The organism is Mesorhizobium sp. M0292 (genome assembly GCF_040321695.1).
Lineage (GTDB): Bacteria > Pseudomonadota > Alphaproteobacteria > Rhizobiales > Rhizobiaceae > Mesorhizobium.
In genome coordinates, this window is record NZ_JAMYSB010000006.1 from 52,871 (window position 1) to 275,503 (window position 222,633).

Here is a 222,633-nt window from a genome sequence, read left to right on the forward strand (position 1 = left end):
ACCGAGGTCATCAGATTGGAGCGAAAAGCGCCTGCGACCTTCACGGTCCGGGGTTTCCCGTCGATCTGAAACGTCCATTCACCTGGACGCTCGTTAGCGGTTCTGATTATGCAACTGTGCTCACTCAGCTGGAAGGGATGGGCCGGCCGGCCACACCGCGCGAAATAGGAAGGCGCGCCGAACACAACGCGCCGCAACGCCCCCAGGCGTTTGGCTTTCAAGTTGGAATCCGGCAAATCGCCGATGCGTATTGCCAGGTCGAGACCTTCGGCGCCAAGATCGGCAAATCCATCGGAAAGTTGAAGATCGACCTCGACCCGGGGAAATGTCCGCATGTATTCGGCGATGACAGGCATCAGGACGTTCGGGCCAAACAGAACCGGCGCCCCGATGCGCAGGACGCCTGCCGGCTCCGATCGTTGATTGATCGCCTGAAGTCTTGCGTCGTTTATTTCGTCGACCGCGGGTTTGATCCGGTTGAAAAAGGCTGCTCCGACTTCACTCGGTGTCGAGCGACGCGTTGTCCTGTGGATCAGCTCGACGCCGACTGATTCCTCCAGTGCCGCCAGGGACCGGCTGACCGACTGCAGCGAGCGGTTCAGCCGATGTGCGGCAGTCGTCAGACTTCCATGCTCGACGATCGCGATGAAAGCCTCGAAATCGTCCATCCGGCTCATGTATTCTCCCGATCTTCGACATAATATATCGCAAAAACGGGTAATTGTAACGACAATTGCGACGTCGTACCTCTCTGCAAGTTGTCCCGCGAGGACAGGCTTGATGGAAGGGAATCGTCATGCAAGTAGCCAATCCAACTGTTCTGGTCGTTGGTGCCACAGGCCGAGTTGCGGGACTTGTCGTGCCTGAACTTGTCCGACGCAATGCCAATGTTCGAGCGCTCGTTCGCGACCCTGCGAATGCCGAAAAGGCCCGGAAGCTAGGGGCATCCGAGGTTGCGACAGGAGATTTGCGAAATCGTCAGAGCCTCGAAAGGGCGGTCGAGGGCGTCGACGGCGTCTTTCACATTGGGCCGGCTTTTGCTCCCGATGAAGCAGCCATGGGCGTCGCCATGGTTGAGGCCGCCACACGAGCAGGAGTTCGAAAGTTCGTCTTCTCGTCGGTGATCCAGCCTACCAATACGCGACTGAAGAACCATGCCAGCAAGGTGCCTGTCGAGGCTGCTCTCTACTCGACAACGATGGAATATACGATTCTGCACCCTGCCAATTTCATGCAGAACCTCGCAGCGGCCTGGCCGTCCGTCGTTGAACATGGTGTTTTCTCGGAACCGTTTCCAAAGACGGCGAAGCTGGCCCGCGTCGACTACCGCGATGTCGCTGAGGTGGCGGCGATCGCCCTAACCGAAGCGCGATTGTCCTACGCGACCCTCGATCTGTGCGCTGACGGCATGCACAGCCGGGAAGACATCGTTGCGATGATGAGTGAGGAACTTGGCCGACCCATCTCTTCTGGTGAGCCGACATTTGGCGAGTGGGCGGCCGAGGCACGCCTTCCCTACAATGAGCGCCAAATGCAGGTGCTGGCCAAAATATACGCCCACTACGCCCACTATGGCCTTGGTGGGAACAGTCTGACATTGCGCGCCGCCCTGGGCCGCGAACCGCGTTCGTTGCGCGGCTTTATTCGAAACCTTGCCCACAAATGGCGCAGGCCGCCTGACTGCGCCCAGCCGCGCATACTTCCACTTTCGAGAAGGAGATAGGTGATGCGACCGTCATCCCACAAGGTTTTGAAATCGAGGAAGCTACCGTCCTCCTACAATGCGCTGGTAATGCCCTTCGTACTTTCCATCCTGATGTCGTGCATTGTTTCCGCGGTAGCGACGCTGATCAATGCGGGCTGGACAACCGGTTTCGTGGCGACCTGGCCGTATGCATGGGGAGCATCATGGCTAGTGGGCTTTCCAAGTCTGCTGCTGGTCTTGCCGATCGTGCGCCGTATCGTTGCGGCAATTGTCGATCAGCCGACCTCGTAGGCCTTGATTACAGGGGCCGATATGCCAAGCAAAACGGCCCTTGCGGGCCGCTTCTACCTTCGACTGACGGCTCGCAGCGCCATTGTCGGGTTCCGCGACCAGATACCTGTCTTCATGCGGGCAGCCTTCATGCGCGCCAGCCCTCATGCCGATCGTCCTCCGAGCCTGATCCCGAGCGCCCTCAAATGGCAGCCGGCCGGCTTGCACTCTTGGCAAGCTCCTATCCTGGCCCGTCCGTCACATCGGGCCGGGCATCATCTTGGTCGGTTTTTCCAGCATCGGAAACTCTGCCTTGCTGCATTTCACGTTCGGGTTGGTCGGACTGAACATGCCGTTCGGATTGTCTCTGAACAGCCAGGCATGAAGGTCGTAGTGGACGAACTCCCTCGGAATGAGCGGATAGTGCCCTTCCATCGGTCCCATGAAGGTCTGGCCAAATAGTTTTGGAGGTTCCTTGGTGTCTGGCGTCAGGGGCATCAGCCATTCCACGCCAACCAATTTCAAGCCTTTCTTGGTCGGCTCGTAGATCAGCACATTGGGGCGCATCGGATCGAGTTTCTGACCGACACTCGGGACGTTGACGAAATGGATGCCCATAGCGCCCTTCGGATAGTCCATTGCGCCCTCGATCCTGTCCCCGCTGTAATAGACGCACCCGACAGTCGACAGATAAAGGTCGCGGACGGCGACCGTGTAGTCTTCATATTTGGCGAGCGATTTCTTCAACGCTTCGATGTCGGCTTTGTTGGCGTCCTCGGCTCGAGCCGTGGCGGCTGCGCACCAAGCTGAGACCAGACCTGTCAAAATGAGGACGCCGCAACGCCCAAGACGAGCTGTTCTTGTCATGCATTCCTCCCAGATTTCCTTATCTGGCCGTGCAGGACCGGGGCCGACTAAGTGACTGCGCGGCCGTTTGTATCGCCCCATCCCCTCTGGAACCGCACCAATGCTAATCCCTTCCAAGGTCTCCGGAAAGGGATTATTAGAAATCTCTAATGCATTAGACCTTTTGGCGGACCACAGGAGCCCAAAAAGAAAGCGGCCCTTGCGGGGCCGCCTTCGCATTTCGATGCCGACCTGATCAGGTCAGCGGCGAAAGCTGGATCTCGACGCGCCGGTTCTGCGCACGGCCGGCCGCCGTTCCATTGGACGCGATCGGACGGGTCTTGCCGAAACCGGTGACGGCGAAGCGGCGCGAATCGACACCTTGGCCCGAGAGATAGTTGGCGACCGCCAATGCACGGCGCTGCGACAGATCGAAATTGTGTTCGTCGCCGCCGGTCGAATCGGTGTGGCCGAACACGTCGACCGTGGTCTGCTTGAACTTCTTCAGCACCAGCGCAACCGAGTTCAGCACCTGGTAGAAGCCAGGCTTCACCGCATCCTGGTCGACGTTGAAAGTAATGTCGGACGGCATGTTGAGGATGATCTGGTCGCCGGTGCGGGTGACGCTGACGCCGGTGCCTTCGAGCTGGCGGCGCAGTTCAGCCTCGTTCTGGTCCATGGTCGCGCCGATGGCGCCGCCGGCCAGCGCGCCGATACCGGCGCCGATCAGCGCGTTGCGGCGGTCATTGCCGCCGGCAAGCAGGCCGAGGCCCGCGCCCGCCAGGGCACCAAGGCCGGCGCCGGCTGCGGTGTTCGAAACCTTCTGCTCGCCGGTGTACGGATCGGTCGTGGTGCAGGCACTCACCAGCACAGCCGTCGCAACGGCGACGAGCACAGTCTTTTTCATAGAATCGTCCCTCTCCAAAGCGCGGCCTTTGCGCTCGCGCATATAAGCCCTTCTCCGGTCTTGTAACATGAAATGCGGCGAAAAACCGAGCGACGAAAGCGGCTTTTCCCCGCTCGCGCCACTCTTCCGCTTCGGTGGCTGGTGCTGGCCTACCAGAGGTTCTTGCCGTCAATGACGACCACCTCGACCTTATCGAGGTCGAAATCGTCGAACAGCCGCGAATTGACTGATATCTTGGGATTGTCGAAGTCCGGTTTGCCGGTTGACCAGTCCGGCGTTTCGGTGAAGGTGCCGCAGCCGCAAATGGCGCAAAACCCGTGTTTGACGGTCTTCGATCCCCATTGATAGAAGGAAACGTTTTCCGGCGAGCTGGTGAGCTTGAATTGCGACGGAACGTAGTAAGCCCACAGCGAACCGCGCTTGGAGCAGAACGAGCAGGTGCATTGTGTTACCGTCTCGGGCGCCTGCGAGACCTCGAACGTCGTCGCCTTGCAATGACAGCTGGCCTTGATGGTCATGAAAAGCTTTCCTCTCCGTTGCTCGCCACCCATGCGGCAAGGCACCATAAAGGAAGGCTCCTGACAACTATCTGTCAGCAGGCTCCGGTCGATCGAGCCGAGCGGCGCTCTGGCTGAAGCAGGCCCCGTCGTCACCTCCCAATCGTCGTCACCTGCCGATATAGGCGGCCAGTTCGTCCGGCGTCCCGTTTGGGAAAGCCTGTTTCAGAAAATCCAGGAACGCCGACACGCGCGCGCTGAGCAGCCGCCGCGACGGGTAGAGCGTCCATAGAGAGATCTCCGGGCCGTCGATATCCCCCCAATTCACCAGTGTGCCGTCAGCCAGGTCGTGGGCCACCAACGAAATGGGAAGCCGTCCTGCGCCGATGCCGGCTCGCACCGCATCCCGGACCATGATGAGCGTCGACAAGGCGAGGACCGGCTCGATTCTAAGTGTTGCCCGGCCACCTGGTGTCTTCACCTGCCATGTTTGCCGCTCGCCTGTCCCGCGCGCAACGCCAGGAGCGGCGAGCCCATCGGCCGGGCGAGGAAGGTCCGGGCTCGCCACAACGACCAGGCGGTCGCGGAGAAACGCCCGTCCGACCAGGCTTTCATCGGGATCCGGATTGACCCGGATTACCAGGTCGTAGCCTTCCTCGATCATATCGACATGCCGGTCTTCGGTGGTCACTTCAAGCCTCACCTCAGGATACCTCAGGGCAAATCCCGCAGCGATCCTCCCCATTGCAGTCTGCGAAAAATGCAAAGGCGCGCTGATCCGCAATCTGCCCTTGGGTCTCTGACCGCCCGAGGCAATCGCCGATGCCGTTTCGTCCAGCTCGGCAAGCAACGCCCCCGTCCGCTCGAAGAGCGCCCGTCCTTCTTCGGTCAGCTTCAGGTTACGCGCACCCCGTTCGAACAGACGCAGATCGAGACTGCTTTCCAATTCGCCAACGCGCCGGGACAACGTTGCCTTGGGCCGGCCGGTGGACCTTGCCGCTTTGCCGAAGCCGCCATGGCGAGCCACGAGGTTAAAATCGGCAAGGGCTAAAAGATCCATGACTGTCCCATCGGTGAGACGACGTGTCTAAAATTGCCGTCTACTGGGCTCTTTGTGAGCCACACATATTGGGGCTGTCAAGCAACCCAACAGGAGAAATTCCATGACCATTCTCGTTACCGGCGCCACCGGCAATATCGGCCGCCAAGTCGTCGAACAGCTCGCCAAGCGCGGCGCCGATGTGCGTGCTCTCGTGCGCGATCCGTCGAAAGCCAGTTTTCCGGCAGGCGTATCCGTCGTGCAAGGCGACTTTCTCGATGTCGATTCGCTGCGCAAAGCCATGTCTGGCGTTTCCACGCTGTTCCTCTTGAACGCCGTGGTGCCGGACGAATTCACCCAGGCTTTGATCGCCTTGAATGTCGCCCGATCGGCCGGCATCGAGCGGATCGTCTATCTCTCGGTGATCCACGCTGACGTCTATGTGAACGTGCCGCATTTCGCGGGTAAGTTCGGCGTCGAGCGAATGATCGAGCAGATGGACTTCAAAGCTACGATCTTGCGCCCGGCCTACTTCATCCAGAACGATCTGACGGTCGAAGACGTCATCACCGGCTACGGCACCTACCCAATGCCGATCGGCCCCAAGGGCCTCGCCATGATCGACGCCCGCGATATCGCCGAGATCGCCGCCCTTGAGCTGCTGCGTCGCGAACGGTCGAAGGAGCCGCTTGCGTTCGAGCGGATCAACCTCGTCGGTCCGCAGACACTGACCGGGACGGACATTGCCGCAATCTGGTCAGACGTACTCGCCCGCCCGATCAGCTACAGCGGCGACAATACGGAGGGTTTTGAGCAAAATCTCAAGCAGTTCCTGCCCGCCTGGATGGCCTACGACATGCGCCTGATGGGCGAGCGCTTCTTCACCGACGGGATGCTGCCCGAGGCCGGCGACGTCGAGCGCCTGACGGCACTTCTGGGTCGCCCACTGCGCCCGTATCGCGACTTCGCCTCAGCACTCGCTGCTTCCGTCTGACGCAAGCGCCTTCAGCACCAAGGCCGGCCTTCCGATGAGAACTGCCAACAGAACTCAGTAGGAACGCGGTGGCACGAACAGGCAGATCGTCTTGCCTGCGTCGAGGCCGGCCTGGTGCGCGCACCAGTGGAAATCGCCGTCGGGTGAGTCCTTGACCCGCTTGTCGCTCATCGGAACGACCTCCCCCGTTCCGGCGATGACATAGCCCTCCGGCTTTTCCAGCACCTCGCCGGTGTGGGTGGTGCGGCAGTCGTAGTTTGCGCAGCAGGCGAAGGGATAACTCCAGCCTTGCGGCTTCGCCGCCGTGGGCTTGGCGTCATGTGCGAAGGCGGGTGCCGTCAGCACCGCCATAGCAAGCATCGCGATTGCAAAGATCGGGGTGACGAACAAGGAAAACAGGAGTCGGCCAGCCGGTTGAACGGCTCTAGCCGATCGGAGAGTGGCAGCAGACATGGAAGCGTTCCTTTCAAACGAGCATCAAGCGTTTCGCTTGCCCGTTCCCGGAACGTGTCTTCCCAGTGGCCGGATCGTCAGGTCGCAGATATGCCGCGTCCGGCCATAAATGCTTTTTCTCTTCCAGCCCTCGGATGCTGGGCTGATTCCTTGGCCGGCGCAAGAAGTTGCTGCGCGAGGCCGCACATCTACGCCGCTATCTGCAACCGCTGACGAGATCCAAGGCCAGGCTCAACTCCCGGCAGACGGGCAACGAAACAACGGGATTGGCCGTATGTGGTTCCAGCCTATACGTCGCCTGGACCGGCGATCACATGCCCTTCATATTGCGGCAAGTCGTCGGCGATGGTGAACCATGGCGCCTTGGAGCCGACGAAGATGTGCGCGGTCGGCCGGATCGTTGGATCGTCGACCAGCGTGCCCATGGCGACGTGGACATAGGCGCCGTCGCGGACCAGCGAATACAGCAACGAGCCGCAGCGGCTGCAATGCGCATCGTGGCCGCTGTCATCGCCGAAATGGATGAGCCCGTGATGCCCTTCGGCAAGGGCAAGTTTCTCGCGCTCGATGCCGGCGAAAGGCTTGAAGGCGGAACCTGTGGTGCGCCGGCAGTTTGAACAATGGCAGTTGGCGGCATAGACGAACTCGTCCGCCACTTCATACTGGACCGCGCCGCAAAAGCATTTGCCGGTGAGCCTGCGACTCATGGTTCCTCCTTCGCTCCCCCTCCCAGGGATCCTTCTGATTCAAGTCGGCCGAGTCGAGAGTGGCGGAAGCGCAGGAATCAGCCATTCGCAGCCCGGCCTCACCTGAATATGGACATATCCTAGTCGAGGTCGGCCACGGCTTCACCGGCACCGCCCTCGATGCGCTGCGACAACGAGGCTTCCATGAAGTCGTCGAGGTCGCCGTCGAGCACGCTCGACGGGCTGGTGCTCTCGACGCCGGTGCGCAGGTCCTTCACCAACTGGTAGGGCTGCAGCACATAGGAACGAATCTGGTGACCCCAGCCGATGTCGCTCTTCGACGCTTCTGTGGCATTCGCCACCGCTTCGCGCTTCTTCAGCTCTTCCTCGTAAAGGCGCGAGCGCAGCATTTCCCAGGCCTTCGCCTTGTTCTTGTGCTGCGAGCGTTCGGCCTGGCAGGCAACCGCGATGCCGGTGGCGATATGGGTGATGCGAACCGCCGAGTCCGTGGTGTTGACGTGCTGGCCGCCCGAACCGGATGAGCGGTAGGTGTCGATGCGTACATCGGATTCCGAGACGTCGATCTCGATCCTGTCATCAACGACCGGGTAGACCCAGACGCTGGAGAAGGACGTGTGGCGGCGCGCATTGCTGTCATAGGGTGAAATGCGGACCAGGCGATGAACGCCCGACTCCGTCTTCAGCCAGCCATAGGCATTGTGGCCCTTGATCAGAAGCGTGGCGGACTTGATGCCGGCCTCTTCGCCGTCATGGACTTCCAGCACTTCGACCTTGAAACGGCGACGCTCGGCCCAGCGCGTGTACATGCGCAGAAGCATCGAGGCCCAGTCCTGGCTCTCGGTGCCGCCGGCGCCGGCATGGACTTCGAGATAGGTGTCGTTGGCGTCGGCCTCGCCCGACAGCAGCGTCTCGACCTGGCGGGCCTTGGCCTCGCCCTGCATCGAGCGGAGGGCTGCTTCCGCCTCGGCGATCACGCTCTGGTCGCCCTCTTCCTCACCCAGTTCGATCAGGCCGATATTGTCTTCCAGCGCCTGAGTCAGGCTTTTGACGCCGGCGATCCCGTCTTCGAGGCCCTGGCGCTCGCGCATCAGCTTTTGCGCTTCCAGCGGATCATTCCAGAGGCTGGAATCCTCGGCGCGCACGTTCAGGTATTCAAGCCGCTTTATAGCCTGATCCCAGTCAAAGATGCCTCCTCAGCAGGGTGATCGCCTGCCTGATCTCGTCGACAATATTCTGCGTTTCCGCGCGCATGGCTGGTTGTTCTGTCCTGTTTTTGAAGTGGCGCTTGGGTCGGCGCGATACATAGGCACGGCATTGCTGCCTGTAAAGCGAAATGGGCCGGCTCAACAAGCCAGCCCACTCGACGTAAAAAATCAGGTCGTCAGTAGAGTCCGCCGCCGGGTGCCTGGATGGCTTCCGTAGCCTGCGGCGATAGCGGTCCGCCGGCGCCGTTGGACCCGTCGGCGCCCATGCCGATCACCCAATAGCTGTCGGCTGGGCCGGTGCCAGGCTTGAAGGCTTCGATGATGGTGCCGGGATCGCCCGACGCGGCACGCATGCCGGTCTTGCGGTTGATCGCGACCAGGTTCATGCCTTCCGGCACCTTGAAGTCGACATTCGGCGTGCCGTCCAGCGCAACGCGCATGAAGTCCTTGAAGATAGGTGCCGCCAGACCGCCGCCAGTGGCGCCATGGCCGAGACCGCGCGGCGTGTCGTAACCCATGTAAAGGCCGACGACGAGGTTCGGCGTATAGCCGATGAACCAGGCGTCCTTCTCGTCATTGGTCGTTCCGGTCTTGCCGGCGATGTGGCGGCCAAGCTCGGCGATGGTGGCGCCGGTACCGCGCTGGACGACGCCTTCCATCATCGAGGTGATCTGGTAGGCGGTCATCGGATCGAGCACCTGCTCGGAATTGTCGACCAGTTCCGGTTCGGGCTGGTTGTTCCATTCGGGCGCATTGCAACCTTCGCAGCCGCGCTCGTCCTGCTTGAACACGGTCTTGCCGTAGCGGTCCTGGATGCGGTCGATGAGCGAGGGTTTGATCGACTTGCCGCCATTGGCCATGATCGAATAGGCCGACACCATGCGCATCACCGTCGTCTCGCCGGAACCCAGCGCCATCGGCAGATACGGCGCCAGATGGTCGTAGACGCCGAAACGCTCGGCATATTCCACCACCAGCTTCATTCCCATGTCGTTGGCGAGCCGCACCGTCATCAAATTGCGCGACTTTTCGATACCGGAGCGCAAGGTCGCGGGGCCGGCCACCGTGCCGTCATAGTTCTTCGGCGTCCAGGTCGTGTTGCCGCTCTGGATGGTGATCGGTCCGTCCATGATAACCGAGGCCGGCGTATAGCCATTGTCGAGCGCGGCCGAATAGACGATCGGCTTGAAGGACGATCCCGGCTGGCGCATCGCCTGCGTGGCGCGGTTGAACTCCGACTGCGCATAGGAGAAGCCGCCGACCATGGCCAGCACGCGGCCGGTATGTGGATCCATGGCGATCAGGCCGCCCTCCACTTCCGGCACCTGGCGCAACGTGTAGGCGGCTTCCGACCCTTCGTTCTTCTGCACGAAGATGACGTCGCCGGGCTGCAGTACATCGGCCGGAGACTTGGCCTTGACGGTCTTGCCATCGACCACATGGCGCATGGCAAAGCTCATGTCTTCCTTGCTGACGGCGCCTTCGATGCGTTCCTTGACGATATCGCCCGAAATCTGCCGCGTCGGCTGCAGGCCGATGGAAAGGCCGGTCGCCGAGCTGTCGAGCACGACGGCAAGCGACCATTCCGGCACGTCTTCCAGCCCCTTGACGTTGCCCAGCGCCACGCCCCAGTCGCCGGAAGCATCGATATGCGTCACCGGTCCGCGATAGCCGCGCAGCGTGTCGTATTTGAGCAAGCCGTTCTGCATCGACTTGCGGGCGATGAGCTGGATCTTCGGATCGAGTGTCGTGCGCACCGAAAGGCCGCCCTCATAGAGCGCGTTCTCGCCATAGCGCGAGATGATCTGGCGGCGCACTTCCTCGGTGAAATATTCGCCCGCAAACAAATAAGAGCCATTGCGGCGCGGAGTCACGCCGAGCGGCTCGGCCTTGGCCTTGTCGCCTTCCTCGCGCGTCACGTAGCCGTTCTCGACCATCTGGTCGATGACCCAGTTGCGGCGCTCGATGGCGCGGTCGGCATGCTTGAAGGGATGGTAGTTGTTGGGCCCCTTCGGCAGCGACGCCAGATAGGCGGCTTCCGCGACGGTGAGTTCGTTGACCGACTTGTCGAAATAGGTCAGTGCCGCGCCCGCAACGCCATAGGCGCCGAAACCGAAGAAGATTTCGTTGAGATAGAGCTCAAGGATGCGGTCCTTCGAATAAGCCTGCTCGATGCGGAAGGCCAGGATCATCTCCTTGATCTTGCGCTCGTAGGTCTGGTCCGAGGACAAGAGGAAGTTCTTCGCCACCTGCTGGGTGATGGTCGAGGCGCCGACCTGGCGCCTGCCCGAACCCAGATTCTGCAGGTTGACGTAGATGGCGCGGCCAAGCCCGGTGATGTCGATGCCGGGATGGTTGTAGAAATTCTTGTCCTCGGCCGACAGGAACGCCGCCTTGACCCGGTCCGGAACCGCCTGGATCGGCAGATAGAGCCGCCGTTCGCGCGCATATTCGGCCATCAGCGAGCCGTCGGAAGCATGGATGCGGGTCGTCACCGGCGGCTCGTACTTGGCCAGAACCTCGTAGTCGGGCAGGTCTTTCGATAGATGGCTGATGTATATCGCCACGCCCGCGGCGACGATAAGCGCCAGCGTCGTGCCGATACCAAAGAAATAGCCGATAAGACGAATCATGCCCGCTCCAGTCCGAGGTCCGGGAATTTCCTAGACGAAGCCTTTCGCGCAAGCCTTCGCAACTGTCCCGATCCGTGATGGAAAACCCATGTCGCCACCATGTGGGCAAAATACGGCAGTGCCCGGTTTCGGCATCCCCCACCGGAAATAAAAGCGCCTGGTGTTGTCGTCGTGCAACGCTGCCTCCGGTCGTGGGCGGCGGCGACCATCTCAGCCTCCGGTTCCCGTTCCCATCTTGGCGGAGGCAAACAGGGCGACGGCGTTGGTGATGCTCTCCGCCGCCTTGCCGCGCCAGTCGGCGTCGAGCAGTTGCGCTTCATCCTTGGCGTTGGAGAGATAGCCGAGTTCCACCAGCACCGACGGCACATCGGGCGCTTTCAGCACTTTGAAACCGGCCGAACGCTGCGGATTGTTGATCAGGCCGACGCTGGTGGACAACTGGCCGACCAGAGTGTGGGCAAAGCTCATCGAGAAATTATGCGTCTCGCGGCGGATCAGGTCGATCAGTATGTCGGTGACTTCCTTGTTGTCGTCCTTGATCACCATGCCGGCGAACTGGTCGGAGAGGTTTTCACGGTCGGCAAGCGCCTGCGCTTGCGGATCGGACGCCTTGTCGGAGACGGTATAGACGGTGGCGCCTCTGATACCCTTGACGATGATCGTGTCGGCATGGATCGAGATCAAAAGGTCGGCCTCGTGCTGACGGGCGATGCGCACGCGGTCATCGAGCCGCAGGAACTCGTCGGAATCGCGCGTCATGAACACGTCGTAGTTGCCGACGGCGGCGAGCTTGTCGCGCAGTTCGGTGGCGAAGGCCAGCGTCACGTTCTTCTCGATGGTGCCGTTGAGGCCTTCGGCGCCACCGTCGATGCCGCCATGGCCGGGATCGATGACGATGGTGAAGCGATGCCCGGGATTGGAGATCGGCCCTGTGCCGACCCTGGAGCCCTTGTCGGTGGAGACGGTCGAGCCGGTGGTCAGCGCCTGGTTGGCAAGGGCTTCGTCGAACTCGCGGTCGGAGGCTGCCGACACGTCGATGGCGATGCGATAGCCTGCGCCGTCCTCGTTCTTGAGCACCTCGAGCTTGTCGACCGAGAACGGCCCCTTGCCGGTCAGGATCAGCCGCGATCCCTCGCCCTGATCGCCATAACGCACCGCTTTGACCAGGCCGCGGGCCTTGGCGTCCTTCGCGCCAATGGCGAATCGGGTGCGCGGCAGGTCCACGACCAGCCGGTTGGGGCCGCGCAGCAGGAACCATTTGATGTCGGGCTCGCGGTCGAAATCGATGACGATGCGCATCTTGGTTGCGTCGCCGGCCATCTTGTAGGCGGTGGCGCCGAGTGGCGCATCGGCGGCGCGTGAAACCGGCGCAAAAGCAAGGCAAAGCGCCAGCAGCAACAGCACACCGGCAGCGCGCAGGAAACGGCCTGCACGGCCATGGCCCTTGTCTGTGGTGCCCGCCAGTCCCATTTCTTTGCAGTCGCTCCCGGTTTGGCGCCTTGCGCCCGCGTGGTTGGTCGAAATGCCGGTCAGGCCGCAGACTCGATTAACGATTGGTATCCAGAGAAGGTTAACCAAGCCTTTTCATTGAGGATTAAGGCCTGTGCTTCCGTTACGGCACTGCTTTTTGCCGGCATCCGAAATCGGGGTTGCCTTCCACCCCGTCAAATCATAAAAGCGATGGTGGATCACTGCAATCCTGGAACCGCTTCTCCCGCAGCTTCCTGCTACAGGTCAGATGAAAGGCGGCTCCTTTCGCTCCAGCGAAAAGGCTTAGGTGATCGCGACGAATTTCGCAGGTGTGCGCCCGTGGCGGGGGAATCGCCTGCGTGAGGAAAACGGCCGGGTTTGTTCCCGTGCCGGCTCTGTATGAGCAAACAAGCTGGTCCGGTTCGTCCGGGCTTTGGTTCAAAAGGTTCTGCTGGTGACGATGGCTTCAAGCGCAATCATGGAAAGGTCCGCATCAAACCGCGCCATTGTGGCTGCGGGCGGCACCGCCATGGCGCTCAAGCGGCGTCCGGCGGACATTCAGACATCCGGCACCCACATCCCAGACACGCAGCAGCGGGCTTTGCCTCGCAAGCTGCGGCTGACGGCTGCCGGGAGGAAACGAAATAATGCCCAACAAAATGCTGATAGACGCCTCCCACCCGGAGGAAACACGCGTTGTCGTTATCCGCGGTAACCGTATTGAAGAATTCGACTTTGAATCCCAGGACAAGAAGCAGCTCAAAGGAAACATCTATCTCGCCCGCGTAACGCGCGTCGAACCTTCCCTTCAGGCAGCCTTTGTCGAATATGGCGGCAACCGTCACGGTTTCCTCGCCTTCAGTGAAATTCACCCCGACTATTACCAGATCCCGGTCGCCGATCGTCAGGCTTTGCTGCGCGCTGAAGCGCAGGAAGCCGAGGACGAGGAGAACGAGGACAATGACGGCGACGACCGCCAGAGCCGCGATCGCGGCCGGCGCGGCCGCCGGCGCGGCGGCAAGGGTCGTGAGCGCGGCGAACACAAGCGCGACGCCGGCGCCGATGATGAGAACGGCGAACATGGCGATGCCGGCAGCGATGCCGTCTCCGAAGAGCCTGCTTCCGAGCATGCCGCGGCCGATACCGCCGGGCATGACGATCATGCCGGGCATGGCGACAGCGAAGCTTCCGACGCCGAGACATCCGGGAGCGAACCGTCGGAAGGCGGCCCGACATCGATTGCGGCAAGCGTCGAAGCGGATGTGATCTCCGAAGCTGTCCCTGCGGCGGAGCCGGGTGACGAAAGGTCGTCCAGCGAGGCAAGCGGCGAAGCCACCTCCGGGGACAATGACCGCGGCATGCTGGAAGAGGTGCAGTCCTCGCATCCGGACGACCACGAGATCGAATCCGTAGGCGCCGAGGATGCGCTGGAAGAGGTGCGCAGCCGCCGCAAGCCGGTGCGCCGCCAGTACAAGATTCAGGAAGTCATCAAGCGCCGGCAGATCCTGCTGGTGCAGGTGGTCAAGGAAGAGCGCGGCAACAAGGGCGCTGCACTCACCACCTATCTGTCGCTTGCCGGCCGCTATTCCGTGCTGATGCCCAACACCGCACGCGGCGGCGGCATTTCGCGCAAGATCACCAGTGCGGTCGACCGCAAGCGCCTCAAGGAGGTCGTTGCCGATCTCGAAGTGCCGCAGGGCATGGGCGTCATCCTGCGCACCGCCGGCGAAAGCCGCACCAAGGCGGAAATCAAGCGCGACTACGAATATCTGATGCGGCTTTGGGAAAACGTCCGCAATCTGACGCTGCAATCCACCGCCCCTGCCCTCGTCTATGAGGAAGGCAGCCTGATCAAGCGCTCGGTGCGCGACCTCTACAACAAGGATATTGACGAGATTCTTGTCTCCGGCGAGGAAGGCTACCGCGAGGCCAAGGATTTCATGCGCATGCTGATGCCGAGCCACGCCAAGGTCGTTCAGCCGTTCCGCGACACGACGCCGATCTTCGTGCGCAACGGGATCGAGGCGCAGCTCGACCGCATGCTGCAGCCGCAGGTGACGCTGAAGAGCGGCGGCTACATCATCATCAACCAGACCGAGGCGCTGGTCGCCATCGACGTCAATTCGGGCCGCTCCACCAAGGAGCACTCGATCGAGGACACCGCTCTCCACACCAACCTTGAAGCGGCGGAAGAAGTCGCCAGGCAATTAAGGCTGCGCGATCTCGCCGGCCTGATCGTCATCGACTTCATCGACATGGAGGAGAACCGCAACAACCGCTCCGTCGAGAAGCGGCTGAAGGATCACCTCAAGAACGACCGAGCCCGCATCCAAGTCGGCCGCATCTCGCATTTCGGCCTGATGGAGATGTCGCGCCAGCGCATCCGCGCCAGCGTGCTGGAATCAACCATGAAGCCGTGCCCTCATTGCGGCGGCACTGGCCATGTGCGCTCCGATTCGTCGGTGGCGCTGATGGTGGTGCGGGCGATCGAGGAATTCCTGCTCAAGGATTCGCGCAGCCACATCACGGTGCGGACTCCGGCGGCGACCGCTCTCTATGTGCTCAACCACAAGCGCGGCACGCTGGTGGAACTCGAAAGCCGCTTTGGCCTGACCATCACCGTCGAGGCCGATGATACGGTCGGTGTGCAGCACTACGCGATCTTCCGCGGCGCCATTGCCGAAAAGCCGGAAGGCTTTGTCGAAGCGCGAACCTTCCCGGCCTATGTCGAGCCGGAAGAGCCCGAGGACGAGATCGTCATCGAGGAGGAAGACGACGAGGTTGTGGTACAGGCCGAGCAGCCGCGCCAGGCGCAGCCGCAATCGCAGCAGCAGCCGAGATCGGCTGAGGACGGCGAAGGCCGCGACCGCAAGCGTCGCAAGCGCCGCAGGCGGCGCGGCGGCAAGGATCGCGAACGCGAACATGGCGATCGCGAGCATGGCGCCGAAGGTGCTTCGGTTTCGGCGGCAAGCGACGACTTTGCCGCTGAACCAGGCGATGACGATGCAACACAGCAAGACGAAGCCCAGGTTGGCGCCGTCGAAACGGTGGAAGCATCAGATGACGCCCAGGGCAAGAAGCGCCGTCGCGGCAAGCGCGGCGGCAAGCGCAATCGTCGCGAAGACGGCACGGAGACCGAAGCCGGCGAAACCGCCTCGGTGGCCGAGGCCGCTGAAGTCGGAACGGCCGCAAGCGAGCCCGTAGCAGCCGTAGCGGTTGAAGAAGCAGCGGCTCCCGCCGCGGCGAACGACGACGCTCCAGCCGAAAAGCCGAAGAAGAAGCGCGCTTCAAGGGCAAAGAAGGCTGTGGTGGAAGTCGCCGATGAGACGGCGGCCGAGGCTGCACCGGAAGCTGCCGTCGAAGCAGCCGCCCCCGCTGCGGCCGATGCCGCCACGGAAACGACCGTCGACGACGAGCCCGCCAAGGCTCGCCCGTCACGGCGCAAAGCCGTGGCCGCGGATACCTCCGCGGTGCCGGTGGTTTCCTCCAGCGTTGCCGACGAGGCAAAGGCCGAGGAAAAGCCGAAGCGCGCCGGCTGGTGGCAGCGGAAGGGCTTTTTCTAAGCTATTCAGCCGATTAAGATAGGTTCCTGACAAAAATCCCGCGCCGTTCAAACCACGGCGCGGGATTTTTGCATGCGCGAATGACGGAAGGCGTCAGGGGGCGAAAATCGACCAGTTCATCATCCTGGCCAGTTTTTCCAAGGCGATCGACCCCAGCTTGGAATTGCCGTTGGCGTTCAAGCCCGGCGACCATACGGCGAGCGAAGCAACACCCGGCACGATCCCCAATATGCCACCGCCGACGCCGCTTTTGCCGGGAATGCCGACACGGAAGGCGAAATCGCCGGAACCGTCATAGTGGCCGCAGGTCAGCATCATGGCGCCGATGCGCCGCGCCCGCTCGGCAGACACCACGGAGTGCCCGGTTGCCGGGTTTCTGCCGCCATTGGCGAGGAAGCGGCCGGCCAGCGCCAATTGCCGGCAGTTCATGGCGATGGCGCAATGGTGGAAGTACACGCCCAGCGCCAGCTCCGGTGCATGGTTGAGATTGCCGAAGGATTTCATGTAGTTGGCAAGCGCGAAGTTGCGATAGCCGGTGGCGCGTTCGGAAGCCGCGACCTCGCGGTCGATGATGATGGTTTCGTCATCGGCAAGGAACTGGATGAAGCGCAGGATTTCGCCGATCGCCTCGCGCGGCTGGTGGCCGGCAAGCAGTATGTCGGACACGACGATGGCGCCGGCATTGATGAACGGATTGCGCGGAATGCCGTTCTCATGCTCGAGTTGCACGATCGAGTTGAACGGATTGCCCGACGGCTCGCGTCCGACACGCTGCCACAGCGCGTCGCCGACATTGCCGAGCGCCAACGTAAGCGTAAACACCTTGGAGATGGACTGGATCGAAAACGCCTGGTCGGCGTCGCCGGCGACCAGCACGCGGCCGTCATTGGTCACGGCGGCAATTCCGAATTTCTTCGGATCGACCTTGCCGAGCTGCGGAATGTAGGTGGCGACGTCACCGCGATCGGTGCGCTCGGCCATCTCGGCGGCGACATCGGCCAGCGCTTGTTCAAGATCCGGCATGCTCGTCCCCGCTATTTCAGCCAGCGCTCGATGCGCACCATCGCCTCGACCATGTCGTCATGGCTGCCGGCATAGGAAAAGCGCATCGTGCGGTGGCCCTGAAGTGGATCGAAATCGCGGCCGGGCGTAGCCGCCACATGCGCCTCGGCTAGCATCTTGCGCGCAAAGGCCATGCTGTCATTGGTATGCCGGGTAACATCGCAGAAAGCGTAGAAGGCGCCGTCCATCGGCGCCGCCAAGGGAAATCCGAGTTCCGGCAGGCGCCGCATCAACAGCTCGCGGTTCCAGGCGTAGCGCGCCTTTACCGCTTCCAGCTCTTGCGTCGCCTTGAAGGCTTCGATCGCCGCGATCTGCGACAGTTCCGGCGGCGAGATGTAGAGGCTCTGGGCGATGCGCTCGATCGGCCTCACCAGAGCTTCCGGCAGCACCATCCAGCCAATGCGCCAGCCGGTCATGCAATAATATTTCGAGAAGGAATTGATCACCGTCACGCCTGAGCCATGGGCCAGCGCAGTGGTGTCGGGCGCGGCATAGGCCAGCCGATGATAGATTTCGTCCGATATCACCGCGATGCCGAGTTCTTCGGCTGTCCTCACCAGTGCGGACAACTCGTCGACGGGAATGACCGCACCTGTCGGATTGGCCGGGCTGGCGAACAACACGCCCTTCAGCGGTTTTTCCTGGTGCGCCGATTTCAAATGCTCGGCGTGCAGGTAGGCGTCCGTGCCGAGCTCGATCTCGACGATCTCGATGCCGAGCGCGGCCATGATGTTGCGGTAGGCCGGATAGCCGGGTGATGCGATGGCGACGCGGTCGCCGGGATCGAACATCGCCAGGAAGGCCAGATTGAAGGCGGCCGACGATCCCGTGGTCACGGCGATCCGGTTCGGCGAGACATCGATCCCGTAATGGTCGCCATAATGCGCGGCGATCGCCTTGCGCAGATCCGCCAGACCGAGCGTGTCGGTATAGCCGATGCGTCCGATCCTCAGCGCATTTGCGGCTGCTTCCCTCGCGCCCACGGGCGCCGGATCGGATGGCTGGCCGACGGCCATGGAGACGACAGGCACGCCCGTCGCCTTCAGCCGGTTGGCTTCGGCCAGAATGTCCATGGCGTGAAACGGCTCGACTTCACCGCGGCGCGACAGCGAAACTACCATTTGACCTCCGTCCGGCCCGCCGCTCGAAGCCATGAACCGGCGGCAGCGCCGCACAAATGCCCGATTGATGTGAGGATCACAAGTTCGCCTAGTTTCGGTGCCGTGACTTTTCATCGTTCGCCCGCTCGTTTACCAGTGGACCTCATGCTGAGCCGACCCAAATCGACGATGTCCAAATCTTCCATCGGGAAGACAGCGCGCGGCTTCGCGACGCTTTTGCTTGCCGCCGCCGTCGCTGTCACCGGCTCGGTGACGGCCTTCGCGCAGGCGGTGCCGGTCGTGCGCGATGCCGAGATCGAGGCGCTGGTGCGCGACTATGCGCGGCCGATCTTCAAGGCGGCCGGTCTTGCCAATGACGGTGTCGATATCGTTCTGGTCAACGATCAGAGCTTCAACGCCTTCGTCACCGGGCGCCGGCTGTTCATCAACACCGGCGCGCTGATGCAGGCAGAAACGCCCAACGAGATCATCGGCGTCATCGCCCATGAGGCCGGCCACATCGCAGGCGGCCATCAGCAGAAATTGCGCGACCAGCTCGAGCGCGCCAAGACCATGGCCATCATCGCCACGCTGCTTGGCGCCGGCGCCATCGTTGCCGGCGCCACCACCAACAGCCGCGGCCTTGCCGGCGCCGGCATGGGCGTGGCTGCGGGCGGCGGCGAGATGGCGCAGCGCAGCATTCTTGCCTACCAGCGCACCGAAGAGTCGACCGCCGACCGCTCTGCCATCACCTATCTCAATGCCACCGGCCAGTCCGGCATGGGCATGCTGAAGACCTTCGCCCGCTTCCAGAGCGCGCTGTCGCTTTCCGGCACGCAGGTCGATCCCTACCGCATCAGCCACCCGATGCCGCAGGAGCGCATCGCCAATCTCGAAGTGCTGGTCAAGCAGAGCCCTAACGTCGACAAGGTCGATCCGCCGGCACTGCAGCAGCGGCACGACATGATGCGCATCAAGATCGCCGCCTATATGGGCGGCCAGGCCGCCGCCACGCGGCTGATCCGCAAGGCCCCGGGCAGCCTCGCCTCGCGCTATGGCGAAGCGCAGATGGCCTATCTCTACGGCAATCTGGGTGCAGCACTGACCAAGGCCAATGGATTGATCAAGGAACAGCCGAAGAACCCCTACTTCCAGGAAATGCGCGGCGACATACTGATGAAGGCCAACAAGCCCAAGGACGCCGCGGACGCCTATGCCAAGGCGGTCAGCCTCGATCCGGTGAGGTCGGGCCTGTTGCCCGTTTCCCTCGGCCAGGCGCTGATGGCCATCGGCACGCCCGACTCGCTGAAGAAGGCGGTGGTGCAGATCAACAACGGTCTCGGGCGCGACAAGGAAAACACGGTCGGATACCGCTATCTCGCCCAGGCCTATGGCGAGCTTGGCAACATTCCGGCGGCGGAACTCGCCACCGCCGAGGGCCACTTTTATTCCGGCGATTACACGAATGCGAAAATTTTCGCCATGCGCGCGCAAAAAGACTTGAAGCGCGGCGAGCCCGGCTGGATTCGGGCGCAGGACATCATAAACTACAACCCTTCAGGCAAACTCAAGAAATGAACCTTCCGGTCGCCCGCGGCGACTAGGATAGACCGGAACCGGTAAAGAGGATGAGACGATGAACAAGGCAATATTGCTCGGCACGACGGGAGTGGCGGCTGCTCTTGCCATGCTCGCTTTCGGGTTCGTCGCCGGCAGTCCGCAGGTGGCCAAGGCCGGCACGGCGCAGACCGTGCAGACCGCCTCTGCCGACACCAAGATCGATCGCACCGAGGTCGAGGGCATTATCCGCGACTATCTCCTGAAGAACCCCGAAGTGCTGCTTGAAGTGCAGGAGGCGCTCGAGGCCAAGCAGAAGGAAGAGCAGCGCATAGCCAGCCTCGGCGTCATCGAGAAGGCCAAGTCCGAGATTTTCAACTCGACCTTCGACGGCGTCGTCGGCAATCCGAAGGGCAAGGTCACCATCGTCGAATTCTACGACTACAATTGCGGCTTCTGCAAACGCGCCATCGACGACATGCAGGCTCTGACAAAGGCCGATCCGGAGCTGCGCTTCGTGCTCAAGGAATTCCCGATCCTCGGGCCGGATTCGCAAAAGGCCAGCGTCGTCTCGATGGCTTTCCACCTGATGCATCCGGAGAAATACGGCGAGTTCCACAACGCCCTGCTCGGCGGCCAGGGCCGCGCCACCGAGGCGGCGGCCATCAAGGTTGCGCTGTCGCTAGGCGCCGATGAGGCGAAATTGCGCGAGAAGATGAAGGATCCGACCATCACCGAGGCTTTCTCCAAGACCTTCGACCTCGCCAACAAGCTGGCCATCACCGGAACGCCTTCCTACGTGGTCGGCAATGAGGTGGTGTTCGGGGCGCTCGGCCAGGAAGTGCTGGCTGAAAAGATCGAGGCGGCGAAAGCCGCGCTCTGATCTTGCACGCGAGCCTATTTCTCACGGGCACATTTCCGCCTGTTGTGGACAGTGAAAGATCGCACTTGTGCTCTTTCCGCAGGCGGCTATGCCCATTATAGAAGGCCCTGCGCGCCGGCTTGAGGCCGGCGTCGGAAAAGGTCGGCATTTTTGAAAACGATTTTCGTCCTGAACGGCCCCAACCTGAACGCCCTCGGCAAGCGCGAGCCGGGCATCTATGGCGGCAAGACGCTTGCCGCGATCGCCGACGACTGCAAGCAGGCGGGCGCCGCGCTTGGCCTCGAGATTGATTTTCGCCAGTCGAACCATGAGGGCGACCTCGTCGACTGGATCCAGGAAGCCGGCGACAAGGCAGCCGGCATCGTCATCAATCCGGGTGCCTACAGCCACACCTCGATTGCCATTCACGACGCCATCCGCGCTGTCGCGCCGCTGCCCGTCGCCGAAGTTCACCTCTCCAACATCCACGCGCGGGAACCATTCCGCCACGTCTCCATGGTCGCGCCGGTCGCTGTCGGCATGATCTGCGGGTTCGGGCCGCTTGGCTACTCGCTGGCGCTGCAGGCGCTGGCGGCACGCCTATGACCGGCCCACAAACAGAAGGCTCGAAAATGTCGATAAAGAAGACCGGTGTTGACCAGCAACTGATCCGCGATCTCGCGGGCATACTGAACGACACCAATCTCACCGAGATCGAAGTCGAGCTCGGCGACCTGAAGGTGCGCGTGTCGCGCCAGGCGCCGGCCGTCCACGCCATCGCCGCCCCGCAGGCCGGTTATGCTCCGGCAGCGCAGCAGCCCGCGGCGGGCGCGGCTGCCGCACCAGCAGTGGCCGACCCGTCCAAGAACGCGGTCCCCTCGCCGATGGTCGGCACCGCCTATCTCGCGCCCTCGCCCGACGCCAAGGCCTTCATCGAAGTCGGCCAGAAGGTCAAGGAAGGCCAGACGCTGCTGATCATCGAAGCGATGAAGACGATGAACCAGATCCCTTCGCCGCGCGCCGGCACGGTGACGGCGATCCTGTTCGAGGACGGCCAGCCGGTCGAGTACGGCATGCCGCTCGTCGTGATCGAGTAGAGCGGGCCGGATGTTCCAGAAGATCCTCATCGCCAACCGCGGCGAAATCGCGCTTCGGGTGCTGCGCGCCTGCAAGGAACTCGGCATCCAGACCGTGGTCGTGCATTCGACCGCCGACGCTGACGCCATGCATGTCAGGCTCGCCGACGAAAGCGTGTGCATCGGTCCGCCGCCGTCGCGCGACAGCTATCTCAACATCCACCAGATCGTCGCCGCCTGCGAGATCACCGGCGCCGACGCCGTGCATCCGGGCTACGGTTTCCTGTCGGAGAACGCAAAGTTCGCCGATATCCTCGCCGCCCACAACATCACCTTCATCGGTCCGTCGGGCGACCATATCCGCATCATGGGCGACAAGATTGAGGCCAAGCGCACGGCAAAGCGGCTCGGCATTCCGGTTGTGCCGGGCTCCGACGGCGCCGTCACCGATCAAAAGGAAGCCAGGCGCATTGCCGCCGAGATCGGCTATCCCGTGATCATCAAGGCATCGGCAGGCGGTGGCGGGCGCGGTATGAAGGTCGCCCTTACCGAAGCCGATCTCGAGATCGCCTTGCAGACAGCGAGCACGGAAGCCGGCGCGGCCTTCGGCGACGATGCCGTCTACATCGAGAAATACTTGGAAAAGCCGCGCCACATCGAGGTGCAGGTATTCGGCGACGGCGCCGGCCGCGGCGTGCATTTCGGCGAGCGCGACTGTTCGCTGCAACGCCGCCACCAGAAAGTCTGGGAAGAGGCGCCCTCGCCGGCCCTCAACGCCGAGGAGCGCGCCCGCATCGGCAATATCTGTGCCAAGGCCATCGCCGACCTCGGCTACTCCGGCGCAGGCACCATCGAATTCCTGTACGAGAATGGCGAGTTCTACTTCATCGAGATGAACACGCGTCTGCAGGTCGAGCATCCGGTGACGGAAGCGATTACCGGCATCGATCTCGTGCACGAACAGATCCGCGTCGCCTCCGGCGGCGGGCTTTCAGTGCGCCAGGAGGACATAAAGTTCAACGGCCACGCCATCGAATGCCGCATCAATGCCGAGGATCCGCGTACCTTCACGCCTTCGCCCGGCACGATCACGCATTTCCACACGCCTGGCGGTCTCGGCATTCGCGTCGATTCCGGTGTCTATTCCGGCTACAAGATCCCGCCCTATTATGACAGCCTGATCGGCAAGCTGATCGTGCACGGCCGCAACCGCGTCGAATGCATGATGCGGCTGCGCCGGGCTCTCGACGAGTTCGTCGTCGATGGCATCAAGACGACGCTGCCGCTGTTTCGCGACTTGGTCGGCAATGCCGATATCGCCAATGGCGACTACGACATCCACTGGCTGGAAAAGTATCTGGCCAAAGAGGAATAGCGCCCGAATTGCCGCTATGATGCCGCGATGACCCGCCCTTACGCACCCGGCTATCGCATTCCGACCGACCTCTTGCTCAAGGCCTATGCCTCGGGCGTCTTCCCGATGGCGGAGAGCGCTTCCGACCCGGAAGTGTTCTGGGTGCGGCCGGAGACGCGCGGCATCATCCCGCTCGACGGCTTCCACACGCCGAAGAGCCTGCGGAAGACGATCCGCAAGCACCCGTTCGACATCCGCTTCGATTTCGATTTCGAGGCGACGATCGACGGCTGCGCCGAAAAGCGCGAGGAGCGCCGCTCGACCTGGATCAACGCGCCGATCCGCGAAGCCTATATCGAGCTGCACCGTCTTGGGCACTGCCATTCGGTCGAGGCATGGCGCGAGGAACGGCTGGTCGGCGGCCTCTATGGCGTCTCGCTCGGTCGCGTGTTCTTCGGCGAAAGCATGTTCGCCCGGGAAACCGACGCGTCCAAGACCTGCCTGTATCATCTGGTCGAGCGGCTGAAGGCGCGCGGCTTTGCCCTGCTCGACACGCAATTCACCACCGAGCATCTCAAACGCTTCGGCGCGGTCGACGTGCCGCGCGTCAAATACGAGAAGATGTTGGCCGACGCGCTGAAGGGCGAAGCCGTTTTTTATCCCTGACCGGAGACCGAGCGGCCGAGCCGGCTCGACCGGTGAAAGGGGTCAGCCCTTCGCGGTTTCCATCGGCGTCTGCGAATGGAACATCATCTTCCAGCCGTTGACACGATGAACATAGCCGGTGCTGACCAACGCGGCGTAGGGCTCGCCGTTTTCTCGTGTCGCATGAGCCTCATAGGTCAGCATGATAATGTCGCTGCCGGGCTCGATGATACCCTTGAGGTCGATCTGAAGGTCGCGCCAGCGGTTGGGCTTGGTCGCGGTCTTGGCCAGATCGGCATTGTCCATTGCCTGTGCCATCTCAGGAAATGCTACCAGGCATTCTGTGTCGACATTGGCGGCGTAGTAAGCTTCGTCGCCCGTCCAGAACCCCTTTTCGAGTTCGAGCAGGTCGTCTTTGCTGGCCGTGATCCGTTTGCTGTCCGACATCAGAATATCCTCCAAGCGCGCAAATGCGCGGTCGTCCATGGCCCAACGCATGGTGGCCATGACGGTTCCGGAGGATCAGTTGGTGTTGGTCGCGTCAGGCTCCGTGGGGTCCGGCTGTTCGGCGGCCGGAGCAGCGGCGGGCTTTGGCTTGGACGTGTCGACCTTGGGCGTCTCGGCATTGGCCGCGTCGGGCGGGGGCACATCCGACTTCTGCTTGCAGCCCTTTAGCCAGACGTCATAGACGGCGTGCTCGACGGCGTTTAGGCCGGGGCTCTCGGCGAACATCCAGCCGGTGAAGATGCGGCGGATCTTGCGGTCGAGCGTGATTTCGTCGACTTCGACGAAGGAATCGGTCTTCGGCTCTTCATTCTCCGGCCGCGAATAGCAGATGCGCGGCGTCACCTGCAAAGCGCCGAACTGCACGGTTTCGTCGATGTAGACATCGAAGGTGATGATACGGCCGGTGATCTTGTCGATGCCGGCAAATTCGGCGACCGGATTGGTGATGCGATCGGAGATTGCGGGTGCTGCCGCAGGCGCCTGCGCCGCGGCAAACGCTGTCGGGAACATGGCGATAGCGCCAATTGCCGCCAGTCCGGCCATCGATGTCAGGCTGAAAATGTTCATGCGGAGATACCGGTGGTTTGGGCCCGGGTGATTCTGTCACGCCCAAGGCTATTCGCCGTTGTCATATCAGCAAGCAGCTAAACGCCAATTGTGGCGACAAAGGACCGGCCGGCGGTCAAGAACTAGGCGTCCACGCATCGTAGTCGCCCGTCACCTGCGGACGGTGCTGATTGGTGAGCACGGAACCCTTTGGGCGATAAGCCGCCGGTGTTCCCGTGAGGTTCGGCTCATGCGCCTTTTCCCATTCGCGCGGCCGATAGTCATCGCTTGGCGGCGCCACATCGACGCGGTGATGCATCCAGCCGTGCCAGCCCGGGGGGATCGCCGACGCCTCCGAATAATTGGCGTAGATGACCCAGCGGCGGGTGCGGCCTTCCGAATCGACGCCGCCTTCGTAGTAGACGTTGCCGGCAGGGTCCTGGCCGACCTTGTTGCCGTGGCGCCAGGTGTGGAAACGGGTTCCCAGCGTCTGGCGGTTCCACCAGGTGAAAAACTGCAGAAGGAAAGTTTTCATTCAGATCCTCGCGGGGCGCACGGCGGTGCCTGCTTCCTGCTTATGGCGTCAGGACTCCGCGAAGGCAAGGGTTTTGCGGCGCCTGCGGCACTGACGGCATGCCGAAACGCTCGGTCATTGGCCGATCCATTTCGCACCTGCGAACCGACGCTTGCCAAGCCGGCTGCGTCTTCCTAAAGCTCTCATCGCCCGGCGCTGCCGCATGACCCCGAAAATCGAAATCGATTTTCGGGGTCATGCGCAACCAAAGTGATACAGCCTCCTTTGCGCGTCCACGGGACGCGCGGCGCTGTAGTCAACGCCGGCTGCGGGAGGTGAGGAATGGCCTTAGCTGTCGCCAGGATCAGTGCGGAGATAATACGCGCCCGCAAGGGCGGCGTGCCGGTCGTATGCCTTACCGCTTACACCTATCCCGTCGCCCGCCTGCTCGACGATCATGTCGACCTTCTCCTGGTCGGCGACAGCGTTGCCATGGTGCTGCATGGCCACAAGACCACGCTTGGCGCGTCGCTGGAAATGATGATCGTCCATGGCCAGGCCGTGATGCGCGGCTCGGCAAAGGCCTGCGTGGTGGTCGACATGCCGGCCGGCAGCTACGAGACTTCGGCCGCGCAAGCCCTTGCCTCGGCGCGCCGCATCTCCGAGGAAACCGGCTGCCAGGCGGTGAAGCTGGAAGGCGGCGTCGAAGTCGCCCTCCAGATCGCGGCAATCGTCGCGGCCGGCATTCCTGTGATGGGCCATATCGGCTTGCAGCCGCAATCGGTGGAAAAGGACGGTGGCTACAAGATCAAGGGCCGCACCCCGGAGAATGTGGCCGCGCTCATGCGCGACGCCGACGCGGTCGCAAAGGCCGGCGCGTTTTCGCTGGTCATCGAAGGCACGGTCGAGACCGTTGCCGCCGACCTCACCCGGCACATTACCATTCCTACCATCGGCATCGGCGCCAGCCGCGATTGCGACGGCCAGATCCTGGTCATCGACGACATGGTCGGCCTGACGGTCGACCGGGTGCCGAAATTCGTCAAGGAATACGCCGATTTGCGCAGCGCGGTCGCCGATGCCGCGGCGCGTTATGCGGCGGAGGTGCGCAGCCGCACCTTCCCCGGGCCGGGCCACGTCTTTTCAGCCGCGAGCGACAAGGACAAGGCATGAACCGGCCCCCCATCCGCCAGCCGCTCGTCGTCGACACCGTGCCCGGCCTTCGCGCGCAGATCCGCGAATGGCGGCGCGAAGGCCTGAGCGTCGCCATGGTGCCGACCATGGGCGCTTTGCATGACGGCCATATCTCGCTGGTCGGGGCTGCGCTCGCAACGGCCGATCGCTGCGTCGTCTCCATCTTCGTCAACCCGGCCCAGTTCGCCCCCACTGAAGATCTCGACAAGTATCCGCGGCAGCTGGCCCGCGATCTCGACCGGCTGACCGAGGCCGGCGCACAGCTTGCCTTCACGCCTACGGTTTCCGAAATGTATCCGGCAGGCTTTGCGACGAAGATTTCGGTCGGCGGCCCGTCTTCTGGCCTGGAATCGGATTTCAGGCCGACCTTCTTCGAGGGCGTCGCCACGGTCGTGGCCAAGCTCTTTCTGCAAGCCCTGCCCGACTACGCCATCTTCGGCGAAAAAGACTACCAGCAGCTTTGCGTCGTCCGAAAGCTCTGCCGCGATCTTGACCTTCCGGTGGAAATCGTCGGCGCGCCAACCGTGCGCGATGCGCATGGCCTGGCAATGTCGTCGCGCAACGCCTATCTCGACGCCGCCGAACTCGACGTCGCGCGACAGCTCAATGTCATCTTGCGCCAGACGGCGGCAGCGCTCGCGGCCGGTGCCGATGAAAACGGCGTGACCGGTAAAGCCACTGCCGCGCTTCTCGAGGCAGGCTTCGACAGCGTCGACTATGTCGCCGCGCGCGAGAGCCTGACGCTCACCTCGTGGCGGCGTGACGGCGATGGCCGCCTGCTTGCCGCGGCGTGGCTTGGCAGAACCAGGTTGATCGACAATGTGGAAGTTTCCTCATTTATTCCCTGAAAAATTCCAATTCCGTTCACTTTGATTTGTATCGCAGACCGGCCCGAGCGCTCTTAGACAACGGCTCATCAGGCACGTTCTGGCCAGCCCGTAAGCGCTCACAATACACCGAACGCCGCTGTGAGACGTTTCACAGACTTAACCACGCCGGCTATGTTGTGTGCGACCCCACGCAGAGACAGTGTGTTACCTGCCACTACGCTGCAATACTTACGAGGCTCTACGTGTCTGTCCAAGCCAACGTATTCGGTCGCGCCCTGCCGCAGATCGTCGAAGCGATTTACGATTCGATTGCCGATGTCGGCCGTTGGCCATCGACGCTCGAATCAATCTGCAAATTGGCGCTCGGCCGGCTTGCCATGCTGGCGGTCGTCGATACGGCGAGAAACTCGGCCCGGTTTTCGACTTCCTGCGGCGATCCGGTCCTGCTTGAGCCGCTGCAGCGCGACTACGCCTGCGAGGTGCCCTTCTTCAAGGCGGTGCCGAAGATGGAAATCGACATGCCGTTCACCGTCGATAGCGTCTACGCCCTGCAAGGCCCCGACGCCCGCCAGAACTGGCTCGAAAGCCGCATCGTGCGCGAGTGGGTGGAACCCAACCGTCTCGACGATTTCTTCTGGGTAGCGCTGATGAAGCAGCCGGCGCGCACCGGCACGCTGATGGTGGTTACCGACAAGGACAGGCCCCAGATTTCAGCCAGGGATATCGACCTGATGTCCAGGCTGGCCCCCCATGTCCGGCGTGCGGTGACCATCGGCGACCTGTTCGAGGCCGAGCGGCGCAAGGCCGACATCTTTCGCTCGATCCTTGAGAGCCTCGACCATCCAGTGCTGATCGTCGCCGACGATATGCAGATCATTTTCGCCAATCCGGCAGCCGAAGCCCTGCTCACCGAAACCGCCTCAGTGTCCTCGGTGCGCGGCCAGCTGTCCTTCGCTTATGCCAACGCCAACACCGCCATCGGTCGCGCCGTCCAGCTCGGCACGCGCGACGAATTCGCGCTCGGACCGTCCGGCATCAACATTCCGCTGGTGAAGGCCATGTCTCCGGCGGTGGCGCATGTCATGCCTCTGGCGCGACGCGACATTTTGGCCCGCATATCGCCGCGCGCCGCCGCGGCCATCTTCATTGCCGCCGCCGGCGCCGCATCAGTGCCGGCGCTGGAAGCGATCGCTGCGCTGTTCGGACTGACCGCAGCGGAAAAGCGTGTCGCCGGCCATGTCGCCGCCGGGCTGACACGGCGTGAAATCGCGGCTGCCAGCGGCGTCTCGGACGGCACCGTCAAATCACAGCTGGCGACGATCTTCGACAAGACCGCCACCGGCGATCAGCGAGAGCTGGAACTCCTGATGCGCGAATTGACGCCGCCGCTGCGCTCGGCCTGAAGCCATACTCGGAGTCAATCGTCAAATTTTTCAACTATTTGCCGGTACGCAGGCGTAATCCACAATACCAAGCCGGCATCGTTGCAATTCGGCCAAAATCATGGTGCGGTTCTGCTCCAGTCCGGAGACGGTGCATCGTGCACGACCGGACGTGGAAACCATTTCCTGGGCGGTCCCCGAACTTGATACCGACACGAATTGAACGGCTGCTGCCTTACCTCTTCCTGCTGGCCCTGCTTTGCATCGCGCTCGCTTTCCGTCCACTACTGCCGGTCGATGAGACGCGCTATCTCAGCGTCGCCTGGGAGATGTATCTCGGTGGACATGTCTTCGTACCGACGATGAACTTTGCGCCCTATCTGCAAAAGCCGCCGCTGTTGTTCTGGCTCATCGATCTGTCTTGGAACATCTTCGGTGTGAGCCGCGCGGCGGCGATGCTCGTCATCTTCGCCGCCTCGTCGCTGGTCATCTGGCTGACGACGCTTCTGGCCAAAACCCTGTTTCCCGAGCGCCCGGACATCGCCAGTCGCATCCCCTGGCTGGTGGCCGGCAGCACCGTCTTTGTCATCTATTCGACCCTGATCCTGTTCGACATGCTTTTGACGGCCTGTGTGGTCGCCGCACTGCTGGCGCTGCTGGGCTTCGCCAGGACCGGCAACCGCTGGCAGGCGGTGCTGGCGGGTCTGTTCATCGGGCTCGGCGTGCTGGCCAAAGGCCCGGTCGTGCTCATTCACATCGGCGCGCCCGTCCTACTCTATCCCCTCTGGCGTGACCGGCGAGCCGGCCTTGCCCCTTTGCAGTTCTTTGCCGGAGCCGGCCTGGCAATTCTCGCCGCCCTTGTCCCGGTCGCCATATGGCTGGCGCCCGCGACCATCCTGACCAAGGGCAGTTTCGTCTACGATCTCGTGTGGAACCAGTCGGCAGGTCGGGTTACCGGAAGCCTGCACAATTCGCATGGCCGCCCATTTTACTTTTACCTGATGCTGTTGCCGCTCATGTTCGTGCCCTGGGCCTTTATCCCCCCGGTGTGGCGGCTGAAGCCGGCTGCCCGGATACGCAGCCTGATCGACACGAAATCCCCGGATATGCGTGCCCTGCGCCTGCTGTCGTTCTCGTTCATTGCGGTGCTGCTGGTCTTCAGCGCCATATCCGGCAAGCAGCCGCACTATGTCGTGCCGGCACTACCGTTCGCGACCATTCTGCTGGGCTACTTCATGGCCGAGATTTCAGTCGCCAGGCTGAGGGCTACGGCCTTTGTCATGCTTGCCCTTTTCGCCGTCGGCCACGCCGCCGCCTCGGCAACCGTGTTCAAACGCTACGATCTCGCGCCGCTGGCGAGCTTCATCGACGAACGAAAGGACGCCGACTGGGCCGTCGCTTACGACTATCAGGGCGAGGTCGGTTTCCTTGGGCGAATAGAAAAGCCGTTCGAGAACGCCGACAAGCCCGAGGAATGGCTCAAGTCTCACCCCGGCGGCTACGTCATCGAAAAGCAATCGAAAGATCCGGGCACATCCGAACAGATCGCCTTCCGGCAGCCGGTGGAACGCGGCTATCTGGTCGTGCTGAAAGGACAGCACTGAGCGTTTCGTCGGGCGCCTATCCCAGCGGTTTCTCGAAGATCAGCGCCGGCAACCCCGAACCGCCGCCGCAATCGGCGGTGCTGCCGACGGGCAAAAATCCCTTCGAACGGTAGAAGGCGATGGCCGGCACGTTGGCCTCTTCCACCTCGACGCGCAACCTGTTCGCCTCGGGAAAGCTGGCTTCGACCTCGTCCAGCAAGGCCTGGCCGATGCCTTGCCGCTGGCAGGCCGGCAGTACATAGAGCTGGTTCAGCAGCACGATCTTCGCATCCGTCGTTGCGGCGGCAAAAGCCATGCCGCCGATACGCTTGCCGTCATCGGCGACCAGGAATTCCGAGTTCGGCCTTGTCAGCCGCGCCTTGAGCGAGGCGATCGAATGCCAGTCGTCGGTAATTTCGATCACCCGCTGGGCGCCATAGATCGCGTCGTAGGTTGCGTGCCAGGTTTCGACCAGCAGCGCGCGGACAGCGGCAAGGTCACGTTCGCTGGCGGTGCGGACGAACATTGTTCTATTCGATACCGAGCTTGGCCTTGACCAGATCGTTGACCGCCTGCGGGTTGGCCTTGCCGCCGGTGGCTTTCATCACCTGGCCGACGAACCAGCCGGCCATGGTCGGCTTGGCGCGAGCCTGCTCGACCTTGTCGGGGTTGGCGGCGATGACTTCGTCGACCGCCTTCTCGATGGCGCCGGTGTCCGTGACCTGCTTCATGCCGCGGCTTTCGACCAGCTGGCGCGGATCGCCGCCCTCGTTCCAAACGATCTCGAACAGATCCTTGGCGATCTTGCCGGAGATGGTGCCTTCCTTGATCAGGTCGATCACGGCACCGAGCTGCTCCGGTGTTACAGGAGCATTTTCAATGTCCTTGCCGGCCTTGTTAAGCTGGCCGAGCAGGTCATTGATGACCCAGTTGGCGGCAAGCTTGCCGTCGCGGCCCGAGGCCACCTGCTCGAAATAGTCGGCGATCGGCTTTTCCGACACCAGGATCGAGGCGTCGTATGTCGACAGGCCAAGTGAGGAGATCAGGCGCGCCTTCTTGTCGTCGGGCAGTTCCGGCAACTCCTTGGCCAGCGCGTCGACATAGGCCTGGTCGAACTCCAGCGGCAAAAGGTCGGGATCGGGGAAGTAGCGGTAGTCATGCGCCTCTTCCTTGCTGCGCATCGAGCGCGTCTCGCCTTTGACGGCGTCGAACAGCCTGGTTTCCTGGTCGATCTTGCCGCCATCCTCGAGGATGGCGATCTGGCGGCGCGCCTCGAACTCGATGGCCTGGCCGATGAAGCGGATCGAGTTGACGTTCTTGATCTCACAGCGCGTACCGAATTCGCCGCCGGGCTTGCGAACGGAGACGTTGACGTCGGCGCGCATCGAACCTTCGTCCATGTTGCCGTCGCAAGTGCCGAGATAGCGCACGATGGTGCGCAGCTTGGTGACATACGCCTTGGCCTCGTCGGCGGAGCGCATGTCGGGCTTGGAGACAATCTCCATCAGCGCCACGCCGGAGCGGTTGAGATCGACATAGGACATGGTGGGATGCTGATCGTGCATCGACTTGCCGGCGTCCTGCTCCAGGTGCAGGCGCTCGATGCCGATCTCGATATCCTCGAACTCGCCCTGCCGGTCGGGACCGACCGAAATGACGATCGTGCCTTCGCCAACGATCGGCTGCTTGAACTGCGATATCTGGTAGCCCTGCGGCAGGTCGGGATAGAAATAGTTTTTCCGGTCGAAAACCGACTTGTGGTTGATCTGCGCCTTCAATCCGAGGCCGGTGCGGATCGCCTGCTTGACGCATTCCTCATTGATGACCGGCAGCATGCCGGGCATGGCCGCGTCGACCAGGCTGACATTGGCGTTGGGCGCCGCGCCGAAAGTCGTCGACGCCCCGGAAAACAGCTTTGCTTCCGAGGTTACCTGCGCATGGACCTCGAGGCCGATGATGATCTCCCAATCGCCGGTAGCGCCGGGAATAAAACGTTTGGCATCGGGCGTGCGGGTATCGATAAGGGTCATGGTGGCCTGCGCTTTTGGCTCGCGAAAACTGCGATTTTCGCGAATTTGGGTATCGGTCTTCGCTAGTGCAAACCGCTTCGCGAGACAAGCGCCCAAAGCAGCGCAGAGCAGTGGGCTGGCCTTTTCAGCCCCTTTCGGCCGCTCGGCAACCGATAGAATGAACGCCGCCGGCCGGTATTCGGACGGCGGTTTCTTCGTCAGGTCAGGCCGTTGCGATATAGGCCCTGATTTCGTCGGCCTCGCGCTCGACATCCTCGATGCGGCGCTTGACCACGTCGCCGATCGACACGATCCCGTCGAGCAGCCCATCCTTTTCCACCGGCAGATGGCGGAAACGGCCTTTGGTCATGATCTCCATCACCTCGTTGACCGTGTGGTTCTCGTTGCAGATCTTCACTTTCGGCGTCATCGCCGAGCGTACCGTTATATCAAGTGCGGCAGCGCCTTCCCTGGCAACGACCCGCACGATGTCACGCTCGGAAAGGATGCCGACGATCTTGCGATCGCCGTTGGTGATGACCAGTGCACCGATCTTGTGGTCGGCCAGGATTCGAATGGCTTCGCTGAGCTTTACATTCGGCCCGAGCGTGAACACGTCATGGCCTTTTCTCTCGAGAATTGCCTTAACCGTCATGGCGTCCTCCTCCTCCTGCTTGGCTAGCCAGCTCCCGCCCTGACCGGCTTCACATAAGAGTGAACATCGTGCGCCGTGATCGGTTGCTTTTCAAGTGTGCCAGTGGGGTGTGCCAGTGGGGTGCGCCAATAGAGTGCGCTAGTGGGGGGTGCGCTGGTCGTCGGGGATCTCCCATTCAGGCGCCCGCCAGCGCCGGTCGAACCAGCGCAATCCGAAGAAGCCTGCGACGAGGCCGCCAATGTGCGCTTCCCAGGCGATCTGGCCGGGTTCTCCGAGCCCGAGACCGTAAAGGCCGGTGGCGAGATTGATGACCATCCAGGCGCCGAGAAAATTGACGACGCCGCGCATGCGCAAAACGACTGCGATCGGCAGCACGGGACCGGCAAAGGCCGCCCTGCCGGAGGAGCGGTCGGTACGGAACCCGAAGCGAGCCGCCGCACCCATCATGCCCGATATCGCCCCGGAAGCGCCGACCAGCGGTGCTTCGCCATATGGATGGACCGCCCAGAACAGCACCACCGCGGCCAGCCCGGTGGCGGCGAAAAACAAGGCGAACCAGAACCAGCCGAGACGGTTGGCCAGCGGCGACCCGAAGGCGGCCAGCGCAACCATGTTGATGGCAATGTGGGCAACGCCACCATGCATGAAGGCATAGGTGAAAGGACGGGTGAAGAGGAACCAGTCGAAACCGTATTGGCCGGTGTAGAGGACCGGAATGAAGGCGCCGTCGGTGAGCAATGTTATCTGCTGCTCTTCGGTCAGCACATATTGCTGCAGCAGGAAGACGGCAACGCAGATGCCGATCACCGCCAGCACCGCCGGTGGCAGGTTGAACACCGGCTCGCGGCGCGGCGGCGGCGCCTCCGCGGTCTGTTCGGTCTCCAAGGGGCCGGCCGGTTCGCTCATATGCTCTGATCCAGGGATTTGCGTGTCGCGAGCATCTAGGCCATGCCCGGACAAATCACAAACTACGAATCACAAAGCGCGAATCACAAACCGCGAATCAAAAAGAAGCCGTCCAAGGTTTCCCTTGAACGGCTGGTCGAGCCCCCTGCTCCCCTAAACTATTGACCGAAGTGCTGTTGGTCGTCGCGAAACGACCGCTTCTGGCGTGGTTTTGGTGTGCCATGGCGAGCCTGTGCGCGCAACGTAAACCATTTGTTAACCTTAACGTCCCCGACCCGTGAACAAGTCTTAACGACGCTGGCACGCATCCTGCTCCGGAACGCATGTAGGTCATCGGAGGGCGCCCTTTCTGTTCACCGATGGGACCATCAGACGGCAGAATGCGCGGAGTTTCATAGCATGAACCAGAACGGATCAATCGCGCTGTTCCATTATTGGAATCGCCTGCGTGGTGGACGTCCTGCCCCAAAGCGTTCGGAAGTCGAACCGGCCGATATCAAGGCGCTTTTGGCCGACACCTTCATCCTGGAAAGGGATACGCGCGGCGAAGCGGTGTTCCGGCTTGCCGGCACCAGGCTTTGCGCCGGCTACGGCCGCGAGCTCAAGGGGTTTTCGTTCCCCTCGCTATGGCGCGAGAAGGACCAGCGGCTGGTGTCGCGCCTCATTCACGGCGTTTTCGAGCAGAAATCCGTGGTGCTGATCACTTATGAGGGGTTCAGCCGCAGCGGCCGGTCCAACCACTTCGAGTTGCTTGCGCTGCCGCTCGACGGCGGCGTCGAGAACCCGCGCTGCCTCGGCGTCATCAGCGCCGTGGAAAAGCCGTTCTGGCTGGGCGCCGACCCGATCACCGACGCGCTGATCGACGCCATCCGCGTCATCGATCCCGACAAGGAACCGATGTTCCTGAAAAACCGGCCGGAAATATCCGTTCCGTCGTTGGCTCCCGAACTCGAAGCGCCGGAGACCATCTCGGCGCTCGGTCGGTCGCGCCGTATCCGCCACCTCGTCGTGTTCGACGGCGGGCGCGAGCAATAGTCTCCAAGCCGGCGCTAATCTTAACTATCGGGGGCCCACTTTTCCCTTTGTTAACCTGCTTGGCTGTAGTTTTTGCCGAGATTCCACGCACGACGCGGGAATGCCAACGGGGTGTAGGCAGTCATGAGGTCAGCGGCGGTCGAATACGCACCGTCCCGCGCCGAAAGGCGTAATTTTCAGCGCGTCCGGGTCAAGATCTACGGGCGCTTCATGCTGGAGGACCGCACCGAACACCCTTGCCAGGTCGTCGATATGTCACCGGGCAATGTCGCGTTGCGCACCGAGCGCGTCGGCATGCCGGGCGAAAAAATCATTGCCTATATCGATCATATCGGCCGCATCGAGGGCGTGGTGACGCGCACTTCGCAGGACGGCTTTGCCATGACCGTCATTGCCTCGGATCGCAAGAAGGACAAACTGGCCGCGCAGTTGACCTGGCTCGCCAACAAGCATGAACTCGACCTGCCGGAAGACCGCCGCCACGAACGCGTGGCGCCGCGCAACCCGACAAGCGTGCTGCAGCTCACCGACGGGCGCCAGTATCAGTGCCGCATCATCGACCTGTCGCTGTCGGGCGCGGCGGTCGAGATCGACGTCAAGCCGGCGCTCGGCATCCAGGTCATGCTGGGCACCATGCGTGGCCAGGTGGTGCGTCATTTCGAGGATGGCGTCGCCATCGAATTCGCCGTCATCCAGCGCCCGGAAACGCTCGATTCCGAGTTCAACGCCCCGCGCGCCTGAACGATCGGCAACAGGCAGCAAAAACGAACCGGCCCTGCGCGGCCGGTTTTTGTTGCCGGCGTTCCGCCTGCCTCTCCAGCTTGTAGCGGCACGCAGCAAATCCACGGCTCCACCCGGAAATCCGCGCCCCGACACCGCGGTTTTACGCCGAGACCTGAACGATTTTATATTAAAATAGGTCAAATTTTACGCGTATTCTATTGAGCTTTTACTCAATGTCTACTTCGGGTTTTTGCGTCAAATAAATCCAACGCTGTCATTGTCTCCTCAAACGGGGAGACTGACGAATGGCAAAGACGTGGGGCAAGCTGTTGCTCTTGGCAATGGCGATGCAGCTTTCCGCTTGGGGAACGGCGCAAGCAGCAGGACCGGCCTACATGCACACTGGCGGCCGCACGACACAGCCGGTCGGTCACTACGAATTCTGCCAGAAGCTGCCGCAGGAGTGCGCTCAGCGCACGCCGAAGCAGGCACCGGTCGAACTGACCCGCAAGCTGTGGGCGGCGATCGTCGACGTCAACAATTCGGTCAACACCCGGATCGTGCCGCGCACCGACATGGAAATGTGGGGTAAGGAAGAGGTCTGGTCCTATCCCGACAGCGGCTTCGGCGACTGCGAGGACTATGCGCTGGAGAAGCGCCGCGAATTGATGGCGCTCGGCGTTCCCGCCGGCAATCTCTTGATGACCGTGGCGCGCCAACAAAATGGCGACGGCCACGCGGTGCTGACCGTGCGCACCAGCCTCGGCGAGTTCATCCTCGACAATCTGGAGTCCAAGGTGCTGTCCTGGACCGACACCGACTACACCTACCTGAAGCGCCAGTCCGACCAGAATTCCGGCGTGTGGGTGACGATCAATGACGGTCGCGCCGACGCGGTTGCCAGCGTCCGCTAGGACGCCATCACAGAGGTCAAGCACATCGAATAATGCGACGTGCCTAACGAGAAAGCCCGGTCGAGTCCCCCACCCTCCCCGTCCCCAACGACCGGGTTTTAAGGAGCCGGCCCCGTCCCCGGGCCGGCTCCACCATTTCTGGACCATGATCGCGAACCGAAGGACCTCGGCAGCGAAAAGTGAGAACCGGTTTTTGCTGCGCTGACCTGCCGTTCGGAAAAGATCATCGTCAAACAGGATAGAGTTCAGGCCTTCTTCAGCCCCGCCTTGAAGCGCTTGCCGTTCGCGACGTAGTGCGCGGCCGAGGCGCGCAGCCTGGCGACCGCGGCGTCGTCCAGCGTCCTGATAACCCGCGCGGGCGAGCCGACGATCAGGCAATTGTCGGGGAACTCCTTGCCCTCGGTGACCAGCGCGCCCGCGCCGACCAGCGAGTTCTTGCCGATCCTGGCGCCGTTGAGCACGATGGCGCCCATGCCGATCAGGCTGTTGTCGCCGATCGTGCAGCCATGCAGCAAGGCGCGGTGGCCGATCGTGCAGCCCTGCCCGATCGTCAGGGGAAAACCGGGATCGGTGTGCATCACCGTGTGTTCCTGGACATTGCTGTCGGCGCCGATGACGATCGCCTCGTTGTCGCCGCGGATGACCACGCCAAACCAGAAGCCGGCATTGCGACCGACGCTGATGTCGCCGATCAACGTCGCATCGGGCGCGATCCAGTTGCTGTCGGCATCCTCGAAACGGGGCGATTTTCCGTCGATTACATAGGTCGGCATTTCCAGTCTCCGATTCGTCGCAGGCCGGGACAAACCCTAGAACAATCCTGGGAAAACCGCGTAGCGGTTTCCCCAGCAATTGCCTCAAGGCAAATACCGCGCCAGCGATTCCACCAACAGCTGAAGCGCACCAGGAGAGCCAATGCCCCAGGAGGCAATGGCGATCAGCACGATGCCCAGCGCCAGCGCCCAGGCGATCACCGTGCAGCCGCAGGACACCAGCATCAGCATCGAAATGCGGCCGTCGCGCCGCGCATCGAGCGCATCGTTGGCGAGCATGAACGGACCGGCGCAAGCGGTCGCGGCCAGCGAGCGCAGGATGTACGCCGGCGACACATAAGGTTCGGCAAAGGCAAGCCGGCGGCCCGCCGCCAGTTCCATCACGGACCCGGTAAGCCCGCAGGCTGTGAGCCCGACGGCAAAAGCGAAGAGAACGGGCAGCAGCAGGCTCATCTTTACCTTCCGTTTACCATGAGATCGCACAGTCGCGTCCAGCGCAGCAAGAGCCGTGCCGCGGCATGTGTGCAGCCCAGGGACAGACGGCGGCGACTATGGGGATTGCGATGAAGCAGGCAGCGACCGCCGAAGAATTCAACGTCGTCGATTCCGTGCTGATGAAGCGGGTGTTCTATGCCTTTGCCGCACTGGCGCTGCTGTCGCTGGCGATCAGCCTTGGCGGAAAATGGTTCGGCCGCTCGATCGCCATGGCCGGCTACACCGACGACATCACGGTCCACAGGGTAGTGATCGGCAACAATGTCATTGCCGTGCCGGCCAACGCCATCCGCTTCCTGCAGGCGCGCCGCGACGGCATCGCTTCGCGCCTCGACCTCTATCTGCGCTATCCCCAGATGGACGGTTACAGCGAAGCCGCCCGCGACGATTTCAACCACACGGGGGCCGCCAAAAACATCATCTTCCTGTCGTTTGAACCGCAGATGATGTCGCGCGACATGAGCGGCCGTTTCGCGCCGATCTATAGCGCGCTCATCAGCCAGCCCGGCGCGCCCGGCCCCGGCGGCACGACGATTTACGGTTTTACGGAAAAATCAGGCTATCTCAACGAGGTGCTTGCGGTCGCCGGCCGGCCCGGCAAGGACCCGTTCGTCGCCCGCTGCCTGAGCGGACCGAGCGCTGAGGAATCGCTGGCGCCCTGCGAGCGCGACATCCAGGTCGGCGACAGCCTCAGCCTGACCTACCGCTTTCCCCGGGAGTTGCTGGGCAACTGGCCGGCGCTTGACGCCGCTATCGTCGCCGAGGCCACGCGCGTCTTAAAGACCGCACGGTAGCGGCCCTCCGCTTTTGTCATACACGGGCGCGAAGCCGCGCGGACCCGAGGATCCGTTCCATGCCCTTAAGGCAGCGAAGCGGTGCAGAATTACTGTTGGGAAGCAGCAGAGGCAGTTCTGGACCGCCACATTCCTGAGCCGAGGCCCGGAATGTATCCCAGGGTCTCAGCGACGCCGCTGTGCGGCTGCTTCTCCCCGGGATGACGATGGCGCAGGTGGCTGCCGCCAATCGCCGAAGTCCGTAGCCCTCTGGGCTCAGGCCAGATCGATGTCGAGGATCGCCATCGAGAAATTATAGTCGCCGTCGTCCTCGTCCTTGAAGACGATGCCGAGGAACTCGTCGCCGACATAGACCTCGGCCGAATCTTCCTTGCGCGGCCGCGCCTTCACCTCGAGTTTGGGATTCTGGAAGACGCGCTTGAAATAGGCGTCCAGCTTTCTGATTTCGTCCGGCTTCAAAAGTATTCTCCGATCGTCGGGCTTGCTCGTTGGAACGCGCTTCTGGCACGTCGACAATGGCGATGTAAAGGCAAGCCGGTTGGATAGAACGCGAACCCTGGAGCCGGATGATTTCAGGTCGAATCCAAATCCGCCTCTAAATCAAGGAGGTAGAGCATGATGTCGTCCGAAAACCGCTTCACACTTTTCGGCATCATGCTCCAGAGGCAACGGCGCCGGCAACCGGACTCAGTCCGGCACGCCGGGTGTTGCAAATCAGATGTCGAAGCTGACGACCTGGTCCATCGACTGCGACGGCAAAAGCTGGTCCATCTGCCGCGAAGGCTGGTCGCAGCCGGTCTCGCCGACGACGCGGGCCGGTACGCCGGCAACCGTCTTGTTGTGCGGCACCGGCGACAGCACGACCGAGCCTGCCGCGATCTTCGAGCAATGGCCGATCTCGATATTGCCGAGAATCTTGGCGCCGGCGCCGATCAGCACGCCGTAACGGATCTTGGGGTGACGGTCACCGCCGGCTTTGCCGGTGCCGCCCAGCGTCACGCCGTGCAGGATCGACACATCGTCCTCGATCACCGCCGTCTCGCCGACGACGAGGCCGGTGGCGTGGTCGATGAAGATGCCCTTGCCGATGCGTGCGGCCGGGTTGATGTCGGTCTGGAACACCGAGGACGAGCGGCTCTGCAGATAGAGCGCGAAATCCTTGCGGCCCTGATTCCACAGCCAATGTGCCAGCCTGTGCGTCTGGATGGCATGGAAACCCTTGAAATAGAGCACTGGCATGATGAAGCGGTCGCAGGCCGGATCGCGGTCGTAATAGGCCTGGATGTCGACACGAACGATCGACGACCATTCCTTGTCGTCGGCCAGCATCGACTTGAACGTCTGGCGGATGAGGTCGGAGCCGATGTCCTGATGCGCGAGCCGCTCGGCGAGCCGATGGATGACAGCTTCCTCCAGGCTCTCCTGGTTGAGGATGGTCGAATAGAGGAACGCCGCCAGAAGCGGGTCGCGGTTGACCGCTTCCATCGCCTCGTCGCGGACCGAACGCCAGATCGGATCGACCGGCTGCACCTTTGTGGGGCGGGAAATGCTGATGCTGTTCATCGACGTCTTGTCCTGCGTCCTGGCCGCTTGCCTATTCTCCGGCGGCACATATAAGCCAGATCATAGCACGATTGAACTCAATTTTCCTTAGTGCTCGGTGAAATGGATTTGGTTCACGGAAATTCAAGCCGCCATGGAAAACGAACCCTTGATCGACGCCCCGCTGAAACGCGCGCTTTGCCGGCTCTATCAAGCTCCGGATCGCCACTATCACAACCTCGCCCATATAGAGGCGTTGCTGGCGCTGGCGGACGAATATCGAGCATCGCTGCATGATTCCGGCGCCGTCGAAGCCGCAATCTGGTTCCATGACGCCATCTATGACAGCCGCGCCAAGGACAACGAGGCCAGGAGTGCGGCACTTGCGCAGGACAAACTTGGCGCCCGCACCGATCCGGAGCGCCTCGGCCGCATCGCGGCGATGATCGTCGCCACCGCCACGCATGAACTGCCCAGCCTTCAACCACGGGGCCTCGCCGATCAGAACTCCCTGCGCGACGCAGCGCTTTTCCTCGACATGGACCTGGCGATACTGGGTGCGTCAGCCGACGCTTTCGACGCCTATGAACAAGCGGTCCGACGCGAATATGACTGGGTCGAGGAGCCTATGTGGCGCGCCGGCCGCGGCGCGATTCTCAAGACTTTCCTCGCGCGCCAGCATATTTTTCACACGCAGGAATTCCGCCACAGGTTCGAGCCCCAGGCCAGGCAAAACCTGGCGCGGTCTCTAGAAACGCTCAAATCCTAATCCGGAAATGTCTCCATGCGCTGCGCATAGGCTTTGAAACCGGCGCGCCTGTAGACCGATTGCGCGGCCGGATGGTCGTATGTGTCGGTATGAAGCCAGACCCTTTGCGGCGCCCGCGACCAGATGGCGCGAAGCGCCTGGTCGAGCAGGAACGGGCCGAGCCTGCGACCCTGGAAGGCGGGAACCAGCCCGAAATGAACCAGCTCGACCTCAGGCTGGCCGACGCCGTTGAATTCGCACAGACCAGCGGCCTCGCCCTCGACGCGCAGCACATGGATATGTGTCGAGGGCAGCGCCAGCAGGCGCTCGAGGTCTTCCGCCGGCATGCGCAGCCGCTGGTCCCATTGCACGGGCTCGCCGACCGCGTGGTAGAGGCTGATATAGTCGGCCACATCAAGTGTTTCACGCGCCACCGTGGCGCCCGATAGCGGGCAGTCGAAAGCCGGCGCCGAATTCGGTTCGCGCATGTCCATATAGGTGACGAGAAGGTCAACCAAAGCGGCACCGCCTCCGGCTGCAAGCCAGACGAAGATCGATCACCTGAAGGCGCCAACGGACTTGGTGGCCGCCCAAACAAAGAACAGGCCGATCACCAACGACAGCCCGTTGAGGATGATACCGACGATGCCGAGGACACGATTGTCGTTTGAACGTCCCAGTGCCATCAAGCCAAAAACCACGCCGGTGATGTGCGCCAGCGGCGCCGCAACGAGAAACACCAGCAGAAAAACCCCGCCGAGGACGTTTTGAGCGGCCAGCGACGCCTCGCCTGGCATCAGCGCCAGCGTGACCACCGCCGCAAAATCCATTGCGAACGCCAGCAGGGCCAGGATCACCGAGCGTTTGCCCAAGCTGCTCCGCCCCGCCACGCCGGGCATTGCTATCGTGCTTCTTCCCCATCCGGCCATTACTCGTCCCCGATCAGGTGAAAGCGCCGATCGTCGATGCCATTGCCACAAGCAGCAGGAAGCCAACCGCCAGGGAGCCGCCGTTGAGCAGGATGCCGACGACCCCAAGCACGCGGCTATCGTTCGAACGCACCAGCGCGATCAGCCCGAAAATCAATCCGGCAATATGCGCCAACGGCCCTGCCAGCAGGAAAACCGCCATGAAGAAAGCCGTGGCGATGTTCTGGGCACGCTCGGATGCGTGGGCCGGCAGCGCCACCATTGTGGTCAGCGCTATCACACCGGCACCGAAGGCGAGCAGCGCCAGGATGACGGAACGCTTGCCGAACATGCTTGTCACGACGGCGCCCGGCAGAGCGTCGGCGCTTCTTCCCCATTGAGCCATTGTTTGCCACCCCTCGCCGGCCGCCCAATCCATTTCGCCCGAAAAATCGCTTACCGGTTAAAGCGGATTTTCGGCATAAAACTCCAAAACCCGCTGCTTGAAGGTCTTGTCGCCCACAGCCAGCATATGGTCGCGGCCGTCTATGTGAAACACCTTGGCGTTCGGCATCAGCGCGGCGAGCTCGTCGGGCGAGCCGCCGATATCGTCTGTCGTCCCGACCGCAATCAGCGTTGGTTGGGCGATGCGCGTCATGTCGTCTTCGCTGAGCAGTTCGCGCGACGTGGCGATGCAGGCGGCCAGCGCGCGGCGGTCGCTGCGCGTCTGATCGGCAAAGGCGCGAAACGAGCGACCGCGCGGATGGCTGGTGGCGGCCGGATCGTCGGCCAGCAGCGCCTCGGCGATCGGGTCCCAGTCGCCGACGCCGTCGACCATGCCGATGCCGAGCCCGCCGAAGACCAGAGTCGCCACCTTGCCGGGATCCGACAGCGCCAGGAACGCCGCGATGCGCGCGCCCATCGAATAGCCCATGACATGCGCGCGGCCGATGCCGAGATGATCGAGCAGGGCCGCCGCGTCCGAAGCCATCTTGGCCGGGGTGTAGTCGGCCTCGTCATAGCTTTTCGACGACGAGCCGTGGCCGCGATTGTCGAAGGCGATGGCGCGATAGCCGGCATCGTTCAGCGTCTTGAACCAGCCGGGCGATACCCAGTTGACATAGTGGCTGGAGGCAAAGCCGTGGATCATCAGCACCGGATCGCCCGCCCCCGACGCCGGCTGGCGGTCGAGGAAGGCGAAGTCGAACCCGTCATGGGAGAAGAATTGCATCGGGAGCGGCTCAGCCGGCGCCGGGCGTGGGCGCGTTGCCCTTGTCCGATGGCGGCATGCCGGGGCCGGACACCGTGCCGACGGCCGGATGGCGCAGCAGATCGCCATGGTCGATGCCGTTTTTGGCGGCGGTGCCGGCCTTGAGCTCCAGCACGAAGCGCACTGGCACACCCGGCGAGATGACTGCATCGGACAATGGAGTGCCGTGCTTGACGGCCCGGACCTTGCCGTCCTGTCCAACAAAGATCAGGTCGAGCGACATCGGCGTGTTGTGCATCCAGAAGCCGACCTGCTTCTGCATCTCGAAGACGAACAGCATGCCATGATTGTCGGCCATATCCTGGCGATACATCAGGCCGGCCTCGCGTTCCGAGTCGGTGTCGGCGACTTCGATCGAAAAGGATTTATCGCCGCCTTTCGTCGCCACGACCAAGGGTGTCGGATCGACGGGAAGGATCATCGCCTGACCGCCGGCGATCGTCTGCTGGGATGCGGTCGGCTGCCCGGAATAGAAGTAAGCGCCTGCGGCTACCGCAACGATGACGCAGAGCGCGCCCGCTGTCAGCCAGTTCCTGTACGCCATTGGAAATCCTCGACCAAAGACCATGATCCCTAAAAGTGGTCTCAGGTATTCGGATAAGATCGTGGTGAAACCAAGAAAAAGAGCCGTCCTGAATTGGTCGGCTGGAGTTCATCGTAAGGGCTCGCGTCCTAATGCGCGACCGGCAAGGTGCCCATATCGGGGTGAATCTCGGCAGCCATGAGGCCCTTGTCACCGCGTCCGAAACGCACCAGCACGACCTGTCCGGGCCTGAGCTCGGTGATGCCATAGCGGCGCAGCGTCTCCATATGGACGAAGATATCCTCGGTGCCCTCGCCGCGCGTCAGAAAGCCGAAGCCCTTGGTGCGGTTGAACCACTTGACCAGCGCCCGCTCGAGCCCGCTTTCCGGCGTCACCGCCACATGGGTGCGCTGTTCCTGCATCTCGGCCGGATGGACCGCCGTAGTGGTGTCCATGGACAGCACCCGGAACGCCTGCAAACCACGGTCGCCGTGCTTGACAAGGCACACGACACGCGCGCCCTCCAATGCAGTCTGAAAACCGTCCTTTCGAAGGCAGGTGACATGGAGGAGGATGTCGCCCGAAGAACCGTCATCGGGAAGTATGAAACCGTAGCCCTTGGCCACGTCGAACCATTTGATGGCGCCGGCGATTTCGACAAGGTCGGCGGTATCGCCGCCACTGTCGCGCTTCAGGGCGTCGTCAAGGTTCTCATCCCGCCTCGTGAAAGAGGCCTTATCCCCCATAAGAACGCCCCCTTTTTTCAAGAAAACCGCAAGTGATTCTTGACATTAGATTAACACCGCCGCTTCCGGGGTGTGCAAGACCTGCCGTGCCTTTTTTCGCGGTTGAATACAGGAATAGCTGACTTGTTGTTTGCCGGCGTCGCTGCCGACAGCAATGACGATCCATCAAGGCGGTCAACCGGTCGGCAATTTGCAAGGGATTTCGCCGAAATCGGCAACCACTTGTGTCCGACGCTTTTGTCAGAGCAATCTGATTTTTTCCAAAACCGGTGACCACTTTTCCAGTCCGATGCTCGTTGCCCTTCGGCGGGGTGGACCTTATGTTGCCTCGCAACCCAAACATCCCCGAGGAAATCCCATGCGCTACCTCCACACAATGGTCCGTGTCGCCGACGTCGATGTCTCGCTCGATTTCTACTGCAACAAGCTCGGCCTTCAGGAAGTGCGCCGCTACGAAAACGAGCAGGGCCGCTTCACGCTGATCTTCCTCGCCGCCTCCGAGGATGTAGAAAGCGGCATCACTGAGAAGGCGCCGCTGATCGAACTGACCTACAATTGGGATCCGGAGGAGTACAAGGGCGGCCGCAATTTCGGCCATCTCGCCTATGAGGTCGACGACATCTACGCCACATGTCAGCATCTGATGGACAATGGCGTCGTCATCAACCGGCCGCCGCGCGACGGCAACATGGCCTTCGTCAAGTCGCCGGACGGCATCTCCTTCGAACTGCTGCAGAAGGGCCCGGCCAAACCCAAGGCCGAGCCGTGGGCATCGATGCCGAACACCGGCACCTGGTAGCGATCACGCCATCTTGAGCGAGGCGGCCGCGCCGACAAGCCGGCCGCCTTTGCCATTTCGACCAACGGCACCTATTTACCTGCCTGTCGCGCCAGCCAAGCAAAGCCAGTGCCTCATCCAGGAGAATTCGTTCATGCCGACCAGCCGTGCCGATGTCACCACCGCGTATGCCAGCCGCTATTTGCAGCAGTTGTGCAAGCACTGGGCGCACAAATTTCCCGTCGAGTTCGATCCAAACCACGGCACCATCGATCTGTCGCTCGGCCGCACGGTTCTCGATGCCGATGCGGCAGCGCTGCATATCACGGTGTCGACGGATGAAAGTGGATCGCTGGAGCGCATGGAGAGCGTCGTTGCCGATCACATCAAGCGCTTTGCCTTCCGCGAGGAACTGACTTTCGAGTGGAAGCAGGCTCCGGCGACCTGATCTGCTGTCAGCCGCAACGCCGAACGCCGGAAGCTGCCAGCCCCGGGCGACGTTATGGCGTCACTTGGTTGCGACGCCATCTGAACCGTCGGAACGACGGATCGATCAGAACTTGTAGTTCAGGCCGATCTTGATCGTATGGGCGTCGATCTTCACCTTTGCGTCGTTGCCCTCGATATCTGTCAAACGGACCTTGCCGAAGTCGAAGTACTGGTATTCCAGCTTCGTGGTCCATTTGTCGGCGAAGGCCCATTCGACACCGCCACCGATCGTATAGCCGAAGCGGCCTCCGCTCCTCGATGCGCTGCTGTCCGGGTCGGGCACCCCGTCAAAATCGAAAGTATCGCCATATCTCAATTTGTAGTGAGTCGCCGCCGCGCCGCCCTTGGCGTAGATCAGCAGCCTGTCGGTGGCGTAGCCCAGACGTGCCGTCAGATCGCCATAGACGCCCAGTTTCGCCGATCCGAAATTGTCGGGCTCTTCGACGATAGTCCTGTCGCCGTCGAGGCCGAGATAGCCCAGATCGGCTTCGACGCCATAGACGAATGCTCCGGACTGCCAGTTGTAACCGGCCTGAACGCCGCCGAGGAAGCCGTCGGTATCGACGTCATGGGTCTGACCAAGCTCCTCGTCGAAGAAGGAATCCGTCTGGTCGACCGCGTCACCGCGTCCCCAGCCATAGCCGGCGTTGATGCCGACATAGCCACCCGACCAGACAAACCCTGCCGGTACGGTCTCAATCACGTCGGCGGCGAACGCCGCGCCGCAAGCCGAAATCAGGAAAGTGGATGCGAGAAGCAGACGTTTCATGAAACTCCCCAATGCAGTCGGAAAGAGCATAGCACAGACATGCAGTATTCATTAAGCTGCCCAGGCCGGTTAATCGAAATAGTTGCAGAAAAACAACTGTTTAGCCGAGGCTTAATTAGCATCGCGCCCGCAATGCAGATCTAGGCGATTCAAAGCGAACGCGCCATCTCCAGCAACGCAAGCACCGAGCGCCAGTTGCGCGCGGTGCCGGGCACTTTCAACGTGCGTGGGATGAGATTGGCGAACATCGATTTGCCGAGCCCGTCCGGCGCCTTGAGGTAGAGCACGTCGCCCTTAACCTCAAAGCTTTCCGGGCCGGTGCATTTTTCGGCAAGCCTGGCGATCTCGTCCGCCGTCGGCTGGCGCTCCAGCGTGTAGGCGTGAAGCTTGGTCGGATCGCCGGCGACTTCCGGATAAGGATTCTCCTTCACCAACCGTTCGAACCAGGAGAGATCGCGCACCATGATGCGCGAGTGAAAGCCCCATTTTTTTCTCGAACGCCATTTCGATCTGTTTCGCCAGCGTGGCGGCGTCGCCCTTCTTGGTCCGGAACACGACATTGCCGCTCTGCACATAACTGGCGACATCGGTGAAGCCTAGCGCCTCGAATAACGCCCGCAACTCCGCCATCTGGACGATGCGGTTGCCGCCGACATTGATGCCGGAAAACAGTGCGACGAAGACCACCCTTCGCTCTTCGAGCTTCGGGTGGCAGGCTGTACCGCTCATATGATGAACCCGGCCAGGGTCTCGTTGTCGGTGATGTCCTGATAGTGCACGCCCTCGGCCTCGAAATTCGCCCTCAGCAAATCGAAGTTTCGCCGGTCTTTGGTTTCGATGCCAATAAGCACAGAGCCGAAATTGCGTGCCGATTTCTTCAGATATTCGAAGCGCGCGATGTCGTCGTCGGGACCGAGCAGTTCGAGGAAGTCGCGCAGCGCGCCCGGCCGCTGCGGAAAGCGGATGATAAAATATTTCTTCAGCCCCTCGAAGCGCAGCGCCCGCTCCTTCACGTCGGGCAGCCGCTCGAAATCGAAATTCCCGCCCGACACCACCGCGACGATGGTCTTGCCGCGGATTTCCTTGCGCGAAAAATCCTTCAACGCGTCGATCGCCAAGGCACCGGCCGGCTCCAGCACCACACCTTCGATGTTGAGCATCTCGATCATGGTGGCGCAGAGCCGGTTCTCAGGGATCAGCCGCACCGCCTGAGCGGCGAACTCCTTGAGGTGGCGCAACGGCTCGCGGCCGATCTCGGCCACCGCCGCGCCGTCGACGAAATTGTCGACATTGGCGAGCCGGACGCGCTTGCCGCTGGCGAGGCTCTGATACAGGCTCGGCGCACCGGCCGGTTCGCAAAAGACGTACCGCGCGTCACGTTGCTGATCGGCGAAATAGTGCGTCACCCCCGCGGCCAGGCCACCGCCGCCAACCGGCAGCATGATGATGTCGGGCATGCGCGCGCCCGGCATTTGGTCGGCGATCTCATAGGCGACCGTCGCCTGCCCCTCGATAATGTCCTTGTGGTCGAAAGGCGGCACCATATGCGCGCCCGAACTTTCGGTGAATTCGAAGGCGGCGCGGTAGCAATCGTCGAAGAAATCGCCGACCAGCCGGATCTCGACGAACTCGCCGCCGAACAGCCGCGTCTTGTCGATCTTCTGCTGCGGCGTCGTCACCGGCATGAAGACCACGCCCTTCTTGCCGAAATGGCGGCAGACGAAGGCAAAGCCTTGCGCATGGTTGCCGGCCGAGGCGCAGACGAACAGCTCGGCCTCGTTGCCGGCGGCAAGCGCCTTGCGGAAAAAGTTGAAGGCGCCGCGGATCTTGTAGGAGCGCACCGGCGAAAGATCCTCGCGCTTCAACAGCACCCGAGCCCCCGTCTTCTTCGACAGATAATCGTTTTCCTGCAGCGGCGTTTCGGGAAAGATCTCGCGGATCGCGGCTGCGGCGGTGGCGACACGGGAGGAGAAACTGTTCATGGCGCCGTCACCTCTGGATCGAATGGTTCGAAGGCGAAGCCTATTGCACAATTCGCCGTTTGCAGCCACCGATGCGGCGCGGCCGCTTTGACGCGCCAGCAGGAATCCATTGGAGCCATCTTCATGCCTGTTTCGGCTGTCGCCCTGAAGACCATAGACCTTCCTGAATTCGGCGAACCAACAGTGATGCCGCTGGTTCAGCGGCGGACCTACGAAGCGCGCATCGAGGCTCTGCTGGCGCGCGGCGCCGAGGCCGGGCTCGACGCCTTTGCCGTCTATGGCGACCGCGAGCACGCGGCCAATGTCGCCTATCTCAGTGGTTACGATCCGCGTTTCGAGGAGACGCTGCTGGTCATCGTTCCCGGCAGCCAGCCAAAACTTCTCGTCGGCAATGAGGGTTGGGGCTATGCCGAAATCTGCGACGGGCCTTACCAGCGCGTCCTCTACCAGACCTTCTCGCTGCCGGCGCAGCCACGCGACCGCTCGGCCTCTCTATCCGACACGCTTGCCGCCTGCGGCCTGAAAGCCGGCCAGAAGATCGGCGCCATCAGCTGGAAGCCGTTCGGCCCCGGCGATGGCGGCTTTGGCGAGACGACGCTCGACCTGCCGTCCTTCATCGCCGATACGCTGCGCACACTGGCCGGCGACAGAGGCGCGGTGGTCAACGCCGCCAACCTGTTGATGAACCCATCCGACGGCCTACGCGCCATCAACGAGGCAGACCAATTGGCGTCCTTCGAATTCGCCGCGACCTTTTCCTCGCAGGGCCTCCGCAACGTGCTTGGGAATATTGAGCCCGGCATGAGCGAATTGCAGGCCGCGCGGCTGATGGGGATCAACGGCCTGCCCCTGTGCTGCCACCCGATGCTGTCCGCCGGCAGGCGTGCGCCCTACGGCTTGCCTAGCCCGCGCCTCGACATCATCAAGCGCGGCGATCCCGTCACCATGGCCTATGGCATCCAGGGCTCGCTCAACGCCCGCGCCGGCTTCCTGGTCGAGAGCGCGGCCGAACTGCCGCGCGAGATCGACGACTATATCGACAAGCTGGTCGCGCCCTATTTCGCCGCCGTCGTCGACTGGTACGAGACCATCGGCATCGGGGCTGCCGGCGGAGCGCTTTGGAAAGCCGTGCATGACCGCATAGGCGACCCGTTCTTCGGCGTCTCGCTCAATCCCGGCCATCTCGTCCATATCGACGAATGGATGCATTCGCCGGTGTTTTCCGGCTCGGACATCAAACTGCGGTCCGGCATGGCGCTGCAGGTCGACATCATTCCGGCGACCGGAACCAGCTATTTCACCACCAACATCGAGGACGGTATCGCGCTTGCCGATGAGGCGTTGCGCGAGGAGATCGCGGCCCGCTATCCCGAGGCATGGCGCCGCATCGAGGCGCGCCGCGCCTTCATGGGCGATGTGCTCGGCATCAGGCTCAAGCCCGAGGTATTGCCCTTCTCCAACATCCCTGCGTTCCTGCCGCCATTCTGGCTTTCGCGCAACAGTGCGATGACCGTGGCTCGACGCTGACCACATTTCGGCTGGACACGACTTACTTCTGCCGCACTCTCACTGTCCGGGAGGTGCCGCGGGGGTATATGGGCCTTTTGGCCGGAGTGGAATTTTTGACGTGCGTTTGAAGACGATTTGCATTCTTGCACTTGCCCTGTTGATCGCCGGCTGCGGCGGCCGCAAAACCGAGGAACTGCTCGGCAGCGCCGTCATGTCCACGCCGGTGACCGAAATCTCGGGCAATCACTCGATCTTCATTGCCACCACACGCAAGAAATCCGACGATCCCAACAAAGTTTTCGACGGCGAACGCTCGGCGACGCTGAACTACGCCCGCGTCACCGTCACCGTTCCCGGCATCCACCAGACCGGCCAGATCGAGCGCCGCTCGCGCGGCAGGTCCAACGACCCAGCGAAGTACTTCATGGCCTCCGAGGTCGTCGGCTACGATGCGCAGCCGAAATTCTCCAGTGCGCTCAATGCCGACATTGCCGCGCGCGGCGGCCGCGTCATGGTCTTCGTGCATGGCTACAACACCGGCTTCGACGACGCGGTCTACCGCCTGACCCAGATCGTCCACGATTCCGGCTATCCCGGCACGCCGGTGCTGTTTTCCTGGGCATCCGGCGCCAGAACCACCGACTATGTCTATGACAAGGAAAGCGCCAGCGCCGCCCGCGATCAGCTGGAGGTGACATTGCGCATGCTGCAGCAGTCCGGCGCGCGGCGCATCGACATCGTCGCCCACTCGCTCGGAACCTGGGTGACCATGGAAACGCTGCGCCAGATGGCCATCACCGGCGACCGCGATCTCGGCGGCAAGCTCGGCGATGTCGTGCTGGCCTCTCCCGACATCGACGTCGACGTCTTCAAGAGCCAGATGCGCCGCTACGGCAAGCCGGACAAGCCGTTCATCCTGCTGCTCTCCGACGACGACCGTGCGCTGCGGCTCTCAGGCCTGATTGCCGGCTCGCGGCCACGCGTCGGCGACTACAAGGATGCCGCCGACCTCGCCGCTTATGGCGTCACCGTGGTCGACCTTTCCAAGGTCAAGGGAGGCGACAGCTTCAACCACACCAAGTTCGCCGACAATCCCGAACTGGTGAAGATGATCGGCCAGCGGCTGCGCGAGGATGACGGCTTTGCCAGCGACCAGACGGTGACCGACCGCATCAGCGCGCTCGGACAATAAGGCTGTTGCCTTGCGGCGACCGTCGCCGCGTGAGGTCGCGAATGCCGCTCGGCCCGATCACTTTCAACTGGACCGGGCCGGTCTCTGCCTCTACGACATTGAAATCGGCGCCAATGCGCCAGCGGGAGCCCGCGTGAACGAGCGTTGGAAGACTGTCCTGGTCCTTGCGTTCGCGCTCGCTGCCGCCGGCTGCGCCGGCCCGAACACCCATGACCTGTTGAACAAGACGACGGTTTCGGTGCCTGCCTCCGACATCGCGGCCACCCACGAAATCTTCGTCGCCACCACCCGCAAGCAGGCGACCAAGGACCCACGCCAGGTGTTCGATGGCGATCGCTCGCTGACCACCAGCTACGCCCGTGTCGACGTCACCGTGCCGAAGGTCCACCAGGTCGGCGCCATCGAGCGCGCCAAGGGCTCGGCAAATTCGAACCCGGCCAAGCAATTCACCGCCACCGATGTCGTCCACTATGGCGACGCCTCGCAATTCGCCAAGGCTGTCGGCGCCAACATCACCATGAATGGCGACCGCGCGCTGGTCTTCGTCCACGGCTTCAACAACGGCTTCGACGATGGGGTCTACCGGCTGACGCAGATCGCCCACGACACCGAATATCCCGGCACGCCGATCTTGTTTTCGTGGGCTTCGAGCGGCAAGACCACGGGCTATATCTACGACAAGGACAGCGCCAACGCCGCGCGCGACGACCTCGAGGCGACGCTCAGGATGCTCGCCAAGACAAAGGTCAAGAGCATCGACATCATCGCGCATTCGATGGGAACCTGGGTGACGATGGAAGCGCTGCGCCAGCTCGCCATCACCGGCGACCGCGATCTCGACGGCAAGCTCGGCCGTGTTGTCCTGGCATCGCCCGATATCGATGTCGACGTCTTCAAGAAGCAGATGATCCGCTACGGCAAGCCCGACAGGCCGTTCGTCATCCTGCTTTCCGCCGACGACCGTGCTCTGAGACTGTCCAGCCTGCTATCCGGCGACAAGCCGCGCGTCGGCGACTACGGCAACGCCGCCGACATTGCCAGTTACGGCGTCGTTGTGGCCGACCTCAGCCAGATCAAGGGCGGCGACCGCCTGAACCACGCCAAATTCGCCGACAACCCGTTCCTGGTGCAATTGCTCGGCAACCGTCTGCGCGCTCCAGCCGGCCTGGCATCGGACGAACCCACGCAGGGCCAGATCGACAATCTCGGCCGAGGCCTCGGCAAGGCAGTCGGATCCGTCGCCGAGATCATTATCACCACGCCATTCAAGGTGCTGACCATCGCCACCGGCGGATGAGAGCCAAGCAGCGGGCTGATCTCAGATAAAAAGATCGACCTTCTGGAACGTCGTCACGTCGATCAGGCCGACATCGGAAATCCTGAGCTCCGGAATGACGACCAGCGCCAGCAGCGAGTGCTGCATGTAGGCGTTGTTGAGCGAGCAGCCCATCTTGCGCATCGCCTCGGTCAGTTTCTCCGCCTTGGCCGCCACGATTTCCGCCCGCTCGTCCGACATCAGCCCGGCGATCGGCATTTCGACCAGCGCAAGCTCCTTGCCCTTCGAAAACAGCACCACGCCCCCGCCGACCTCGCCCAGCCGGTTGACGGCCAGCGCCATGTCTTCCTTGTTGGTGCCGACGCAGATGATGTGGTGGGCATCATGTGCGACGCTCGACGCCATGGCGCAGTCGCCCATATAGCCGAAGCCTGAGACGAAGGCATTGGTGACGCCGCCGGTGCCGCGGTGGCGCTCGACCAGCGCGATCTGGCAGATGTCGTTGCGGCGATCCATGGCGACCAGCCCGTCCTCGACCGGCAGGTCGGCCTCCAGCGCCCTTGTCGGCGCCTGGTTTTCGATCACGCCGATGACCCGCACCCGCACCTCGTTGGCGCCCTTGGGCGCCGCAATGTCGAAGTCGCCTGGCTTCAGCTTCTTGCCGAGCTTGACGGTGTTCTTCGCCGATTTGGGGTAATCATAGGCCGGAATGTCGATCTCGAGCTTGCCGCCCTTGGCCAGCCTGATACCGCGGCCATAGACCTCGTCGATGGTCATGGCGGCAAGATCGGAGACGATCAGCAGATCGGCCAGCCGTCCCGGCGCGATCGAGCCCAGTTCGCGCTCCAGCTTGAAATGCTGGGCGGTATTCAGCGTCGCCATCTGGATCGCCGTCACCGGCTTCAATCCCTGCTGGATGGCGTGGCGCACCACCCGGTCCATATGGCCTTCATGCACCAGCGTGCCGGAATGGCTGTCGTCGGTGCACAGGATGAAGTTGCGCGGGTCGAGACCGCTCTCGGTCACCGCCTTGATCTGCGAGGCAACATCGTACCAGGCCGAGCCCAGCCGCAGCATTGCCTTCATACCCTGGCGCACACGGGCGATTGCGTCCTCGGCGCGTGTGCCTTCATGGTCGTCCTCCGGCCCGCCGGCGACATAGCCATGGAACGGCAGGCCGAGATCGCGCGACGCATAGTGGCCGCCGACCGTCTTGCCCGCTCGCACCGTGGCGGCTATCTCGCCCGACATCACCGGATCGTTGGCCACGACACCGGGAAAATTCATCACTTCGCCGAGCCCGACGATGTTTTCCCAGGTCATCGCTTCCGCGACATCGGCGACCGTCAGTTCGGCCCCGGCATGCTCCAGCCCCGGCGCGGACGGCACGCAGGACGGCATCTGGACATGGACGTTGATCGGCATGGCGACGGCCTCGTCATGCATCAGCCGCACGCCGGGCAGACCCAGCACATTGGCGATCTCGTGCGGATCGATGAACATCGAGGTGGTGCCGTGCGGGATGACGGCGCGGCAGAACTCGGTCACCGTCACCATGCCGCTCTCGACATGCATGTGCGCGTCGCACAGGCCGGGCACCAGATAGCGGCCGCCGGCATCGACCACCTTGGTGCCCTGGCCGATGGCATGGCTGGCATTCGGCCCGCAATAGGCGAAGCGGCCGCCGGCAACGGCGATGTCGGTGCCGGCTATGATTTCGCCGGAGTGCACGTTCACCCAGCGGCCGTTTCGGATGACGAGGTCGGCCGGCTTGCGCCCCGTTGCGACGTCGACCAGATGCGTCGCCATCTCGGTCCAGGGCTTGGGTTTCGTCGCCGACGGCTGCTTGGCCATGAAAGACTCCTGTTTGCCCGACTGTGCCAAGCCGGCAAGGTTTTGGCCAGCGATCACGGACGAAATCCGTCGATGAGAATTCGCCCGGGGCGGATGCGCCGCACCTGCTCACCCCCGAGGGCAGGCATCAGCGGTGCGGTCATTCAGTTTGGCTTGTGCCGCCACTTATGCTACCATTCTGGCTATGGTGCTGATTTGCGCCGACGACCCGCCGCGAGGCGGGTTTTTGTTGTGATGAGCCCGAAACCTCCTGAGGTGAAGTCATGATCCGGTTCCTGAAAGCACTCGCCTTCGTCACCCTGTTCCTGATCTCGGCCGGCTTTGTATCCGCCGAGGAACGTTGGCAGACCTTGCCGGAGCCGGCGGCGATGCCAAAACCGGATCAGAGCGGGTATGCGCCGGTCAACGGCATCCAGATGTACTATGCCGTTTTCGGCGCCGGTGATCCGATTCTCCTGATCCATGGCGGCCTTGGCCATGGCGACATCTGGGCAAGCCAGGTGGCGACGATGTCCAAGACGCACAAGGTGATCATTGCCGACAGCCGCGGCCATGGCCGTTCTACCCGCACCGAGCAAGCTTACGGCTATGACCTCATGGCGTCGGACTATCTTGCGCTGCTCGACTATCTCAAGATCGACAAGACCGCTCTTGTCGGCTGGAGCGACGGGGGCATTATCGCCATCGACATCGCGCTGCATCATCCGGAGCGGCTGACACGGCTCTTTGCGCAGGCCGCCAACGTCACCACCGATGGCGTCGATCCGGGTGTGCTGACCAACAAGACCTTTGCCGCCTATATCGACCGCTCGGGCCGCGACTACAAGAAACTGTCGAAGACTCCCGACCAGTACGATGCCTTCGTGGCGCAGATCAGCCACATGTGGGAGTCGGAGCCGGCCTGGACCAAGGAACAGCTCGGCAAGATAACCACGCCGACCGCGATCGTTGCCGGCGACCATGACGAGGCGATCAAGCGCGAACACACCGAATACATGGCCTCCGTCATTCCGGGCGCCAAGCTCATCATCCTGCCCAACGCCAGTCATTTCGCCATGCTGCAGGCGCCGGACGAATATAGTCAGGCGGCGCTGGACTTCATCGACGCCAAATAGCGCCCCCAGCTGAGCACCCAGCGCAGCAACGGGTGCATTCCGATTGTTGAACAATGGGTTCCGTTTTGCGGCGAATAGGATTACCTTCCGACAAGGCGCCTTCTGAACCGCCTTTTCGGAGAACTCGATGCGCTGTCTGACGATTGCCAGTGCCGGATTTCTGATTGCTCTGGCCGCGCCGGCATTCGCCGCCGACCCGATGGCGGTGCCGATGACCGAACCAGGCTTCGACTGGACCGGCTACTATGCCGGCCTGCAGGCCGGCTACGGCTGGGGCCAGTCCGACATATCAGTGACGGAAGGCGCGCCGTTTTCCATCTCGCCCGACATTGACGGCGGTTTCGTCGGGGCCCATGTCGCCGGCCTGTGGCAGTTCGACCAGGCAGTGCTCGGCGCCGAGGCGGAGCTCAATTATTCCGCCGTCGACGGTACGGCCGTATCAGGCCTTGGAAGCACATTCCGCACGGACATCAAGTGGTTCGGATCTGTCGACGCCAAAGCGGGCTTCGCCATGGACCGCGTGCTGGTCTACGGCGTCGGCGGCGTCGCCTTTGCCGGCATCGAAACTTCGCAAGTCGCGGGCGCGTCGTTCGCCGGCACACGCACCAATGTCGGCTGGACCTTGGGTGCCGGCGTCGACTACGCGCTGACCGACAAATTCATCGTCGGCGCGCAATATCGCTATTACGATTTCGGCTCCGAGCACTATGACGTGGCGGAACCCTTCAACGATCGCGATCAGGATGTGAAGCTGAACGCGGTCGGTATCAATCTCAGCTACAAATTCTGAGCCTTCTCGGCGACTGAGATTTTCGCCACAACCAATTGTTTTGAAATCACGAACCACCTTTCATGAGTTCGACACTCGGCAAAAGATGGCTTGACGGGTTTTCGCTGGCGTCTGAAAAGGGCTGGCCTGCGGACGTGGCGGAATTGGTAGACGCAAGGGACTTAAAATCCCTCGATCTCTGATCGTACGGGTTCGATTCCCGTCGTCCGCACCAAATTGAAATGCTTAGGATTCGTTCTGTAAGAACTCACTGGCTACCATAGAAAAGGCTGACGCGGGTAGCAACTGAAGAGGTTTAACACTCTTGCTGGAATACCTGCTGCAACACTCCTGTCGGTAGCGACCGACCGCGCGGGCCAGGTCAAGGCACTCCCTTAGGAGCCGGCTGTGGCCGCAGCGGCCTCAACCCGGTGGGCATGCTCCGTCGCGATTTTAAGAAGAGTTGCAGCCGTTTCCTGTGGCGTCCAACCTTGCGCTTCTGACGCAGTCACCAAGGCCGCAAACGCGGCTTCTAATGCGACTTCACAGTTCACCTCACGGTCTGGGCTATCCTCTGGCAATATCGGGGGTTCGACGGATTGGGACATCGTGACTTCTTTCAAAGGGGAAAAACCCGCCGCCCCAGCCTTTTGCCACTCAAACATTTCAGCAAAGGATCATTCCAGCTATCAGCAGCGTGATTAGAACTGACAACGGCACGGCCAGAAGACCGACCAACTCAACATTTCTTGTGTTTTGTCGCTTGTCCATCTTCGTCGCCCGCATGTCGTTGGCTTTGGCATCTTGCCGTCAACGTGCAGCTGTTGGAACCAACCACAAGTGCCGCTGATCGGAGATTCAGTCGGTGCTGCATATTAGCAACACATTGTGGAACGATCGGGCGGCATCAGCCAATTGCTTTTGAATGCGCTTGCACTTGCTTCGTACGATTCCGTACAGTTTCCCCCATAGGGGAGGCGGCCGATGGACTATGACGAGGAAGGCTACAGCATTGACGCCTTCGATTTCGATGTGGTGTGCGAGACCTTCAGGAGATCCGTTCGGGAGTTGAACCTGGCTGAAGAGCATTGGGTAGACCACGCGAAGGCGCTGCTACGGGAATTCACCGACAGCGCACCTGATGACGACATGATTAGCCGGATCGTCGGGCGCTAGTGGCCTATACAGCGGTAGTTGGTTAGAATCGTACCCCGGTCCTGCCACGGAAACCTTTTCCAAGGTTTGCCGCGTCATAGAGGCATCACAGAAGCTCCTGGAACAGATTGCCCAGCGCGGAGGGCCCTATAACGAAAAAGCTCGCCACCGTGAGGCAGCGGGCAGTTTTGGGAGAAACAGAAATGGGAACAATGGACCCCCGAATTGCCAACGGGCCATCGCCAATGCCGTCAGAGAGCCCTGCCTGGACGTGTGGCGTCCTGTCCGGCCCTCGCCATTGATTTCGTCGGCAAGCTTGTCTTTGGCCTCGTGATAGGTCTTGAAGTTGGCATCGGGATGGCAATCGCCGGCTGCCAAGGAGGCCGGCCGCTGGCCGACCCATCAGTTAGGCGTCCGTAGCCAGAGCGTTATAAAGCAGCAAACACGCCAGGATAGGAACGGCGCTGCCTAGCAGCTGGTCTGCCGTGAGGCCGGAAAAATAGACAAGATGAAACGTCACCATCGCTCTACCAATCACGGTTCGGAACACTGCCGAATTAACCGTTAGCCGACGCTAATGTTCCGCTCTGGACTCACTACCGCTTTGGAAGAATCCTGCCGCAGCGATCAGCGCCCCGCCCGACCTTGATCTCAACGTCGGTGCCACAAGGCTTTCCTTCGTTCGCATGGTTCGCAGAGATTAGCACGATCGCATACTCTCATCTCATCCGGCGTCGTCTCCCTCACAAAGCAGCGCCGGTAAGGCTCGGCGACCTTCTTGTTTGTCCCGTGTGCCAAAGGAGGTCGCCGGGCCTGCCGTTGCTCATCTTTGCTGGTGGTTGCTCCTGATGGCTGCGCGTGGCGCCGTCGCCCTACTGCTACCTGCGGGGTAAGGCCGGCGAGCCCTCTTGTCAGGCAGTCCGGCATGTAGGATTATAGTCCTCGTTGCGGCGACCCCCCAATGGAGAGCGCCAATGGCCAGAACCAAACCTTCGGAACAACTTTCCCGGGCTGAAATCGAGCGCTTCCTGGCGGCAGCCGAAGCGCTGCACAAGAGCATCGTCGGGCCGCTCCTGGCGTACCACGGCGAGCACTACCAAGCTCTACGTAAGGTCCATGGACCCCTGTTGAAGTCGATCGAGACCATCACCGGCCAGAAGGCGAAGTTCATCCAGTGGAACGGGACAGGACCGGCACAGCCCCGGGACAAGCCTCCGGGCTAAGTCTCCTCCCGGAAATCCAGCAGCTTGGCATGGCGAAGCTTCTCCTCGCCCTTTAGGAACCGCACGCGGCCGACCAGGCCCGGCTTTAGCCATTCGGCCTTGTCACTCTTGAGCCCTTTCGGCGCCGGCCCGCCAATCTTGCCTTGCACGCGGTCCCATAGGCGCTGGCGCTTGTCCGCCTTGAAGGTGACGAAGGCGCCGCCGGCATAGTGGCCTTTGTCGGCCATCAGCACCATGGCAGGCTTGCCGGCCTCGCGCTGCACGCCGACGATGTCCATCTCCTTTTCGGCATAGCACTTGATCTTGCGCCAGTTCGTCGTCGGACCCGACCGATACTTGCTGCCCTTCCGCTTTGAAACGATACCTTCAAGCCCAGCCTGGTCGACCAGATGAAAGACGGCGTCGCCAGTGCCCGGCATCGCTTCGCTGAACTGGATTCGGCCGCCGTCCGGGATCAACGCCCGGAGGATCTCGCGACGGTCTTCCACCGGCGTGTCCCGCAAGTCATGCCCGTTCAGATGCAAGAGGTCGAATGCTGGCAGATACAGATCGCGCGACGGCTTGCGGCTGGTCGCGGCTGATTGATGCGCATGGAAGTCGGATAGGCCAGCCTCATTGATCGTAATGGTCTCGCCGTCGATGATGAAGTCTTTCGCCTCGATCGCTTCCGCCTCACCGGCAAGTTGGATGTAGCGGCCCGTCCAATCATAACCGTTCTTGGTGATCAGCCGAATCCCGTCATCATCCTTGATGACCTGGGTGCGGTAGCCATCGAATTTGATCTCATGGATCCAATCATCGCCCATCGGCGGCGTGTCGACCAGTTCGGGTTCCATGGGCTTGATGAATTTCAGACGCATGCACTGACTCGCAGAACCGCGACTTCAATTAGCTATCGCTAAATTAGTTCCGGAACATTTTAGACGAATTGGATGTTTGAAGGGCTATGAAGATCGAAGCCGACCAATGCCGGGCAGCGCTGACGCTCATCCGGCGCACAATGGAAGAGCACTGTCCTCCTGGCGTGCTGCCGAGCGAAGAGATGGTCAATGGGCTCTATGGTCCGGAACTGATCCATGAGGCGGAAGCCATTGCCGCCGGCATCGTCGCAACCATTGACCAGCTGCAATTGCCCGTGATGAAACCGCCGTCCCCTAGTATCAAATAGAGACCGACACAGGGAAGGTCGCTTGGCCGCGCGATCGTGGGCTCGCAACGACCGGCGAGGCGATGCCGGCCTCACCAAGGGTTACAGCCCCTCGACCAGCAGCGAAGGCGGCTCGCGGCAGTGCAACGCCCGAAGTGTTTCGAGACGACGATGTCCACCGAGCGTAGCCAGCGCGCGTTGTGCTGCACAAGGACCGAGGCAGCGGCACGGCCGCCCGGGCTACTCCAAAGGCGGCTCTTCGCTCTGTGGAGCCAAAACGGTGATATCCATCCTGGCGATTGTCGATGCGGCGCGCCCCTGGGCGCCAGAATCCGTGTCGCCACTTTCTGCCGCCATTGCCTTGGCGCGATGTCCTACGCTGTCTGCGCTTTTGCCTGGCGCAAATCCTTCGCCCGGTTCTGTCTTTGCGGGTTTCGGTCGAGTTTCAGCTGCCTGCCGATGTTGGTTTCCAATCGCCGAGACCATTGATACCTCCCCTTCATGAGGCCGCGACTGTACCTGTCAAGGCTGTAGCGAGGCTGATCACTTAAGTGGTCGGGTTGCGCCCGCTCGTAGTGGCCCTCCGATCACTGGGCTCTCGATGCCTTGGCGCTCGCGGACGTCTGGTCGGGTGGGAAGTTCAAACTCAGCCGCCCTTTGCGGCACCGGCTTCGCCCGACAACTAGGAACGATTTCGGCCGCCATGTGTTACGCAATCATGAATCTCGCGGATCCCGGATCAACAATGGCAACCGATCTTTTCACGATGCAACTCGCTGATGCTCAGCAGCGCATCAAACAGACCGAGTTCGCGCTGGTACTCAGCGAGAAAATGGTGGCTGAGAACCTCGCTTTATCCAGCAGGATACGATCGGCGAGGCGGCGTGTCCTGAAGGCCGGAAGGCCTCTGGCGACAGTCGACTCAACAAGCTGAAAGAGTTCTTCAAATGATCTCGACCCAGTCCGGACGTGGGAGAGCTTGCCGGTAACCTTAGCGGTAATCGGCCGAGTCGCAGCAGGAAGCGCGCCGAAAACTTGCTGGACGAAGATTGCGGCGTCGCTATGAATCCCGCCTTGTGTTGCCGAATCCGATCTGCGCAAAGGCGCATGGCCGAGACCAGGCAGCGGCTCACGAAGATTGATCCCAGCAGGACGAATTGACCGCTACGGCTCAGTTGAGACGGCACTTCGAAATCACGACTCCCTGCTGAGCTATCAGTTTCCCTCGATCTCTAATCGTATGGGTTCTGCGCACCACCCTTCGCTCTTCGAGCTTCGGGTGGCACGCCACCGAGTAGCCGTCAAACGTCGAGATAGCCGGCGGCGACGAGCATTGCCTTGTATCGTTGGGCAAATCGGCTGGGCAAACGGCTGAGGTAAGCTGACGCGCCAATATCCCAATGCGCGCCCAGTTCGCGGTCGAAGGCAGCCGGGTCGAATTGCAGCAAGCCGCTGCGTGGGTAGACCGTGAATTCTCCGAAGATCGGCTCCCCCTCCTCCTCGTAGAAATCGACACGCACCATGTCGAACTCGCTGCCGAGCGCCTCGGCTGCCTCGATCATCCGCGCCAGGCTCTTGGGAGGGGGAATTTCCAGGCTCGAGTCGATCGCGCCCTGGACGATGTTCAGCGGGCGCCAATCGCGATCCAGGTGGGCGGTATTCTTGGCCGTGGAACGGAAGGCGACGACGACAATGTAGGCGACGCGGCCAGCCAGCACACAGAATTTGTAGTCGACCGGGTCATAATCCTGGTCCTTGCCGACAAGCGCTTCGACGAAAACCCGCCGCTCTATGTGCGCATAGCTGCGCTCCAGCTTGCGGGCGCCATAGGTTTGGCCAAGGTATTCCGTCATCTCGGCAATGATCGCCTCCCGGTCGGCGTTGGCCGGATCGCGAACGATGACATTCATGGCGCAACCGTGGTTGCATTTGACGGCGTAGGGGATTTTCAGGTCAGCGAAAGGGATCTGGCGCGGATCGTCGCCCTGCCACAGCACCTCCGGGATGGCGAGCCCGGAAAGCCGCTCCCTGACGATTTCCTTGGACTTGAGCTTGTCGAGAAGGCCGGTAAAGCGAGGATCGTCATCGAAAATCTTGCGCCAGTGGATCTTTTCCGTGAACGTCACCGGGGCTGCAAAATTCGGCAGATGCCGCATCCGCTCAAGGAAACGCTGGGTCAACCGGCGGTAGCGGACAAGCAGCGCGGCGTTCAGCAAGATGAGAGATGCCCGCGCGCTGTTTCGCTTCAGCCATGCCTTTGCGCCACGCGCCATTCCGGTGTCCTTGCAACCTGCGCAACTTCATCCGCGAAGTGGACGTGCCACCCTGCCCGCAGCAGTGAGGCACGTCGAGCTTCGCCGAGCTAGCCCTTCATCGGGTACAGTTTCAAATGCTGGATCAGGATGATCGTCTTGGCGTCGATGATGCGGCCGTCTGAAATGCCGGCCAGCGCTTCATCAAGAGGCATTTCCAGAACCTCGATGTCCTCGCCCTCGTCGGCCGCGCCGCCGCCGGCCGAGATGCGGTCGGCGGGTGAATAGCGCGCCACAAAGAACCACAGCCGTTCAGTGACGCTGCCTGGGCTCATATAGGGGGAAAACAGCCGCTCGATGTTCTGTAAGCGATAGCCGAGCTCTTCCTCGGCCTCCTTGAGGATGGCGGTTTCGGGATCGTTTTTGTCGAGCAGGCCGGCGCAGGCCTCGATCAGCGGTTCGCGGTGGCCGGTGACGTAGGCGGGGTAGCGGAACTGCCGCACCAGAAGCACCGTCTGACGCTCGGGATCGAAAGGCAGGATCACCGCGCCGTCGCCACGGTCGTAGGTCTGGCGAATCTGCGTCTCCCACTGCCCGTCGCGCCGGCGGTAATCGAGGACGGTCTTCTTCAGAACCGCCCAGTCGTCGGACAGGACTTCCTCCGAGCGGATGCGGATACGATCTTCCATGATGAGCTCCAAGCTGTCGGCGCCATGGCGTAACCGCGAACGGTTTTGCGCGCAACCGAAACGGCGAAGCTTTCACCGCCTCGTGTCTGGTGCCGGCAACTGCCATCGCCTAAATAGCTGCAGCCCTCTCCGGAGTTTTTTTGATGACCGCAGCGCTTTTCCAGCCGATCGCCCTCGATGGCCTGACCTTTCCGAATCGTATCGCGGTGGCGCCGATGTGCCAGTATTCCGCCGAAGATGGCTCGGCCAGCGACTGGCATCTCTATCACTGGATGAACTTGGCGATGTCGGGCGCCGGCATGGTCACCGTCGAGATGACCGACGTCGAACGGCGCGGCCGCATCACCCATGGCTGCCTCGGCCTCTATTCCGACGACAACGAGGCGGCCGCCCGGCGCACGCTGGATGCAGCGAGGCGCGTCGCCGCGCCGGAAACGAAATTCGGCATTCAGCTTGCCCATGCCGGCCGCAAGGCCTCCAACCGAAAGCCCTGGGAAGGCGGCGGCCCATTGCAGCCGGGCGAGGATCCCTGGCAGACCGTCTCGGCCTCGGCCATCGCCTATGACACCGGCTGGAATGTGCCGCATGCGCTGGAGGAGGATGAAATCCTGCAGCTTGTCGAGCGCTTCACTCAAGCCGCGAGGCGGGCCGAGCGCGCCGGCTTCGACTTCCTCGAGTTGCACGCCGCGCACGGCTATCTGATCTTTCAGTTCCTGTCGCCGCTTTCCAACCAGCGCACCGACCGCTGGGGCGGCTCGCTGGAAAACCGCATGCGTTTCCTCATCGAGATCGCCAAATCGGTGAGGAAGGCGGTTCCAAACCTGATGCTTGGCGCCCGCCTGTCGGTGAAGGACTGGGTCGATGGCGGCTTCGAGGTCGAAGAGGCGATCGAGGTGGCCAAAGCCTTGAAGGCGCTTGATGTTGCCTATCTCTGCTGTTCGAGCGGCGGCAATTCTCCGTTGCAGAAACTGCCGACCGGCCCCGGCTATCAGGTGCATCTGGCCGAAGCGGTGCGCAAGGGCGCCGGCATCCCGACACGGGCTGTCGGCCTGATCGACGATCCCGCGCAGGCAGAGGCGATCGTCGCCGACGGCCGCGCCGACATGGTCGCGCTGGCCCGCGCCTTCCTCGCCGATCCGCGCTGGGGCTGGCGCGCCGCCGCCACCTTCAGCGAAAAAATCCATCCCGCGCCACAGCTTGCCCGCTCGGTGACGACGATGCAGCATTGGATGAGGGGCTGAACAGGCTCCGCCGACGGTGGTCGCGCTGTCGTTCGCCGCGTCGTCTCCGGTCGGCGCGCAATATTGCGAAGGCACGGTGCACGGCCTGTCCAGGCACTACGATCTGGATACCGGCAGCGGGTTTCTCGCTGTGCGCGCACGGCCGAACTTGTCGTCGCGCATGATCGGGCAATTGTTCAATGGCGACCACACCGAGATTTTCGACCGCCGCGGCAACTGGTACCAGGTCGAAATCGGCGGACGGACCGGCTGGGCCAACGCCCGCTGGCTGCGCAACGACTGCGGTTACTGAGACCAACGATTGCGGTTGGTGAGACGTTTGGGCGCAGGCTGACGGCCATTTTTGCAACCATATTGGCTGCTTTGCGTTGCGGCCATTATGGATAACAAACCTTTTGAAACCCCGGTCGTGGTCGAACTCGGCCATGTCGGCAAATACCGCCAGATCCGCAGCACCCAGGAAGCGGCGGAGTGCCTGATGACGGTGTGGCCGCTCAACCGCGGCCCGCGCCATCGTGATGCTCTCGACACTTGCCTCAAAGTGCTGGAAGGTTATCGTTCGACGGCCGATGCACGCAGGGCCTTGATCGAAGCGGCCAAGGAATCGGAAGTGCTGGTTCCCGAAGACCGGGTGCCAGACGCCAAACTGCATTGAAGCCCAAATGGCATTGAAAAACGGGCCGCATTGAGCGGACGGACGAACCGGAGGATTTCATGGCGAAGCTGACTTACAAGATCGTCGAGCATGACGGGGGCTGGGCCTACAAGGTCGGTTCGACATTTTCGGAGACATTCCCGACCCACCAGGATGCGCTGCGCGCCGCCGAGATCGCCTCGGCCGAACAGCAGATCGCCGGCGCCACGGACGGCATCCAGTATGAGGATGCCGAAGGCAAGTGGCACGACGAACTGGCCGACGGCCGCGACCGGCCGCAGACCGAAGTTTCCGACTGATCCTTGCCCCTCAGCTTTCGCTGCCGGCCGTGGATGCTCGCCTAAGCAATTCCCTAGGGAATTGCGTCAAAACAAACAGGCGGGACATCCTGCCGGTCAGTCGAAGCCGCGGCTTGATCACTTGCCGCAATATTGATCGTTCACGTTGGGCCTCACATTTCCATAGGGTCCTGACGGGTCGGAGGCGCACGGCCCGGTAGCGCCATAGCCTTGGCTGCCGTCGGCATTGATGCTGCCTGTGGTGCTCTGGTCGACGGTCGATGACTGCTCGTTCCCGAACGGCCACCAGCTGTGATCGTTGGAATACGTGCCGTCCGATGACTGCGCCATCGCCGATGTGGCAAGACCGATCGTCAGCACGGATGCTGCAAAAACTTTCCTGTACATTGAATTACTCCGTATCCGCCGCCTTGGGTGCGACACGGGGTAAAACCGGATATCAGCCGAATGGTTCAGTGAAATTGTTGTGAGGCTGTGGTGAGGTCTTGGCCGGCGAATGTCCGCTCGGCAATGCGCTTGATGAAGGTGATGACGCGGTCCGGCTCGTCGAATTGCGGCATGTGGCCGAGGCCTTCGACCGTCTCGAAATCGAGCCCTTCGATCCTGTCCTTCATCGGCTCCCCATGTATGCGCATGGCGATGACGCGATCGGCTGTCCCGAAGAAAATCCCGGCCGGCATGGCGATCTCTCCATAGCGCTCTTCGATGCGGCCAAGATCCTCTTCGACCGCCACGAAATCGGTGGAGGTCGCATGGAAATGGACAGGCCTCAGCCCGAGCCATCCGCCGCCATCGATCATGTAGTCGGCGGGAACGGCCTGCGGCGAGAAGATGAACTCCAGTGTCTGCCGCGCATATCTGAGGCTTGTCGGTATCGCGACGGTGTAGGCCATGATCCAGCGCCAAAGCCGCGAACGGATATAGAGCAGGCCCGCTTTCTCGCGGACGCCGGCTTCCAGATGCGTCAGCGGCGCCAGCAAGGCGATGCCGGAAATCGCGCCGGGATGTTCCACGGCCAGGGTCAGCGCGACGGCGCCGCCCAGGGAATGCCCGACCACAAGCGGCCTTTCCAGCGCGAGCGTTTCGATGAAGCGCCTTATGATCTCGGCCTGCTCAGGCAAGCGGCCGGTGGCTCCTTTGGCCCGCACCGAATAGCCCGACCCCGGCCGGTCGAGCGCGATCAGCCGGCAACCGGGGCCGAAGCGGTTGAACAGCGTGTGCTGGAACTGATGAAGCTGGGCGCCAAGTCCGTGCACGAACAGGATCGGCCGTCCCTCGCCCGTTTCGACATAATGGATGCGGCTGCCGTCGATCTCGACGAAGTTTCCGCTGGCCGGCACCAGCCTTTCGGCCTTGGCGGCAATCCAGAGCGTTGCCGCGACCAGGCAGGCCACGATGACGAGAGCCAGCACGGACAGGCCGGCAACAAGCCACAGCAGAATCGATACCAGCATGTTTCACCCGGGAGCGGACCGGCGCGCACCATCACCCACTGACGAACGCTCGGCAAGGCAGATGGCGGCTTGTGTCGGCATTGCCGCCAGTTCGATGTCGCGCTATCTCAGGCGACCTTCTTTCTGCCTCAGGCGACCTTGTCTGCCAACGGGCCTGTTTGCCGGAGCCTTCCATGCCTGAAATCGTCACTGCCGCCATGCTTGTCATCGGCGACGAGATTCTGTCCGGCCGCACCAAGGATAAAAATATCGGCCACCTCGCCGACATCATGACGGCCATCGGCATCGACCTGAAGGAAGTGCGGATCGTTCCCGACGAGGAGGACGAGATTGTCGCTGCGGTGAATGCCGTGCGCGCCCGCTACACCTATGTCTTTACCACCGGTGGCATCGGCCCGACGCATGACGACATCACCGCCGATTCGGTTTCCAAGGCTTTTGGGGTGCCGTGCGAATACGACGCCAAGGCCTATGCCATGCTGGGCGAGAGCTATGCCGCGCGCGGCATCGAATACACCGAGGCCCGCAAGCGCATGGCGCGCATGCCGCGCGGCGCCGACCATATCGACAATCCGGTCTCCGTCGCGCCCGGCTTTCGCATCGGCAACGTCCATGTCATGGCCGGCGTGCCGGCGATTTTCCAGGCCATGCTCGACAATGTCGTGCCGACGCTGAAGGCCGGCACCAAGATGCTGTCGGCCACCGTCCATTGCCCGTTCGGCGAAGGCCTGATCGGCGGTCCCCTGGGCGACATCCAGAAGGCGCATCCCGACACCATCATCGGCTCCTATCCGAAATATGGCGACGGCAAATTCTGGACGGAGCTGGTGGTCCGCGCCCGCAGCCAGGAGGCGCTGGATTCGGCACGCAAGGACGTCGAGGCGATGGTGGCCGGCTTCACCGCCGCCAATTGACCCTGGGTTCGCGGACCATCGCCGGGCCGGAACCAAGCACCGCACTCCCACGTTTTCCCTCGGGCGCAGCACGCGCTGGCAGATTTGAGGGATTTCGCATGCGCTTCAAGACCATCGTCGCCATATTGCAGAACGAACAGGACGCCGAACGCGTGCTCGACTGCGCCATCCCGCTTGCCGACCGGTTCGAGAGCCATCTCATCGGCATCCATGCCGAAGCGCTGCCCGTTCCCTACACCTCGGCAACCGGCTTCCCCGACACTGAGTTCCTGCAGGTCTCCGCCGACATGAACCGCGAGCGCGCCGAGAAATTGCAGGCGCTTTTCGTTGGGCGGATCGAGAATTCCGGCCTTTCCTTCGAATGGCGCAGCCTCGAGAGCTTTTCCGGCGACAGCGCGCTGACGGGTATTTCCAGCGTGCGCGCCGCCGATCTGATTATTGCCGCGCAGCGCGAGACCGGGGGCGACACGAGCGCCGATGTCGACACGCTGGTTTACGATGCCGGCCGGCCAGTGCTGGTGGTGCCGCATGAGGGGCCGTTGGTCACCACATTCAAACATGTGCTGCTGGCCTGGAACGGCAGCAAGGAGGCGGCGCGTGCCGCCTTCGACGCGCTGCCCTTCATCATCGAGGCCGAAAAGACCGACATTCTGGTCATCGATCCGCCGGATACGCTGGATGACAACCCGGAAGCCGCCGGCGCCGAGATCGCCGCGGCACTCTCCAGGCATGGCGCAACGGTCAGCGTGTCGGTGCAGAAATCGGGTAATGCTTCGGTCGATGACGTCATCCAGACCCGGATCGCCGAGACCGGAGCCGACCTTCTGGTGCTCGGCGCCTACAGCCATTCCTGGCTGCGTCAGCTTTTGTTCGGCGGCGTCACGCGCACCGTGTTGCGCAGCGTGCCGGTTGCGGCCTTTTTGTCGCGGTAACTCCACAGACTGGCCCCGCCCTTGCCAATGCCCTGACTTTCCAGTTAATTCCGCGCGCATTCCACAATGTTGCGCGCGGAGTGCAGAATGTCCCTTCCCGAAAAAGCCTTTCCGGTCTCCTGGGACCAGTTCCACCGCGATGCCCGGGCGCTCGCCTGGCGGCTTGCCGGCGCCAACAAGGGTCAGTGGAAGGCCATCGTCTGCATCACCCGTGGGGGCCTGGTTCCCGCTGCCATCATCTCACGCGAACTCGGCATACGCGTCATCGAGACGGTCTGCGTCGCCTCCTATCACGACTACACCAGCCAGGGGCAATTGCAGGTGCTGAAGGAGATCACGCCGGCGCTGCTCGCCGATGATGGCGCGGGCGTGCTGATCATCGACGACCTCACAGACACCGGCAAGACGGCAGGCATCGTGCGCGCCATGATGCCCAAGGCGCATTTCGCCACCGTCTACGCCAAGCCGAAAGGCCGGCCGCTGGTCGACACCTTCATCACCGAAGTCAGCCAGGACACCTGGATCTACTTTCCCTGGGACATGGGTTTCACCTACCAGAAGCCGATCGCCGACGATCACGCCGGCTGATTCGCGCCAGCCCCATTTCTGCCCAGACGGCCAAACCTGCCTCGTCTGCTATGAAAACAGACACTGGAAGGCACATTATTCTGTCGAATCGACGCCTGTTGGCGGATTGGACGGTTGGTGTGATGTTTTTTACTTTTAAGACTTACACTTGTCGGTAAGATTCATACGGCGGCTAACGATTCTGAGGGCTGGGGTAGCTTTCACTGATGCTGACGACACCGGCGACACACGACCATCTGGCTGAAAGGGTCCGCAAGCTCTTCGGCACTTCGCCTTGTCGCCTGCAGGTTGCCGCTTTGCCATGGCGCAATAACGAAGACGGCGTCGAGATCATGCTGATCACCAGCCGAGACACCGGGCGTTGGGTGCTGCCGAAGGGCTGGCCCGAGGCCAGGGAGCCGCTCTGCGAGGCAGCGGCGCGCGAGGCGGGCGAGGAAGCCGGATTGCGTGGCAAGATTTCGCTTTTCGAGGCCGGTCGTTACTTCTACGCCAAGGCCCTCGCGTCCGGCGAGGAAGTCCCTTGCGAAGTGCTGGTGTTTCCGCTGCAGGTCGAGCACGTTGCCGACCGCTGGAAGGAAAAGCGCGCGCGCACCCGCAAATGGGTCAATGGGGCCGAGGCCGTACGCATGGTCAACGAGCCGGACCTCTGCCAGATCATCGCCCATTTCTGCGCCGATCCCGACAAGTTCGTCGTTAGAGCCTAGCTCACAGCCACCGCTGCATAGTCCTGCGCGCCCGCACCGGTTCTTGCCCCGATTCCGGGCTCGGTGCTTCGCTCCGCGCGCCAGCAATCCGACACTATAAATCCCTCCCCTTCAGGCCAAGCTTAGCCACAGCTTGACATGCAGGTATTTACCTGCATATTGTGTCTTCAAGATGAGTGAGACCGATGGACGCCGACAAGGTTTTCAAAGCGCTGGGCGACCCGACCCGCAGAAGGCTGCTCGATCTTCTGTGTGAGAAGAACGGCCAGACGCTCGGCGAGCTTTGCCAAAACCTCGACATGGCAAGGCAATCCGCGACCCAGCACATCGATCTTCTGGAGGCGGCCAATCTGATCAGCACGGTCAAGCGTGGCCGAGAGAAGCTGCATTTCATCAACCCCGTGCCGCTGCACGAAGTTTACGAGCGGTGGGTGCGAAAATTCGAACGGCAGCGGCTGAGCCTGCTGCACGACCTGAAACAAGAACTCGAAGGAGACGACCAATGACCCGGGAAACCACCAGTTTTGTCTACGTGACCTACATCAGATCGACGCCACAAAAGGTGTTCGAAGCCATCACCAGGCCCGATATCGCCAAGCGCTACTGGGGCCACGAGAACGTCTCCGACTGGAAGCCCGGCTCGAAATGGGAACATATTCGCGCCAATGAGGAGCGCTCTGTCGAACTCGTCGGCAAGGTGGTCGAAATCTCGCCGCCAACCCGCCTGGTCATGAGCTGGGCCAACGCTTCGCAGGCCGACGATCCGACCAAGCATAGCCGGGTGACGTTCGCCATCGAGGAATACGACACCATGGTCAAGCTGACCGTCAGCCATGACGAGCTCGAAGCCGGCAGCGGCATGGCCAAGGGCATCAGCCAGGGCTGGCCGGCCGTGCTGTCCAGCATGAAATCCTTCCTCGAAACCGGCACAGGCATCGACCTGTTCGCCAAGCCGAAATCGGCCTGAAGCAACCGCGGAGAACGACGATGACCAGGCACTTTACCGGCGGCTGCGCCTGCGGCGCGATCCGCTATGAGGCCACCGGCGAGCCGATCTTTCAGAACCACTGCCAATGCCTCGATTGCCAAAAGCGCAGCGGTACTGGCCATTGTTCCTATGTGACCTTCGGCCGGCGCGCTGACGTAAAGATCACCGGCGAGCCGAGCACATGGCGGATGATCGCCGACAGCGGCAATGAAAAAGCCCAGGCCTTTTGCCCGACCTGCGGCACGCCGGTCTACGTAACGTTCGTCGCCATGCCGGAGGTGACGGCGATCCAGGCCACGAGCCTCGACGATCCCGGCCAGTTCGACCCGCAGGCGGTCACCTACACCGTGCGCGGCCACGCCTGGGACACGATCGACCCAGCGCTTCAGCCATTCGAGCGAATGCCTGGATGAATCAGGCAGAGCCCTATCCCTCGGATAGGGCTCTGCGTTCAGCTCAGATCACCAGGCCCTTGGTCAGTTCCAGCGCCTGCCGCTCGAACAGGCGGCGGTAGATGCCGCCCTTCAGCCGGATCAGCTCGTCATGCGAGCCTTCCTCGACGATCTTGCCACGGTCGAACACGAGCAGCCTGTCCAGCGCCCGCACCGTCGACAGACGGTGTGCGATGACCAGCGTCGTGCGGCCGACCATCAGCCGCTCCATCGCCTGCTGGATCAGCACTTCCGATTCCGAATCGAGGCTCGATGTCGCCTCGTCCAGGATCAGGATGCGCGCATCCGCCAGGAAGGCGCGTGCGATCGCCACCCGCTGGCGCTCGCCGCCCGACAGCTTCACGCCGCGTTCACCGACCAGCGTGCCGTAGCCCTTCGGCAGGCTGGTGATGAAGTCGTGCGCGCTGGCGAGCTTGGCGGCATGCTCGATCTCGGCCTGCGTGGCGTCCGGTCGGGCATAGGCGATGTTTTCCGCCAGCGAGCGGTGGAACAGGATGGGCTCCTGCTGGACGATGGCAATCTGCGCGCGGAGCGACGCCTGTGCAACCTGGGAGATGTCTTGGCCATCGATCAGTATCCTGCCGCCGCTGACATCATAGAGACGCTGGATCAGCTTCACGAAGGTCGTCTTGCCCGAGCCGGAATGGCCGACCAGTCCGACCCGCTCGCCCGCCGCTATCTCCACCGAAAAGTCGCGGTAGAGCGGCAAGCGATGGCTACCATAGTGGAAGGTGACGTTATCGAAGGCGATGTGGCCATGCGTGATCCGGATCGGCTTGGCGCCGGGCCGGTCCTCGATGCCGAGCGGTTGCGACTGGAAATCGACCAGTTCCTCCATGTCGTTGACCGAACGCTGCAAATTGCGGATATGCGTGCCGATGTCCCGGAGATAGCCCTGCAGCACGAAGAACGAGGTCAGCACGAAGGCGACATCGCCCGCACTTGCCTGGCCCCAGGCCCACAGCATCAGCGACAGGCCGATTACTGCCGTCCGCAGCACCAGCAGCATGGCGCCTTGCGTCGTGCCGTTGATGGTGCCGCGCACCCAGGTGCGGCTGGTCCGCGCGCGCCATTTGGCGACGACCTTGGCAAGCCGCGTTTCCTCGCGCGTCTCGGCGCCGAAACCCTTGACCACGGCATTGCAGCTCACCGCATCGGCAAGCGAGCCGCCAAGCCGCGTATCCCAGCTGTTGGCGAGCCGTGCCGCGGGCGCGACATAGCCGAGCGACAGCAGCGCCGTCACCGTGATGAACAGCAGCGAGCCGACTGCCACGACCAGCCCCATCAGTGGCCAGAACCAGCCGAGCAGCAACGTCGAGCCGACCAGCATGGCGACCGACGGCAGCAACGCAATCAGGATGGTGTCGTTGAGCAGGTCGAGAGCCCACATGCCGCGCGTAACCTTGCGCACCGTCGATCCGGCAAAGCTATTGGCGTGCCAGTCGGTTGAGAAGCGCTGCACGCGATGGAACGCGTCGGCGGCGATGTCGGCCATCATCTTCAGCGTCAGCTCGACAATGCCCATGAAAGCCAGGTTGCGCAGCACCACGCCGGTCAGCGCCAAAGCGATGAGCGCGAAGAACGCCGCCATTGCCGCGTTCCACGCGACATCGTCAGCCAACGCACTGCTGGCGACGGCGTCGACCAGCCGGCCGGAATAGAGCGGCGTCAAGACGTCGGCCAGGGTCGACAGCAGGAAGCTGCCCATGATCAGCGAAAGCCGCCACGGCTGGCGCCGCCAGTGGCTGAGCGTGAAGCCAAGAACGCTGCGAAAGGCGCTTGCACGCAGATCGATTCGGAAACGAGCCATGTTGTCATCCGGGCGCAAATCTGCCCGGTCCCGGTAAGGTCTGAAATTGAAAACCGCGCTGGGCAATTCGCCCGGGGCTGCGGAGGTTCGGCATGGGTGGCGGCGCGCCCGATTCGTCGGGTGGCGACCGGCATCGGCAGAAGCCTGTACTCGACCCGGCATCGGTGCGAAGGGCAAACCTTCGCCGGACGCCAGGTGAGACCTAGGCTTCGCGGCCTCGCATTACCATGTGAAATACTGCCATTCAGACCTCCCGCAAGACACTTGCGGAGCGGTCCTTATAGAGACGCCATGAAGGATCGCCAAGGCCGGGCACGTGGCAAAGCGTAACTGGTCCAACCAGTGAGGTTATTTTGCAACAACAGCGGGTCAACCCCTCGCTATGCCTCATTCCGGGTTGCGATCGAGGCGCATGTAGCGGCCGTCGGTCGATGCCTTGAAGCCCAGCTTCTCATAAAGGCCATGCGCGTCACTGGTCGACAGGCTCCAGTGCGAGACCGTGTTGAGTTCAGGGTGGTCGATGAGCGCCCGCACCAGTTGCGTGCCAATGCCTTGGCCGCGATGCTGCGGCCAGATGATGATGTCGGCGAGATAGGCAAACACCGTACGGTCGGTGATGGCCCGGCCAAAACCGACTTGGTTCCTATCGATATAGGCCGCGGTGCAGAACGAGTTGCCAAAGGCGCGGCGATGAAAGTCATCGCTGCGGCCGGCGCCCCAATAACTCGCCATCAACAGATCGGAGGTCGCCCGGAAATCGATCCGTGACATGTCGAAGCTGATTTCACAGTCGGGCATGGTGCCTCGCAAAAAATGGAGGGCGGCCGAATTCAGTCCGGCCGGTGATTTGGCTGCCCACGTGGCGCGCTTATGGCACCACGAGATAGGCCTTCTGGTCGGCGATCGCGATGGTCACGTGGGTGCCGGAATTGAACTCGACGAAATCGAGCTCCATCCCGTCGCTGAAGATGACGCCGCCCCTGCTCTGCCGCGAAGAAACCACCAGCGGCCGGTCGCGGGTGATGACGCCATGCACAAGCGACACGCCGGTCGTGTTGCTCGGAAACGGTTCGCGCACCGAAAAGAACAGCTGTTCGGCTTCGCGGTCATAGCCTTGCGGCGGCACGGTCGGCACGGAGTTGTCACCATAGGCCGCGGCCAGTCCCGCGGCGCCCGCCATCACCGAGCGCAGCCAGCCGGTAGAGCCGGCGCCCGTGGAGATGATAATGCCGCTCGACGACTGGCGCTCGGTCCTGCCGCCATAGGTCAATTCGTAGCGCGCCGAGACATGCGTCGAGGCGCCAACGAACAGATCGTTGAAGGCGATCAGCCGGCGTCCGTCATTGGAGCGCGCTTCGGCCATCACCACCGCCTGGCGCTTCGCCTTGCCGGCGATCGTCAGGCCGAGGACCTTTTCGGTATCGTCGGCATTCCACGGCAGCAACACGCCGTCGAAAAGCGCCGGGTCCGGGTTGATGCCGATCAGCGGCTGGTACGGGAGGTACTTCGCGGTGTTGGACACCAGCCCGTCCTGACCGAGCGCGATCACCGCGTCGGAGCCGAATTCGAACTGCGGTACCAGTTCGCGGTCGAGCCGCAACTGTTTGAGGCCTTGGGGAAGCGAACCCATCACCCGGTCGAGCGCCTGGTGATAGACGTCATGCGCCGCCTTGACCGGGTCGAAATCCATGCCGGCCTGCCGGAGATAAAAGCGCGCCTGTCCCTGCGTGTTGAAGCGCGTCGTCAGCTCCTCCAGCTCGGTCTTGCGGGTGACGACGATCACCCGGTCGATCGGCCTGCCGCTCTGGTCGCTTGCCACCCGTGCTTGCCTTTCAGGACCCGGCTTTCGGCGTGGAAAGCTGGCTGAGCGCGCTGGTGAGCATGTCAGGCGTGATCGACAGATTGCCGACCGAACCGCCCTTTTCCGCCCAGGCCTTGAAGGCCATCGCCGTCAGCACGTGGGCGGGCGCCGACGAATAGACGGTCAGTTCCAGCTGCTGCGCCTTGGCTTCCGCCTCGGCAAGCGTCAGCTTGTTGCGCGCTTCGGTGTCGACCAGCAGCTTGTTGCGTTCGGCAAGCTCGATTTCGGTCGCCAGTTCGCTCTTCTTGATCTCGCGCTCCTTCTCCACGCCCCAGGCACGGCGCCCATAGATCGCGGCATCGGCCTGGCGCTGCAGCGCCTCGCGATATTCGGTCTGGAGCGCCTTGCGGATCTCCGGCGTCGGCTGGACCGAGGTGATGTGGACCTCCTCGATCGACAGGCCGGCGGTTGCCGCAATCGGATCGTTGCGCAGGAGTTCGGCGAGATTGCCGCCGAGCTTGGTCACCTCGGCCAGCGCCTGCTCCAGCGTCATGCTCGAAACCACCGCGCGGGCGCGGCTCTGTATCGCCAGCACCAGGCGCTCGGCGATCTTCTCCCGGCCGTCGCCGACGACGTCGGCACGGCTGAGCTTGGCGCTGAAATCAAAACCTTCGGCTGCCTTGAGTGGATCGATGATGCGGTAGCTGACCGACCCCTGGATTGCCAGATCCTGGAAATTCGCCGTCGTCTCGGTGAAGATGAAGGGGTTATCGAGCGACGTCACCGGCACCATCGCTATCGTGGTGCCGAACGTGCCGTACCAGAAGGAGATGCCGCGCCCCTGCTCCCTGATCTTGCCGTTCTTGAAGCGCAGGATGTGATACTCAGGCGTTCCCTTGAAATAGCTGATAAACATGCGCCCCCCAAGGTTCATCAATTCAATCAGATGTTTAGCCGCGATCCCTGAAACGGTTGGTGATGGGATAGCGGCGGTCGCGTCCAAAATTCTTACGGGTGATCTTCACACCCGGCGCCGCTTGCCGGCGTTTGTACTCGGCAATGTAGAGCAAATGTTCGACGCGCGTCACCGTCGCCCGGTCGTGGCCGCGCGCGACGATGTCGTCGACGCCCATTTCGTTCTCGACCAGGCATTCCAGAATGTCGTCCAGCACCGGATAGGGCGGCAGCGAATCCTGGTCGGTCTGGTTCTCGCGCAATTCCGCCGACGGCGCCTTGTCGATGATATTCCTGGGGATCACCTCGCCTGAGGGACCGAGCGCGCCCGGCGGCACATGGCTGTTGCGCCAGCGCGACAGCGCATAGACCTGCATCTTGTAGAGGTCTTTTATCGGGTTGAAGCCGCCATTCATGTCGCCATAAAGCGTGGCGTAGCCCACCGACATCTCGCTCTTGTTGCCCGTGGTGACGACCATCGAGGCGAACTTGTTGGAGATCGCCATCAGGATCGTGCCGCGCGCGCGGCTCTGCAAATTTTCCTCGGTAATGCCTTCCTTGGTGCCCTCGAAAAGCTGCGTCAGCGTATGCAGAAAACCCTCGACCGGTTCGAAGATCGGCACGATGTCATAGCGGCAGCCAAGCGCACGGGCGCAATCCTCGGCATCCTTCAGCGAATCCTCCGAGGTATAGCGGTAGGGCATCATCACCGCCCGCAGCCGCTCCTCGCCGAGCGCATCGACGGCCAATGCGGCGCAGATCGCCGAATCGATGCCGCCGGAGAGACCCAGCACGACGTTCTTGAAGCCGTTCTTGTTGACGTAGTCGCGCAGGCCGAGCATGCAGGCGCGGTAGTCCGCCTCCTCGCGCTCGGGGATTTTCGACATCGGCCCTTCCGAGCAGACCCAGCCGTCGAACTCTTCTGCGTTTTGCGCGCCTGCGGCGACGCGGTTGCGCTTCCAGGTGGTGACGTCGACAGTTTCCTCGAACTGGCTCATCTGGAAGGCGAGCGTCTTGTCGGCGCCGATGGCAAAAGAGGCGCCGTCGAAGATCAGCTCATCCTGGCCGCCGATCTGATTGGCATAGATCATCGGCAAACCGGTCTCGATGACCTGGCGGATAACGACCTGATGGCGCACGTCCATCTTGGCGCGGTAGTAGGGCGAGCCGTTCGGCACCAGCAGGATTTCCGCGCCGCTCTCGGCCAGGGTTTCACAGATGCCGACGTCGCCCCAGATGTCCTCGCAGATCGGAATTCCGATGCGCACACCGCGGAAATTGACGGGTCCCTGAGCCTCGGGCCCGGCCTGGAAGACGCGCTTCTCGTCGAACTCGCCATAGTTTGGCAAATCGAGCTTGTAGCGCTCGGCGAGGATCTTGCCGCCATCGGCGACGATGATCGAATTGTGGGTGCCGCTCTTGCGCTTCAGCGGCGTGCCGATGATGACGCCCGGCCCGCCATCGGAGGTATCCGCGGCGAAATCCTGAGCGGCCTTCTCGCAAACCTTGAGGAAGGCCGGCTTCAGCACCAGATCCTCCGGCGGATAACCGGCAAGGAAAAGCTCGGTGTAGAGCACGATGTCGGCGCCCTGGCGGGCGGCATCCGCCCTCGCCTCGCGCGCCTTGGCAAGATTGCCGGCGACATCGCCGACCGTCGGGTTGAGCTGGGCAACGGCGATGCGCAGAATATCGGGTGCGGTCTTCTGGGTCATCTGTGCGGTTTAGCGCGGCAAATTTGCCCGAGCAATGGCGTTCGTTTGGACCAATTCGGTGATCAGTCGTCGCCCATATATTCGCGCAGCGATTGCGGCGAATGGTTCTCTCCGATCGACATCGCCAGAATGCGCGAAATGTGCCGGCGCGGCAGGCCGGTTTCCTGCGCCCATTTGTTGATCTGCGCCTGAATCCTGTCGAGATCCCTCTTCGACGTCGGACTTTCGGCGATGTCGAGGCCGGCGTCACGCAAAGCCGCGACCAATCGGCCGAGATGACGAAGGCGTCCCATTGCAGCCAGCGCAGGAAATACTGGCCGGTGTTGCCGCCAAGCCGGCTGCCATGCTTGCCGAGATACGCCATCAGCCCGACCTGGTCGTCGTCAGGCCACTCCGCGAGGAATTTGCCGAAACCGCCATGTTCCTTCGACACACGCTCAACGAAGGCGGCGTTGTCGCGGACGGATTTGATCTTCTGCGGGTTGCGCACAATGCGTTGATCAGCCGTCAGGTCGTGCCAGAAGTCATCAGGTTGAAACAACAGCCGTTTCGGCTCGAAATGAAGAAAGGCTTCCTCGAAGCCCGGCCATTTCTGTTCGATGACGCGCCAGACGAAGCCGGCGGCAAACACCCGCTCGGCCATCGTCGACAGGATACGATCGTCCGTAATTTCGGCAATCGCAGCATTGTCAGGCGCCGGCCCGAGCAGCGAGGTCAGCACCGCGTCGCCGCCTTTGCGTTTTGCAGCACGGGCGCGAATCTTCGCGAAATCGGGCATCCTGCATCCTCGCGCCGCGCTTTTGACGAAACGCCATCTTCCTATATGCAAACAAGGCTGCCAAGCCGACGCTTTTCCTATGGAGACATCCATGCACAAGACCGTGCCAGAACTTGCCAACCGCTGGTTGAGGCGAACGCCTGAAACCCTCAGCGAGCTCGAGCGGCGGGTGTTGCAGAGCACTGTCGACCGCAAGCCCATCTCGCAGGATATCAACGACAGCCTCACCGGCCTTCAGGGCGCCGGCGACCGGATCGCCGATGCCATTGCCCGCATCGGCGGCTCGTGGACGTTCATCCTGTCATTCATTGCTTTCCTGGTGCTGTGGATCGGCGCCAATTGGTGGCTGCTCGGGCGAGACTCGTTCGACCCCTACCCCTTCATCTTCCTCAACCTGGTGCTGTCGATGATCGCCGCCTTGCAGGCGCCGGTGATCATGATGTCGCAGAACCGACAGGCCGCGCGCGACCGCATCGACGCCGCGCATGACTATGAGGTCAACCTCAAGGCCGAGATCGAGATCATGGCTCTGCATGAAAAGCTGGACGAACTGCGCCACAGCCAGATCATCGGCGTGCGCGAGGACATCGCGCGCCTGGCCGAACAGGTGAACCGCATAGACGAAAAACTGTCGGGCCGGCAAACCTCTCAATGACCGGGATCGTCCATCACCTCATCGAGCAATATGGGTTGATCGCGGTTTTCATGGGCTGTGTCGCCGAAGGCGAAAGTGCGGCCATCCTCGGCGGCTTCTTCGCCCATCAGCATGTCTTCATCCTCTGGAAGGCTTTCCTCACGGCCGCCATTGGCGCCTTCGTCGGCGACACGTTTTTCTTCGTTCTCGGCCGCAGCTTTGCCGACCATCCCAGGGTGCTGAAACTGAAGGCGAGGCCCGGCTTCAACCACGCCTACCGTCTCGTCTCGTCCCATCCCAACATATTCGTCCTGTCCAACCGCTACATCTATGGCCTGCGCCTGGTCGGCGGCATCGCGGCCGGTTTCGCCAGCATTTCGGTAGCGCGTTTCGTTATCCTCAACGCGGTGTCGTCGCTGGTCTGGGCGGCTTTGTTCTGCGGCATCGGCTACGTCTTCGGCCTCGGCGCCGAGCAGATGATAGGCAAGGCACTGCTCCATCACGAACGGCTGCTGATCGCGCTTGCCATAGGTCTGGGTGTCGCCATCCTTGCCTGGCTCATCGCCCGCACCGTCGCCGGCAAGGAGCGCGCCAAGGACGCCCGCGACAGCGAAACCACATCGTAAGGTTCAGTCGTCGTCCTCGACCAGAGCCCGGTCGCCGCGATCGAGGATCAGCGGGATGATGAGATCTTCCTCGTCGGCCAGATGCCGCTTCAGCATGGCAATCAGCCGGCTGTTCTCGTCCGCATAGGCGTCGGCGGCGAAGCGCTGCCTGTCCTCGCTCTCCTCGAGCGTGCGGATGAAGGCGTTCGCCGTCTCGGCGTTGCGCTCCAGCCCCTCATGAATGGTGTGATGGTCGGCATCGAGGATTTCGAAGCCGCGCTTCAGGCGCGGCTCCGCCTTGGCGAAAGCCGGGAAATATTGGTAGTCCTCGACATTGTGGTGGCCGTCGAGATTGCCGAGAAAGTGGTTCAGCCGCGGCGCGAACCAGCGCGCGAAATCCGGCGCCGTCAGCCTGCCTTCGCGATAGTCGCCAATGCCGTTGGTGAGCATGCCGCCCAGCTCTCGGAACATGTCGTGCCGCTGCAGCCACATGTTTGCCATGCCGTGGATGTTGGCGTGGCCCCGCCATGTCTCGCGCGGATATTTTTCCGCCAGCCAGCGCAGGTCTTCCGGCAGGCCGGCTCTTTCAAGCAGCAGAAAATTGGCTTCCACGACGTCAGTCTCCTTTGGTGACTAACATATGGGAGCGTTCAGATCAGATCGGTAGTCCCGTGATGCGCTCGATGAGGGCGATTCCCCAGACGCCGGCGACGATAATAACCGAAATCAGCACCGCCAGCGAGCCGCAGTCCTTGGCGAGCTGGATGTCGACGTTGAACTCGCGACTGAAGGCATCGCAGGCTGCCTCGATGCCGGTGTTGAGCACTTCGACCATGATGAGCAGCAGCACCGCGCCGATCAACAGCGCGTAGCCGCGCCACGAGACCGAGACGAACCAGCCGAGCGGCAGCGCCAGCACCAGCAGCATCAGTTCCTGCTGAAATGCCCTTTCGCTGGCGGCGAGCTTGCGAAAGGCTCGCACAGAATTGAAGTAAGCACCGATCAGCCGCTGCATGCCGCATCCCCTTCGAATCACCGGCAGGGGATATCGCAATGGCTGGATCAAGGGAATAAGGCAGCCGCCGCAAAATCACTCCTCCGCAACCTTGATCGTCGGCGTCGACTTCTCGAACTGCGGCAGTCCATCGTCGATCGTATAGTAGTCGCCCTTGTCGCCGACAAAGATGTGGCATTGGCCTTCGAGCCCGGTCGGGTTGTCGAACGATCCGGCCAGAACTGAGACATAGGCATCCTGACCCGGCTTCCAGAACAGCACCGAGCCGCAGATCTTGCAAAAGCCGCGCTTGGCAAAGGAAGACGATTCGTACCAGCTGATGTTGTCGGCGCCGGTTATCGTGATGTCGCCGTCGGCGACGTTGGTCGCGGCGTAAAAATGCCCGCTCTGCTTGCGGCACTGCGAACAGTGGCAATAAATGACGCCGCGCAACGGCCCTCGCGTCTGGAAACGCACGGCTCCACACAGGCAAGATCCGCTGTGGTTGTTGCTCATCCCTACCTCCACCAGCCATCGTCCACGGCTTCGCCGCTGGCCGAGAGGATTTCAGTTTTGCCGCAGCCGGGCACCGGCAAATGCGACATGGGGTGGGCGTGTTCGGACCTGACCTCAGGATCTTTGCAAACCATTTCTGCAGCCTGCGGTAGAACGGACGCGTTACCTGGCGGCACATTAAGGAAACTTTAGCGCCGGCGCATCTATGGTCGTTGCCAAGCGAATGTCGCGATTGGGGACGTGTCTTTCGCAGGATGATCCGAAATACGGCTGGCACTCTCCGGTCGGCGGCATCTCGCACGGTCTGCGATGGTTCCCAGAGGCAGAGTGAACAGAACATGCAGCCGGCAGCCGTCCAGACCGACCGAAACAGCGACATTGCAACAGCCGTTGTGGCGACCATGCGTCAGCTCGGCGTGCTTGGCCTGCCGCGCAATTACGAAATCTTCTACGAAGCACTGAAAGGCACCAATCGCGAACTCGGCCTGGCCGTCGTCGCGCTCGGCAACCAGCCGACGCAGGACGATCTCGACCGCATCGGCCGCGCTTTCTTTGCCCAGCATCACGGTCCCGGCATTGTCGAGCAGGCGCGCGACGTGCTGGCCAGGGAACTCGAGGACATCGCCTTGCTGCTGCGCAGCGAACGTAGCCATATCGAGAAATACGGCAAGATCCTCGATGAGACATCGAGTGGCCTCGCCAACCGCAGCCTGCTTTCGCAGGATCTGCTGCAGAAGGTCGCCAGCGCCATGGCGGCGGCCACCAACTCGACCCTCGACCACGGCAAGCAGGTTGCAACCACGCTGAGCGACAAGACGGCGGAACTGGAGAGCGTCAAGTCGAAGCTTGAGGAGTACAAGCGGCTCGCCGACACCGACCCCTTGACCCATATCTGGAACCGCCGCGCCTTCGACAAGCAAATCACGGCGATTTACACCTCCAACAAGGGGATCCTGTTCAACGCCCTGATCCTTGCCGACATCGACCATTTCAAGGGTGTCAACGATCGCTACGGCCACCCGGTCGGCGACAAGATCATCCAGATCGTCGCTGAAATCTTCCAGACCAGCATCCGTGAAGACATGTTCGTTGCCCGCACCGGCGGGGAGGAATTCGCGCTGATCGTCGAGGGCGCCAGCGAGGATACCACTTACGAGATCGCCGAACGCATCCGCGTGCTGATCGAACAGACGCCGTTCACCAGCAGCCAGACCGGCGCCAATTACGGCACGGTGACCGTTTCCATGGGCATCTGCATGGCTTCCGAAGCGGAAAGCCCGGAGGATCTTTACACCAAGGCGGACCGGGCGCTCTACCGCTCCAAGGTTGGCGGGCGCAACCGCGTCACCCGGCACTCGACAATGGCCGGCCGCACGGGCAAGAACTGGCTGCTATACAAGAAAGACTGACACTTCGGCGTGCAGCCAATTCCCGGGCACAGGCAAATTTATCGGATCCCGCCTCTTTCCATATGAATTTTAGTGGACTATATTTTCCATGGAAAGAGAGAGGCCATGTCTGTTACACAACCCAATGCTGCCGCCCCTGATCTGACCGCGAAGGCGGCCGAAAACGCGGTTCTGACCAAGGCCACGCTGCGCGCCGCCGAACTCTTGGATATAACCGCCAGGGTGCTTGCGTCGATCATCGGCGTCTCGGAAGCAACGGTTTCACGCATGCGCAGGCAGGAATTCCTGCTGGAGCGCGGCACCAAGCCGTTCGAACTCGCGGTGCTCTTCGTGCGGCTGTTCCGTTCGCTCGACGCCATTGTCGGCGGTGACGAGACGATAGCCCGGGCATGGCTGAAGAACGCCAATACCGCGTTCGATGGCAGCCCGCTTGAAAAGATCCTCACCATTACCGGGCTTGTCGATGTCATTGCCTATCTGGACTCCCGACGCGCTCTCGTCTGAAGCCGTCCGGCTCGACGGCAAATACTGGCGCATGGTCGAGGCGCAGCACCGCGTCTCGACGCTGAAGATCGTCGACACGCTGGACGAACAGGCGCTGCTCGAGGATCTGATCGAGGAGACCAAGCCGCAGATCCCCATGGAATGCCGGCATCTCCACTATCTCTTGGCGACGCCCTTCCGCTACGGCTCGATCTATCCCTACGGCTCGCGCTTCCGCCGCGCCGGCCGCACTCTGGGGGTCTACTACGCGGCGGAGACGATCATGACGGCGGTCGCCGAAATGGCCTTCTACCGCTTGTTGTTCTTCGCCGATTCGCCCGACACGCCATGGCCGCACGACGCCGCCGAATACACCGCCTTCGCCGCCGCGATCCGCACCGACAAGGCTGTCGACCTCACGCGGCCGCCACTCGACCGCGATCAGGCTGAGTGGACGCATCCGACCGACTACGCCGCCAGCCAGGCGATTGCCGATGTCGCGCGTGAGGCTGGGCTGGAGGCGATCCGTTACCGTTCGGCGCGCGACCCGAAGGGCGTCAATGTGGCGCTGCTGACATGCCGCGGCTTTACCAAGGCCAAGCCGCTGGAGCCGCACACATGGCGCATCCGGCTAGGCTCCCTCGGCGTCCAGGGGATCTGCGAATTTCCGGAAAGGCGCATCGAGTTTTCCAGAACCGCCTTCGCCAATGATCCCCGGCTCAACGGATTGCGCTGGGAACGCGGGCGTTGATCAAACGAAAAAGCGCCGGATTTCTCTGGCGCTTATCATTTCAATTCTGAAAACGGGTTCAGCCGTTAGCCACCTGCTTGTGCTGCACCGGATGGCTCTTCTTCAAGAGATCCGACACCAGGAACGCCAGCTCGATCGCCTGGTCGGCGTTGAGGCGCGGGTCGCAATGGGTGTGATAGCGGTCCTGCAGCTCCTCGGCGGTGATGGCGCGGGCGCCGCCGGTGCATTCGGTGACGTTCTTGCCGGTCATCTCGACATGGATGCCGCCGGGGTGCGTGCCTTCGGCGCGATGCACCTCGAAGAAGGTCTGCACTTCCTTGAGGATGCGGTCGAACGGCCGCGTCTTGTAGCCGGCAGCCTCGATCGTATTGCCGTGCATCGGGTCGGACGACCACACGACGCTGCGACCTTCCTTCTGCACCGCGCGCACCAGCTTCGGCAGATGGTCGGCGACCTTGTCGGAGCCGAAGCGGGCGATCAGCGTCAGCCGGCCCGGCTCGTTCTCCGGATTGAGCAGGTCGATGAGCTCCAGCAGGCCGTCAGTCGTCAGCGACGGGCCGCATTTGAGGCCGAGCGGGTTCTTGATGCCGCGGCAATATTCGACATGCGCATGGTCGGGCTGTCGGGTGCGGTCGCCGATCCAGATCATGTGGCCCGACGTTGCGTACCAGTCGCCGGAGGTCGAATCGACGCGGGTCAGCGCCTCTTCATAGCCGAGCAGCAGCGCCTCGTGACTGGTGTAAAAGTCGGTCTCGCGCAGCGCGTAGTTGGTCTCCGAGGTGATGCCGACGGCCTTCATGAAGTCCATCGTCTCGGTGATGCGGTTGGCGAGCATGCCATACTTCTCGCCTTGCGGGCTGTCGGAGACGAAGCCCAGCATCCAGCGATGCACATTCTCCAGGCTGGCGTAGCCGCCTTGGGCGAAGGCACGCAGCAGGTTAAGCGTCGCCGCCGACTGGCGGTAGGCCATTTCCTGGCGGGCCGGGTCGGGAATACGCGACTTGGGGTCGAACTCGATGCCGTTGATGATGTCGCCACGGTAGCTTGGCAGCGTCACCTCGCCCTTGGTCTCATTGTCGGACGAGCGCGGCTTGGCGAACTGGCCGGCGACACGGCCGACCTTCACCACCGGCTGCGCGCCGGCAAAGGTCAGCACCACCGACATCTGCAGGAAGACGCGGAAGAAGTCGCGGATGTTGTCGGCGCCATGTTCGGCGAAACTCTCGGCGCAATCGCCGCCCTGCAGAAGGAATGCGTCGCCGGCAGCGACAGCCGCAAGCTGCTTCTTCAGCTTGCGCGCCTCACCGGCAAAAACCAGCGGCGGAAAGGTGGCGAGCTGGGCTTCCGTGTTCTTCAGCGCGGCGAGGTCCGGATAGGCAGGAACCTGCTTGATCGGCTTTGCTCTCCAAGAATTCGGCGACCATTTCGTCATCGCTGCACCCAAACGCTCTTTCCAGCAGGCTTTTGCCCGCCATTCCCGCCCCATATGGGGATGGCGGCTCCATACACGAAGCCGATTTTCTATTCTAGACCGGAATTCAAGCGCTGGCGAATGATGGGGAGCTCCATGCCGCGACCCACTTTGGCTTCTTATCTTCGCGACGGCTGTGCAATATCCCTTGGTGCCAGAATCGATCCTCACCGATGTAGTCGCGCCGGTCATCGTCCGCTGCGCAACAATTCTCCATGGAGTCCCTATGTCCGTGTCCGCCTACCTTGACCGCGTGCGCCGCGAGCAAGGCCTGTTTACGATCGAAGAGGTTGTTGGCCTGTCCGAGCGCGGCAACGTGATCTACGACCCCTACTCCACGCTGATTTCCGCAGGCGCCGTCATCGGGCGAGGCAACGTCTTCTTCCCCGGCGTCTACCTGTTCTGCACCGACGGTGGCGCGCTGGAGATCGGCGACGCCAACATTTTCCACGCCAACACACTGTTCGAAGCATCCGCCGGCGCAATCCGCGTCGGCTCACGCAACCAGTTTGGCGAAGGCGGTTTTACTGCAAAGGCCAACAGGCCGGGAGCCTCGATCGTGATCGGCGATCAAGGCCGCTATCTCAACGGCGCGGCGGTGTTCGGTGAGACGGTGCTCGGTTCGGGCAGCCAGCTTCTCGGCGCGATCACCGTCGACAGTTGCCGGCTGGAACCGGGCGGCAGTTTTCGTGAGTCCGACCCCGACCGCCGGGCCGGATTGCTGAAAGGCGCCGGCGCCGCGCGCGGCTTCACCGTGCCTGCCGGGCACGTCATCGTCGGCGCCGGCACGTTCTCGGCATCCGACCTGCAGTTGCAGTCGAATTTCCATCCGAAAGTCTAGGTGGCCACCAGCCGCGCCAACTGCGTCATGACGACAGCCGAGCCCGCCAGACGCTTCTCGGCTGTCGGCCAGTCGCGGATGAAGACCACGCTGTGGTCGGCCCTGATCTTGGCCAGCGAGCCCTGTTCGCCGATGTACTTGACCAGCCCGACCGGGTTGGAAAACTCGCGCTTGCGGAAATGGATGACGACGCCCTTGGGGCCGGCATCGAGTTTTTCGACATTGGCCCTGCGGCAGAGTGCCTTGATGAAGACGATCTTGAGCAGATGCTTCACTTCCTCCGGCAGCGGGCCGAAGCGGTCGATCAGCTCGGCGCCGAAAGCATCGATCTCCTCTGTGTTTTCGAGATCGCCAAGGCGGCGGTAGAGCGCCAGCCTGAGCTGAAGGTCCGGCACGTAGCTTTCCGGGATCATGACAGCCGTGCCGACAGCGATCTGCGGCGACCAGCCGCCGTCCTGGACCTCGCCGGAGTCCTTCACCTCGGCCACCGCCTCTTCCAGCATCTGCTGGTAGAGCTCGAAGCCGACCTCCTTGATGTGTCCGGATTGTTCTTCGCCGAGTAGATTGCCGGCGCCCCTGATGTCGAGGTCGTGGCTGGCGAGCTGGAACCCGGCGCCAAGCGTGTCCAGCGACTGCAGCACCTTCAGCCGGCGCTCGGCCGTGTCGGTGAGCTTGCGGTTGGCCGGCAGCGTGAACAACGCATATGCCCGCACCTTGGAACGGCCGACGCGGCCGCGCAGCTGGTAGAGCTGCGACAGGCCGAACATATCGGCGCGATGGATGATCAGCGTGTTGGCGGTCGGAATGTCGAGCCCGGATTCGACGATGGTGGTCGACAACAGCACGTCGTACTGGCCGTCATAGAAGGCGTTCATGATGTCGTCGAGTTCGCCCGGCGGCATCTGGCCATGGGCAACCGCCACCTTCAGCTCGGGGACGGATTCGCGCAGGAAGTCATGGATTTCGGCGAGATCGCTGATGCGCGGAACGACATAGAAGGAATGGCCGCCGCGATAGCGTTCGCGCAGCAGCGTCTCGCGGATGACCAGCGGGTCGAAAGGCGAGATGAAGGTGCGCACCGCCATGCGGTCGATCGGCGGCGTGGCGATCAGCGACAGTTCGCGCACGCCGGTCAAGGCAAGCTGCAGCGTGCGCGGGATCGGCGTCGCCGACAGCGTCAGCACGTGGACGTCGGTTTTGAGGTCCTTCAGCCGTTCCTTGTGCTTGACGCCAAAATGCTGCTCCTCGTCGATGATCAGCAGGCCGAGATTCTTGAACGAGATCGCCGACCCGAGCAGTGCATGGGTGCCGATGACGATGTCGACCTGCCCCTCGGCGATGCCTTTCTTGGTTTCCGCCAGTTCCTTGGCGCCGACCAGCCGCGAGGCCTGGCTGACGCGGATCGGCAGGCCGGAGAAGCGCTGCGAAAAGGTCTTGAAATGCTGGCGCGACAACAGCGTCGTCGGCACCACGACCGCGACCTGGAACCCTTCCATCGCAGCGATGAAGGCGGCGCGCAACGCCACTTCGGTCTTGCCGAAGCCGACATCGCCGCAGATCAGCCGGTCCATCGGCTTGCCGGCGCCGAGATCGTCCACGACGGCATCGATCGCGCCCTGCTGGTCGTCGGTCTCCTCATAGGGAAAGCGCGCCGAGAATTCGCCGTAAAGCCCTTCCGCCGGCACCATGGGCGGCGCGGTACGCATCTGGCGCTCGGCGGCAATGCGGATCAGCTGTCCGGCCATGTCGAGCAGGCGCTTCTTCAGCCGCGCCTTGCGCGACTGCCAGGCGCCGCCGCCGAGCTTGTCCAGCGTCGCCTCGGCTGTGTCAGAGCCGTAGCGCGACAGAAGCTCGATGTTTTCCACCGGCAGGAACAGCCGGTCGTCGCCGGCATAGTGGATTTCCAGGCAGTCATGCGGCGCGCCGACCGCCTCGATGGTGCGCAGGCCGATGAAGCGGCCAATGCCGTGATCGGCGTGGACGACGATGTCGCCGGCCGACAGCGACGAGGCCTCGGCGATGAAATCCGACGCGCGCTTCTTGCGCTTCGAGCGGCGGATCAGCCGGTCGCCCAGAATGTCCTGCTCGGCGACGACAACCAGCTGTTCGGTCTCGAAGCCGGATTCCAGCGGCAGCACGGCGAGTGCCGCCTGCCCCGGCTCGAGCTTTTCCGCCTCGGCCAGCGTCGCCACCGGCACGAGATTGCCGAGATGGTGCTCGGCCATGATCTGGCCAAGCCGGTCGAGCGAGCCTTCGGTCCAGCCGGCGACGATGACCCGGCGGCGCGCCGCGCGCTCGTCAGCGATGTGTTTTACGACGACATCGAAGACGTTGATGTTTGGGTCAGCCCGTTCCTCGGCAAAGCTGCGGCCATGGCGCGAGCCGCCATGGAAGACCTTCTTGGCCCCGACATCGGGCGCGTCGAAGGCGGTGAAGTCGATGGCTTCGCGCGGTCCGAGCGACGCTACGAGGTTTTCCGGTGAGAGATAGAGCAGGTCCGGCGCCACCGGCTTGTAGGGCACGGCGTCCTTCAAGGCGGCGTCGGCCTGTTTGCGGCGCGCTTCGTAGTGGTCGAGGATCAGCGTGTGACGCTCAGCCAGCGCTTCGTGCGCCAGATGGTCGAAGATGACAGGCGCATCCGGCAGATAATCAAACACTGTCTCCAGCCGCTCGTAGAACAGCGGCAGCCAGTGCTCCATGCCGGCAAAGCGCCGCCCTTCGCTCACCGCCGCATAAAGGCCGTCGTCGCGCTGCGGCGCGCCAAAGGCTTCGATATAGGAGCGGCGGAAGCGGCTGATGGTTTCGGGGGTCAGCGCCACTTCACTCATCGCCTGCAGCGCCATCGACTTGCGCTGGCCGGTGGTGCGCTGCGTGGCGGCGTCGAAGACGCGGATCGATTCCAGCGTGTCGCCGAAGAAATCGAGCCGCAGTGCTTCCGTCCAGCCGGGTGCGTAGAGGTCGAGGATGCCGCCGCGCACGGCGAATTCGCCGATACCGCGCACCGTCGGCACCCGCTCGAAGCCGGAAATCTCCAGCCGGGACACCAGCGCGTTCATGTCGATCTGGTTGCCGGGCCTTGCGTGGAAAGTCTGCGCTTCGACCAGATCGGCCGGCGGAATGCGCTGCAGCAGCGCATTGGCAGTGGTCAGGATGACGGCGCGATGCGGCTTTTTCGCCAGCGCGATCATCGCCGTCAGCGCGTCGAGCCGCTTGGCGGCGGCATCGGAGCCGGGAGAAACGCGGTCATAGGGCAGGCAATCCCAGGCCGGCAACTCCAACACCGGCAGGCCGGGGGCGGCAAAGGTCAGCGCCTCGATGATCGACGGCAGGCGCTGGCCGTCGCGCGCCACGAACAGCACCGGTTTGTCAGGCGCAATCTCATGGATCGCCTGCACCAGCGCAAAGGCTTCGTAGCCATCGGCAACGCCGTCGACGATGAACTGGCCGGCACGGCCTTTCGGCAGACCGATTCTGGGAATGAGGCTCATGGTTGCACGTTTAAAATGTCATGGTCCGGCGCGATGCCAGGATCTTTTGCAGGACGGCACAGTCGATATTCCTGGGAACCGGGCGTTCGCCGGTGACCATGGGCAGGAATTCGGTGTCGGGAATGTCGAGCAGCCTTTCATATTGGTCGATTTCATCGCCGGTCAAGGCGCCGATCTCGTTGTCGGCAAACGTACCGAGGATAAGGTCCATCTCGCGCATCCCGCGATGCCAGGAGCGGAACAACAGCTTGCGGCGCCTGATATCCAGCCCCTCGCTTGATCGTTTCGTCCCGGTCATCGTGCCGCATCCTTGCTTGGTGCGGCGCATATAGCGTGGATAGAGGGCGGTGTCAGCCTTGCAACGCACGGGTGGGCGGCTAAACATCCCGGGTGTGAAGAACACTCCTGACAACGCTGGTGCCGGACACCGCCCGCACTTCACCCTCCCCCTTGTGGGGAGGGTCGGCGAGCACGCTTCGCAAAGCGAAGCGAGTGAGACGGGGTGGGGGTGCGGCGCTGACCTACCGACTTCCTCGAAAGTTAGACGCGCACCTACCCCCACCCCGCTCCGCTTCGCGGATCGACCCTCCCCACAGGGGGGAGGGTAAAGGCATGCGCCCCTCCCTCCTCGACCCTCTCTTCGTCCCCATCACTTCGCTTGCCGGCGTCGGCCCCAAGGTTGGCGCTCTGATCGAGAAGGTGGTGGCGGCCGATCTCGGCGAACGGCCGGCGCGCGCGGGCGACCTGTTGTTCGTGCTGCCGCACACCGTCATCGACCGTCGCAATCGTCCCGGCATCGCGCTTGCGCCGGCCGGCGCCATCGTCACGCTCGACGTGCGCATCGACCGCCACCAGCCGCCGCCGCGCGGCAACCGGTCGGTGCCTTACCGCGTCTATGCCCATGACGACACCGGCGAGATCGGCCTGATCTTCTTCCACGCCCATGCCGCCTATCTCGAAAAGGCGATGCCGGTGGGCGAGCATGTCGTCGTCTCCGGCCGCATGGAGTGGTTCAACGGCCGCCCGACCATGGTCCATCCCGACCATATCTCCCTGGTGAGCGAGGCGGAAACACTGCCGCTGGTCGAACCGGTCTATCCGCTGACCGCCGGCCTGTCGGGCAAGGTGCTGCGCCGCGCCATCGGCCAGGCGCTCGGCCGGCTGCCGGAATTGCCGGAATGGCAGGACGGCGCCTTCATGCGCAAGCAGACTTTCCCCGCCTTCGCCGACGCGCTCGCCCGCATCCACTATCCCGCGGACCCGATCGATGTCGCCATCGAGGGGGTGGCATGGCGCCGCCTTGCCTATGACGAGCTTCTCGCCGGCCAGGTCTCGCTGGCATTGGTGCGGGCAAAAGTGCGCCGCCTGTCGGGCCGGCCGCTCATCGGCGACGGTCGCATCGTCGAGAAACTGCGCGCAGCCCTGCCCTATTCATTGACCGGCAGCCAGGAATTCGCGCTTGCCGAAATCAATGCCGATCTGGCCGACCCCGAGCGCATGCTGCGCCTACTGCAAGGCGATGTCGGCTCCGGCAAGACGGTGGTGGCGCTGCTGGCCATGGGGCGCGCAGTCGAGGCCGGCGGCCAGGCGGCCTTGATGGCGCCTACCGAAATCCTGGCGCGCCAGCATCTGGCGACAATCACGCCGCTGGCCGAACAGGCCGGCCTGCGCGTCGCTATCCTGACCGGCCGCGAAAAGGGCCGCGAACGCACTGAAACGCTATCAGGTCTCGCCAGCGGCGAGATCGACATCGTCGTCGGCACCCATGCGCTGTTCCAGGAAACGGTGACCTATCACGACCTCGTCTTTGCCGTGGTCGACGAGCAACACCGCTTCGGCGTCCACCAGCGGCTTGCCATCACCGCCAAGGGCGACGCCCCCGACATGCTGGTGATGACGGCGACGCCGATCCCGCGCACTCTGGTGCTGACCGCCTTCGGCGACATGGACGTCTCCAAGCTGACGGAAAAACCGATCGGCCGCCAGCCGATCCGCACCGTCACGCTGCCGCTGGAACGGCTTGACGAGCTGGTCGGTCGCATGCTGGACGCGGTTGCCGACGGTCAGAAGATCTACTGGATCTGCCCGCTGGTCGAGGAATCCGAAGAGATCAAGCTTATGTCGGCCGAGGACCGTTTTGCCTCGCTGCAGCCCTTGTTCGGCGATCGCATCGGCCTCGTGCACGGCCGCATGAAGGGCGCCGAAAAGGACGAGGCGATGCGCGCCTTCAAGGCCGGCGAAACCCGCATCCTTATCGCCACCACCGTTATTGAGGTCGGCGTCGACGTGCCGGACGCCACGATCATGGTCATCGAACACGCCGAGCGTTTTGGCCTGGCGCAACTGCACCAGCTGCGCGGCCGCGTCGGGCGCGGCGACAAGCCTTCTTCCTGCGTGCTGCTCTACAAGGACCCGCTCGGCGAGACGGCAAAGCGCCGGCTGTCGGTGATGCGCGAGACCGAGGACGGGTTCCTGATCGCCGAAGAGGATCTGAAGCTGCGCGGCGAAGGCGAATTGCTCGGCACCCGCCAGTCCGGCACGCCGGGCTTCCAGGTGGCGCGCATCGAGGTGCACGCCGACTTGCTCGAAGCAGCCCGCGACGATGCAAGGCTGATCCTGTCGCGTGATCCGGAACTACAGTCTGAGCGCGGCGAGGCGCTGCGGCTGCTGCTCTATTTGTTCGGCCGCGACGAGGCCGTGCGGCTCTTGCGTGCCGGCTGAGCCAAAGCGCCAAGCGGCGGGTTGGCGAGATCTCCGTCGATCGGCTGGCCGTTCATAGTCACCATTTTCGGCTTGACTTCGGGCGCCACCAGCCCGGCCGAGACGATCAGCCTGGCGCCGTCCTCGATCGTCATGTCGAGCAGCACGATGTCGGATTTCGGCACGTACATCAGGAAACCGGTGGTAGGGTTCGGCGTGCACGGCATGAACACGGCGATCATCGGGTCGCCTGCATGGTCGAGCTTCTGGTTGATCTCGGTTTCCTTTTCACTGGCGACGAACACCAGCGACCAGACGCCTTTTCGCGGATATTCGACCAGCCCGACCTGGCGGAACATATCGCCCTTGTTCGACAGCACCGTCTGGAATATCTGCTTCAGCGAACCGTAGATGCCGCGCACCAGCGGCATACGGCCAAGCAGCCGTTCGCCGAAATTGACGATCGCGCGGCCGACGATGTTGGCGGTCATGAAGCCGATCAGCGTGATCAGCACGAGCGCCACGATCAGGCCGAAGCCGGGCACCGGAAACGGCAAATAGGTGTCGGGGCTGTAGCGCGCCGGAATGTACGGCTTCACCCAGGAATCGACCCAGCCGACGAACGACCAGGCGATATAGGCGGTGATCGCCAGCGGCGCGCAGACGATAAAGCCTGTGAGGAAATAGTTCCTCAGCCGGGTCATGCCGGAAGTTCTGGGAGCATCGGACATGGTTCACCGGGGACGCGGGTTGCAGGGCCACACTAGTGAAGCGAACGGCGCTTTGGAACCGCGAAGTTTTTAAGACCGCCGATGAGCGCCGACTACTCCACGGTCACCGATTTCGCTAGATTGCGCGGCTGGTCGACGTCGGTGCCCATGAAGACGGCGGCGTAGTAGGCCAGCATCTGGATCGGCAGCGCGTAGATGATCGGCGAGATGATTTCCGGCACGTCTGGCAGGATGATCGTCTCCATCGTCTTGACGCTGACCTGCGCCGCGCCCTTGGCGTCGGTGATCAGGATGATCTTGCCGCCGCGCGCCGCCACTTCCTGCATGTTCGACACCGTCTTTTCGAAGATGCGGTCATGCGGCGCGATGACGATGACCGGCATGTTCTCGTCGATCAGCGCGATCGGCCCGTGTTTCAGTTCGCCCGCGGCATAGCCCTCGGCATGGATGTAAGAGATTTCCTTGAGTTTCAGCGCGCCTTCCATGGCCAGCGGGAAATTGGTGTCGCGGCCGAGATAGAGCACGTCCTTGTAGCGCGAGATTTCGCGCGCGATGCGCTCGATCTGCTCCTCGAGCTTGAGCACCTGGTTGGCATAGCGCGGCGCTTCCGAAAGCGCGCGCACCAGCGTCTTTTCCTCGTCCTTCGAGATCGTCCCGCGCGCCACGGCGGCGCGCACCGCAAGCGACGCCAGAACCGAAAGCTGGCAGGTGAAAGCCTTGGTCGAGGCGACGCCGATTTCCGGCCCGGCCAGCGTCGGCAGCACCACGTCGGATTCGCGCGCCATGGTCGATTCGCGAACATTGACGATTGCGCCGATCTTCATGCCGGCCTTGCGGCAATAGCGCAGCGAGGCCAGCGTGTCGGCGGTTTCGCCCGACTGCGAGATGAAGAAGGCGGCATCATCAGCCGACAACGGCATTTCGCGATAGCGGAATTCCGAGGCGACATCGATGTCGACCGGCAGCCGCGCATAGCGCTCGAACCAGTATTTGCTGATCAACCCCGCGAGATAGGCGGTGCCGCAGGCCGAGATCGCCAGCCGGCCGATCTTGGCGAAGTCGAACGGCAGTTCCAGCGGCTTCGACACGCCAGAGACGAAATCGACATAGTGCGCCAGCGTATGCGAGATCACCTCGGGCTGTTCATGGATTTCCTTTTCCATGAAATGGCGGCGGTTGCCCTTATCGACCATGAAACTGGTCGATAGTGATTGCTGGCGCTTGCGGGCAACCTCTTTGCCGTCGATGTCGAAGATGGTGACGCCATCGCGGCGCACCACCGCCCAGTCGCCGTCTTCAAGGTAGGTGATGGAATTGGTGAAGGGCGCCAGCGCGATGGCGTCGGAGCCCAGAAACATCTCGCCATCGCCATGGCCGACGGCCAGCGGAGGGCCATTGCGGGCGCCGACGATGAGGTCCTCGTCGCCGGTGAACATGATGGCCAGAGCAAAGGCGCCTTCCAGTCGCTTCAGCGCCTGATGCGCCGCCTCGATCGGCTTCAACCCCTTGGCGAGTTCGCGCGCCACCAGATGCGCTACGACCTCGGTGTCGGTCTGCGACGAGAAGGAATAGCCGTCGCGGATCAGCTCATCGCGCAACTCGGCGAAATTCTCGATGATGCCGTTGTGAACGATGGCGACGCCGTTGGAAAAATGCGGATGGGCGTTGGTCTCGTTGGGCACGCCATGGGTCGCCCATCGCGTGTGGCCGATGCCGATGGTGCCGTCGAGCGGTTCTTCCTTCAGCCGGCGTTCGAGGTTGATGAGCTTGCCTTCGGCGCGGCGGCGGCCGAGCGCACCTTTCTCGACGGTGGCGACTCCGGCGGAGTCATAGCCACGATATTCAAGCCGCTTCAAAGCATCGACAATGAGCGGCGCGACTTGGCTCTGGCCGACAATTCCGACGATACCGCACATGCGCCTGCCCCCGATTCACCTGGAAAACCAGTCCCGATGGAAAACCAGCGTTATCTAGGGATTGCCGGCCCGCCGCGAAAGTCACTTTGCATTTCGTCTGGTGTAACGGAACGCTTCTCAACCCGATGCACCATGACACACCGCTCTTGCAATCCGGTTACCGCAATTCCTCGGTTGTTCAATTGCTTCGGCGGTTAATGGTCGGTGCCGGCCTTTTTCTTCGCCGCCGCGGCCGAGGCAAAGCGCTCGCGCAATTCCTTGCCTTTCCCGGGAATGGTCTTCTGGCGGGCGCGGCCGAAGGCCAGCGCATCGTCCGGCACGCTTTCGGTGATGACGCTGCCCGAGGCGATGTAGCCACCCTTGCCGATGGAAACCGGCGCCACCAGCGACGAGTTCGAGCCGACAAAGGCACCCTCGCCGATATCGGTGAAGAACTTTGAATAACCATCATAGTTGCAGGTGATGGTGCCGGCGCCGATATTGGCCCCCGCGCCCACACGGGCATCGCCGATATAGGTCAGATGATTGACCTTGGCGCCCTCCTCGATGACCGCCTGCTTGACCTCGCAGAAATTGCCGACCTTGGCCTTTTGCCTCAGATCGGCGCCAGGCCTGAGCCGCGCGAACGGACCGACGTCGCAATTGGAGGCGATGGTGGCGCCCTCTATGTGGCTGAAAGCGTGTATCTTGGCCCCGGTTGCAATTTTCACGCCCGGGCCGAACCAGACATTGGGCTCGACGATCGTGTCGGCGCCGATTTCGGTGTCGTGCGAGAAATACACGGTCTCCGGCGCGATCAGCGTTACGCCCGACAGCATCGCCTCGTGCCGGCGACGCGTCTGCCAGATGTCTTCCGCCTGCGCCAGTTCGGCTCGGTTGTTGATGCCTAGCGCACTCTCGAAGCTGGTTTCGGTGGCAACGACATCTACGCCCTGCGCGCTGGCGATCTCGACGATGTCGGTGAGATAGAACTCGCCCTTGGCGTTCTTGTTGCCGACCTTGTCGAGCAGTTCGAGCGCATGAGCGCCGGCCACCGCCATCATGCCGGCATTGCAGAAGCCGATCTTCTTTTCCTCGGCGGAGCAGTCCTTCTCTTCGCGGATGGCAGTCAGCTTGCCGCCCTTTTCGATCAGCCGGCCATAGCCGGCCGGGCTGAGCGGACGGAAACCGATCACCACGACGGCCGCGCCATCGGCAAGCTTTCGCCGTGCGGTCACCAGGGCTTCAGCATCGATCAGCGGAGTGTCGCCGAACATCACGAGAATGTCGTCATAACCCCTTGATATTGCACCGCGTGCGGCCAGCACGGCATGCGCGGTGCCGAGCCGCTTCTCCTGCACGAACGTCTCGGCCTTGGGGGCGAACTTCGCCGCAGCCTTGCGCATTTCCTCCGCCCCATGGCCGATCACCAGCGCCTGGCTGGCAGCACCGGCGGCCCCGGCCGCCTTCACAACATGGGCGACCATCGGCAGCCCGGCGATCTGGTGCAGCACCTTGGGCAGAGCGCTCTTCATGCGCGTGCCTTCGCCGGCGGCGAGGATGACGGACAGACAGGATCTCTGGCTCATGGAAGGACAACCATCTGAAAAGGGATCAGGAATCGGAGAGTGGTAGCATCTGGCGTCATGCTGCACCAATGCGGTTAAATTCCGGTGAGGTGATGAGGCAGTTCACTCTCGATCAGCGGATCTCTACCCCAGCCGGCCCAGCACCGGAAATGTCTCCAGCAGCCAATAGGACACCGTCTGCACGCCACCGGTGAGGAAGAACACGCCGGCGATAACCAGCAGCGCGCCGATCGCCTTTTCGACGCGGCCGAGATGGACGCGGAACCTGCCCAGGAAGCGCATGAAGGCGCCGGAGAACAGGGCAGCAATCAGGAACGGAATGCCGAGGCCAAGCGAATAGGCGGCAAGCAGAAGAGCGCCCTCGCCCACCGTCTCGCGGCCGCCGGCCAAGGTCAGGATCGGCCCCAGCACCGGGCCGATGCACGGCGTCCAGCCAAAGGCGAAGGCCAGCCCCATGACATAGGCGGCGACCATGCTGGCAGGCTTGCCCTGCGCCTGAAAGCGCGCCTCGCGCGACAGAAGTGGTATGCGCAGGATGCCGAGGAAATTCAGCCCCATCAGGACGATCAGCACCCCGGCCGCCATCGCCAGCGGCTCCTGCCAGACGCGCAGCCAGTGGCCGATGGTCGAGGCGCCGGCGCCAAGCGCCACGAACACGGTGGAGAAACCGAGTACGAAGGCGAGCGAGGAATAGATGAGCGCGCCGCGGGCGCCGGCCTTGGCCGTGACGCCGGCACCGCCACCGCGAAAGTCGTCGACCGACACGCCGGCCATGTAGCAGAGATAGGGCGGCACCAGCGGCAGCACGCAAGGCGACAGGAACGAGATCGCCCCCGCTCCGACCGCGCTGACATAGCCGATGTCCAATGGCATTCCAGAACTCCAGATTCCTTGGCGCCGATATAGCGACGCAAAATCGTGTTCGCCAATCACCATCGTGTGGAATTTGGCTACAGATACGATCCGGCCGGACGAATTGTTGTCGGCCAATCCCAAGTTGACCAAGCCGGGGAAGAAATGTCCCTCGCCGAACGTTCACAGAGCGAAGCCGCGGTTTCTGCGCGCTTCGTCGGATCACCAGGGAGATTTCCATGAAAACGATCACCGTCGGCCTGGCCGCCCTTCTGCTCAGCACCGCCGCATCCTTCGCCGCCGAAGCGTGGAAGGAAGCGGAAGTCGCTGGCACCAAGATCTACACCGATGCCAACGGCATGACGCTCTATACCTATGACAAGGACGAGAAGGGCAAGACCAACTGCTATGACAAATGCGCCACCAACTGGCCGCCGCTGAAGGCCGAGGACGGCGCCAAGGCGGACGACGAATGGACCATCGTCGACCGCACCGACGGCACCAAGATGTGGGCCTATGACGGCAAGCCGGTCTACACCTTCATCAAGGACAAGAAGGCCGGTGACGTCACCGGCGACGGCGTCGGCGAAGTCTGGCACATCGTCAAGGCCGACTGATCGTCCGAACCTCTATCCCGCACCCCATCGGCGGGACTCGGCTGGCCGCCGGCTCCAAGCGACCCGGCGGCCAGTTCGGCATTTACGGGCAGCACGAACTGGTCGCGGCACCTTTCCCGGTGGCTCGAAACACGAACCCTCCCAGACAAAAAATTTTGTGATCTTCTCCATACACTCTAAGAGTGTATTGCGGCACACGCCTCCGCATTTTGGCCGCTTGCCCTTGACCGATCGCAAAAGCGCGGCCATGTGAGCGACCAATTGAATGCGTCACGCAGCGGAATTCTTCTGCCGCCCCCACAGCTGATATGAGACCTCATGGACGTCGTCGTCGTCGAATCGCCGGCCAAGGCAAAGACAATCAACAAGTATCTCGGCAAGAACTTCAAGGTTCTGGCCTCGTTCGGCCATGTCCGCGATCTGCCGGCCAAGGATGGTTCGGTGCGTCCCGACGAGGATTTCGCCATGTCCTGGGCGGTCGACACCGCTTCCGGAAAGCGTCTCACCGACATCGCCAACGCGGTCAAGGATGCCGATGGCCTGATCCTCGCCACCGATCCGGATCGCGAGGGCGAAGCCATTTCCTGGCACGTGCTGGAGGTGCTCAAGCAGAAGCGCGTGTTGAAGGACAAGCCGGTCAGCCGCGTCGTCTTCAATGCCATAACCAAGTCGTCGGTGCTGGAAGCGATGGCCAATCCGCGCCAGATCGATGCACCATTGGTCGATGCCTATCTGGCTCGCCGCGCACTCGATTATCTCGTCGGCTTCACGCTGTCGCCGGTGCTGTGGCGCAAATTGCCGGGCGCCCGTTCGGCCGGCCGCGTCCAGTCGGTGGCGCTGCGCCTGGTCTGCGACCGCGAATCCGAGATCGAGCGCTTCATCCGCGAGGAATACTGGCAGATCGCTGCCCTCCTCGGCACGCCACGTAACGACAGCTTCGAGGCGCGGCTGACCGCGTTCGAGCGCAAGAAGCTGCAGAAGCTCGACATCGCCAGCAAGGCGCAGGCCGACGATATCAAGGGCATGCTCGAAGGCGCGACCTTCAAGGCTCTGTCGGTGGAAGCCAAACCGACAAGGCGCAATCCTGGCCCGCCCTTCACCACTTCGACGCTGCAGCAGGCGGCATCGTCCGGCCTCGGCTTTTCGGCGACGCGCACCATGCAGGTGGCGCAGCGCCTCTATGAAGGTATGGAGATCGGCGGCGAGACTACCGGCCTGATCACCTATATGCGAACCGACGGCGTGCAGATGGCGCCGGAGGCGATCGACGCCGCCCGCGACACCATCGCCAAGGAATTCGGCCCACGATACCTCCCGGAAAAGCCGCGCCAGTACACAGCCAAGGCTAAGAATGCCCAGGAAGCGCACGAGGCGGTCCGCCCGACCGATTTCATGCGCACGCCGGCTTCGGTCAGGCAGTATCTCGATTCCGACCAGCTGCGGCTTTACGAATTGATCTGGAAGCGCGCCATCGCCAGCCAGATGCAGTCGGCCGAGATCGAGCGTACCACGGTCGAAATCGAGGCGGTCAATGGCGCTCGCACCGCGGAGCTTCGCGCCGTCGGTTCCGTCGTTCGCTTCGACGGCTTCATCGCCGCCTACACCGACCAGAAGGACGACGACGCCGAAGACGAGGAAAACCGTCGTCTGCCCGAGATCCGTGCCGGCGAGCAGCTGGCCCGTCAGGCGATCAATGCCACCCAGCACACCACCGAGCCGCCGCCGCGCTACTCCGAGGCGTCGCTGATCAAGAAGCTGGAAGAGCTCGGCATCGGCCGTCCGTCGACCTACACCGCGATCCTGAAGACGTTGGAAGACCGCGACTACGTCACCATCGACAAGCGCCGGCTGGTGCCGCAGGCCAAGGGCCGGCTGCTGTCGGCTTTCCTCGAAAGCTTCTTCGAGCGCTATGTCGAATACGACTTTACGGCCTCACTCGAGGAAAAGCTTGACGAGATTTCCGACGGCAAGCTCGCCTGGAAGGACGTGCTGCGCGACTTCTGGAAAGACTTTTCCGGCGCCGTCGCCGACATCAAGGAACTGCGCGTCACCGACGTGCTCGATGCGCTGAACGAGGAACTGGCGCCGCTGGTGTTCCCCGCGCGGGAGGATGGCTCGAATCCCCGCATCTGCCCAAAATGCGGCTCCGGCAATCTGTCGCTGAAACTCGGCAAGTTCGGCGCCTTCGTCGGCTGCTCCAATTATCCGGAATGTTCCTTTACCCGCCAACTCGGCGATGCCGCCAACCCGAATGGCGAGAATGGCGGCGGCGAGGACGCCACCAAGGTGCTCGGCAACGATCCCTACACAGCAGAGGAAATCACGCTGCGCTCAGGCCGCTTCGGTCCTTATATCCAGCGCGGCGACGGCAAGGAAGCCAAGCGCTCCAGCCTGCCCAAGGGCTGGACGCCCGACTCGATCGACCATGAAAAGGCCTTGGCGCTGCTGTCGCTGCCGCGCGATATCGGCAAGCATCCTGAATCCGGCAAGATGATCTCCGCCGGGCTTGGCCGCTATGGTCCGTTTGTTTTGCATGATGGCACCTATGCCAATGTCGACAGCATAGAGGATGTGTTCTCGATCGGCCTCAACCGCGCTGTCACCGTGATCGCCGAGAAGCAGCTGAAGGGCAAGGGCGGCCGCAATGGCGGCACTGCTGCCGCGCTGAAGGAACTCGGCGACCATCCCGATGGCGGCGGCAAGATCGTCGTGCGCGATGGCAAATACGGGCCCTATGTCAACTACGGCAAGGTCAACGCGACACTGCCCAAGGGCAAGGATCCGCAGTCGGTGACCGTCGAGGACGCGGTGGCGCTGATTGCCGAGAAGGAAGCCAAGGGCGGCGGCGGCAAGAAGCCGTTCCGCAAGGCGGCAGCCGCCAAGGCCCCCGCAGCCAAGACAACCACTGGCAAGACAACCACTGGCAAGAAAACCACAGCCAAGAAATCGGCGACCAAGAAGCCGGCGGCGAAGAAAAAGGGATAGCAGCGTGGCGCGCAGGATCACCGGTAGAAGCCACGGCGATCCGCGCACCGCCGATACCCGCGCCAAGGTCAAGGACGACTATCGCCCGTCGCGTGACGAAATCCTGCGCTACATCGCCGAGAACCCCGACCGCGCGGGAAAACGCGACATCGCCAAGGCGTTTGCCTTGCGCGGCGACGACCGCATTTGGCTGAAGGACATCCTGCGCGACCTGCAGGACGAAGGCATCCTGACCAAGGAGCGCAAACGGCTGGCCCGTGTCGGCGCCTTGTCGCATGTCGCCGTACTCGACATTTTTGGCCGCGATGGCGACGGCATCCTGCTGGCGCATCCTGCCGAGCCCGTAGGCACCGGCGAACCGCCCGTCGTCTCGATCCGCGTCTCGCGCGGCGGCAATGGCCCGCAGCCGGGCATCGGCGACCGTGTGCTGGCCAAGACCTTCCCGACCGACGATGCGACCGGGCCTGCCTATACCGGCCGCGTGATGAAGATTTTCGAGAAGCGCACCGATGCCGTGCTGGGCGTCTTCCGGATCCTGAGGGACGGCACCTTCCGCATCGAGCCGGTCGAACGTCGCCAGCCCGAACTGATCGTCGACAAGGAATTCCAGAACGGCGCCAGGAACGGCGACCTTGTCGAGGTCGAGCCCGCGCGGGCCTCCCGGTATGGTTTGCCGCGCGCAAAAGTGCTGGCGGTGCTGGGCTCGCTGACCAGCGAAAAGGCGGTCTCGATGATCGCCATCCACGCGCACGACATTCCGCATATCTTCCCGGCCGACGTCATCGCCGAATCCGAGGCGGTAAAACCGGCGACGCTTGCTCACCGCGAGGACTGGCGCGACCTGCCGCTGGTGACCATCGACCCGGCCGACGCCAAGGACCATGATGACGCCGTCTTCGCCACGCCCGACCTCGACGAGAAGAACCCCGGCGGCGTGATCGCCACGGTGGCGATCGCCGATGTTGCAGCCTATGTCCGCTATGGCACCGCACTCGATCGCGAGGCGCTGAAACGCGGCAATTCTGTCTATTTCCCCGACCGCGTCGTGCCGATGCTGCCAGAGCGCATCTCCAACGACCTGTGCTCGCTGCGCGAAGGCCAGGACCGTCCCGCGCTTGCCGTGCGCATGATTTTTGCCGCCGATGGCCGCAAGCTGCGTCACACCTTCCACCGCGTCATGATGAAATCGGCGGCAAAGCTCGCCTATCCGCAGGCCCAGGCCGCGATAGACGGCCTTCCTGACGACAAGACCGGCCCGATCCTCGATACGGTGCTGAAGCCGCTGTGGGACGCCTACGCCATCCTGAAGCGCGGCCGCGATGGCCGCCAGCCACTCGAGCTTGATCTGCCCGAGCGCAAGATCCTGCTCAAGCCGGACGGCACCGTCGACCGCGTCGTCGTCCCGGAGCGGCTCGACGCCCACAAGCTGATCGAAGAATTCATGATCCAGGCCAATGTCGCCGCCGCCGAAACGCTGGAAGCGAAGAAGCAGGCGCTGGTCTACCGCGTCCACGATGCGCCGTCGCTGGCCAAGCAGGAATCGCTGCGCGAGTTCCTGCAGACGCTCGGCCTGTCGCTGGCGCGTGGCGCGCAGATGCGGCCCGCCCAGTTCAACGGCATTCTCGAGCGCGTGCGTGGCGCCGACAATGAGGGGCTGGTCAACGAAGTGGTGCTGCGCTCGCAGAGTCAGGCCGAATATTCGCCCAAGAACATCGGCCATTTCGGCCTCAACCTGAAGCGCTACGCGCATTTCACCTCCCCGATCCGCCGCTATGCCGATCTGATCGTGCATCGCGGGCTGATTGCCGCACTTGGGCTCGGCCCCGGCGGGCTGACGCAGGACGAAGAGACGCGGCTGGAAGACGTCGCGGTGCTGATCTCGGGCACCGAGCGCCGCGCCATGGCGGCCGAGCGCGACACCGTCGACCGGCTGATCGCCGCCTACCTCGCCGAGCGCATCGACGACCGCTTCGACGCCCGCATTTCGGGCGTCACCAAATCGGGACTATTTGTCCAATTGCCGCAGTTTGGCGCAGATGGCTTCATCCCGGTGTCAAGTCTGGATGGCGATTACTATATATATGACGAAACCGCGCGATCGCTGTTCGGAGAACGCACCGGCAAGGGCTATCAGCTTGCCGACCGCGTCGAGGTTCGCCTGATCGAGGTGGCGCCTATGGCCGGCGCGATGCGTTTCGAGATGCTGACCGACCCGAAGCCCCTGCCCGGCTCCAAACGGTCGTTTCACAAGGCAAAAGGCCGCGCCCGCGCGTCGCAATCGCGCCCGGGGTCGCGCGGCAGGAGACGATAATGGCAAGCGAAATGGGAATCCAGAAGCAGGTTTTCGGCGGCGAACATCATTCGGGCCGAGTCGCCCGCCCGCTGTGGACGGCGATGAAGCGCGGCGCCCTTGGCCGCTGCCCGCATTGCGGCGAAGGCAGGTTGTTCGCCGGCTTCACCAAAAGTGTCGACAAATGCGCCGTGTGCGGTGAGGAGTTCCACCACCACCGCGCCGACGACCTGCCCGCTTATCTCGTCATCGTCATTGTCGGCCACATCGTTCTCGGCGCCTTCATGGGCGTTGAGGCGACCTCGACGCTCTCCATGTGGCAGCACATCGCCATTTGGGTGCCGCTGACCATCGTGTTGTCGGTCGCTCTGCTGCAACCGGTCAAGGGCGCCGTCATCGGACTGCAATGGGCGCTCTATATGCACGGCTTCGGCGGCGAAAAAGACGGCACCGAGCCGCATCCCGGAACCTAGTTTGCGTCAGGGCAATGTCGCCTGGCGCAACATGCCGACCGTGAAAGGCCACTTTCGTTTGCCAGAAGTTTCCGCTAGGTCCTGCGCATGGAAGGTATGACCAAGGCGGAAGTCAGCAGGATGGACCGTGGCGCAGCCGCCCACAGCGGCCTGCCCATACGCCCGCGCGATGCCGCCACCCTGATCCTGCTCGACCGCGAGGGCGACGAGATTCTGGTGCTGATGGGCCGGCGCCATGCAGGCCACGCCTTCATGCCCGGCAAGTTCGTCTTTCCCGGCGGCCGCACCGATTCGGCCGACAGCCGCATTGCCGTTGCCACCCCATTGCTCCCGGAGGAAGAAGCCAGGCTGACTGCCGGCGTCGGCCGCATCAGCCCGTCGCGGGCCCGTGCCATCGCGCTCTCGGCCATCCGCGAGACTTATGAGGAAGCCGGCCTGCTCATCGGCAGCAAAGGCTCGTTCGCAACCGACAAACGCGACTGGCAGGGCTTTGTCGAGCACGGCGTCCAGCCTTCGCTGGCGCCGCTGCGCTTCATCGCCCGCGCCATCACCCCGCCCAATCGCGTGCGTCGTTTCGACACCCGCTTCTTCAGCGCCTGGCGCAGCGATGTCGCCGTGGAACTGCCGGGTGGCGGCCCGACCAATGAGCTGGAAGAACTGGTCTGGCTGCCGCTTGCCAAGGCCAGAGAGGCCGATATCCCCGACATCACCCGAACGATCTTGCAGGAGCTGGAGACGCGGCTTGCCGACGATCCGCGCCTGCGACCCGGTGGGTCCGTGCCGTTCTACCGGCTTTTCCGCAACCGCTTCGTTCGCGAAATTCTTTAGAGCAATTCCAGGAAAAGTGTGACGCGGTTTTCCGTCCGGAATTACGCAATATCAAACAAACAGAGTATTCAGGCATCACATGACGGTCGATACCCAGCAAGAGGGCGACGAGCGCGTACATTGGCTACCTATGATCGCCGCGATCTCGTCGATCAGCGTCGTGGGCATCGCCATAGGCCTCGGCATGCCGCTGCTCAGCGTTATTCTCGAGAGCCGCGGCCACTCGGCATCGATGATCGGCCTCAACACCGCGGTCGCCGGCCTCGCCTCGATCGCCGGCGCCCCGCTGGCCACGCCGCTGGCGATGCGCTTCGGCGTCGCCTGGACGATGATCGCCATGATCGCCGCCGGCGCGCTCGCCTTTGTCGGCTTCCACTTCGCGCCGGACTTCTGGATGTGGTTCCCACTACGCGTCGTGCTGCACATCGCGCTGACGGTGCTGTTCATCCTGTCGGAATTCTGGATCAGCACCTCGGCGCCGCCGCGCCGGCGCGGCCTGGTGCTCGGCATCTACGCCACAGTGCTGTCGCTCGGCTTCGCCGCCGGGCCATGGATCTTCGCCCATATCGGCAGCACCGGCTTCTTGCCGTTTGGCGTCATCATCGTCCTGGTCGCGCTGGCCGCAATCCCGGTGCTGGCCGCACGGAATGAAAGTCCCACAATCGTGGTTGACGGCGAAACCAGCAACTTCCTGCGCTACATCTGGCTGGTGCCGACAGCGACCGCCGCCGTGCTGGTGTTCGGCGCCGTCGAGACCGGCGGCTTTGCGCTGTTCCCCGTCTATGGCAACCGCATCGGCTATTCCGAGGCGGATGCAGCCCTCCTGCTCACCATGATCGGCCTCGGCAACGTGCTGTTGCAGATCCCTATCGGCATGATCAGCGACCGCGTCTCAGACCGCCGCTATCTGCTTTTGGCCTGTGCCACGGTCGGACTTGCCGGCACCATCTTCATGCCGTTCTTCGCCGGCAATTGGCACCTGATGGCGGCGCTTCTGTTCGTCTGGGGCGGCGTGGTGGCCGCCATGTACACGATCGGCCTTGCCCATCTGGGCTCGCAGCTCTCCGGCCATGAACTGGCCTCGGCCAATGCCGCCTTCGTGCTCTGCTACGGCGTCGGCATGGTGCTTGGCCCGCAGGCGATCGGCATCGGCATGGATGCCTTCGGGCCCTCCGGCTTCGGCTGGTCGCTCGGCCTGTTCTTTGCCGCCTATATCGCCTTGGTCAGCGCCAGGCTGGTCCGCAAGATCTGGTAGCCTGTCCGTCGCCAGCCTGCGGAATCCTGACGGGATGTCGCCGCTGCTGACAGAACCGTGTCAGGAGACCTCAGCTAAAAGGGTGTCCCAAAAAACCCGAGTTTGAGGATACGGCGATGATCGACAGCGGCTTTGAAACCACATCTCTGCGCATGACGCTTCTGCTGCTTGTCAGCTTCCAGGCCCCGGCAGCCGATGTCGACCGCATCATGGACGCCGTGGTCGCGATCGCGCCGCTGGCAATGGGCAAATACGACCGCAACGCCTATCAAACGGCGCACGGCATCGAACGCTACCGACCGCTGGAAGGTGCAGCCGCCGGCGTCGAAACCGAACTGCGCCGCCGCCCCGGCACCGTCGAGGTCTCGTTCGAGTTGCCCGACGACCAGGTGCTCGCCGCCTGCGTCGTCGAGGCGATTTTCCAGGCGCATTCCTACCAGGAGCCGGTGATCCGCATCCAGCCGATCCTCGCCAGCCGCTCCAAGGGCCTGGACGACCGCGCCAATCCGAATCGCTGGTGGAACACCACCGGGGACTGGAAGAAAGCGCTTCCAGTTAAGGAAGAAGCCTAGAAATCCGGCCCCGCTGAGGGGAAGCACCGGCCTTACCTTCTCCGTTGTGAGGTGAGAAGCGGTCCGTAGCGGACGAAAAGCCAATTGCGTGGTTTTTCGAGATTCGAATGCCCTGAGCCTGCGAAGAGTTGGGCGCGGGTGACCAATCCACCCTGCCGAACCAGCGCCGCTTCGCAGCGTCGCGGCATTCGCCGGCCTATAGCCATGCTGTCCGTCTCATCCTCAGCCTCCATCGGGCCGATGATAAAACCGGACAACTCATGTGCTACCTAATCCGGACAACTCATGTGCTTACGACACGGCGGCCGCGCCGGGCTTGACTTTCCGGGCACGTTCTTTATGTGTCGCGCCAAGTTTCCCGCGTCCGGGTGTTTTCCCCCGCTCCAGCGGCCAAAACCCCACGAACATAACGGACTGATACAATGGCCAAAGCCGCAAACATCAAGATCAAGCTTCTGTCGACCGCCGACACCGGTTTCTTCTACGTGACCAGCAAGAACAGCCGTACCAAGACCGACAAGCTGTCGTTCCGCAAATACGACCCGGTCGCCAAGAAGCATGTCGAGTTCAAGGAAACCAAGATCAAGTAATCTGGTTTTCATACGCTCTGTCAAAAGCGCCGCCCCTTCGGGCGGCGTTTTTGATTCAAGGCCCCGAAAAGCCAGAACCCTCCGCTGTTTGGCGCGAAGTGCTCATCTCATTTTTTGGCAAAAAAGGGGGCCGGTCGGCGTATGGCAGCGGTACGAGGAGGCCACTATGTGCCAGCGCCGGCCGGCCGACCCCACGGACCCAGGAGATGCGGCGGACCTGAGCATCATGGGGTATTCGGCGAAGCGATGCGGCTGTCTACCCTCGTGCCCGCATCGCCCTTGTTCTTGCACCGCACATTTGCGCAACAATGTTTGAAAATCAATAGTTTCTTAACCAAGCCTGCCGAATCGCTTGGATTAAGGTAAATTCCTAACCCTGTCCGATTGCCTGGATAATCGGTGGTCTAGCCTACGCTGCCTTGGCGACGACCCGGTTGCGGCCGCCACTTTTGGCTTCGTAGAGCGCCACGTCGGCACGTTTCATCAACGCCGCGACCGTGTCCGCGCCCTTCAGAACCGATGACACGCCGACGCTGACCGTGACTTCGATCGCCTTGCCGTCAGGACCGATGGCAAACGGCAGCTGGGCGATTTCGGCGCGAATGCGCTCGGCAACCTTCTCCGCCACCGTGCCGTCCGTGTCCGGCATCACAACGACGAATTCCTCGCCGCCGAAGCGGCAGGCAAGGTCGATGCCCCTGACGTTCTTGCGCAGCCGCCTTGCGAACTCGCGCAGCACATCGTCGCCGCCATCATGGCCATGCGAGTCATTGACGGTCTTGAAGCGGTCGAGATCGGTGATCATCACCGACAGAGGCCGCCGCCGCGCCACGGCGCGGTCGAACAGCGTCTGCAAATGGCTGTCGAGGTAGCGGCGGTTGTGCAGCCCGGTCAATGCGTCGGTCACCGCCATCTCTATGGTCTGGGTGACGCTGGCGCGCAGCTGGTCATTGTAGCGCTTGCGGCGCACCTGCGTGCGCAGCCGCGCCGTCAGCTCCTGCTGGTCGATCGGCCGCATCAGATAGTCGTTGATGCCGAGTTCGAGGCCTCTGATGATGCGGCCCTCCTCGCCTTCGTCGGCAATCAGGATGATCGGCAGGAAGCGGGTGCGGTCGAGCGAACGCAATTGCGAACACAACCGCAGCGGATCGAAATCGGTAAAACCGGTCGAGATCAGCACGCACTCATAGGGCGCCTCGGCGGCCTGGAAGAAGCCGGCATGCGGATCGGTGGCAATGTCGAGCTCGGCGCTGCCGCGCAGCATGTTCTGGATGCGCTCAACCGACGATTTGCGCTCGTCGATCAACAGCACCTTCGGCGTGGCGTCCTCCGACGCGAAGCTGCGGCTCAACAGCGCCTCGATGCCGATGTTGCGGGTGGTCGATGCGCGCAGCCGCAGCTCGTCGGTCAGCGACTTCAGCCTGACCAGGCTCTTCACCCGCGTCATCAGTTGCAGATCGTTGACCGGCTTGGTGAGAAAGTCGTCGGCGCCTGCCTCGAGGCCGCGCACCCGGTCGGCAACATGGCCCAGCGCGGTCACCATGACCACCGGTATATGCGCGGTCGCCGGATCGCTTTTCAGCCGCTTGCAGACCTCGAACCCGTCCATGCCGGGCATCATCACGTCGAGCAGCACGACATCGACCTTGCCGTTTTCGCAGGCCTCGATCGCGTCCGGCCCGTTGGAGGCCGTCAACACCTCGAAATATTCGGCCAGCAGCCGAACCTCGAGAAGTTTGACATTGGCAGGGATGTCGTCGACGACGAGGATCCGCGCGGTCATGTCACAAGGCTCCGGCTGAAGGCATCAGGCATCACCGAGATAGGATTTGATGGTCTCGATGAAACGCGGCACCGAGATCGGCTTGGAGATGTAGGCCTCGCAACCGCCCTGGCGAATGCGTTCCTCGTCGCCCTTCATGGCGAAGGCGGTGACGGCGATGACCGGAATGGAATGGAGGTCGTCGTCCTCCTTCAGCCATTTCGTCACTTCCAGCCCCGACACTTCGGGCAGCTGGATGTCCATCAGGATCAGGTCGGGCCTGTGCTGGCGCGCCAGATCGAGCGCCTCGAGCCCGTTGCGCGTGCGCACCGTTTCATAACCGCTGGCTTCGATGAGGTCGCGAAAGAGCTTCATATTGAGCTCGTTGTCCTCGACGATCATGACCTTCTTAGGCATCGATTTCCCGTCCCGGCCAGGCTTCTGCCCGAAGCCCTGCCGCTATGCGCCTTTGTCGAAGCACACCAAACCCTCGCTCACTCTTAAGGCAATATGATTGACGAAATGCAAACCCGAAGCGGCAAAAGCCATTCGGATTCCACCTCGAAAACCACATTGGATCGGGGCTGTGGCTTGCCGCAGGCGACGCTTGCGATTACTGCGGAAAAGAGACTCATTTCCGCAACGAGAAAGTAGTGATGGCAAACGCAGCGTCAATGCGCGAGGAAGCGGAAACCATTGCCGTGAAGGCACTGGGCTTCGTCGCCGCCGACCCCGAACTCCTGCCGCGCTTCCTGGCCATCACCGGCATCGAGGCGTCCGCCATCCGCCGCGCCGCGGCCGAACCGGGATTCCTTGCCGGCGTGCTGCAGTTCATCCTCGCCCACGAGCCGACCTTGCTGCGCTTTGCCGAGGAAACCGACACTCCGCCGGCCTCAGTCGGCAAGGCGTTGCGCGCGCTGCCTCTTGGCGGCGACGACCATGAGCATTCGATATGAGCGACGATCCCGAGACGGCACGCCAGATCGCCGAACTTGCAGCCGACGACCGGCCTCTGCTGATCCTCGATGTCGACGATGTCGTGCTCGAATTCATCCGGCCGTTTCCGCATTTCCTGAAATCGCGCGGCTTCGGCCTGACCCTGGCCTCCTTCCGTCTCACCGGCAACATTGCCGAAACGGCGAGCGGCCGGCTGATCGAACAGCCGGAGGTGACGGCACTTCTCGGAGATTTCTTCGATACGCAGGCCGACTGGCAGAGCGTCACCGATGGTGCCGAACAAGCGCTTGCCAGCCTTGGCGACCGCGCCGAGATCGTCCTTTTGACCGCCATGCCGCACCGGCATCGCGCCGCCCGCCGCGCCCATCTCGATGCGCTCGGTCTGCCCTATCCGCTGTTGACCACCGAAATGGCCAAGGGACCGGCGGTGGCGAAACTGCGCGGCAAGAACGGCCGGCCGGTAGCCTTTGTCGACGACCAGCCCGCCAACCTCATCTCGGCACGCAACTCGGTTGCCGACGCCCATCTCTTCCACCTGATGGCCGACAATTCGCTGCGCGCCTTCCTGCCGCCGGTGCCGGACGACATCATCTCCGTCGAGGACTGGCACGAGGCCACGCCAAAGATTGCTAGCGCGCTGGGACTCTGAGTTAGCCGCCCCCGAGGTCAGTGCTCAAGGCTTCGTTGCTGTCCCAGGGATCGCATCCGGATCGGCGTTGTCTTCCACGACCGGATCAGGCCCCTTCAGCATCGCGCCGTTGACCGTCACCGACCCATCATGCCTGGCGTTGATCACCCATTCGATACGGCCGTCCGGCAGCGTCTTGGCGAATCCCTTAATCGCAAGCGCCCCTGTGAAAGCCTGCGAGGCCTCCGGGTCAGATTTAGCCGCCGCCTGCAAGGTTTCAACGATCTTGTCGTAGCCGGTTACGTTGACGGTCACGCTCGCATCCGGCTTCTTGCCGGGGAACGTCATTTCGCCCTCCATGGCGACCTCGATGTCGCCGTTCTTCACCGTGCTGTGCCCGAGAACGAATTTTGGTATCTTGGCCAGGAAATTGGCGGAAATCTCGTCGCCGAAATCTGGCGGCAGCGGTGGATCCTTGCTGAAATCGAGGGTGTCGATGGTTTTCCTGGCCATACTGTCGAGATCGATGTTGGCGCCGCCGAAATTCAGGTCGAGATCCGTCGGCAGCAACGCAACGGTCCAACTGGGCAGCATCTGCTGCGGTATTGTCAGGCCGGAAACCTTGAATGCGTAGCTGATCTTGCCGTCCTTGCTGATGCCGTCCATGCCGACAACGGTGTTCAGCTGCGCCGCGCCGAAATTGCCGGCATATGTTTCAATGGCAAGGTTTTTGAATGCGTAGGTCCCATCGATCCGTTCCCATAGCGGCAGCGCACCGAGCAGAAGCGTTTTGAACTCTGCTTGATCGGCCTTCAGCCGGGCCTCGTCCTCATGGGCGACGGCGAACGCCAAAAGATCCAGAAGCGGCTTGGTCTGAATGGCCTTAGCGGTCACGTTCACAGCGAGCTCCGGTGCCCGGAGCGCTGCGATTGACCGGTCATCGATTTTGACCGTTTCGACGAAGTCCGCCATCGCCTGTGTGAAATTAAGATCGACGCCGCCGTTGGCCGACTTCCTGGCGTCAAATTTGGAAGAGCCCAGCCCCACGCTCAAATCGGTCAATTGACTGACTTGGCGCGACGTCATCGTCATGCCCGCAATCGAACTGGTGCCGCTGGTAAATGCCGCCAGTTCCGGGTCATAGACGCCCGTGAACTTGCCATCCTTGACAACGATTTGCCCGGTGTTCAGGCCATTTGGGCCATTTACCTCGATGGACCCAGTCGTAGAGAAATCCGAGGCGACATCCCAGCCTCCGTCGCTGCGCGGTTTGACCCGCAGCGTGACGGGCGGGAAATCGAACCGCTTCAGATCCTGCTTCGGCATCTTCGCCACAAGCGCCTTCACATCGAAGGTGATCTTGTAGGCACCCTCCTCGGCTGAGATCTTCAAAATGCCTTCATTGAGCGCCTGTTTGCCGACATAGCGAGAGAGCTCATCGGAAAGTTGCTTGGCACCTTGGGCATCGACAGCCTGGCCAAAGGCAGGAGCGCTGAGGGCGAGAAGGAAAGCAAGCGGCAGGACACGGTTCACAAAATTCTCCATTTGACCAAAAAGGAACGCTTCGTTCGTCTGCTATGAAACCAACCTACAGCTTCCACAGGACATCAACAAACGCCGACGGGTAATTGACTACAACACCAGCCGCATCAGCGGCCGTCCGGCCTTGCGTTCGACAAGCCGCTCGAAGCCGGCCTTTTCAAACACACGCGACGAGCCGACGAACAGCCCGATCGAACGCGAATCGCGCGACACGTCGATCGGACACGCCTCGACCAGCCGCGCCTTGTTCTGGCGGGCAAAAGCGATGCCGCCCTCGACCAGGCGGTGGCTGACGCCTCGGCCGCGCGCGCTGGCGCGGATGAAGAAGCAGGAGATGGCCCAGACGCCGGGATCTACGGCGTCGGTTGGATCGACCGGCGCCGAGCCCCGGCCCCGATTGTTCCATTCGGGCACGTCGGCGCGTGGACCGATCTGCATCCAGCCGACCGCCTGGCCGTCCTCGAAGGCCAAAAGCCCCGGCGGCGGCCCGGCCTCGATACGCGCCTTGATATGATCCTTGTTGCGCTGTTTGTCGCTGGCCCGCCGGACCGCCGGCGCCATCCGGAAATGCGTGCACCAGCACCCGTAACAGGCGCCCTGCTTGCCGAAAAGATCCTCGAAATCCGCCCACAGGTCGGGCGCCAGCGGCGCTATGGTCGTGCTCATGAGTTATCTCCCGGCTAACCGCTTGTGGCGGCTTCCGTCCTGACGTACCATCGCATCTGTTCTCTTTATGTTCGCAGCGATGGCGGCCCCTGTCAACAATCCCGAGCACGGTTTTTGCCGCGACTGCCTGACCTTTCAGCGCAGCGATACCAGGCGCTGTGAGCGTTGCGGCAGCCCTCGACTCACCCGCCATCCCGAGCTCTACCAGCTGCATCTGGCGCATATCGATTGCGACGCCTTCTATGCGGCGATCGAAAAGCGCGACAATCCGGCGCTGAAGGACAAGCCGCTGATCATCGGCGGCGGCAAGCGCGGCGTCGTCTCCACCGCCTGCTACATCGCCCGCATCAAGGGGGTGCGCTCGGCAATGCCGATGTTCAAGGCGCTCGAAGCCTGTCCGGAAGCGGTTGTCATCCCGCCCAATATGGAGAAATACGTCCGCGTCGGCCGCGAGGTCCGCGCGCTGATGCAGGCGCTGACGCCGCTGGTCGAGCCACTCTCCATCGACGAGGCGTTTCTCGACCTCGCCGGCACCGAGCGCCTGCACGGCATGCCGCCGGCAGTGGTGCTGGCACGCTTTGCGCTGACCGTCGAAAAGGAAATCGGCATCACCGTTTCGGCCGGCCTTTCCTACTGCAAGTTCCTGGCCAAGGTTGCCTCCGATTTCCGCAAGCCGCGCGGCTTTTCGGTGATCGGCGAAGCCGAGGCGCTGGGTTTCCTGGCCGAACAGCCGGTGACGTTGATCTGGGGCGTCGGCAAGGCTTTTGCCGCAACGCTCGAACGCGACGGCATCCGCAGCATCGCCCAGTTGCATGGCATGGAGCGCGCCGATCTTATGCGCCGCTATGGCGTGATGGGCACCCGGCTCTACCATCTCTCGCGCGGCCAGGACGACCGCCGTGTCGATCCCGACCAGGATGCGAAAAGTGTGTCGGCCGAAACCACTTTCGACACCGACATAGCTGAAATGGGCGAACTGGTTCCAGTGCTGAGGGGATTGTCGGAAAAGGTCTCGGCGCGGCTGAAGAAGTCAGGCATTGCCGGGCGCACCGTGGTGCTGAAGCTGAAGACGCAGGATTTCAAGCTGCGCACCCGCAACCGCCAGCTCGGCGACCCGACAAGGCTGGCCGACCGTATTTTCCAGACCGGGCTCGACCTGTTGCGCAAGGAGGCGGACGGGACAAAGTACCGACTGCTCGGCATCGGTGTCAGCGATCTCTCGGATGACGAGAAGGCCGATCCGCCCGATCTCGTCGACGTCGGCTCGCGCAAGCGCGCCATGGCCGAAAGCGCCATCGATACGCTGCGCGACAAGTTCGGCAAGAAGGCGGTGGAAACCGGCTACACCTTCGGTAAAGGCCGCAACGCCAACCCGCCGGAGCCGATCGAGGAGTGAGACGGCTTAGATACGCTTGAGATCGATGCGGCTCGTCACCACGTTGTTGCCGGTTTTCGGATCGACGTCGGTAACGGTCAACCGCATTCCGTCGCCGCTGGTTTTCTCGACCGTCAACCGCGCCTTGCGATCGCCATTGACCTCCGCCGCCCAGCGAATGCCGAGACTGATCGCGGTCCCGGAACGGCTGCCGGCGAGCTGCGCGGGCCCGGTGCGCGATCCGACATAGACGCCGGTGTATTTCGCCCCGCTGGCTTTCAGATCCGCGCTGATCGCGCGCGTCACTACGATCAGACCGCGGCAGTTGCCGTCAAGCGACAATGATGTCGACGTCGCGTCGGAATTGAAAGTACAGGAGACGTTCACCGTCGGCGCGTCGGTGGTGACCTGGACTGTCCCTTTGCCGGAGAAACTGCCTTGTAGCGAGCTGAGAAAATCCGCCTCGTCGGCACGGGCCGCGCCGCTCGCAGTTAGCAGGCAGCCGGCTAGCAGAAACCGCGCGAATGATTTCATCGGAATCTCTCCCCCGTTGATGTTGAACGAACAATGCGTCCAGGAATTGGCCTACCGGGAAGCAACGCCTGCCGTCGCGTCAGGTTCCACTTCCAGCATGGCTGTTTTGCAACGGGTCTGGCCCAGTCGAATGCGTCGCCTAGCGGTTGCGATGGAAGCCCCGGCTTGCGACATAGCGCCTATGGCACCTTCCCCATCGATCCCCAAAGCCGCGTTCTGGATGGCGCTGTCGATCGCCTCGTTCCTGGCGATGTCGGTCGCCGGCCGCGCAACCACCGCGGAGCTCAACGTGTTCCAGGTGCTGGAACTGCGCTCGGTGATCGGCTTTTTCATCCTGCTGCCGCTGGTGATTGTGAGCGGCGGCTTTGCGGCGATGCGCACGCAGCGCCCCGTCGCCCATCTCGCCCGCAATGTCATCCACTATACCGGCCAGGCGGCATGGCTTTACGCATTGACACTGATCCCGCTGGCCGTGCTGATTTCGATCGAATTCACGACGCCGATCTGGACGGCCCTGCTGGCGGTGGCCTTCCTCGGCGAAAGGCTCTCCCGACCCAAGCTGGCGGCGATCGCGCTGGGGCTGATCGGCGTGGTGATCATCGTGCGGCCCGGCGTTGGCGCCGTCGATCCGGGGCACCTGATCGTGCTCGGCGCCGCTGTCTGCTTCGGCATTTCGGTGGTCATGGTCAAGTCGCTGACACGCACCGACAGCGTCGTGCGCATCATCTTCTGGATGCTGATCATCCAGTCGGTAGTCGGCTTGATCCCGGCGCTCTACGAATGGCGCAACCCGCCACTGGAACTCTGGCCGTGGATCGTCCTGATCGCCTTCACCGGCATGTCTTCGCATTTCTGCATGGCCCGCGCACTCGCCTATGCCGACGCGACCGTCATCTCGCCGATGGACTTCTTGCGCGTGCCTTTATCGGCGCTGATCGGCTGGCTGCTCTATAGCGAGCAGATCGACGCCTTCACCGCCGGCGGCGCCCTGCTGATCCTGCTGGGCAACCTGCTCAACCTGCAGCGCAAGGCGCCGCAACCAGCGGAAGTGGCTACGTCATAGCACCGCCGCCAATCAGCTTCCTTCGTCGGGGATGTTGAGGAGATGCCCGCAGGCCTTGCAATGCACGGCGTCCGGTTCGTGCCGCTGCAGGCCGCATTGTGGACAGGGAAAGAGCACCTTGGCCGGTCGGAAGATCGCTGTCGCCAGCCTGACGAACAGCGAGATGCCGATGATCATGGTGACGATTGCGGTCAGCTTGCCGGCAATTCCCGGCAGCACGATGTCGCCGAAACCGGTCGTCGTCACCGTGGCAACGGTGAAATAAAGCGCATCGACATAGTTTTCGAGGCCGGCGCCGGAGCGGAAGAAGAAGGTGTAGACGAAACCGGTGATGACGAAGAGAAACGTCAAAAGGTTGATGACCGCCTGGCTCGCCTCGCGCCATGGCCTTAGCCCGCGCATCTCGAAATGCCGCCACAGCGAGCCGCTGCGCGACAGCGACCACAGCCGCAGGATGCGCAGGAACGCCAGATTTGCCAGCGCCGTCGGCATCAGCAGCGTCAGAAGGATGAAGACATCGACCCAGGATGTCGGCTGTTTCATCAGCCGCAGCATGTCGTTGGAGGCTAACAGCCGGGCAATCAGGTCGGCGGCGACCAATGCGGCGACGGTATAGTCGAGCCACAGGAATGACGGCTTGTCCTGGAGCACCGGCGTGGCAACGAAGAAGGCGATGATGGCGAGGTCGATGATGACCGCCACCAGCTGAAACCGGAACGCCGCCGGCGTGCGTCCGTGATAGAGCTTGCGCAGCCGGTCACGCAGCCGCGCCATCGCTGAGCTTTGCTGCAATCCGTCCTTCTCGGCTGCTTTCATCACCAAGTGCGTAACTGTCCCAGCCGGGGCCGTCTAGAGCATGATCCCAAAAAGTGGGTGCCGGTTTTTGGAAAAGATCATGCTCCAACAAAGGGTTAGATCATGATGAGATTTCAACCAAATCTCATCATGATCTAGTGGCCCCGGTGACCGTCAGCCCTCCACCACCTTGCCGTCCGGCCCGACGAGGCGCCAGGCCGAGGCGGTGTCGTAGACGAACCGCTCCTCCGCAATCCGGTCACCACGCCAGCGCTGCAGGGCCACCTCTTCCAGCCGGCGCACGGTGCCGGCCTTGTCGACACGGTCGAAGGTCCAGCGGATGGCGACATTGTCGCCATCGACCAGGAATGTCTGGACAGGATGGGTGTGCATCTTCTCGATCCGGTCGAGTGCTGCCTGCTCATGCGCCATCAGTGTTTCCTTGCCGCGCCGCGGGACGCCGAGATTTTCCTGCATGGTGGCATCGTCATGGTAGAAGTCGGCGATCGCTTTGACGTGGCTGCCTTCGACCACCTCCTTGAGGAAGGCTTCGACGCGTTCGCGGCTGGGCATGATTGTGCGTTCCTGTGAAGTTTCTGCTCAACGCATGTGGTTCAAAGGAAGGTCAGGTCAACCACGCCCCGCACGCTGGCCCTATCGGCTGCAATGTCAGGCCCAGAGCATCTTTAGGCCGTGATGCACTGGCCGACGTCGATGCGATTGCCGTGTATATCAGCGCAGCCTAGACGAGCTCGACTTCGACCACACCCGGCACCGCGCGCATGGCCGACGCGATCTGCGGCGAGATGCGGTAGCGATTGGGCAATTCGATCTCGATCTCACCTTGCCCGGCTTCCTTGATCAGCACGAAGCTGACCTGGCCCTCGCCCTTTACCGCCAGTTGGCCGGCCAGCATGCCGATCGGAGCCGCATCGCGCACGAAGATGCGCAGCGCCTTCTGGATACGGCTGGCCTCATCCTCCAGCGACTGCACCGTCTGGATGCGCAGATTGACCCCTTCGGGCCTATCCTCGGCCGAAACGGTGATCACCACCGAACGTCCGGGCTCGAGCAGATCGCGATACTGCGCCAACCCTTCCGAAAACAGCACGGCTTCATATTGGCCAGATGTGTCGGAAAAGGCGATGACGCCCATCTTGTTGCCGGTTCGGGTCTTGCGCTCCTGCTTGGTGGTGACGGTGCCGGCGAGCCGGCCCGCGGCGGCACCGCGTTTGACCGCAGCCGAGAACTCGCCCCAGTTTTGCACGCGCATCTTCTGCAGGGCCGCCTTGTACTCGTCGAGCGGATGCGCCGAAAGATAGAAGCCGACGACCTGGAATTCACGGTGCAGCCGGTCGGCGGCAAGCCACGGATCGGTCTGCGGTAAATTGAGCGCCTGCTGCTGCGCGCCGAGCGACGCGCCGAAAATGTCGTGCTGGCCCGAAATGGCATTCTGCTGCGCCAGCGAAGCCAGCCCCATCATCCGTTCGACGCCGGCCATCATCTGGGCGCGGTCGTGGCCGAAGCAGTCGAGCGCGCCGGCCATGATCAAGCTTTCGAAGACGCGCTTGCCGACGATCTTGGGATCGACCTTTTCACAGAAATCGGCGAGATTCTTGAACGGCTTTTCGCCGCGCATGGCGACGATGTGCTCGACCGCAGCGTCGCCGACGCCCTTGAGGGCCGCCAGCGAATAGTAAATGCGGTTCTCGCCGACCTCGAAATTGCGGAAGCTGGTCATCACTGACGGCGCCACCACCTCGATGCCGAGACGCAGCGCATCCTGGCGGAAATCGGCGAGTTTGTCGGTATTGCCCATGTCGAGCGTCATCGACGCCGCCAGGAACTCGACGGGGTAATGCGCCTTGAGATAGGCGGTCTGGTAGGACACGACGGCGTAGGCGGCCGCGTGCGATTTGTTGAAGCCGTAGTCGGCGAACTTGGCCAGAAGGTCGAAGATGAAGTCGGCCTGCGGCTTGCCGACGCCGCGTTCGACCGCACCGGTGACGAAGCGCTCGCGCTGCTTGTCCATTTCGGCGCGGATCTTCTTGCCCATCGCGCGACGCAGCAGATCGGCTTCGCCGAGCGAATAGCCCGACAGTTCCTGCGCGATCTGCATCACCTGTTCCTGGTAGACGATGACGCCTTGCGTCTCCTTCACCAGATGGTCGATCTTGGGATGGATCGATGCCATCTCCTCTTCGCCATGCTTTCTGGCGTTGTAGGTCGGGATGTTCTCCATCGGGCCGGGACGGTAGAGCGCCACCAGCGCGATGATGTCCTCGATGCAGTCGGGCCGCATGCCGATCAGCGCCTTGCGCATGCCGGCACTTTCCACCTGGAACACACCGACCACTTCGCCGCGCGACAGCATGGCGTAGGTTTCAGGATCGTCGAGCGGGATCGTCGCCAGGTCGATCTCGATGCCGCGCCGGCGGATCAGCTTCACCGCCGTCTCCAGCACCGTCAGCGTCTTCAGGCCGAGGAAGTCGAATTTTACCAGCCCGGCCTGCTCGACATATTTCATGTTGAACTGGGTGACCGGCATGTCGGAGCGCGGATCGCGGTACATCGGCACCAGTTCCGACAAGGGCCGGTCGCCGATCACGATGCCGGCGGCGTGCGTCGAAGAGTGGCGGTAGAGCCCTTCCAGCTTTTGCGCCATATCGAGCAGCGTCTGCACGATCGGCTCCTTCTCGGCCTCCTCGGCAAAGCGCGGCTCGTTGGCGATGGCATCCGCCAGCTTGACCGGATTGGCCGGGTTCTGCGGCACCATCTTGGAGAGCTTGTCGACTTGGCCGTAAGGCATTTGCAGCACGCGGCCGACGTCGCGCAGCACCGCGCGCGCCTGCAGCGTACCGAAGGTGATGATCTGCCCAACCTGGTCGCGGCCATATTTCTGCTGGACGTAGCGGATGACCTCTTCGCGCCGGTCCTGGCAGAAGTCGATGTCGAAGTCGGGCATCGACACGCGGTCGGGGTTGAGGAAGCGCTCGAACAGCAGCGAGAAGCGCAGCGGATCGATGTCGGTGATGGTCGTGGAATAAGCGACCAGCGATCCGGCGCCCGAACCACGGCCCGGCCCGACCGGAATGCCTTGCGCCTTGGCCCATTTGATGAAGTCGGCGACGATCAGGAAATAGCCGGGAAACTTCATCTTCTCGATGATGGAGAGTTCGAAATCGAGCCGCTCGCGGTATTGTTCGACCGTGTAGCCGGAAGTGGGCCCATGCGCAGCCAGCCGCGCCTCCAGCCCCTCATGCGCCTGCCGGCGTAGCTCATCGGCCTCCGCTTTCAGCGCCACCTCATTGTCGGCGACATCGCCGCCGGTAAAGCGTGGCAGGATCGGATTGCGGGTCTTGGGATAATAGGAACAGCGCAGCGCGATCTCGACGGTGTTGTCGATCGCTTCCGGCAGGTCGGCGAACAGCCGCGCCATATCCGCCTGGCTGCGCAGGAAATTGTCCGAAGTCAGCCGGCGACGGTTGTCGGCGGCAACCACCGAACCCTCGGCAATGGCGATCAGAGCATCATGCGCGTCATAGTCGTCGCGGGCGGCGAAGAACGCCTCATTCGTGGCGACCAGCGGCAGATCATGGATATAGGCAAGGTCGACCGATGATTTCTCGATAGCGCGGTCATAACCGGAAACACGGTCCAGCTCGACATAGAGCCGGTCGCCGAACAGCGCCTTGAGTGCCAGAAGCCGCGTCTCGGCAAGATCTCGGCGATCCTCCTTCAGCGCCCGGCCGATCGGGCCGCGCGGCCCGCCGCTGAGGCAGATCAGGCCATCGCTATGGCCTTCCAGCATTGCTGACGTCAGATGCACGGGCTCGCCCGGCGGCGTCTCCAGATAGACCTGGCTGACCAGCCTGACGAGGTTGCTGTAGCCGGCCTCGGTGGCGGCGAGCAGCACCACGGCGTGCATCTCCGGACCATGGCGGCGGCGGTCGCGCTGCGCGTCGCTGGTCTCGCCGGAAAAGGCGAGATCGATCTGGCAACCGATAATCGGCTGGATGCCTTCCTTCACCGCCTTCTGGGCAAATTCCAGCGCGCCGAACAGATTGTTTGTGTCGGTGACTGCGATTGCCGGGCACTCGTCCTTGACTGCATGACCGACAACGGCGGCGACCTGCAAGGCGCCCTCGAGCAGCGAATACGCCGAATGCACGCGCAGATGGATGAACGGCCGCGCCGGCGCCTCCGGGCGCGCAGCGGCGAGCGCTGCTTCGCGCCTCAGGGGATCGCGTGGAAGTTTGTCATCCGCCATGATGTTTCAAATTGCTCGAAGGGCTTTGAGTCGATGGAGATGTATTGTCCCGGACCGGGCGATGCCAGTCCAGCACAAATGACCACCGACCACAGGCTTCCGTACCCAGCCGCACGGCTCAGAGATTGTTCGAAATTCGCTCTGGCGAGTCATATGATGGTGGTTTCGAGAATCGGAGCGCAGCGGCCATTGGTCCGTGAGCACGGGAAGCGCAGAAACCACCTTCAGATGGCCGCCGGAGTAGAATTTCCAAACAATCTCTAGGCGAACTCCATGATCACCGCATCGACAGCCAGGCTGTCACCCGGCTTGGCGTTGAGCTTCGACACGACAAGATCGCGGTCGGCGCGCAGCACGTTTTCCATCTTCATCGCCTCGACCACGGCCAGCGTCTCGCCGGCCTTGACCTCCTGCCCCTCGGCAACCGCGATCGACACGACCAGGCCCGGCATCGGGCAAAGCAGCATCTTGGACGTGTCCGGCGCCACCTTCTCCGGCATCAGCCTTTCCAGCTCCGCCGTGCGCGGCAGCATGGCGCGCGCCGTCACCGACATGCCTTTCCAGGCAATGCGCAGGCCGTTCGGCGCCGGCCTGATCTGCGCAGTGACCTTGCGGGCACCGACAGTGCCGCGCCAGATGAGGTCGCCCGGCCGCCAGTCGGACGCCACGGTCAGCGCTTTGCCGCCATCGACCGACAGATCGATTTCCATCGGAATGGAGATCATGCCCTCGATGATCGAAGCCTGGAGATAGTCGTCGCCGAGCTTCACCACCCAATCGCGCTTGAGTGCGCCCGAATGCGGCGCCAGCCGCCCGTCCAGCCGGTCAAGCCGATCGCGGCGCAGAAGCTCGACCGCGGTGGCGATCGCCGCCAGCACTGCCTTTTCATCGCCATTGGGCACGATCGGCGCGAAGCCGTCAGGATATTCCTCGGCGATGAAGCCCGTCGATATCCGCCCCTCGCGCCAGCGCGGATGCTGCATCAGCGCCGCCAGGAACGGGATGTTGTGCTCGATGCCGTCGACGACGAAACTGTCCAGCGCTTCCGACATGGCATCGATGGCCTCGATACGCGTGGGCGCCCAGGTGCAGAGTTTTGCCACCATCGGATCATAGAACATCGAAATCTCGGAGCCTTCGGTGACGCCGGTGTCGTTGCGGATGAAGACATCGCCGAACTTGCCCTCCTCCGGCGGCCGGTAGCGCGTCAACCGGCCGATCGAGGGCAGGAAATTGCGATAGGGATCCTCGGCATAGAGCCGGCTTTCCACCGCCCAGCCGTTCAGCTTGACGTCGCTCTGCTCGATCGCCAGCTTCTCGCCGGCGGCGACACGGATCATCTGCTCGACCAGGTCGATGCCGGTAACAAGCTCCGTCACCGGATGCTCGACCTGCAATCGTGTATTCATTTCAAGGAAATAGAAGTTCTTTTCAGCATCGACGATGAACTCGACGGTGCCGGCGCTCTGGTAGTCGACCGCCTTGGCCAGCGCCACGGCCTGCTCGCCCATGGCCTTGCGCGTCCTGGCATCGAGGAATGGCGACGGCGCCTCTTCCGCAACCTTCTGGTTCCGGCGCTGGATCGAGCATTCGCGCTCGCCGAGATAGAGGGCGGTGCCATGCGCGTCGGCCAGCACCTGGATTTCGATATGACGCGGATCGACGACGAACTTTTCGATGAAGACGCGGTCGTCGCCGAACGAGCTTTTCGCCTCCGAGCGCGCCCGGTCGAAGCCGTCGCGCACTTCCGACTGGCTCCAGGCAATGCGCATGCCTTTACCGCCGCCGCCGGCCGAGGCCTTGATCATCACGGGATAGCCGATCTCGCCGGCGATCTTTTCGGCATGGTCGGCATTTTCGATGACACCAAGCCAGCCGGGAACCGTCGACACCTCAGCGGCCTTGGCGAACTTCTTCGATTCGATCTTGTCGCCCATCGCCTTGATAGCCTTGGGTTTCGGACCGATGAAGACAATGCCCTCAGCCTCAAGCGCTTCGCAGAAGGCGGCCCGCTCCGACAGAAATCCGTAGCCGGGATGCACGGCCTGCGCGCCCGTCTCCTTGCAGGCGGCGATGATCTTTTCAGGCAGAAGATAGCTTTGCGCGGCAGGCGATGGGCCGATATGCACGGCTTCGTCGGCCATTTCGACGTGCACGGCGTCGCGATCGGCGTCGGAATAGACCGCTACGGTGGCAATCCCCATCCTGCGCGCCGTCTTGATGACGCGGCAAGCAATCTCGCCGCGATTGGCGATCAGGATTTTCGTGAACATCGAAGGCGTTTCCTCGGTCTTTCGTCCTTCTTATGGGCTTCGGCAGCCGGGCTCAAGCACCGCCGGCAGCGCACCCATCAAGACACTCCCTGCCCGCCAGGGCCGTGCCGAGGGGCGAAGGTTGGGCTCGCCGACGACTGGGCCAAGATTTGCGCCATATTTGGTCGCCAAATCGGGTTGAAACAGTATAAAAACCCTGAAAGCCTGAAGACCAATCGCCTTGGGAGGAATTGCCTAATGAAAACCCGCGCCGCTGTCGCTGTCGCCGCCGGAAAGCCGTTGGAAATCATGGAGGTCGACCTCGACGGACCGCGCGAAGGCGAGGTGCTGGTCGAGATCAAGGCGACCGGCATCTGCCACACCGACGAGTTCACCCTGTCGGGCGCCGATCCCGAAGGCCTGTTTCCGGCAATCCTCGGCCATGAAGGCGCTGGCGTTGTCGTCGATGTCGGCAAGGGCGTCACCTCGGTCAAGAAGGGCGACCACGTCATCCCGCTCTACACGCCGGAATGCCGGCAGTGCCCATCCTGCCTGTCGCGCAAGACCAATTTGTGCACCGCCATCCGCGCCACGCAGGGCCAAGGCTTGATGCCCGATGGCTCCTCGCGCTTCTCGATCGGCAAGGACAAGATCTTCCACTATATGGGCTGCTCGACCTTCTCCAATTTCACCGTTTTGCCCGAGATCGCGGTGGCCAAGGTCAACCCCGAGGCGCCCTTCGACAAAATCTGCTACATTGGTTGCGGCGTCACCACCGGCATCGGCGCGGTCATCAACACCGCCAAGGTCGAGCAAGGCGCGACTGCTGTCGTCTTTGGTCTCGGTGGCATCGGCCTCAACGTCATCCAGGGCCTGAAGCTCGCCGGCGCTGACATGATCATCGGTGTCGACCTCAACAACGACAAGAAGGCATGGGGCGAGCGCTTCGGCATGACGCATTTCGTCAATCCGAAGGAGATCGACGGCGACATCGTTCCTCACCTCGTCAACTTGACCAAGCGCGGCGCCGACCAGATCGGCGGCGCCGACTACACATTCGACTGCACCGGCAACACCAAGGTGATGCGCCAGGCGCTGGAAGCCTCGCATCGCGGCTGGGGCAAGTCGGTCGTCATCGGCGTGGCCGGCGCCGGCCAGGAGATTTCGACCAGGCCATTCCAGCTGGTCACCGGCCGCACCTGGATGGGCACCGCCTTTGGCGGCGCACGCGGCCGCACCGACGTGCCAAAAATCGTCGACTGGTACATGGACGGCAAGATCCAGATCGACCCGATGATCACCCATTTGCTGAAGCTGGAAGACATCAACAAGGGCTTCGACCTCATGCATGAGGGCAAGTCGATCAGGAGCGTCGTCGTTTATTGAGGAGAAGAAGCCGCCGACCGAAGGGCCAGCGACTGTAGTTGCATGGGTTCAACAAGGGAGGAAGATAATGCCTGAGAAACTGCATCCGAAAATCGACAATGGCCTGCCGAAGGAAAGCGCAAGCTTTGCCGGCGGCACGCTGGTCTGTGCCTGCACCAGCAAGCCGGTGAAGGTGACGGTCAAGGGCCAGATCGCCCACAACCATGCCTGCGGCTGCACCAAATGCTGGAAACCGGACGGCGCGGTGTTCTCGGTCGTGGCGGTCGCCGGCACTGGCGACGTCACCGTCACCGAGAATGGCGACAAGCTGAAGGTGGTCGATCCGGCAGCATTGATCCAGCGCCATGCCTGCACCGGTTGCGGCGTCCACATGCACGGCCCGGTCGAGCGCGATCATCCGTTCAAGGGTCTGTCCTTCATCCATCCCGAGCGCTTCGAGGAAGACGGCTGGTCACCGCCGGGCTTCACCGCTTTCGTCTCGTCGATCATCGAATCCGGTGTCGACCCCAAGCGCATGGACGGCATTCGCGGCCAGTTGAAATCGATCGGCCTCGAACCCTATGACTGTCTCAACCCCGGCCTGATGGATTACATAGCCACCTGGACGGCGAAGAAGTCGGGCGCGCTGCCGGCCTGACGGTACGAGATTTCTGGCATGGGGCCGGGTAACATGCCGGCCCCATGTCCGTTTTGGAGAGATAATGCCCGCACCCGCCATCTACGTCGACGCCGACGCCTGCCCGGTGAAAGCCGAGGTCGAGAAGGTCGCCGAGCGCCATGGCGTGGTCGTCACCTACGTCTCCAATGGCGGGCTGCGTCCGTCGCGCGATCCGATGATTCGCAACGTCGTCGTCTCTAAAAGCGCCGATGCCGCTGACGATTGGATCGTCGAGAACGCAAAACCCAACGACATCGTGATCACCGCCGACATCCCGCTTGCCGCTCGCACCGTGGGGCTCGGCGCGCATGTGCTTGGGCCAACCGGCCGGCCGTTCACGCCGGAGACCATCGGCATGGCGGTTGCAATGCGCGATTTGAAGCAGCATCTGCGCGAAACCGGCGAGAGCAAGGGCTACAATGCCAGCTTTGCGCCACAGGATCGCTCGCGTTTCCTGGGTGAGCTCGACCGTATCTTGCGGCGGGCTCTGAAATCCGTCACACCCGACCAGACGTGAAGCATCATCCGAGGTCGGGCTATGGCCGACACATCGCCGAATAACCCCTTGCAGCGGCACAAGCAGTTCTTTGTGTCGCTAGCCGTCGGTCTGGTCGTATTTGCCGCGGTATTGCCTTTGATTGGATCGCTCCCCGTCTCCACGCGGCTTGCCTATTCGATCTCGATTGCCGCCGATTCCTTCTTCGTCGTCTTCATCGCGCTCGTCATCGCCAAGATGCCGCTGCTGTCCGGCCGCTATCTCAGCAAGAACGCGCGCGAACTGGACCTCCCAGTGCTGGGCATCTTTGCCATCACGCTCGGCATCGTCGCCATGGCCATTGTCCTGCTGTTCCTTTTGATCAATCACAAGGATCGCGACCCCATCGAACTCGGCTTCGCCATGCTGTCGATCCCGCTTGGCTGGTTCACCATCCATGCCATGGCCGCCCTCCACTATGCGCATGTCTACTGGATGGACGGCGACGCGATCGATGCCGAAACCAAGAAGAAGATACCGGTCGGCGGCCTCGATTTTCCCGGCAGCAAACGGCCGGACGGTTGGGACTTTCTCTATTTCGCGACGGTGATCGGCATGACCGCGCAGACCGCCGACACCGCGATCACGACCTCGCATATGCGCCGCGTGGTGCTTGTCCATTCGATCCTGTCGTTCTTCTTCAACGCCGTCATCGTCGCCGCCGTCGTCAATCTCGCGGTGAGCCTCGGCAATTGAGTATCCGTGCCCGCGATAAACCCGTGCCCGTAATAAAAACGTGACCGCATGAAACATCGCTTTCGATAGCGACGTATTGGGAGGACAAGGACGAGCGCGGCCATCCCAGGATCGCGCAGCCGGAGGCGAGGAAAAGATGGAAACCATTACCGTGAGTCAGCCCGGCGCAGGCGTCGATGCCGCCTCAACGAAGGATGCGACGCTGATCTACCGGCAATCGCGCTGGACCCGCCTGACGCACTGGCTGTGGGCGATCTCGCTGTTCTTCATGCTTTTGTCCGGCCTGCAGATCTTCAATGCCCGGCCGCAGCTCTACATCGGCAAGCAATCCGGCTTCGAGTACAACAACACCGTCTTTGCCATCGGCGCCGAAAACACCGCCACCGGCCCGCGCGGCTATACCGAAATCTTCGGCCATCGCTTCGACACCACCGGCGTGCTCGGCTGGTCGGGCCCGGCCGGTCAGCAAACCTCGCGCGCCTTCCCCTCCTGGGCGACGATCCCGTCCTATTACGATCTCGGCACCGCCCGCGTCGTGCATTTCTTCTTCGCCTGGATACTGACCACCACCCTGGTCGTCTGGCTGGTCGCCAGCCTGGTCAACGGCCATCTGCGCCGCGATCTGGCGCCGCGCCTTGACGATCTCAAGCGGCTGCCGCAGGACATCATCGAGCACGCCAAGCTCAGGTTCCACCACACACGCGAATACAACACGCTGCAGAAAATAGCCTATGGCGGCGTGCTGTTCGTGCTGTTGCCACTCATGATCATCACCGGCCTCGCCATGTCACCGAGCATGAACTCGGTGCTGCCCTGGTTAAACGAAGTGCTCGGCGGCCGGCAGACGGCGCGCACCATCCATTTCACGGTGATGGTGCTGCTGGTCGGCTTTTTCATCGTCCATATGATGATGATCCTCGCTGCCGGCCCGATCAACGAACTGCGCTCGATCATCACCGGCTGGTACCGCACGGATCCGCCAACGCATGGCGACACCGAGAGGAGTGCGTGAGATGGCCAAATTCCCGATCAGCCGCCGAAAGTTCCTGACGGGTGCCGGCCTCGGCGTTTCCGGCATCATGTTGTCGGGCTGCGATGCCTTCGACAGCCAGCTCGGCATGGGCGATGGCCTGCGCAGTTTCCTCGAAAACGCCAATGGCCTGACCTACCGCGCGCAACGCTGGCTTGCCGGCCGCGATGCTCTGGCGCCGGAATTCACCGAGGCCGACATCCGCCAGCCGCAGCGGCCGAACGGCGTCACCGCGCCCGACGATGACACCTACAAGGGCCTGCTCGCCAACAATTTCGCCGACTGGCGGCTGGAGGTAACGGGCCTGGTCGAAAAGCCGCTGTCGCTCAGCCGCGAGCAGTTGGAGAACATGCCGAGCCGCACGCAGATCACCCGCCACGACTGTGTCGAAGGCTGGAGCTGCATCGCCAAATGGACCGGCACCCCGCTGTCGCTGGTGCTCGACCAGGCTGTGGTCAAGCCGCAGGCCCGCTATGTCATGTTCCACTGCCTCGATACGATCGATCGCAGCCTCTCCGGGGAAATCAAATATTACGGCACCATCGACCTGATCGATGCCCGCCACCCGCAGACGATCCTGGCCTACGGCCTCAACGGCAAGCCGCTGCCGGTCGAAAACGGCGCGCCGCTGCGCGTGCGCGTCGAACGACAGCTCGGCTACAAGATGCCGAAGTATCTCTACAAGATCGAGCTCGTCGACAGTTTTGCCAATATTGGCGGCGGCCGCGGCGGCTATTGGGAAGACAATGGCTATGACTGGTATGGCGGGATTTGATGGCCTCGCATTCTGACCGAGCACGATCTGACTCCGACCGAACCGAGCTTGCCTGAGGAAGCCGGTTTCGAGCGCGTGGCCGAACTTGGCGATTGGCCTGAAGACACTCCAATATCGTCCTCTGCAAAACGGTCGCAGAAAACGGCGCGGCTTAAGCAACCTTGTCGAGCAGTGGCTTGAGCGCCGGATGTATCTCCGGCGAGGCGAGTTTGATCAGCGTCAGCAGCGCGCATTCATTGTCACGCAGCGGGCGGTCGGTGCCGATGCGATCGGCCAGCCATTTCGCCTCGCTGGCGTCGATCGTCTCGGCGCGGCGCGCGAGTGCCTCGGCGGCACGGTTCTTCGATTCCCACTCGGCCTCGATATCGCCGGGCGAACGATAGGCTTCCATGATGCCGGCCAGTCCGCCCGACACCATGCGGCTGAAGAAGCCGCCGATCTCGGGCTCGGCCTGGTCCAAGAAACTGTCACGACGCAGCGCCACATCGCGCGTCGGCGCTTCGTAGCCGGCCGAACACATGACGAAATTGGCGAGCGCCTTGACGAACAGGTCGTTCCAGGACGGGTCGTTGTGGGCCGCTGCGGTCTGCTCGTTGATCTGGAACAGCACCTCGGCCTCAACCCGTGTGATGGCGATGTTACCGTCGCCGCCATAGGCATGGAGAATGCGGCGCAACAGATCGACCTCTGCCTTGGCGACCAGCCCGGGAACCAGCGCGCCGCCGAGCATCAGTGGTCCCTTGCCGTCGACCACCGCGTGGGCGACCTGCTCGAGCGCATAGGCGGAGAGCCGGCCGGGCGATGATTTCGCCCTTTCCAGCACATGCACCAGCAGCTCCAGTTCGGTCACACTGTCGACCATTCCGTCGCGCGAGATGGTCTGGATCAGCCAACCGGCATTGTCTTCAGAGATATAGCCTGCCGGCTTTTCCTGGTAGACGATGTAGTCGGTAACGGCCTCGACGAAGAATTCAGGCCATTGCGGGCATTTGTCCGTCGCTGTCGCATCGAGCGCGAACAGTGCTTCAGCCTCGCCGCGCGTCACCACGCCGTCAGCGAACACTTCGCGACGCAGCATGACGACATCTTCCGCCGTGATGCGGTCCTTCGAGGCCAGCCCCGCCACCGGCGCGCTCCCGATCCGTTCGCCCATCTGTCAATCCCCATCCGCCGTGCCCAACGCAATTGCCGGCCAAACCGTCAGCCCAGAATATCGCCATTGTCTTGAAAAACCGGCAAACGGCGTGGTTAGCGAAGACTGTAAAGACGACGCGCTTTACGTGTCGCGGGCAGGTGACAAGGTGTCGCCGACAAGCTATGGATGGCGCGTCGAGGGCTTAAGTTTTGAGTCCTACCTGTTTGCGGGAGAGAGCAGCGCGAGCTGCCGCCGAAGGGGAAATCGCCCGAAATCTCTCAGGCAAAAGAACCGTAGACGGGAAAGACACTCTGGAAAGTCGGGGCTTGCCCCCGCGCCGAAGGTGTAAGCGTCGCCGACAGAGTTCCGGTTGCGCGAGTCTCTCAGGCTTCAGACAGAGGGGCACGGACTGGTCGCCAGCAGCGGCCGATTGCGTGCGACTCTGGAGATGACATGACGGGCGACGACACCAAACACCTTCCTCTCGAAGATCTGCACACCGCCGCCGGCGCACGCTTTGGCGCCTTTGCGGGCTGGTCGATGCCGCTGACCTATCCGGCCGGCGTGATGAAGGAGCACCTTCACACCCGCGAACATGCCGGCCTGTTCGACATTTCGCATATGAAGCTGTTCGCTGTCAGCGGACCGGGCGCTGCGGCACTGCTCAACCGCGCCAGTCCGCTCGATGCCGGCGCGCTTGAGATTTCACAGTCCAAATATAGTTTCTTCCTCAACGAGGCCGCCGGGATCATCGACGATCTGATCGTCACCCGGCTCGGCGCCGAGCGCTTCATGGTGGTCGCCAACGCCGGGAATGCGGTCGAGGACGAGAAGCATTTGCGTGCGCTGGCCGCGGACTTCGACGTCAAAGTCGATGCGCTCGACCGCGTCTTCCTGGCGATCCAGGGGCCGGAAGCCTGGGCTGCCTTGTCCCGCGCCGGCATCGAGACCGGCTCACTCTTGTTCATGCATGGCATCGAGCCGAAGCAAAACTGGTTCATGAGCCGCTCCGGCTACACCGGCGAGGACGGCTTCGAGATCGGCCTGCCGGAGGCGGATGCGCGCGCTCTGGTCACGAAACTGCTCGAGGACGAGCGTGTGTTGTGGATCGGCCTTGCTGCCCGCGACTCGCTGCGGTTGGAGGCCGGCCTGTGCCTGCACGGCCAGGACATCACGCCGGAGATCGATCCGGCGAGTGCCGGCCTGATGTGGGCGATCCCCAAAGATCTCCGCGCCGGCGGGTCCTTCATCGGCGCCGATGCGCTGCGGTCCATCCTGGAGCGCGGGCCGTCGCAAAAGCGCGTCGGCCTGAAGCCGGACGGCCGCCAGCCGGTGCGCGCCGGCGCTGCTTTGTTCGATGCCGACGGCGATCCGGCCGGCTACGTGACATCAGGCGGCTTCGGCCCGTCGGCCGGCCATCCCGTCGCCATGGGCTATGTGTCAACGGCCTTGGCCAAGCCGGGCACGAAACTGTTCGCCGACGTTCGCGGGACGAAAATCCCGGTCGATATCAGTTCCTTGCCCTTCACTCCTCATCGCTACCGCAAAGGATAACTCCGATGGCAAAAACCTATTTCACACAAGATCACGAATGGCTGAGCGTCGAGGGAGGCATCGCCACCGTCGGGATAACCGACTATGCGCAGGAACAGCTTGGCGATCTCGTCTTCGTCGAACTGCCTCAAATCGGCACCAAACTCAGTAAGGGCGACACCGCCGTGGTCGTCGAATCCGTCAAGGCGGCATCCGATGTTTATGCGCCGGTTGATGGCGAGATCACCGACGCCAACGGCGCGCTGTCCTCGGACCCGTCGCTGGTCAACTCCGCTGCGACCGGCGACGGCTGGCTGTGGAAGATGAAGCTCGCCGACGAAGGCCAACTCGCAGGCCTCATGGATGAGGCCGCCTACAAAGCCCATATCGGTTGATATCAGGACCTATTGCCATGAGCGCAGCACTTACCCCCTTCTCGGCCCGCCACATCGGTCCTGATGTAAACGATGTCAGAGCCATGCTTGCCGTGATCGGCGTTCCCTCCGTCGAGACGCTGATCAGCCAGGCTGTGCCGCAGTCGATCCGCCTCGACCTGCCGCTGGCCCTTCCCGCGCCGGGGAGCGAAGCCGAAGCGCTGGCCGAATTGTCGGCGATCATGGCAAAAAACACGGTGCTGAAGAGCTTCATCGGCGCCGGCTATCACGGCGTCCACGTGCCGCCGGTCATCCAGCGCAACCTGTTCGAGAACCCGGCCTGGTACACCGCCTATACGCCCTACCAGGCCGAGATCAGCCAGGGCCGCCTGGAAATGCTGTTCAACTTCCAGACCCTGGTCACCGAATTGACCGGCCTGCCGGTGGCTTCGGCTTCCCTGCTCGACGAAGCGACGGCTGTGGCCGAAGCGGTCGGCATCGCGCTGCGCCATCATCGCGACAAGCGCACCAAGGTAGCGCTGGCCGGCACGCCGCATCCGCAGACGCTGGACGTCGTGCGCACCCGCGCCGAGCCGCTCGGCATCGAGATCGATGGCGAGACCATCGACGACAACACCGCCGCCCTGCTGGTCTCCTGGCCGGACACGTTTGGCGTCTATGGCGACCACAAGGCGGCGATCGAGAAGGCTCGCGCCACCGGCGCCGTGGTCGTCTTCATCGCCGATCCGCTTGCGCTCACGCTGACCGAAGCGCCGGCCAGGCTTGGCGCCGACATCGCCGTCGGCCCGATGCAGCGCTTTGGCGTGCCGATGGGCTTTGGCGGCCCGCACGCCGCCTATTGCGCCGTCTCCGACAAGCTGACCCGGCTGATGCCCGGCCGCCTCGTCGGCCAGTCGATCGACAGCAAGGGCCGTCCCGGCTATCGCCTCGCCCTGCAGACGCGCGAACAGCATATCCGCCGCGACAAGGCGACCTCCAACATCTGCACCGCGCAGGCGCTGCTTGCCAACATGGCGACCGCATACGCGATCTGGCACGGGCCTACTGGTTTGCAGGCGATCGCAGCCCGAATTCATGAGCTCGCCAACGGCCTCGCAGCAGGCCTGAAAACCGCTGGTGTTTCCGTGCTCGGCTCAAGCCGTTTCGACACGGTGACGGCCGAAGTGAAGGGCAAGGCAGCTTCGATCGCCGCTGCCGCTGAAAAAGGTGGCCGGCTGCTGCGCGTCATCGATGCCGACCGCATCAGCATCGCCTTCGACGAAACCTCGACCGAGGCGGATCTCGAGGCTATCGCCGCCCTGTTCGGCGCCAAGTCCGGCGCTACTGAGGCCGGCGCGATGCCCGGCAAGCCGCGCGGCAAGGAGTTTCTGACCCAGCCGGTTTTCCGCGAAAACCACTCCGAGACCGACATGATGCGCCTGCTGCGCAGGCTAGCCGACAAGGATTTGGCGCTCGACCGCACCATGATCCCGTTGGGCTCCTGCACCATGAAGCTCAACGCGGCGGCCGAAATGATGCCGGTCAGCTGGCCTGCTGTCGCCAACCTGCATCCCTTCGCGCCGGCCAGCCATTCGGCCGGCTATCGCGCCATGGTCGGCGAGCTGGAAGGCTGGCTGGCGGAGATCACCGGCTTCGACGCCGTCAGCCTGCAGCCCAATGCCGGCAGCCAAGGCGAATATGCCGGCCTGCTCGCCATCCGCGCCTATCACCGTTCGCGTGGCGAAGGCCATCGCACCATCTGCCTGATCCCCCAGTCCGCGCATGGCACCAATCCGGCGAGTGCGGCGATGGCCGGCATGAGCGTCGTCGTCGTGCGTTGCCTGGAGGACGGCAATATCGACATGGACGATATGCGGGCCAAGGCCAACGAGCATTCGAAGAATCTCGCAGCCCTGATGTTCACCTATCCCTCGACGCACGGCGTCTACGAGGAAGGCGCGCGCCACCTGTGCGCTCTCATTCACGAGCATGGCGGCCAGGTCTATTTCGACGGCGCCAACCTTAACGCCCTGGTTGCTTTGGCGCGGCCCGCCGATATCGGCGCCGATGTCTGCCACATGAACCTGCACAAGACCTTCTGCATCCCGCATGGCGGCGGCGGTCCGGGCGTCGGTCCGATCGGCGTCAGGGCGCATCTGAAACCCTATCTGCCGGGTCATGTCACCGAAGGTTCGGCGCATGCCGTGTCCGCTGCCCCGTTCGGCAGCGCTTCCATCCTGCCGATCACCTGGATGTACATCCGCATGATGGGCGCCGCCGGCCTGAAGCAGGCGACGGAGACGGCGATCATCTCGGCCAATTATGTGGCGACGCGGCTCGCGCCGCACTTCCCGCTTCTCTACAAGGGCAGGCACGATCGCATCGCGCATGAATGCATCCTCGACACGCGCGTCCTCAAGGAGAGCGCCGGCATCAGCGTCGATGATATCGCCAAGCGGCTGATCGACTACGGCTTTCACGCGCCGACCATGTCGTTCCCTGTCGCCGGCACGCTGATGGTCGAGCCCACAGAGTCCGAGCCCAAGCGCGAACTCGACCGGTTCTGCGAGGCGATGATTGCCATCGCCGGCGAGGCAGCGAAAGTGGCGAAGGGCGAATGGCCGCTCGAGGACAACCCGCTGGTCAATGCCCCGCACACGGCGGCCGAAACCCTTGCCGGCCAGTGGACTCACCCCTATTCGCGGCTGGAAGCGGCCTACCCCGCCGGCGATGTCGATACGGCGGCCAAATACTGGCCGCCGGTCTCGCGCATCGACAATGTCGCCGGCGACCGCAACCTCGTCTGCTCCTGCCCGCCGTTGTCGGAATATCTCGGCGCCGCCGAATAACACTCTGGCCTGTCAGGCTGAACGCAAGGCCGGTCCGTCGGCCTTGCCGTTGAGGACAAGCACGCGATTTCGCCCGTCGTTCTTGGCCGCGTAGAGCGCCCGGTCGGCCTCGGCCAGCACTTCATCCAGGCTGCTGCCGTCTTCCTTGCCAAAGCCAATGCCGCCGCTGACGCTGCTGCGCAACGGCCCGCGCGGCGTCGGCACCACTTCCGTGCCGAAGGCGACGCCGATCCTGCTGGCGAGATCGTAGGCCTTGTCTTCGGTCATCCGAGACATGACCAACGCGAACTCCTCGCCGCCCAGCCGGAAGGCGTCGACGCCAACCCTGTCATACTTCTTGATGACTGCGGCGAAACGGCAAAGCACCCGGTCGCCGACGGGATGGCCATAGATGTCGTTGGTCCGCTTGAAGTGGTCGAGGTCGAACATGGCGACCGACATGAACGGGCCGAAGACGCGCTCGCCATAAAGCGAGTTCAAAGCCCGCCGGTTCATGAGACCGGTCAACGGGTCGGTCAAGGTCTCGGCCTTCAGTTCGATCTGTGCCTGCAGATGATGCAGCGACAGCGTCAGCGCGCCGAGCGCCGTCATGCAGGCGACTGCCACGACCGAATTCAACCGCTCGGCCCAATTGTCGGGTGCGACGCCGAGCACCCACTGGCCCTTGACCAGAAGCACGGCGCCGCAGAGCCCGAAGGATACGCCGCAGACGCCGCTTAGCGCCGAAACGACCAGCAGAATGCCGCGATCCTGACTGCCCTTGATCCAGAACATCACCCCGATCGAGGCGAGCAGCACTGTTACCGTCGTATAGGTGAGGATGAAGCCGACACCATCGAAACCGAGATAGGTCACGCCGGCGCAGACAGCCATCGCAAGCATGGCCGGCAGGACAGCGCGGCTGTAATTTCGCACACCAAGATATTGCATGGCCGAAAGTGAAAGCGCCAGGAAACCGAGGCTGAGCAGCGCCAGCGCCGCCTGGCAAAGCAAGGGACTGGGCTCCCTCGTGTAGCGCCAGAAGACGATGACGTGGGCGACAAGGACGAGAATGCCGCACGCCACCGTCAGCACGAAGCGTGCACGCGGCGCCGTGAACCAGATCACAAACATGGTGACGCTCAGGCATGTGCCCGACAGCGCAGCCGCCAGCAATAGCGAACTGAAATCCAGCATGGATGAGCGGCAACCTTTGGGATCTTCGATTTGTGGCGCATCATAGGCATGCAACCGGCCGGAGATACCGTTTTCGGCCGGTTTTCAAAGCAACCTGCCGACAGGGTTTACAAAGCGTCGACTGCCGTCCCGCGAAGCTCGGCACGCGAGTGTCCCTAGTCTCAGCCCTTGTTGAGCAGCGCCAGATTGGCGTTGATCACGCTCGGGTCGGCCATGCCGGCCCTTGCTTCCATGAGCAGCGCTCTCGCCTTGTTCTTGTTGCCGCGCAGCAGCTGCGAATAGCCCATATTGTTGACAATCTGCGGCTTGCGCCCGGCAACCTTCAAAAGCTGGTCGTAGGCGCGGTCGGCGAAGTCGAAGCGGCCGAGTTCGTCATAGGAGGCGGCAAGCCCCATCCATCCCTCGGCACTGTCGGCCTTCAGTTCCACGGCCTTGCGGAAATGCTGTTCGGCAAGGCCGTAATTGGCCTCGCGGAACTGCGCCTTGCCTTGCGCAAGGTCGGAGGTGCTGACGTCTTTTGCCACCGGTTGGATCGATGTGGTCTTGGTTTTGTCGACGTTGTCGGTCGTGCAGCCGCCGACCATCAAGACGGCCGCTAGCGCGGCCATTACCGTGAAACTTCTGTGACGCATGCCCCTGGCCCCAATCGCCCGATTTACCGGGTCGTTCTCTGAGGAAGCAGACTACAACAGGGCGATTAAACTTCAGTGCGGAAACGCGCCTAAAATTTGGTTTCGGGCACAGAAGCCATTAACCAACCGAAGCCTATTCCGGCTCCAGCGCCTTGAGCCCCGCCGGAAACTGATAGCGCCTGCCGTCGTAGCGCAGCCGGTAGGTTCGTTTCATGGACCTGCCGGGATGGGACTGGCACTCGCCATTCTTGTCGACAGACGGATTGTCGGTGTCCAACCGCTCGAACACTGTGATGTCGTGATAGCCGTGATGTCTCGCCGGGCTCATCGCCAGGCTGACCCGGTTGGATTGAAAGGATCCTGCGCAATTGGTGTCGCCTTCGCCGCCAAAGCCGGCCACGATGATGCCGTCGAGCACCAGGCGCAGAGCACCGCCGTCAAGGGCATAGAGCCGCAGGTCGGTTTCACTGTAAGGATTCGGCTGCGAATGGTTTGCCATGTCGATGCGCAGGCCGAAGGCGCTGACATCGGGCGCCAATCTGTAGCGCCCGGTATCGAAGTCGATCTCGCGGATGCCGACGGCATCATCGGTCATCAGCCCGGGCTGGAGCAGGCGCTGGCGCACCTGCCGGGTCTTCCTGTCGACGACCAGAAGCTCGACATCGCCGAAATGCCCGTCGTCGCTGGATTGGGAGCTGTCGATCAGCGGCACGGCGACCAACAACAGGTCGTCATGGGCGGGCCAGATCTTGCAGACCACGCCGAATGGCGCATCGCCATCCCAAAGCGTCTGGGCGATGCTGGTATGAGGTTCGAGCGTGAAGGAGGCGCCATCGGCACTCTTTTGGGCCTTGGGATATGCCTGCTGCACCAGAGCGGCAGAGTCGCCGCAATCGTCGGCCGCGGCCGAGGCCGGCGACAGACTGGCCGCGGCGAGCCGAGGAAGGCGGTGCACAAGACTATTCGCATGGACGGCTCACTCATTTTGCTTTTTGCGGACTTTGCCGAAGGAGAGCGGCCAAACCGGCCGGATATGACATCCAGGCGAAGCGTAGTTGAAGTGAGTAACCGCAGAAAGCCGCCGGGCGGCCACTTGGTATCTACTGCCTTGGTATCTACTGAACCGCCGTCATTTTGACGATGATCGGGATGACGGCGATCATCAGCACCACCGGCAGGATGCACACCACCACCGGCACCGACATCTTGGCCGGCAAGGCATGTGCCTTCTCCTCGGCCAACGACATGCGCTTGTGGCGCATTTCGTCAGAGAACACGCGCAGCGCCCCGGCGAGGCTGGTGCCGAGTTCCTTCGACTGCTGCAAGAGCGTGGCGAAGGAGCGCACCTCGTCCAGGCTGAGGCGGTCGGCGAGCGCCTTCAATGCATCGTCGAGGCTGCGGCCGGCCCTGAGTTCCAGCGACACCAGCTGCAGATTCTGGCTCAGCGACGGATAGGTCTTGGCCAGTTCCTTCGAGACGCGCTCGATGCCGGCCTCCATGCTCATGCCGGCATCGGAGCAGACGATCATCAAATCCATGAAGTCGGGAAAGCCGTTGCGGTATTCGCGCATCTTTTCCCGCACCTTCTGGCTGAGCACCAGGCCGGGCACGAAATAGCCGGCGGCTCCCGACAGGATGATGAAGGTCCAGCGGCTGGTCGCGGTGGAATCGGCGCTGCCCATCCAATGGTTGACCAGGAACGCGCCGATCGCTGCGCCCACCAGGCAGGCGAAGCGGATCAGGAAGAATGTGCCGACCGCGCGCGGCTCCATATAGCCCGCCTGGATCAGCTTCATACGCAGCCGGGCGACATTTTCCGGATCGCTCTTGGCGTAGAATTCCTGCGCCCGCTTCACCGCCTTCTCGCGCACGACGCTCTGGTTCTTCTTCGGCGCCACCTCGGCCTGTTGGGGAGTCTTGCTGTCGTCGATCTTGAGCCGGCGCTTGAGATCGTTGCGGTCGCCTTTGGCCACCACCAGCGGCCATGCCACCGCGCTGCCGCCCAACGCCAGCAGCATCGCGGCTACCGGCATCAGCGACGTCGGCGCCAGCGAGGCAAGAAACTGGATCACCTGCTCCATCTCAGAACCGGAAGTTCGACATCTTGAACATGATGATGTTGCCCAGCATCAGCCATGTCACCGAACCGCCCAGCAGATACCAGGTCTTCGGCACATCCCAGACGCTTTGATAAAATTGCGGCATCATCACCATGATGGCGGCGAACAGCAGCGCCGGCACCGCCGTCAGGATATAGGCCGACATACGACCCTCGGTCGAAATGGCGCGCACCTTGCGGCGCAGCTTGCCGCGTTCGCGGATCGTCGTCGACAGCCCGTCGAGGATCTCGCGCAGATTGCCGCCCGAACTCGTCTGGATGGAAACCGCGGTAACGAACAGCGGCAGATCCTCCTGGCCGACGCGATCAAACAGTGAATTCAACGCCGAAACCAGGTCGGAACCATAAGTCACCTCGTCGGAGATAACGCCGAATTCGGTGCCGATCGGATCGGGCATCTCGCGCGACACCATCGAGATCGCCACCGGAACCGGATGCCCGGCCTTCAAGCCGCGCGTGATCAATTCCAGCGCCTCCGGCAACTGCACGCCGAAACGCTTCACCCGCCGGGCACGCTTGGAGCGCAGCACAATTACCGGCAGCAGCGCTGTCAGCACCACAAACAGCAAAATGGCGAGCAACAGCGGCAGGCCGTACCAGAGCGCGACGAGCATCATCGCCAGCGCCACGCCCGTCGTCATCGTCAGGAATTTCGGCAAGGGCATCACCATGCCAGACTGCGTGCGCAGCGCGCGAAAACGGTCGGGCGAGAAGGATGACGTGCCGGAATCGAGGCCGCGTTCCTTGCGCAGCTGGATCAGCACCTGTTCCTGGCTGATCTTGTTTTCCTGCAGCTTCATGCGCCGGTTGATAGCCAGGCGCTTGTCGCTGCGGCCGGCATAGAGCAGATAGCAGCCTTCGGCGATCATGATGCCGGTCAGCGCTGCCGCGGCATAGACGACATAGATCGGGCTGAAATTCTCGAACACCCGGCTTACTCCTGCGGCCGGCCGGGTTCGAAATATTTGCCGGGGAATTCAATGCCCATATTGCGCAGGTCCTCGAGGAAACGCGGGCGAATGCCGGTCGCCTCGTAGTGACCGAGGATCTTGCCGTCGGCTTCCATGCCGGTGCGCACGAAGCGGAATATCTCCTGCATCTGGATGACGTCGCCTTCCATGCCGGTCACCTCGGCGACGCTGGTCACCTTGCGCTTGCCGTCCGACAGTCGCGTCAGCTGGACGATAAGGTCGAGCGCGCTGGCGATCTGGCTGCGGATCGACTGCACCGTCATCGGCATGCCGGTCATGCCCAGCATCTGCTCGAGGCGCGAAATGGCGTCGCGCGGCGTGTTGGCGTGGATGGTCGCCATCGAGCCTTCATGGCCGGTGTTCATCGCCTGCAGCATGTCGAAGGCCTCCTCGCCGCGGCACTCGCCGAGGATGACGCGGTCAGGGCGCATGCGCAGCGCGTTCTTGACCAGGTCGCGCTGCTTCAGCTCGCCATGACCTTCGATGTTGGCGGGGCGCGTTTCCATGCGCGCGACATGCGGCTGCTGCAGCTGCAGTTCGGCCGCGTCCTCGATGGTGATCAACCGTTCGTCTTCCGGAATGAAGGCTGACAATGCGTTGAGCATCGTCGTCTTGCCGGTGCCGGTGCCGCCCGAGATGATGGTCGTCTTGCGGGCGTGGACTGCAGCCGCCAGCACCTCGGCCATGTTCTGGGTGATGGCGCCGAACTCGACCAGCTTGTGCAGGCCGAGCTTGTTCTTTGAAAACTTGCGGATCGACACCAGCGGCCCGTCGACGGCGACCGGGCGAATGGCGGCGTTGAAGCGCGAGCCGTCGAGCATGCGGGCATCGACCATCGGTTGCGATTCGTCGACCCGGCGGCCGACGGCGGCGACGATCTTGTTGACGATGCGCAACAGGTGCGCCTCGTCCTTGAACGGGATATGGACCTGCTGCAGCTTGCCCCGCTTTTCGACGAAGCAGTTCTGGTGGCCGTTGATCAGGATATCGTTGATGTCGGGATCCTTGAGCAGCGGTTCCAGCGGCCCGAGGCCGACCATCTCATCGACGATGTCGTCGACCAGTGCTTCAAGTTCGACGGTGTTGATCGCCATACGCTCCTGGCGGGTCTTTTCCGACACGAACTCCTGCACCTGCCGGCGCATCTCATCCTTGGGCAGGCGCTCCAGCGCGACCAGGTTGATTTCCTCGAGCAGCAGCCGGTGGATGCGCACGCGGGCATCGAGCACCTTGTTGGCGCTTTTTCCCGGTGTTGTCTCCGGCTTCGGCGGCAAGGCCTTGCGGTTCGTCGGGATGACCACGGCGTGATGCGCGACCGGCGCCGCCTCGGCCGGCTTCAGCGCGCGGACGTCACGGTTCTGCAGGGTCGAGAAGCGGCTGGTCATCCGGCTTTCCTCTTCAGGAGGCCCCTGCCGATGCCGAACAGCGAGCGCGATTTCTCCGGCGTCACCACGGCTTCTTCCGGCAGGATGATCCTCTTCAGATCGTTGACGACGTTGGCGTTCGGGTCGATCTCATGCAGCGGCACGCCGCGGTCGACCGCTTCACGCACAAGCCGGTAATTGTTGGAGATGCCGCCGACGAAATGCTCGCCCAGGATTTCCTGGACATCCGCCTGCTTGATGCCGTTGTCGAACATCTTCTGCTCGAAACGATTGACGATGACGTTCGGCTTCACTTCCTTGCCGGCCGTCTCGTAGACCGCCTGGATCAGCCGCTGCGTGTGGCGCAGGCATGGCACCGTCATTTCGGCGACGATGTAGAGCTTGTTGGAGCCGAGCAGCACCGTCTCCGTCCACGGAAACCAGGTGCGCGGCATGTCGATGACGACGTTATCGAAATAGGCCGAGACGAGATCGAGCATGCGCACCACGACATCGGTCTTGAACGAGCGCATTTCCGACGGATGCGTTGGCGCCGCCAGCACGCAGAGCCCGCTCGCATGCTTGGACAGCATCACATCCAGCAGCTGACGGTCGAGGCGCTCGGGCTGGTTCTCGATTTCGGTGATGTCGAAGCGCGGCTCGAGGTCGAGATATTCGGCGCAGGCGCCTTGCTGGAAATTGAGGTCGACCACGCAGGTCGACGCGCCGCGCGTCACCGAATGATGCAGCTGGAAGGCGGTCTGCAGCGCCAGCGTCGTGGTGCCGACGCCGCCGGCGGCCGGCATGAAGGTATAGATCTGCGACTCGGTGTTTTCCTCGCGCCCCGGCCCTTGCAGCGCGCGCACGACCGACCGCACCAGATCGGCGGTGGTGATCGGCTTGACCAGGAAATCGGCGACCTGGAGCTGCACCAGGATACGCACTGCGGCTGCGTTGAATTCCTGGGTGACGACGACCACCGGAACGCGGCCTTCAAGCCGGCGCATGATGCGCTGCAGCGACTCGATCTCTTCCAGCTTTGCCGCATCCATGTCGACGATGAGCGCGCCGAAATCGGCTTCCTGGACCTCGCCGCGCAGTTCGGTAATGTTCTTCTCGACGGTCGAAAGCTGGATCACCTCCGAGGCCGCGAACGCGGTGCGCGTATCCTGCGCAAAGGTCCGGTCGCTGGACACCAGCAGGATCTTCTTGGTCTTGATGCCGCTTGCCATTTTGTCAGCCTGTCAGGTCATTCCCGGTCAAATCACCGGGGCAAATCAATCGGTTGTCGCTGTCGGTTGCACGGCCTTGGCAGCAGCAGCCTGGTCGGCGGCGTTGACTGCCGCCTCACTGCGCTGCGCCGGCACCAGCAGCCTGGTGTTCTGGACGCCGTATTTCCAGGGATCGACCATCTGCATGGCCGTATTGGCGGCCTGTGCGTTGCCGGCGGCAATCGTCGGTCCCTCGGAGCGGACATAGTCGTCGCTGGTGCAGCCGCCGGCGAGGCCGGCGATCAGCAGGGCGATGCATGATTCCACGCGCATGGCTTCAATCCTTCGGCAGGTCGAGGAAATGCCCGACGGTGGTGACCGCGGCCGGCTGTGGCGTACTGCCGCTGGCCATTGCCACTGCACGATTGGCTTCGGACGATTTCACTTCCTCGGTGTTGTTGAGGAAATAGTCGACATTGCTGGCCGGCTGCGTGCCGTCGGTCGGCTCGAGCAGCTTCTTCGACGGATCGACCGGCTTGACCAGATAGGGGGTGACGATGATCACCAGATCGGTCTCGCGCCGCTGATAGGATTTGGAGGAGAACAGCGAGCCGAGCACCGGCAGCTTGCCGAGGCCGGGTAGACGCGATGTGGTAATGTCGTTCTGTGACTGCAGCAGGCCGGCGATCATGAAGCTCTGGCCATTCTTCAGGTCGACGGATGTTTTGGCGCGGCGCACGATAAAGCCCGGGACCGAGATATTGCCGATATTGTAGGAGGCCGAAGCGTCGATCGAGGACACTTCCGGCGCGATGTCGAGGCTCACCAGCCCGTCCTTGAGAACCGTCGGCGTGAAGTCGAGGCTGACGCCGTATTTCTTGTAGCTGACGGAAATCTTGCCATTGTCCTCGGAGACCGGGATCGGGAACTCGCCGCCGGCGAGGAAGCTTGCCGTCTGGCCCGAGCGGGCGATCAGGTTCGGCTCGGCCAGCCGCCTGGCGAGACCACGTTCCTCCAGCGCCTTGATGGCGACGTCGATCGACAGGCCGTTGGACAGCAGCCGGCCGATGATCTCGCCATTGCCGGCTCCCGGCACCGTGCCAGGATCGAGGGTGACGTCGCGCCCGCCAATGCCGTAAGCGAAATTGGCGCTGTATTTGGCGCCGAGATCCTGTCCGGCCTGGCGATTGATCTCGACGAAGCGGACGTTGAGCTGAACCTGCTGCGAGGACGAGATGTTGACCGAATTGATCACTTCTTCATTGCCGGAGAAGCGGCTGGCGATCTTGCTTGCCTTCTCGGCGGCGACCGCGTCATCGGCCTCGCCCGACAGCACGACGCGGCCATTGGCCGAGCCGACCTTGATCTTGGCGTCCGGCACGCTGGCGCGAATGGTGCTGGCCAGCTGGTCGGTGTCCAGCGTCACCTCGATGTCGACGGTGCCGACCAACTGCTTGTTCTCGTCGAACAGCGCGATGCCGGTGGTGCCGAGATTGTTGCCCAGCACATAGAAGGATTTGTCGGTCAGCGGATTGACGTTGGCGATCTCCGGATCGCCGATGACGATCTGGTAGAAGGCGGCATTGGTCATGACCGTCTTCGGCTTGCCCTTGGCTACCTTGATCGACGCATTCGTTGTGGACGAGACATGGACGATATCGTTGTCGGCCTTGGCTGGCGCACTGAGGCCGAGCATTGCGGCCGCGGCCAGGCAAGCCCCCACCGCAAGCGCCCGCATTGGGCGCAGCCCTTTCGTAGTTCGAAATGCATGAAGTCCCGACATCTGTCCCGTCCCTCGCCCGGTCCCCACCGGCAGTTATTGCTGGTCCCGCGCAGGAACCTGGTATTCTTCGACCTGCGTGCCGCGCGTCACGATGATCGTCTTGAATTTCGGCTTCTCAGGCTCCTTGGTCGCGGCAGTGAACAGCGCGCCGGCAGCGGCCTGGACGCCGGAGGCGACCGATCCGCCGAAGGACGAGATGGTGGTGACGCCGTCCTTGGCGGCCCCTCCGTCTGCGGCCGAGCGGAGCGACAGCGACAAGGTGCCGACGGTGCGGGCAAGCGCCACTTTCTGCGCGCCTTCGGTCGTCACCTCGATGGTGACGGAATTGGCGATCTGCGGTGTGGTCTGGCGCTCGTCGGCGCCCTGCCCCACGGTCAGCACCTTGGCGTCGGAGACGACGATCTCGGAGGTAACGGTCGATCCGGCAGCGCCCTGCGCGTTCTTGGCCACTTCCTGGATTTCGCCCGCATCGCGTGTCAGCACCACGTCGACCCGGTCGCCCGGCATGACGAAGCCGCCGACACCGGCGATCTCGTCGGTGCGGATTGTCACCGCCCGCATGCCGGGCGTCATCATGTTGGATAGCGTCGCGCGGCCGTTCGGCCCCGACAATTTGCTGATCAGCACCGGCTCGTTGATCTCGATCGGCGACAATACCACGCGGCTGCCTTCGGCGAGCAATGCATTGACTGTGGTGAACGCGCCCTGCGGCACCGAATCCTCGGACCATGGGATTTCGCTGAGCTGCGCCCGGTCAAGCTCCATGCCGTAACGCAACGGCGCGTTGGCCACCACGATGGTCTTGAAGACGACCTTGGGGACGGCGGGCGCCGGGATCGACGCCGTTTTCTCTTCGGCATCGGCCTTGGCCTGGCTTTTCACCCAGAAATCCGCGGCAAAGATTGAAATCGCGCCGAAGACGGCAGCGATGCCAATCATCGTTATGGCCTTGCCCCTCACAACCAACCCCTGACATTCGTGGTCTTTTGTTTTGTTGAGGCGACGCTAGGCCGCTTTGTTAAAGATTCAGGAATCGCGCCCGCTCCGCAGGGACCTATTTCCGCCAGCTTGGTTATCGAAAGGTTTTAGGATAAGAAGGGTTTAATCCCCGAACGTAACAGGAACTTCCGTCGCTTGGCGCCGAAAAGCGTGGCAGTATCGACGGGTGATTCGCGGCACCGGATTCTATGGCAGGCATGGACGACAACAACGATCTTTTCGGCAATCTGGAAAAGCAGCCCCAACCGGCTCGGACACCGGAGCGCCCGGCCGACCCGCTGGTGCAGGCCACGAAGCGTCCTGCCGCGACCAAGGACGGCAGCGAGGGCTATAGCGCCGCCGACATCGAGGTGCTGGAGGGGCTGGAGCCGGTGCGGCGCCGTCCCGGCATGTATATTGGCGGCACCGACGACAAGGCGATGCACCATCTGTTTGCCGAGGTCATCGATAATTCGATGGACGAGGCGGTCGCCGGCCATGCCACCTTCATCGATGTCGAGCTGTCGGCCGACGGGTTTCTGACCGTTACCGACAATGGCCGCGGCATTCCGGTCGATCCGCATCCGAAATTCAAGAAGCCGGCGCTCGAAGTCATCATGACGACGCTGCATTCGGGCGGCAAGTTCGATAGCAAGGTCTATGAGACCTCCGGCGGTCTGCACGGTGTCGGCGTCTCGGTCGTAAATGCGCTGTCGGACCATCTCGAAGTCGAAGTCGCGCGCGGTCGCCAGCTTTACCGCCAAAGGTTCTCGCGCGGCGTTCCGGTGAGCGGGCTGGAGCAGCTCGGCGAAGTGCACAACCGGCGCGGCACCAAAATCCGCTTCCATCCCGACGAGCAGATTTTCGGCAAGGGCGCCGCCTTCGAGCCGGCGCGGCTCTATCGCATGACCCGCTCGAAAGCCTATCTGTTCGGCGGCGTCGAGATCCGCTGGAGCTGCGACCCATCGCTGATCAAGGAAAAGGACCAGACGCCCGCCAAGGCGGAGTTCCATTTCCCCGGCGGCTTGAAGGACTATCTCAAGGCATCGCTTGGCGACGACTTCCAGGTGACCCGCGAGATCTTCGCCGGCAAGAGCGAAAAACAGGGCGGCCACGGCTCGCTGGAATGGGCGGTGACCTGGTTCGGCGGTGACGGCTTCGTCAACTCCTACTGCAACACCATCCCGACCGGCGAAGGCGGCACGCATGAGGCCGGCTTTCGCAATGTGCTGACGCGCGGGCTTCGGGCCTATGCCGACTTGGTCGGCAACAAGCGCGCCTCGATCGTCACCTCCGAAGACGTTATGATCTCGGCGGCCGGCATGCTGTCGGTTTTCATCCGCGAGCCGGAATTCGTCGGCCAGACCAAGGACAGGCTGGCAACGATCGAAGCCATTCGCATTGTCGAGACCGCCATCCGCGATCCCTTCGACCACTGGCTGGCCGACAATCCGCAGGAAGCCTCCAAGCTGCTGGAATGGGTGATTGCGCGCGCCGACGAGCGGGTGCGCCGGCGCCAGGAAAAGGAAGTGTCGCGCAAGAGCGCGGTGCGCAAGCTGCGCCTTCCCGGCAAGCTCGCCGACTGCACGCAGAACGCCGCCGCGGGCGCCGAACTGTTCATCGTCGAAGGCGACTCGGCCGGCGGCTCGGCCAAGCAGGCGCGCGACCGTGCGAGCCAGGCGGTGCTGCCGCTGCGCGGAAAAATCCTCAACGTCGCCAGCGCCGGCAACGACAAGCTCGCCGCCAACCAGCAGATATCGGACCTGATTCAGGCGCTCGGTTGCGGCACGCGCTCGAAATACCGCGACGAGGATTTGCGCTACGACCGCGTGATCATCATGACCGACGCCGACGTCGACGGCGCTCACATAGCCTCGCTGCTGATCACCTTCTTCTACCAGGAAATGCCGAACCTGGTGAATGGCGGCCATCTCTATCTGGCGGTGCCGCCGCTCTATTCGATCCGGCAAGGCGGCAAGGTTGCCTATGCCAGGGACGATGCGCACAAGGACGAGCTGTTGCGCACCGAATTCACCGGCCGCGCCAAGGTCGAGATCGGCCGCTTCAAGGGCCTGGGCGAGATGATGGCCGCGCAGCTCAAGGAAACCACCATGGACCCGAGGAAGCGCACGCTGCTCAGGGTCGATGTTATCGACGCCGTGGCCGCGACCAAGGATGCTGTCGACGCGCTGATGGGCACCAAGCCGGAAGCCCGCTTCCGCTTCATCCAGGAACGCGCCGAATTCGCCGCGACGGAAGTGCTGGATATCTGAGCGCCGGCCAACTCTTCGTTTTGACGCAGCTCCGGGCGGAAAACCGTTTCACACTTTTCCTGGAACTGCTCTAGCCTGCGCTTCCGATACGGAGACCAGCTTGTGATCTGGGCGCGGCTGAAGAGCTACTTCGAAACTAGTTTGGCGGGCCTGACGCAGCCGACGCGCTCGGATTGGATTTTCGCCCTGCGCACGGTTTCGGCCGGTCTGATCGCGCTTCTCGCTGCTTACGCGCTAAAACTCGACCACCCGCAATGGGCGATGATGACGGTCTTCATCGTCGCCCAGCCGGTCGCCGGCATGGTGCTGGCGAAAGGTTTTTACCGGCTGCTCGGCACGCTGGCCGGTGGACTTGCGGCGATCGGCATCACCTCGGTTTTCGGCACCAATCCCTGGCTGCTGGTCACGGCGCTGTCCGTCTGGATTGGGCTGTGCACGCTGGTTTCGTCGCTGCTGCGCAATCCGGAAGCCTATGGCGCCGCACTTGCCGGCTATACCGCGATGATCATTGGGCTGCCGGCTTTCGGCCAGCCGCATGTGATCGTCGATCTCGCTGTCGCGCGCTGCGCCGAGATCGTGCTCGGCATCGTCTGCGCCGGCCTGACCAGCCGGCTGATCCTGCCCAAGCTGGCCGCTGACGCCATCATCTCCAGGCTGAAGCGCAGCATCCTCGACCTTGCAACCTATGCGGGCGGCGCTTTTTCCGGCGGCGACCCGGCGAGACTGGCCGGCCTGCACGGCAAGCTGATCACGGACGCCCAGATGCTGGCCGAGATGCGCACCTATGCCCGGCTCGAAGCCCCGAGCTTCGCCACCCGCGCCCATCCGGTCCGCCTAACCATCGGTCAGCTTCTGTCGGCGCTGTCGGCGGCACGCGCGCTGCATTCTCACGCCGCGCCGAAAAACGCAGCGCTCATTCCGGAGCGCTCGGAACTGCAGTCGCTGGTCAGCGAACTGGCAGCCACGCCCGAGGCGCTGGAGGACACGTCGCCCTGGGTGACGCGGCTCGACGCGATTGCCGGCAAGGCCCGGCAAATGCCCGACGCCTCGACCGATCAGGGCGACGACAGGGTCGGCACCATCACGCGCCTCACCATCGCCGCCGATTTCGCCGAAGCCTTCAAGCAGGTGCTGCGCGGCCTCGACGCCCTGCGCGCACCGGTGACGCGCCCGAGCCGGAGCAACATGCAGCTGCCTGCGCTGGTGGTGCATCGCGATTATCCCGGGGCTTCGCGCAATGCCATACGCGCCGCCCTTGCCACGCTGGCGGTCGCCGCCTTCTGGCTGACGACGAAATGGTCCGACGCGGCCGGCACCGTTATCCTCGTTGCGGTCGTCTCCAGTCTTTTCGCCGCGCGGCCTGACCCGGTGCGGGTGTCCTGGGGCTTCTTCAAGGGTACGCTGCTGGCTTTGCCCTTTGCCTTCCTTGTTGGCCAGGTCGCGCTGCCTGCTTTGCCCGGCTTCGGCTGGTTCACGCTGTTTGTCGTGCCGATCCTGGTACCGACGGCGCTGGGCATGGCCAATCCGCGCACCGTCGGCGTGGCGACGGCCTTTGCAATCAATTTCCTCGCCTTCCTCAGCCCGCATCAGGCGATGACCTATGCCCCAGGCCCGTTCTTCGCCGGCTCGGCGTCGGTGCTGGTCGGCATCCTGCTGGCTATCTGCGTCTTCATCGTGGTGCTGCCGGTGGATCCATGGCGCGCGGCCAACCGCATCGTGCGCGCCATGCGCGAGGATCTGGCGCGGCTGTGCCTGCATGAGCGGGTGCCGCGGCGTTCGGCCTTCGAGAGTCTGGCCTATGACCGCATCAACCAGCTGATGCCGCTCTTGCAAAATGCCGGCAGGAAAGGCGATGCGATCCTGGGCGGCGGGGTCGCCGCCGTTACCGTCGGCCTCGAAATCCTGCGCCTGCGCGCCGCGCAGCAGAGGCCGTCCACTCCTACCGACACCGCACTCTCGATCGCCAATTTCCTGCGCGGCCTCGCGCGTGAACTGCTCTTTCGCGCAACCGGCGATCCACAGACAGCAACTGTCACTGTGGCCCGGCAATATGCAGCCAGCCTTTCAGAGCGCAGCGGCGGTGCGGATATGCTGCAGATCGCAGCCTCGCTGCGCATCATCGCCGCCGCGATCGAGGATTTCCCGGATTTCTTCGCCAAGGACCGAGTTTAGGGCGTCAGGCCGCGGCTATCGCCAGCGCATGCCCGCGCGCGTTTTCCCGCAGCGCGTCGAGGTGGATCGACTTGACCAGGCCGGCGAGATCGCCCTCGGTGGCCGGACCGCCAAGCTCCTTCAGCATCAGCCAGCTGACCTCCTGCACGCCGGCGAGGCGCTTGCCGTTGGCGACCTCGCGCCAGATTTTGAGCGCGCGCAGGATGATGCCATGGGTGGAAGCGGCAAGGCCGGCGCTGCGGAAGAGCGCCTGCAACGCAACGTCCTGGCCGCCTGCGAGCAAGGCCCGCACCCGCTGCTCCGACTGCTGGCTGAGCGCAACCAGGGCCGAGCCGAAAAAGTCGACCTTGCCGTGGGCAATGGCACGGATGATGAAACTTGCGGTCAGGTCGCCGCGCAGGCGCAGATGTTCGATAAGTGCCGCATGTTCCTCAGTGCGCGTGCCTTCGACCAGCCGCACCGAAGCCTTGACGCAAGCATCGCGCGTGACCCGCTCGGCTCTGGCCGCCCCCATCAGCGCCATCACCAGCGGCGAAGCCTTCAGCGTTTCGCCGAGCTTGACCAGCAGCATGTGCCGGCAGTCGGCCGGCAGCCGCACATCCGTGACCATTGCCTCGCGCAAATGAGCGATATGGCCATGCCGCTCGGCCATGCGGCGGAAGCTGAGCGACGCGATATCGGCGCCGTCATTGGCGAGCAGCGCCGCACACGCTTCCGGTTCGCCGATCTCGGCGATCGCCGCGGCAACCGCCATCGAAACGACCGGCCGGTCGGCGATCAGTTTTTGCGTCGCCTTGTGCCCGGCCGCGACGCGGTCGATCAGGTCGGCGTCCGTCAGCAGCGGGGAGCGCGCCAGCACCAGGGCTGCCACTTCCGGCTGATCGGAGGCAAGCGCGCTGATGATCTGCAGCGGCGCGTGATGGCTCATCGACAGCGCTTCGGCCATAGCCAGCCGCACCTTCGACGAGGCGTCGTCGAGCAGCAGCGTCAGCGCCGCTTCGGCCGCGCAACGGTCTTCGAAAGGCAGGTCGGAATTGACGTAGGCGCGGGCCAGCGCGCTCGCCGCCGCGGCGCGCTCCGAAACTCTCGCGGTGTAGATCCATTTGAGAAAATGCGAGACAACCATACTGCCTGCTACGCCCCTTGCCGGAAAGCTTCCGGCCCCAGGAATGACCCTAGGCAGAAATGGTTTACGAACGGTTCACCATGTTTATTAACTGGCTTGCGGGTGGCATGGGCAGCGCCTATCAACCGTCAGGCAGCGGAGGAGAAAAACGATGCCCGGGCTTTATCTCGAAGAGTTCGTCGTCGGACATGTCTTTCGGCACACGCTGCGCAAGACCGTCACCGAAAGCGATAACATGCTGTTCTCGGTGATGACGCTGAACCCGCAGCCGCTGCACATCGACTTCGACTTCGCCGCCAAGAGCGAATGGGGCAGACCGCTGGTCAATTCGCTGTTCACGCTCGGCCTGATGATCGGCATTTCCGTCAATGACATCACCGTCGGCACCACAATTGCCAATCTCGGCATGAAGGAGACGGTGTTTCCGCACCCGGTCTTCCACGGCGACACCATCCGTGTCGAAACGACGGTGCTCTCAGTCAGGGACTCGAAATCGAAGCCGGACCGCGGCATCGTCGAGTTCGAGCATCACGCCTACAATCAGAACGATGTGCTCGTTGCCAAATGCACGCGCCAGGCGATGATGATGAAAAAGGCGGCCTGATGCGCTCGCTGCTGTTTGTGCCCGGGGATTCCAAAAAGAAACTGGAGAAGGGTTTTGGCGCCGGCGCCGACGTGGTCATCGTCGACCTTGAGGATTCCGTGGCGCCACAAAACAAGCCGTCGGCACGCGACATCGCAGCACGCTTTATTGCCGGCAACAGGCAGCAGACAAGCTCCGCCATCTATATCAGAGTCAACGACCTATCGACCGGGTTGACCGACGATGATCTGGCCGTCCTGGTTCCGGTCAAACCCGACGGCATCATGCTGCCGAAGTCGAACAGCGGCCAGGATGTCCAGCAGCTATCCGTAAAGCTCCGCGTACATGAGGCCGAAAACGGATTGCCGGATGGCGCGATCAAGATCCTGCCGATCATTACCGAGACCGCTGCTGGGTTGCTGGCCGCCGCGACCTATGCCGGGGCAAGCGCCAGGCTTGCCGGCCTCACCTGGGGTGCCGAAGATCTGTCGGCGGCGATCGGCGCGCAGGCTGCGCGCGACGACAACGGCCGCTACACCGATGTCTTCCGCCTTGCCCGCACCATGACCATCCTTGCCGCCGGCGCAGCTGAAGTCGCGGCGATCGACACGGTTTTCCCCGCCTTTCGCGACATGGCCGCCTTCGAAGCCGAATGCACGGAGGCCGAGCGTGACGGCTTTACCGGCAAGATGGCGATCCATCCGGCGCAAGTGCCGGTCATCAACGCCGCCTTCACGCCATCGGCGGAGGCAGTGCAACGCTCGCAGGCCATCGTCGCGGCCTTCGAGGCGGCCGGAAATCCCGGCGTGGTCGGCATTGACGGCAAGATGTATGACCGGCCGCATCTCAGGCTCGCCGAACGGCTTCTGGCTCGCGCCAAGGCAGTCGGGGTTTAGTCCCGCGCCAGCACGATGACCCGGTCCTCCGGCAGGTAGGCCAGCGCTTGCGACTTCAAAGGGTTGACGGTGACGCCGCCCAGAGCCCGCTCATCATTCTGCGCAGCGCGAACGCGCCTATGCCCGATGGCGATCTCGCCGCGCAGACGCGCCGATTCCGCGATCGTCCAGAACGTCACCGGATGGTCGATGGCGACATAGTCGCCGACGCATGTAGATTTCGGAGCCCTCCTCGTCGAGCAGGTCATCGAAGATCGCGGCGAGATGCTGGTTCTCGGATGCCTGCGCCAGCATCAGGCTGACCAGCCTGTTGCTGACGACGAAATCATCGGCCTTGGTCACCGCCGCCAACTCGCGGTTGCGCACGTCGATCATTTCGCTGACAATCGAGATATGCGTGCCGGCATCGTCTGCGATTTTGCGCAAATGCAGCAGCGTCACCAGCGTGCGCGTATCGGCGGGCTGCGCTGCCATGGTCTCGCTGTAGCCGAGGACGAGCACGTGGTCGTAAGAAGGCACGTCCAGACTTGCCAGTGCTGTTCTGCTCGACGTGTCGGTGATGCGGCAGGAAACCGCCAGATTGTCGCCGACGACCGGCAGTCCGGCAACTTCCTGCTCGAGGCCAGGCGTATCGGCGGCGATGGTCAGGATTGACCCAGGTGCGACGTAGCGCGACAGTTCATAGGTGATGATCGGACCGCGCCGGTTCCAGCCAAGGATCAGCGTGCGCTCCGGCTTCGCCTCGACAGGCTGATGGCGAAGGATTGCCGCGGCTTCGATCTTGGCCCCGGCGCTTCCCAGCTTGATGGCGGCATCGTCCTCGGCAATGATGATGGCGCGCATGTCCTTGCCGATTACCAGCTCCGACGGCGGGTTGAGATTGACGCGCCCCTGCTGGTCGCAGAGCCCGATCAGCGTGCAATGCTCATACGCCATCACTGCCTCGCCGAAGGTCTTGCCGGTGAGATCAGGCTGCTCGGTCGTGTAGATTTCGCAGCCGTCGAAATCGAGCAGCTCCGAATAGACGCCGCTGAGACCCGACTGCCGGCTCGAATGCACGACGATGCGCGAGATCAGCTGGTCGGCCAGGACAAGCTGTACCTCGGCCCCGCCGACGACGCGGGCAACCTCGGCGTTCTTTCCGTCGCGGATCTCGGCGGCGATGTTATAGGGCGCCGTGCGCCGGTTCGGGTCGTTGGCCAGCGCCAGCACCGTCTTGATCACCTGCGAATCCGGGTCGTCGCCGTCCGGCGACAGCACGATGATCGAGCGCGAGGTCTGCGGGTTGACGATGGCCAGATCGTAGAGGTCGGTCGGGTCGCCGCTGCGGCAGATGATGCGTGTATTGCCCAGTCTGCCGACTTTGGCGGCGATCTCGTCCTCCATCGCCACCTTGTCCATATTGGCCATGACGACAATGCGCGGATGGCGGCGGCTGGCATTGGCAATGACGAGTTCGGAGATGACGTCGAAGATCGACGGCGACCAGTTGAGGATGATGGTGTGGTCGCTCTCCAGCACCCGCGAACGGCCCTTGCGCAATTCATCGAGCTTGCTGTCGACGCCGGCGCTGAGCACGCCGATGAGGGCCGACACGACGAAGATGCCGGCGAGCGTGACAAAGAGCATGACGAGACGAAAGGCCCAGCCGGTGTCGCCGCCCATCGTGCCGGAATCGAGCGTGCGCATCAGCGATTCCCAGAATGCTTCGAAGAAGTTCAGTGGTTCGCCGCCCTCCGGCGCGATGCGGGTCACCGCAAGAAAAGCCGCGGCGGCGATGATGATCAGCAGCGAAGCGACGGCGAGCCAGCCGATCAGCGCGATCGGCCCGGCCGCCATGCTCTTGTCAAACCCATAGCGCAGCCGGGTTCGCAGCAAGTCTCGTTTCTTCATGTCGCCGGCGACCCCCAAAAAAATCCCCATGGTCGATGCGCCAACCCCCAACGCATCGCCGAAGCCGCTGTCTTAGCCTGTGTTTAAATAAAGGGGAATCACTTTCGGGTGTCAGCCGTTCCACGGCCCCGCATAATCGGCATAGAGCTTTGCCGGATCGGGCCGCGGCCGTTCCGGCGCCGGTCCCTGATAGCAGCCGATATGGACGAAGCCGACAACACGTTCCTGTGGCGCCACTCCCAGCAGCGCCCTGCCCTCCGCCACGTCGGAATACCAGTTGCTGATCATGTTGGTGCCGTAGCCCAGCGCATTGGCTGCGATCATCAGGTTCATCGCCGCCATGCCGCCGGACAGGAACATTTCCCATTGCGGGATTTTTGGATTGTCCTTCGGGCTCGAGACCACGCCGATCACCAGCGGCGCACGCGAAAACCGAGCCAGTTCCTGGTTGCGGCGGTTTTCCGGCAGCGGTCCTTCGCGCTGTTCGGCGAGCGCCGCCAGCTTCCTGCCGATCTCGACGCGCGCCTCGCCGCGATAAAGGATGAAGCGCCACGGCTCCAGCCGGCCGTGATCGGGCACCCGGCTTGCAGCCGCGATCATGGTCGCGATATCGCCATCGCTGGGCGCCGGTTCCTTCAATTCAGGAATCGGTGCGGAGTTTCGGGTCAGCAGGAAGTCGATGATCGGCGACGCCATGGGGGCCAGGTCTCCTAAAGCACTCGATTTTGAGCTGAAGCGCGCCATTGCGGATCGGGGCGGCTCCGGCATTGGCGCGGGCGCGCCGGACGAAAGAACCTGTTGCCAAGGCGGTCGGACTCTTAAGCCTTGAAATTGCCACCGCCTTGGGCTTCAACGCAAGGCATGTTTGAGGGGACATCGCGCCTTTTCCTGATTTGGCTCGCCGTAGCGCTGTTTGCGCCGGCCTCGATGGCCATGGCGCAGAATGCCGACGGCATCGGCAATCTGAAACTCCCCGATATTTCGAGCTATGCACCGCCCAAGGGCGAGACGCCGCTGGCACTCGGTGGCGGCGGCGCCATAACGCTGTCGGCGCAGTTGACCGACAAGGGCGCCGACATCACGCGCGGCATCGTCTGGCGCGTCTTCAAGCCCGAGGCCGCCGGCGACGGCAAGCTGCCGATGGTGGCTTCCGCGCATGGCGGCAGCGCCGTGTTCCAGCTCGAACCCGGCAGCTATCTGGTCCACGCCTCATACGGACGCGCCGGCGCCACCAAGCGCATCACCGTCGGCAAGGACGCCAAGCGCGAAAGCCTGGTGCTCGATGCCGGCGGCCTCAAGCTCGACGCGGTGCTGTCGGGCGGCGTGCGTATTCCGCCGAAAAAACTGCGCTTCTCCATTTATGAGGGCACCGCCGAGGCCAATGGCGACCGCGCTTTGATCATTCCCGATGTCGAGCCGAACAGCGTCGTGCGGCTCAACGCCGGCGTTTATCATGTCGTCTCCACCTATGGCGCGGTCAATGCCGTCATTCGCTCCGACATCCGCGTCGAAGCCGGCAAGCTGACCGAAGCCACCGTCGAGCATCGCGCGGCGGAGGAGACCATGAAGCTGGTGCGCGAGACCGGCGGCGAGGCCATCGCCGATACATCCTGGTCGCTGCTCAACGAATCCGGCGACCCGATCAAGGAGGCCGTCGGCGCCTTCGCCTCGATGGTCTTGGCCGAAGGCCAATACACCATCATCGCCAAGAACCGCGACCGCATCTACCAGAAGGATTTCACCGTCGTTGCCGGACAGAACCAGGAGATCGAGGTCCTGGCCACCGAGGCGTCGGCCATCGATCCCGAGGAAGGCGCCGACTGACCGGCGCGCCCATTGGCCTCGGTTTGGCCCTCAGTTGAAGTGGTAGTTCAGGGCTACGTCAGGCGGCCTTGCGCAGGCGGCGCTGCAGGAAGTGGACCCGGCCGCGCGGCGCGTCGGGCGCCAGATCGAAGACGCCGCGATGAAGACGCTCAAGCAGCGCCTTGCGATCGCGCAGCGATTCCAGCTCGGCCCAGCTCAACAGGTTGCCGACGCGCACGTCGATCGTCTTGCCGGACAGCCGCGCGAATTCGCGGATGAGCATTGAAAGGCGCAACGTCAGCGACGCCTTGCCGACGAATTTCGCCACCCTTCCTTCGCGCTCCGCCATGTTCATCGGGCCGCTGACCAGATGGAACAGCCGGCCGTTCTGCCCGGAAAAATGCATCGGCACCACCGACGCCTTGGCGTCCTGCACGAGGCGCGCCGGAAACATCTTCCACGGCAGGTCGCGCGCCCGGCCAAAGCCTTTCGGCGCGGTGGCGACGCCGCCGGCCGGAAATACGACGATGGTGACGCCCTCTTTCAACAGCCGCACTGCCTCGTGGCGCACCGCCATGTTGTTCTTCACCGCGTCCTTGGTCTCGGAAAAGTCGACCGGCAGCGAGTACGGTTCCATCTCGCGGATCTTCAGCAGATCCTTGTGGATCATGACGCGGAACGGACGCCCGAGCTGCTCGACGAGCGACAGCACGGCAATGCCGTCGCCAATGCCGAACGGGTGGTTGGCAACGATCACCAGCGGCGTGTCGGGCAGCCCCGCCGGCGGCCACTGATCGGTGCTGCGCACCTTGACGTCGATCAGCTGCAGCATGCGGCTGAACACCCGCTCGCCGGTCGGCGCCACCTGGCGGCGCCAGAAATCATAGAGCGCGGCATACCGGTCGCGCCCCGACAGACCTTCAATGGAATGGATGAACCAGCGCGTCAGCGCCGGCTGGCTCGCATTGGCGTAGGAGAGTTCGGGAAACGGTCTTTCCCGTATCTTCAGCTTGAGCATGGGGGCTCGTTACAAGGTTGGCGTGACAGGCATGTGAAAATGGCGGTGGATCGCTCCACCGCCATTTCTACGAAACATTGTTTGCTCAGGCCGCGCTGCGCCTTCGGTCGGCTGAAACAGCCTCGTCGGAAAGCAGCTTCAGCGCGTCGGCCAGCTTGAGCGATTCCTGATCGCGCGAGCCGAGCCGGCGGATGTTGACTGTCTCCTCCTCCGCCTCGCGCTTGCCGCAGACGAGGATCACAGGAACCTTGGCCAGCGAATGCTCACGCACCTTGTAGTTGATCTTCTCGTTGCGCAGATCCGGTTCGGCCAAAAGTCCTGCCGCCTTCAACTGTGCGACAACCTTTCGCGCATAGTCGTCAGCATCCGAGGTGATCGTCGCCACAACCACCTGCAGCGGCGCGAACCATAGCGGGAAATGGCCGGAATAATGCTCGATCAGGATGCCGAGAAAGCGTTCCATCGAACCGCAGATGGCGCGATGCACCATCACCGGCTGCTTCTTTTCCGAATCCGAACCGATGTAGAAGGCGCCAAAGCGTTCCGGCAGATTGAAGTCGACCTGCGTGGTGCCGCACTGCCATTCGCGGCCGATGGCGTCCTTCAGCACATATTCGAATTTCGGCCCGTAGAAAGCGCCCTCGCCCGGATTGATCGAGGTCTTGATGCGGTTTCCCGAGCGCGTCCTGATCGTATCCAGCACGTTGCCCATGATCGCCTCGGCATGATCCCAGGCCTCGTCGGTGCCGACCCGCTTATCCGGCCGCGTCGACAGCTTCACGCTGACATCGTCGAAGCCGAAATCGGCGTAGGTCGACAGGATCAGATCGTTGATGCGCAGGCACTCCGCGGCCAGCTGCTCCTCGGTGCAGAAGATGTGCGCATCGTCCTGCGTGAAGCCGCGCACGCGCATCAGTCCGTGCAAGGCGCCGGACGGTTCGTAACGATGCACATTGCCGAATTCCGCAAGCTTTACGGGCAGATCGCGATAGGATTTCAACCCATGCTTGAATATCTGCACGTGGCCCGGACAATTCATCGGCTTTAGCGCGAACACGCGGTCGTCGTCGGTGTCGTCGCCGGCCACCGTCACCTTGAACATGGCATCGCGATACCAGCCCCAGTGGCCCGACGTCTCCCACAGGCTCTTGTCGAGAACCTGCGGTGCGTTGACCTCCTGGTAGCCTTGCTCGTCGAGGCGGCGGCGCATGTAGTTGACCAGATTCTGGAACATCTTCCAGCCCTTGGCGTGCCAGAAGACGACGCCCGGCCCCTCTTCCTGGAAATGGAACAGGTCCATCTCGCGGCCGAGCTTGCGGTGGTCGCGCTTCTCGGCCTCTTCCAGCATCGTCTGGTAGGCATCGAGTTCAGCCTGCTCGGCCCATGCCGTGCCGTAGATGCGGGTCAGCATCGGGTTGTTCGAATCGCCTCGCCAATAGGCGCCGGCCACCTTCATCAGCTTGAAGGCGTTGCCGATCTGGCCGGTCGAGGCCATGTGCGGGCCGCGGCAGAGGTCGAACCATTCGCCCTGGGAATAGATCTTGAGATCCTGGTCTTCGGGAATGGCGTCGATCAGTTCCAGCTTGTAGCGCTCGCCCTTCTCGGCAAAGACCTTTTTCGCCTTGTCGCGCGACCAGACTTCCTTGGTGAACGGCTTGTTACGCGCAATGATCTCGCGCATCTTGTTTTCGATCACCGGGAAATCGTCAGGCGTGAACGGCTCGTTGCGGGTGAAGTCGTAATAGAATCCGTTCTCGATCACCGGCCCGATGGTCACTTGCGTTCCCGGCCACAGTTCCTGCACGGCCTCCGCCAGCACGTGTGCTGCATCATGACGGATGAGCTCCAGCGCGCGCGGATCGCTGCGGGTAATGATCTCGACCTTGCCGGACTTGCCAAGCGGGTCGGAAAGATCGCGAACGGTGCCGTCGATGGCATAGGCGACAGCCTTCTTGGCCAGCGACTTCGAGATCGATTCGGCGAGGCCCGCACCGGTCATCGCCGCGTCATAGTCGCGGACGGAGCCATCGGGAAATGTCAGGGAAACGGAATTCAGCATCGGGTATCTCCTATCCAGTCCCGCAAACGAGCGCGGGTGGTCGTGGTGTGAAGCCGGAGGCATCCGGCAGCGGGCGGGTTTTAGAGGCCACGCGGCATCAGGTAAAGAGCCGTCGTTGGCGCAGCTGTCAGGAAATGGCGCGACAGATGTCGCAGGCCAGTCGCACAGCCTTGCGAATTTCCCCGACACGAGGTTGGAATCCCCGGCATGGAAGACGCAAAACCCAGCCGAACCGCCTTGGGTGTCGCGCGCATGCGGGCCCTCCACCAGTTCTCGCAGCAGGCGGCGCTGTTTCGCGACCCATATGCGAGTGCGATACTGGGCGATGCCGCACCGACGGTGCAGGAGCTCGAGCAGGAAGGTGAGCGCAGCCGGCGCATGCGCCTGTTCGTGGCAGCGCGCGCCCGCCTCGCCGAGGACTGGCTGGCTGCGGCGGTGCGCCGGGGCGTCCGGCAAGTGGTGGTGCTCGGCGCCGGCCTCGACACTTTCTCGCTGCGCAATCCGTACCCTGATGTCGCGGTGTTCGAAGTCGATCACCCGGCGACACAGGCCTGGAAACGGAAATGCATCGCCGATGCTGGTCTTGCTGAACCGCGGGCCACGATGTTCGTGCCGGTCAACTTCGAGCGCCAGCGCCCCGCGGATGAACTGGCATCGGCCGGTTTGCGGCAGACCGAGCCCAGTTTCTTCATCTGGCTGGGTGTCGTTCCGTATCTGAGCCAGGACGCAATCTTCAGCACCCTGTCCTGGATTGCCGGCATGCCCGGTTCGGAGGTCGTCTTCGACTACAGCGAGCCGGCCGAGAACCGCGATGCGGCTGGACAGGCTGCCCTCTCTTTCCATGCGGCGCGCGTCGCCGCTGCCGGAGAGCCCTGGATCAGCTTCTTCGTGCCCGCGGCACTGGCGCAATCGCTGCGCGAGCTCGGCTTCGATGAGATCGAAGATCTGGAAAGCAGCGACATCGCCGCCCGCTTCTCCAGGGCGCCAAAGGCGGAGACAAGGAATTCCGGCGGCCACATCCTTCGTGCCCGCCGGAGCACTTGAAGCTACAGCAAGCTCACTTCACCAGCTGCGTCAAATCCTTCAGGAACGCCGCGCGTGTCGCCAGGCCTTTCCGCATGTCGATCGGCTTGGTGTCGACGACCAGCCGGGCAAAGACGATCCGCCGGCCGCCCTTTTCGGCCCAGCCGACGAACCAGCCCAGCGAGCGCTTGTCCTTGCTGTTTCCCAGCCTGGTGCTGCCGGTCTTGCCCTGCACCGTCCAGCCGTCGGCCTGAAAACTCGGCAGGATGGCTCGGGTCATCTCGTGCGCCTTGGCAGAAACCGGCATCTTGCCGGCGAGCAGCTGGCGCAGGAAGGCTGTCTGTTCGATCGGCGATATCTCAAGCGAGGAATTTATCCAGGATTGCGTGAGCCCGTTGTCCTTGCCGGCATCGCCCGAGACATCCATGTTGCCGTAGCCGAATTTCGAGACGTAGCCGGCAAAGCTTTTTGCGCCGAGCCGTCGCACGATTTCGCGCGAATACCACACGATCGAGTCTCGCTCCCAGATCGTCGGGTCGACGGTTTTGTGGTCGCGCTTCACGGCGTTGAACTCAGGCTTGTAGTCCCAACTCGGCGTATGCGCGTCGCTAAGAATACCGGCATCGTAGCCGATCAGCGCCAACGGCACCTTGAAAGTAGACGCCGGGCTGAAGCGCTGGTCGCAAACACCATTCTGGTGGAGCGTCTGGCCGCTTGTCGCGTCCTGGATCAGTGTGCATTCGACATCGCCAAGCGGAGCCGATTGCGCCCGCATCGGAAATCCCAGAAACCAGGCCAGCAGGAAGAGGACCGCGGCAATGATGAAGGGATGGGTTTCGATCCGACGCATGTGGGCTCTCCTGGGAATGATAGGAGGCGCTTAGCGAAGTGTCTTGGCTCGATTTTGACTCAAATGCGCAGTCTTTGTGCAGGCCGTGGTTAACCTTACCGGATTGTAAAGAAATGCCGCGCTGGCGATCTGGATCAGGGACCAGCGCACCCGCCGTCAGGCCTCGCCGCGCTTCCTGCCGATCTGCCAATAACGCCATGGCGTGAACCAGACGTAGCGCGGGGCGAGCACCTCCGGCACGCGGTCGATGCCGTGCGTTCCGAACGGCCCGCAGCGCAGCACGCGAAAAAGCCCCATCCAGCTGCCGGCCCACAGGCCATGGCGAGCGATCGCCTCATGCGCGTATTCGGAACAGGTCGGCAGATGCCGGCAGGAATTGCCGACAAAGCCGGACAATGTCAGTTGATAGAGGCGCACCAGCGACGTGCCGAAAACGCGGCCGGGTGTTTTGCGCCAGGGACCGGGCCAGTTGCGCCCGCGCCGGGTCCGTCCGGCGGCATGCACATGCCGATGCTGGTCGCCCACCGCAGTCTCTTTCCGAACGCGACCCCGAAACCGGCTTCCGGGTCAGCTTGCGTTTCCAAACCGATAGATGTGAGCTTCGGCCGGCAAACGCAATCCTCTTCACTCACTCGCCTCTGTGTCGGCTTCAGGGTCGCAAGCGGCGAAAGGGATGCCGCTCCGCTGGAGCCGCCCAGCGGGTGGCCGGCCTTCCCTCGGTGCGCTGCACATGATGCTGCCTGTGGCCATGCCACCGAAACGTCGCGATCCGCATCACATCGCAAAAGATTTCCAGCAACTGGATCATGGCGCATCTCCTTTGAGGCGGATTAGACGCCCGCTGGCCTTCGCCTTCAAACGAGTATAATTTCCGGTTCGGATAACTTCGGGTTATGCGAAATGAAGCGCGGACGGTTGCCCCTGACGGCGTTGCGAAGTTTCGAGGCAGCTGGCCGGCAATTGAGCTTTAGCCGGGCCGCCGAGGAGCTGTTCGTCTCGCAGGCCGCCATCAGCCGGCAGATCAGGGAACTCGAGCAGTTCCTGCGCCAGCCCTTGTTCCACCGTCATCACCGCCGCGTCGAGTTGACCGAGGCCGGCCAGCGCCTGCTCGATCAGCTGGTCAGGAGTTTCGACGACATCGACAGGCTGCTTTCGGACCTTGTGGCGGCCCCGGCACAGTCGGTGGTTCGCGTCAGCGTCGAGCCGTCGCTGGCCTCTGTATGGCTGTTGCCGCGGCTCAACCGCTTCAGCCAGTTGCGGCCCGATATCGACGTTTCCCTCGAAGTCGACCCAAGGCCGATCGAGTTCCGCAGCGATCAGCCCGAACTCGCCTTGCGCTTCAGCGCGCGCGCCACCTCATGGCCGCGCAGCGAGGCCGAATGGCTAGCCTCGACCGTCGATTCACCGGTCCTGTCGCCGGCCTTGCTGGCATCGGGCCCTGCCCTCGAAAAGCCGCTCGACCTTGCCCGCTACACGCTGTTGCACGAGGAAAATCGTCAGGGCTGGGCGCGCTGGTTCGAGGCAGCCGGCGTCGCCGCGGACGCCATTCCGGCGCGCGGCCCTATGCTGGCGGATGTGTCGCTGTCGAAGCAGGCGGCCCTGCTCGGCCACGGCGTGGCGCTGGGCGATCTCTTGCAGATCGGCGAGGAGATAGCATCCGGCGCGCTGATCAAGCCGTTCGACATCGACGTCGCATCGGGCGCCTACTGGCTGGTCGCCAGGAGCTTGAAGGACCTGCCGGAGCCGGCCAAGGCCTTCGCCGACTGGGTGAGAAGCGAATTTGCCGAAAGCAGACGGGCGCAGCAAACCAAGGCATGAGCCCGCTTACGTGAGAAGCTCCTCGACGTGTTCAGCGCCCAATTTTGACAATTCACCGGCTGTTGGAGGAGCCGTTATGTACCAACATCACGCCGCTTGTTCGGCGCGTTTCTTCTCGATCTGACCGATGGCATCGACGACCGCATCGAAGGTCAGCATGGTCGAGGCATGGCGCGCCTTGTAGTCGCGCACCGGCTCCAGATATCTCAGATCGGCAAAGCGGCCTTGCGGCGGCGCGCCGTTTTCCTTGAGCATCTTCAGCATGGTGTCGCGCACCGCCCGCAATTCGTCGGCGCTGGCGCCGATGACATGTTGAGCCATGATCGAGGACGAGGCCTGGCCGAGGGCGCAGGCCTTCACGTCATGCGCGAAATCGGTGACGACGCCATTGTCCATCTTGAGGTCGATGGTCACCGTCGAGCCGCACAATTTGGAATGGGCCTTGGCCGTCGCATCCGGATGATCGAGCCGGCCGATGCGGGCGATGTTTCCGGCAAAACCCAGAATTTTCGCATTGTAGACGTCGTCAATCATATTTTTCCAATCCGTCGCCGCCAAGCGAACAGCGATTGCCGTTGTAGCGTCTTTCATTCGCTGCGTACGACCATATATAATGGTGGCAGTCGGGTATCGACAAGGCAACGCAAAGCCATCGTCCTTGCCCATTTCGTTCACGCCGCTTGCGGGCTGGAAACCGGGCGAGTTTTCAGCACCCGAAAGGTCGTGGTCCGTTCAACTCGTTCCTCCTGAGAGAGGAACTACGGGAGACGCCTTTATGGATGCCGTCATCAAGAAAATAATGCCCCCTTCCGACTATCTGGACAAGCCGGTCACCGACAGGCCGAGCGAAGCCGAGGTCGAGGCCGCCGTGCGCACGCTGTTGCGCTGGACCGGCGACAATCCGGACCGCGAGGGCCTGATCGACACGCCCAAGCGCGTCACCAAGGCCTTTCTCGAAATGTTCAACGGCTATGACATGTGCCCGGCCGAAGAGCTCGGCCGCACCTTCGAGGAAGTCGCCGGCTATGATGATCTCGTCATCGTCAGGGACATCCAGTTCCACTCGCATTGCGAGCACCACATGGTGCCGATCATCGGCAAGGCGCATGTCGGCTACCTCCCGGATGGCAAGGTCGTCGGCCTGTCCAAGATTGCCCGTGTGGTCGATATCTTCGCCCATCGCCTGCAGACTCAGGAGGCCATGACCGCACAGATCGCCGGCGTCATCCAGGACGTGCTCAATCCGCGCGGTGTCGCCGTCATGATCGAGGCTGAGCATATGTGCATGGCCATGCGCGGCATCCGCAAGCAGGGCTCCACTACGCTGACCTCGACCTTCACCGGCGTGTTCAAGGACACGCCCGAGGAACAGGTCCGTTTCGTCACCATGGTGCGCGGCCTCGGGGCGTAAGCCCCGCACCGGCATCGCTAGATCAAGGACCGGCGATGTCGGCACTAACATTTCCCAAGGCTCCATCTGACAAGAAGGCTCTCGAAGAAGGCGCGGTGTTTTCCCCGCGCTTCGATGCTGCCGGGCTGGTCACCGTCGTCGTCACCGACGCCGCTGACGGTATGCTGCTGATGGTCGCGCATATGAATGCCGAGGCGCTGGCGCTGACGCTCGAAACCGGCATCGCGCACTACTGGTCGCGCTCGCGCAAGGCGCTGTGGAAGAAGGGCGAAACATCAGGCAATTTTCAGACCGTCGTCGAGATGCTCACGGATTGTGACCAGGACGCCATATGGTTGCGCGTCAAAGTGTTGGGCCACGACGCAACTTGTCACACCGGCCGGCGTTCATGTTTTTATCGGACGGTGGGGCTAATCGGCGGCAAGGCAACGCTTGCCGACGATGGCAGCACGCCGCTGTTCGATGCGGAAAAAACGTATCGGAAGCCCGCGTGAACCATTCAACAGTCGCAAACCACTCATATTCACTATTCTCAAACGTCCTTCCTGTAGAACGGACGCGGGACAAGGGAGATCATGATGCTCGAGTGGGCGTCATTGCGTAGCAGACCGGACGTGCGGGAGGCCAATGGCCCCTCATCGTCCGGCGGCGTGCCTGACCCGCAACCCGCGGGCAAGACAGGCATTTCGCTCGCGCTGGGCGGCGGCTGCGCACGCGGCTGGGCGCACATTGGCGTGCTGCGCGCGCTCGACGAAGCCGGCATCGAAGTCTCGATGATCGCCGGCACCTCGATCGGCGCGCTGGTTGGCGGCTGCTATCTCGCCGGCAAGCTGGACGAACTCGAGGAGTTCGCCCGCAGCCTGACCAAGCGGCGCATCTTCGGCCTGCTCGATCTCAATCTGCGCGGCAGCGGCCTGTTCGGCGGCATGAAACTGGACGTCAGGCTGCGCGAGCACATGGCAGGCATCCGCTTCGAGGATCTGACGAAACCCTTCGTCGCTGTTGGCGCGGAAATTCGCACCGGCCATGAGATCTGGCTGTCCAGCGGTTCGCTGATCACCGCGATGCGGGCTTCCTATGCGCTGCCCGGCGTGTTCGAACCGGTGAATTGCAACGGCCGCATTCTGGTCGACGGCGCGCTGGTCAACCCGGTTCCGGTTTCGGTCTGCCGCGCCTACGAGCAGCCGCTGGTCGTCGCGGTCAACCTTCACTACGATCTGTTCGGCCGCGCCGCCGTCATCAAGCACAGCGCCGGCGAACTGCTCATCGAGAAGGACGCGCCCCGGCCAGGCCAGGCCAGCCCCGACCACCAGCCGCACCAGAGCCGTCTCGGCATCACCGGCGTCATGGTCGAAGCCTTCAACATCATCCAGGACCGGATTTCACGCGCAAGGCTGGCGGGCGATCCGCCCGACATGTCGCTGCAACCGAAACTCAGCCATATCGGCTTGACCGAATTCCACCGCGCGGATGAGGCGATCAGCGTCGGTTACCAGGCGACGATGGCGCAGATCAGCGAGTTGAAGCGGCTGCAGACGGTTCTCGCTTAAACCATTCGGCAATGTCAGGCTTTGGCCGCATCGGTGATGCGGAACTGCACCGTGCGGTTGCCGTTCCAATAATTCCCCGACAGCGAGCCGGCTACATGGATCGTGTTGCCCCTGTTCTTGAACAGGAATTCGCCCAGCGTGGTATCGACGGATCGAAAGGCGATGCCCTGGATGCGGCCGCCGCTTTCCGACTGCAGATCAGCCCGGATGTGGTTGGTGCCGACGGCCCGCGCGTCGGCCAGCCGATGGCGCGGCAGCGCGAACACCGGCGCGACATGGCCGGCGCCGAAAGGCCCGGCCTTTTCCAGTGCATCGAGCAAAGCAATCGTCGCGCCCTCGGCGGCGAGCGCGCCGTCGACGGCCAGACTTTCTTCGTCCTGCAGCCGGAACACTTCGGTCGCCGCGCGCTCCTCGAAGAAAGCACGGAGTTCGCCGAGCTTGGCGCGTTCCACCGTGATGCCGGCGGCCATGCCGTGGCCGCCGCCCTTGACGATCAGCCCGGCATCGGCGGCTGCGCGCACCAGCCGTCCGAGATCGAAGCCCGACACCGAACGGCCAGAGCCGGTGCCGATGCCATTGGCGTTGAAGGCGATGGCGAAGGCCGGCCGCCGCGCATGGTCCTTCAGCCGCGAGGCGATCAAGCCGACAATGCCGGGATGCCAATTGGTGCTGGCGGTGACGATGATGGCCGGCCCGTTGCCGCCGGCAAGTTCGGCGTCAGCCTCGGCGCGCGCCGCTGCCAGCATCTCCAGCTCCATCTGCTGGCGTTCCTGGTTGAGCCGGTCGAGTGTCTCGGCAATGGTCCTGGCCTCAACCGGATCGTCGGTGGCGAGCAGCCGGCTGCCAAGTGCTGCATCGCCGATGCGGCCGCCGGCATTGATGCGCGGCCCAATCAGATAGGCGAGATGAAAGGTGCTTATCGGCTCACCGATGCGGGACACCCGCGCCAGTGCGGCGAGCCCCTCATTCTTCTGCTGCCGCGCCATCTGTAGTCCCTTGACGACGAAAGCGCGGTTCACGCCGATGAGCGGCACCACATCGCAAACCGTGGCCAGCGCCGCCAGGTCGAGCAACGACAACAGGTCCGGTGGCGCTGCGTCGGGCAATCGGCTGCGCAGGACCCTCGCCGTCTGCACCAGAGTGAGGAAGACGACACCGGCGGCGCACAGATGGCCTTGCCCGGAAAGGTCGTCCTCGCGATTGGGATTGACGACCGCGGTCGCCTCCGGCAGCGGGCCGCCGACCTGATGGTGGTCGAGCACCACCACATCGGCGCCTGCGGCCTTGGCGGCATCGATGGAGACAGCGCTGTTGGTGCCGCAATCGACGGTGACGATCAGCGTCGCGCCGCGCGAGACCAGTTCGCGCATAGCCTCCGGATTGGGGCCGTAGCCCTCGAAGATGCGGTCGGGAATGTAGATCTCCGAAGGCACCGAGAAATGCGTCAGGAAGCGCTTGAGCAACGCCGAAGAGGCGGCGCCGTCGACATCGTAGTCGCCGAAGATTGCCACCTTCTCCTTGGCCATGACCGCCTCGGCGATGCGGGTCGCAGCCTTGCCCATGTCGGTCAGCGAAGCCGGATCCGGCAACAGATTGCGAATCGTCGGATCGAGGAAGCGCTCGGCCTGGTCGGCGGTGACGCCTCGCCCGGCGAGCACGCGAGCCACAATGTCGGGCACGCCGTGGCCCTGCGCTATGGCAAGCGCGGTCATGTCCTGCCGCTCGCTCAACCGGTGTTCCCAGGAAACACCGGTCGCCGACTGCCTGATATCGAGGAAGAGGCGTTTGTCGCCCGTCATAGGAGGCGTAATCTATAGATTGTCATTTCCGGCAATATGCGACGGCTAAACAGGAAAGTCTCAAAACTTTTCCACATCCTGGTGACGCACCTTGATCTCGCGGCTCACGCCTCCGCCAGAGCCCGATGATGATTGGTGGGTTCGACCTGAAATCTCAATCCGGCTCCAAATCAAAGAGATAGAGCACTATGGCGTCTGAACCACTTTCAGCAGGAATATCAAATCGGTTAAGGAGAAAAATGACTTGGCCTAGCCAGCGCGCTCAATGCGGATAACCTGCGGCTTGTCTGTGAGGTGGCCGTCCTTGGTGATGCCGTCGACAGCCTTGCGCACCGCTGCTTCCGTCGTCTCGTGGGTGACCAGGATCACCGTCTTTTGCGCGTCCGTCTCGCCGCTGACGGCATGCTGGACGATCGATTCCAGCGAAATGTCGTTGTCCGCCATGCGCTTGGCGATCGCGGCGAAGACGCCGATGCGGTCGTGCACGGTCAGCCGGATGAAATAGCCGCCGGCATGGCTGCGCATCTGCGCCTTCTTGTAGGGGCGCAGTTCCTTGGCCGGCAGGCCGAACACCGGACCGTGCTGGAAGCCCGGCCGGCTCTTTGCGATGTCGGCGATATCGCCGACCACGGCGGACGCGGTGGCGTTGCCGCCGGCGCCCGGGCCGGAGAGCAGCAGTTCGCCCAAAATGTCGGTTTCGATGGCCACCGCATTGGTAACGCCATGCACCTGTGCGATCACCGACGCGGTCGGCACCATGGTCGGGTGCACGCGCTGCTCGATGCCGCTGTCGGTGCGTTGGGCGACGCCGAGCAATTTTATCCGGTAGCCAAGGTCGCCCGCGGCGCGGATATCGGCCTGGCTGATATTGGAAATGCCTTCCATGTAGATGTCATTGGCGGCGATCCTGGTGCCGAAGGCCAGGCTGGTCAGGATCGACAATTTATGCGCCGTGTCATGGCCCTCGATATCGAAAGTCGGATCGGCTTCGGCGTAGCCCAGCCGTTGCGCGTCCTTCAGGCACTCGTCGAAGGAGATGCCCTCGGCCTCCATGCGGGTCAGGATGTAGTTGCAGGTGCCGTTCAGGATGCCGAAGACGCGGGTGACCGAATTGCCGGCCATCGCCTCGCGCATCGTCTTGATGACCGGGATGCCGCCGGCAACTGCCGCCTCGTAGTTGAGCAGCACGCCCTTCTTCTCGGCGATTTCGGCAAGCGCCACGCCGTGCTTGGCCAACAGCGCCTTGTTGGCGGTGACGACATGACGTCCGGCTTCAAGTGCTGCCTTGACCGACGCGCGCGCTGCCCCTTCGTCGCCGCCGATCAGTTCGACGAAGACGTCGATATCGGCGGCCTGCGCCATCTTGATCGGATCGTCGAACCATTTGGCGGCGCTGAGGTCGACGCCACGGTCGCGCTTGGGATCGCGCGCGGAAACGGCCGTGACGATGACATCGCGTCCGCACTGGCGCGTCAGCTCCGCTGCCTTGTCGCGCAGCACGCGCGCCACCGAGGCGCCAACCGTACCCAGACCCGCAATTCCAACACGCAACGCTTCAGCCATGCCCGGCGACGCCCCTCAAAAAATCTGCTCGAATAAGATGTGCGGCGACTTTAGCGATGCGCGGCGAGCGGCACCACATTGTTCGGCTGCTTGGCGCTGGACGCCAGGAAGCGCTTGATGTTGCGCGCCGCCTGCCGGATCCGGTGCTCGTTCTCGACCAGCGCGATGCGGACATGATCGTCGCCATGCTCGCCAAAGCCGATGCCCGGCGCCACCGCCACGTCGGCGTGCTCGATCAGGAGCTTGGAAAACTCAAGCGAGCCGAGATGCTTGAACGGCTCCGGGATCGGCGCCCAGGCGAACATCGAGGCAGCCGGTGCCGGAATGGTCCAGCCGGCGCGGCTGAAGGCGTCGACCATGACGTCGCGGCGCTTCAAATAGACCTCGCGCACTTCGGCGATGTCGGCGCCGTCGCCATTCAGCGCATGCGCCGCCGCAACCTGGATCGGCGTGAAGGCGCCGTAGTCGAGATAGGACTTCACCCGCGTCAACGCCGAGATCAGCCGCTCATTGCCGACGGCAAAGCCCATGCGCCAGCCGGGCATGGAGAAGGTCTTCGACATCGAGGTGAACTCGACGCAGACATCGATGGCGCCCGGCACTTGCAGCACCGAAGGCGGCGGATTGCCGTCGAAATAGATCTCCGAATAGGCAAGGTCCGACAGGATGATGATGTCGTTCTTCTTGGCGAAGGCGACCACGTCCTTGTAGAAATCGAGCGAGGCGACCAGCGCCGTCGGGTTCGACGGATAGTTGAGGATCAATGCCAGTGGCTTCGGGATCGAATGACGGACACCGCGCTCGAGCGCCGGGATGAAGCCGTCATCCGGCTCGACCTGCAGCGAACGGATGACGCCGCCCGACATGATGAAGCCGAAAGCATGGATCGGATAGGTCGGGTTGGGGCACAGGATCACGTCGCCCGGCGCGGTGATCGCCTGCGCCATATTGGCGAAGCCTTCCTTCGAACCGAGCGTCGCCACCACCTGCGTGTCGGGATTGAGCTTCACGCCGAAACGGCGCTGATAATAGGCGGCCTGGGCGCGGCGCAGACCTGGGATGCCGCGCGAGGAGGAATAGCGATGCGTGCGCGGATCGCGCACCACTTCGCACAATTTGTCGACGATCGCCTTCGGCGTGGGCAGGTCCGGGTTGCCCATGCCAAGGTCGATAATGTCGGCGCCGCGCGAACGGGCGCTGGCCTTCAGCCGGTTGACCTGCTCGAACACGTAGGGCGGAAGCCGGCGGACCTTGTGAAATTCTTCCATGTCAGTTCCAGACGATTTAAGATTGGCTTTAGCACAGTTGGCTTGGCTAGGCGCCTTTGGCAAAGACCGCTTTCGGCGCGCGATATAGCCTTATTTGCAGGTAGGGTCGAGGGCGGGATCGCATTTGGCTTCGATCTGCTTCAGCGTGTCCTTGCCATGGTTCTTCGCCAGCGAATTCAGCGCCGCCGGGCTGGTGGACGGGGCACCGCCGCCGCCCTTGGCCGCTTGCCCCTGCTGTTCGCCCTTCAACTGGGCAAGCTTGGCCTGCGTCTCCTCAGGGGTGAGTTGCTTTGCCGCCACCTGCGGTGGAATGTTGAGATTGGGATAGGAGCCGGTGTCCTGCGCGCCCTGGGTCAGGCCGACATTCATCCCGTTGCCGGTGTTGGCGCTCGTGCAGCCACTTGCCGCCAGCAGCCCTGGCGCCAGACAGGCGATTGCAACCGCGATGCGGCAAAAGCGGCCTGCCCCCGAAAAAATGGTCTCGCCGGTGTTAATCGTCATATTGTTTTCCTGGCAGCCGGGGTACAGCGCATTGGACCCGGTCAGATGTCCCATGATAATATGTCAAGAAAACGCCTCGGGAGGAACCCCGCGAGCCATGTCCAAAACACCTGATTCGAGCAAAGCGGACGATGATCAATCTTCGACCGTCGAGCAATATCTGGTGAAAGACCCGGAACGCTTCGCGTTGAACATGGCGCGCATGGTCGAACAGGCCGGCAAAGCCGCCTCGGCCTGGGCCGAGCCGCGCGAAAAAGGCGAGGTGCGCGATCATGTCGCCGAACCCGTGGTCGACATGGTCAAAACCTTTTCCAAGCTCAGCGAATATTGGCTGGCCGACCCGCAACGCGCGCTGGAAGCGCAGACGCGACTGTTCGCCGGCTACATGACGGTCTGGGGCAACGCCATCCAGAAGGTTAGCCCTAATGCCGAAGCGCCGGACGATGCGGTCAAGCCCGAGCGCGGCGACAAGCGTTTTCAAGACCCCGAATGGGGTCGCAACGCTTTCTTCGATTTCCTCAAACAGGCCTATCTCGTCACCTCGCGCTGGGCGGCCGACCTGGTCGAGCACGCCGAAGGCCTCGACGACCACACCCGCCACAAGGCGAGCTTCTACGTCAAGCAGGTGTCCAATGCCATCTCGCCGTCGAACTTCATCCTGACCAATCCGGAGCTGTTTCGAGAAACCGTCGCCTCGAATGGCGAAAACCTGGTGCGCGGCATGAAGATGCTGGCCGAAGACATCGCCGCCGGCAAGGGCGACCTGAAGCTGAGACAAGCTGACTATTCGCCCTTCGAGATCGGCAAGAACGTCGCGACATCTCCCGGCAAGGTGGTCGGCCGCAGCGATGTCGCCGAAATCATCCAGTACGATCCGACGACGGAGACGGTGCTCAAGCGCCCGCTGCTGATCTGCCCGCCCTGGATCAACAAGTTCTACATCCTCGATCTCAACCCGCAAAAGTCCTTCATCCGCTGGGCGATCGAGCAAGGCCATACCGTGTTCGTCATCTCCTGGATCAATCCCGACGAGCGGCACGGCGCCAAGGGCTGGGAAGCTTACATACGGGAGGGCCTGCAATACGGCCTCGACACGATCGAGAAGGCGACCGGCGAGAAAGAGGTCAACGCCATCGGCTATTGCGTCGGCGGCACGCTGCTGGCGGCCGCACTCGCACTGCTGGCACAGGAAGGCGACAACCGCATCAAATCGGCGACCTTCTTCACCACGCAGGTCGACTTCACCCATGCCGGCGACCTGAAAGTCTTCGTCGACGAGGACCAGGTGGCAGCGGTCGAGAAATCGATGAACGAAAAGGGCTACCTCGACGGCACCAAGATGGCGACCGCCTTCAACATGCTGCGCTCGGGCGACCTGATCTGGCCTTATGTCATCAACAATTACATGCGCGGCAAGGATCCCCTTCCCTTCGACCTGCTCTACTGGAACGCCGATTCCACCCGCATGGCGGCCGCCAACCACTCCTTCTACCTGCGCAACTGTTATCTCGAGAACAATCTGACGCGTGGCGTGATGGAACTCGCCGGCCGCACTTTGTCGCTGGCCGACGTCACCATCCCGGTTTACAACCTGGCGTCGAAGGAAGATCACATCGCGCCGGCCCTTTCCGTGTTTCTCGGCTCGCGATATTTCGGCGGTGACGTCGAGTTTGTGATGGCTGGTTCCGGCCACATTGCCGGTGTCGTCAACCCGCCGGCAGCCAAGAAATACCAGTACTGGACCGGCGGCAAGCCGACAGGCGATTTTGACCAGTGGCTCGCCTCCGCGGTGGAGCATCCCGGCTCCTGGTGGACGCACTGGCAGCACTGGATCGAGACCCAGGACGACACCCTCGTTCCGGCCCGCAAACCGGGCAAGCACATGAAAACCCTGGGTGATGCCCCCGGCACCTATGTGAAGGTGCGTGTGTAACGGCCGGCACCTTTTGCAGGTGCCTGTGTGTAACGGAATGTAATGTCTGGTGAGTTGACGAGCCGGCAAAACGGGGCGAAATGGTGTCGTCAACCTTCAAGAAGCCTCAATTGGCCTCCAACGAGCAAATAATTCAGAGGCTTGCAGAATTGACACAAGTCTCGTTTCCGGTTTGGGAACACAAGGTTATTGGATGTGATCGTTTCGACGCCGCACCAATAGCAGGCCGACCGGACACCGAGGGGGAATTTAGTTTTGAAATCAGTAGGATCGCGTCTCGCGGGGAGAGAAGGTCGCACTATAGCGGCAGCGCTTTTCTCCGTGCTTCTGGCGTCCTGCACCTCCGCTGGCGACCCCACAATGTCCGTCGGCATGCCTGGCTACAACGCGACCGCTTCTGACATCTCCGCGGCTTCCGGCGCCAGCCCTGCGGCGCCGGGCGATTCGACCGTGCAGGTCACATCCACCGGGCCGCAGATGATGATGACGGCAGCGGGCGATGCGACACTGCCCGAGCAGGTCGCCTATGTGCCGGTGGCCAAGCCCGGCACCGGCTTCCCGGTCAATGTTCCCGCCGGGTCCGAAACCATTGTCGGCCAGACGCCGCAGTCGCTGCAGCAGTCAGCACAGACCGCGGCCGCAACGGACGCCGTGGCGCACAAGATCGCCGCCGCCGATGCCGGCGTGACCGCACCGAAAGCGACGGCAGCGGCACCCGCGACCAACGAGGTCTACGTGACCGCCGCGCCCCAGCAGATCGACACGCCGAAGAAGGGCTTCCTGGCCTCACTGTTCAGCACCACGCCAACCTCGGCGGCACCTGCTCCGCTGGTCAACTCGCGCTCGGGCGAACAGCCTGCGGTTGCTTCCCAGAAGGCCGCCCCGGCAAAGCCGATCATCACGCTAGCGTCAGCCAATTCCGCCGACAAGCCCTTGCAGCTTGCCTCGCTTGGCAACGAGAGCAACCACATCACCGGCAGCGATGCCTTGCCCGGCGTGCGCCAGACGGCGCTGTTCGAGATCAAGCGCAAATCCGGCCTCGACGATGAAAGCGACGTCGACCTGAACGAGGACGAGGGTTCGGGCGGCGCCTATCAGGTGGCTTCCGCCGCCGGCCTCGCCCGGCTGGCGCCCAACGGCCTGTTGAAGCAAAACGAGAGCGTCGACGTCGCCTGCCTGAAGCCGTCGCTGGTGCGGGTGCTGAAGACCATCGAAGGCCATTACGGCCGCAAGATGATGGTCACATCAGGCTACCGCGACCCGGCCCGCAACCGCCGCGCCAACGGCGCCAAGAATTCGCTGCACATGTATTGCGCCGCCGCCGACATCCAGGTTCCCGGCGTCTCCAAATGGGAACTGGCGAGCTACATCCGAACCATGCCCGGCCGCGGCGGCGTCGGCACCTACTGCCATACCGAATCCGTTCACGTCGACGTCGGCCCCGAGCGCGACTGGAACTGGCGCTGCCGCCGGCGGGGTTAGCATCCCCATTCGGCAAACGGGCCGAGGGGCCGTTAGCAGCCTGCCGTTTTTCCCGATTAGCTATCAGCGACGTTCGAGATTAGCCGAGGCACCCGCGACTTCGTCATCCTATGGCGAAGCAAGGCGCGCAGCGACGCAGCGCAGACCATAGGATGACGACTGCGCGGGGCGTTCAGGCTAATCTCCAAAGATGTGCAATGACGCGAGGGCAGAAAACCCGGGCTGGCTCACCAAACTGGCCCTTTTCGCCCCTCTTGAAAAAAGTTTCCGCATCTGGCGGCTGATGGGTTGCCGGTTGGCAACAACGCAATTATAAGCCGCTTCGTCTGAGCGCGCCCATCGTCTAGCGGTTAGGACACCGCCCTTTCACGGCGGTAACAGGGGTTCGATTCCCCTTGGGCGTACCAGATCTTTCAGGAAAACAAGAAGCCTCGCGGCAGCCGCCGAACTAGCAGCGGCTGGAACGGTGGCGCGGCGAATCGGTTGAAACGGCGAACAGCGGCTGCCGTGCCGAGGTTTCCCTCGGCGCCTGCTCGCGGCAATCTCCGGCACTCACCCTTGGTCGTGCGCTACCTGCGGCCAGCGCTGTAACGCCGCGTGGCCACCCTCGGTCAGCGCGTAGACGCCGCGCTCGGCCCTGGCGAACCAGCCATAGACATTGTCCAAGAGGATGCTGGGCGCGCGTGGCGAAATCGCTTTCAGATCGCGCGGGCGTTTCGGCCCGTCGGTCATGGCTGCGGCGCAGGCCAGCGCATCCTGCCGGTAGGCGGTCATGATCGGCGCGCGCGAACCGCCGCCGACCACCGGATCGCCGCGCCGGCGCCGGTGTTCCTCCATCAGCCGGGAGCGGCGCTTCGGATCGCGGCGCGGCGGCAGAGCCGCCGGGCTGAGCAGCAATTCGACCTCCCCCTTGCCGCTGACAGCCAGAAGCCCGAAGCCGAGCCGCCGGCACAGCGCGCGAAAACGGCGGTCGTGCTCGCGGCCCTTGCCACGCGCCGACATGCGCGCCGCCAGCCACACTTCGTCGCATGCCGCGGCGCGATCGACACCTTGCAGCACCAGTTCGAGGTTGAACTGCAATTTCAGTTCGCAGATGACCAGCACAGGCGGCTCGCCGTCGCGCACCGCCACGATATCGCAGTGGCCGACTTCGCCCTTGACCGTGAACTCCAGGCTCTCGAGAAACCGCTTCACCGGGATGTAGAGAGACGTTTCCTGCATCGCGCAGGCATAGCCGATTCGGATCGGGTCGGCACAGGGATGGCCGAGAGGCCGACGCCTTGCGCTAAACCGCGTCGATCCCACCATCTGCAAAAGCCATCCGTCAGGCAGGTCTCCGGCATGATAGTCCCGCCATAGCGCTCGACGATTTCCTTGGCGATGACCGACGTCGCCAGGGCCGAGCGCGACCAGTATTTCATCGCCTGTCTCGCGTTCAACAAGGCGCTCGCCGTGGCTGGGACGGCACAATCGACAGCGTAGGACCCGAGATCCGTCGACGCCAAGACCGGTCCACGGTTGGCCACACAATGATGAGCGCGTGTGTTTTGAGGCTAGGGGCGGGTGCGCGTCCGGCGCTGCCCTGGTGCGGCATCGTCCGCCTTGAAATGCATCTCGTCCTGGACCGCGGCAAAAAACCGGCGGACATCGTTGGCCGCCGAAGCCGCATCGCAGCCGGCCGCGACCGCCTTGTCGAGGAGTTCGCGCGCCGTGGCCTTCCAGAACGACGTGGCCGTGTCGCCGTGCAGTCTGCCCAGCCTTGCGGCGACCTCGCGCACCAGCACGGTCTGCCGATCTAGCGGGAAGGTACGCACATTGGCTGAAGACATGTTCTGCACCATGAAACCGACGCAACGAATCAGACGCTGCTCTATGGCTCATGCCTAGCTGTGAAGTCGGAAACGGAACCTTAACGCCGCGGAGTCCGCGCCGATTGGAACGAGTCGGTTGGCCGGCCTCCAGGCCAAGCAGAACTCTAGACCCTCAGGCCCCTCGCCTCGCCGGCGCGCTTGGCCGTAACCATCATATCCCTGGCCAGCAGGCCACTGACCCGGCAAAACGCCATGAAGGCGCGCCAGGCATCCTCAGTCTTGACCACATCCACCGTGGCCCCGAAGCAGGCATTGAACGCCGCCTCATAGACCTTGCCCTGTCGCTTCTTTGGCCAGTCATGCAGGATATCCAGCGCCTGTTCGACGCTGTATATTTCCTCTACCGGCAGCCCGGGCGCGGGCGCGATGCGCACCGGCACCTCGAATTGCAATCTGTCCATTCTATATCTCCCGAACTGGCGTCGACCACAGCAACGCCGTTCGTCGTCAAAAGTTGCTTTGGCTGCTTTTGCGCGAAAATGTGTCGTCAGTGCGATCTCGGCATTCGGAGGAGATCGCGCACCTGGATGTCATCTGAGCGGCCGCGCAAGCTAGGAATATCGCCAGTATCAGTCCATTGCCGGCAGTTCTTCCTTGAACCTTGCGGCTTGCAGTGCCAAATCTGAGGAAATTTTCTAACGGGCTGGTATGCGCCGCCCGCTTACAGGCAAACGGACACTATGGTCACCTATCTCGACGCCGCCACGGCACCCCTCAGGAATACCGGCCAGATCCGCCTCTATGCCGAAGAAGGATTTGCCGGCATGCGCAAGGCCTGCGATCTCACCGCGCGCTGCCTCGATGAACTGGTGCCGATGGTCCAGCCGGGTGTCACCACCGAGACCATCGACCGTTTCGTCTTCGAATTCGGCATGGACCAAGGCGCGCTACCGGCGACGCTCAACTACCGCGGCTACACCAAATCGTCCTGCACCTCGATCAACCACGTCGTTTGCCACGGCATTCCAGACAACAAGCCGTTGAAGGATGGCGACATCGTCAACATCGATGTCACCTACATCCTCGACGGCTGGCACGGGGATTCCTCGCGCATGTATCCCGTCGGCACCATCAAGCGCGCCGCCGAACGCCTGCTCGAAGTCACCCACGAGTGCCTGATGCGCGGCATCGCGGCGGTCCGGCCCGGCGCCCGCACCGGCGCCATCGGCGCCGCCATCCAGACCTATGCCGAGGCAGAGCGCTGCTCGGTGGTGCGCGATTTCTGCGGCCACGGCGTTGGCCAGCTGTTCCACGACGCACCCAACATCCTGCACTATGGCACCGCCTCGGAAGGCGTCGAGATGCGGCCGGGCATGATCTTCACCATCGAGCCCATGATCAATCTTGGCCGGCCGCATGTGAAAGTGCTGTCGGACGGCTGGACGGCGGTGACGCGCGACCGCTCGCTGTCGGCGCAGTACGAACACACGATCGGCGTCACCGAAACTGGCTGCGAGATTTTCACCCTGTCGCCAAACAAGCTCGACCGCCCCGGCCTGCCGCCGGTCAGCTGAAAACAAGATCGCCTCAAGCCGCGGCTTTGAGGCGCCGTCGCCGAAAAAACTCGACCGCGCGCTGCTTACCGCTCTAATCTGCCGTCGAAGCCTTCGGGGAGTGTGGGGGGTCGATGGGGAACAGCGGTGACGACGAACGGGGGTTCTTCTCCGAGCGGTGGCTTGAACCACCGGCGAAGGACAAGGCACCAAGAGACAAATCGACGGACAAGCCACACTATCACGGCCATCGCGACCGCTTGCGCGAGCGCTTCGTTGCCGGCGGCGCGGACGCCCTGCCCGACTACGAACTTCTCGAACTGCTGCTGTTTCGCCTGATCCCGCGCGTCGACACCAAGCCGATCGCCAAGGCGCTTTTGGCGCGCTTCGGCACTTTTGGCGAAGTGCTTGGCGCACCGGTGGCGCTGCTGCAGGAGGTGAAGGGCATCGGCCCCGCCGTGGCGGTCGACCTGAAGGTGATTGCCGCTGCCGCGCAGCGCATGGCGCGGACCGAGGTTCGCGACCGCGAGGTGCTGTCCAACTGGACGCAGCTTCTTGCGTACTGCCGCTCGGCGATGGCGTTCGAGAACCGCGAACATTTCCGCATCCTGTTCCTCGACAAGAAGAACGTGCTGATCGCCGACGAGGTACAGCAGGTCGGCACCGTGGACCACACGCCGGTCTATCCGCGCGAAGTGATCAAGCGCGCGCTGGAACTGTCGGCCAGCGCCGTCATCCTGGTGCATAACCACCCTTCCGGCGATCCGACACCATCGCGTGCGGACATCGAAATGACCAAGCAGATCATCGACAGCGCCAAGCCGCTCGGCATCGCCGTCCACGACCACATCATCATCGGCAAGAAAGGCAATGCCTCGATGAAGGGCCTGCTGCTGATCTGAGCCCGACGCTCGCCGGCGCCGTCAACCCAAACGCCACCGCTCGCGAGCCAATCAGCAACATTCCGGCTTGGCTCAAACGCCCACGCTTGCGGTGTAGAAGTGATATTGTGACGGAAGCGCCCGCTTCGGCGACAATGTCGTAGACTCGCGAATACGAAGCAGCCAGTTCCCGTCAGCCATTGCAGGAGATCTATTCAATGACGCTCGAATGCATAAATCCAAATGATCTGCCGATTCCGGAAATGTACTCCCAGGTCGTCGTTGCGACAGGAAGCAAGCTGGTGTTCGTCTCGGGCCAGCAGCCAGAAGACATACACGGCAAGCTCGTTGGCCATGGTGATTTCGCAGTCCAGGCGCGCCTGGCGTTCGGGAATCTTGGCCGTGCGCTTGCTGCCGCCGGCGCTCGGCCCGAGCAAGTCTGCAAGATCACGATCTACATCGTCGATTACAAACGCGACGAACACGTGCCGATCATCGAAGCGGCCCAGATCGAGCTGTTCGGCGATCACAAGCCGGCAAACGTAGTGGTCGGGATAGCGGTGATGTCTCCCGGCTACCTGATAGAGATCGATGCGATCGCGGTCATCGACCCGTAGGCCAAGCGAGGACGCGTCAAGTCGCCCAAACCAAATCCCGGAACTCGCTGCGAGATTGCCACGACCTTGATCTCTCCATCCATCCACGATCACATCGTCATCGGCAGGAATTGCGATGTCTCGATGAAGAGCCTGCTGCTCACCTGATCAACGTCGGAAACAGGAAACACGCAATGCCCCAGCCCGGCGACGAACCATGGCCGTTCGACAAGCCACGCGCAGCCCTCCTGGTCATCGACATGCAAAGCGACTTCGTCGATGAGGGCGCCGTCATGGAAGTGGCCATGGCCCGCCATCGCATTCCGGCGATGCGGCAGGTGGTCGAGCTTTGCCGCGCGCAAGGCGTCCCGGTGATCTACACCCAGCATGTGCTCAGCGACCATTTCGATATCTCGCCGCTGGAACCAGCTATCAGCCGAAGCTGAAAACCAAAGGCATGCGGGAAGGCAGCGCCGGCGCCGAAATCGTCGCCGCGCTTGCGCCCTTGCCTGGGGATGTCGTCATCAAAAAGCACCGCTACGATGCCTTCCACAACACGCAGCTCGAGACCGTGTTGCGCAACATCCGTGGCGCAGGCCGGGTCGACACGGTGATCATCATCGGCACCGTGACCAGCGTCTGCTGCGAATCCACCGCGCGGAGCGCCTTCATGCGCGACTACAAGGTGGCTTTCATCAGCGACGCCAATGGCGGACTGGACGAGGCATCGCACAATGCAACCCTCGACATCATAGGCAAGGTGTTCGGGCGCGTGATGACGGTTGCCGAGCTTGGGAACCTCTTGCGGAGCTGAGCCCGCGCGTCAGCTGGCGTGCGTCTCAAGCTCCGGCGCCGAGTCTGCCCTCAAGAAGGTCGCGCCGCTGCTGCAATTCGCCGGAGACGAATTTGGTGAAGGCGTGGACGCGCGCCGTGCGGCGCAAATCGTCGTGCACCAGCACCCATAGCGCCGAGCCGATCTCCTCGATCAGCCCTCCGACCCTTACAAGCCCGGGCAGGCTGTCGCCGAGATAACAGGGCAGCGCCGCAACCCCGATTCCGGCGCCCGCCGCATGCGACATCGTCACCAGGGAATCGGCGCGCATGGCGATCTCGACATCGGGCAGCGACGACCGCATCCAGCGGGCGACGCCGGTGTTGGCCAGGCTGTCGTCGGGCGCGATCCAGCGCAGCCCACCCAGTCTCGGCTCCGGGGGTAGCTTTTCGGCGTAGGAACGTGTCGCGTAGGCGGCGAAGGCGACGCCCGAAATGCGCCGGCCCACCAGGATTTCCTGCGGTTGCGACACCGGCCTGATCGCCACGTCTGCATCCCTTTGCGTCAGGTTGGCGATGGAATTCTGCGTCATCGCCTCGACCCGTATGCCGGGATGGAGCTTATGAAACGCCGCCAGGATCGGCGGCAGCACCGACGCCATCAGCGTGTCGGTGGTGGTGACCCGCAACCTGCCTTCGAACCTGAGATCCTGCCCCGACAGTTTGCGCGCCAGTTCATTGACCGTCTCGGCCATTGTGCGTGCCGCGCCCAGCAGTTCCTCGCCGCCCGCGGTGAGGGCATAGCCAGTCGGCAGCCGATCGAAAAGGCGGATACCCAGCCGCGCCTCGAAGGCGTTGACGCGCCGCAGCACAGTCGTGTGGTTCACGCCCAGGATCCGAGCCGCCGCCGCCAGCGAAGCGCCATCGGCGACGGCCAGCACCATGCGCAGATCTTCCCAGTCGATATCGCGTGAGCTGTGCATTCTTGCAGAAAGATAAAAGAAAGCGATGCGCTCTGCGAGTCAAAATGACGCTTCGCTGTGCAAAAACGCAGAGCAAGCGGGCGAATCGGCATGTCGATCTGCGCATGCACGCACGCCATATGGAGTCCGACGACAAAGAAACAGTCGCGGAGAAGAGCCATGACGCCGATAGAACTCTACACCTGCCAGACACCCAACGGGCACAAGGCCTCGATCATGCTGGAAGAGGTCGGCCTGCCCTACTCGGTCCGCTTGGTCGACATCGAAAGGGGCGACCAGACCAAGCCTGATTTCCTGGCGCTCAATCCCAACAACAAGATCCCGGTGATCGTCGACCGGGACGCCGGCCGCACGGTCTTCGAATCCGGCGCCATCCTACACTACCTGGCGCGACGGTCGGGCAAGCTTCAGCCGGTGGGCGCGCAGGAAGCGGACGATACGCTGACCTGGACCTTGTTCCAGGCGGCCCATGTCGGCCCGACGCTTGGCCAATTGTGGAATTACAAAGTCTTCGCGCCGGAAAAAATCCCTTACGTGATCGAGCGTTTTGAGCGCGAAACCGGACGTGTCTTCCGCGTTCTCGATAGCCGGCTAAAGCACCATGAGCACATTGTCGGCAAAAGCTACGGCATCGCCGATGTAATGACATGGCCATGGATCAACGCGGCCGTCACCAGGCTCGGCCTCAGCCTCGATGACGCGCCAGACCTGGCGCGTTGGTATGCCGCCATAGGCCGACGCTCCGCAGTTGTCAGAGGCATTGCCGTTCCCGCCCTGCCCGAAGCATCGGCTGCCGCTTAGATCATGATGAGATTTGGTTGAAATCTCATCATGACCTAACCCTTTGTTGTAGCATGATCTTTTCCAAAAACCGGCACCCACTTTTTGGGATCATGCCCTAGCCGCCGCACCTCGCATTCAAGGAATACGATCGTGGAAATCCTCTTCATCCCTCTGGCGCTTGTCGCCGGTGGCCTGCTTGCGGTGCAAGCCGGCGCCAATGCCCAACTTTCAAAGGCGGTCGGCTCACCCTTTGCCGCGACCACGCTTCAGCTCGCGGTCGGCGCCATCGTGCTGTTGTCGATCACGGCCCTCACCGGAACGACACCGGCTCTGCTTGCCGTTCGGCAAGCCGAATGGTGGCATGCGATCGGCGGCATGGCTTCGGCCTTCTACGTCGTTTCGACCATTCTTCTGTTCCCTCGCCTTGGCGCCGTCGTGTCCGTCGGGCTCTTCATCGCCGGGCAGATGCTTGCATCCTTCGCCCTCGACACGTTCGGCTGGCTCGGGATCCCCGAAGCCGGACTGCGAGCCGGGCCTGCCTTCGGCATGCTGGTTGTGCTTGCCGGTGCTGCCCTCATCGTTCTGGGACAGAAGGGCGCGGCCGACAATACCGCATCCTCAAGACCAGGGTGGATCGGACTGGCGCTGCTGGCAGGCGCCGTGCTTCCGGTGCAAGGCGCTATAAACGCCTTGCTTCGGCACGACCTTGGCGGCGCGCCGTTTGCGGTCGGCACCATCTCGTTCCTGGTGGCGATGCTGGCCATGGCCGCGGTGCTTCTGATCGCGCTTGCCCTGACGAAGACGCCCCGCCCTCGCCTCGCCGGCCTGTCGTCGATGCCCTGGTGGGGTTGGCTCGGAGGTTTTGCCGGCGCCACCTATGTCACGACCGTGTTCACTGCCATCCCCGTCATCGGAGCGGCAGCTGCCGTCAGCCTGACGGTGGCCGGCCAGCAGGTCGCCGGCATCTTCGTCGACACCTTCGGCTGGTTCCGCCTGCCGCAGCGGCTTGTCTCCGGCATGCGGCTCGCCGGCGTCGTGCTGCTTTTGGCCGGGTGCATCATCATCAAGGCGCTTTGATCCCGCTGGAACAAGGCAAGCCGAATCAAACCAGCCCCTGCCCTCCCTGATTTGGGGGGTCAGGTGTCGCTCCGACATCACCAACGAAGCAAGGTCCGGGCGCCGCAGAAGCAATTTTTCGCTCCTTCCACAACCGGCTCTAGAATTTCGATCGCAAATCACGCATGATGCACTTGGTATTTTCCCGGGACGGCTTCGCGCCCCCTGAAATACCGGGAGGAACGGGACATGCCCATAGTGGTTGTACTCGTTTTGATCGTCGTGGGCTCGGTGTTGTTCCACTTCCTGAGCCCATGGTGGTGGACTCCGATTGCCTCGAATTGGGACTATATCGACAACACCATCATCATCACCTTTTGGATCACCGGCGTCGTCTTCGCCGCGGTCGTCCTATTCATGGCCTATTGCGTCTTCCGCTTCCGTCACCGCGAAGGCAACCAGGCGGCCTACGAACCGGAGAACAAGCGGCTCGAATGGTGGCTGACGATCGTCACCGGAGTGGGTGTTACCGCCATGCTGGTTCCCGGCCTGTTTGTCTGGAGCCGGTTCGTCAATGTTCCAAGCGACGCAACCGTGGTCGAAGTCGTCGGCCAGCAATGGCAGTGGAGTTTCCGCTTGCCCGGCAAGGACGGCAAACTCGGCACATCCGACACCCGCGACGTCACCGCTGAAAATCCGCTGGGCGTGATCGCCAAGGATCCCAGCGGCCAGGACGACGTCGTGGTCGAAGCGGCCGACCTGCATCTGCCGGTCGGCAAGCCGGTCAAGATGCTGCTGCGCTCGATCGATGTGTTGCACGATTTCTACGTTCCGGAATTCCGCGCCAAGATGGACATGATACCGGGCTCGGTCACCTATTTCTGGTTCACCCCCACCAAGACCGGGACCTTCCAGGTTCTGTGCGCCGAACTGTGCGGCCAGGGGCACCCGATGATGCATGGCATCGTCATGGTCGATACCGAGCAGGACTATGTGGCCTGGCTCGACCAGCAGCAGACGTTCGCGCAATTGTCGGCGCCGCAGCAGACGGGCTCGGTGGAACAGGCGCCGGGCAACGCGACGGCGTCAGCTCTAGAAGTTGCGGCAAAACTCGAAACTGTCGGGTCCCGCTGAAGGGCACGGAGGTGCTCCGCCTATGGTCGATATCACGCCTGCAGATGCCGTCCCGCCCGCCGAAGTCGCGGAAATGGAGCTTTACCATCCGCACAGCTGGTGGACGAAGTATGTCTTCTCGCAGGACGCCAAGGTCATCGCCATCCAGTATTCGGCGACCGCAACGGCCATCGGCCTGGTCGCGCTGGTGCTGTCCTGGCTGATGCGGCTGCAGCTCGGCTTCCCCGGCACGTTCGATTTCATCACCCCCGAGGCCTACTACCAGTTCATCACCATGCACGGCATGATCATGGTGATCTACCTGCTCACGGCACTCTTCCTCGGCGGCTTCGGCAACTACCTGATCCCGCTGATGGTCGGCGCCCGCGACATGGTCTTTCCCTATGTCAACATGCTGAGCTACTGGATCTACCTCCTTGCCGTGCTGGTGCTGGTGTCGAGCTTCTTTGCGCCCGGCGGACCGACCGGCGCCGGCTGGACGCTCTATCCGCCGCAAGCCATCATGACCGGCACACCTGGCGGCCAGGAATGGGGCATCATCCTGATGCTCGTTTCGCTGATCCTGTTCATCATCGGCTTCACCATGGGCGGTCTGAACTATGTCGTGACGGTGCTGCAGGCCCGCACGCGCGGCATGACGATGATGCGCCTGCCGCTGACCGTCTGGGGCATCTTCACCGCCACCGTCATGGCGCTGCTCGCCTTTCCGGCGCTGTTCGTCGCCTGCGTGATGATGCTGCTTGACCGCGCGCTTGGAACCTCCTTTTTCATGCCCGCGGTCGTCGAGATGGGGGAACAGCTACAGCACAATGGCGGCAGCCCGATCCTGTTCCAGCATCTGTTCTGGTTCTTCGGCCACCCGGAAGTCTACATCGTGGCGCTGCCGGCCTTCGGCATCGTCTCCGATCTGATCAGCACGCATGCGCGCAAGAACATTTTTGGCTACCGGATGATGGTCTGGGCCATCGTTGGCATCGGCGCGCTGAGCTTCGTGGTCTGGGCGCACCACATGTATGTCAGCGGCATGCACCCCTATTTCGGCTTCTTCTTCGCCACCACGACACTGATCATCGCCATCCCGACGGCGATCAAGGTCTACAATTGGGTGCTGACGCTGTGGCGGGGCGACATCCATCTCACCATACCGATGCTGTTTGCCATGGCTTTCATCGTCACCTTCGTCAATGGCGGGTTGACCGGGCTGTTTCTCGGCAACGTCGTCGTCGACGTCCCGCTGTCGGACACGATGTTCGTCGTCGCTCACTTCCATATGGTCATGGGTGTTGCTCCGATCGTCGTCATCTTCGGCGCGATCTACCACTGGTACCCGAAGGTCACCGGCCGAATGCTGAACGAGACGCTCGGCCGGTTCCATTTCTGGGTCACATTTCTCGGCGCCTACCTGATCTTCTTTCCCATGCATTACATCGGCCTGATGGGCGTGCCGCGGCGCTATGCCGAACTGACCGACGTGACGGTCATGACGGAGTCGGCGCATCACCTGAACTCGTTCATCAGCATCATGGCGTTTATCGTCGGCTTCGCCCAGATCGTTTTCCTGTTCAATCTTATCTGGAGCATCCGCCATGGGCGCGAGGCCGGTGGCAATCCATGGCGAGCCACGACACTCGAATGGCAAACGCCGCAGACGCCACCGGCGCATGGCAATTTCGGCAAGGATCTGCCGATCGTCTATCGCTGGGCCTATGACTACAGCGTGCCCGGCGCCAAGGAGGACTTCATTCCGCAAAACATGCCGGGCACGTTCGGCCCCTCCAGGGAGCCGGCATGAGCGTCATCCTGGTCTTCCTTCTCGTGATCGCCGGCTTTGCCGGCTGGTGGCTCTCGCATCAGCGGCTGATGGCGAAACCATGGCTCGAGCAAGGTGTGGCAGGAGATTTTGTCGCCTTCGACCGATCGAGCCTGCCGACCGCCAAGATTGGCCTCGGCGTCTTCCTCGCCGTCGTCGGCTGCCTGTTTGCGCTGTTCACCAGCGCCTACTTCATGCGTATGGCGCTGTCGGACTGGCAGCCGCTGCCCATCCCACGCCTGCTCTGGCTCAACACCGGCATGCTGGTGCTGAGCAGCATCGCGCTGCAATGCGCCTCGATCGCGGCGCGCAAGCGCCAGATGGACACGGTCAGGCTCGGCCTTGCCGCGGCTGGGCTCACCGCGATCGCCTTCCTCATCGGGCAACTCATGGCATGGCGGGACCTGACCGCCGATGGTTATTTTCTGGCCTCCAATCCGGCCAACAGTTTTTTCTACCTGATAACCGGGATGCACGGCCTGCATATCGTGGGAGGGCTGGTGGGCCTGAGCAGGACAACCGCCGGCGCCTGGAACGGTGCACGGCCGGAACGGCTTCGCCTCAGCGTCGAATTATGCGCCATGTACTGGCATTTCCTGCTTTTCGTCTGGCTCGCCATCTTCGCTCTTTTAGCCGGCTGGGCCGCGACGTTCATCGATATTTGCCGGCAGTTGCTGACCTAGGAGGTCGAGGAGCATGGCAGAAACGACACTGACGCATACCGGCCAAACGGAGACGCGGCCCGCAGGCTGGCAAGGCATTGCCGCCGACTGGTCCTCGGATCAGCGCGCGTTCAAGAACGTGTCCTGGGGCAAGGCCATGATGTGGATCTTCCTGCTCAGCGACACCTTCATCTTCGGCTGCTTCCTGCTCTCCTACATGACCGCGCGCGTCTCCACACGTGTGCCGTGGCCCAATCCGAGCGAGGTCTTTGCGCTTCGCATCGGCGGTTCGGACATTCCACTGATCCTGATTGCCATCATGACCTTCGTGCTGATATCGAGCAGCGGAACGATGGCCATGGCGGTCAATTTCGGCTATCGCCGCGACCGCCGCAAAACCGCAATCCTCATGCTTCTGACGGCAGCGCTAGGAGCCACCTTCGTCGGCATGCAAGCCTTCGAATGGACCAAGTTGATCACCGAAGGGGTACGGCCGTGGGGCAATCCCTGGGGCGCGGCACAATTCGGCTCGACTTTCTTCATGATCACCGGCTTCCACGGCACGCATGTGACGATCGGGGTGATCTTCCTCATCATCGTGGCGCGAAAGGTCTGGCGTGGAGACTACGACGTCGGTCGTCCCGGCTTCTTCACCAGCCGCAGGGGTCGCTACGAGAACGTCGAAATCATGGGGCTCTACTGGCATTTCGTCGACCTGGTCTGGGTGTTCATTTTCGCATTCTTCTATCTTTGGTGAGAGGCTGACATGGCTGAAGCAACCGCAAACGGCCTCGGGCAACACGCGCTGCACTCTGATCATGCGCATGAAGGGCCATCGACCGGCGTCGCGGAGGTTCATCAGGAACATCCGATCAAGCTCTATCTGGTGGTCTGGGCATGGCTGTTCATCCTCAGCGCCTGCTCCTACATGGTCGATTATCTCGGCATCCACGGCTATCTCAGATGGTCTCTGATCCTGATCTTCATGATCCTCAAGGCCGGGCTGATCGTCGCCGTGTTCATGCACATGGCCTGGGAGCGGCTGGCCCTGACCTATGCGATCATCCTGCCGCCACTTCTGATATTGGTGTTCGTGGCGATGATGCTCTTCGAAGCGGACTACACGCTTCTCACCCGGTTGTCCTTCTTCGGACCGGGGCCCTGACGCACAGTCTTCATCTCCGGTCAAAGACCGGAGATGAAGCTTCCCATCAGCTGATCTGCAGGGTCAGAGGCCTACCCGCGTCGGGGACGATGGCGGCTCCACAACCTTGCGGTAGACATGCCAGGTGGCGTGACCCAGGATCGGCAGCACGACCGCCAGCCCGGCAAACACCGGCAGCGAGCCTATGATCAGGGCGACGGCGACAATCAGTCCCCAGACAGCCATCGGGATCGGGTTCGCCAGCACCGCTCGCACCGACGTGTGGATGGCTTCGTAGGCGCCGACGTCGCGGTCGAGCAGCAATGGGAAGGCGACAACCGTCGTGCACAACACCACCGCGGCGAAGACGAAGCCGATGGCGTGCCCCAGGACAATCAGAGACCAGCCGCGTCCGGTGGCAAATATTTCATTGATGAAGCCCGAAATCGATGCAGGCGGAGCCGGGCCGAAGAGATATTCGTAGAACACCTGCGCCGCCAAAAGCCAGGCGATGAAGATTGCAACCAGCATGATCCCGACTGCGGCGATGGCTGGCAGGGCCGGAGAATTCCTGACCTCGAACGCGTGCGTCCAGGAGGTGTCGAGCCCGGCTTCTCGTCTGCGGCTGATCTCGTAAAGGCCGATCGCCGCGAATGGACCGATAAGCGCAAAGCCGGACACCAGCGGAAACAACATCGGCAACGCATTGGCACCCGAAGTCCAGGCAGCGAGCACCACGCCGACAAGCGGATAGATCAGGCAGAGAAAGACGATGTGCGACGGTTTGACCATAAAATCGTCAACACCGCGCTTGAGCGCATCGAAAAGATCGGAAACACTGATTTTTCGGATTTTGGTGTGTTCCAGCGTTTCGCTGGCGCCTGCAATCACGTGAAAACTTGTCATGCCCGTTCCTCCAGACCAGGTCCGGCAAGGTCGCGGTATCACGGTGCTGCCGTTCTGCATGACTGGCCACGCGAACCGCGACCTGCACCGCAATCAATATACTCCATTGACTGGAGCTTGTCGCCCGTTCTTACAAAAGGCTCCCGGAAGGCGAAGTTTCCGAACACAGCGTCATGCCGTCACCCTCCGGCTGACATGAACGCGCGCATCGCGATGGTATCGGCAAGCAGCACGGCAAAGATCGCGAAAAGATAGAAGATCGAATAGGCAAACAGCGCCTTGGCCGGCTTCATCTCCTTGTCGAGGATGACCAGGGCGTTCCAGGCATGCCACATGAAACCCGCGCCCAACGCAGCCGAAACAATCCCATAGACCCCGCTCGTAAATTCGAACGCCCAGGGCAGCACTCCGATCGGTGCCAGAAGCAGTGAATAGGCGAAGATCTGCCTTCTGGTCGAGGCCTGGCCGGCCACGTTCGGCATCATCGGGATGCCGGCAGCGGCATAGTCGCCGGCCTTGAACAGTGCGAGCGCCCAGAAATGCGGCGGCGTCCACAGGAAAATGATCAGGAACAGGATCAGGCTTTCAATGCCGATGGCGCCGGTGGCCGCCGCCCAGCCGATCATCGGAGGAAGGGCACCCGCTGCGCCGCCGATGACGATGTTCTGCGGCGTCGAGCGCTTCAGCCACATCGTATAGATGACGACGTAGAAAAAGATTGTGAAGGCCAGCAGTGACGCGGCAAGCCAGCCCACCAGCACGCCGAGCGTCATGACCGAAAGTGCGGAAAGCACCAGGCCGAAGCCGAGCGCTTCGCCGGCCGTGACGCGGCCCGACGGAACCGGCCGCTTTGACGTGCGCGACATCAGCGCGTCGATGTCGGCGTCGTACCACATGTTGAGCGCGCCGGCCGCTCCCGCTCCAACCGCAATCGCACCTATGGCGATCACGGCGATGACCGGGTTCATCGCGCCGGGCGCCACCATCAGACCGACGAAGGCGGTAAACACGGCAAGGGCCATGACCCGAGGCTTCAAGAGCGCAAAGAAATCACTGGCCGTCGCTTCCGAGAGGCGGACGCCGGTATCCTTGAGGCTTTCCTTGACCGACATTTGAGACGACCATCGATGGAAACCGGGCAGCCTAGAGCAATTCCAGGAAAGTGTATGGGGTTCCGCCCGGAATTGCGTAAGAACAAAGAGATCGAGCGGATCGCCGTTTCCGTGAAACGGTGAAACGCTCTGGCCGGCCGAAGAGCCAGGTTACGGGGAAAATTGCTTCAGATAGGCGATGACGTTGGCGACGTCCTCGTCCTTCTTGAGGCCGGGAAACGCCATCTTCGTCCCTTTGACCATTGCCTTGGGGTCGTGAAGATACGTCGTCAGTGTCGGCTCATCCCATTTGACGCCGGATGTGCCGGCCGCGATCATGGCTTCGGAATATTTAAAATCCGGATGCGTGCCGGCCGTCCGGCCGATAACGCCATGCAACGAAGGGCCTATCTTGTTGGTGTCTTGGTCTGCGACGTGGCAGACCTTGCATTTGGTGAAGACCTTCTCGCCCGCCGCGGCGTCCTGTGCCCGCGATGGATTGGCGATGAAAGTTGCAACGGAAACGACGGCGAAAAACGCAACCAAGCGCATGGCATTCCTCCCTGATCGTCAAATTTTCCTCAGACGGTCTGCACATGCCGGTAGCACCAGCATGCGCCCTGCACGGCAGAATAGATTCTCCGCTCCTCCCCAGATGGAATTGCGCCACCTGTGTACCACAGAATCTGGCCGGTAGGTAGAACAGGTCGACCGTACAAAGGTTCAGGTGGGCTGCGGTGGCTCAAGGCACATCCGCCACAACGAAAAAGGCCGCCTCGAGGGCGGCCTTTTCTGATCTTGTCGTCAGACGCTTATTCGGCGTCCTTGGCGGCCTTCTTCTTCGGGGCTGCCTTCTTCTTCGGCTCTTCCGCGTCGTCGGCCTTTTCAGCCTTGTCGGCCTTCTTGGCAGCGGCCTTCTTCGCCGGCTTGGCCTTGGCGGTATCGCCCTCTTCGTCGTCAGCCATCAGCTCTTCCTTGCTGACCTTGACGTCGGTGACCGAGATCTGGCTGAGCAGATGGTCGACGACCTTCTCCTCGAACATCGGCGCGCGCAGCGTGTTCAGGGCTTCCGGATTGCTGCGATAGAACTCGAAGGCTTCCTGCTGCTGGTTGGCCGGGTAGCGGCGCACCTGCTCGAACAGGCCGCGCTGCAGTTCCTCGTCGGAAACGGTGACGCCGGCCTTCTCGCCGATCTCGGCCAAAACCAGGCCGAGACGCACGCGGCGCTCGGCAAGCCGCAGATATTCGGCGCGTGCCTCTTCTTCCGTCGTCTCCTCGTCGGCGAAGGTACGGCCGGCGGCTTCGAGATCGCGGTTGACCTGGGTCCAGATGTTGTTGAACTCGGCATCGACGAGCTTCGACGGCGCCTCGAACGAATAGGCCGCGTCAAGCTGGTCGAGCAGCTGGCGCTTGACCTTCTGGCGGGTCATCGAACCGAACTGGTTCTCGATCTGGCCGCGCACCACGTCGCGCAGGCGCTCCAGCGATTCCAGGCCGAGGTTCTTGGCCATCTCGTCGTTGATTTCCAGCGCGCCGGGCTTGGACACTTCCTTGACGGTGACGTCGAAGGTGGCTTCCTTGCCGGCCAGATGCGCTGCCTGGTAGTTTTCCGGGAAAGTGACCGTGACCTGCTTCTCGTCGCCGGCCTTGGCGCCGATCAGCTGGTCCTCGAAGCCCGGGATGAATTCCTTGGAACCCAGAACCAGCGGCTGGTCGGTGCCGGCGCCGCCGGAAAAGGCCTCGCCGTCGATCTTGCCGAGATAGTCGATCAAAACGCGGTCGCCTTCGGCGGCCTTGCCGGTCTTCGGCTCGAAGCTGCGCGCCGATTCGGCAACGCGCTGGACCTGCTCGTCGATCTCGCTGTCCGGCACTTCGAATACCTGGCGCGTCACCTTGATGTCGGAGAAATCCTTGATCTCGATCGCCGGGATGACCTCGTAGTTGAGGCGGAATTCGAAGTCGGCGCCGCCGGCCAGGATCTTCTCGGCCTCTTTCTCATCTTCCGTCATGATCACTTCAGGTTGCATGGCGGCCTTTTCGCCGCGCCCCGTGATGATCGAACGGGTCGAATCGTTGAGGATCTCATTGACCACTTCGGCCATGAACGACTTGCCGTAGACCTTGCGCAAATGCTGCACAGGCACCTTGCCGGGACGGAAGCCGTTGATGCGGACCTTGTTCCTGGCGTCGGACAGCCGCGCCATCAGCTTGGCTTCCATATCACCGGCCGGCACGGTGATCTTGATCTCGCGCTTGAGACCGGAGTTGAGCGTTTCGGTGACCTGCATCGTAAAACCTTTATCTTCACCAAAGAGGCTGCCACGGCGTCTTGCCGTTCACAGCCTGCCGGTACAATCTTGCCGGGAATGGCTTTTGGTACGGAACCTGGCGATTTGACCGACATTACGGCTCAAATTCTTCCAAACTGCATTCCAAGATGTGAATAAGTTCTTGTTTTTCCTACTTCTTATCACATTCTGCAGAAGCGGATCGGCGCGTCCCGTCACATTTGACACGCCTTTTGTCACAGGCGAGGCCAATTTTCAACCATCTTCGCGTTGCAGCGAATGACCGCCCCAACGGCAGACATTTTCGCCCCGACATTGACAGAATGATGGCTACATGGGATTGCCGACAAATGCGGATGTGGCGGAACTGGTAGACGCCCTGGATTTAGGTTCCAGTGCCGAAAGGCGTGGGGGTTCGAGTCCCTTCATCCGCACCACCCTTCGCTCTATCGAGCTTCGGGTGGCAGGCCACCCAGGAGCTTGATAAAGCGAAGGGTGTCCTCCGAAGCCGTGGCGTAGGAGGACTGGCGGCGACGGCCTACACTTCAAACACTTGACCGGTAAACCACTCCGCCAATTTCGCCAGCTCCGGCCCCAGCACCCGGTCGGCGTCGACCGGCGGCACGATCTTCCTGATATCCGCGACAAAATCCTGCAATGCCGGCGGCGCGGCGCGTTCAGTCACGTACAGGGCCTGCGAGGCGATCATGGCCAGCATCGCCATTGCCGCATCGAGGCAGCGGCCGGCCGTCGCTTCCTTGGTCCAGGCGAAGAATGCGGTGGTGGCGACGTCGTCCTGGCCGGCGCCGGCCGATTCGGTGCCCGGAATGAAGGTGCGCTGCGCCGCGAGTTTGGCCTGTTCGAGATAGCCGGTGATCGCCATCGGCACATAGCCGACATTGCCGTGCCCGTCGCTGTCGGCCCAATGCCGCCCGGTCATCAACAGGTCGGGCAGCAGCGACACCTTGCCGTTCAGCAGCTTTGAGGCGTGGCGGTCGCAGAGCAGGCAGAGATCGGCCCAGATCGCCGCCAGATCGTCGAGCGCCGGCGTCGCCATGGCATTGTGATAGCCGCCGGTCGAGATGCAGCGCCCCAGCGGGTGCGCCGCGTCGGGCGGGATATAGACTGGATTGTCCGAGATCGAGGCCAGCGATACGGTCGCCGCCTGCTCGGCGCCGGCCAGCGCCCGATGCGCATGGCCGAGCACACGCGGCACGATGCGGTAGCTGACCGGCGCCTGATAATTGCGCCGTCCATCCCCTGCGCCGACCAGAAACTGCCGCAACCCTTGCAAGGCGGCCGCTTCGTGTTCGTCGCCCCAGAGCCCGTCGAGCGCTGCATCATAATGCTCGAGCGGCGCACGAAACGCTTCGATCGACAGCGCGAACACCTTGTGCGCCATGGCGAGGCGACGACGCGCGGCAAGTGCTGCGTCCGCCACCAGTGCCGCCGCGCAGGGCGAGCCGTTGATCAGCGAACCGCGCTCCTTCACCTCAAGCTCAAGGCTGGCGGTAAGCGCAGCAAACAGCGGATAGAGCGCCAGGATCTCGCCGGCGCCACCCTGCCCTTGCGACGGCACCACCGGCATCGGGCCGCCGTCGAGCATCGCCGCGACCGCCCGTGCGATGCGCGGCGTGGTCGCGGCATTGCCTTCGATAAAGTTGGTCAGCCGCGCCAACACGATCGCCCTTACGACGCGCTCAGGCAATGGCTCACCGAACGATGTGGCGGCAGCAAAAGCCTTGATGCGCGCATGGCGGTCGCGCTCGTCAAGTTCGAGCTTGCGGCTTGCCAGCTCGCCCATCGCGGTGGTGACGCCGTAGATGACCGGCGGCGGATCGGACTCAATGAGTTTCAGGAACGAGGCGCGGCATTCGGCAATGCGTTGCAAGGCCTTGTCGCCGATTTCGACCGTGTCGTTTCTCCAGGCGACGCGCAAAACGGCATCGAGATTGATATCTTCGCGCGTCGTCACCGTAATCGGCATTGTCTTCGCCCGTCTGGTTTGCATGAGGGCGAAGCGATCGATCGTTGCCGAAATCCATGCCCTGGGTAATGTCTTCTAGTAGAGCGGTTCCTCAAACAATGTCTTGTCGCCGTCCATCAGCGCCTTGATCTGTGCCTGGCCACTGGCGGCGAGCGCGATGCGCACGCCGAATGGCCGCACCCGCATGTCGTTCTGGATCGCCATGCCCTGGCCCTCAGGTAGGTAGAAGCGGTCGATGCCGTATTGCGGTGCGATCGTGGATTCAGGATCAAGCGTCCAGCCCGGCGCGACCTGGCCGACAATATCGGCTTCGTCGGCGGTCGCCGGCGTCGGAGCCTTGCCGAACCAGGCCGTGGTCGCATGCCAATAGCCGTCGGCACCCGGCTTCAGCCGGACCACGATCGGCGTGTTCTCGCTCACGAGCTGGCCGGCCGGGATGTTGGCGATCAGCTTCACCGGCAAGCGCGATATTTCATAGCCGAGGATAATATAGTCGCCGCGCAGCAGATCGCGCGGATCGACCGGCTCGACTTTCAGCAAGACCTCCTTGCCGTTGCGCAGGATCGCCGCGCGGCCGGCGATGATCCAGCTCAGGAAGCCGATCTGGACGAGCGCCAGGACCAGCGCCGAGATGACAAGTTTCTTTCCCGACATCATGCTGCCGCTCCTTCCGGGGCCTTCATGCGTTTTTCCACACGGATGATGACGAGAGCCAGGATGCCGAACAGCACTGCGGCAGCCAGGAAGAAGCCGGCCGTGCCGAGCATCGTCTGCAAGGTCACGACATAGATAATGGCGAGCTCGAAGGCAAAGCCGGCATAGGCAACCCAGCGCAGCCCCCTGCTCTCGCGCCCGCCCAGCATGATCGCCGCGGCAATGCCGGCCAGTGCGATGACCGACGCAATGGCAAAGCCGTTGCTGAAGGCGTTGTCATCGCCCAGTTCGATCTGCATCATCGCCAGCCCGGTGAGAAAGCCGATCAAGGCGTGCAAAGGCAACCGCCCGCCGAGTTGCAAGATCCGGTCGGCCGGCCCAGCGGCGAAGATCGAAACCGCAAACAGCAGCGCCGACACCGCGACCAGAGGAATAGCCAGGGCGAGCGTGTTCTGGTCCAGGCCGCGCACCGCGATATAGAAAATGACCGAGAGAATGATCAAGTGGCGTGCCGGCTGGCTACGCGTCCAGAATGAGACGACAAAAAGCACCGGCGCCATCACGACGAAGAAATCCGGAAATACGGGGCGGTCATAAAAGTCGAACGCGCGCACGAACAGCCAGGCAATGGATATGCCGACGGCAGCGACCGTCAGCGGGTTCGAGCGCAACGCCACCGCGGCAAGTGCCGTGCCGATGCCCCAGGTGACGATGGCCGAGGCCTCGTCGCCCGTGAGATGGTACATCTGGCCGATCAGCGCGATCGATCCGCCGAAGGCCGCGGCGGCCACGATCCACAGCGCCTCGCCGATCGCCGCATGGTCGCGCATCTTCAACACCGCGCCGCCGACATAGCCGGCGAGAATGACGGCAAACAGTGCCGCGACCCGCACCAGCCGCGGGATGGCGTCCCAGTTGGCGGCGACGAAGAGCAGGATCGCGGCGCCGAACAGCAGCGCCGCCATCATGGCCAATATAGTGCCGAAGCTCAGCGATTTGCGCTCGTTTGCGTCGATGTCGCACTTAAGCGCATCGGCCGTCTTCGCGTCGATCAGGCCGGCCTGCAGCCACCGCCCGATATCGGCCCTCGCCCGTGACGAATAACTCGCCATGTCGCTTCTCCCCCAGCTTGGTCTTTCTGACAGCCGATCCGCTCAAATCGTTGACGCAACGTCATTTTCCGATTCGGGTCTCTTCATGACGAAGCCGTGAACGCGCGTTAATGTTGCATTGCACAATTTGCATTGCTGCCATGCGCCAACAGCACTTTTAAATCGATATTACCCAGCCTATTTACTGTTCGTACACAAACGGAATGATCCGAAGAAAGACGAAACGAGCACTACCATGAACCTGATCCGCAACTACCGCAACTGGCGCCGCTACCGGGACACCGTCTCAGAGCTGAGCCGCCTGTCGAACCGTGAACTGACCGACCTCGGCATCAGCCGCAGCGACATCCACTACGTCGCCCGCAAGGCGGTCTAATCCTCTTCGGATCGCAAATGGTCCGAACCAGTTTTGAAAAAGAGAACGACAATGAACCTGATCCGCAACTATCGTAACTGGCGCGTTTACCGCGACACCGTTACCGAGCTGGGTCGCCTTTCGAACCGTCAGCTCCATGATCTCGGCATCGTCCGTGACGAGATCAAGATCATCGCCCGCAGGGCGACGATCTAGCCAGAATTTCGCCAGGGTCGACCTCCTCCCCGACCCTGACGGATACGGTCAGCCTTCACCTCCTCCCGAGGGTTGACCACCAAAACGGCGCCCGCCGCACCTCCTCCCGCGGCGGGCGCTGTTTCCAAAGCGAACGCAGTTCGTCTTTCCGAAGCGAACGCTAGTTCGTCTTCAAAGTGAACGCAGTTCGTCTTCCAGGGATTTCGCCTCCCTCGATCCGGCGAAAAGAATTTCGTCAAAGCCGACCTCCTCCCCGGCGATGGCGAATACGGCCGATCCCCACCTCCTCCCGAGGATCGGCCCCAAAAACGACACCCGCCGCACCTCCTCCCGCGGCGGGTGTTGTTGTTTTTGGGCAGGCTTTTCAATTGCGCATGCAGTCGATCGAGGCGCTTTACGCCGCCATCAGACCGTCGCCGCGGACATAAGAAAGTCGAGCTCCGTCGCTGCACGACAATGACCCACGCTCGCACCGGCCAATTGCAAACGGCGCGCCAAGCGATTATTCCGGCGCTCATGAGCAAAAATCCTATCCACGTCGTCGGCGGCGGCCTCGCCGGCTCCGAAGCCGCATGGCAGGCAGCGCAAGCCGGCGTTCCCGTCGTCCTGCATGAGATGCGCCCGGTGCGCGGCACCGATGCGCACAAGACCGATGGGCTTGCCGAACTCGTCTGTTCCAATTCCTTCCGCTCCGACGATGCCGAGAACAATGCCGTCGGCCTGCTGCATGCCGAAATGCGGTTGGCCGGCTCGCTGATCATGAGTGCCGGCGACGCCAACCAGGTGCCGGCCGGCGGCGCGCTGGCCGTCGATCGCGACGGCTTCTCCGACGCGGTGACGAAAAGGCTCGAAGCGCACCCGCTGATCACCATCGAGCGGGAGGAAGTGCCGGGCTTGCCGCCGGCGGAATGGGACCAGGCGATCATCGCCACCGGCCCGTTGACCGCGCCGTCGCTCGCCCAGTCGATCGCCGAGGCAACCGGCGCCGACGCGCTGGCCTTCTTCGACGCCATCGCCCCGATCATCCATTTCGACACGATCGACATGGACATTTGCTGGTTCCAGTCGCGCTACGACAAGGTTGGGCCCGGCGGCACCGGCAAGGACTACATCAATTGCCCGATGGACAAGGACCAGTATCTCGCCTTCGTACAGGCGCTGGTCGACGGCCAGAAGACCGAATTCAAGCAGTGGGAAGGCACGCCCTATTTCGACGGCTGCCTGCCGATCGAAATCATGGCCGAGCGCGGCGTTGAGACGCTGCGCTACGGGCCGATGAAGCCGATGGGGCTGACCAATGCCCACAATCCGACGGTAAAAGCCTATGCCGTGGTGCAGCTGCGCCAGGACAATGCGCTGGGCACGCTCTACAACATGGTCGGTTTCCAGACCAAGCTGAAGCATGCCGAGCAGGTGCGCGTCTTCCGCACCATTCCGGGCCTGGAAAACGCCGAGTTCGCCCGTCTCGGCGGCCTGCACCGCAACACCTACATCAATTCGCCGACCTTGCTCGACGCCTCGCTGCAGCTGAAGTCGCGGCCGGGCCTGCGCTTTGCCGGCCAGATCACCGGCTGCGAGGGCTATGTCGAGAGCGCGGCGATCGGCCTGCTCGCCGGCCGCTTCGCCGCCGCCGAGCGGCTCGGCCACGCGCCATCGCTGCCACCGCTCACCACCGCCTTCGGCGCCTTGCTCAACCACATCACCGGCGGCCACATCGTTTCCGACGACGAGCCGGGCAAACGCTCGTTCCAGCCGATGAACGTCAATTTCGGCCTGTTCCCGCCGGTGGAAGCACCGAAGACCGAAGGCAAACGCCTGCGCGGCAAGGACAAGACGGTGGCCAAGCGCCACGCGATCACCTCACGCGCGCGGGCAGATTGTCGGGAGTGGCTAGGGCTGCCGGCGCAAACATCGGAAGCTGCTGAATAGCCAAGTCTCAGAGTCCTAACGCGATTGACGTTTACGTCAACTCGCTGGCCAACCCCGCGTTGCGCGCCTGAGCAACAGCCAATGCCGGCGCAGAGCCGAAAGCCGGGCTGCGCCACCAAGCGGCGAGCGGCCATTGGCCATCTTGCCGAGATAGGCGCTGGTCAGCGCCAGCGGCAGGAACGCCGGACGCAGCGTTTCCGGAAGTGCGGACGCCCCTTGCTCGAAAGCGCGGAGATGCTCCTGCGCCAATGCAATCATCGCAGCCACCGCGCGCTGAGCGCCGGGGCCGTCGTCGCCGCCGACGAACTCTTCCGGCGATGAGCCTACCGCGGCAAGGATATCCGCCGGCACGAAGCATTGCCCGCGCCGGCGATGCAGCGGCAACAGCAGCAACAGGCCGGTCATCGCCTGGGCGCAGCCGGCCCTGCCCGCCAGTTCGGCAAAGGGCGGCGCCTGATTGGGATCGAGCACCATCGCCGCCAGCTGGATCAGCGCGGCCGCCGTCTCGCCGCAATATCCCTCGAGATCGGTGCGCGACGGCATCGGATCGTCATAGAGGTCGAAGATGCGGGCCTCGAGCATGTTGTCGAAGGCAGTTTTGGGCAGGCCATGGGCAGAAATCGTCGCCTTCAGCGCATCGGCGAGCGGGTTGCCTGTGGCTGCGGCTTCAGCAGCGATGACATCGCGCCACCATTGCAGCCTCACTTCGCCCGGCAATGCCTCGTGGATGCGGTCTCGGACAGACGCAATCTCGGCATTGAAGGCGTAAAGCGAAAACAGCGCCGCGCGCTTGTTGGCCGGTGCATAGAGTGCGCTGACATAGCGGTCATGGTCGCCGGCGCGCACCGTCTCCATGACGATGTCAGCTGTATCGGTCACGTCAGTCGACGGCGATCAGCGCCGCGGCCACGGCGCGGTCTTCGGCAAGCAGAACATTGTAGGTCCGCACCGCTGCCCCCGTCGACATCGGGTCGGAGCCAATGCCAGCCGCTTTCAGCGCCGCCCGAAGTGCTGTCGGCAAGGGCCGCAAATCCTTGCCTGTGCCGACCAGCAGGATCTCGACCTTGCCGGCCTCAGCCAGCAGCAGGTCGAAATCCGCCGCCGTCAGGGCCAGCGGATCGGCCGGCTCCCAGCCATGGATGCCGGAGGGCAGGCAAAGAAGCGAGCCGCGATGCGACATGTCGGCGAAGCGGAAGCCGCCATTGCCGTAGGCTTCGATCGGCGCCCGTCCGGGGAAATGCGCCTCGCGGATGACGATGCCTTTTGCCACCAGCGCAGCCGTCAGGTCGCCATGGCCTTGCCGCCACCAACCGGCTTCTCCTCATCGGCGCTCGCTCCCTGCGGCCTGAGCCTGAACAGGATCAGCAAGGGCGCTGCGATGAAGATCGACGAATAGGTGCCGAAGACGACGCCGAACAGCATCGCCATGGTGAACGAGCGGATCACCTCGCCGCCGAACAACACGAGCGCCAGCAGCGCCAGGATGGTCGTCACCGAAGTCAGCGTCGTTCTCGACAGCGTCTCGTTGATGGCGTTGTTCAACAATTGTGGGAGCGGCATTCGTTTGTATTTTCGCAAATCTTCTCGAACACGGTCATAGACGACGATCGTGTCGTTGAGCGAATAGCCGATAATGGTCAGGATCGCCGCCAGCGAAGACTGGTTGAACTCGAGCCCGGTGATGACGAAGAAGCCCAGCGTCATCACCACATCGTGCACCGTCGCCACGATTGCGCCGACCGCGAACTGCCATTCGAAGCGGAACCAGACATAGACCAGGATGCCGATCAGCGCGATGATCATCGCAATCGTGCCTTGCTTGGCCAGTTCGCCCGAAACGGTGGGACCCACCACCTCGACGCGGCGGAAATCGTAATTGTCCTGCAGCTCGCCGCGCACCTTGTCGATGACGGTCTGCTCGGCGTTCTCACCGCCATCCTGGGTGCCAACGCGGATCAGCACGTCATTCGGCGCGCCGAATTGCTGGACCTGCACTTCACCGATATTGAGCTCCGACAGCCGGCTTCTGATATCGCCAATATCGGCGTCGCCTTGCTTGGACTGCACCTCGATGATCGAGCCGCCCTTGAAGTCGATGCCGTAGTTGATGTCGATGGTCAGGAATCCGATAACCGACGCGATCGACAGCAGGCTGGACAGTGCGAACGTCCAGCGGCGGATGCCCATGAACGGGATTTTCGTGCCGGCCGGAACGAAGGTCACCGGCGCACGCGGCAATTCCTTCGGACGCGCACGGCGCAGCCAGATCGACACCAGCAGACGGGTGAAGGTGAAGGCGGTGAACACCGTGGTCAAAATGCCGATGGCATAGGTGATGGCGAAGCCCTTGACCGGTCCGGTGCCGAGATAGAACAGCACGACCGTGGCAATCAGCGACGTCACGTTGGAATCCACGATGGTCGCCAACGCCTTGGTGAAGCCTGTGTCGATCGACTGGATGACCGAACGGCCGGCCCGTCGCTCCTCTCGGATACGCTCATAGATCAGCACGTTGGAATCGACCGCCATGCCGATGGTCAGCACGATACCGGCAATGCCGGGCAAGGTCAGTGTCGCGCCAAGCAGCGACAAGACCCCGACGATCATCGCCACGTGCACGGCGAGCGCAATGTTGGCGAGGAAGCCGAGAAGTCCGTAGGCGACGAACATGAAGGCGACGACGAGAATGGAGCCGATGATGCCGGCGACCTTGCCGGCATGGATCGAATCCTGGCCGAGGCCCGGGCCGACGGTGCGTTCTTCGATCACGGTCAGCTTTGCCGGCAGCGCGCCGGCGCGCAGCAGCACGGCGAGGTCGTTGGCGCTTTCGGCGGTGAAATTGCCTGAGATCTGGCCGCTGCCGCCGAGGATCGGTTCGCGGATCACCGGCGCCGAAATCACCTGATTGTCGAGGATGATGGCGAACGGCTTGCCGACATTCTGCTGCGTCGCCTGGCCGAATCGTGTCGCACCGCGCGAGTTGAAGACGAACGAAACCACCGGCTCGTTGTTTCGGGAATCATAGGTTGCCGTCGCCTTGGCAAGATCTTCACCGGACACGATGACGCGATTTTCCACCAGATACGGAACCGGCGGATCGTCCTGCGAATAAAGCACCGAGGAGCCTGCCGGCGGGCGGCCGTTCAGCGCATCCTGCACCGACATCGAGGTATCGACCATCTGGAAGGTCATCTTGGCGGTCTGGCCGATGATCTCCTTCAGCCTTTGCGGATCCTGCAGGCCCGGCACCTGGACGAGTACACGGTCGTCGCCCTGCCGCTGCACGATCGGCTCGGTGGTGCCGAGTTCGTTGACGCGACGCTCGACGACTTCGATCGACTGCGCCAATGCGGCCGAGGTGCGGTATTTGATGCCGGCGTCGGTGACGGTGAATTTGAGCAGCCCGGCTTCGGAATCATCCAGGGACATCTCCTGGATGGAGCCACCGGTGAACAGGCCGGCGGCGACCGGATCGGTCAGCGGCTTAAGCGCCGCCTTGGCGGCATCGATCTGGGTTGGATCGGTGATGCGCACTTGTACGGTCCTGCCGGTGCCGCCAAGGCCGGTATAGCCCACCTTGGCATCGCGCAGCAGCGTGCGGATCTCGTCGCGCGTCGTTTCCAGCTGCGCCTTGACCAGGTCGTTCTGGTCCATCTGCAAGAGGATGTGCGAACCGCCCTGCAGATCGAGACCAAGCGTCATCTGCCGCTTCGGCACCCAGTTGGGCAATTGCGCCAATGTGCTGGCCGGGAAGAGATTTGGCGCGGCAAGGATGAATGTGACGGCCACGGCGATCCAGATCAGGATCATCTTCAGGCGCGAAAAATACAGCATATGGCGTTGTCCGTCAGGGCGTACTGGCGGATCGTTCCGCCGACAATTCGGTTATTTCTTGGCGTTCTTATTTGCCACCGGCTCGCCCTTAACCCGCACTTCGCCGATTGTCGAGCGCGCTGAGGTCAATTTGGCGCTGCCGCCGGCAGCGGTTTCGGCGTCAATCGCCTCTGTCGGTTCCATTCTAATTCTGATCACCGCCGGGCGCTATCGTGCGCTACTCGACTATTTTCAATTGTGCAGGCATCGGTCCGGAACGCAAAAGCAAGGCCAGATCATCGGCGTTCTCCTTTGTAAGGTTGCCCGATATCTGGCCGCGGCCGTTAAGAATTGGCTCGCGGACGACTGGCACCGAAAGCACTTGGTTGTCGAGGATCATCGCAAATAGCTTGCCGACATTCTGCGAGGTCGCCTGCGCAACGCGTGCCGTTGCCCTGGAATCGAAGGTGAACGAAACCGCCGGCTCATTTGTGACGGAGTTGGAAGTCGCCTGAGCATTGACAATGTCGTCACTGGAAACGATCGTTCGGCTCTCAACCAGATAGGGAACCGGTGGATCGTCCTTCGAATAAACCACCACCGAGCCAGCGGGCGTCCGGCCATTGATCGCATCAGCGACCGGCATCGACTCATCAACCCACTGAAAAGTCAGCATTCCGGTTCGGGTGAGAATTCTCCTCAGCCTTTGCAAATCCGCAACGCCCGAGGTCCGGACCAGCATACCGTCTTCGCCCTCTGGCCGCACTACTGGGTCGGCTACACCAAGATCACGCAGGCGATTCTTAATGACCACGATCGACTGCGCAAGCGCGATCGACATCCGATACTTGATACCTGTGTCTGTTACCGTGAACTTGAGCAACGCTGCTCCGGTATCATCCAGGATCACTTCCTGGACCGGACCAGCGCTGCCAAGGACAGGATCAGTCACCGCCTCCAATGCCATCTTGGCCGCGCCGACCTGAGCGGCGTCGGTGATATGCACCTGAACGGCCCGACCCGACTTAGCAAGACCAGTATAGCCGATCCTTGCATCGCGCAGCAGCGTCCTGATTTCGTCACGCGTCGCCTCCAACCGGCGATCGATCACATCGGTCGCGTCCAATCGAAGCAGCACGTCCGCGCCGGCAGCGTGAAGACTGGGCGCGTCGACGAGCATTGTGGCCATAGCAAGCCAGATCAGGATCATTTTCAGGCGCGAAAAATGGACCATACGCCGTCTTTGTCAGAGCTCTGCCCGCGGATCGCTCCGCTTGGGAAACTGGCTTACTTCTTGGCGTTCTGGTTGGCCACCGGCTCGCCCTTGACCCGAACATCGGCGATCGTCGAGCGCAGCGCCGTCACCTTGGTGCCGCCGCCAAGGTCGATCTCAAGCTCATTGTCGTCGATCACCTTGGTCACCTTGCCGACGAAGCCGCCGCCGGTGATGACCGTGTCGCCACGGCGCACGGCCGAGATCATCTCCTGGCGCTTCTTCAACTGGGCGCGCTGCGGCCGGATGATGAGGAAATACATGATCACGAAGATCAGAACGAACGGGAGTATCATGCCGATATCCCCGAACGGACCAAGCGGAGTTCCGGTAGCTTGGGCGTATGCCGGTGTGACGAACATCAAGAACTCCTGGTTACGAAGAAGGCCGTAGGGCGGCCTCGCCAAATTTGGCCGGAATATAGTGGGTAAAGTTACCAATGCAACTGCGCGGCCGGGCTTTCAGCTGCTTTTCCGGCCGGTTGACCCGTGTTAGAGCATGCTCCCGGAATACGGGCGTGGTTTTCGCAAAAGATCATGCCCAAACAAAAGCTTGGAACCAGTTTCTATCTCGCCCGGATCAAGACGATTTCGGCCCCTACGCACGTTCGTGCGGAAACATAAAAGACGAGACATGACCGACAGCACCATCGAGGCCCTGAACCAAAAGCTCGACCGCCTGATCGAGGCGGTCACCCGCCTCGCTCCGCCGCCAGTGCCGCAGACCGATCTTGCCGTGGCCGATTGCTTTGTCTGGCAGGCCGATCCCGGCTATCTCGAGCCGGTGCGCAAGGTCAACCGCGTCGACATCGGCCTGATCCGCGGCGTCGACCGCGTGCGCGACATTCTGGTCGACAACACGGAACGCTTCGCCGCCGGCCATGCCGCCAACAATGTGTTGTTGTGGGGCGCGCGCGGCATGGGCAAATCCTCCCTGGTCAAGGCCGTGCATGCGCAGATCAACGCCAGGGCAAAATCCGACCCGCCGCTCAAGCTGATCGAGATCCATCGCGAGGATATCGACACGCTGCCCAGGCTGATGGGCCTGCTGAAGGCGGCGCCGTTTCGCTTCATCCTGTTTTGCGACGACCTCTCCTTCGACCATGACGACACCTCCTACAAGTCGCTTAAGGCAGCCCTTGAAGGCGGCGTCGAGGGCCGCCCGGCCAATGTCATCTTCTACGCCACGTCGAACCGCCGGCACCTGTTGCCGCGCGACATGATCGACAATGAGCGCTCGACCGCCATCAACCCGTCCGAGGCGGTCGAGGAAAAGGTTTCACTGTCCGATCGTTTCGGCCTGTGGCTCGGCTTCCACAAGTGCTCGCAGGACGAATATCTCGACATGGTCAACGGCTATGCCAGCCATCACGGGCTTACCATCGACCCGGAGCAACTGCGCGCCGACGCCCTGGAATGGGCAACGACACGCGGCAGCCGCTCGGGTCGCGTCGCCTGGCAATTCACCCAGGATTTGGCCGGCCGGCTCGGCAAGCCGCTGAACGACTGATTAATTTCCGTCAGGTCACTGAAAAAGCCCGCCCCTTGCGGAGCGGGCTGAGCCGGCGGGCCGGACTGGAGGTCAGACGGCCTGCAAAACGTTTATTGTTCTATTCGCCCGACTATTCGAGATAGCCAGAGGGGTCGACCGGTGCCGAGTTCTTGCGCACTTCGAAGTGCAGTTTCGGCGAGTCGGTGGTGCCGCTCATGCCCGACAGCGCGATTTCCTGGCCGCGCTTGACCTTCTGGCCGCGCTGCACCTCGATCGACCTGGCGTGGCCATAGACGGTGACCAGCCCGTTTTCGTGGCGCACCAGCACCGTATTGCCGAATTCCTTGAGGCCGTCGCCGGCATAGATGACCACGCCGTTCTCGGCCGCCTTGACCGGCGTCCCCTCAGGCACGGCGATGTCGACACCATCCTTGCCGCCACCAAAATTGGAGATGACGCGGCCACGCACCGGCCAACGCATCTTGCCGATGCCGGTGGCATCGGGCGCAACAGCATCGTCGTCCTCGGCCTGCTGGATAACCTTGGCGTCCTTCTTCGGCGGCGTGTAGGTGGCGAGTGTCTCCGTCGGCTTTGCCGCCGGTTGGGTGGTCGCGGTCGTCACCGGATCAACTTTGGCCGGCTTGGCGCTGGCGACCGTTGCGGTGCCACCTGCCGGAACCTTCAGCGTCTGGCCGATCTTGAGCAGGCCGTTCTGCACGCCGTTCGCCTGCTTCAGGGCAACGACGCCAACGCCGGTCTTCCTGGCGATGGAGGACATGGTCTCGCCCGACTGGACCGTGTAGGTGCCCGCGCCGGCCTTTGGCGCGGCCGAGGCCGTCTGCGCCGGCTTGTCGGTCTTCGGCTTGTTCGCTGCCGAAGCGTCAACCTGCGCGGCGGACTTGCCGTCCTTGAGTTTCGGCTGCTGCGGCAGCACGGCGACCTTTTCCGGCGCCGGCGCCTTGGGGCTGTTTGCCGGCTTGCCGTCGGCAAGTTTCGGCTCTGTCCCCTTGCTTGAATAGGCATAGGCCGGGATGACCAGTTTCTGACCGGTCTTCAGCCCCTTGGTGGCGCTCAAGCCGTTGACCTTCATGATCACGTCGGCGGGCACATGATAGCGATGAGCGATGCCGGAAATGGTCTCGCCGTCGCTGACCACGATCTCGGTCGCATGCGGCGTACCAGCCGCAACTGGTTTCGGATCGGAGTCACCGGCATTCTTGAACGGCCTCGCCGGCCGGACGGTGCCGGTGGTCGTTCTGTCGACATGCGGTGCCGGTGCAAGCGCCGGCGCGGAAGCGGTGCGCATCGGAGCAGCTTTGGGCGCGCTCGGCGGCGGCATCTGCTGGACGGTGACCGGCTCCAGGCTGGAGCGGCTGACCGACTGGTTATGGCTGCCATCGACAGGTGCCGCAGCGATCGGCTCGGCCGCCACATCGCCCGGATAGGGCTGAGCGGTGCTCTGCTTGTCGATGATGGCGCGCTGATTGTTGGTCGAGGAGGTGAAGACGTCGTCGACACCATTGAACCGCGAGACTTGGGAGCTACACCCCGCCGCCACTCCGGCTAGCATGAGGACAGCGCAGCCCCGCGACAGAGTACGCCCGTTTGCCTTCAAAACACTGAATTGCATCGCACTAACCCGCACAGACCCGGTACACACTGGTCATGATTAAAGCGCGTTAATGTTACTGGCGGGTTAACCCCATAGAATCAGACGCAAATTTTCTTAAAACATTTTCGAACGCGCCGAAGGTGCGTTGAGATTCAGGTCAGGCCGAGTCGAAAATGACAGGTTCTGAGAACCGGCCTACGCCGGCCGTAGCCTTCATAGAGCGGAGGCATTTATGACGGCTTCGGCCGGCGAAGGCCGGAGCGGAGCGTACTCAAACATGTGAGCACCGGAAGCGCAGGAACCTGCCATTTGCAGGCCGGCCTCACATGAATATCAGTGCACCTAAATAACCGCCGCGACGCTGCGCAGGATCGGCTGCAGGCGCACGGTGCCGATATCCTCGCGCTCGAAGCGGCTGCCGACCTTGGTCAGCTTGGCCAGCACCTGCTCGCCCTCCTCCGGCCCGATCGGGGCAATGACGATGCCGCCGCTCGACAATTGGTCGAGCAGGAAGCGCGGCAGGCTGTCGAAAGCCGCCCAGGCTACGATGCGGTCGAACGGCGCTTCATTGGCAAGGCCGTTGGAACCGTCGGCCTGACGCACGATGACATTGCCGATGCCGAGCGCCTCGAAGCGTTGCCTGGCCTGCTCGGCCAGCGTCTTGTAGCGGTCGACGCTGACGATGCGCGCCGCGAGCCGCGACATCACCGCTGCCGTGTAGCCCGAGCCGGTGCCGATCTCCAGCACCCGGTTGCCGGGCTCTATTGCCAGGGCCGCAATCACCGCCGCCTGCAGATCGGCGCCCTCGATCGCCTCGCCGCATTCGATCGGCAGCATGCCGTCCGACCAGGCGATGGAATGGAACTGGCCGTTGAGGAAGCCGCGCCGCGGCGTCGCCTCGAAGGCTGCGATCAGCGCCTTCGGCACCGCGCCTTGGCCGCGCAGGCGCAGCAGGAAAGCGGCAAAACCCTCGCGATCGTCGAGCGGCAAGTTCATGCCAGAACCTTCTTCATGCGAACACCTTAATCAGACAGCGCTTTGGTCAGTTGGTCACGGATTTCATGCGCAGTGAGGTCGAGCTGCAGCGGCGTCACCGACACCAGCCGGTTGTGCAGAGCATGGAGATCGGTGCCCTGCTTGCCCTCGACCGGCTCGCGGCCGAAGCGCAGCCAGTAATAAGGCAGGCCGCGCCCGTCGCGGCGCTCGTCGACCCAAAGGCTGTGCACCAGCTTGCCCTGCGACGTCACGACGGTGCCGGCAACCTCGTCAGGCAGGCAGTTGGGAAAGTTGGCGTTGAGCAGCACGCCGTCCGGCAGCGGCATGGCGACGAGCTTTTTCAGCAACGCCGGCGCCAGCGCCTCGGTGGTCTCATAGGAAACGACGCGGTCCTCGCCGACATAGGAATAACCCTGGCTGAGTGCGATCGAGCGGATGCCGAGCAGCGCGCCTTCCATGGCGCCGGCGACGGTGCCGGAATAGGTGACGTCGTCAGCGATGTTGGCGCCGGAATTGACACCGGACAGGATCAGGTCCGGCGCGCCAGGCAGGATCTTCTTGACGCCCATGATGACGCAGTCGGTCGGCGTGCCGCGCACGGCGTAGTGTTTCTCGCCGATCTTGCGCAGCCGGAGCGGCTCCGAGATCGACAGCGAGTGCGCGTAGCCGGACTGGTCCTGCTCCGGCGCCACGACCCAGACATCGTCCGACAGCGTGCGGGCGATGCGTTCGAGCGACGCCAGGCCCTCGGCATGGATGCCGTCATCATTGGTCAGAAGGATGCGCATTACTTCGATTCGATCTTCGCCAGACCGCCCATATAAGGCCGCAGCACTTCAGGAATGGTTACGCTGCCATCCTCATTCTGGTAGTTTTCGATGACGGCAATCAGCGCACGGCCGACAGCGGTGCCCGAACCGTTCAGCGTGTGCACAAAGCGGTTGCCCTTGCCATCCCGGTCCTTGTAGCGGGCATCCATGCGCCTGGCCTGGAAGTCGCCGCAGACCGAGCAGGACGAGATTTCGCGATAGGCGTTCTGGCCGGGCAGCCAGACCTCGATGTCGTAGGTCTTGCGCGCGCCAAACCCCATGTCGCCCGTGCACAGGACCATGGTGCGGAACGGCAGCTCCAGTCGCTTCAGCACCTCTTCGGCGCACTGCGTCATCCGCTCGTGCTCGGCGAGCGAAGACTCCTGGTCGGTGACCGAGACCAGCTCGACCTTGTAGAACTGGTGCTGGCGCAACATGCCGCGCGTGTCGCGGCCGGCGGAGCCCGCTTCCGAGCGGAAGCACGGCGTCAGCGCCGTATAGCGCAGCGGCAGCTTTTCATGGGCCGTGATTTCTTCGCGCACCAGGTTGGTGAGCGGGACCTCGGCGGTTGGAATCAACCCGAGCCGGCCATCGCCATGCTGCACGAAGAACAGGTCGTCCTCGAATTTCGGCAGCTGGTTGGTCCCGAAAAGCACTTCGTCGCGCACCATCAGTGGCGGGATGACTTCTTCATAGCCATGCTCGGTCGTGTGCAGATCGAGCATGAACTGGCCGATGGCGCGCTCCATCCGCGCCAGCCCGCTCTTCAGCACGGTGAAGCGTGATCCCGACAGCTTTGCCGCCCGCTCGAAATCCATCATGCCGAGCGCTTCGCCGATCTCGAAATGCTCCTTCACCCAGTTCGGCCGGGTCGGCACCTCGCCGACGATATGCTTGACGACATTGTCGTGCTCGTCCTTGCCGACCGGCACGTCGTCGAGCGGCACATTCGGCAGCACCGCCAGCGCATCGTTCAGCGTCTTGTCGAGCTCGCGCTCGCACGCCTCGCCATTCTGGATGAAGGTCTTGATATCGCCGACTTCGGCCTTGAGCTTTTCGGCAAGTGCCGTGTCGCCCGAACGCATGGCGTTGCCGATCTCCTTCGAGGCGGCGTTGCGGCGTTCCTGCTTGGTCTGCAGCTCGGTGACGTGCTCGCGCCGCGCTTCGTCCTTCTTGATCAGCTCATCGACCGTGGACTGCGCCTCGTCAGCCGACCACGAGCGCTTGGCCAGCGCCTCGATAAGGGCCTTCGGGTTGTCGCGAATCCATTTGATATCAAGCATGGTTGGTTCGTCCTCAGAATAAGGCTGAGGGGGTAAACCGCATCCTTCATCGATGCAAGATGAGGGTCAGCGGCTGTCGCGTTTTTCCGCTAACGCGGATACCCGAACGCGACAGCCTATGAACGAGCCTGCTTTGAGGACGCGTCCGCCGCCTTTTCGGCCACGGCTTCGGCGGCTTCCTGCTTCTCGCGCGCCAGCTTCTGCTTGACCTGATCGCGCTCGATCAGCCGGGCCGCCCAGATCGACACCTCGTAGAGCAGGATGGTCGGGATCGCCAAACCGATCTGGCTCATCGGATCGGGCGGCGTCAGCACCGCCGCGACGACGAAGGCGATGACTATCGCCCATTTGCGCTTCTCGGCCAGCGCCTTCGACGACAGCATGCCGACCCGCGTCATCAGGCTGGTCACCACCGGCAGCTGGAACACCAGGCCGAAGGAGAAGATCAGCGTCATGATCAGACTGAGATATTCCGACACTTTCGGCAGCAGCGAAATCTGCACCTGGTCGTCGGTGCCGGCCTGCTGCATGGCGAGGAAGAACCACATCACCATCGGCGTGAAGAAGAAATAGACCAGCGACGCTCCCATCAGGAACAGGATCGGCGATGCGATAAGGAACGGCAGGAACGCGTTGCGTTCGTTCTTGTAGAGGCCTGGCGCGATGAATTTGTAGATCTGCGTGGCGATCAGCGGAAAGGCGATGACCATGCCGCCGAACATGGCGAGCTTGACCTGGGTGAAGAAGAATTCCTGCGGCGCCGTATAGATCAGCTCGACCTTGTGCGGATCGAGCCCGGCCCACTGCGTGGCCCATTTGAACGGAACGACCAAAAGATTGAACAGCTTCTTGGCAAAGAAGAAGCAGACGAGGAAGGCGACGAAGAAACCGCCGATCGACCAGATCAGCCGCCGGCGCAGTTCGATCAGATGCTCCATCAGCGGAGCCGACGACTTCTCGATCTCGTCCTTTTCGCTGTCCGTAATGCTCACTTGGCGGCCCCCGCCGTCTTCTTGGACGCGGGCTTCGTGGCCGGCGCAGGCTTCGGCTCAGCCTTTGCGACTGCCTTCGGTGCAGCAGCGGGCTTGGTGGCGGCTTTTCCGGGTGCAGCCTTGGCGGGCGCCGCTGACGGCTTGGCCGCAACCTTCGCCGCAGGCGCCGGCTTTGCCGGTGCTGCCTTGGCTGCCGCTGTTTTGGTTGCAGGGGCCTTTGATATCGCGGCCCCCTTGGCGCGCGCGTTTCGTGGCGCTGCTGTTGCTGCAGCCGGTGTCACCACCGCCTGATCGGTCATCGCCGGAAGGATCGGCGCCGCCGGCGCTGTCTCCGGTCCGTTGACACCCGGCATCACCGTCGCGCCGTTCTTGAGCGGCTCGGCCGGCTGTGGTGTTTCTGCCGCGGGCGTTGAGGGGTCGACGGCGGGCTTCGGCTTCATCACCGCATCGACGCCGGAGCGAACCTCGGCTGCCGCCTGTTCGAACGGATTGAGCTGCTTGCGGATTTCGGCCGCCGGATTGAGGCCGCGCAGCGTATCGACAGACTTCTTGACGTCGTCGAGCTCGGCTTCCTTCAACGCCTCGTTGAACTGCTTCTGGAAGTCGGAGGCCATGGCACGCAGCTTCGCCGTCGTGCGGCCGAAGGTGCGCAGCATATTGGGCAAATCCTTGGGTCCGACGACCACGATCATGACGATCGCGATCACCAGCATTTCGGTCCAGCCGACTTCAAACATGGCAATCAGTTCCGACTAGTGCTTGTCGCCCAAAAGTGCGAAGCGGTTTTGGGACAACGACTTGCACAAAAGCAACAACCTTCGGCTCAGCTCTTGCTGGCCTTTTCCTTCACTGCCGAAACGGTCTCGTCCGGGCGGTGCTCGACGGTGCGCTTGTCTTCGGCGGTATCGTCGTCGGCCATGCCCTTCTTGAAGCTCTTGATGCCCTTGGCCATGTCGCCCATCAGCTCGGGTATCTTGCCGCGGCCGAACACCAGCAGCACGATCACCAGCACGATCATCCAGTGCCAAATCGAAAATGAACCCATTGTAACTCTCTCTCGAATGTTTTCCCTGGCGATGATCTATGCGTTTTCGCGTTGGGATTCAAACACAACAGCGACAAAGTTTATGAAGGCGCGGCTTATGTCACGCATTTTCGGCAAAGCTGCCCGCTACCAATCGGCGCATCTACCGCAGCAATGCAGCTTTTTGACAGCGGCTTGCGGTCAATCTTCCGTGACGCGCGGCGTCAGCAGGCCGAGTTCCTCGAGATCGATGTCGGTCAACGCATCCTCGTCCTCGGTCAGCGCGTCCGGATCGGCCGGCGGCAACGGGATGGCGAAATTCGACGGCATGCGGCCGGAGAGCAGCCCTGCCCCCTTCAGTTCGTCCATCCCGGGAAGATCGCGGATCTCCTCCAGTGCGAAATGGTCGAGGAAAGTGTCTGTCGTGCCGTAGGTGACGGGACGGCCGGGCGTGCGGCGGCGGCCGCGCATGCGCACCCATTCCGTTTCGAGCAGCGTATCCAGCGTGCCCTTCGAGGTCTCGACGCCTCTGATGTCCTCGATCTCGGCGCGCGTCACCGGCTGGTGGTAGGCGATGATCGCCAGCACTTCGAGCGCGGCGCGCGACAGCTTGCGCTGCTGCACAGTGTCGCGGCTCATCAGGAAGGCGAGATCGCCGGCGGTACGGAACGCCCAGGCATCGCCGACCCGAACCAGATTGACGCCGCGCCGCGCATAGATCTGCTGCAGCTCAGCCATGGCAGCGGCAATGCTGATGCCATCGGGCAATCTGGCTGCGAGCTGCTTTTCGCTGACCGGCTCGGCGCTGGCGAACACGATCGCCTCGGCCATGCGTATGGCTTCGGCCATATGCAGCCGTTCGCCAGGATTCAGAAGCAGGGTATCAGTCGGGTCCTGGGCGATAATGCCCTCCTCGGTCTCTTCTTCGACCTTGAACGGAATGACCGAAGCGTTGGCGCGTTCGCTCATGATGCCACCTCGACTGCCTTGATTGGTTGCGCGCGGCCGCGCAGATAGAGCGGCGCGAACACCTGGTCCTGTCGCATCTCGATGCTGCCTTCGCGCACCAGTTCCAGCGACGCCGCGAACGAGCTGGCAATCGCGGTACGCCGTTCGTCCGGGCTGGTCAGGTAATTGATCAGATAGCTGTCCAGCGCCGTCCAGTCGCGCAGCGAGCCGATCAGCCGGGTCAGGATATCGCGCGCATCCTTGAGCGACCACACGCCACGCCGGGCAATTGTCACATTGGTGATCGCCTGTTTCTGGCGCTGCTGCGCATAGGCGGTGAGCAAATCGTAGAGCGAGGCCGAATAGGCGTTACGCTTCTCGACGATGACCATTTCAGGCATGCCGCGTGCAAACACGTCGCGGCCGAGCCGGTTGCGGTTGACCAGCCTTGCCGAGGCGTCGCGCATGGCCTCCAGACGCTTCAGCCGGAACTGCAGCACCGCGGCCAGTTCCTCGCCGCTTTCGCCTTCCTCGCCGGGCTGCTTGGGGATGAGGAGCTTCGACTTGAGGAAGGCCAGCCACGCCGCCATCACCAGGTAGTCGGCGGCAAGCTCAAGCCTTAGCGCCCTCGCCGTCTCGACGAAGGTCAGATACTGCTCGACCAGCGCCAAGATGGAAATCCGCGACAGATCGACCTTTTGGTTGCGGGCGAGATGCAGCAAGAGGTCGAGCGGACCTTCGAACCCGGCGACGTCGACGACAAGCGACGGGTCGCCGGTGACCCGTGAATCGTCGTTCTCGGCCCACAGACGGTCCATCGGTGCGGCCTTCGCAGCCTTGCTGTCCAATGTCTCCGCCACTTGTTCCTTTACCTCTGGTTAGAGCATGATGCCGAAAAGTGTGAAGCGGTTTTCGGACGACATCATGCTCTCTCTATCTAATTTAGAGACGGATTCAGATTTCAGGTCGAACAGACCTGAAATCATCCGTCTCTAGGCCACCGCATCGAAATAGGTGGCAAACTCGGCGCGTATCTCGGTTTCGTCGGCCCGGTCGCGATCCCTTATATAGGTCAGCGCCCGCTTGGCGCGCTCCAGCGATGTCCCTTCAAGTCCCGTGGTTCGCGATGCGATGCCCGCCATCTCCTCGAAAACGCCATTGCAGTGAAGGACCAGATCGCAGCCCGCCGCAAGGATCGAGGCCGCCTTTGTCGGGAAATCCCCAGAAAGTGCCTTCATCGAGGTGTCGTCGCTCATCAACAGCCCGTCGAAGCCGATCTCGCGGCGGATGATCTCGTCGATGACCTTGCCTGACGTGGTCGCCGGGTTGTTCGGATCGATGGCGCTATAGACGACATGCGCCGTCATCGCCATCGGCAGATGGCTAAGCTCGCGGAAAGGGGCGAAATCATGCCGCTGCAGGTCGCTCAGCGAGGCATCGACCACAGGCAGTTCGAAATGCGTGTCGGCAAAGGCGCGCCCGTGACCCGGAATGTGCTTCATGACCGGCAGCACGCCGCCCGACATCAGCCCTTCCGCCGCCGCGCGGCCGAGTTCGATGACCGGGCGCGGCTCCTTGCCATAGGCGCGCGCGCCGATGACGTCGCTGGCGCCCTCGATCGGCACGTCCAGCACCGGCAGGCAATCGGCAGAGATACCGTAGCGTAACAGGTCGAAGGCGTGCAGCCGCGCCATCAGCCAGGCAGCGCGGGTGCCGGCATCATGGTCCTTGCGCCACAATGCACCGAGCGCGCCGCCGGCGGGATAGTTCGGCGCCAGCGGCGGCCGCAGGCGCTGCACCCGGCCACCTTCCTGGTCGATGAACACCAGCGCATCGGGGCGCCTGATACAGTCGCGCATTTCGGCGACCAGATCGCGGATCTGCTCGGTTTCGCCGATGTTGCGCGCAAACAGGATGAAGCCCCACGGGCATTCATTGCGATAGAAACGGATTTCTTCGCGGGTCAGCGATTTCCCGGCACAGCCGAGGATCATGGATTTTGATTCGGTCATTCCACCAGTTTAGGGCTTCGCGCCGGCAAAGGGAATCTCCCCGGACGGCAAGCGCCTCAACCTCTCGCCCATCCACATGAAAAAGCCGGCGCGACCCTTGGGAACGCACCGGCTCTGATAATTGGATCCGGCCTTACCGAGACACGAAGCAGTTGCCGCCGGCAGCCTTGTAGCTGGTGCACAGATTGATCGCATCGTTGCGCGATTGCGCAGGCACCCGGACACGGTAGAAGGTGCCCTTGCCGGCGATCTCCGCCTTGACGATGTTGGCGGTGCGACCGGCGAGCACATTTCCATAGCGGCGCTGCAGGTCGGCGTAGTTGGCCTGGGCGCTTTCGACCGTCGGCTGCGAAGCGATCTGCATCGACCACGAACCGCCCGATGTCGAAGCCGTCGCCGGGATGGAGGCAACCTGGTCGGGCTTGACCTCGCCGACCACGTCGACCGGCTGGTCGGACGGGCGCTGCGGCGCCACGGCAACCGTCTGCGGCGTGTTGGCGGACTGGGTCTCAGCCTTCGGCGCAGCCGCCGGCTTCACCGGCTTGACCGGCTTGGCGGTCTCGGCACTTGCCTGGTCGCTATTTGCCTGATCGGCAGGCGCCACGGTGCCGGTCTGCTCGGCATCGGCCGAAGGGGCGACGTGCTGCGGCGCCGGGTCAAGCGGCTCAGTCGCCGCAACCTGCGGCGCGGCCGGCGTCGAGTCCTCGCGTGCCACCAACGAGCCGTCGGGCTTGACCACCATGGTCCGCACCTTGCGCGGGGCAACGGCGACCGTATCGGGGTTCTTCTCGGCTTCCTGCAGCACCTGCGCAATGCGGTCCTCGGATTTTGGCGCCGGCGCGACAGCCGCGTCGGGGTTGCCGGCAGCGTCGGGGTTGACGGCAGCTTCGGGGTTGCCGGCAGCGTCGGGGCCTGGGGCAGTATCGTCGGGCGACAGATCGACGACGCGGCTTTCAGGCTCCTGCGCCTTCACATCGACCGGCTCTTCGGTGTTGGTGACCAGCTTCTCCTGAACCGGCTCGGCCGGCTTGGTGCCCTTGGCGACCGCATCATAAACCTTGTTGTCCTGGTTCGGCACCACGGCGCCGCCCGGATTTTCGGGCTTGACCTTGATCGGCCTGTTGTCGGCTTTGACAATGACCGGCGCATCGCTGCCGCCCTTGCCGCCGAACGACAAGGCGAAGGCGCCAAGGCCGCCGGCAATCGCAACCGCAGCAACGACCCCCGCGACCAGCAGCCCGCTCCTGCGCGGCCGTGCGGCTTCCTGCTCGGCGAGGCCCGGCACCGCCATTGCCTCGTCCAGATCCGGATCGTAGTCGAGTTCGTCGACCGCGAAATCGTCGGCCTGCGAAACCGGCTGGCTGCCGGGCAGATCGTCCATGTCGAAGCCGCCGGCGGCATCGGCGTGGTGAGCTTGCGTGGCTGCAAGCACTTCGGCTGGCCGCGCCGCATAGGCGCGCTGGTCGAGCTCGTGGCCCGAACTGAAGCTGGAACTGTAGGAATCGTCATCATAGCCGGCACTGCGTGCGGCAGTGGGCGGCGCCACTTCCACCGCGTTCATGTCGTTGAGCATGCCGGCGAATTCGGCGTCGATGTCGTCATAGGCGGCCGGCTCGTCTTGCTCGAAGCTGAGTTCTGGAATGTCGAGGTCGTCGGCAATCGCCACCACACGCTCCGGCACATCGACCGTCTCGACATCCGGCATCTCGTCATAGGCCTGAGGCGGCGCCTGGCGCGATGGCGTCGGCGCCACATAGGCAGCAGCGGCAACCGGCTGGTCGCGATAGCTTGGCGCTGCCGCCGGCGGCATGGACGGCTTTTCTGCAAAAGAAGCTTGCGGCTGCGCTGCAAAAGAAGGTTGCGGCTGCGCTGCAAAGGAAGGCTGGGCCGGGGTGGGAGTCACGCGGCTCCACGAACGCGCCGGCTCCGGCGGCGTCGAGCGCCAATCGCCAGCGACCGGTGCTGCCGTATCGTCATGACCGAGATCGATGCCCTTGGCCAGCGCCGCGTCGAAGGCGTGATCATCGAACTCGATCTCGGGCACATGGCCTTCAAGTTCGCCGGCAAGCAGATCGTCGAAATCGGCATCGTCCGCCTGGGCCTCCTGAGGAGCAGGCGCGTGTTCGTCCAGGTCCCAGTCGAGATTATCGACCGGAGCGACCGGCGTCGCGACGGACCGCTGCACCGGGGCAACCGGCTCATAAGTCCTGGTGGGCTCGATGGCGGCAGCCCTGGTGGGCTCGGTGACCACCGGAATCGGGGCGACTGGCGCCGGGCGTGGTGTGGTCATGGCGCCAAGCAGCGCGTTGAGTTCATCTTCCAACGTCCGTTCGTCAGCGACCGGAGCGGCCGGGGTCGCCATATTGGTAGGCGCCACATAGGCTGGTGCGACCGGAGTTGGCTGAACCGGAGCGGGTGCGGTCTCGGCCACCGGCTCGTGATCGGCAAGCGCATCATCGATGCTCAGATCGAAATCGTCGAATGCTTCGTGCGCAGTCTCATGAGAGGGGCTGGCCTCCACGGTCCAGGCCGGCGTCTCGTCCACTTCCGGCGCATCCATCTCAACCGGCGCGCTGGCCTGCAGATCGCTGACATCCAGATCGCGCTCTTCCGGATCCTCGGCCTCAACAGGCTGAGCCTCGAAAGCCTGAGGCTCGAAATGCTCGGCCGCAAAATCCTGGGCTGCAAAATCCTGGGCTGCAAAATCCTGGGCCGCAAAGTCCATGTCGACATCGGCCATCGCGTCATCGAAATGACCCGCAAAATCCTCGTCGGCAACAGCGTGGTCGGCGGAGCCGACGGCGTCGAAGGTATGGATCGGCGCCTCGGCTACTGGCGCGGCATACTGGTCCTGCGCCGGCGCAGGACCGTCCAGCGTCAGCTCGTCTTCCAGCGACATCGAGACGGCATTGTCGAAATCATCGTCGAACGCGAGATCGTCGGCAGGCGCAGCAGCAACCTGCGCGACATCTGCGGCATGGGCGACGGTCGCATCGTCATCGAGCAGCAACCCCTGCTCGAGCGAAGCGGCAAGCTCGTCATCCATCGGCAGGTCGTCTTCGAGCGGCGATACGTTTTCCAGTGAACTGGCCACGGCATTGTCGAAATCGTCATCGAATGCAGCTTCGTCGGATGCGGGCTCGGCAAACCAAGGTTCGGCAACCGAGGGTTCAACGGGAGCAGCCGCAGCCTGCGGGGCAGCGCCGAAATCCAGATCGGCGGCATCGTCGAAGACGAAATCATATTCCAGCGAAGCAGCCAGCGCATCGTCCATCGCGGCATCGGTGGTTTCGAAAGCCGGCTCGCGAATCTCGGCAGCAGGTTCGTAGGGCTCAGCGGCAGGCTGGTGAACCTCGGGAGCTGGCTGGCTGGCCTCCATGGAACCGACTTCATCGCCGAATTCGCCCATCAACTCCTTCTCGAGGTCGATGTCGAAATCGCCCTCGTCCGCAGCCGTCTCGACGGCTGGCGCCTGCGGCTTGACCGGCTGGCGCGGATCGAAACCCATGATCCTGGTCAGTTCAGCGAACGGATCATCTTCGGCGATGTCGTTGTTGTCGGCTACTCTCAGCTGGGTTCTGTCTGCCATTATTGTTCCCGAACTCGCACTCATTCGGACGCCATGGACGTCGCGTAGGGTTGGCCCTTACCAGCGCAATGTGGGCAAATGGTGACAGGTGTTTTAGTTAAACCTAACGCATCTCAGTGGGCGCATCAGCCCCAATCAGCGTCAGGCCGGAGGTCAAAACATCCGAAACAGCCTGCACCAGCCCTAGTCTGGCATGAGTCAATTGTCGGTCGTTAACCTTAACAAAACGTAAGTCGGCATTCTCGGTGCCCCGATTCCAGTGTCCATGGAAGCTGGAAGCCAGATCGTAGAGGTAGAATGCCAGCCGGTGCGGCTCCAGCGCAAGGGCCGCAGATTCGACCAACCGGGGATATTCAGCCAGCTTCCGGATCAGGCCGATCTCGCCCTCATCGGTGAGCGACGCCGAGGCCGCGGCCAGGCTGTTGCGGTCGAAATTGGCCTCGCCCAGTTGCTCGCTCGCCTGCCGGAACACCGAATGACAGCGCGCCGAAGCGTACTGCACGTAGAACACGGGATTGTCCTTGGACTGTTCGGTGACCTTGGCGAAATCGAAGTCGAGCGGCGCGTCGCTCTTGCGGTAGAGCATCATGAAGCGGATCGCATCGCGGCCCACCTCCTCCACCGCTTCGCGCAAGGTCACGAAGTCGCCCGACCGCTTCGACATCCGAACCGGTTCGCCATCGCGAAACAGCTTCACCAGATTGCACAGCAGCACCGTGAGTTGCAGCTTCAGATCATCGCCTGCAATCGCCCGCGCCAGCGCTTCCAGCCGCTTGACGTAGCCGCCATGGTCGGCGCCCAGCACATAGATCAGGCCGACGAAACCGCGGTCGACCTTGTCCTTGAGATAGGCGACGTCGGCGGCGAAATAGGTGAACGAGCCGTCGGACTTGACCAGCGCCCGGTCCATGTCGTCGCCGACCGCCGTCGAGCGAAACAGCGTCTGCTCGCGGTCTTCCCAGTCGTCCGGCTTCTCGCCCTTGGGCGGCGGTAGCTTGCCCTTGTAGATATGGCCTTTCAGCGTCAGATCGTTGATCGCCGAGCGGATTTTTTTGGCATTGTCGGCATGCAGCGTGCGCTCGGAGAAGAAAACGTCGTGATGCACATTGAGCAACGCCAGATCCTCGCGGATCATCACCATCATGGCGTCGATCGTGCGGTCCTTGACGATTGCCAGCGACTCATCGTCGGGCATCTGCAAGAGCTTGCGGCCAAATTCGGCAGCCAGCGCCTGACCGACCGGCACAAGGTAATCGCCGGGATAGAGGCCGGCCGGTATCTCGCCAATGTCGTCGCCCAGCGCTTCGCGGTAGCGCAGGAAGGCCGAACGCCCGAGCACGTCGATCTGCGCGCCGGCGTCGTTGATGATGTATTCCTTGGTGACGTCATAGCCGGCGAAGGCCATCAGATTGGCGAGCGTGTCGCCGACAACCGCGCCCCGGCAATGGCCGACATGCATCGGCCCGGTCGGATTGGCCGAGACATATTCGACATTGGTCTTCTTGCCGCCACCAATGGTCGAGCGGCCGTAGTTTTGCCCCTCGCCGAGCACCGCGGTCAGATGTGCCTGCCAGAAAGCGTCCTTGAGCCGGAGATTGACGAAGCCGGGACCGGCGACGTCGGCTTCGGCAACATCGGCGTCGCTGCGCAGCACTTCCACCAGCCGCTCGGCCAGCGCCCGCGGGTTGTGCCCTGTCGGCTTGGCCAGTACCATCGCCGCATTGGTGGCGAGATCGCCATGGCTGGCGTCGCGCGGCGGCTCGACGGCGATGCGCGACAGGTCGGGCGAAACGCCATTACTGTCTTTCAAATCAAGCGCTTCGACGGCTTTTGTGATTCGCGCGCTGAAATCGGCGAAGATGTTCATGGGTCTTGCTCTGGCGGACTGTGCAGGGGAACCGGCTCATTGGCCGGCAAATCGCGCCCGCCCTAGCTTAAATCGGGCGTATGGTCAAACAGACGGCGGTGTTCCTTCAAGGCGTAGGTATCCGTCATCCCCGCCAGGAAATCGGCGACGCTGCGCGCCTTGATGCGGTCCTCCGCCCGGTCGAGCCCCTCCCGCCAACCGTCCGGCATGGCGCGCGGATCGGCGAAATAGACATCGAACAGGTCGCGCACGATCTGCTCGGCCTCAATGCGAACGCGCATCACCTCGTCATGCCGGTAGAGATGCTTGTAAAGAAAGGTCTTCAAATCCTTCTCGGTCGCCGCCATGTCTGCGGAAAAGGTCACCATCGTCTCGCCCGCCGCCCGCACCGCTTCGGCGCTGTCAGGCTTGATGCGCTCCAGATTGGCGGTGGTGGAAACAATGACGTCCTCGACCATCATCGTGATCTGCCGGCGCATCAGCTCATGGCCGGTGCGCACATCGTCCAGGCCCGGATAGCGCGCGCGCACGCTTGCCAGGATCGATCCCGGCAGCGCCACCGTTTCCAGCATGTCCAAGGTCAGGAAGCCGGAGCGCAGGCCGTCGTCGATGTCATGGGTGTTGTAGGCGATATCGTCGGCGATCGCAGCACATTGCGCCTCGATGCCGGCGAAATGGTCGAGTTCGAGGTCGTGCAACTCGGAATAGTCGCGGATCGCCTGCGGCACCGGGCCTTTGAGCCCTTTTCCCTTGGCGTCGGTCAGCGGGCCATTGTGCTTCACCAGGCCTTCCAGCGTTTCCCAGGTCAGGTTCAGCCCGTCGAACTCGGCATAGCGCCGCTCCAGCCGCGTCACCACGCGCAGCGACTGCGCATTGTGGTCGAAGCCGCCCCATTGGGCCATCCGCTCGTTCAGCGCGTCCTCGCCGGTATGGCCGAACGGCGTGTGACCGAAATCGTGCACCAAGGCGACCGCCTCGGCCAGATCCTCGTCGCCGCGCAGCGCTCGCGCCAGAGCCCGCGCAATCTGCGCCACCTCGATCGAATGCGTCAGCCGGGTGCGGTAGTGATCTCCTTCATGGGCGACGAACACCTGCGTCTTGTGCTTCAGGCGGCGGAAGGCAGTCGAATGAATGATACGGTCACGGTCGCGCTGGAATGGCGTGCGAGTCGGGCTCTCGACCTCGTCATAGAGCCGCCCGCGCGACCTGGCTGGGTCGCTGGCATAGGCCGCGCGCGGCCGATAGCCGAACCCAATGTCGCCAAGCTCATTTGTCATGGCTGATGCCGCCGCAGTTGACTTGCCCCTTCCCGCTTCATACCTATCATGTGAAACTGAAAGCAAGGTGACGCCCATGGGCGCTGATGCCAAGACTGCCATGAAAGTCGAGATGACCGAGTCCGCCGCCAGGCGGATCGCGAAAATCGTCTCTGGCGAGGCCGGCAAGACGGCGCTGCGCGTCTCCGTAGAGGGCGGCGGCTGCTCCGGCTTTTCCTACAAGTTCGACCTGGTCAATACGCGCAACGACGACGACGTCGCCATCGAAAAGGACGGCGCCACCGTGCTGATCGACGATTTGTCGCTGGTCTATATGGGCGGCTCGGTGATCGACTTCGTCGACGATCTGATGGGCCAATCGTTCCAGATCCGCAACCCCAATGCAGTCGCCTCCTGCGGCTGCGGCACCAGTTTCTCCATCTAGGCAGATGTCCGGCGTCGGCGCGGTCCGTCAGGTCGCACTGTCGGCCGGGCGCGATCTCGACGTGACGCTGGCCTTCTGGCGCGATGTGCTCGGCCTCAACGTTCACGCCCGCTACGATCCGCCGGGCATCGCCTTCATCATGGCCGGTGATATCAGGTTGCTGTTCACCGATGGCGTTCCGGCCGGCACCGTCTATCTCGATATAGCCGGGCTCGAAGCCTTCCACGCCGAGGCGAAAGCGTCCGGCGTTCCCTTCACCGCACCGCCGGCGCTCGTCCACAACGACACCGAAGGCACGTTCGGAACGGCGGGGGAAAGCGAGTGGATGGCCTTTCTAAAGGACCCGGCAGGCAATACGATCGGGCTTGTCGAACGTCTTTCGCCCGAACATCCCTGAGGCCGCCCATGAAAATCGTTACCTGGAACATAAACGGCATTCGCGCCCGCATCGGCAACCTCACCCACTGGCTGAGCGAAAGCCAGCCCGACATCGTCTGCCTGCAGGAGATCAAGTCGGTCGACGAGCAGTTCCCGCGCGCCGAGATCGAGGCGCTTGGCTACAACGTGGAAACCCATGGCCAGAAGGGCTTTAACGGCGTCGCCCTACTGTCGAAACTTCCGTTCGACGAGGTTATCAGAGGCCTGCCCGGTGATGACGCCGACGAGCAGGCGCGCTTCATCGAGGGCGTGTTCTCGACCGACCAGGGCGCGCTGCGCGTCGCCTCGCTCTATCTGCCCAACGGCAATCCCATCGATGACGAGAAGAAATTTCCTTACAAGCTGGCCTGGATGGAGCGGCTGCATCGCTGGGCCGAGCAGCGGCTGCTTCTGGAGGAGGCGCTGGTGCTGGCCGGCGACTACAATGTCATCCCCGAGCCGGTCGATGCGCGCTTCCCCGAGAACTGGCTTGGCGATGCGCTGTTCCAGCCGCAGACCCGGCAGGCCTTCCGGCGACTGAAGAATCTCGGCTTTACCGAGGCGGTGCGCGCCGTCACCGATGCCGCCGACGTCTACACCTTCTGGGATTACCAGGCCGGCGCCTGGCAGAAGAACAACGGCATCCGCATCGACCATCTGCTGTTGTCACCCGAAGCGGCCAACCGCTTTTCCTCGGCCTCGATCGAAAAGCATGTGCGCGCCTGGGAAAAGCCTTCCGACCACGTGCCGGTGGCGATCGATCTGGCGCTGCTGCCGGCTTGATATCAGCCGAAACCCTGATGTCGCCACAATCGCGCCATTCAGTCAGAGATCAGCATGGCGGCTGGGGTTCCATGGCACTACGATTCCTCCTTTGTCCAATCGGCCTGGCATTTGCCATGGCCTCCCCTGCAGCGGCACTTGCCGACCAGCAGTGCCTGGCCAATGGCAAGTCCTACCAGGTCGGCCAGGTCACCTGCCTGACGGTTTCAGACAAGAGCCATATGGCCCGCTGCGACCTGGTGCTCAACAACACCTCATGGACCAAGATCGGCGACGGCTGCCCCGACAGCACGATGAAGCCGCATCTGCACGTCACGCCGATCTCGATGCCGGTACACAGAGCGGCGCCGGCGGAACTCACCGAGAACTGATGGATGTGAGCTAATCTCCCCCCTTGAGGGGGAGATGGCCGGCAAGCCAGAGGGGGGCGCGAAGAAATGCGACCTTTCGGTCAAACAAGCTCACCCTCTCAGTCCAACCCGGGCAAACTTTAGTCAACTGAAATGCCAGCGGGACAGCGCCCCCCTCTGCCCTGCCGGGCATCTCCCCCTCAAGGGGGGAGATTGGCAATTTCACTGGTCGCCGCCGCCCTTGGTCAGGATGTCGTCGGCAAGCGAAATGGCAGTGCGACGGTCGGCTTCGCCGGCGGCGGCAAATGCCTCTTCCTGCATGCCGCGGATCCACGGCTGGTCGCTCGGCGAGGCGCGTTCGAGCGCGGCGGTCATCATGGCCAGCCCGCGCACGATCTTGCCGCTCTGGAACAGAAGATTGCCGAGCGTCGCCTGGGCGCCGGCATGGCCTTTTTCGGCGGCGAGCTGGAACCAGCGGCCGGCCTGCTTGACGCTGGCCTTGACGCCGCCCTCGCCCTTCAAAAACATCTGGCCCATCTCGAACTGAGCGTTCGGGTTGCGGTAATTGGCGGCCGCGCGCATGTAATATTCCTGCGCCGCGACCTCGTTTTCCTCGACCGGGCTGCCGGGGATGCCTGTCCGGAGATAGTCGCCCAGCGCCACCAGCGCGTCGGAGACATAGCTTTCCTCCGGCGATCCCGGCTCGACATCCTGATCGACGATCTCGGAGAAGAATTTGAAGGCCGCATAGTCGTCGCGCGTCACGCCGTCGCCTTCGGCGTACATGCGCGCGAGCTTCCAGGTGGCGCCGATCTGGCCGTTCTCGGCGGCGTATTTATAGGCCTCGACCGCCTGTTCCTTGTGGCCGCTCTTGTAGGCGGAGAAGCCGAACTGGAACACGGCCCATGGGCTCGATTGCGGCTTCACGCCGGTCTTGTCGTCGAACACCTTGTCGTCGAAGGCCATGGCCTGGCCCACGGCGCCAAAGATCGCAACAGCGACCAGTGCCGGAAGGACAGACGACCTCAACAACTCAGATATCCGCATAGCAATGTGTTTCTTTGGCACCGCCCGGATGGGTGACCGCGCCGTCGCGGGCAGGCCCTACCGTCTGTGCGTATTTCCAGATCGCGCCCGACTGATAGTCGGTCGTGCGCGCCTTCCAGGCCTTCGCCCGCGTTGCCAGTTCGGCCTCGGACAAATCGACCGCGATCGTGCCTTTGGTTGCATCGATCGAGATCACATCGCCGTCTTTCAAGAGCCCGATCGGGCCGCCAACGGCAGCTTCG

217 protein-coding genes, 3 tRNA genes, 2 pseudogenes and 1 riboswitch (2 of these 223 only partly in view) are annotated in these 222,633 nt (G+C 62.8%); of the genes and pseudogenes, 104 read left to right on the forward strand and 118 right to left on the reverse strand.

Annotated elements, in window-relative coordinates:
• Positions 1-677, reverse strand: the 5' portion of a protein-coding gene (locus tag NKI96_RS11365; RefSeq protein WP_023681484.1) for a LysR family transcriptional regulator. 217 nt of this gene lie to the left of the window's left edge; the window shows 677 of its 894 coding nt (coding positions 1-677); the start codon lies at positions 675-677; its stop codon lies off the left edge, out of view.
• Between the two features lie 119 nt (positions 678-796).
• Here NKI96_RS11365 and NKI96_RS11370 point away from each other — a divergent pair, with 119 nt between their 5' ends.
• Positions 797-1,723, forward strand: a complete 927-nt coding sequence (locus tag NKI96_RS11370; RefSeq protein ID WP_352804460.1) for an NmrA/HSCARG family protein — start codon at positions 797-799, stop codon at positions 1,721-1,723.
• 3 nt (positions 1,724-1,726) lie between these two features.
• On the forward strand, positions 1,727-1,996 hold the full coding sequence (locus NKI96_RS11375; protein ID WP_352804462.1) for a DUF2798 domain-containing protein: 270 nt from the start codon (positions 1,727-1,729) through the stop codon (positions 1,994-1,996).
• Positions 1,997-2,233: 237 nt separating this feature from the next.
• On the opposite strand, the gene NKI96_RS11380 is transcribed toward NKI96_RS11375, so the two are convergent.
• The 4 genes from NKI96_RS11380 to NKI96_RS11395 all read right to left on the reverse strand — a co-directional run bounded on the left by NKI96_RS11380 (position 2,234) and on the right by NKI96_RS11395 (position 5,285).
• Positions 2,234-2,842, reverse strand: coding sequence for a hypothetical protein (locus NKI96_RS11380; RefSeq protein ID WP_023667469.1), 609 nt, complete (start codon positions 2,840-2,842; stop codon positions 2,234-2,236).
• 235 nt (positions 2,843-3,077) lie between these two features.
• On the reverse strand, positions 3,078-3,728 hold the full coding sequence (locus NKI96_RS11385) for a YiaD family glycine zipper/OmpA-like lipoprotein (RefSeq protein WP_023667470.1): 651 nt from the start codon (positions 3,726-3,728) through the stop codon (positions 3,078-3,080).
• Positions 3,729-3,877: 149 nt separating this feature from the next.
• Entirely contained in the window at positions 3,878-4,246 is a 369-nt protein-coding gene (locus tag NKI96_RS11390) for a GFA family protein (protein WP_023667471.1), read from the reverse strand.
• A 148-nt stretch (positions 4,247-4,394) separates the two neighbouring features.
• Entirely contained in the window at positions 4,395-5,285 is an 891-nt protein-coding gene (locus tag NKI96_RS11395) for a LysR family transcriptional regulator (protein ID WP_023681487.1), read from the reverse strand.
• Between the two features lie 103 nt (positions 5,286-5,388).
• On the opposite strand from NKI96_RS11395, the gene NKI96_RS11400 reads away from it, so the two are divergent.
• Positions 5,389-6,258, forward strand: a complete 870-nt coding sequence (locus tag NKI96_RS11400; protein WP_023715785.1) for an NmrA/HSCARG family protein — start codon at positions 5,389-5,391, stop codon at positions 6,256-6,258.
• A gap of 54 nt (positions 6,259-6,312) precedes the next feature.
• Here the strand turns inward: NKI96_RS11400 and NKI96_RS11405 are convergent, their stop codons facing one another.
• From NKI96_RS11405 to NKI96_RS11425, 5 genes are all read right to left on the reverse strand, one after another.
• Positions 6,313-6,711, reverse strand: a complete 399-nt coding sequence (locus tag NKI96_RS11405; RefSeq protein WP_023708478.1) for a hypothetical protein — start codon at positions 6,709-6,711, stop codon at positions 6,313-6,315.
• Between the two features lie 287 nt (positions 6,712-6,998).
• Entirely contained in the window at positions 6,999-7,418 is a 420-nt protein-coding gene (locus NKI96_RS11410; RefSeq protein WP_023805259.1) for a GFA family protein, read from the reverse strand.
• Between the two features lie 119 nt (positions 7,419-7,537).
• A protein-coding gene (gene prfB, locus NKI96_RS11415; protein WP_155922402.1) for a peptide chain release factor 2 occupies positions 7,538-8,669 on the reverse strand; the annotation gives its coding sequence in 2 pieces (ribosomal slippage) (positions 7,538-8,602 and positions 8,604-8,669; 1,131 coding nt in all).
• Between the two features lie 130 nt (positions 8,670-8,799).
• Positions 8,800-11,256: a penicillin-binding protein 1A gene (locus NKI96_RS11420; RefSeq protein WP_023725771.1), complete on the reverse strand. Its 2,457-nt coding sequence runs from the start codon at positions 11,254-11,256 to the stop codon at positions 8,800-8,802.
• Positions 11,257-11,466: 210 nt separating this feature from the next.
• Complete coding sequence (locus tag NKI96_RS11425) at positions 11,467-12,726, reverse strand: N-acetylmuramoyl-L-alanine amidase (RefSeq protein WP_352804467.1); 1,260 nt, start codon at positions 12,724-12,726, stop codon at positions 11,467-11,469.
• Between the two features lie 647 nt (positions 12,727-13,373).
• Between NKI96_RS11425 and NKI96_RS11430 the strand changes: the two genes are divergently transcribed.
• On the forward strand, positions 13,374-16,289 hold the full coding sequence (locus NKI96_RS11430) for a ribonuclease E/G (protein ID WP_023729806.1): 2,916 nt from the start codon (positions 13,374-13,376) through the stop codon (positions 16,287-16,289).
• A gap of 93 nt (positions 16,290-16,382) precedes the next feature.
• Here the strand turns inward: NKI96_RS11430 and NKI96_RS11435 are convergent, their stop codons facing one another.
• Both NKI96_RS11435 and NKI96_RS11440 read right to left on the reverse strand, forming a co-directional pair.
• Positions 16,383-17,312 (reverse strand): glutaminase, encoded by a 930-nt coding sequence (locus tag NKI96_RS11435; protein WP_023702472.1) that lies wholly within the window; start codon positions 17,310-17,312, stop codon positions 16,383-16,385.
• An 11-nt stretch (positions 17,313-17,323) separates the two neighbouring features.
• The gene (locus NKI96_RS11440; protein ID WP_352723464.1) at positions 17,324-18,472 is read right to left on the reverse strand and encodes a pyridoxal phosphate-dependent aminotransferase; all 1,149 of its coding nucleotides are present in this window, start codon (positions 18,470-18,472) and stop codon (positions 17,324-17,326) included.
• 144 nt (positions 18,473-18,616) lie between these two features.
• Here NKI96_RS11440 and NKI96_RS11445 point away from each other — a divergent pair, with 144 nt between their 5' ends.
• The 6 genes from NKI96_RS11445 (at position 18,617) to aat (ending at position 23,966) form a co-directional block, all read left to right on the forward strand.
• Positions 18,617-20,029, forward strand: coding sequence for a M48 family metalloprotease (locus NKI96_RS11445; protein ID WP_023702473.1), 1,413 nt, complete (start codon positions 18,617-18,619; stop codon positions 20,027-20,029).
• Positions 20,030-20,087: 58 nt separating this feature from the next.
• Positions 20,088-20,891, forward strand: a complete 804-nt coding sequence (locus NKI96_RS11450) for a DsbA family protein (protein WP_023667484.1) — start codon at positions 20,088-20,090, stop codon at positions 20,889-20,891.
• Between the two features lie 150 nt (positions 20,892-21,041).
• Positions 21,042-21,476: a type II 3-dehydroquinate dehydratase gene (gene aroQ / locus NKI96_RS11455; protein WP_023667485.1), complete on the forward strand. Its 435-nt coding sequence runs from the start codon at positions 21,042-21,044 to the stop codon at positions 21,474-21,476.
• 26 nt (positions 21,477-21,502) lie between these two features.
• On the forward strand, positions 21,503-21,967 hold the full coding sequence (gene accB, locus NKI96_RS11460) for an acetyl-CoA carboxylase biotin carboxyl carrier protein (protein ID WP_023681496.1): 465 nt from the start codon (positions 21,503-21,505) through the stop codon (positions 21,965-21,967).
• 10 nt (positions 21,968-21,977) lie between these two features.
• Positions 21,978-23,321, forward strand: coding sequence for an acetyl-CoA carboxylase biotin carboxylase subunit (accC, locus tag NKI96_RS11465; protein WP_023681497.1), 1,344 nt, complete (start codon positions 21,978-21,980; stop codon positions 23,319-23,321).
• Between the two features lie 27 nt (positions 23,322-23,348).
• Positions 23,349-23,966 (forward strand): leucyl/phenylalanyl-tRNA--protein transferase, encoded by a 618-nt coding sequence (gene aat, locus NKI96_RS11470; RefSeq protein WP_023681498.1) that lies wholly within the window; start codon positions 23,349-23,351, stop codon positions 23,964-23,966.
• A gap of 42 nt (positions 23,967-24,008) precedes the next feature.
• Here aat and NKI96_RS11475 read toward each other — a convergent pair whose 3' ends face one another.
• The 3 genes from NKI96_RS11475 to NKI96_RS11485 form a co-directional block, all read right to left on the reverse strand.
• Positions 24,009-24,392, reverse strand: a complete 384-nt coding sequence (locus tag NKI96_RS11475) for a hypothetical protein (protein WP_023667489.1) — start codon at positions 24,390-24,392, stop codon at positions 24,009-24,011.
• 75 nt (positions 24,393-24,467) lie between these two features.
• A complete protein-coding gene (locus NKI96_RS11480; protein WP_023667490.1) occupies positions 24,468-25,019 on the reverse strand; it encodes a DUF2155 domain-containing protein in 552 nt (183 codons plus the stop codon).
• A 115-nt stretch (positions 25,020-25,134) separates the two neighbouring features.
• Entirely contained in the window at positions 25,135-25,533 is a 399-nt protein-coding gene (locus NKI96_RS11485; RefSeq protein WP_352804472.1) for an NADH:ubiquinone oxidoreductase subunit NDUFA12, read from the reverse strand.
• A 321-nt stretch (positions 25,534-25,854) separates the two neighbouring features.
• On the opposite strand from NKI96_RS11485, the gene panB reads away from it, so the two are divergent.
• From panB to NKI96_RS11505, 4 genes are all read left to right on the forward strand, one after another.
• Complete coding sequence (gene panB, locus NKI96_RS11490; RefSeq protein WP_352804475.1) at positions 25,855-26,685, forward strand: 3-methyl-2-oxobutanoate hydroxymethyltransferase; 831 nt, start codon at positions 25,855-25,857, stop codon at positions 26,683-26,685.
• Between the two features lie 11 nt (positions 26,686-26,696).
• The gene (gene panC, locus NKI96_RS11495; protein ID WP_352804693.1) at positions 26,697-27,554 is read left to right on the forward strand and encodes a pantoate--beta-alanine ligase; all 858 of its coding nucleotides are present in this window, start codon (positions 26,697-26,699) and stop codon (positions 27,552-27,554) included.
• A gap of 224 nt (positions 27,555-27,778) precedes the next feature.
• Entirely contained in the window at positions 27,779-28,939 is a 1,161-nt protein-coding gene (locus tag NKI96_RS11500; protein WP_352804478.1) for a helix-turn-helix transcriptional regulator, read from the forward strand.
• Between the two features lie 182 nt (positions 28,940-29,121).
• Entirely contained in the window at positions 29,122-30,522 is a 1,401-nt protein-coding gene (locus NKI96_RS11505) for an ArnT family glycosyltransferase (RefSeq protein ID WP_352804481.1), read from the forward strand.
• A gap of 16 nt (positions 30,523-30,538) precedes the next feature.
• On the opposite strand, the gene NKI96_RS11510 is transcribed toward NKI96_RS11505, so the two are convergent.
• The 4 genes from NKI96_RS11510 to NKI96_RS11525 all read right to left on the reverse strand — a co-directional run bounded on the left by NKI96_RS11510 (position 30,539) and on the right by NKI96_RS11525 (position 34,071).
• Positions 30,539-31,027 (reverse strand): GNAT family N-acetyltransferase, encoded by a 489-nt coding sequence (locus NKI96_RS11510; RefSeq protein ID WP_023710580.1) that lies wholly within the window; start codon positions 31,025-31,027, stop codon positions 30,539-30,541.
• Between the two features lie 4 nt (positions 31,028-31,031).
• Positions 31,032-32,531 carry an Asp-tRNA(Asn)/Glu-tRNA(Gln) amidotransferase subunit GatB gene (gene gatB, locus NKI96_RS11515; protein WP_023715796.1) on the reverse strand — a complete coding sequence of 500 codons (1,500 nt, stop codon included), beginning with the start codon at positions 32,529-32,531 and terminating at the stop codon, positions 31,032-31,034.
• A 202-nt stretch (positions 32,532-32,733) separates the two neighbouring features.
• A complete protein-coding gene (locus NKI96_RS11520; protein WP_023667498.1) occupies positions 32,734-33,165 on the reverse strand; it encodes a CBS domain-containing protein in 432 nt (143 codons plus the stop codon).
• A 138-nt stretch (positions 33,166-33,303) separates the two neighbouring features.
• Positions 33,304-34,071 carry a rhomboid family intramembrane serine protease gene (locus NKI96_RS11525; RefSeq protein WP_023706620.1) on the reverse strand — a complete coding sequence of 256 codons (768 nt, stop codon included), beginning with the start codon at positions 34,069-34,071 and terminating at the stop codon, positions 33,304-33,306.
• A gap of 399 nt (positions 34,072-34,470) precedes the next feature.
• Here NKI96_RS11525 and NKI96_RS11530 point away from each other — a divergent pair, with 399 nt between their 5' ends.
• From NKI96_RS11530 to NKI96_RS11540, 3 genes are all read left to right on the forward strand, one after another.
• On the forward strand, positions 34,471-35,106 hold the full coding sequence (locus tag NKI96_RS11530) for a PAS domain-containing protein (RefSeq protein WP_023734413.1): 636 nt from the start codon (positions 34,471-34,473) through the stop codon (positions 35,104-35,106).
• Positions 35,107-35,229: 123 nt separating this feature from the next.
• Positions 35,230-35,847, forward strand: a complete 618-nt coding sequence (locus NKI96_RS11535; RefSeq protein ID WP_023667501.1) for a PilZ domain-containing protein — start codon at positions 35,230-35,232, stop codon at positions 35,845-35,847.
• 287 nt (positions 35,848-36,134) lie between these two features.
• Positions 36,135-36,743, forward strand: a complete 609-nt coding sequence (locus tag NKI96_RS11540) for a transglutaminase-like cysteine peptidase (protein ID WP_023695381.1) — start codon at positions 36,135-36,137, stop codon at positions 36,741-36,743.
• A gap of 245 nt (positions 36,744-36,988) precedes the next feature.
• Here the strand turns inward: NKI96_RS11540 and NKI96_RS11545 are convergent, their stop codons facing one another.
• The gene (locus tag NKI96_RS11545; RefSeq protein WP_023734414.1) at positions 36,989-37,516 is read right to left on the reverse strand and encodes a gamma carbonic anhydrase family protein; all 528 of its coding nucleotides are present in this window, start codon (positions 37,514-37,516) and stop codon (positions 36,989-36,991) included.
• Between the two features lie 84 nt (positions 37,517-37,600).
• A complete protein-coding gene (locus tag NKI96_RS11550; RefSeq protein ID WP_023734415.1) occupies positions 37,601-37,969 on the reverse strand; it encodes a DUF6949 family protein in 369 nt (122 codons plus the stop codon).
• Positions 37,970-38,079: 110 nt separating this feature from the next.
• On the opposite strand from NKI96_RS11550, the gene NKI96_RS11555 reads away from it, so the two are divergent.
• A complete protein-coding gene (locus NKI96_RS11555; protein ID WP_352804484.1) occupies positions 38,080-38,805 on the forward strand; it encodes a hypothetical protein in 726 nt (241 codons plus the stop codon).
• Between the two features lie 255 nt (positions 38,806-39,060).
• Here NKI96_RS11555 and NKI96_RS11560 read toward each other — a convergent pair whose 3' ends face one another.
• Both NKI96_RS11560 and cysE read right to left on the reverse strand, forming a co-directional pair.
• Positions 39,061-39,264, reverse strand: coding sequence for a DUF3126 family protein (locus NKI96_RS11560; protein ID WP_006200852.1), 204 nt, complete (start codon positions 39,262-39,264; stop codon positions 39,061-39,063).
• A 255-nt stretch (positions 39,265-39,519) separates the two neighbouring features.
• The gene (cysE, locus tag NKI96_RS11565) at positions 39,520-40,368 is read right to left on the reverse strand and encodes a serine O-acetyltransferase (RefSeq protein WP_023695384.1); all 849 of its coding nucleotides are present in this window, start codon (positions 40,366-40,368) and stop codon (positions 39,520-39,522) included.
• 133 nt (positions 40,369-40,501) lie between these two features.
• Between cysE and NKI96_RS11570 the strand changes: the two genes are divergently transcribed.
• Positions 40,502-41,116 (forward strand): HD domain-containing protein, encoded by a 615-nt coding sequence (locus tag NKI96_RS11570; protein WP_023821377.1) that lies wholly within the window; start codon positions 40,502-40,504, stop codon positions 41,114-41,116.
• Here the strand turns inward: NKI96_RS11570 and NKI96_RS11575 are convergent.
• From NKI96_RS11575 to NKI96_RS11600, 6 genes are all read right to left on the reverse strand, one after another.
• Complete coding sequence (locus tag NKI96_RS11575) at positions 41,113-41,613, reverse strand: GNAT family N-acetyltransferase (protein ID WP_023821378.1); 501 nt, start codon at positions 41,611-41,613, stop codon at positions 41,113-41,115. The two genes, NKI96_RS11570 and NKI96_RS11575, sit on opposite strands and share 4 nt — an antisense overlap.
• 39 nt (positions 41,614-41,652) lie before the next feature.
• Complete coding sequence (locus NKI96_RS11580) at positions 41,653-41,967, reverse strand: hypothetical protein (protein ID WP_023667509.1); 315 nt, start codon at positions 41,965-41,967, stop codon at positions 41,653-41,655.
• A 70-nt stretch (positions 41,968-42,037) separates the two neighbouring features.
• Positions 42,038-42,409, reverse strand: a complete 372-nt coding sequence (locus NKI96_RS11585) for a hypothetical protein (protein WP_023751498.1) — start codon at positions 42,407-42,409, stop codon at positions 42,038-42,040.
• A gap of 57 nt (positions 42,410-42,466) precedes the next feature.
• Positions 42,467-43,234 carry an alpha/beta fold hydrolase gene (locus NKI96_RS11590; RefSeq protein ID WP_023821381.1) on the reverse strand — a complete coding sequence of 256 codons (768 nt, stop codon included), beginning with the start codon at positions 43,232-43,234 and terminating at the stop codon, positions 42,467-42,469.
• Between the two features lie 10 nt (positions 43,235-43,244).
• On the reverse strand, positions 43,245-43,817 hold the full coding sequence (locus NKI96_RS11595) for a DUF192 domain-containing protein (protein ID WP_352804488.1): 573 nt from the start codon (positions 43,815-43,817) through the stop codon (positions 43,245-43,247).
• Positions 43,818-43,945: 128 nt separating this feature from the next.
• The gene (locus tag NKI96_RS11600; protein WP_031198162.1) at positions 43,946-44,542 is read right to left on the reverse strand and encodes a cold-shock protein; all 597 of its coding nucleotides are present in this window, start codon (positions 44,540-44,542) and stop codon (positions 43,946-43,948) included.
• A gap of 358 nt (positions 44,543-44,900) precedes the next feature.
• Between NKI96_RS11600 and NKI96_RS11605 the strand changes: the two genes are divergently transcribed.
• Both NKI96_RS11605 and NKI96_RS11610 read left to right on the forward strand, forming a co-directional pair.
• Complete coding sequence (locus NKI96_RS11605; RefSeq protein WP_023821383.1) at positions 44,901-45,341, forward strand: VOC family protein; 441 nt, start codon at positions 44,901-44,903, stop codon at positions 45,339-45,341.
• Positions 45,342-45,474: 133 nt separating this feature from the next.
• The gene (locus NKI96_RS11610; protein ID WP_023681521.1) at positions 45,475-45,768 is read left to right on the forward strand and encodes a DUF2218 domain-containing protein; all 294 of its coding nucleotides are present in this window, start codon (positions 45,475-45,477) and stop codon (positions 45,766-45,768) included.
• 105 nt (positions 45,769-45,873) lie between these two features.
• Here NKI96_RS11610 and NKI96_RS11615 read toward each other — a convergent pair whose 3' ends face one another.
• From NKI96_RS11615 to ilvA, 3 genes and pseudogenes are all read right to left on the reverse strand, one after another.
• Positions 45,874-46,578: an outer membrane protein gene (locus tag NKI96_RS11615; RefSeq protein ID WP_023821384.1), complete on the reverse strand. Its 705-nt coding sequence runs from the start codon at positions 46,576-46,578 to the stop codon at positions 45,874-45,876.
• A gap of 149 nt (positions 46,579-46,727) precedes the next feature.
• Positions 46,728-47,307: pseudogene (locus tag NKI96_RS11620) on the reverse strand (DUF1697 domain-containing protein).
• Positions 47,304-48,560 (reverse strand): threonine ammonia-lyase IlvA, encoded by a 1,257-nt coding sequence (ilvA, locus tag NKI96_RS11625; protein WP_352804492.1) that lies wholly within the window; start codon positions 48,558-48,560, stop codon positions 47,304-47,306. Before ilvA ends, NKI96_RS11620 begins: the two are co-directional and overlap by 4 nt.
• A gap of 123 nt (positions 48,561-48,683) precedes the next feature.
• On the opposite strand from ilvA, the gene NKI96_RS11630 reads away from it, so the two are divergent.
• From NKI96_RS11630 to NKI96_RS11640, 3 genes are all read left to right on the forward strand, one after another.
• Positions 48,684-50,087, forward strand: a complete 1,404-nt coding sequence (locus NKI96_RS11630) for an aminopeptidase P family N-terminal domain-containing protein (protein ID WP_352596605.1) — start codon at positions 48,684-48,686, stop codon at positions 50,085-50,087.
• A 100-nt stretch (positions 50,088-50,187) separates the two neighbouring features.
• Positions 50,188-51,261 (forward strand): alpha/beta hydrolase, encoded by a 1,074-nt coding sequence (locus NKI96_RS11635; protein ID WP_023706608.1) that lies wholly within the window; start codon positions 50,188-50,190, stop codon positions 51,259-51,261.
• 133 nt (positions 51,262-51,394) lie between these two features.
• Positions 51,395-52,558 carry an alpha/beta hydrolase gene (locus NKI96_RS11640; protein ID WP_352596602.1) on the forward strand — a complete coding sequence of 388 codons (1,164 nt, stop codon included), beginning with the start codon at positions 51,395-51,397 and terminating at the stop codon, positions 52,556-52,558.
• Positions 52,559-52,579: 21 nt separating this feature from the next.
• Here NKI96_RS11640 and ade read toward each other — a convergent pair whose 3' ends face one another.
• Complete coding sequence (gene ade / locus NKI96_RS11645; RefSeq protein WP_023667521.1) at positions 52,580-54,391, reverse strand: adenine deaminase; 1,812 nt, start codon at positions 54,389-54,391, stop codon at positions 52,580-52,582.
• A 263-nt stretch (positions 54,392-54,654) separates the two neighbouring features.
• Here ade and NKI96_RS11650 point away from each other — a divergent pair, with 263 nt between their 5' ends.
• The 5 genes from NKI96_RS11650 to NKI96_RS11670 all read left to right on the forward strand — a co-directional run bounded on the left by NKI96_RS11650 (position 54,655) and on the right by NKI96_RS11670 (position 58,653).
• Complete coding sequence (locus NKI96_RS11650; RefSeq protein WP_352804497.1) at positions 54,655-55,506, forward strand: alpha/beta fold hydrolase; 852 nt, start codon at positions 54,655-54,657, stop codon at positions 55,504-55,506.
• Positions 55,507-55,633: 127 nt separating this feature from the next.
• Positions 55,634-56,296 carry an outer membrane protein gene (locus NKI96_RS11655; RefSeq protein ID WP_023695400.1) on the forward strand — a complete coding sequence of 221 codons (663 nt, stop codon included), beginning with the start codon at positions 55,634-55,636 and terminating at the stop codon, positions 56,294-56,296.
• Positions 56,297-56,424: 128 nt separating this feature from the next.
• Positions 56,425-56,510 (forward strand) — tRNA-Leu (locus tag NKI96_RS11660).
• A 749-nt stretch (positions 56,511-57,259) separates the two neighbouring features.
• Positions 57,260-57,451, forward strand: coding sequence for a hypothetical protein (locus tag NKI96_RS11665; RefSeq protein WP_027050406.1), 192 nt, complete (start codon positions 57,260-57,262; stop codon positions 57,449-57,451).
• A gap of 953 nt (positions 57,452-58,404) precedes the next feature.
• Positions 58,405-58,653, forward strand: coding sequence for a hypothetical protein (locus NKI96_RS11670; protein ID WP_023691191.1), 249 nt, complete (start codon positions 58,405-58,407; stop codon positions 58,651-58,653).
• Here NKI96_RS11670 and NKI96_RS11675 read toward each other — a convergent pair.
• The gene (locus NKI96_RS11675) at positions 58,650-59,513 is read right to left on the reverse strand and encodes an ATP-dependent DNA ligase (RefSeq protein ID WP_023748756.1); all 864 of its coding nucleotides are present in this window, start codon (positions 59,511-59,513) and stop codon (positions 58,650-58,652) included. The genes NKI96_RS11670 and NKI96_RS11675 overlap by 4 nt on opposite strands.
• An 86-nt stretch (positions 59,514-59,599) precedes the next feature.
• On the opposite strand from NKI96_RS11675, the gene NKI96_RS11680 reads away from it, so the two are divergent.
• Complete coding sequence (locus NKI96_RS11680) at positions 59,600-59,821, forward strand: hypothetical protein (RefSeq protein ID WP_023681532.1); 222 nt, start codon at positions 59,600-59,602, stop codon at positions 59,819-59,821.
• 724 nt (positions 59,822-60,545) lie between these two features.
• Positions 60,546-60,734: a hypothetical protein gene (locus NKI96_RS11685; RefSeq protein WP_023688348.1), complete on the forward strand. Its 189-nt coding sequence runs from the start codon at positions 60,546-60,548 to the stop codon at positions 60,732-60,734.
• Between the two features lie 367 nt (positions 60,735-61,101).
• On the opposite strand, the gene NKI96_RS11690 is transcribed toward NKI96_RS11685, so the two are convergent.
• Positions 61,102-62,073: an ATP-grasp fold amidoligase family protein gene (locus tag NKI96_RS11690; RefSeq protein WP_352804500.1), complete on the reverse strand. Its 972-nt coding sequence runs from the start codon at positions 62,071-62,073 to the stop codon at positions 61,102-61,104.
• A gap of 89 nt (positions 62,074-62,162) precedes the next feature.
• Entirely contained in the window at positions 62,163-62,741 is a 579-nt protein-coding gene (locus NKI96_RS11695; RefSeq protein WP_023667531.1) for an NUDIX domain-containing protein, read from the reverse strand.
• A 143-nt stretch (positions 62,742-62,884) separates the two neighbouring features.
• Between NKI96_RS11695 and NKI96_RS11700 the strand changes: the two genes are divergently transcribed.
• From NKI96_RS11700 to NKI96_RS11715, 4 genes are all read left to right on the forward strand, one after another.
• Positions 62,885-63,982, forward strand: coding sequence for an NADH:flavin oxidoreductase/NADH oxidase (locus tag NKI96_RS11700; RefSeq protein ID WP_352804503.1), 1,098 nt, complete (start codon positions 62,885-62,887; stop codon positions 63,980-63,982).
• Between the two features lie 16 nt (positions 63,983-63,998).
• Complete coding sequence (locus NKI96_RS11705) at positions 63,999-64,274, forward strand: SH3 domain-containing protein (RefSeq protein ID WP_023734434.1); 276 nt, start codon at positions 63,999-64,001, stop codon at positions 64,272-64,274.
• Positions 64,275-64,358: 84 nt separating this feature from the next.
• Positions 64,359-64,637 (forward strand): DUF982 domain-containing protein, encoded by a 279-nt coding sequence (locus tag NKI96_RS11710; protein WP_352804696.1) that lies wholly within the window; start codon positions 64,359-64,361, stop codon positions 64,635-64,637.
• Between the two features lie 59 nt (positions 64,638-64,696).
• Positions 64,697-64,936: a DUF2188 domain-containing protein gene (locus NKI96_RS11715; RefSeq protein ID WP_023667535.1), complete on the forward strand. Its 240-nt coding sequence runs from the start codon at positions 64,697-64,699 to the stop codon at positions 64,934-64,936.
• 117 nt (positions 64,937-65,053) lie between these two features.
• On the opposite strand, the gene NKI96_RS11720 is transcribed toward NKI96_RS11715, so the two are convergent.
• Together NKI96_RS11720 and NKI96_RS11725 are read right to left on the reverse strand one after the other, a co-directional pair.
• Entirely contained in the window at positions 65,054-65,323 is a 270-nt protein-coding gene (locus NKI96_RS11720) for a hypothetical protein (RefSeq protein ID WP_352650251.1), read from the reverse strand.
• A gap of 65 nt (positions 65,324-65,388) precedes the next feature.
• Positions 65,389-66,390 carry an alpha/beta fold hydrolase gene (locus NKI96_RS11725; RefSeq protein ID WP_352804507.1) on the reverse strand — a complete coding sequence of 334 codons (1,002 nt, stop codon included), beginning with the start codon at positions 66,388-66,390 and terminating at the stop codon, positions 65,389-65,391.
• A gap of 173 nt (positions 66,391-66,563) precedes the next feature.
• Between NKI96_RS11725 and NKI96_RS11730 the strand changes: the two genes are divergently transcribed.
• From NKI96_RS11730 to NKI96_RS11760, 7 genes are all read left to right on the forward strand, one after another.
• The gene (locus tag NKI96_RS11730) at positions 66,564-67,304 is read left to right on the forward strand and encodes a competence/damage-inducible protein A (protein WP_023681539.1); all 741 of its coding nucleotides are present in this window, start codon (positions 66,564-66,566) and stop codon (positions 67,302-67,304) included.
• A gap of 98 nt (positions 67,305-67,402) precedes the next feature.
• A complete protein-coding gene (locus NKI96_RS11735; RefSeq protein WP_023681540.1) occupies positions 67,403-68,236 on the forward strand; it encodes a universal stress protein in 834 nt (277 codons plus the stop codon).
• A gap of 87 nt (positions 68,237-68,323) precedes the next feature.
• The gene (gene gpt, locus NKI96_RS11740; protein WP_023667540.1) at positions 68,324-68,824 is read left to right on the forward strand and encodes a xanthine phosphoribosyltransferase; all 501 of its coding nucleotides are present in this window, start codon (positions 68,324-68,326) and stop codon (positions 68,822-68,824) included.
• Positions 68,825-69,030: 206 nt separating this feature from the next.
• Entirely contained in the window at positions 69,031-69,528 is a 498-nt protein-coding gene (locus NKI96_RS11745; protein ID WP_023667541.1) for an NUDIX hydrolase, read from the forward strand.
• A gap of 185 nt (positions 69,529-69,713) precedes the next feature.
• The gene (locus tag NKI96_RS11750; RefSeq protein ID WP_023688340.1) at positions 69,714-70,034 is read left to right on the forward strand and encodes an ArsR/SmtB family transcription factor; all 321 of its coding nucleotides are present in this window, start codon (positions 69,714-69,716) and stop codon (positions 70,032-70,034) included.
• Positions 70,031-70,495 (forward strand): SRPBCC family protein, encoded by a 465-nt coding sequence (locus NKI96_RS11755; protein ID WP_023821395.1) that lies wholly within the window; start codon positions 70,031-70,033, stop codon positions 70,493-70,495. The genes NKI96_RS11750 and NKI96_RS11755 overlap by 4 nt, the downstream gene beginning before the upstream one ends.
• 20 nt (positions 70,496-70,515) lie before the next feature.
• Positions 70,516-70,929 (forward strand): GFA family protein, encoded by a 414-nt coding sequence (locus NKI96_RS11760; protein ID WP_023667544.1) that lies wholly within the window; start codon positions 70,516-70,518, stop codon positions 70,927-70,929.
• A gap of 43 nt (positions 70,930-70,972) precedes the next feature.
• Here the strand turns inward: NKI96_RS11760 and NKI96_RS11765 are convergent, their stop codons facing one another.
• The 6 genes and pseudogenes from NKI96_RS11765 to NKI96_RS11790 form a co-directional block, all read right to left on the reverse strand.
• Entirely contained in the window at positions 70,973-72,778 is a 1,806-nt protein-coding gene (locus NKI96_RS11765) for an ABC transporter ATP-binding protein (RefSeq protein WP_352804511.1), read from the reverse strand.
• A gap of 387 nt (positions 72,779-73,165) precedes the next feature.
• Positions 73,166-73,576, reverse strand: a complete 411-nt coding sequence (locus NKI96_RS11770) for a GNAT family N-acetyltransferase (RefSeq protein ID WP_352804514.1) — start codon at positions 73,574-73,576, stop codon at positions 73,166-73,168.
• Positions 73,577-73,646: 70 nt separating this feature from the next.
• Positions 73,647-74,597 (reverse strand): diacylglycerol kinase catalytic domain-containing protein, encoded by a 951-nt coding sequence (locus NKI96_RS11775; protein ID WP_081731269.1) that lies wholly within the window; start codon positions 74,595-74,597, stop codon positions 73,647-73,649.
• A 13-nt stretch (positions 74,598-74,610) separates the two neighbouring features.
• Positions 74,611-75,495, reverse strand: a complete 885-nt coding sequence (locus NKI96_RS11780; RefSeq protein WP_352543132.1) for an SPFH domain-containing protein — start codon at positions 75,493-75,495, stop codon at positions 74,611-74,613.
• A 34-nt stretch (positions 75,496-75,529) separates the two neighbouring features.
• A complete protein-coding gene (locus NKI96_RS11785) occupies positions 75,530-77,245 on the reverse strand; it encodes an NAD+ synthase (RefSeq protein ID WP_352804517.1) in 1,716 nt (571 codons plus the stop codon).
• Positions 77,246-77,307: 62 nt separating this feature from the next.
• Positions 77,308-78,023, reverse strand: a pseudogene (locus NKI96_RS11790) (DNA-3-methyladenine glycosylase I).
• Positions 78,024-78,114: 91 nt separating this feature from the next.
• Here NKI96_RS11790 and NKI96_RS11795 point away from each other — a divergent pair.
• Entirely contained in the window at positions 78,115-78,678 is a 564-nt protein-coding gene (locus NKI96_RS11795) for a DUF1003 domain-containing protein (RefSeq protein ID WP_023667551.1), read from the forward strand.
• The gene (locus tag NKI96_RS11800; RefSeq protein WP_023704560.1) at positions 78,675-79,283 is read left to right on the forward strand and encodes a DedA family protein; all 609 of its coding nucleotides are present in this window, start codon (positions 78,675-78,677) and stop codon (positions 79,281-79,283) included. The genes NKI96_RS11795 and NKI96_RS11800 overlap by 4 nt, the downstream gene beginning before the upstream one ends.
• Positions 79,284-79,286: 3 nt before the next feature.
• Here NKI96_RS11800 and NKI96_RS11805 read toward each other — a convergent pair whose 3' ends face one another.
• From NKI96_RS11805 to NKI96_RS11815, 3 genes are all read right to left on the reverse strand, one after another.
• Positions 79,287-79,874 carry a hemerythrin domain-containing protein gene (locus NKI96_RS11805; RefSeq protein ID WP_023708466.1) on the reverse strand — a complete coding sequence of 196 codons (588 nt, stop codon included), beginning with the start codon at positions 79,872-79,874 and terminating at the stop codon, positions 79,287-79,289.
• Between the two features lie 43 nt (positions 79,875-79,917).
• Positions 79,918-80,277, reverse strand: coding sequence for a diacylglycerol kinase (locus NKI96_RS11810; protein WP_023681553.1), 360 nt, complete (start codon positions 80,275-80,277; stop codon positions 79,918-79,920).
• Between the two features lie 75 nt (positions 80,278-80,352).
• On the reverse strand, positions 80,353-80,772 hold the full coding sequence (locus NKI96_RS11815) for a GFA family protein (protein WP_023667555.1): 420 nt from the start codon (positions 80,770-80,772) through the stop codon (positions 80,353-80,355).
• A gap of 338 nt (positions 80,773-81,110) precedes the next feature.
• On the opposite strand from NKI96_RS11815, the gene NKI96_RS11820 reads away from it, so the two are divergent.
• The 3 genes from NKI96_RS11820 to NKI96_RS11830 all read left to right on the forward strand — a co-directional run bounded on the left by NKI96_RS11820 (position 81,111) and on the right by NKI96_RS11830 (position 83,415).
• Positions 81,111-82,181 carry a GGDEF domain-containing protein gene (locus NKI96_RS11820; protein ID WP_023681555.1) on the forward strand — a complete coding sequence of 357 codons (1,071 nt, stop codon included), beginning with the start codon at positions 81,111-81,113 and terminating at the stop codon, positions 82,179-82,181.
• Between the two features lie 105 nt (positions 82,182-82,286).
• On the forward strand, positions 82,287-82,685 hold the full coding sequence (locus tag NKI96_RS11825; RefSeq protein ID WP_023681556.1) for an MbcA/ParS/Xre antitoxin family protein: 399 nt from the start codon (positions 82,287-82,289) through the stop codon (positions 82,683-82,685).
• Positions 82,645-83,415, forward strand: a complete 771-nt coding sequence (locus tag NKI96_RS11830) for an RES family NAD+ phosphorylase (protein WP_023748545.1) — start codon at positions 82,645-82,647, stop codon at positions 83,413-83,415. The genes NKI96_RS11825 and NKI96_RS11830 overlap by 41 nt, the downstream gene beginning before the upstream one ends.
• Before the next feature lie 58 nt (positions 83,416-83,473).
• Here the strand turns inward: NKI96_RS11830 and NKI96_RS11835 are convergent, their stop codons facing one another.
• Entirely contained in the window at positions 83,474-84,847 is a 1,374-nt protein-coding gene (locus tag NKI96_RS11835) for a class II 3-deoxy-7-phosphoheptulonate synthase (RefSeq protein ID WP_023688326.1), read from the reverse strand.
• 271 nt (positions 84,848-85,118) lie between these two features.
• Here NKI96_RS11835 and NKI96_RS11840 point away from each other — a divergent pair, with 271 nt between their 5' ends.
• Complete coding sequence (locus NKI96_RS11840; protein WP_196814070.1) at positions 85,119-85,727, forward strand: hypothetical protein; 609 nt, start codon at positions 85,119-85,121, stop codon at positions 85,725-85,727.
• On the opposite strand, the gene mfd is transcribed toward NKI96_RS11840, so the two are convergent.
• Both mfd and NKI96_RS11850 read right to left on the reverse strand, forming a co-directional pair.
• A complete protein-coding gene (gene mfd / locus NKI96_RS11845) occupies positions 85,724-89,215 on the reverse strand; it encodes a transcription-repair coupling factor (protein ID WP_352804520.1) in 3,492 nt (1,163 codons plus the stop codon). The genes NKI96_RS11840 and mfd overlap by 4 nt on opposite strands.
• Positions 89,216-89,225: 10 nt before the next feature.
• A complete protein-coding gene (locus NKI96_RS11850) occupies positions 89,226-89,513 on the reverse strand; it encodes an FAD assembly factor SdhE (protein ID WP_023681561.1) in 288 nt (95 codons plus the stop codon).
• A 314-nt stretch (positions 89,514-89,827) separates the two neighbouring features.
• Between NKI96_RS11850 and recG the strand changes: the two genes are divergently transcribed.
• Positions 89,828-91,936, forward strand: coding sequence for an ATP-dependent DNA helicase RecG (gene recG / locus NKI96_RS11855; RefSeq protein WP_352804523.1), 2,109 nt, complete (start codon positions 89,828-89,830; stop codon positions 91,934-91,936).
• Here recG and NKI96_RS11860 read toward each other — a convergent pair.
• The 4 genes from NKI96_RS11860 to NKI96_RS11875 all read right to left on the reverse strand — a co-directional run bounded on the left by NKI96_RS11860 (position 91,888) and on the right by NKI96_RS11875 (position 97,003).
• Complete coding sequence (locus NKI96_RS11860) at positions 91,888-92,646, reverse strand: DUF502 domain-containing protein (RefSeq protein WP_027050381.1); 759 nt, start codon at positions 92,644-92,646, stop codon at positions 91,888-91,890. The genes recG and NKI96_RS11860 overlap by 49 nt on opposite strands.
• Before the next feature lie 92 nt (positions 92,647-92,738).
• A complete protein-coding gene (glmS, locus tag NKI96_RS11865) occupies positions 92,739-94,562 on the reverse strand; it encodes a glutamine--fructose-6-phosphate transaminase (isomerizing) (RefSeq protein WP_023748541.1) in 1,824 nt (607 codons plus the stop codon).
• Positions 94,563-94,756: 194 nt separating this feature from the next.
• The gene (glmU, locus tag NKI96_RS11870; protein WP_023748540.1) at positions 94,757-96,130 is read right to left on the reverse strand and encodes a bifunctional UDP-N-acetylglucosamine diphosphorylase/glucosamine-1-phosphate N-acetyltransferase GlmU; all 1,374 of its coding nucleotides are present in this window, start codon (positions 96,128-96,130) and stop codon (positions 94,757-94,759) included.
• A gap of 123 nt (positions 96,131-96,253) precedes the next feature.
• Entirely contained in the window at positions 96,254-97,003 is a 750-nt protein-coding gene (locus NKI96_RS11875) for a cytochrome c biogenesis CcdA family protein (RefSeq protein ID WP_352804528.1), read from the reverse strand.
• A gap of 218 nt (positions 97,004-97,221) precedes the next feature.
• On the opposite strand from NKI96_RS11875, the gene NKI96_RS11880 reads away from it, so the two are divergent.
• The 8 genes from NKI96_RS11880 (at position 97,222) to rpmG (ending at position 106,592) form a co-directional block, all read left to right on the forward strand.
• Complete coding sequence (locus tag NKI96_RS11880) at positions 97,222-97,599, forward strand: COG4315 family predicted lipoprotein (protein WP_023748538.1); 378 nt, start codon at positions 97,222-97,224, stop codon at positions 97,597-97,599.
• Positions 97,600-97,917: 318 nt separating this feature from the next.
• Positions 97,918-100,584 (forward strand): type I DNA topoisomerase, encoded by a 2,667-nt coding sequence (gene topA, locus NKI96_RS11885; protein WP_023704548.1) that lies wholly within the window; start codon positions 97,918-97,920, stop codon positions 100,582-100,584.
• A gap of 4 nt (positions 100,585-100,588) precedes the next feature.
• Positions 100,589-102,895, forward strand: coding sequence for a ribonuclease R (gene rnr / locus NKI96_RS11890; RefSeq protein WP_352499643.1), 2,307 nt, complete (start codon positions 100,589-100,591; stop codon positions 102,893-102,895).
• The gene (locus tag NKI96_RS11895; protein WP_031194788.1) at positions 102,895-103,347 is read left to right on the forward strand and encodes a DUF983 domain-containing protein; all 453 of its coding nucleotides are present in this window, start codon (positions 102,895-102,897) and stop codon (positions 103,345-103,347) included. Before rnr ends, NKI96_RS11895 begins: the two co-directional genes overlap by 1 nt.
• A gap of 87 nt (positions 103,348-103,434) precedes the next feature.
• Positions 103,435-104,175, forward strand: a complete 741-nt coding sequence (locus tag NKI96_RS11900) for an NUDIX hydrolase (RefSeq protein WP_023741455.1) — start codon at positions 103,435-103,437, stop codon at positions 104,173-104,175.
• Between the two features lie 79 nt (positions 104,176-104,254).
• Positions 104,255-105,430 carry an MFS transporter gene (locus NKI96_RS11905; RefSeq protein ID WP_023681570.1) on the forward strand — a complete coding sequence of 392 codons (1,176 nt, stop codon included), beginning with the start codon at positions 104,255-104,257 and terminating at the stop codon, positions 105,428-105,430.
• A gap of 116 nt (positions 105,431-105,546) precedes the next feature.
• The gene (locus NKI96_RS11910; protein WP_023741456.1) at positions 105,547-106,002 is read left to right on the forward strand and encodes a YqfO family protein; all 456 of its coding nucleotides are present in this window, start codon (positions 105,547-105,549) and stop codon (positions 106,000-106,002) included.
• Positions 106,003-106,424: 422 nt separating this feature from the next.
• Positions 106,425-106,592 (forward strand): 50S ribosomal protein L33, encoded by a 168-nt coding sequence (gene rpmG, locus NKI96_RS11915; protein WP_006201775.1) that lies wholly within the window; start codon positions 106,425-106,427, stop codon positions 106,590-106,592.
• A 409-nt stretch (positions 106,593-107,001) separates the two neighbouring features.
• Here rpmG and NKI96_RS11920 read toward each other — a convergent pair whose 3' ends face one another.
• Together NKI96_RS11920 and NKI96_RS11925 are read right to left on the reverse strand one after the other, a co-directional pair.
• A complete protein-coding gene (locus NKI96_RS11920; RefSeq protein WP_352804531.1) occupies positions 107,002-108,375 on the reverse strand; it encodes a PleD family two-component system response regulator in 1,374 nt (457 codons plus the stop codon).
• 24 nt (positions 108,376-108,399) lie between these two features.
• Positions 108,400-108,771 (reverse strand): response regulator, encoded by a 372-nt coding sequence (locus NKI96_RS11925; protein WP_023667574.1) that lies wholly within the window; start codon positions 108,769-108,771, stop codon positions 108,400-108,402.
• Between the two features lie 239 nt (positions 108,772-109,010).
• Here NKI96_RS11925 and NKI96_RS11930 point away from each other — a divergent pair, with 239 nt between their 5' ends.
• Together NKI96_RS11930 and NKI96_RS11935 are read left to right on the forward strand one after the other, a co-directional pair.
• Positions 109,011-109,310, forward strand: coding sequence for a DUF3572 domain-containing protein (locus tag NKI96_RS11930; RefSeq protein WP_023688310.1), 300 nt, complete (start codon positions 109,011-109,013; stop codon positions 109,308-109,310).
• Positions 109,307-109,960, forward strand: coding sequence for a hypothetical protein (locus tag NKI96_RS11935; protein ID WP_352804534.1), 654 nt, complete (start codon positions 109,307-109,309; stop codon positions 109,958-109,960). Before NKI96_RS11930 ends, NKI96_RS11935 begins: the two co-directional genes overlap by 4 nt.
• A gap of 24 nt (positions 109,961-109,984) precedes the next feature.
• On the opposite strand, the gene NKI96_RS11940 is transcribed toward NKI96_RS11935, so the two are convergent.
• Positions 109,985-111,472 carry a hypothetical protein gene (locus NKI96_RS11940; RefSeq protein ID WP_023805307.1) on the reverse strand — a complete coding sequence of 496 codons (1,488 nt, stop codon included), beginning with the start codon at positions 111,470-111,472 and terminating at the stop codon, positions 109,985-109,987.
• A 99-nt stretch (positions 111,473-111,571) separates the two neighbouring features.
• Entirely contained in the window at positions 111,572-112,147 is a 576-nt protein-coding gene (locus NKI96_RS11945) for a GNAT family N-acetyltransferase (RefSeq protein ID WP_023681576.1), read from the reverse strand.
• 67 nt (positions 112,148-112,214) lie between these two features.
• Between NKI96_RS11945 and NKI96_RS11950 the strand changes: the two genes are divergently transcribed.
• A complete protein-coding gene (locus NKI96_RS11950; protein ID WP_352804538.1) occupies positions 112,215-113,543 on the forward strand; it encodes a DNA polymerase IV in 1,329 nt (442 codons plus the stop codon).
• 6 nt (positions 113,544-113,549) lie between these two features.
• Here NKI96_RS11950 and NKI96_RS11955 read toward each other — a convergent pair whose 3' ends face one another.
• The gene (locus tag NKI96_RS11955) at positions 113,550-114,056 is read right to left on the reverse strand and encodes a hypothetical protein (protein ID WP_352804541.1); all 507 of its coding nucleotides are present in this window, start codon (positions 114,054-114,056) and stop codon (positions 113,550-113,552) included.
• Positions 114,057-114,237: 181 nt separating this feature from the next.
• On the opposite strand from NKI96_RS11955, the gene NKI96_RS11960 reads away from it, so the two are divergent.
• Positions 114,238-115,119 (forward strand): DMT family transporter, encoded by an 882-nt coding sequence (locus NKI96_RS11960; protein WP_023704543.1) that lies wholly within the window; start codon positions 114,238-114,240, stop codon positions 115,117-115,119.
• A 12-nt stretch (positions 115,120-115,131) separates the two neighbouring features.
• Here NKI96_RS11960 and NKI96_RS11965 read toward each other — a convergent pair whose 3' ends face one another.
• From NKI96_RS11965 to NKI96_RS11980, 4 genes are all read right to left on the reverse strand, one after another.
• A complete protein-coding gene (locus tag NKI96_RS11965; RefSeq protein ID WP_023695434.1) occupies positions 115,132-115,935 on the reverse strand; it encodes a potassium channel family protein in 804 nt (267 codons plus the stop codon).
• Positions 115,936-116,088: 153 nt separating this feature from the next.
• The gene (locus NKI96_RS11970; protein WP_023667583.1) at positions 116,089-116,487 is read right to left on the reverse strand and encodes a nuclear transport factor 2 family protein; all 399 of its coding nucleotides are present in this window, start codon (positions 116,485-116,487) and stop codon (positions 116,089-116,091) included.
• 169 nt (positions 116,488-116,656) lie between these two features.
• Entirely contained in the window at positions 116,657-120,184 is a 3,528-nt protein-coding gene (dnaE, locus tag NKI96_RS11975) for a DNA polymerase III subunit alpha (protein WP_352804544.1), read from the reverse strand.
• Between the two features lie 260 nt (positions 120,185-120,444).
• Positions 120,445-122,457 carry an acetyl-CoA carboxylase biotin carboxylase subunit gene (locus NKI96_RS11980; protein ID WP_023735315.1) on the reverse strand — a complete coding sequence of 671 codons (2,013 nt, stop codon included), beginning with the start codon at positions 122,455-122,457 and terminating at the stop codon, positions 120,445-120,447.
• A gap of 237 nt (positions 122,458-122,694) precedes the next feature.
• Here NKI96_RS11980 and NKI96_RS11985 point away from each other — a divergent pair, with 237 nt between their 5' ends.
• From NKI96_RS11985 to NKI96_RS12010, 6 genes are all read left to right on the forward strand, one after another.
• The gene (locus tag NKI96_RS11985) at positions 122,695-123,822 is read left to right on the forward strand and encodes an S-(hydroxymethyl)glutathione dehydrogenase/class III alcohol dehydrogenase (RefSeq protein WP_352804547.1); all 1,128 of its coding nucleotides are present in this window, start codon (positions 122,695-122,697) and stop codon (positions 123,820-123,822) included.
• Positions 123,823-123,889: 67 nt separating this feature from the next.
• Positions 123,890-124,459, forward strand: coding sequence for an S-(hydroxymethyl)glutathione synthase (gene gfa / locus NKI96_RS11990; RefSeq protein ID WP_023691150.1), 570 nt, complete (start codon positions 123,890-123,892; stop codon positions 124,457-124,459).
• Between the two features lie 64 nt (positions 124,460-124,523).
• Entirely contained in the window at positions 124,524-124,997 is a 474-nt protein-coding gene (locus NKI96_RS11995) for a YaiI/YqxD family protein (protein ID WP_023691149.1), read from the forward strand.
• Between the two features lie 21 nt (positions 124,998-125,018).
• Entirely contained in the window at positions 125,019-125,711 is a 693-nt protein-coding gene (locus tag NKI96_RS12000; protein ID WP_023688301.1) for a DUF1345 domain-containing protein, read from the forward strand.
• A 136-nt stretch (positions 125,712-125,847) separates the two neighbouring features.
• Positions 125,848-126,723, forward strand: a complete 876-nt coding sequence (locus NKI96_RS12005) for a cytochrome b/b6 domain-containing protein (protein ID WP_023825655.1) — start codon at positions 125,848-125,850, stop codon at positions 126,721-126,723.
• A 1-nt stretch (position 126,724) separates the two neighbouring features.
• Positions 126,725-127,516 carry a molybdopterin-binding protein gene (locus NKI96_RS12010; RefSeq protein ID WP_023822981.1) on the forward strand — a complete coding sequence of 264 codons (792 nt, stop codon included), beginning with the start codon at positions 126,725-126,727 and terminating at the stop codon, positions 127,514-127,516.
• A 151-nt stretch (positions 127,517-127,667) separates the two neighbouring features.
• Here the strand turns inward: NKI96_RS12010 and NKI96_RS12015 are convergent, their stop codons facing one another.
• Positions 127,668-128,669: a hypothetical protein gene (locus NKI96_RS12015; protein ID WP_352804550.1), complete on the reverse strand. Its 1,002-nt coding sequence runs from the start codon at positions 128,667-128,669 to the stop codon at positions 127,668-127,670.
• A 199-nt stretch (positions 128,670-128,868) separates the two neighbouring features.
• A riboswitch (glycine riboswitch) is annotated at positions 128,869-128,955 on the forward strand.
• 149 nt (positions 128,956-129,104) lie between these two features.
• Between NKI96_RS12015 and gcvT the strand changes: the two genes are divergently transcribed.
• Genes gcvT through gcvP form a run of 3 tightly spaced genes read left to right on the forward strand, consistent with a single transcriptional unit; the run spans position 129,105 to position 133,407 of the window.
• On the forward strand, positions 129,105-130,205 hold the full coding sequence (gene gcvT, locus NKI96_RS12020; RefSeq protein ID WP_023691145.1) for a glycine cleavage system aminomethyltransferase GcvT: 1,101 nt from the start codon (positions 129,105-129,107) through the stop codon (positions 130,203-130,205).
• Between the two features lie 5 nt (positions 130,206-130,210).
• The gene (gene gcvH, locus NKI96_RS12025; protein ID WP_023688297.1) at positions 130,211-130,579 is read left to right on the forward strand and encodes a glycine cleavage system protein GcvH; all 369 of its coding nucleotides are present in this window, start codon (positions 130,211-130,213) and stop codon (positions 130,577-130,579) included.
• Positions 130,580-130,596: 17 nt separating this feature from the next.
• A complete protein-coding gene (gene gcvP, locus NKI96_RS12030) occupies positions 130,597-133,407 on the forward strand; it encodes an aminomethyl-transferring glycine dehydrogenase (protein WP_352804553.1) in 2,811 nt (936 codons plus the stop codon).
• A 12-nt stretch (positions 133,408-133,419) separates the two neighbouring features.
• Here the strand turns inward: gcvP and NKI96_RS12035 are convergent, their stop codons facing one another.
• The 10 genes from NKI96_RS12035 to cpaB form a co-directional block, all read right to left on the reverse strand.
• Positions 133,420-134,583, reverse strand: a complete 1,164-nt coding sequence (locus NKI96_RS12035) for a GGDEF domain-containing protein (protein WP_023704532.1) — start codon at positions 134,581-134,583, stop codon at positions 133,420-133,422.
• 161 nt (positions 134,584-134,744) lie between these two features.
• On the reverse strand, positions 134,745-135,191 hold the full coding sequence (locus NKI96_RS12040) for a hypothetical protein (protein WP_245261158.1): 447 nt from the start codon (positions 135,189-135,191) through the stop codon (positions 134,745-134,747).
• Between the two features lie 157 nt (positions 135,192-135,348).
• Positions 135,349-136,170 carry a PA3715 family protein gene (locus NKI96_RS12045; protein WP_352804555.1) on the reverse strand — a complete coding sequence of 274 codons (822 nt, stop codon included), beginning with the start codon at positions 136,168-136,170 and terminating at the stop codon, positions 135,349-135,351.
• 160 nt (positions 136,171-136,330) lie between these two features.
• Complete coding sequence (locus NKI96_RS12050) at positions 136,331-137,296, reverse strand: type II secretion system F family protein (protein ID WP_023725707.1); 966 nt, start codon at positions 137,294-137,296, stop codon at positions 136,331-136,333.
• A gap of 1 nt (position 137,297) precedes the next feature.
• A complete protein-coding gene (locus tag NKI96_RS12055; protein ID WP_023667599.1) occupies positions 137,298-138,263 on the reverse strand; it encodes a type II secretion system F family protein in 966 nt (321 codons plus the stop codon).
• Between the two features lie 5 nt (positions 138,264-138,268).
• The gene (locus NKI96_RS12060) at positions 138,269-139,690 is read right to left on the reverse strand and encodes a TadA family conjugal transfer-associated ATPase (RefSeq protein ID WP_023667600.1); all 1,422 of its coding nucleotides are present in this window, start codon (positions 139,688-139,690) and stop codon (positions 138,269-138,271) included.
• Positions 139,687-140,901, reverse strand: a complete 1,215-nt coding sequence (locus tag NKI96_RS12065; protein WP_023667601.1) for a CpaE/TadZ family protein — start codon at positions 140,899-140,901, stop codon at positions 139,687-139,689. The genes NKI96_RS12060 and NKI96_RS12065 overlap by 4 nt, the downstream gene beginning before the upstream one ends.
• Positions 140,902-140,946: 45 nt before the next feature.
• A complete protein-coding gene (locus NKI96_RS12070) occupies positions 140,947-141,213 on the reverse strand; it encodes a hypothetical protein (RefSeq protein WP_023667602.1) in 267 nt (88 codons plus the stop codon).
• Between the two features lie 4 nt (positions 141,214-141,217).
• On the reverse strand, positions 141,218-142,618 hold the full coding sequence (locus NKI96_RS12075; RefSeq protein ID WP_031262407.1) for a type II and III secretion system protein family protein: 1,401 nt from the start codon (positions 142,616-142,618) through the stop codon (positions 141,218-141,220).
• Positions 142,619-142,696: 78 nt separating this feature from the next.
• Complete coding sequence (cpaB, locus tag NKI96_RS12080; RefSeq protein ID WP_023681601.1) at positions 142,697-143,602, reverse strand: Flp pilus assembly protein CpaB; 906 nt, start codon at positions 143,600-143,602, stop codon at positions 142,697-142,699.
• A gap of 257 nt (positions 143,603-143,859) precedes the next feature.
• On the opposite strand from cpaB, the gene parE reads away from it, so the two are divergent.
• Both parE and NKI96_RS12090 read left to right on the forward strand, forming a co-directional pair.
• Complete coding sequence (gene parE, locus NKI96_RS12085) at positions 143,860-145,914, forward strand: DNA topoisomerase IV subunit B (RefSeq protein WP_023744803.1); 2,055 nt, start codon at positions 143,860-143,862, stop codon at positions 145,912-145,914.
• Positions 145,915-146,016: 102 nt separating this feature from the next.
• Positions 146,017-148,086: an FUSC family protein gene (locus tag NKI96_RS12090; protein WP_352804559.1), complete on the forward strand. Its 2,070-nt coding sequence runs from the start codon at positions 146,017-146,019 to the stop codon at positions 148,084-148,086.
• 4 nt (positions 148,087-148,090) lie between these two features.
• Here the strand turns inward: NKI96_RS12090 and NKI96_RS12095 are convergent, their stop codons facing one another.
• Positions 148,091-149,212 carry a DUF2336 domain-containing protein gene (locus tag NKI96_RS12095; protein WP_352804561.1) on the reverse strand — a complete coding sequence of 374 codons (1,122 nt, stop codon included), beginning with the start codon at positions 149,210-149,212 and terminating at the stop codon, positions 148,091-148,093.
• Positions 149,213-149,303: 91 nt separating this feature from the next.
• Between NKI96_RS12095 and NKI96_RS12100 the strand changes: the two genes are divergently transcribed.
• Together NKI96_RS12100 and NKI96_RS12105 are read left to right on the forward strand one after the other, a co-directional pair.
• Entirely contained in the window at positions 149,304-149,816 is a 513-nt protein-coding gene (locus NKI96_RS12100) for a MaoC family dehydratase (RefSeq protein WP_444848965.1), read from the forward strand.
• Positions 149,816-150,691: an HpcH/HpaI aldolase/citrate lyase family protein gene (locus tag NKI96_RS12105; protein WP_023691140.1), complete on the forward strand. Its 876-nt coding sequence runs from the start codon at positions 149,816-149,818 to the stop codon at positions 150,689-150,691. Before NKI96_RS12100 ends, NKI96_RS12105 begins: the two co-directional genes overlap by 1 nt.
• Before the next feature lie 117 nt (positions 150,692-150,808).
• On the opposite strand, the gene NKI96_RS12110 is transcribed toward NKI96_RS12105, so the two are convergent.
• Positions 150,809-152,584, reverse strand: a complete 1,776-nt coding sequence (locus tag NKI96_RS12110; protein WP_352804564.1) for a CASTOR/POLLUX-related putative ion channel — start codon at positions 152,582-152,584, stop codon at positions 150,809-150,811.
• 111 nt (positions 152,585-152,695) lie between these two features.
• Complete coding sequence (locus tag NKI96_RS12115) at positions 152,696-153,280, reverse strand: nitroreductase family protein (RefSeq protein WP_023723386.1); 585 nt, start codon at positions 153,278-153,280, stop codon at positions 152,696-152,698.
• Positions 153,281-153,445: 165 nt separating this feature from the next.
• Between NKI96_RS12115 and NKI96_RS12120 the strand changes: the two genes are divergently transcribed.
• Positions 153,446-154,408 (forward strand): RgsD C-terminal domain-containing protein, encoded by a 963-nt coding sequence (locus NKI96_RS12120; RefSeq protein ID WP_023691136.1) that lies wholly within the window; start codon positions 153,446-153,448, stop codon positions 154,406-154,408.
• 58 nt (positions 154,409-154,466) lie between these two features.
• Here NKI96_RS12120 and NKI96_RS12125 read toward each other — a convergent pair whose 3' ends face one another.
• Positions 154,467-155,405 carry a lysophospholipid acyltransferase family protein gene (locus tag NKI96_RS12125; protein ID WP_023691135.1) on the reverse strand — a complete coding sequence of 313 codons (939 nt, stop codon included), beginning with the start codon at positions 155,403-155,405 and terminating at the stop codon, positions 154,467-154,469.
• Positions 155,406-155,490: 85 nt separating this feature from the next.
• Entirely contained in the window at positions 155,491-157,464 is a 1,974-nt protein-coding gene (gene thrS / locus NKI96_RS12130; RefSeq protein WP_023691134.1) for a threonine--tRNA ligase, read from the reverse strand.
• Between the two features lie 207 nt (positions 157,465-157,671).
• Here thrS and NKI96_RS12135 point away from each other — a divergent pair, with 207 nt between their 5' ends.
• Positions 157,672-158,508: an SAM-dependent methyltransferase gene (locus NKI96_RS12135; RefSeq protein WP_023707151.1), complete on the forward strand. Its 837-nt coding sequence runs from the start codon at positions 157,672-157,674 to the stop codon at positions 158,506-158,508.
• Between the two features lie 13 nt (positions 158,509-158,521).
• Here NKI96_RS12135 and blaOXA read toward each other — a convergent pair whose 3' ends face one another.
• The 3 genes from blaOXA to NKI96_RS12150 all read right to left on the reverse strand — a co-directional run bounded on the left by blaOXA (position 158,522) and on the right by NKI96_RS12150 (position 160,145).
• Complete coding sequence (gene blaOXA, locus NKI96_RS12140) at positions 158,522-159,337, reverse strand: class D beta-lactamase (protein WP_023821417.1); 816 nt, start codon at positions 159,335-159,337, stop codon at positions 158,522-158,524.
• Positions 159,338-159,493: 156 nt separating this feature from the next.
• Positions 159,494-159,862, reverse strand: a complete 369-nt coding sequence (gene yidD / locus NKI96_RS12145) for a membrane protein insertion efficiency factor YidD (RefSeq protein WP_023821418.1) — start codon at positions 159,860-159,862, stop codon at positions 159,494-159,496.
• A gap of 124 nt (positions 159,863-159,986) precedes the next feature.
• Positions 159,987-160,145, reverse strand: coding sequence for a hypothetical protein (locus tag NKI96_RS12150; RefSeq protein WP_081731272.1), 159 nt, complete (start codon positions 160,143-160,145; stop codon positions 159,987-159,989).
• A gap of 92 nt (positions 160,146-160,237) precedes the next feature.
• Here NKI96_RS12150 and NKI96_RS12155 point away from each other — a divergent pair, with 92 nt between their 5' ends.
• Positions 160,238-161,155: a LysR substrate-binding domain-containing protein gene (locus NKI96_RS12155; protein WP_023821419.1), complete on the forward strand. Its 918-nt coding sequence runs from the start codon at positions 160,238-160,240 to the stop codon at positions 161,153-161,155.
• An 87-nt stretch (positions 161,156-161,242) separates the two neighbouring features.
• Here the strand turns inward: NKI96_RS12155 and NKI96_RS12160 are convergent, their stop codons facing one another.
• A complete protein-coding gene (locus tag NKI96_RS12160) occupies positions 161,243-161,689 on the reverse strand; it encodes an iron-sulfur cluster assembly scaffold protein (RefSeq protein ID WP_023821420.1) in 447 nt (148 codons plus the stop codon).
• Between the two features lie 241 nt (positions 161,690-161,930).
• Between NKI96_RS12160 and folE the strand changes: the two genes are divergently transcribed.
• From folE to NKI96_RS12175, 3 genes are all read left to right on the forward strand, one after another.
• Positions 161,931-162,566: a GTP cyclohydrolase I FolE gene (gene folE / locus NKI96_RS12165; RefSeq protein WP_023667622.1), complete on the forward strand. Its 636-nt coding sequence runs from the start codon at positions 161,931-161,933 to the stop codon at positions 162,564-162,566.
• 35 nt (positions 162,567-162,601) lie between these two features.
• Positions 162,602-163,060, forward strand: coding sequence for a phosphoribosyl-AMP cyclohydrolase (gene hisI, locus NKI96_RS12170; protein WP_023821421.1), 459 nt, complete (start codon positions 162,602-162,604; stop codon positions 163,058-163,060).
• Between the two features lie 84 nt (positions 163,061-163,144).
• The gene (locus NKI96_RS12175; protein WP_023667624.1) at positions 163,145-164,116 is read left to right on the forward strand and encodes a patatin family protein; all 972 of its coding nucleotides are present in this window, start codon (positions 163,145-163,147) and stop codon (positions 164,114-164,116) included.
• Between the two features lie 14 nt (positions 164,117-164,130).
• Here the strand turns inward: NKI96_RS12175 and recJ are convergent, their stop codons facing one another.
• From recJ to NKI96_RS12195, 4 genes are all read right to left on the reverse strand, one after another.
• Positions 164,131-165,915 (reverse strand): single-stranded-DNA-specific exonuclease RecJ, encoded by a 1,785-nt coding sequence (gene recJ / locus NKI96_RS12180; RefSeq protein ID WP_023821422.1) that lies wholly within the window; start codon positions 165,913-165,915, stop codon positions 164,131-164,133.
• A gap of 249 nt (positions 165,916-166,164) precedes the next feature.
• A complete protein-coding gene (locus NKI96_RS12185; RefSeq protein ID WP_023821423.1) occupies positions 166,165-167,478 on the reverse strand; it encodes a homoserine dehydrogenase in 1,314 nt (437 codons plus the stop codon).
• 50 nt (positions 167,479-167,528) lie between these two features.
• The gene (locus NKI96_RS12190; protein ID WP_023681615.1) at positions 167,529-168,746 is read right to left on the reverse strand and encodes an LL-diaminopimelate aminotransferase; all 1,218 of its coding nucleotides are present in this window, start codon (positions 168,744-168,746) and stop codon (positions 167,529-167,531) included.
• A gap of 90 nt (positions 168,747-168,836) precedes the next feature.
• A complete protein-coding gene (locus NKI96_RS12195) occupies positions 168,837-169,247 on the reverse strand; it encodes a hypothetical protein (protein WP_023738998.1) in 411 nt (136 codons plus the stop codon).
• Positions 169,248-169,344: 97 nt separating this feature from the next.
• Between NKI96_RS12195 and phaC the strand changes: the two genes are divergently transcribed.
• The 3 genes from phaC (at position 169,345) to NKI96_RS12210 (ending at position 173,069) form a co-directional block, all read left to right on the forward strand.
• The gene (gene phaC, locus NKI96_RS12200) at positions 169,345-171,180 is read left to right on the forward strand and encodes a class I poly(R)-hydroxyalkanoic acid synthase (protein ID WP_023821424.1); all 1,836 of its coding nucleotides are present in this window, start codon (positions 169,345-169,347) and stop codon (positions 171,178-171,180) included.
• Positions 171,181-171,540: 360 nt separating this feature from the next.
• A complete protein-coding gene (locus NKI96_RS12205; protein WP_352804573.1) occupies positions 171,541-172,662 on the forward strand; it encodes a D-Ala-D-Ala carboxypeptidase family metallohydrolase in 1,122 nt (373 codons plus the stop codon).
• A 332-nt stretch (positions 172,663-172,994) separates the two neighbouring features.
• Positions 172,995-173,069 (forward strand) — tRNA-Glu (locus NKI96_RS12210).
• A gap of 145 nt (positions 173,070-173,214) precedes the next feature.
• Here the strand turns inward: NKI96_RS12210 and NKI96_RS12215 are convergent.
• From NKI96_RS12215 to NKI96_RS12225, 3 genes are all read right to left on the reverse strand, one after another.
• Complete coding sequence (locus tag NKI96_RS12215) at positions 173,215-173,883, reverse strand: DUF2161 domain-containing phosphodiesterase (protein ID WP_023705981.1); 669 nt, start codon at positions 173,881-173,883, stop codon at positions 173,215-173,217.
• A gap of 332 nt (positions 173,884-174,215) precedes the next feature.
• Positions 174,216-174,491, reverse strand: coding sequence for a DUF6074 family protein (locus NKI96_RS12220; RefSeq protein ID WP_023681621.1), 276 nt, complete (start codon positions 174,489-174,491; stop codon positions 174,216-174,218).
• 146 nt (positions 174,492-174,637) lie between these two features.
• The gene (locus NKI96_RS12225) at positions 174,638-174,934 is read right to left on the reverse strand and encodes a DUF982 domain-containing protein (protein WP_023667653.1); all 297 of its coding nucleotides are present in this window, start codon (positions 174,932-174,934) and stop codon (positions 174,638-174,640) included.
• A gap of 279 nt (positions 174,935-175,213) precedes the next feature.
• Here NKI96_RS12225 and map point away from each other — a divergent pair, with 279 nt between their 5' ends.
• From map to NKI96_RS12250, 5 genes are all read left to right on the forward strand, one after another.
• The gene (gene map, locus NKI96_RS12230; protein WP_023705982.1) at positions 175,214-176,047 is read left to right on the forward strand and encodes a type I methionyl aminopeptidase; all 834 of its coding nucleotides are present in this window, start codon (positions 175,214-175,216) and stop codon (positions 176,045-176,047) included.
• A gap of 113 nt (positions 176,048-176,160) precedes the next feature.
• Entirely contained in the window at positions 176,161-176,928 is a 768-nt protein-coding gene (gene radC / locus NKI96_RS12235; RefSeq protein ID WP_023705983.1) for a RadC family protein, read from the forward strand.
• Positions 176,929-177,125: 197 nt separating this feature from the next.
• Positions 177,126-177,524 carry a RidA family protein gene (locus NKI96_RS12240; protein WP_023681625.1) on the forward strand — a complete coding sequence of 133 codons (399 nt, stop codon included), beginning with the start codon at positions 177,126-177,128 and terminating at the stop codon, positions 177,522-177,524.
• A gap of 173 nt (positions 177,525-177,697) precedes the next feature.
• Positions 177,698-177,949 (forward strand): isochorismatase family protein, encoded by a 252-nt coding sequence (locus NKI96_RS12245; protein WP_023729888.1) that lies wholly within the window; start codon positions 177,698-177,700, stop codon positions 177,947-177,949.
• An 11-nt stretch (positions 177,950-177,960) separates the two neighbouring features.
• Positions 177,961-178,317: a cysteine hydrolase family protein gene (locus NKI96_RS12250; RefSeq protein ID WP_023729889.1), complete on the forward strand. Its 357-nt coding sequence runs from the start codon at positions 177,961-177,963 to the stop codon at positions 178,315-178,317.
• Between the two features lie 25 nt (positions 178,318-178,342).
• Here the strand turns inward: NKI96_RS12250 and NKI96_RS12255 are convergent, their stop codons facing one another.
• Positions 178,343-179,257: a LysR family transcriptional regulator gene (locus NKI96_RS12255; protein ID WP_352804577.1), complete on the reverse strand. Its 915-nt coding sequence runs from the start codon at positions 179,255-179,257 to the stop codon at positions 178,343-178,345.
• Between the two features lie 159 nt (positions 179,258-179,416).
• On the opposite strand from NKI96_RS12255, the gene NKI96_RS12260 reads away from it, so the two are divergent.
• The 7 genes from NKI96_RS12260 (at position 179,417) to NKI96_RS12290 (ending at position 185,867) form a co-directional block, all read left to right on the forward strand.
• Positions 179,417-180,058, forward strand: coding sequence for a glutathione S-transferase family protein (locus NKI96_RS12260; RefSeq protein WP_352497790.1), 642 nt, complete (start codon positions 179,417-179,419; stop codon positions 180,056-180,058).
• A 132-nt stretch (positions 180,059-180,190) separates the two neighbouring features.
• Positions 180,191-181,117 carry a DMT family transporter gene (locus NKI96_RS12265; RefSeq protein ID WP_352497791.1) on the forward strand — a complete coding sequence of 309 codons (927 nt, stop codon included), beginning with the start codon at positions 180,191-180,193 and terminating at the stop codon, positions 181,115-181,117.
• 228 nt (positions 181,118-181,345) lie between these two features.
• On the forward strand, positions 181,346-182,230 hold the full coding sequence (locus tag NKI96_RS12270; protein ID WP_023667661.1) for a cytochrome c oxidase subunit II: 885 nt from the start codon (positions 181,346-181,348) through the stop codon (positions 182,228-182,230).
• Positions 182,231-182,252: 22 nt separating this feature from the next.
• A complete protein-coding gene (ctaD, locus tag NKI96_RS12275) occupies positions 182,253-184,022 on the forward strand; it encodes a cytochrome c oxidase subunit I (RefSeq protein WP_023681631.1) in 1,770 nt (589 codons plus the stop codon).
• Entirely contained in the window at positions 184,019-184,723 is a 705-nt protein-coding gene (locus tag NKI96_RS12280; protein ID WP_023716233.1) for a cytochrome c oxidase subunit 3, read from the forward strand. Before ctaD ends, NKI96_RS12280 begins: the two co-directional genes overlap by 4 nt.
• A gap of 13 nt (positions 184,724-184,736) precedes the next feature.
• Entirely contained in the window at positions 184,737-185,459 is a 723-nt protein-coding gene (locus NKI96_RS12285) for a heme-copper oxidase subunit III family protein (protein ID WP_023667664.1), read from the forward strand.
• A gap of 9 nt (positions 185,460-185,468) precedes the next feature.
• Positions 185,469-185,867 (forward strand): cytochrome C oxidase subunit IV family protein, encoded by a 399-nt coding sequence (locus NKI96_RS12290; RefSeq protein ID WP_023667665.1) that lies wholly within the window; start codon positions 185,469-185,471, stop codon positions 185,865-185,867.
• Positions 185,868-185,930: 63 nt separating this feature from the next.
• Here NKI96_RS12290 and NKI96_RS12295 read toward each other — a convergent pair whose 3' ends face one another.
• The 4 genes from NKI96_RS12295 to tig form a co-directional block, all read right to left on the reverse strand.
• Positions 185,931-186,752, reverse strand: a complete 822-nt coding sequence (locus NKI96_RS12295; protein WP_023691119.1) for a DUF2189 domain-containing protein — start codon at positions 186,750-186,752, stop codon at positions 185,931-185,933.
• A gap of 179 nt (positions 186,753-186,931) precedes the next feature.
• The gene (locus NKI96_RS12300) at positions 186,932-187,864 is read right to left on the reverse strand and encodes a heme o synthase (protein ID WP_023710678.1); all 933 of its coding nucleotides are present in this window, start codon (positions 187,862-187,864) and stop codon (positions 186,932-186,934) included.
• A 150-nt stretch (positions 187,865-188,014) separates the two neighbouring features.
• A complete protein-coding gene (locus tag NKI96_RS12305; RefSeq protein WP_023667668.1) occupies positions 188,015-188,395 on the reverse strand; it encodes a c-type cytochrome in 381 nt (126 codons plus the stop codon).
• 260 nt (positions 188,396-188,655) lie between these two features.
• Positions 188,656-190,131 (reverse strand): trigger factor, encoded by a 1,476-nt coding sequence (gene tig / locus NKI96_RS12310; RefSeq protein ID WP_023697608.1) that lies wholly within the window; start codon positions 190,129-190,131, stop codon positions 188,656-188,658.
• 352 nt (positions 190,132-190,483) lie between these two features.
• Here tig and NKI96_RS12315 point away from each other — a divergent pair.
• Positions 190,484-190,568 (forward strand) — tRNA-Leu (locus NKI96_RS12315).
• Positions 190,569-190,669: 101 nt separating this feature from the next.
• On the opposite strand, the gene NKI96_RS12320 is transcribed toward NKI96_RS12315, so the two are convergent.
• From NKI96_RS12320 to NKI96_RS12330, 3 genes are all read right to left on the reverse strand, one after another.
• Entirely contained in the window at positions 190,670-192,118 is a 1,449-nt protein-coding gene (locus NKI96_RS12320) for an aromatic amino acid lyase (RefSeq protein WP_023710679.1), read from the reverse strand.
• 75 nt (positions 192,119-192,193) lie between these two features.
• Positions 192,194-192,775, reverse strand: a complete 582-nt coding sequence (locus NKI96_RS12325; protein WP_023697610.1) for a GDYXXLXY domain-containing protein — start codon at positions 192,773-192,775, stop codon at positions 192,194-192,196.
• A complete protein-coding gene (locus tag NKI96_RS12330; protein WP_023733692.1) occupies positions 192,772-193,884 on the reverse strand; it encodes a DUF2157 domain-containing protein in 1,113 nt (370 codons plus the stop codon). The genes NKI96_RS12325 and NKI96_RS12330 overlap by 4 nt, the downstream gene beginning before the upstream one ends.
• A gap of 235 nt (positions 193,885-194,119) precedes the next feature.
• Between NKI96_RS12330 and NKI96_RS12335 the strand changes: the two genes are divergently transcribed.
• The 3 genes from NKI96_RS12335 (at position 194,120) to trmFO (ending at position 196,384) form a co-directional block, all read left to right on the forward strand.
• Complete coding sequence (locus tag NKI96_RS12335) at positions 194,120-194,260, forward strand: DUF1127 domain-containing protein (protein WP_006335194.1); 141 nt, start codon at positions 194,120-194,122, stop codon at positions 194,258-194,260.
• Positions 194,261-194,311: 51 nt separating this feature from the next.
• Positions 194,312-194,455, forward strand: a complete 144-nt coding sequence (locus NKI96_RS12340) for a DUF1127 domain-containing protein (RefSeq protein ID WP_023667673.1) — start codon at positions 194,312-194,314, stop codon at positions 194,453-194,455.
• Positions 194,456-194,971: 516 nt separating this feature from the next.
• Positions 194,972-196,384, forward strand: a complete 1,413-nt coding sequence (gene trmFO, locus NKI96_RS12345; RefSeq protein WP_023733693.1) for a methylenetetrahydrofolate--tRNA-(uracil(54)-C(5))-methyltransferase (FADH(2)-oxidizing) TrmFO — start codon at positions 194,972-194,974, stop codon at positions 196,382-196,384.
• Positions 196,385-196,420: 36 nt separating this feature from the next.
• Here trmFO and NKI96_RS12350 read toward each other — a convergent pair whose 3' ends face one another.
• The 5 genes from NKI96_RS12350 to yajC all read right to left on the reverse strand — a co-directional run bounded on the left by NKI96_RS12350 (position 196,421) and on the right by yajC (position 201,832).
• A complete protein-coding gene (locus NKI96_RS12350) occupies positions 196,421-197,239 on the reverse strand; it encodes a phytoene/squalene synthase family protein (RefSeq protein WP_023733694.1) in 819 nt (272 codons plus the stop codon).
• A 25-nt stretch (positions 197,240-197,264) separates the two neighbouring features.
• Positions 197,265-197,654: an Mth938-like domain-containing protein gene (locus tag NKI96_RS12355; protein ID WP_023688226.1), complete on the reverse strand. Its 390-nt coding sequence runs from the start codon at positions 197,652-197,654 to the stop codon at positions 197,265-197,267.
• Positions 197,655-197,665: 11 nt separating this feature from the next.
• Positions 197,666-200,218: a protein translocase subunit SecDF gene (gene secDF / locus NKI96_RS12360; protein WP_023667677.1), complete on the reverse strand. Its 2,553-nt coding sequence runs from the start codon at positions 200,216-200,218 to the stop codon at positions 197,666-197,668.
• A gap of 217 nt (positions 200,219-200,435) precedes the next feature.
• Complete coding sequence (locus tag NKI96_RS12365) at positions 200,436-201,431, reverse strand: SecDF P1 head subdomain-containing protein (protein WP_023697614.1); 996 nt, start codon at positions 201,429-201,431, stop codon at positions 200,436-200,438.
• A 53-nt stretch (positions 201,432-201,484) separates the two neighbouring features.
• Entirely contained in the window at positions 201,485-201,832 is a 348-nt protein-coding gene (gene yajC, locus NKI96_RS12370) for a preprotein translocase subunit YajC (RefSeq protein ID WP_023667680.1), read from the reverse strand.
• A gap of 271 nt (positions 201,833-202,103) precedes the next feature.
• On the opposite strand from yajC, the gene NKI96_RS12375 reads away from it, so the two are divergent.
• The gene (locus tag NKI96_RS12375) at positions 202,104-202,979 is read left to right on the forward strand and encodes an ATP-binding protein (protein ID WP_023821436.1); all 876 of its coding nucleotides are present in this window, start codon (positions 202,104-202,106) and stop codon (positions 202,977-202,979) included.
• A 112-nt stretch (positions 202,980-203,091) separates the two neighbouring features.
• Here the strand turns inward: NKI96_RS12375 and NKI96_RS12380 are convergent, their stop codons facing one another.
• The 13 genes from NKI96_RS12380 to NKI96_RS12440 form a co-directional block, all read right to left on the reverse strand.
• A complete protein-coding gene (locus NKI96_RS12380; RefSeq protein WP_352804583.1) occupies positions 203,092-204,591 on the reverse strand; it encodes a peptidoglycan DD-metalloendopeptidase family protein in 1,500 nt (499 codons plus the stop codon).
• A gap of 324 nt (positions 204,592-204,915) precedes the next feature.
• Positions 204,916-205,569: a protein-L-isoaspartate(D-aspartate) O-methyltransferase gene (locus NKI96_RS12385; protein ID WP_023667683.1), complete on the reverse strand. Its 654-nt coding sequence runs from the start codon at positions 205,567-205,569 to the stop codon at positions 204,916-204,918.
• 26 nt (positions 205,570-205,595) lie between these two features.
• Positions 205,596-206,357, reverse strand: a complete 762-nt coding sequence (gene surE, locus NKI96_RS12390; RefSeq protein ID WP_023691109.1) for a 5'/3'-nucleotidase SurE — start codon at positions 206,355-206,357, stop codon at positions 205,596-205,598.
• Positions 206,357-207,661 (reverse strand): serine--tRNA ligase, encoded by a 1,305-nt coding sequence (gene serS, locus NKI96_RS12395; RefSeq protein ID WP_023691108.1) that lies wholly within the window; start codon positions 207,659-207,661, stop codon positions 206,357-206,359. Before serS ends, surE begins: the two co-directional genes overlap by 1 nt.
• A 116-nt stretch (positions 207,662-207,777) precedes the next feature.
• Positions 207,778-208,653 carry a twin-arginine translocase subunit TatC gene (gene tatC, locus NKI96_RS12400; protein WP_023667686.1) on the reverse strand — a complete coding sequence of 292 codons (876 nt, stop codon included), beginning with the start codon at positions 208,651-208,653 and terminating at the stop codon, positions 207,778-207,780.
• Positions 208,650-209,390, reverse strand: coding sequence for a Sec-independent protein translocase protein TatB (tatB, locus tag NKI96_RS12405; protein ID WP_023691107.1), 741 nt, complete (start codon positions 209,388-209,390; stop codon positions 208,650-208,652). The genes tatC and tatB overlap by 4 nt, the downstream gene beginning before the upstream one ends.
• 86 nt (positions 209,391-209,476) lie before the next feature.
• The gene (locus NKI96_RS12410; protein ID WP_023681650.1) at positions 209,477-209,698 is read right to left on the reverse strand and encodes a twin-arginine translocase TatA/TatE family subunit; all 222 of its coding nucleotides are present in this window, start codon (positions 209,696-209,698) and stop codon (positions 209,477-209,479) included.
• A 180-nt stretch (positions 209,699-209,878) separates the two neighbouring features.
• Positions 209,879-210,646, reverse strand: a complete 768-nt coding sequence (gene scpB / locus NKI96_RS12415) for an SMC-Scp complex subunit ScpB (protein ID WP_023667689.1) — start codon at positions 210,644-210,646, stop codon at positions 209,879-209,881.
• On the reverse strand, positions 210,643-211,443 hold the full coding sequence (locus NKI96_RS12420; protein ID WP_023667690.1) for a segregation and condensation protein A: 801 nt from the start codon (positions 211,441-211,443) through the stop codon (positions 210,643-210,645). Before NKI96_RS12420 ends, scpB begins: the two co-directional genes overlap by 4 nt.
• A gap of 174 nt (positions 211,444-211,617) precedes the next feature.
• Positions 211,618-212,637: a beta-N-acetylhexosaminidase gene (gene nagZ / locus NKI96_RS12425; RefSeq protein WP_352804587.1), complete on the reverse strand. Its 1,020-nt coding sequence runs from the start codon at positions 212,635-212,637 to the stop codon at positions 211,618-211,620.
• 133 nt (positions 212,638-212,770) lie between these two features.
• Entirely contained in the window at positions 212,771-216,226 is a 3,456-nt protein-coding gene (locus NKI96_RS12430; protein ID WP_352804590.1) for an SPOR domain-containing protein, read from the reverse strand.
• A gap of 103 nt (positions 216,227-216,329) precedes the next feature.
• Positions 216,330-218,093, reverse strand: a complete 1,764-nt coding sequence (gene argS, locus NKI96_RS12435) for an arginine--tRNA ligase (RefSeq protein WP_023681655.1) — start codon at positions 218,091-218,093, stop codon at positions 216,330-216,332.
• Between the two features lie 62 nt (positions 218,094-218,155).
• Positions 218,156-219,370, reverse strand: coding sequence for a deoxyguanosinetriphosphate triphosphohydrolase (locus NKI96_RS12440; RefSeq protein WP_023729964.1), 1,215 nt, complete (start codon positions 219,368-219,370; stop codon positions 218,156-218,158).
• 76 nt (positions 219,371-219,446) lie between these two features.
• On the opposite strand from NKI96_RS12440, the gene erpA reads away from it, so the two are divergent.
• The 4 genes from erpA to NKI96_RS12460 all read left to right on the forward strand — a co-directional run bounded on the left by erpA (position 219,447) and on the right by NKI96_RS12460 (position 221,365).
• Positions 219,447-219,794, forward strand: coding sequence for an iron-sulfur cluster insertion protein ErpA (gene erpA, locus NKI96_RS12445; protein WP_031199080.1), 348 nt, complete (start codon positions 219,447-219,449; stop codon positions 219,792-219,794).
• A 4-nt stretch (positions 219,795-219,798) separates the two neighbouring features.
• On the forward strand, positions 219,799-220,191 hold the full coding sequence (locus tag NKI96_RS12450; RefSeq protein ID WP_023691101.1) for a VOC family protein: 393 nt from the start codon (positions 219,799-219,801) through the stop codon (positions 220,189-220,191).
• Between the two features lie 8 nt (positions 220,192-220,199).
• Positions 220,200-220,994 (forward strand): exodeoxyribonuclease III, encoded by a 795-nt coding sequence (xth, locus tag NKI96_RS12455; RefSeq protein WP_023667698.1) that lies wholly within the window; start codon positions 220,200-220,202, stop codon positions 220,992-220,994.
• A 116-nt stretch (positions 220,995-221,110) separates the two neighbouring features.
• Positions 221,111-221,365, forward strand: coding sequence for a hypothetical protein (locus NKI96_RS12460; RefSeq protein WP_352804595.1), 255 nt, complete (start codon positions 221,111-221,113; stop codon positions 221,363-221,365).
• A 201-nt stretch (positions 221,366-221,566) separates the two neighbouring features.
• Here NKI96_RS12460 and NKI96_RS12465 read toward each other — a convergent pair whose 3' ends face one another.
• Positions 221,567-222,391: a tetratricopeptide repeat protein gene (locus NKI96_RS12465; RefSeq protein ID WP_023667701.1), complete on the reverse strand. Its 825-nt coding sequence runs from the start codon at positions 222,389-222,391 to the stop codon at positions 221,567-221,569.
• Positions 222,378-222,633 carry the 3' end of a dihydroxy-acid dehydratase gene (gene ilvD / locus NKI96_RS12470; RefSeq protein WP_023753370.1) on the reverse strand. The gene runs 1,469 nt beyond the window's last position, so the window shows 256 of its 1,725 coding nt (coding positions 1,470-1,725); its start codon lies beyond the right edge, outside the window; its stop codon occupies positions 222,378-222,380. The genes NKI96_RS12465 and ilvD overlap by 14 nt, the downstream gene beginning before the upstream one ends.

What these genes read in the sequence shown, in the direction of transcription:
- NKI96_RS11370 (WP_352804460.1), top strand. Translation starts at nt 797, where the DNA reads ATGCAAGTAGCCAATCCAACTGTTCTGGTCGTTGGTGCCACAGGCCGA.
- NKI96_RS11375 (WP_352804462.1), top strand. Translation starts at nt 1,727, where the DNA reads ATGCGACCGTCATCCCACAAGGTTTTGAAATCGAGGAAGCTACCGTCC.
- NKI96_RS11380 (WP_023667469.1), bottom strand. Translation starts at nt 2,842, where the DNA reads ATGACAAGAACAGCTCGTCTTGGGCGTTGCGGCGTCCTCATTTTGACA.
- NKI96_RS11385 (WP_023667470.1), bottom strand. Translation starts at nt 3,728, where the DNA reads ATGAAAAAGACTGTGCTCGTCGCCGTTGCGACGGCTGTGCTGGTGAGT.
- NKI96_RS11390 (WP_023667471.1), bottom strand. Translation starts at nt 4,246, where the DNA reads ATGACCATCAAGGCCAGCTGTCATTGCAAGGCGACGACGTTCGAGGTC.
- NKI96_RS11395 (WP_023681487.1), bottom strand. Translation starts at nt 5,285, where the DNA reads ATGGATCTTTTAGCCCTTGCCGATTTTAACCTCGTGGCTCGCCATGGC.
- NKI96_RS11400 (WP_023715785.1), top strand. Translation starts at nt 5,389, where the DNA reads ATGACCATTCTCGTTACCGGCGCCACCGGCAATATCGGCCGCCAAGTC.
- NKI96_RS11405 (WP_023708478.1), bottom strand. Translation starts at nt 6,711, where the DNA reads ATGTCTGCTGCCACTCTCCGATCGGCTAGAGCCGTTCAACCGGCTGGC.
- NKI96_RS11410 (WP_023805259.1), bottom strand. Translation starts at nt 7,418, where the DNA reads ATGAGTCGCAGGCTCACCGGCAAATGCTTTTGCGGCGCGGTCCAGTAT.
- NKI96_RS11420 (WP_023725771.1), bottom strand. Translation starts at nt 11,256, where the DNA reads ATGATTCGTCTTATCGGCTATTTCTTTGGTATCGGCACGACGCTGGCG.
- NKI96_RS11425 (WP_352804467.1), bottom strand. Translation starts at nt 12,726, where the DNA reads ATGGGACTGGCGGGCACCACAGACAAGGGCCATGGCCGTGCAGGCCGT.
- NKI96_RS11430 (WP_023729806.1), top strand. Translation starts at nt 13,374, where the DNA reads ATGCCCAACAAAATGCTGATAGACGCCTCCCACCCGGAGGAAACACGC.
- NKI96_RS11435 (WP_023702472.1), bottom strand. Translation starts at nt 17,312, where the DNA reads ATGCCGGATCTTGAACAAGCGCTGGCCGATGTCGCCGCCGAGATGGCC.
- NKI96_RS11440 (WP_352723464.1), bottom strand. Translation starts at nt 18,472, where the DNA reads ATGGTAGTTTCGCTGTCGCGCCGCGGTGAAGTCGAGCCGTTTCACGCC.
- NKI96_RS11445 (WP_023702473.1), top strand. Translation starts at nt 18,617, where the DNA reads ATGCTGAGCCGACCCAAATCGACGATGTCCAAATCTTCCATCGGGAAG.
- NKI96_RS11450 (WP_023667484.1), top strand. Translation starts at nt 20,088, where the DNA reads ATGAACAAGGCAATATTGCTCGGCACGACGGGAGTGGCGGCTGCTCTT.
- accB (WP_023681496.1), top strand. Translation starts at nt 21,503, where the DNA reads ATGTCGATAAAGAAGACCGGTGTTGACCAGCAACTGATCCGCGATCTC.
- accC (WP_023681497.1), top strand. Translation starts at nt 21,978, where the DNA reads ATGTTCCAGAAGATCCTCATCGCCAACCGCGGCGAAATCGCGCTTCGG.
- aat (WP_023681498.1), top strand. Translation starts at nt 23,349, where the DNA reads ATGACCCGCCCTTACGCACCCGGCTATCGCATTCCGACCGACCTCTTG.
- NKI96_RS11475 (WP_023667489.1), bottom strand. Translation starts at nt 24,392, where the DNA reads ATGTCGGACAGCAAACGGATCACGGCCAGCAAAGACGACCTGCTCGAA.
- NKI96_RS11480 (WP_023667490.1), bottom strand. Translation starts at nt 25,019, where the DNA reads ATGAACATTTTCAGCCTGACATCGATGGCCGGACTGGCGGCAATTGGC.
- NKI96_RS11485 (WP_352804472.1), bottom strand. Translation starts at nt 25,533, where the DNA reads ATGAAAACTTTCCTTCTGCAGTTTTTCACCTGGTGGAACCGCCAGACG.
- panB (WP_352804475.1), top strand. Translation starts at nt 25,855, where the DNA reads ATGGCCTTAGCTGTCGCCAGGATCAGTGCGGAGATAATACGCGCCCGC.
- NKI96_RS11510 (WP_023710580.1), bottom strand. Translation starts at nt 31,027, where the DNA reads ATGTTCGTCCGCACCGCCAGCGAACGTGACCTTGCCGCTGTCCGCGCG.
- gatB (WP_023715796.1), bottom strand. Translation starts at nt 32,531, where the DNA reads ATGACCCTTATCGATACCCGCACGCCCGATGCCAAACGTTTTATTCCC.
- NKI96_RS11520 (WP_023667498.1), bottom strand. Translation starts at nt 33,165, where the DNA reads ATGACGGTTAAGGCAATTCTCGAGAGAAAAGGCCATGACGTGTTCACG.
- NKI96_RS11525 (WP_023706620.1), bottom strand. Translation starts at nt 34,071, where the DNA reads ATGAGCGAACCGGCCGGCCCCTTGGAGACCGAACAGACCGCGGAGGCG.
- NKI96_RS11530 (WP_023734413.1), top strand. Translation starts at nt 34,471, where the DNA reads ATGAACCAGAACGGATCAATCGCGCTGTTCCATTATTGGAATCGCCTG.
- NKI96_RS11535 (WP_023667501.1), top strand. Translation starts at nt 35,230, where the DNA reads ATGAGGTCAGCGGCGGTCGAATACGCACCGTCCCGCGCCGAAAGGCGT.
- NKI96_RS11540 (WP_023695381.1), top strand. Translation starts at nt 36,135, where the DNA reads ATGGCAAAGACGTGGGGCAAGCTGTTGCTCTTGGCAATGGCGATGCAG.
- NKI96_RS11545 (WP_023734414.1), bottom strand. Translation starts at nt 37,516, where the DNA reads ATGCCGACCTATGTAATCGACGGAAAATCGCCCCGTTTCGAGGATGCC.
- NKI96_RS11550 (WP_023734415.1), bottom strand. Translation starts at nt 37,969, where the DNA reads ATGAGCCTGCTGCTGCCCGTTCTCTTCGCTTTTGCCGTCGGGCTCACA.
- NKI96_RS11555 (WP_352804484.1), top strand. Translation starts at nt 38,080, where the DNA reads ATGAAGCAGGCAGCGACCGCCGAAGAATTCAACGTCGTCGATTCCGTG.
- cysE (WP_023695384.1), bottom strand. Translation starts at nt 40,368, where the DNA reads ATGAACAGCATCAGCATTTCCCGCCCCACAAAGGTGCAGCCGGTCGAT.
- NKI96_RS11570 (WP_023821377.1), top strand. Translation starts at nt 40,502, where the DNA reads ATGGAAAACGAACCCTTGATCGACGCCCCGCTGAAACGCGCGCTTTGC.
- NKI96_RS11585 (WP_023751498.1), bottom strand. Translation starts at nt 42,409, where the DNA reads ATGGCTCAATGGGGAAGAAGCGCCGACGCTCTGCCGGGCGCCGTCGTG.
- NKI96_RS11590 (WP_023821381.1), bottom strand. Translation starts at nt 43,234, where the DNA reads ATGCAATTCTTCTCCCATGACGGGTTCGACTTCGCCTTCCTCGACCGC.
- NKI96_RS11595 (WP_352804488.1), bottom strand. Translation starts at nt 43,817, where the DNA reads ATGGCGTACAGGAACTGGCTGACAGCGGGCGCGCTCTGCGTCATCGTT.
- NKI96_RS11600 (WP_031198162.1), bottom strand. Translation starts at nt 44,542, where the DNA reads ATGGGGGATAAGGCCTCTTTCACGAGGCGGGATGAGAACCTTGACGAC.
- NKI96_RS11605 (WP_023821383.1), top strand. Translation starts at nt 44,901, where the DNA reads ATGCGCTACCTCCACACAATGGTCCGTGTCGCCGACGTCGATGTCTCG.
- NKI96_RS11610 (WP_023681521.1), top strand. Translation starts at nt 45,475, where the DNA reads ATGCCGACCAGCCGTGCCGATGTCACCACCGCGTATGCCAGCCGCTAT.
- NKI96_RS11615 (WP_023821384.1), bottom strand. Translation starts at nt 46,578, where the DNA reads ATGAAACGTCTGCTTCTCGCATCCACTTTCCTGATTTCGGCTTGCGGC.
- ilvA (WP_352804492.1), bottom strand. Translation starts at nt 48,560, where the DNA reads ATGAACAGTTTCTCCTCCCGTGTCGCCACCGCCGCAGCCGCGATCCGC.
- NKI96_RS11630 (WP_352596605.1), top strand. Translation starts at nt 48,684, where the DNA reads ATGCCTGTTTCGGCTGTCGCCCTGAAGACCATAGACCTTCCTGAATTC.
- ade (WP_023667521.1), bottom strand. Translation starts at nt 54,391, where the DNA reads ATGGCCAAGCAGCCGTCGGCGACGAAACCCAAGCCCTGGACCGAGATG.
- NKI96_RS11650 (WP_352804497.1), top strand. Translation starts at nt 54,655, where the DNA reads ATGATCCGGTTCCTGAAAGCACTCGCCTTCGTCACCCTGTTCCTGATC.
- NKI96_RS11655 (WP_023695400.1), top strand. Translation starts at nt 55,634, where the DNA reads ATGCGCTGTCTGACGATTGCCAGTGCCGGATTTCTGATTGCTCTGGCC.
- NKI96_RS11665 (WP_027050406.1), top strand. Translation starts at nt 57,260, where the DNA reads ATGGACTATGACGAGGAAGGCTACAGCATTGACGCCTTCGATTTCGAT.
- NKI96_RS11670 (WP_023691191.1), top strand. Translation starts at nt 58,405, where the DNA reads ATGGCCAGAACCAAACCTTCGGAACAACTTTCCCGGGCTGAAATCGAG.
- NKI96_RS11675 (WP_023748756.1), bottom strand. Translation starts at nt 59,513, where the DNA reads ATGCGTCTGAAATTCATCAAGCCCATGGAACCCGAACTGGTCGACACG.
- NKI96_RS11680 (WP_023681532.1), top strand. Translation starts at nt 59,600, where the DNA reads ATGAAGATCGAAGCCGACCAATGCCGGGCAGCGCTGACGCTCATCCGG.
- NKI96_RS11685 (WP_023688348.1), top strand. Translation starts at nt 60,546, where the DNA reads ATGGCAACCGATCTTTTCACGATGCAACTCGCTGATGCTCAGCAGCGC.
- NKI96_RS11690 (WP_352804500.1), bottom strand. Translation starts at nt 62,073, where the DNA reads ATGGCGCGTGGCGCAAAGGCATGGCTGAAGCGAAACAGCGCGCGGGCA.
- NKI96_RS11695 (WP_023667531.1), bottom strand. Translation starts at nt 62,741, where the DNA reads ATGGAAGATCGTATCCGCATCCGCTCGGAGGAAGTCCTGTCCGACGAC.
- NKI96_RS11700 (WP_352804503.1), top strand. Translation starts at nt 62,885, where the DNA reads ATGACCGCAGCGCTTTTCCAGCCGATCGCCCTCGATGGCCTGACCTTT.
- NKI96_RS11715 (WP_023667535.1), top strand. Translation starts at nt 64,697, where the DNA reads ATGGCGAAGCTGACTTACAAGATCGTCGAGCATGACGGGGGCTGGGCC.
- NKI96_RS11720 (WP_352650251.1), bottom strand. Translation starts at nt 65,323, where the DNA reads ATGTACAGGAAAGTTTTTGCAGCATCCGTGCTGACGATCGGTCTTGCC.
- NKI96_RS11725 (WP_352804507.1), bottom strand. Translation starts at nt 66,390, where the DNA reads ATGCTGGTATCGATTCTGCTGTGGCTTGTTGCCGGCCTGTCCGTGCTG.
- NKI96_RS11730 (WP_023681539.1), top strand. Translation starts at nt 66,564, where the DNA reads ATGCCTGAAATCGTCACTGCCGCCATGCTTGTCATCGGCGACGAGATT.
- NKI96_RS11735 (WP_023681540.1), top strand. Translation starts at nt 67,403, where the DNA reads ATGCGCTTCAAGACCATCGTCGCCATATTGCAGAACGAACAGGACGCC.
- gpt (WP_023667540.1), top strand. Translation starts at nt 68,324, where the DNA reads ATGTCCCTTCCCGAAAAAGCCTTTCCGGTCTCCTGGGACCAGTTCCAC.
- NKI96_RS11745 (WP_023667541.1), top strand. Translation starts at nt 69,031, where the DNA reads ATGCTGACGACACCGGCGACACACGACCATCTGGCTGAAAGGGTCCGC.
- NKI96_RS11750 (WP_023688340.1), top strand. Translation starts at nt 69,714, where the DNA reads ATGGACGCCGACAAGGTTTTCAAAGCGCTGGGCGACCCGACCCGCAGA.
- NKI96_RS11755 (WP_023821395.1), top strand. Translation starts at nt 70,031, where the DNA reads ATGACCCGGGAAACCACCAGTTTTGTCTACGTGACCTACATCAGATCG.
- NKI96_RS11760 (WP_023667544.1), top strand. Translation starts at nt 70,516, where the DNA reads ATGACCAGGCACTTTACCGGCGGCTGCGCCTGCGGCGCGATCCGCTAT.
- NKI96_RS11765 (WP_352804511.1), bottom strand. Translation starts at nt 72,778, where the DNA reads ATGGCTCGTTTCCGAATCGATCTGCGTGCAAGCGCCTTTCGCAGCGTT.
- NKI96_RS11770 (WP_352804514.1), bottom strand. Translation starts at nt 73,576, where the DNA reads ATGCCCGACTGTGAAATCAGCTTCGACATGTCACGGATCGATTTCCGG.
- NKI96_RS11780 (WP_352543132.1), bottom strand. Translation starts at nt 75,495, where the DNA reads ATGTTTATCAGCTATTTCAAGGGAACGCCTGAGTATCACATCCTGCGC.
- NKI96_RS11785 (WP_352804517.1), bottom strand. Translation starts at nt 77,245, where the DNA reads ATGACCCAGAAGACCGCACCCGATATTCTGCGCATCGCCGTTGCCCAG.
- NKI96_RS11795 (WP_023667551.1), top strand. Translation starts at nt 78,115, where the DNA reads ATGCACAAGACCGTGCCAGAACTTGCCAACCGCTGGTTGAGGCGAACG.
- NKI96_RS11800 (WP_023704560.1), top strand. Translation starts at nt 78,675, where the DNA reads ATGACCGGGATCGTCCATCACCTCATCGAGCAATATGGGTTGATCGCG.
- NKI96_RS11810 (WP_023681553.1), bottom strand. Translation starts at nt 80,277, where the DNA reads ATGCAGCGGCTGATCGGTGCTTACTTCAATTCTGTGCGAGCCTTTCGC.
- NKI96_RS11815 (WP_023667555.1), bottom strand. Translation starts at nt 80,772, where the DNA reads ATGAGCAACAACCACAGCGGATCTTGCCTGTGTGGAGCCGTGCGTTTC.
- NKI96_RS11820 (WP_023681555.1), top strand. Translation starts at nt 81,111, where the DNA reads ATGCAGCCGGCAGCCGTCCAGACCGACCGAAACAGCGACATTGCAACA.
- NKI96_RS11825 (WP_023681556.1), top strand. Translation starts at nt 82,287, where the DNA reads ATGTCTGTTACACAACCCAATGCTGCCGCCCCTGATCTGACCGCGAAG.
- NKI96_RS11830 (WP_023748545.1), top strand. Translation starts at nt 82,645, where the DNA reads ATGTCATTGCCTATCTGGACTCCCGACGCGCTCTCGTCTGAAGCCGTC.
- NKI96_RS11835 (WP_023688326.1), bottom strand. Translation starts at nt 84,847, where the DNA reads ATGACGAAATGGTCGCCGAATTCTTGGAGAGCAAAGCCGATCAAGCAG.
- mfd (WP_352804520.1), bottom strand. Translation starts at nt 89,215, where the DNA reads ATGAGCCTCATTCCCAGAATCGGTCTGCCGAAAGGCCGTGCCGGCCAG.
- NKI96_RS11850 (WP_023681561.1), bottom strand. Translation starts at nt 89,513, where the DNA reads ATGACCGGGACGAAACGATCAAGCGAGGGGCTGGATATCAGGCGCCGC.
- recG (WP_352804523.1), top strand. Translation starts at nt 89,828, where the DNA reads ATGCGCCCCTCCCTCCTCGACCCTCTCTTCGTCCCCATCACTTCGCTT.
- NKI96_RS11860 (WP_027050381.1), bottom strand. Translation starts at nt 92,646, where the DNA reads ATGTCCGATGCTCCCAGAACTTCCGGCATGACCCGGCTGAGGAACTAT.
- glmS (WP_023748541.1), bottom strand. Translation starts at nt 94,562, where the DNA reads ATGTGCGGTATCGTCGGAATTGTCGGCCAGAGCCAAGTCGCGCCGCTC.
- glmU (WP_023748540.1), bottom strand. Translation starts at nt 96,130, where the DNA reads ATGAGCCAGAGATCCTGTCTGTCCGTCATCCTCGCCGCCGGCGAAGGC.
- NKI96_RS11875 (WP_352804528.1), bottom strand. Translation starts at nt 97,003, where the DNA reads ATGCCATTGGACATCGGCTATGTCAGCGCGGTCGGAGCGGGGGCGATC.
- NKI96_RS11880 (WP_023748538.1), top strand. Translation starts at nt 97,222, where the DNA reads ATGAAAACGATCACCGTCGGCCTGGCCGCCCTTCTGCTCAGCACCGCC.
- topA (WP_023704548.1), top strand. Translation starts at nt 97,918, where the DNA reads ATGGACGTCGTCGTCGTCGAATCGCCGGCCAAGGCAAAGACAATCAAC.
- NKI96_RS11895 (WP_031194788.1), top strand. Translation starts at nt 102,895, where the DNA reads ATGGCAAGCGAAATGGGAATCCAGAAGCAGGTTTTCGGCGGCGAACAT.
- NKI96_RS11900 (WP_023741455.1), top strand. Translation starts at nt 103,435, where the DNA reads ATGGAAGGTATGACCAAGGCGGAAGTCAGCAGGATGGACCGTGGCGCA.
- NKI96_RS11905 (WP_023681570.1), top strand. Translation starts at nt 104,255, where the DNA reads ATGACGGTCGATACCCAGCAAGAGGGCGACGAGCGCGTACATTGGCTA.
- NKI96_RS11910 (WP_023741456.1), top strand. Translation starts at nt 105,547, where the DNA reads ATGATCGACAGCGGCTTTGAAACCACATCTCTGCGCATGACGCTTCTG.
- rpmG (WP_006201775.1), top strand. Translation starts at nt 106,425, where the DNA reads ATGGCCAAAGCCGCAAACATCAAGATCAAGCTTCTGTCGACCGCCGAC.
- NKI96_RS11920 (WP_352804531.1), bottom strand. Translation starts at nt 108,375, where the DNA reads ATGACCGCGCGGATCCTCGTCGTCGACGACATCCCTGCCAATGTCAAA.
- NKI96_RS11925 (WP_023667574.1), bottom strand. Translation starts at nt 108,771, where the DNA reads ATGCCTAAGAAGGTCATGATCGTCGAGGACAACGAGCTCAATATGAAG.
- NKI96_RS11930 (WP_023688310.1), top strand. Translation starts at nt 109,011, where the DNA reads ATGGCAAACGCAGCGTCAATGCGCGAGGAAGCGGAAACCATTGCCGTG.
- NKI96_RS11935 (WP_352804534.1), top strand. Translation starts at nt 109,307, where the DNA reads ATGAGCGACGATCCCGAGACGGCACGCCAGATCGCCGAACTTGCAGCC.
- NKI96_RS11945 (WP_023681576.1), bottom strand. Translation starts at nt 112,147, where the DNA reads ATGAGCACGACCATAGCGCCGCTGGCGCCCGACCTGTGGGCGGATTTC.
- NKI96_RS11950 (WP_352804538.1), top strand. Translation starts at nt 112,215, where the DNA reads ATGTTCGCAGCGATGGCGGCCCCTGTCAACAATCCCGAGCACGGTTTT.
- NKI96_RS11955 (WP_352804541.1), bottom strand. Translation starts at nt 114,056, where the DNA reads ATGAAATCATTCGCGCGGTTTCTGCTAGCCGGCTGCCTGCTAACTGCG.
- NKI96_RS11960 (WP_023704543.1), top strand. Translation starts at nt 114,238, where the DNA reads ATGGCACCTTCCCCATCGATCCCCAAAGCCGCGTTCTGGATGGCGCTG.
- NKI96_RS11965 (WP_023695434.1), bottom strand. Translation starts at nt 115,935, where the DNA reads ATGAAAGCAGCCGAGAAGGACGGATTGCAGCAAAGCTCAGCGATGGCG.
- NKI96_RS11970 (WP_023667583.1), bottom strand. Translation starts at nt 116,487, where the DNA reads ATGCCCAGCCGCGAACGCGTCGAAGCCTTCCTCAAGGAGGTGGTCGAA.
- dnaE (WP_352804544.1), bottom strand. Translation starts at nt 120,184, where the DNA reads ATGGCGGATGACAAACTTCCACGCGATCCCCTGAGGCGCGAAGCAGCG.
- NKI96_RS11980 (WP_023735315.1), bottom strand. Translation starts at nt 122,457, where the DNA reads ATGTTCACGAAAATCCTGATCGCCAATCGCGGCGAGATTGCTTGCCGC.
- NKI96_RS11985 (WP_352804547.1), top strand. Translation starts at nt 122,695, where the DNA reads ATGAAAACCCGCGCCGCTGTCGCTGTCGCCGCCGGAAAGCCGTTGGAA.
- gfa (WP_023691150.1), top strand. Translation starts at nt 123,890, where the DNA reads ATGCCTGAGAAACTGCATCCGAAAATCGACAATGGCCTGCCGAAGGAA.
- NKI96_RS11995 (WP_023691149.1), top strand. Translation starts at nt 124,524, where the DNA reads ATGCCCGCACCCGCCATCTACGTCGACGCCGACGCCTGCCCGGTGAAA.
- NKI96_RS12000 (WP_023688301.1), top strand. Translation starts at nt 125,019, where the DNA reads ATGGCCGACACATCGCCGAATAACCCCTTGCAGCGGCACAAGCAGTTC.
- NKI96_RS12005 (WP_023825655.1), top strand. Translation starts at nt 125,848, where the DNA reads ATGGAAACCATTACCGTGAGTCAGCCCGGCGCAGGCGTCGATGCCGCC.
- NKI96_RS12010 (WP_023822981.1), top strand. Translation starts at nt 126,725, where the DNA reads ATGGCCAAATTCCCGATCAGCCGCCGAAAGTTCCTGACGGGTGCCGGC.
- NKI96_RS12015 (WP_352804550.1), bottom strand. Translation starts at nt 128,669, where the DNA reads ATGGGCGAACGGATCGGGAGCGCGCCGGTGGCGGGGCTGGCCTCGAAG.
- gcvT (WP_023691145.1), top strand. Translation starts at nt 129,105, where the DNA reads ATGACGGGCGACGACACCAAACACCTTCCTCTCGAAGATCTGCACACC.
- gcvH (WP_023688297.1), top strand. Translation starts at nt 130,211, where the DNA reads ATGGCAAAAACCTATTTCACACAAGATCACGAATGGCTGAGCGTCGAG.
- gcvP (WP_352804553.1), top strand. Translation starts at nt 130,597, where the DNA reads ATGAGCGCAGCACTTACCCCCTTCTCGGCCCGCCACATCGGTCCTGAT.
- NKI96_RS12035 (WP_023704532.1), bottom strand. Translation starts at nt 134,583, where the DNA reads ATGCTGGATTTCAGTTCGCTATTGCTGGCGGCTGCGCTGTCGGGCACA.
- NKI96_RS12040 (WP_245261158.1), bottom strand. Translation starts at nt 135,191, where the DNA reads ATGGCCGCGCTAGCGGCCGTCTTGATGGTCGGCGGCTGCACGACCGAC.
- NKI96_RS12050 (WP_023725707.1), bottom strand. Translation starts at nt 137,296, where the DNA reads ATGGAGCAGGTGATCCAGTTTCTTGCCTCGCTGGCGCCGACGTCGCTG.
- NKI96_RS12060 (WP_023667600.1), bottom strand. Translation starts at nt 139,690, where the DNA reads ATGACCAGCCGCTTCTCGACCCTGCAGAACCGTGACGTCCGCGCGCTG.
- NKI96_RS12065 (WP_023667601.1), bottom strand. Translation starts at nt 140,901, where the DNA reads ATGGCAAGCGGCATCAAGACCAAGAAGATCCTGCTGGTGTCCAGCGAC.
- NKI96_RS12070 (WP_023667602.1), bottom strand. Translation starts at nt 141,213, where the DNA reads ATGCGCGTGGAATCATGCATCGCCCTGCTGATCGCCGGCCTCGCCGGC.
- NKI96_RS12075 (WP_031262407.1), bottom strand. Translation starts at nt 142,618, where the DNA reads ATGCGGGCGCTTGCGGTGGGGGCTTGCCTGGCCGCGGCCGCAATGCTC.
- cpaB (WP_023681601.1), bottom strand. Translation starts at nt 143,602, where the DNA reads ATGATTGGCATCGCTGCCGTCTTCGGCGCGATTTCAATCTTTGCCGCG.
- parE (WP_023744803.1), top strand. Translation starts at nt 143,860, where the DNA reads ATGGACGACAACAACGATCTTTTCGGCAATCTGGAAAAGCAGCCCCAA.
- NKI96_RS12095 (WP_352804561.1), bottom strand. Translation starts at nt 149,212, where the DNA reads ATGGTTGTCTCGCATTTTCTCAAATGGATCTACACCGCGAGAGTTTCG.
- NKI96_RS12105 (WP_023691140.1), top strand. Translation starts at nt 149,816, where the DNA reads ATGCGCTCGCTGCTGTTTGTGCCCGGGGATTCCAAAAAGAAACTGGAG.
- NKI96_RS12110 (WP_352804564.1), bottom strand. Translation starts at nt 152,584, where the DNA reads ATGAAGAAACGAGACTTGCTGCGAACCCGGCTGCGCTATGGGTTTGAC.
- NKI96_RS12115 (WP_023723386.1), bottom strand. Translation starts at nt 153,280, where the DNA reads ATGGCGTCGCCGATCATCGACTTCCTGCTGACCCGAAACTCCGCACCG.
- NKI96_RS12120 (WP_023691136.1), top strand. Translation starts at nt 153,446, where the DNA reads ATGTTTGAGGGGACATCGCGCCTTTTCCTGATTTGGCTCGCCGTAGCG.
- NKI96_RS12125 (WP_023691135.1), bottom strand. Translation starts at nt 155,405, where the DNA reads ATGCTCAAGCTGAAGATACGGGAAAGACCGTTTCCCGAACTCTCCTAC.
- thrS (WP_023691134.1), bottom strand. Translation starts at nt 157,464, where the DNA reads ATGCTGAATTCCGTTTCCCTGACATTTCCCGATGGCTCCGTCCGCGAC.
- NKI96_RS12135 (WP_023707151.1), top strand. Translation starts at nt 157,672, where the DNA reads ATGGAAGACGCAAAACCCAGCCGAACCGCCTTGGGTGTCGCGCGCATG.
- blaOXA (WP_023821417.1), bottom strand. Translation starts at nt 159,337, where the DNA reads ATGCGTCGGATCGAAACCCATCCCTTCATCATTGCCGCGGTCCTCTTC.
- NKI96_RS12150 (WP_081731272.1), bottom strand. Translation starts at nt 160,145, where the DNA reads ATGATCCAGTTGCTGGAAATCTTTTGCGATGTGATGCGGATCGCGACG.
- NKI96_RS12155 (WP_023821419.1), top strand. Translation starts at nt 160,238, where the DNA reads ATGAAGCGCGGACGGTTGCCCCTGACGGCGTTGCGAAGTTTCGAGGCA.
- NKI96_RS12160 (WP_023821420.1), bottom strand. Translation starts at nt 161,689, where the DNA reads ATGATTGACGACGTCTACAATGCGAAAATTCTGGGTTTTGCCGGAAAC.
- folE (WP_023667622.1), top strand. Translation starts at nt 161,931, where the DNA reads ATGGATGCCGTCATCAAGAAAATAATGCCCCCTTCCGACTATCTGGAC.
- hisI (WP_023821421.1), top strand. Translation starts at nt 162,602, where the DNA reads ATGTCGGCACTAACATTTCCCAAGGCTCCATCTGACAAGAAGGCTCTC.
- NKI96_RS12175 (WP_023667624.1), top strand. Translation starts at nt 163,145, where the DNA reads ATGCTCGAGTGGGCGTCATTGCGTAGCAGACCGGACGTGCGGGAGGCC.
- recJ (WP_023821422.1), bottom strand. Translation starts at nt 165,915, where the DNA reads ATGACGGGCGACAAACGCCTCTTCCTCGATATCAGGCAGTCGGCGACC.
- NKI96_RS12185 (WP_023821423.1), bottom strand. Translation starts at nt 167,478, where the DNA reads ATGGCTGAAGCGTTGCGTGTTGGAATTGCGGGTCTGGGTACGGTTGGC.
- NKI96_RS12190 (WP_023681615.1), bottom strand. Translation starts at nt 168,746, where the DNA reads ATGGAAGAATTTCACAAGGTCCGCCGGCTTCCGCCCTACGTGTTCGAG.
- NKI96_RS12195 (WP_023738998.1), bottom strand. Translation starts at nt 169,247, where the DNA reads ATGACGATTAACACCGGCGAGACCATTTTTTCGGGGGCAGGCCGCTTT.
- phaC (WP_023821424.1), top strand. Translation starts at nt 169,345, where the DNA reads ATGTCCAAAACACCTGATTCGAGCAAAGCGGACGATGATCAATCTTCG.
- NKI96_RS12205 (WP_352804573.1), top strand. Translation starts at nt 171,541, where the DNA reads ATGTCCGTCGGCATGCCTGGCTACAACGCGACCGCTTCTGACATCTCC.
- NKI96_RS12215 (WP_023705981.1), bottom strand. Translation starts at nt 173,883, where the DNA reads ATGCAGGAAACGTCTCTCTACATCCCGGTGAAGCGGTTTCTCGAGAGC.
- NKI96_RS12220 (WP_023681621.1), bottom strand. Translation starts at nt 174,491, where the DNA reads ATGTCTTCAGCCAATGTGCGTACCTTCCCGCTAGATCGGCAGACCGTG.
- NKI96_RS12225 (WP_023667653.1), bottom strand. Translation starts at nt 174,934, where the DNA reads ATGGACAGATTGCAATTCGAGGTGCCGGTGCGCATCGCGCCCGCGCCC.
- map (WP_023705982.1), top strand. Translation starts at nt 175,214, where the DNA reads ATGGTCACCTATCTCGACGCCGCCACGGCACCCCTCAGGAATACCGGC.
- radC (WP_023705983.1), top strand. Translation starts at nt 176,161, where the DNA reads ATGGGGAACAGCGGTGACGACGAACGGGGGTTCTTCTCCGAGCGGTGG.
- NKI96_RS12240 (WP_023681625.1), top strand. Translation starts at nt 177,126, where the DNA reads ATGACGCTCGAATGCATAAATCCAAATGATCTGCCGATTCCGGAAATG.
- NKI96_RS12245 (WP_023729888.1), top strand. Translation starts at nt 177,698, where the DNA reads ATGCCCCAGCCCGGCGACGAACCATGGCCGTTCGACAAGCCACGCGCA.
- NKI96_RS12250 (WP_023729889.1), top strand. Translation starts at nt 177,961, where the DNA reads ATGCGGGAAGGCAGCGCCGGCGCCGAAATCGTCGCCGCGCTTGCGCCC.
- NKI96_RS12255 (WP_352804577.1), bottom strand. Translation starts at nt 179,257, where the DNA reads ATGCACAGCTCACGCGATATCGACTGGGAAGATCTGCGCATGGTGCTG.
- NKI96_RS12260 (WP_352497790.1), top strand. Translation starts at nt 179,417, where the DNA reads ATGACGCCGATAGAACTCTACACCTGCCAGACACCCAACGGGCACAAG.
- NKI96_RS12270 (WP_023667661.1), top strand. Translation starts at nt 181,346, where the DNA reads ATGCCCATAGTGGTTGTACTCGTTTTGATCGTCGTGGGCTCGGTGTTG.
- ctaD (WP_023681631.1), top strand. Translation starts at nt 182,253, where the DNA reads ATGGTCGATATCACGCCTGCAGATGCCGTCCCGCCCGCCGAAGTCGCG.
- NKI96_RS12280 (WP_023716233.1), top strand. Translation starts at nt 184,019, where the DNA reads ATGAGCGTCATCCTGGTCTTCCTTCTCGTGATCGCCGGCTTTGCCGGC.
- NKI96_RS12285 (WP_023667664.1), top strand. Translation starts at nt 184,737, where the DNA reads ATGGCAGAAACGACACTGACGCATACCGGCCAAACGGAGACGCGGCCC.
- NKI96_RS12290 (WP_023667665.1), top strand. Translation starts at nt 185,469, where the DNA reads ATGGCTGAAGCAACCGCAAACGGCCTCGGGCAACACGCGCTGCACTCT.
- NKI96_RS12295 (WP_023691119.1), bottom strand. Translation starts at nt 186,752, where the DNA reads ATGACAAGTTTTCACGTGATTGCAGGCGCCAGCGAAACGCTGGAACAC.
- NKI96_RS12300 (WP_023710678.1), bottom strand. Translation starts at nt 187,864, where the DNA reads ATGTCGGTCAAGGAAAGCCTCAAGGATACCGGCGTCCGCCTCTCGGAA.
- NKI96_RS12305 (WP_023667668.1), bottom strand. Translation starts at nt 188,395, where the DNA reads ATGCGCTTGGTTGCGTTTTTCGCCGTCGTTTCCGTTGCAACTTTCATC.
- tig (WP_023697608.1), bottom strand. Translation starts at nt 190,131, where the DNA reads ATGCAGGTCACCGAAACGCTCAACTCCGGTCTCAAGCGCGAGATCAAG.
- NKI96_RS12320 (WP_023710679.1), bottom strand. Translation starts at nt 192,118, where the DNA reads ATGCCGATTACGGTGACGACGCGCGAAGATATCAATCTCGATGCCGTT.
- NKI96_RS12325 (WP_023697610.1), bottom strand. Translation starts at nt 192,775, where the DNA reads ATGATGTCGGGAAAGAAACTTGTCATCTCGGCGCTGGTCCTGGCGCTC.
- NKI96_RS12330 (WP_023733692.1), bottom strand. Translation starts at nt 193,884, where the DNA reads ATGGCGAGTTATTCGTCACGGGCGAGGGCCGATATCGGGCGGTGGCTG.
- NKI96_RS12335 (WP_006335194.1), top strand. Translation starts at nt 194,120, where the DNA reads ATGAACCTGATCCGCAACTACCGCAACTGGCGCCGCTACCGGGACACC.
- NKI96_RS12340 (WP_023667673.1), top strand. Translation starts at nt 194,312, where the DNA reads ATGAACCTGATCCGCAACTATCGTAACTGGCGCGTTTACCGCGACACC.
- trmFO (WP_023733693.1), top strand. Translation starts at nt 194,972, where the DNA reads ATGAGCAAAAATCCTATCCACGTCGTCGGCGGCGGCCTCGCCGGCTCC.
- NKI96_RS12350 (WP_023733694.1), bottom strand. Translation starts at nt 197,239, where the DNA reads ATGGAGACGGTGCGCGCCGGCGACCATGACCGCTATGTCAGCGCACTC.
- secDF (WP_023667677.1), bottom strand. Translation starts at nt 200,218, where the DNA reads ATGCTGTATTTTTCGCGCCTGAAGATGATCCTGATCTGGATCGCCGTG.
- NKI96_RS12365 (WP_023697614.1), bottom strand. Translation starts at nt 201,431, where the DNA reads ATGGTCCATTTTTCGCGCCTGAAAATGATCCTGATCTGGCTTGCTATG.
- yajC (WP_023667680.1), bottom strand. Translation starts at nt 201,832, where the DNA reads ATGTTCGTCACACCGGCATACGCCCAAGCTACCGGAACTCCGCTTGGT.
- NKI96_RS12375 (WP_023821436.1), top strand. Translation starts at nt 202,104, where the DNA reads ATGACCGACAGCACCATCGAGGCCCTGAACCAAAAGCTCGACCGCCTG.
- NKI96_RS12380 (WP_352804583.1), bottom strand. Translation starts at nt 204,591, where the DNA reads ATGCAATTCAGTGTTTTGAAGGCAAACGGGCGTACTCTGTCGCGGGGC.
- NKI96_RS12385 (WP_023667683.1), bottom strand. Translation starts at nt 205,569, where the DNA reads ATGAACTTGCCGCTCGACGATCGCGAGGGTTTTGCCGCTTTCCTGCTG.
- surE (WP_023691109.1), bottom strand. Translation starts at nt 206,357, where the DNA reads ATGCGCATCCTTCTGACCAATGATGACGGCATCCATGCCGAGGGCCTG.
- serS (WP_023691108.1), bottom strand. Translation starts at nt 207,661, where the DNA reads ATGCTTGATATCAAATGGATTCGCGACAACCCGAAGGCCCTTATCGAG.
- tatB (WP_023691107.1), bottom strand. Translation starts at nt 209,390, where the DNA reads ATGTTTGAAGTCGGCTGGACCGAAATGCTGGTGATCGCGATCGTCATG.
- NKI96_RS12410 (WP_023681650.1), bottom strand. Translation starts at nt 209,698, where the DNA reads ATGGGTTCATTTTCGATTTGGCACTGGATGATCGTGCTGGTGATCGTG.
- scpB (WP_023667689.1), bottom strand. Translation starts at nt 210,646, where the DNA reads ATGAGCGAACGCGCCAACGCTTCGGTCATTCCGTTCAAGGTCGAAGAA.
- NKI96_RS12420 (WP_023667690.1), bottom strand. Translation starts at nt 211,443, where the DNA reads ATGGACCGTCTGTGGGCCGAGAACGACGATTCACGGGTCACCGGCGAC.
- nagZ (WP_352804587.1), bottom strand. Translation starts at nt 212,637, where the DNA reads ATGACCGAATCAAAATCCATGATCCTCGGCTGTGCCGGGAAATCGCTG.
- NKI96_RS12430 (WP_352804590.1), bottom strand. Translation starts at nt 216,226, where the DNA reads ATGGCAGACAGAACCCAGCTGAGAGTAGCCGACAACAACGACATCGCC.
- argS (WP_023681655.1), bottom strand. Translation starts at nt 218,093, where the DNA reads ATGAACATCTTCGCCGATTTCAGCGCGCGAATCACAAAAGCCGTCGAA.
- NKI96_RS12440 (WP_023729964.1), bottom strand. Translation starts at nt 219,370, where the DNA reads ATGACAAATGAGCTTGGCGACATTGGGTTCGGCTATCGGCCGCGCGCG.
- erpA (WP_031199080.1), top strand. Translation starts at nt 219,447, where the DNA reads ATGGGCGCTGATGCCAAGACTGCCATGAAAGTCGAGATGACCGAGTCC.
- NKI96_RS12450 (WP_023691101.1), top strand. Translation starts at nt 219,799, where the DNA reads ATGTCCGGCGTCGGCGCGGTCCGTCAGGTCGCACTGTCGGCCGGGCGC.
- xth (WP_023667698.1), top strand. Translation starts at nt 220,200, where the DNA reads ATGAAAATCGTTACCTGGAACATAAACGGCATTCGCGCCCGCATCGGC.
- NKI96_RS12460 (WP_352804595.1), top strand. Translation starts at nt 221,111, where the DNA reads ATGGCCTCCCCTGCAGCGGCACTTGCCGACCAGCAGTGCCTGGCCAAT.
- NKI96_RS12465 (WP_023667701.1), bottom strand. Translation starts at nt 222,391, where the DNA reads ATGCGGATATCTGAGTTGTTGAGGTCGTCTGTCCTTCCGGCACTGGTC.